Source organism: Williamsia sp. Y853 (assembly GCF_056786495.1).
Map to the genome: position 1 here is coordinate 111,713 of NZ_JBXCJC010000004.1, position 228,004 is coordinate 339,716.

A 228,004-nucleotide genomic window follows, 5' to 3' on the forward strand; every position below is an offset into this window, starting at 1 on the left:
ATCCACTGCGGGCGTTGTGGCTGGTCAGTGGCGATGCCCGGGCCACCAAGCTGAACACCGAATTCATGGCACTGGCCAATCACCGGAAGGTGATCAGTGCTGAATTGAAGAAGTCGTCCGAGCGCATTCGCGACATCGAGACCGCGGCGGTGACCATGGTTCTTCGGGCTCGTGGCGTCGACTTGGAAAAGTATCCGCCGGTGGTGATGTCGATGATCCTGACGGGTATGGCTCGCAACCTCCGCAACGAGGAAGCTGTCGGCGTCACTGCCGGCCATGCCGAACTCGTGGCGTTCATCGAGCGGTTCATCGACGAGTACTCCTCCGCATCTTCGCCGGAGCACAACGCATGAGTATCGAGAGATCTACCCTGGATTTGTCGGTTGATCAGAGCTGCGCGGTATGGGGGTTCGCACATGCCGCGCAGCTCTGAAATCGATCGAGGTGTTACTTGAGGAGACTTCCCCCGTCGACGGCAAGCGATGTGCCGGTGACGTAGCGGGATTCGTCGGAGGCGAGGAACAGGACCGCGTTGCTGATGTCTTCGGGTTCGACCCAGCCGATCGGCAGAACGTGCATCATCCTTGCGACGACTTCGAGGTCGTCGGGGCCCGGGTTCTCCAGGTCGGGCCGGAACATTTTCATCGTGCCCTCGTTCATGAACATCGGGGAGTTCACATTGGTCGGAAGGACCGAGTTGACTCGGATCGAGTGCTGTCCGAGTTCGACGGCAAAGCTGCGCATGAGTCCGATGACGCCGTGTTTGGCGGCGATGTAATGGCCGGTGTTCGGATAGGCCTTCATGCCGCCGACCGAGCTGGTCAGCACGATGGATCCGCCATTGTTTGCTGATAGTAGATGTGGCACACCGGCTTTGACTGTCTTCCAGACGCCCGACAGGTTGACGTCGATCATTTCCTGCCAGTCGCGCTCGCTGGTCTTGTCGAGGGTCTCGCCGCCGTTGCCGATGCCTGCGTTGGCAATGATGACATCGAGGTGGCCGAGCTCTTCGACACCTTTGTCGACCGCCGACGCGAGTGCGTCGAAGTCGCGTACGTCGACGTGGCTGGCAATGATTCGGCGGTCCAGATCTTCGACCAGCTTGATGGTCTCGGCGAGGTCTTCCGGTGTGGACGCCGCGATCAGTGGCTCGACCTCTTTGGAGATCGGCCCGCAGATGTCGACCGCGATGATGTCGGCACCTTCTTGTGCCAGGCGCACAGCGTGGCTTCGCCCTTGCCCACGCGCTGCTCCGGTGACGAAGGCGACTTTGCCCTCCATGCGTCCTGCCATTGTCCCACCGATCCTTTCGAAATTGATTGCCCGTCGATCCAATTGTTCGCCGACAGGAAACTGATCACTCGATCAGGACTCTGTCACTGTGGGGTTGTTCTGTCAACGATGGGGTCTCGGCAACAATCCTGCCGAAGAACACGGAATAGCCGGTCTAATAGCAAGATCGGGGTATCTGAGCGTCGATACTCTGGGCCCTCCATAGTCGAGTGCCGCATAAATATGATCGATCGATCAGGACAAATTTCGCGAAATGCTTGATTCTTCGATGCGGGAGAGCTAGCTTTGCCGGGTAGTGGACGGACCATCTCCGATCCCTCCTTTCGGACCGTACGCGGCTTGCGCACCGCCGCTGCTCTTCCCTCATGCCTCACAACCCGGATGCTCTCCGAGGAGGAAAATCGTGACTGCACATCGTATGTTTGTCGCCGCGGTGGCGATTGTTCTGCTGGTGGCCGGCTGTGGCGACCGGGGCGGGGGTGGAACTGCCGACGGCGACAGCACCGGCACCTCGGGTTCGTCTTCAGACGCCGTTTCGGCCGACTTCGGCGATCTGTCGGATGTGTGTCAGCAGGGTTCGATGTCTGCCTCGCCGACTCAGGGTGTGACGGCCGATGCGATCGGGGTCGGTGTCTTCTCTGACGTGGGGTTCAACAAGAATGCCGAATTCGTCAATGCGGCGAAGGTTTTCACGTCGTGGTGCAACGAGTTGGGCGGCATCGGCGGCCGCAAGATCACGGCCACCACCCGCGACTCGAAGCTGATGGATGTACGGAAGCAGATGTTGGAGGCGTGTCGCGAGGATTTTGCTCTTGTCGGCGGTGGTAGTGCACTCGACGGCCTCGGAGTGAAGGAACGGGTCTCTTGTCTGTTGCCGAGCTTCCCTGCGCAGGTCGCTCAATTGTCGTCGGTGGGTTCTGATCTCGAGATCAGTGCGGATCCGACTCAGGTGCCCGGCTACGACCCGTTCTTCGGGTTCCGCCAGTGGTTGATCAACGATGCCCATCCCGATTCGGCCGATGCGGTCGGAATCATCAACGGAGATTCGCCGGTCACCAAGCTCATGGGGGAGCAGGCCGTTGAGTCCACCGAAGCGGCCGGTGGGGTGTTTGTCTACAACGATCTGTATCCGGCTATGGGCGTTTCGGATTGGACACCGTACGCGCAGGCCTTGAAGAGCAAGGGTGTCAAGGGACTGATCTTCTATGGTGAGTTCTCGCAGTTGGCCAAACTGGAGAGCGTGCTGACGTCCATGGAGTACAAGCTCGATTGGATTGATGCGAACAACAACGCCTACGGGCAGCAGTTCGCCGACTTGGTGGGCAACTCCGCGGATTATCAGCACAACTACGTGGACCTCGGCGGAAATCTGCCGCTCAGCAGTGACGCGCCGGCGATGAAGCAGCTCAAGGACCTATGGGCGAAATATGCCCCCGGTGCAGAGCTGACACATCCGGCGATGCGCGCGATGTCCTCCTGGCTACTCTTTGCCACATCGGCCGCCAAGTGCGGGGACGACCTCACACGTACCTGCCTTCACGACACCGCGAAGAAGGAAACCGCCTGGACCGGTGGGGGTCTGCACGCGCCTGTGAATCTGGCGCAGCCGACGCCGCCGTCAGCCTGCTTCAACGTCGAACGACTGACCGGTGCGGGATGGGAGCCTGCAGACTTTCAACCCGACAACGGCCCGTACCGATGTGACGTTGCCCCGTACAAATACACCGAGACCTACGGCACCCCCCTCACTCTGGCCGACGTAGGTAAGAGCATGAGCGACGTCAAATGAGTGGGGTGCCGTGAAAACGATGGCAGCCGAATATCATTCACCGTCCACAGTGGCGGAAGCGGTGACCCTCCTCGCCGAGCTGGGTGACGACGCGACCGCTGTCTCCGGTGGACAGAGTTTGCTGCCGATGATGGAGATGGGGTTGGTCGAGTACTCCCACCTGGTTGATCTGCGTGGCATACCCGAAATGCAGGGCTTCGACATCGGTCCGGATTCGGTCTGGATCGGCGCGGGTACAACGCATGCCGCGATCGGACGATCGGGGTTGATCGGGACCAATGTGCCATTGCTCTCGCGTGCGACTCCTCTGATCGGCCATTCCGGTATTCGCGACAGGGGAACGATCGGCGGATCGATCGCCCATGCCGATGCTGCGGCCGAGTACGCCGCGGTGGCGTTGGCGCTTGATGCCGAGTTCGAGGCGATCTCGCCTCGTGGCAATCGCACGATCGAGGCAACGGACTTCTTCGTCGGCCCGTGGCGAACCGCATTGGCCGATGACGAACTCCTGACCGGGATCGTGGTTCCGATCCGCTGTGGCAGAAGCGGGTACGCCATCGAAGAGTTCGTCTGGCGCAGCGGGGAGTTCGCAGTGGCGGGTGCAGCTGTGGTCATCTGGCTCGACGCCTACTCTCGCGTCGACCACTGCGCGATCGCACTGTTCGGTCTGGCCCCGTCGGTGGTGCGGGCTCTTGTTGCCGAACTGGCGGTTGTGGGTTCGCATGTGGAGGAGATCTGTCCCGAAGAGGTTGGTTCTGAAGCGATTTCGGGGCTGTCGGCCATCAATGCCCATCGCGGACGTACGGGAGCCGCGATGGTGGCACGTGCGTGGCGCCGTGCAGTTCACGAAGCGCAATATCCACGAGGGGCCGATTTCCCGCCCCTCGTGGATATTCGCGATACCGGGACGGCTACTTGAGGCAGCTGCCTGCGTCGACGGACAGTGTCACACCGGTGACGAAGCGGGCTTCGTCGGAGGCGAGGAAGAGCACCGCGTTGCTGATGTCCTCGGGTTCGACCCAGCCGATCGGGAGCACGTGCATGAACTTCGCGACGAGTTCCATGTCGTCGGGCCCCGGGTTCTCCAGATCGGGACGGAACAGCTTCATCGTGCCCTCGTTCATGAACATCGGAGTGTTCACATTGGTCGGGTGCACAGAATTGACGCGGATCGAATGCTCTCCGAGTTCGACGGCGAAGCTGCGCATGAGCCCGACAACGCCGTGCTTGGCGGCGATGTAGTGGCCGGTGTTCGGGTAGGCCTTGAGTCCGCCAACCGAGCTGGTCAGGATGATCGATCCGCCATTGCCCCCTGAGATCAGGTGCGGAACACCGGCTTTCACCGACTTCCAGACGCCCGACAGGTTGACGTCGATCATCTCCTGCCAGTCGCGCTCGCTCGTCTTGTCGAGGGTCTCGCCGCCGTTGCCGATGCCGGCATTGGCAACGATGACATCAAGCCTCCCGAGTTGTTCGACGCCACTGTCGACGGCGGCTTTCAGAGCGTCGTAGTCGCGGACATCCGCCTGTACCGCAACGATCCGGCGGTCGAGGTCCTCGACGAGCTTGACGGTTTCGGCGAGGTCTTCCGGTGTGGACACCGCGATCACGGCCTCCTCTTCGGAGATCGGTCCGCAGATGTCGACTGCGATGATATCGGCACCTTCCTGTGCCAAACGCACTGCGTGGCTGCGCCCTTGCCCGCGCGCTGCTCCCGTGATGAAGGCAACCTTGCCCTCCATACGTCCCGCCATCGTGCACCAACCCTTTCGAGATCGACTCATCGTCGGTTCTCGCTCAGAGCCGACTGTTTACGTAAATGCTGAACACTCGCTCAGCACATTTCCACCAAACGGGTCAGCATGTCAACGTTTTGACCGAACAGGCGAAATCGATCTCAGGTGCGTCGGGTTTGACGTATTCTGCGGCGTTCAGGCGCCGCGTTTGTCGGCGTATCGCCGCAGGTTCTCGACCTGATCTGGGTCGAGCGAGGGGCGGACCCTTGCCCGGGCGACGGCCACATCTTCGGCCGTCACGGTGGCGGCGTCGATGTTGCGACGCATGGCGGCCAGCGCCGCCTCGCGCAAGAGCGCCGAACAGTCGGCCGCGGAGTATCCGTCCAGATCGGCGCCGAGCTCATCGAGATCGATGCCTTCTGCGAGCGGTACCGACCGGCTCGAGGTCCGCAGGATGTCGCCGCGGGCTTCGGCGTCTGGTGGTGGTACGAACACCAGGCGTTCGAGCCGGCCGGGCCGCAACAGTGCGGGGTCGATCAGGTCGGGTCGGTTGGTCGCGCCCAGGACGACCACATCACGTAGCGGTTCGACGCCGTCGAGTTCGGTGAGCAGGGCCGCGACCACCCGATCGCCGACGCCGGAATCAGAGGACTGCCCTCGTCGTGGCGCGAGCGCGTCGATCTCGTCGAGGAAGATGAGCGATGGTGCGGACTCCCGGGCCCGGTCGAACAGGTCCCGGACGGCTTTTTCCGAACTGCCGACCCACTTGTCCATGAGTTCAGCACCTTTGACGCTGTGGACACTGAGCTGCCCGGATGCGGCGAGTGCGCGCACCACGAAGGTCTTGCCGCAGCCGGGAGGGCCGTAGAGCAGCACACCGCGCGGCGGGTCGACGCCCAGACGGGTGAAGGTGTCGGGATGTCGCAGTGGCCACAGGACGGCCTCGGTCAGGGCCTGCTTTGTCTCGACCATGTCGCCGACGTCCTCGAGGGTGATGCCACCGACGGCAACCTCCGGTGAGGCCGACCGTGACACCGGCCGGATCACTTCCAATGCGCCGCTGAGGTCGGCCTCGGTCAGCTTGGGAGGCTTGCCATCTCGCGCGCTGCGGGCGGCGGCGCGCAGCGCACCTTCGCGGGTCAGGGCAGCGAGGTCCGCGGCAACGAAGCCGGGTGTTCGGGAGGCGATGTCACTGAGATCGATGGTCTCGGTGGGAACGTCGGTCAGCAGTGCGGTGAGCAGTCCTCGCCGGATCTTGTTGTCCGGAAGAGCGATTGACAGTTCCCGATCACAGAGTTCTGGATCGCGCAGGCGGGTATCGAGGTTCTCCGGCCGGGAGCTGGTGCAGATCAAGGCGACTCGCGACGCGGTGATGGCGGTCCGCAGCGCGTCGAGGATCAAGGCGGACACCGGATCGGCCTCTGCGGGCAGCAGTGCTTCGACGTCGCTGATCAGCAGGACTGATCCGCGCTCGTCGGATGATGAAACCAGTTGGTCGGCAGCATCTCTGACCGCGGCCAGCCGGGCGGATGACTCCAGGGCGCCAGTCACCGGACCGTCCAGGTAGATCAGGTTGCGGTCGGCACACACGGCCCGGACCACCGTGGCCTTGCCCGCTCCGGGTGGACCGGTGACGATCGCGCCGAGCCGTGCCTGCGCGCCGAGCGCGGTGAGCAATTCGGGGTTGTCGAGTGCCAAGCCGATCCACTCGGTGAGCTTGCCGACCTGGGCATCCACGCCGACCAGTTCATCGACCCGGCGTACGGGTGGCGCCGGTGTACTCGGAGTCTGTACCCGCATCGGTGCGCTCGGGGTCGGCGTCGGGTTCGTGGCTGTGCTCGTGCGGTCGGCCCACAGCACAGCGGTGTCGGGTTGCACACTCACCGGGCCTGCCGGCTCGGCGGCGACGACGGTCAGCAGTTCGTTGGTCCAGGTGATGCCGACCGAACGTGCCAGGGTGCGGGTGGCCTCGGAGGTGGCGAACTCGGGGCCGAGGTCGCGGGGGAGCAACGAGACCACATCGCCCACCGACACCACCTTGCCGAGCAGGGCCCGGCGCAGTGTTCGTTCGTCGACCGACTCAGAGGTCAGGGACGAACCCCGCACCACGATGCGGGTGGCGCCATGGACCACGGCCGGTGCGAGGACCACGGGCGCATCGGGTTTGATCCCGGCATTCGACAACGTCAGTTCGTCGAGCAGGGCGATACCTGTCGGTTCGGACGCAGAGGTCGCGGCAATGACCGCGGTGGTGGTCCGGGATCCGATGACCGCAACGCCATCCCATTCGCGCAATGCCAGGCCGGTGAGCACTTCAGGGTGCACCCGGACGATGCCGCGCCGGGCCTCGGCGGCCGACAGGTTGAGTCGTGCGGTCAGTGTCAGCTGCGGTGATCCGGTGTGGGTGGGATCAGCGGCCGCGGATTCGGATGTCACAGAAGCAAAACTACCGGTATCAGGCCCCGGGCCGCCGCAATCCGAGACGGGCCGCGGATTGGGTCGGCCGTCCGCGACGCACCTGGCGGATCGCGCGGCGCTCGGCACGCCGTTCCCGCGGATGGTAATCCCAGGTCTCCGGGCGGCTGGCGACCCAGCGTTTGGTGCGCCAGGCGAAGGGGATGTGGATCAGGTAGAGGCCGATGGCGGCGAACATCAGAGCGTACGGGTAAGTCAGCAGGGCCGCGGCGACCAGCGCCACCCCGATCAGCACCAGCACCAGTGCATTGGGTGGTACCGCAAACGATTTCAGCGACGCGGTGGGCAGTCGGCTCACCGCGAGCAGTGCGGTGAAGGTCATCCATCCGCCGACGAATATGTCCGATGTCCACCAGCCGGAGCCGAACTGCTGGTCGAGCGCGATCGGCAGGATCGCGATCAGGGCGGCCGCCGGTGCGGGTACGCCGACGAAATAGTCCTTGGTGTACTGCGGCCGGTCATCGTCGTCGATCAGGGTGTTGAACCGGGCCAGTCGCAAAACGATTGCGCAGCAGTAGATCAGCGACAGCAACCAGCCGGCGTCATTGCCCTGCAGCATGAGCACGTACAGCGTGAGTGCGGGCGCGACACCGAAGTTGATGGCATCGGCGAGTGAATCGAGTTCGGCGCCGATCTTGGTTGTCGCGCCGAGCAGTCGCGCGATCCGTCCGTCGATGCCGTCGAGCAGAGCCGCCGCGGCGATCATCGCCACGCACAGGTCGACCCGGCCGTCGAGTGCGAACTTGGTCGCCGACAAACCGGCGCAGATCGCCAGCACGGTGAACGCAGATGGCACCAGCAGCTTGCCGGTGTTCAGCGTTCCGGCTCGACTCGGCCGCCGACGGCCGGTTGTCGGTGTGACGCGGCGGGAGGCTGTGCGTTGGGTTTCGCCCCGTCCGTAGGCAATCATTTCAATTGCGCCAAAATGGTTTCCGCGCCCACCGCACGCTGCCCGACGGCAACCAGCGGGCGGGTGCCCTCGGGAAGGTAGAGGTCGACCCGGGATCCGAACCTGATCAGGCCGTAGGTGTCGCCGAGTGTGACCTCATCACCTGGTTTGGCGTCGCAGACGATGCGGCGGGCCAGGAGTCCGGCGATCTGGACCACGGCGAGTTCGGCGCCGTCGGCGGTGCGGATCAGCATCGAGTTGCGTTCGTTCGCCTCACTGGCCGCCGGGAGGTCGGCGCTGACGAACGAACCGGATCGGTATTCGATCGCCTCGACCTTGCCTGCGACAGGAATCCGCTGCACGTGCACGTCGAAGACCGAGAGAAAGATCGAGACCCGGGGACGCGGGGTGTCGCCGAGTCCCAGTTCGACGGGTGGGGCCGCGTGATCGACCAGGGCGACCTGCCCGTCGGCCGGAGCGACAACAACACCGGGCGCGTTCGGTGGCACCCGCGACGGGTGGCGGAAGAACGCGGCGGTGGCGAGCGCGGCAACGGTGGCCGGGGTGCGGATCCACCCATGTTTGCGCCCGGCCACGGCGATGGCGGCCGGAACCGCGACAAACGGGATTCCGGCTCGGTGCAGCGGCGGCACGGTCTCGCGGATGAGGTCTGCGATGTGAGCCAGACCGGTACTCGGCTCGGCGTCTGTCGGAGTGGGGCGTCTGGCCATGGCGTTATTGTTCCAGGCCATCGGCCGGAGCCGCGGCCGGTGCCGATGAGGCGAGTGTTTTCGCAGGTCCGAGGCGATATCGGTGGTGGTGTGTCATAGCTCTTCGAGTACCAGGACCTCGACTGTGCTGCCGGCGTCGACCTTGTCGGTGTCGGCAGAGATGTCCAGTAGGACGTTGGCCGAAGCCATGTACGCGAGGTGATGTGACGCCGGGGGTCCGATGGGCCGGACCTGTGCGACACCATCGGTGATCGTGAGTTCTCCACGCCGGAATTGCCGTTTTCCCTTGGGCGAGGTGAAGGCCTCGGTAACCGATGCCGCGATGGTTCGGCGCTGGGCCGGTAGTCCCATCGCGGACCGCAGTGGCGGGCGGATGAACACCTCGAACGACACCTGCGCGCTCACGGGATTGCCCGGCAGCGTGATGATCGGCACCGGGTTGCCGCCTGCGCTCGTGTAGATGCCGCAGCCCTGCGGCATCCCGGGTTGCATCGCAACCTTCACGAAGTCGACACCTTCGCCGGTGAGGGCGTCCTTGACGACCTCGTAGGCGCCCGCGCTGACTCCACCGGAGGTGATGATCAGATCGACATGCGGGCCTTCTTTTCCGTCGATGTAACTGTCGAGACTGGCCCGGAACTCGGTGACGTCATCGGGCACGAAATGAGCCTGCTCGGCATGCGCGCCGGCCTCGATGGCGGCCGCGGTCAACATCGCGCCGTTCGACTCGTAGATCTGCCCGAACTCGAGTGGTGTGCCCGCCGGAACCAGTTCGCTGCCGGTGGAGAGGACCAGTACCCGCAGCGGAGCGTAGATCGGCAATTCGGCCAGACCCAGTGCGGCGGCGAGACCGAGTTGCGGTGCCCGCAGGACTCGACCGGCGGGCAGCGCGCGGGCTCCGATGCCGATGTCGGATCCGGCCCGCCGGATCGCTGTGCCGGCCGGGGCAGCTGCGAAGACCCGCACGGTGTCGGTGCCACCGTCGGTGCGTTCGACCTGGATCACCGCGTCGGCGCCTGCAGGCATCGGTGCCCCGGTCATGATCCGGTGCGCGGTTCCGGGCGCCAGCGTTAGCGCGTCCCTCCGTCCGGCCGGGATGTCGGCGGCCACCGGCAGGGCCACCGGGGCGTCCTCGGTGGCGGTGGCGATGTCTTCGGCGCGGACGGCATAGCCGTCCATGGCCGAATTGTCGAAGCCGGGCAACGTGATCGGGGCATCGGTGTCTTCGGCGAGTACCCGGCCCAGTGCCGATGCGGCAGGCACGGTGACAACGCGTGGCGCCCGGAACAGAGCGGTCACCGCATCCTGATGTTCGGAGACGCTGCGCATCAGTTCTTGGCTCCGTACTTCGAGAGGAAAAGGGCAAGGGACAGTGCAGTTTTGGAGATCTCGTCGGGATCGACGCTCTCGTTCGGTGCGTGGATCCGGCACGCAGGCTCCTCGACACCGAGCAACGCGATCTCGGCTTGTGGACAGATTTCCGCGAGGACGGTGCACAGCGGGATCGATCCACCCTGGCCCGAGTGGACGACGGGTTTGCCGTAGGCCTTGGCCATCGCCGCGGTCAGGGCGGTGTAGCCGGGTCCGGTGGTGACGGCAGAGAACGGGGCGCCGGTCGCCTGGATCTCGACGTCCACCCGGGCATGCCACGGAATGTGTTCGCGCAAATGCTTTTCCAGCGCTGTCGCGGCCTCGTCGGGATCCATGCCTGGTGGTACCCGCAAGTTCAATTGCGCGGCTGCCCGCGGGTTGATCGCGGCCGGGGCGCCGGCTGTCGGTGGTGCGTCGATACCGATCACGGTCACCGCCGGGCGCGCCCACACCATTTCGGCGGGGGAGCCCGAACCGATGAGGTCGACACCGTCGAGGGTGGTCGAGTCCGCCCGGAACTGCTGCGCGTCGTAGGCGGCGCCGGGCCAGGACTGATCGTTGGTGAGGCCGTCGATCGTGGTGTTGCCGTCGGCGTCGCGAAGAGTTGCCAGGCCGGCTATCAGCGCGGCCAGTGCGTCGGCCGCGCCGCCCCCGAACTGGCCGGAATGAACTTCGGAGGCAAGGGTTTCCACGGACACCTTCACTGCGGCCATGCCCCGCAGGCTGGTGGTGAGCGTGGGAATGCCGGGCGCGACGTTGCCGGTGTCGCAGATGAGGATCATGTCGGCCTGAAAGAGTTCGGGTCGCGTGCGCGCCAGGTGGTCGAGTCCTTCGCCGCCTGCTTCTTCGGATCCCTCGATGACGATCCGGATCCCGACCGGCGGGAGCGGATCGAGCGCGCGCAATGCGGTGAGGATGGCAACCAGATTGCCCTTGCAGTCCGATGCGCCCCGTCCGAACCATCGACCAGCACGTTCGGTCAGCGAAAACGGCGCGCTGTCCCACAGTTCCTCTGGGCCGGACGGTTGCACATCGTGATGCGAGTAGAGCAGAACCGTCGGCGCACCGGCCGGGCCGGGCACGAACCCCAGGATCGTCTGGCTCCCGTCGACGGTGTCCATCACCAGGGAGTCGATGCCTGCGTCGGAAAATGCTCCGCGGACCCAGGCTGCGCTGGCCCGGCAGTCGCTGCGTTTGGCCGGATCGAGGTGCACCGACGGCAGTGCGACCACATCGGCGAGGTCAGAATGCGCGCGTGTCATGAGGCCGGCGACTCGTTTGGACAGTGCGGAAAACTGGGGTGCGCGTTGATCGGCCATGACGCCAAGCATGCCGGAACGGAAGGGCACCTGTCAGCAAGGCGGCCATCCCGCCGTGCGGCCGCCTAGGGGCAGGACTAGCTTTTGAGTCATGGCTGAAGGGTTGCTACTCGACATCGACGGGGTGATCGTCACCTCGTGGGAACCTCTGCCCGGTGCCGTCGAAGCGTTGGAGGCGATCTCCGCATCGGGGATGCCCCGGATGTTCTTGACCAACACGACATCCAAGTCGAGGAGTCAGATCGCGCAAACGCTGACCCGAGTCGGATTCGAAGTGGATGACAATGAGGTGCTGACCGCCGCGGTGCTCACGGCCGAATACCTGCGTGCCAAGCACCCGGGCAAGCGGGTGGTGGTCCTCAACGAAGGACAGGTCTCCGACGACATGGACGGGATCGATCTGGTCGAGGACAACCCGGATGTGGTGGTATTCGGCGGTGCCGGGCCCTCATTCACCCACGAGCTGCTCTCGAAGGCACTGGGCTGGATGATCGACGGCGTACCCGCCATCTCGATGCACCGGTCGCTGTCATGGTCGACCGCGTCGGGGCCGAAAATCGACACGGGTATCTACTTGGAAGGCCTGCAGAAGGCGACCGGCAAGAAGATCCCCGCGATCGGGAAGCCGTCTCCACTGGGATTTCGGTCCGCGATCGAGATGCTCGGAGTCGCTGACCCGGCCGAGGTGGTAATGGTCGGCGACGACATATTCAGCGATGTTCTCGGCGCGCAAAAAGCTGCCATGGTCGGGGTTCTGGTTCGCACCGGAAAGTTCCGGCCCGAACAACTCGAGGTCCTGGAAGCAGACGAGTTCGGGCAGGTCCCCGACCATGTCATCGACTCGGTCGCAGACCTGCCCGCGCTACTGGAAAAACTCTGATCCACCGTGATCAGGCGATGGCGAGCTTGATCTTCGTCAGCGTCTGATTCATCCCGTCGACCAACTCGGCGTCAAACGGCTTCTCGCCGCCCATCGCGGCATTGATGAGGACCTGGGAGACCTTGCTGGTCCCTTTGGGTGCCTCGCGGCGTTCCGTCAGCTTCACGCCGTCGGCGGTGGGCGTGATGGTGAAACTCCACACGCTGTTGTTCTCGGCGATCCTGTAGGCGATCTCCTTGTTCGGCTCGTACCGCACCACTTTCGACCTGGTCGGCCACACCAGCAGACCGCGCTTGTTGATGTTGATGGTTTTGGTTCCGAGGGTGACCGGTCCGCCGCCGCGCACGATGGTCTTGCGGCACTGCGGGCTCCATTCGCCCATCCGTTGCAGGTCGGACACCACCTTCCAGACCTGCTCCGGGGAGGCTTTGATCTCGGTGGACGCTTCGAGCAATGGGGCAGCCATGTTTCTCCTGTCGCGGTTCTACGTCATGAACGAACTCGTCGGTACGGCTTCATCAATGAACCGCGGACCCGACTTCGTCAATGTACGTTGTCACTATCCGATCAGGATCTTGTCATAGTCTGCGATGCGATCGGACAGGGTCCGCAGATGTTCGGCGCTACCTCCGAGAGTGTGTTCGATGGCAAGTAGGCGACTGGCGTAGTGACCGACCGGATACTCCGCGGTGATTCCGATGCCGCCGTGCATCTGAATGGCTTCCTGGCCGACCTTGCGGGCCGACCGGCAGATCTGCAGTTTGGCTCGCGAGGCGATGACCGGATCGATGTCGCCGTCTGCTAGCGACACCGTCGCATAGAGGCTCATACTGCGGGCCAGCTCGACAAGGACGTACAGGTCCGCGGCCCGGTGCGTCAGCGTCTGGAACGTGGCCAGCGGCACTCCGAACTGCTTGCGCTGCTTCAGATACTCGGCCGTCAGGCGCAGGGTTTCGTCCATGGCACCGACAGCCTCGGCGCACAACCCGACCTGCGCGAGCACCTCACTGCGGATCAGCGCAGCAGCGGTGTCGCCGGAATCGAGCAGGGCCGCCGGAGCGTCCTGCAGGTCGATCTGGGCGCCGCGCCGCGAGTCATGCGTCCGGAACGGCGTGCGCGTGACACCACGGTCAGCAGAATCGACCAGGAACAGCCGGACGGCGTCGTCGAGGCGGGCGGTGACGACGAGGACGTCGGCGCAGTCGCCGTGCAGCACCGGATTCTTGATGCCGGTCAGCGTGTAGCCGTCGCCGGATGGGGTCGCGGTTGTCGCGACCGCCGCGTTCGGCCAGCGATCGCCGGGCTCGATATGGGCGAAGGCGGCCAGCACTTCACCGGCGGCCAGCGCAGGCAGGTACTTCGACTTCTGCTCGGCGCTGCCGGTGTCGGCGATGATCCCGCCGGGGATGATCACCGCGTCGAGGAGCGGTTCGGGTGCCAGGGCGCGGCCGAACTCGCCGAGGACGGCACCGACCTCTTCGGGGCCTGCACCCATTCCGCCATCGTCCTCGCTGAATTGCAGGCCGAGAATCCCGATCTCTGCCAATGACTTCCAGAGGTCGCGACTCCAGCCGAGGTCGGTATCGGTGACCGCGCGGAGCTTTTCGAGATCGTAGAACTTGGACAGCACATCGCGCGTGGTGTCACGCAGCATCGTCTGCTCTTCGCTGTATTCGAAATCCATGGTGTTCGGTGGTCCTTTACAGATGCGGGGGCGACTACAGCCCGAGGATGGAGGACGCGATGATGGTGCGCTGAACCTCTGACGAGCCGCTGTAGATCGACACCTTCCGGTAGTTGAGGTAGGTCGGGACCGTCTCCTGCGCCCAATGGGGAGAGCCGATGTCGGCAGCATTGACGGCAAGCGAATCGACGCCTGCGATGTCGGCAAGTAGTTCCGTCGAAGCCTGCTGCAACTCACTGCCGCGAAGTTTGAGGACTGACGAGACCGGGTCGGGCTTTCCGTTCGCAGATGAGGCGACCACCCGCATCTGCGTGAGTTCCAGTGCCAGTAGTTCATTTTCGAGTTCGGCGAGCCGAGCTGCGAACAGGGGATCTCCAAGAAGCGTTCCGTTGCCGGAGGGGATCGTCGCGGCGAGTTCCTTGGCGCGGGCCAGCCGGTTCTTGGTGATACCAACCCGGGTGACCCCGGCGCGTTCGTTGCCGAGCAGGAACTTGGCGTAGCTCCATCCGGCGTTCTCTTCGCCGACAAGGTTTCCGACCGGTACCCTCACGTCTTCGAAGAAGACCTCGTTGACCTCATAGCCGCCGTCGATCAGCTGGATCGGACGGACGGTGATGCCAGGGGTCTTCAGGTCGATGAGCAGAAAACTGATGCCCGCCTGTCGTTTTGGAGCATCCGGATTGGTCCGGACGAGTGCGAAGATCCAGTCGGCGAACTGCGCCAGCGTGGTCCAGGTCTTCTGGCCGTTGACCACATAGTGGTCACCGTCGCGCACAGCCCGGGTCTTGAGGGATGCCAGGTCGGAGCCGGCTTCGGGTTCGGAGAAGCCCTGGCACCACCAGATGTCGAGGTTGGCGGTCGGCGGGAGGAACCGTTCCTTGAGTTCTTGCGAGCCGAAGTTGGCGATCACCGGCCCGACCATGTCGGCGTTGAAAGCCAGCGGTTCCAGGACGGAGGCGAGGTTCATCTCGTTCTGCCAGATGTGCTTTTGTACCGGCGTCCAGTCTTTGCCACCCCACTCGACCGGCCACTTCGGTACTGCCAGGCCATGTTCATTGAGTTTGCGCTGCACGGCGATCATGTCGTCGGGAAAGATCGAGGTGCCGGCCGCGGCACGCTCACGGAGTTCTTTGGGTATTTCGGTGGTGAAGAAGGTGCGCAGTTCCTCGCGGAAGGCAACGTCTTCGTCGCTGAGTTTGAGGTGCATGGTTCCTTGATACTCCCGTTCGCGTGGGGTCGCGTCGCGATCTACGCACATCGCCTGATCCACGGAACACTGTAGGCCCGGACATCGTCGACGATCAGCACGATGATGATCTCTCCGCAGTTCTGATGGTCGCGGGCGTGACCGTAGCCGCCATGTCCTTGCGATGTGACCTCACAGTTCACGCGGACAGGTACTGATGTCCGCTGACGGTTTCGCCGAGGAGGTCGGTGACCGCTCGGACCCGTCGTGAACGCGAGGTATCTCGTGCGACCACTTGCCAGTAGACGCGTTCGACCGAGAAGTGTTGCGGCAGTATTCGAGTCAGTGCGGGATCGGCCTCGCCGACGTAGGTCGGCAGCGGTGCGATGCCAAGACCTGTCCGGGCCCCCTGGTGATGTCCGGCAATGTTGTTCATCTGCACCCTGGCCGTGATCCCGGGTCCGAGATGGTCGAGGATCTGCAACGGCTCGACATCGAGTAGCGCATCGACGTACCAGATGATGGTGTGCTCGTTCAGCGCACCGAGTTCGGTCACCGGACCGTGTGACTCGAGGTAGTCGCGCGCCGCGTACAGGCCGAGGGTGTAACTACCCAATCTGGTGATCAGGCTGGAACGGCGATTCGGGCGCTCCAGCGTGATCGCCACGTCGAAATCGCGGACTGTGAGCAGGTCGTGGCTGGTTGCGGTCACCACTTCGACGGTCAGCTCCGGATGGCTTGAACGGAGTTGCAGCAGGGCCGGCGCCAACACATACACCCCGAAGCCATCCGGAGCGACGATGCGAACCGATCCGGTGAGCTCGTCGGTTGGGGTGGTGGTGGCGTAGGCGGCAGCCACTGCGGCCTCCACGGCGAGGGCGTGGGGGAGCATGCGTTGTCCGGCGGCCGTGAGCTGCCAGCCGGAGGTGTGCCGATCGAAGAGTCGCTCGCCGGTCTCGCGTTCGAGGGCTGCGATTCGCCTGCTCACGGTGGTGTGGTCGACCTCCAGGCGGCGACCGGCTTCGATGAGTCGCCCTGTTCGGGACAGCTCCAGCAGGTATCTCAGGTGGTCGGCACTCGGCATGCCCTCATTCTGTCGTGTGCATTTATGCAGATGCAAATGCAGTATTGGCTGTTGACCGTGCGTTGATGCAAGGGCAGCCTTGGGGTAACCGCCAACGTTCAAGTGACCACCAATGTTTCAAGGAGAGTGCAGATGTTCGAGATCGCCCACTGGTCAGAGGGGAAGCCGTTTACCGGCTCATCCGATGTGCTTGCGCCCGTGACGAACCCGGCGACCAGTGTGGTGAGTGGGCAGGTGCGGCTGGCGTCGGTCGAAGACGCGAGAACTGTGATCGCAGCTGCCGCTGCCGCGTTCCCGGCCTGGCGCGATACCTCGTTGTCCAAGCGCACCTCGATCATGTTCAAGTTCCGGGAACTGCTCAACGAACGCAAAGGCGAGTTGGCGCAGATCATCACGGCCGAGCACGGCAAGGTCGTCTCCGACGCGCTCGGCGAGGTTGGCCGGGGCCAGGAGGTCGTCGAATTTGCCTGTGGCATACCGCACCTGCTCAAGGGTGGCTACACGGAGAACGCTTCGACGAACGTCGACGTGTACTCGGTGAGCCAGCCGCTGGGACCGGTTGCGATCATCTCGCCGTTCAACTTCCCGGCGATGGTCCCGATGTGGTTCTTCCCCATCGCGATTGCCGCAGGCAACACCGTGGTGCTCAAGCCGAGTGAGAAGGATCCGTCGGCGGCCTTGTGGATGGCGCAATTGTGGGCGGAGGCAGGGCTGCCCGAGGGGGTGTTCAACGTCTTGCAGGGTGACAAGGTGGCGGTGGACGAGCTGCTGACCAACCGGTCGATCAAGTCGGTCTCATTCGTCGGCTCCACGCCGATCGCGCAGTACGTCTACGCCACCGGGACCGCTGCGGGTAAGCGGGTGCAGGCGCTCGGCGGCGCCAAGAATCACGCCATCGTGTTGCCCGACGCCGACCTGGATCTGGCTGCCGACGCCATGGTCAATGCCGGATTCGGCTCAGCCGGTGAACGCTGCATGGCGATATCGGTACTGGTCGCTGTCGGTGACATCGCCGACGAACTCGTCGGAAAGATCGTCGATCGCACCCGGCCGTTGAAAACCGGTGATGGCACCAAGGATTCGGACATGGGGCCGCTGGTGACCGCTGCGCACCGTGACAAGGTCCGCGGTTATGTCGACGCCGGTGAAGCGGAGGGCGCCACGGTCGTGGTGGATGGACGCACGATCACCGAGAATCCTGATCGGCCGGCTGATGGGTTCTGGCTCGGGCCGACGCTGCTCGATCACGTCACCCCCGAGATGAGCGTGTACGCCGATGAGATCTTCGGGCCGGTCCTTTCGGTTGTGCGCGTTGAAACATATGACGAGGCATTGGACTTGATCAATGCCAACCCCTATGGAAACGGGACCGCGATCTTCACCAACGACGGCGGTGCGGCCAGGCGTTTCCAGAACGAGGTCGAGGTGGGAATGGTCGGCATCAACGTGCCCATCCCGGTTCCGATGGCCTACTACAGCTTTGGTGGCTGGAAGGCCTCGCTGTTCGGGGACAGCCACGCACACGGCATGGAAGGCGTGCACTTCTTCACGCGTACCAAGGCCATCACCAGTCGATGGCTCGATCCGAGTCACGGCGGCATCAACCTCGGATTCCCTGAGAACAGCTGAGTCCTTTCGGTGCCGGGAGATTTCATGACAACGGATATCGCACTGCCGCGTTTGCTGCGACTCGGAGGAGGTTCACTCAGTGCAGTTGGTGAGATCGTTGCCGCCCTTGGTGTCACCCGCCCGCTGATCGTCACCGACTCCTACCTCGTCGGATCGGGTGTGGTGGCGAGGGCGTCGGAGATCCTCACCGCCGCCGGTGTGGACGTTGCGGTATTCGCCGAGACCGTGCCCGACCCCACCACGGAGTCGTTGCAGGCCGGGCTCGATGCCGTGCGAGGGCATCGGGCCGACTCGGTGATCGGATTCGGTGGCGGTAGTCCGATGGATACCGCGAAAGCGCTGGCCGTGCTTGCCGTGTCGGGAGGTGAGATGCGGGACTTCAGGGCGCCGCGCCAGTATTCGGGTGATGCGCTCCCGATCATCGCGATTCCCACAACCGCCGGAAGCGGTTCGGAGGCGACGAAATTCACGGTCATCACCGACAGCACCTCGGACGAGAAGATGCTGTGCCCGGGGACCTCGTTTCTCCCCGTCGCTGCGATCGTGGATTATGAACTCACGTTGTCGATGCCACCGCGACTGACCGCCGACACCGGCGTGGATGCACTGACCCACGCGATCGAGGCTTACGTGAGCCGTAAGGCGAACCCCTACACCGACAGTCTGTGCCTGACCGCGATCAACACGGTGGGCAAGCACCTGCGTTCCGCCTACCGTGATGGGCAGGACCGGCGCGCGCGGGAGGCCATGATGCTGGCGTCGATGCAGGCGGGGATGGCGTTCTCGAACTCGAGTGTGGCGCTGGTGCACGGCATGAGCAGGCCGATCGGTGCGCACTTCCATGTGGCGCATGGGTTGTCGAATGCGATGCTCTTCTCGGCGGTGACGGAATTCTCGATCTCCGGTGCTCCTCTGCGTTATGCAGAATGCGCGCGGGCTCTCGGGGTTGCCGGCGACGCGACATCGGATCCGACCGCGGCGAGCGCCCTGGTGGAGGAACTCAAGCGGTTGTGCGCCGACGTCGAGGTCCCGACACCGGCGGCGTACGGCATCGAACGCACGGCATGGGACGGCCTCCTGCCGTTGATGGCGGAACAGGCGCTGGCATCGGGATCGCCGGCCAACAACCCGCTGGTGCCTGACGCGGATCAGATCTGTGACATTTACCGGACGATCTACGCCGGAGCGTAAAACCTCGGCGTAACGGACATCGCGTGCTCTGTGCATGTTCCGTGGCTATACTTTGTGGCTGACGCCGGACCTCATTTGTGAGGGACCCCGTTCTCTTCAACTGAATTGGCGCGGTGAGCTGCCGAACGCGATGGGTTGGTGGAATCGACCGCCGAGTCCCCGCGGTCGACCCTTTCGTTGCCGACTGAGAACCAGGTGGCACAGATGACTGTACAAACGAACCGAGCACCTTCACCGTGGCCGGGATCCGAGTATTCGGCGCTCTTCGACTGGGAACTCGACGATGCCGGGTCCTTGCCGGAGGTGGCGGACAAACTTGCCGCAGTGGGTGAGCAACTGATGGCCGCACATGTCGCCGGCTGGACATTGGTATCGCCGATGCGGGACGGGCGGCTGCACGCACGTCGGCCGTCCCGTCGCAGGCGTGGTCTCGAACCTGTCGGCGGTGTCGATGTTCCCGTGGGCGTCCTGGCCCCGGGCCTTCGGTGGCGGCTTCGGATCATCGACGAGGTTCTCGACGAACCCGGCGCGCAGCTCACCGTTGAGGCGTCCGGCGCAACTCCGTGGCTGGTGGAGCGTGGTGGTGAGTTGTCGCAGTGCAGCGGCCCGGCCGTCGATGACGGCACCATGGCGCAGGTGCGAGCTCAGTTCGGGCCCGGGGAGACCGCCGACCGCAGGTGGGCATTGGTCTCGGCCCGGATCGGTCCATCGATGGATCTGATTGCCGAACACAGTCGGCTTCGGCAGCACGCGGTGGTTGGCGGCGTCGTGGTGCGGACCGTTGAGATTCTGGGCCACCGGCACGCGGCCGACCGCGCGACCACATTGCCTGCGGCAGCGCAGGCGTATCGCCGAATCGCGGCGGCGGCGACGGCGATGCACGGGGTGGGGGCCCGATTGTCCGCCATCGACGACGGATTCGTGATCGTCGAGTATCCGGTATGACCGATGCCGAGATGATTCGGCAGGCATGCGCGATCCCGGATCCGATCGCCGTTCGGCTCGGTCGAGCGGGTTGCGTTTTCGCGACCGAGGAAGCGGCCATTCTCAGGGAATTCGCCTGCAGCTCTGCCGAACTCGACATGTTGTGCAGGCGACGCGTGACCGGTGAGCCGCTTGAGCACATCGTCGGGCACGTGTCCTTCGACGACCTCCGACTGTCCGTCGGTCCGGGTGTCTTTGTGCCACGACAGCGTTCACGATTTTTGGCGCGGGCGACGATCGCAGCGGCACGCGCCGGCCGGGATCCGATTGTGGTGGAAGCGTTTTGTGGTGTCGCGCCGATCGCGTCCGCGGTGAAACGGGCTTTGCCCAGGCTCGAGATCCATGCCGCCGATATCGATGCCGGCGCACTGGAGCATGCCGCCGTCAATTTGGGCGGCACTGCGATGGTCCATCGGGGTGTCGGATTTGATGCCCTGCCCGACATGTTGCGGGGGCGGATCGGCGTGATCGCAGCCGTGCCGCCGTATGTCCCGACCACCGCCTCGGAATTCTTGCCACGAGAGGCGTTGGACCACGAGCCGCACCACGCCCTGTTCGGTGGTCCGGACGGACTGGACCACATCGGCGGTCTGATCGAGGATGCTCCGGAGTGGTTGTCGGACAACGGTTGCGTTCTGATCGAGATGAATGCGGACCAAGTTGCGTACGCGATGTCTCGCGCCGCGCAGGTCGGCTACAGCCTGGAATGGCCGGGCGGCGGCGACCGACAGACGACTGTGGTGGGGCTGCGCCGCGTTCGCTGACCTATGGTGGTCGGGTGAGCATCGAGGTGGCCGACACGCGGAGCCTGCCCGTCTATGAGGCAGGCGCCATCGAGGTCCCATTTGTCATCGCGGGTGTGTACGAGGTCATCTCGCGCGACACCCAGTGGGAAGAACACTCCCACCCGACGCATGAATTGCTGTGGAGTGCCAAGGGGTCGTCGTCGACCACCGTCGGCCCTCGGGTCTGGACGATCACGCCGACGATCGGCTTGTGGATTCCCGCGGGGGTCCTGCATTCGGGATGGACACCGGCCGGGACAGCGCTCAGCTCAGTGCATTTCAGTATTCGTGAGGTCCCGTCCATTTCGGATGAGCCGGTGGCCGTCGAGGTCTCTCCGCTGTTGCGGTTGTTGCTCGACCGGCTCGGTGCCGATGATCTCGACGATGTATCGCGGTCGACCACGGAGGCCATGGTTCTCGACGTGTTGACCCCGGCGCCACATCAGTTGTTGCTGCGGGTTCCGGAGTCGGCGCTGCTGGCGCCGATTGTCGCCACCGTGCAGGCCGACCCCTCCGACGAGACGCAGTTGGGGGAGTGGGCGAGCCGCCTCGGCGTCAGCGCCCGCACGATCACGCGGGCATTCGATTCCGAGACAGGCATCGGTTTCACCCGGTGGGTGGTCACCGCGCGCGTCCAGCATGCGATCACGTTGCTGGCCCAGGGGCACCCGATCGACCATGTTGCCGGGCGAGTCGGCTATCGCTCGGTGAGCGCCTTCGGAACGGCATTTCGCCGGGTCACCGGAATGAGCCCGGGCCGGTTCCGCGAGCTGTGAGGGGTGTGGGCGGCGACCCACCACTTGTCTGTTTCGCGACAAACCCTGTCGCATTTGCTTGATTGCAATCGCAAGCATCGCGATCTAGCCTCTGTTAGGTAATCCTTACCGATGTTGATCGGTCGCCGGTGGGCCCGCCGGTGAATGCGTCTTTTTGTTTCACGAACCGAAAGGGAACAATGTCTCGCGCACCCAAGTTGGTGGCATTCGCGGCGGCAGCGCTGCTCGCGGTCGGGCTCGCGGCCTGCTCGTCGTCCTCGGACGACAACGGCGGCGACGGTGACTTCACCCCGATCACCATCGAGCACGCGCTCGGAACCACGACCATCACCGAGAAGCCCGAGCGGGTGGCCACCGTGAACTGGGCAAACCACGAAGTGCCGTTGGCGCTGGGTATCGTTCCCGTGGGTATGGCGGCCGCGAACTTCGGCGACGACGACGGCGACGGCATGTTGCCGTGGGTCAGCGAGCGGCTCGATGAGCTCGGCGGCGAAGCCCCGGTGCTGTTCGACGAGACCGACGGTGTCGACTTCGAAAGCGTCGCCAACACCAACCCCGATGTGATCCTCGCTTCCTACTCCGGCCTGACCCAGGAGGACTACGACACCCTCAGCGAGATCGCGCCGGTGGTGGCTTACCCCGAAACCGCGTGGGGCACCCCCTGGCAGCAGATGATCGAGCTGAACAGCAAGGGTATGGGCATGGAGGCCGAGGGCGCCGAGCTCATCGCTGGCCTCGAGGCTGAGGTTGCCGCTGCCGGGACGAAATACCCGCAGCTGCAGGACAAGTCGATCATGTTCCTGACGCACGTAGACGCCGCTGATCTCAGCGAGGTCAGCTTCTACACCACCCACGACACCCGCGCACTGTTCTTCGAGGACCTCGGGTTGCAGACCCCCGGCAGCATCGCCGCGGCGTCAGCCGAGACGGAAAAGTTCTCGGCGACACGCAGTGCCGAGCAGATCGACGGCCTCAGTGACGTCGACATCATCGTGACCTACGGCGACGAGGCCCTGGTCGCGACCCTCAAGGCCGACCCGCTGCTGTCCCAGATGCCGGCAGTGGCCAACGGTGCCATCGTGGCCCTGCCCAGCACTCCGCTGGGAACCGCTGCGAACCCGACTCCGTTGTCGATCTCCTGGGTGCTCGACGACTACGTCGCGCTGCTCGCGGAAGCAGCAGACAAGTCCAAGTGACACAAGGTACTTCGCAGTCCGCCTCGGGCGTTGCCATCGTGCGACGCCCGAGACGGGTGCGGGCACTTGGGTTCCTGATCGTCGCCGCAGTCTTGGTTGTGGTGGCGATCTTGTCGATCAAGGTCGGTTCTCGCGGTGTCGACTGGTCGGATGTCTTCGCCGTACTCGGCGGTGACTCCGAGGGAATGAATCAGGCCGCGGTCGAAAAGCGGATACCGAGAACGTTTCTGGCGATCATCGTCGGCGCCGCGCTGGGCGTATCCGGTGCGGTCATGCAAGGCGTGACCAGAAACCCGCTCGCCGACCCGGGCATACTCGGTGTGAACATGGGCGCATCGCTCGCCGTGGTCATCGGTATCAGCTACTTCGGCCTGGCCGCGGCGTCTACCTACATCTGGGTCGCCATCATCGGTGCCGCGGCCGCCGCCGTGTTCGTCTATGGCGTGGGCTCACTCGGTCGTGGTGGTGCCACACCGCTCAAACTCGCGCTCGCCGGTGCCGCCACCTCGGCGGCGCTCGTCTCCTTCGTCACCGCAATCATTCTGGGCCGCAACGATGTCGCCGATACCGTCCAATCGTGGCGCGTTGGCGGCGTCGGTGGAGCGACCTATTCCAGCATCGAGCAAGTTTTGCCCTTCTTGATGGTCGGATTCATCATCTCGATGTTGTCGGCGCGTGGCCTCAACTCACTCGCGTTGGGTGACGATCTCGCCGCCGGACTCGGTGAGCGGGTAGCGCTCGTCCGCGGCGGTGCCGCCCTGGGAGCAATCATTCTCTGTGGCGCGGCGACCGCGGTCGCAGGCCCCATTGCCTTTGTCGGACTGGTTGTCCCGCATGCCTGCCGACTGATCGTCGGCGTGGACTATCGGTGGTTGCTGCCGTATTCGGCGGTCACCGGCGCGGTGTTGCTCACCGTGGCCGACGTGATCGGACGGATCGTCGCGCGCCCCGCCGAAATCGACGTGGGCATCTTGACCGCGCTGATCGGCGCACCCTTCTTCATCTACATCGTCCGTCGTCAGAAGGTCGGTGCACTGTGAGTTCGGAAACCATGGTGACGGCGCAGACCATCGCCCGGAACCGCAAGATCCGAGGTGGCCGCCGTCGCTGGGTGATCGCGATCCTGGTGGTGCTCATCGCGGCTGCCTTTGCCATCACCCTGATGTTCGGCAAGACGTTCTACCCACCCGGCGATATTCTGAAAGTGATTCTGGGGGAGCAGGTCCAGGGTGCGACCTTCACCGTCGGTCGCCTGCGGATCCCACGCGCGGTCCTGGCTGTCGCCGCAGGTTTGTGTTTCGGGCTGGCCGGCATCACTTTTCAGACCATGCTGCGCAACCCGTTGGCCAGCCCCGACATCATCGGGATCAGTGCGGGTGCCAGTGCTGCGGCCACCTTCGCGATCGTCACGCTTTCGCTCGGTGCGACCCAGGTGTCGATCTTCGCCATTGTTTCCGCACTTGCTGTTTCGGTGCTGATCTACGCGCTCTCGTTCCGCGGCGGCGTTGTCGGAACCCGTCTCATCCTCATCGGTATCGGTATTGCGGCGATGCTCCACAGCATCACGGACTATCTGCTGGACCAGGCCGCGGAATGGGATCAGCAGGAGGCGATGCGGTGGCTGACCGGCAGCCTCAACGGCGCGTCGTGGACCCAGGCGATCCCGGTTCTGTTCGCACTCGTCGTGCTGGCACCAGTGCTACTCGGACAGTCCCGCAATCTCGAGATGTCCCAGCTCGGCGATGACGCCGCATCGGCACTCGGGGTGCGGGTCAACCGAACCCGGCTGATCGTGATCGTCGCTGCCGTGGGACTTCTTGCCTTCGCCACCGCAGCCTCGGGGCCGATCGCATTTGTGGCGTTCTTGGCCGGCCCCATCGCCGCGCGCCTGGTCGGACCGAACGGCTCGTTGCTCGTGCCGGCCGCGCTGGTCGGAGCTCTGCTGGTGCTGGTGGCCGACTTCGTCGGACAGTTCGCCTTCGGCACCCGCTACCCGGTGGGTGTCGTGACCGGTGTGCTCGGCGCCCCGTACCTCATCTATCTGATCGTTCGTACCAACCGCGCCGGAGGCTCGCTGTGACAACCACACACCAACTCCTTGTCGAGAACCTGACGCTCGGCTATGGCGAACACACCGTCATCGAAAAGCTGGACCTTCTGGTGCCTCCTGGCAAGGTGACCGCGATCGTGGGTGCGAATGCGTGCGGTAAATCGACTCTGCTGCGGTCGATGTCGCGACTATTGACCCCGCGCTCGGGCCGGGTGCTGCTCGACGGCACCGAGGTACACAAGACGCCGGCCAAACAGTTGGCGCGCACCCTCGGTCTGTTGCCGCAGTCGCCGATCACCCCTGAAGGAATCACGGTCGCCGATCTCGTCGGACGCGGACGGCATCCGCATCAGGGGCTGTTTTCTCGATGGACCCACGAAGACGACGAAGCCGTGGCTGCCGCACTTGATGCCACCGAGACCTCGGCGCTGGCCGATCGACCGGTGGATGAACTCTCCGGTGGGCAACGCCAACGAGTCTGGATCGCAATGGCTCTCGCCCAACAGACCGACGTGTTGCTGCTCGATGAACCGACGACATTTCTCGATGTCAGTCACCAGATCGAGGTTCTCGACCTGTTGACCGACCTCAACCGCGACCGTGGCACCACGATCGTGATGGTGTTGCACGATCTCAATCTCGCGGCCCGGTACTCCGACCACCTCATAGCCCTCGCCGGTGGAAACGTCCATGCCGCAGGCGAACCCGCGGAGGTCCTGACGGAGGACAACGTCCGGGCGGTGTTCGGCCTCGACAGTCAGGTCATCCTCGACCCGACATCGGGCAAGCCGCTGATGCTACCGCTCGGCCGTCATCACGTACTCACCGAACCGAGTCGGTAGACAAACGCACCCGTTCCAGTCATTTGCACACGTTACAACGTGTGTAAATGACTGGAACAGGTGCATTTGTCCCGGATCCAGTGTTCGCTGTCTAGGTTCCGAAGTACGGCTCCAGCACGGTGTTGTAGCGGCGGTCGACGAAGGTGTTGAAGTCCGGGCTCGCTGGGATCTGACCGGAATCGTAGAACAGGTCGGCCAACAGTTGCTCGGATGCGACGACCTCATCGGTCAGGGGGACCGCCGGTTTGATGCTGCGCTCTTGGGCAATCTGCGCCACCTCGGGGGCGACACCGACCGACTGTGCGTAGTGGTTGGCCCATTCCTGCGGATTCGCCTGCGCCCACTGTGTGGCCCGAGCGATGCGCTGGACCAGATCGGCAAGCGCGGTATTGCGCTTGGGATCTGCGAGCGCCTTCGCTGAGGCGATTCCGAAGGCGTAGCTCTGCTCGGCATTGACCAACGTCTTTGCGCCGGTCTGGGCCTCGGCGATGGCGGTGAACGGATCCCAGATCGCCCAGGCGTCCACGGAGCCCTGCTGGAAGGCTGCCAGTCCATCGGCGGGCTGCAGGAAGACCAATTCCACGTCGTCGACACTCACGTCGACGGCGTCGAGCTGTTCCAGGACGTTGGCGTGCGCCGAACTTCCCTTGGCCACAGCGATCTTCTTGCCCTTGAGTTCGGACACAGAGGTCAGCGTCGAGTCCTTGGGGATCAGGATCTTGTCACCCTTCCCGGAGGCCTGGTAGGCGGCGGCGACCTTGATGTTGGCGTTGTTGGCCGCTCCGAAGATGGGCGGTGTGTTGCCGGTGACGGCGAAGTCGATCTTGTCGCCGGTTGCCGCTTCCACCTGGGGAGGCCCGGAGGTGAACATCGAGAACTCGATCTTGTACGGCAGGTCGTCCAATTCGCCGGCCGCGGTGAGAAGCGGCTCGGTGATGCCCTTCTGGTCACCGACTTTCAGGGTCACGCCGCTGAGCTCGGCGACCGACACCGTTGTGTTTGCGACGTCCTCGCTGCCTTTGTCATCCTGCGACACACATCCGGTCGCGATCAACGCGAACGAGAGAGCCAGGGCCGCAGACCCGATGGCACCACTGAGCTTCATTCAACAACTCGCTTCATTCGACAACTCCCAAACTCTTCAACAGATGCTGTGCCGCCTCGGCCAGCTCTGGGTGTCCTGCCTCGCGCGGGCGGGGCAGGTCGATCACAACTTCATCTTTGATATGGCCTTCATCGAGCACCACGACGCGATCGGCGATCGAGACCGCCTCGTGCACATCATGTGTCACCAGGAGGACGCCGAACTGGTGCCGCTTCCACACGGTGAGCAGCAGGTCGTGCATGGTCCGTCGGGTCAGTGCGTCGAGCGCCCCGAACGGCTCGTCGAGCAGCAACAGCTCCGGCTCGCCCACCAGGGCGCGCGCCAGTGAAACACGTTGTGCCTGACCGCCGGACAGGGTCAGCGGCCATGCATCGGCCTTGTCGTCGAGACCGACCTGGGTCAGTGCATCGACGACGCGGGCCTGGGTCTTCGACTTTGCGACCTTCACCCGGTTGAGCCCGTAGCCGACGTTCTGGGCGACAGATCGCCAGGGGAACAGCCGTGGTTCCTGAAAGGCAACGGCGGGGGCGCCGGCAACCGAGGTGTCGCCGGTGTAGTTGTCGGTGAGCCCGGCGAGCACGCGCAGGGTCGTGGACTTGCCACAGCCGCTGCGGCCGATCAGGGCCACGATCTCGCCGTGGCGTACCTTCAGGCTCAGATTGTCCAGGACCTGGTTGTCGCCGTAATGCAGTGATACGGCATTCAATTCGGCGGCTACGTCCGCCTTGTCGGTGGGCTTGGCCGTCGCCCGAGGGTCAGAGATAAGTGTCATCACACGTCCTCATTGTTGGGTCGATAGCGCAATGCGTAACGCTCTAGCTGGCGGACGGCGGCGTCGGTGGTGAAGCCGAGCAACGCGTAGATGACCAGGCCGAAGAAGATGATGTCCATCCGGAGGAAGTCGCGCGCGTTGTTGATCATGAAGCCGATGCCTTCGCCGCCGGCGATCTGTTCGGCCACGATCAGTGTCAGCCAGGCGATGGCCAGTGACTGGCGCAGTCCGACAAGGACCTGTGGTGCGGCGCTGGGCAGGATGATGATCCGAAAGCGTTGCCAAGCACCAAATCCCAGCACCCGGCCGGTTTCGAGGAGCTTCGGCTCGATCTGGCGGATCGCCGAGATGGTGTTGAGGTAGAGCGGGAACATCACTCCGAGCGCGATCATCAGGATCTTCGGGGTCTCACCGATTCCGAACCAGAGGATGAACGGGGCGATCAACGCAAGGTGGGGGAGCGCGCGAACCATCTGCAGTGACGGGTCGAGGAGGGAGTCGGCGATCCGCGACAGGCCGACGAGTACGCCGAGCGCGACACCGATCAGGCCGCCGAGAAGCAGTCCCTGGATCACGCGCCATCCCGATGCGGTCAGGGCGTCGGCGAGTTCTCCCGATTCGATGGTCTCGAGGCCGGCTTCGAAGACCAGTGAGGGCGCAGGCGCCACGTCCTGGGGGATCAGCCCGATGGCGCTACCCAGTTGCCAGAGCAGTAGGACAAAGAGCGGCGAGAGCCACCGAACGACCGTCCAGAAACGGTGTGAGCCGCGGTTCGATACGCGAGGTGGTTTCGCGATGGAGGCAGGTGCGATCTGGGTCACCAGAGAGACGCTATGGGGCTCGTGGTGCCCCGAGAACCTTTTGGATCGCGCAGAGCGAAAGTCGCGAAAGTGGCCTATTTCCTCCGTGTTACCGCTGTGAGCTCTTGGAACTGCACTGTTAGTCCTGCGATAACCAGTCTGAAACCGGGAACTTTTGTACTGGTAATCGCAGCCGGTTCCGGCTCCTCGCCTAGCGGCAAAGCAGCCGCAGCGACCTCAACATTCCGTCCTATCAGGAGGACTCTATGTCCGAGATCGATCAGTCCATCGCCGAGAATATCAAGAAGTCCATCGCCGAGATCCCACATCCATCGTTGCCGAAGGGCACCAACATCTACGGCGGCACCAAGATCTTCCCCGATTACAAGGCGCAGGAGGGCGAGTCGTACTTCACCTTGGTCCACGGCATCGCCCACGAATCGTCGGTGAGTTTTGTGGCGGTCTTGCAGGCGACCCGCGCACTGCGCAAGGGATTCGAATCGGCAATGTACTTCTACGGACCCGGAGCCATCAATTGCCTGGCCACCCGCGGCTTTCCGACCACCGGTGACTCGGGCTTCCCGGGTGAGCAGAACATCAACGATTCGCTCGCGACGTTCATCTCCGAAGGCGGCACGGTGTTCTGTTGCCGCTTCGGTCTGGCGTTGCACGGCGGCCGCGAAGAAGACCTCATCGAAGGGGTCATCCCGGCGCATCCGCTCGATGTGCAGGATGCGCTGATCCACTATTCGCGCAAGGGCGCCATCATCAACTCCACCTACATGGTCTGAGGTGAGGGAATGTCCGTATCGGCACGCGTAGATCTTGCGCTGCTCGGTGTTCGCGGCTCACCCCCGCTGCGCCGATCCGCAGGCGCAGGACCCAGCGACGACGGTCACCTGATCATTGACGGCCTCAGCGCCGCGATACCGCGCAATCCGCTGAGTCCTTATGTACTCGACGGCGGTCAGGTGTTGCTCGACGGAGCCGACACCGGTCTGGAGGTCACGGCCATCGAACGGCCGGCCTTCTACGACCTGCGCACCGATACGGGCATCGAGTACGAGAAGATCGCCAAGCTCCACGGCCGGGACGTGTTGGCCACCACGGTGATGCAGACCTGTATCCGCTATGACGAGTCACAGCGCTGCAGGTTCTGCACCATCGAGGAGTCGCTGCGGTCCGGTGCGACCGTGGCGGTGAAGAAGCCTGCAGAGTTGGCCGAGGTCGCCGAGGCGGCCGTCCGCCTCGACGGGGTGAAGCAGATGGTCATGACCACCGGTACCTCCGCGGCGAAGGACCGGGGCGCCAAACATCTGGCGCGCTGCGTCCGCGCAGTCAAAGCGGTGGTGCCCGATCTACCCATCCAGGTCCAGTGCGAACCGCCCGGTGACCTGGCCACGCTCACCGAATTGAAGGACGCCGGTGCCGAATCGATCGGCATCCACATCGAGTCGCTCGACGACGCCGTGCGCAAGCGCTGGATGCCGGGCAAGGCGACGGTGTCCACCGACGAGTACCGGGCGGCGTGGGCCGAGGCGGTCCGGGTGTTCGGTCGCAATCAGGTGTCGACGTACCTGCTGGTCGGATTGGGTGAAGACCCCGACGAATTGGTCGCAGGCGCACGTGAACTCATCGACATGGGCGTGTATCCCTTTGTGGTGCCGTTCCGTCCACATGAGGGATCGCTCGCCGTCGACGTGGACCGTGCCGTCGCCCCACGCAGCGACGTCGTCGAGGACGTCACCCGCCGGGTCGCGAAAGAGTTGACTGCCGCGGGGATGCTCGGCGCCGATCAGAAAGCCGGATGTGCCGCCTGCGGTGCATGCAGTGTCTTGCAGAATGTCGGAGGTTGATCATGCACGCCGGTATCCCTGACCTGGCCATTCTGACCGGGCCGCGCCGCGCCGCATCACCGGCCGCCTTCATCATCCAGCCGGCCCTGGACACAAGGGAACTCGACCGGTATCGGACCCTTCGCCACGAAGCGTTTGTGGTGCAGCAAGAGCTGTTCAGGGGATCCGACCACGATGATGTCGACGATGACCCTCGCACCGTTGTGCTCTGTGCGATGGCTCCCGATGGCACGGTGCTCGGTGGGGTGCGGCTCGCGCCGGCGACAACTGATGACATCGGGTGGTGGGCAGGCAGTCGGTTGGTGGTGGCACCGACCGAACAGGCACGAGGAGTCGGTCCGGCACTGGTACGAGCGGCAAGCGCGTATGCCGAGAGTTCCGGGGTCCTGCGATTCGACGCCGCGGTGCAGCAGCGATACCAGCCGATGTTCACGTCATTGGGATGGCAGTACACCGCCGACGTCGACGTCGCAGGGGTCACCCACGCGGCGATGCGCTGGCCGATCGACAAGATCGAGCGCCTCGTCACGGCCACCAAGGCGATGCTTGCCGACGTGCTGGCACCACTGACAGAGCAGTCGATGGGATTGGGGCGGAGCGGCTTCCGGGGTGACGACGGCACACCGGTTCCCGGTAGCGATCTGATCGCGGCCTGCGACGCGATCATCCCGTCGATGGTCGAACGCGATCCGGAATGGGCCGGGTGGTGCGGCGTACTGGTCAATCTCAACGACCTGTCCGCGATGGGCGCCACCCCGGTGGGACTGCTCGACGCGGTGGGCGCACCCACCCGATCACAACTGACCCGGATCGTTCGCGGGATGGCCAGAGCAGCTGCTGCATGGGGTGTTCCGGTCCTCGGCGGCCACACACAGGCCGGTGTTCCGTCGTCGTTGTCGGTGACCGCGCTGGGTCGTACCGCGACACCGGTCCCGGCCGGGGGTGGGCAGGTAGGCCACGACCTTCGGCTCACCGCAGACCTCGGAGGCAACTGGCGTCCGGGATATGCAGGGCAACAGTGGGATTCCACATCCACGCGCAATTCTCGAGATCTGGTACGGATGGGAACATTCGTGCAGCGGGCAGCTCCGGCTGCGGCAAAAGACGTCAGCATGGCCGGGCTGGTCGGAACCACCGGCATGCTGTCCGAAGCCAGTGGGACCGGTGCGCTGCTCGACATGGCCACCATCCCACGACCTTCGGGCGTGGCGATGGGCGAGTGGGTCACCGCCTTCCCGGGATTCGCCATGATCACGGCAGACGCGCCGGGCCGAGAGGTCCCCGATGCGGGACCGGCGACCAGCGTGGTCTGTGGACGACTCATCAAAGGCCACGGCGTCAGCTTGCGCTGGCCCGACGGCACGATCACACAAGCGGTGCACGGCACCGTCACAGGATTGGGGAAAGCATGAGCACCACAATTTCTGTCGCGTCGGCGCAGTTCGGCCGCGACATGGAGGAGGCATACCGGACCATCGGTGCGCTCATCGAACTGGCGCGGCAGCGGGGCAGCGACCTACTGGTCCTTCCGGAAGCTGCGCTGGGAGGCTATCTGCCCAGCCTCGGCGGAGGCGACGAGAGTCCGGAGGCGCGGCAACGGCGACTCGAAAGTCTGCCTCCCGCTCTCGAACTCGGTGGCCCGGAACTGGAGCGGGTCATCAAGATGGCCGGCGACATGACCGTGACGTTGGGCTTCTGCGAGGCCGATGGCGACACACGCTACAACGCGGCTGTCACCCTCAGCGGCGACGGGATTCTCGGTTCCTACCGGAAGGTCCATCAACCCTTGGGTGAAAACCTCTGCTATTCAGCCGGTTCGGGGTACCCGACCTTCGATACTCCGGTCGGGCGGATGGGGATGCAGATCTGTTACGACAAGGCATTTCCTGAAGCTGCCCGGGCGCTGTCGCTCGGTGGGGCGGAGATCGTCGCGTCCCTGTCGGCGTGGCCGACCTCGCGGACCAACACCACACCGAACATGGAAGACGACCGCTGGAAGCAGCGTTTCGACATCTACGACCGGGCCCGGGCGTTGGAGAACCAGCTGATCTGGGTGGCATCGAATCAGGCCGGAACCTTTGGCTCCCTGCGATTCGTCTGCAGCGCAAAGGTGGTCGGACCGGGCGGGGAGATCCTCGCAGACACCGGCACCCAGGAAGGCCTGGCGACCGCGACGCTCGATGTCAAGGCAGCGATGGCAGCCGCCCGCGGTGGCGGTATGTACAACCTGCGTGATCGTCGACCCGAGATCTACGGCAGTGTCACCGAGCCAAACCGAGTCGAGGAGCTCACCTATGCCTGAAATGACGTTCACCGTGCGCTGGCCGGACGGCTCAGAGCAACAATGCTATTCACCCTCACTGGTCATGCACGACTTCCTGGAGCCGGGCACAGAGTACTCGGTGGGGGAGTTCGTATCCCGCAGCACCGAAGCCCTGACCATCGCCAGTGACCGCGTACGCGCGAAGTTCGGGTTCGCCTGCACGTCGGCGGCCGCTCAACTCGAGAACATCGAGGCAGCGGCGCGCCAGATGCCCGACGGGCAGGTCCAGATATTGACGATGAGCGGTGGAGACCTGATCACGCCGACACAGGCAGGACACACATCATGAACGAATCTTCAGTGAGTACCCCGATCGAGGAGGTGCCGGTGGTGGTCATCGGCGCCGGTCAGGCCGGGCTCTCTGTCAGTTGGCATCTCACCCGACGCGGTGTCGCCCATGTGGTGCTCGAACGCGACACCATTGCCCACGAATGGCGGGATGGACGCTGGGACAACTTCACCCTCGTCACGCCCAACTGGCAGTGCAATCTGCCGGGCTACGAGTACTCCGGCGACGATCCGGACGGCTTCATGAGCCGCGACGAGGTGTATGCCTGGGTTTGCGACTACGCAAGGACCTTCGATTCTCCGGTACGCGAACATGTTTCGGTGATATCCGTGAGCCAACGCGCAGGCGGTGGATTCGACATCGCCACCACAGCCGGGCCATTGCACGCGAAGCAGGTGGTGGTTGCGGTCGGCGGCTATCACACACCGGTGATCCCGCGTTTCGCAGAGAAGCTTCCGGATCGGATCGCGCAGATACATTCGTCGCAGTACCGCGGCGCCGACCAGCTCCCCGAGGGAGCAGTGCTGGTGATCGGTTCCGGGCAGTCCGGAGCGCAGATCGCCGAGGATCTGCACCTGTCCGGTCGAAAAGTACACCTGGCCACGGGAAGTGCCCCACGGGTGGCCCGCTTCTACCGGGGTCGGGACTGCGTCGCCTGGCTGCACGACATGGGTGTCTACGACGTCTCGATCGACGAGCACCCCGGCGGTCTGTCCAAGCGCGAGAAGACAAATCACTACGTGACCGGCCGCGACGGCGGGCGGGACATCGACCTGCGTGCCTTCGCCCGCGACGGTATGCAGCTGCACGGCCGGTCCACCGGGCTAATCGGGACGACCCTGACCTTCGCGCCGAATCTGGCGAAGAACCTCGACGCCGCCGACGCCGTCAGCGACGCGATCAAAGGCGACATCGATGCCTACATCGATCGAACCGGCATCGACGCACCGACGGAACCGCGGTATGTCCCGGTGTGGACGCCGGATACCGAAGTGACCGAACTGGATCTGGAGACTTCGGATGTGTCGGCCATCGTGTGGTCGATCGGTTTCCGTACCGACTACCGCTTCCTCAAGGTCGGAGTCTTTGACGGAGAGGGGATGCCGACCCACAATCGCGGCGTCACCTCGACACCCGGCGTCTACTTCCTCGGCCTTCCGTGGCAGCACACCTGGGGCTCCGGACGATTCGCTGCCATCGCTCGTGACGCCGAGTATCTGGCCGATCAATTGACCGCAGGGCTTGTTCCGACCGCGCAGGCCACATCGAGTCACTAGGCTGGTCGGCTATGGCACCCATCCGTGTTGCCGCACTCGCAGCCCATTTCGGCAGGGATGTCGAGCGCGCGGTGAGCAAGATCGTCGGGATCATCGAGGCGGCTTCGCGCGACGGCATCAATCTGTTGGTACTGCCAGACGCGTCGCTGGGCGGATACATCGGTGACCTGCGGTCGCCGGACATCGATCACCTTCCACCGACGGTCGACACCGACGGTCCGGAACTGGCGAGGATCGCCGAGGCAGCTGGGCCGATGACGGTCTGTGTGGGATTCACCGAAGCCGCGCAAGGCAAGCGGTACAACACCGCCGTATGCCTGTCGGGCGACGGGATCCTGGGTCTACACCGCAAAGTTCATCAGCCGGCCGGTGAATCGCTCGCCTATGCGGCGGGTGACGACTTCGCGGCCTTCGACACCCCGGTCGGCCGGATCGGCATGCTCATCGACTACGACAAGACGTTTCCGGAATCGGCCCGCACCCTTGCGCTCGACGGGGCGAGGATCATCGCCGCACTCTCGGCGTGGCCGGCCAGCGTCACCGACCGTGCCTCGCGGCTACCCAACGATCGTCAGTCGCGGCTGTTCGACCTCTACGACGCGGCCCGAGCCGCGGAGAATCAGGTGGTGCTGGTGTCGTCGAATCAGACCGGGGTGATGGGCAAACTGCGATTCCTGGGACAGGCCAAGGTGGTCGGGCCTGGCGGTGAAGTGCTCGCGAAGACGTGGGCCAAGGGAGGAATGGCGGTGTGTGACATCGACATCGATGCCGAGATCAACCGGGCCCGCACGGTGCTGCACCACCTCGCCGAGCGGCGCACCGACACGTACTGGCAGGACGATCTGTGAGAGTTTCACTACTGACCTACTCCACCAAACCGCGTGGCGGAGTTGTACATACGCTCAATCTCGCCGAGGCGCTGGCGAAGGCAGGCGCCGAGGTCACCATCTGGTCCTTGGCGCGCGGCGGCGACCCAGGATTCTTCCGGACGGTTGATCCTGCCGTGACGGTGCGCCTGGCCCGGTTCGAGGACCGCGAAGGCGATACGGTCACCGACCGGATCGTCCGGTCCATCCAGGTGCTCGGTGCTGAGTTCGATTCGGCTGCAGCCGATATCGTGCATGCCCAGGACTGCATCAGTGCCAACGCCGTTGGCCGGTGCGTCCGGACCATCCACCACCTCGACCAATTCACCACGCCCGTGCTCGCCGCGTGCCACGAGAAGGCCATCGTGGACCCCTACGCCCGGATCTGTGTGTCGTCCGCGGTGGCGCGGGAGGTTCGGCAGGGTTGGGGGTTCGAGCCGACTGTGATTCCCAATGGCGTCCAGGCGGAGCGGTTTGCGGCCGCAGCCGGCAGTGATCCGGAATCTGTTGCAGCGCGGCAACAGTGGGGTGATCGACTCGGGAGGTACGTACTTGCGGTTGGTGGGATCGAACCCCGGAAGGGGAGTATCGATCTGCTGGAGGCCTATGCACTCCTGAGGCGGCGCGATCCTGGACTCCAACTCGTATTCGCCGGTGGCGAAACGCTGTTCGACTATCGCGATTACCGCACCGAATTCGACAGCCGGGCAGAGGATCTCGATATCACGCCGATCGTCCTGGGTTCCGTCCCCGACAAGACCCTGCCGGCGTTGGTTGCCGAAGCTGCGGTACTTGCGTTCCCATCGACCAAAGAGGGTTTCGGTCTGGCGGCGATGGAAGCACTGGCAGCCGGCACCCCGGTGGTGGCCCGCGACCTACCGGTGCTGCGGGAGGTCTTCGGTGATGCGGTGCGTTATGCCCGAACCCCCGAGGACCTGGCCGGACAACTGACCGCCGCAATGACCGTCGATCCCGCAACGCGGTCACGTGGTCGGGACTTGGCGTCCAGCCTGACCTGGGAACTCGCTGCGAAGCGTCATCTCGAGTTCTATCGTTCGCTCCTCTGATCCCGCGAGCGTGCCGACGTCACCGTCGACCGTGCCAGAATCGCCGTCGGGTGGACCCAAATCTCCGATCCGGAGGGTCGGGTGCGGTCATGCGCTGGATGTAGTCGACCATCTCGACCAGCGCGCGCCGCTCGTCGGTGTCGTCGGTCCCGCCGATACCGCCGTCGACGGTGATCGAGATGGGTGTTCCGTCTCGGATGTCCAATTCATCCCAACAGAGCGGCAGGCAATGGGCGTACAGCCTGCGCCCGTTGACCACGAGGTGAATCCGCGGCGAGTAATCGGCTGTCTTCCACGATATCCGCTCTGCGGCATCGTGATTCAATGAACCGTTGGCAGTGAACTCTTGCAGGTACATCGGCTTTCTCCGGGTCGTGTCAGCGCTGTTCGATTGTAGTCTCGGGCCAGTTGCTCACAAGGGCTTTGTGAAGAAGACCCGGCAGAACCCGTGTTCTGCGGCGCGATGCGTCTCTGTGAATCCATGCCGCGGGTAGTAGTGGAGGTTCTCGGTCATGAGCTCGTTGGTGTAGAGATCCAGGCGGCGTAGACCGAGTACGCGGGCCTGATCTGCCGCGAAGTCAAGAAGTTGCGCCCCGATGCCGCGCCCCTGGGTGTCAGGAGCGACCGCGAGGTTGTCGAGTTGCAGGTGATCGGCCCCTGGCGTGAGCACGATGGTCCCGACGATCGCACCGTTGTCTTCCGCGATCCACACGGTTTCGGTGTCGATCAGGCTGACGTAGTCGGTGTGCATAGGCGCGGGTTCGGTGCCGATACGTTCGGTGTAGTGGGAAAACGCCGCAGAGATCAGGTCGGTTACGGCAGCGACGTCGTCGCACACTGCGGATCGGATGAGCACCATCGCACCATTCTGCTCGCAGAACAAAGTACTTGCGAGGCTCCGAATTGTTGTGCACACTGGACGACGTTCTGTTCCCGACAGTCAGGTTCCCCAGTGAAGATCATCGACGGCTCCGCGTCCTAGCGCGCTGACACCGTTCGATTGCCGCATGCCGCGGCGGGATGAGTTGTTGGCGCACTTTCGTCTTCATTCTTCCTGGGAGTCCGTATGCCTGCGCATTCTGAATCTGCAATTTCTCTCCGAGACGTCAGCCTTGATTGGCCGGACGGTTCTTCGGCCCTCTCACACCTGACGGTGTTTTTTGGTGTCGGCCACATCGGTGTCATCGGCGCCAACGGGTCAGGAAAATCGACACTGCTCAAGATCATTGCGGGGGACATCGCCCCCACCTCGGGATCGGTCGCGACAACCGGAGAAACCGCCTATCTGCCACAGGATCTCATCCTGCAGAGCGACGCCACGGTCGCGGACCTACTCGGTATCCGCGCCCGGGTCGATGCGTTGCTGGCGATCGAGGCCGGATCCACGGAGCCGGGGGACTATGACATCCTCGGCGACGACTGGGACGTCGAGGCCCGAGCGCGACAAGTCCTCGCCGAGGCCGGCATCGCGAAATTGGGTCTGGACCGCAATGTCGGCACCCTTTCCGGTGGTGAGGTGATCTTGGCCGCGATCGCGGGTCTGCGTCTGCGCGGCGCGCCGATAACGTTGCTCGACGAACCGACCAACAATCTCGACCGGGACGCCCGGGCGCGCCTGTCTACGCTGATCCGGAACTGGCCGGGCACCTTGCTTGTCGTGTCCCATGACACCGAGCTTCTCGAATTGATGGACACCACAGCCGAACTGCGGGACAACACGGTGACAGTGTTCGGCGGACCGCTCGGCGAGTATCGCGATTATGTACGGTCCCAACAGGAGTCCGCGCAGCAGGATCTGCGGTCGGCGCAGCAGGATCTGAAAGTTCAACAGCGGCAACGTGTGGAGACTGAAACGAAGGTTGCCCGGCGCGGTCGCTACGGGAAGGCGAACACCAACCTGCCGAAGATTCTGCTGGGCGCGCGTAAGCGCAACGCCCAGGAGACCGCGGGCCGATTGCGCACCGAAGGCGACAACAAGATCAACGACGCACGCAAGGCAGTCGAGGGTGCGACCGAATTGATCCGCGACGACAAACACATTCGGATCGAGTTGCCCGACCCGGATGTCCCTGCGGGACGACGCTTGGCCGAGATACGCAGTGGGGATTCGACGATCGTGATCGCCGGGCCGGAACGTGTTGCGCTCACCGGAGCCAACGGCTCCGGCAAGACGTCCCTGCTGCGAACGCTGTGGGATCCGGAGGCGCCGGAGGTTGGTCCGTATGCGGTCGCGCACACCGACCACATCGGTTACCTGGCACAACGTCTCGATGATCTCGACGATGCCGCCAGCGTGCTCGACAACGTGCGGTCCGCGGTACCCGATGTTGCACCGAACCTGGTGCGGGCCCGGCTGGCTCAGTTCTTGCTACGCGGCGACGCAGTGGACCGGCTGGTTGGTGAACTGTCTGGCGGCGAACGGTTTCGGGTGGCCCTTGCCCGATTGCTACTGGCGACTCCGCCGGTGCAATTGCTCGTTCTCGACGAGCCGACCAACAACCTCGATCTCGACAGCGTCGATCAGCTGGTGGAGGCATTGTCGGTGTATCGGGGCGGGATGCTTGTGGTCAGTCACGATGATGGATTCTTGGCCCGGCTGGGTATCTCACGGTCACTGGTGCTCGTCGACGGTGGTGTGGAGTCCGGCGAACTCTTCAGTACCGCGTAGACGACGAGTCCGGCGATCAGCGCCCAGAATGCCGATCCGATCCCGGCGACAGAGATTCCGGCTGCAGCCACCACAAAGGTCAGAACTGCTGCAGTTCTGGACTTTTCGTCGCGCAGGCTGGCCGCGAGCGCGCCGGCCAGGGTATCGAGCAGGGCCAGACCGGCCACCGTTTCCACCAGTCCGGCCGGTGCGATCGTGACCAGCGCGGCGACGGCCGCTGAACTGATGCCGATGACGAGATAGACCGGGCTCACGGTGGCGGCCGCGATCCAACGCCGACGCGGGTCGGGCTCGGCGGCGGGCGCGGCGGTGAGGGCGGCACTGATCGCCGCCAGATTCACCGCGTGCCCGCCTACCGGTGCCGCCATCGAGGTCAGGGCGCCGGTCACCAACATCGAGGGGCGCCAAGGGATCCGATAGCCGAAGCTGGCCATGACGGCGGTACCCGGCAGGTTCTGCGATGCCATGGTGACGATGTAGAGCGGCAACGCGATGCCGACGCAGGCCTGCGGAGACCATTGCGGGACAACCAGATCCATTCGGGGAATCAGTGAATCGGCGGTCACGCCCTTGTCGGACGTCAACAGGACGACCGCGATGACAATGGCCGCGGTACCAAATGCCGCGGGCACCGCCCACCGCTTGGCAAACCGGATCAAGATCAGCCAGACGACGATGACCGGAGCGATGGCGAACGGTTCCGCAGCAACCGCACGCACCGGTTCCAGGCAGAGGGGCAGGACGATCCCGGCCAGCATCGCCTGGGCGATCGGCGTCGGGATGGCCTGCACCAGTGAGCCCAGGCGTGGCCACAGTCCGGTGGCGACGACCATCACGCCGACAAGGACAAATGCTCCTACGGCGACCGGGAAGCCGCCATCTGGTGTTGCGGTGCCTGCCAACAGTGCCGCACCCGGCGTCGACCAGGCCAACGTGATCGGCATCCGGTACCTGGTCGCCAGGAAGCCGACGCCGACGGCGATGGCCAAGCAGAGGGCAAACAGACCGGATGCGGCTTGTTCGGGCGATGCGCCGACGGCTCGCAGGCCGGTCAGGACCACGGCGAAGGAACTGGTGAATCCCACCAGCGAGGCAACGACACCGGCGGTGATCGGCTGGATGAGCGACACACGAACCTCCGCGGGTCGGGGCAGTAGGGACCAGCGTAGAGTAGATTGGATCTTGGATCCAATTATAGGAAGAAGTATGCCGCCGACACGTTCCACGCAGGTCCTCGACACCCTCGGACTTCGTCCGACCGCGGTGCAGCACGCTCGGACGGTCATCGAATCGACACTCGCCGACGCGATCCTCGACGGCTCACTGGCCAGCGGCACGGCACTTCGGCAGGCCGAACTCGCGCAGGTGTTCGGGGTCAGTCGGATGCCGGTTCGCGAAGCACTTCTGTCGCTGCAAGCCCGCGGCCTGGTCGATCACGTGCCACACAAGGGTGCGGTGGTGGTCGGCGTCGACCCGGACGATGTTGTCAACACCTATCGGATCAGGCTGCTGCTGGAACCGGAAGCGCTGGCCGGCTCGATTCCGCGGTTGGAGCCCGCCGACATCGACGAGGCCCGTCGCATCCTGGGTGCCATGGAGAACGACCCCGAGCTGGTAGACCTGGGCAGACTGAACTCCGACTTCCACCTTGCGCTCTACCGGCGGCATCCAAATGCCAAGTTGTTGAAGCTGATTGCTGCCGAACTCGACGACGAGGACCGCTACCTGCGTTTTCATCTGGCCGAGTTGGGTTCGGACCAGTTGGCCCAGACCGAACATCGGCAGCTGGTCGATCATGCCGCCCGCGGTGAGGTCGATGACGCGGTGGCGGTGCTGCGCCAACATATCGGTTCCGCGGCGGACACCATCGAGGCCTACTTCCGCGGGCGACCGCAATCGGCGAGCCTCAAGGCGGGTATCAAGTAGATATGCCCGAAGGTGACACCGTGTTCCAGGCCGCGGCGCGACTGCATCGCGCGTTGGCCGGAAAGACGCTGACCCGCTGCGATGTTCGGGTTCCGCGGTACGCGACGGTGGATCTGTCCGGCGGGCGGGTCGACGAGGTCGTCGCCCGGGGTAAACATCTCCTGATCCGCGTGGGTGAGCACACTGTGCACTCGCACCTGAAGATGGAGGGCCGCTGGGAGATATACACAAAGGGTGCCCGTTGGCGGCGGCCGGCGTTCAAGGCCCGGATCATCCTGGAGGCAGGTCCGGTGCAGGCGGTCGGATTCGAGCTCGGAAAACTCGAAATCCTCCGCCGCGCGGACGAAGACACAGCCGTCGGTCATCTCGGTCCCGACCTCCTCGGAGCCGACTGGGACGCCGATGTCGCGGTCGATAATCTCGCGTCGGACCCGGCGCGGCCGATCGGTCTGGCCCTACTCGACCAGCGAGTGCTTGCCGGGATCGGCAACGTATTCCGTTGTGAGATGTGCTTTCTGCGGCGGACCCACCCGGCAGTGCCGGTTGCCGATTCAGGCGACCTCCGCGAATGGGTGGACCTGGCGAAAAAGATGTTGGAGTTCAACCGCAACCGCACGATCCGGGTCACCAACGTCGACCGCGCCGGTGAGCGCACCTGGGTCTATGGCCGGGCCAAACGCCCGTGCAGGCGATGCGGGACCATCATCCGATCAGGAGATCTCGGCGGGGGCACAGACCTCGAACGGGTCATCTATTGGTGCCCGACGTGTCAGCCGCCGCCGTGACCAGGGTTTGCGCGGTCTCGACCGGCGCGAGTTCCACCCGGCGTTCAGTGCGAACGCGCATGATTGCCACACTCCCAGCGATGGCCACAAGGCACAGGACGTACAGGCTGTAGCCGATGGCCGTTGGCCGCAATCCAAAGTGTCCGACCGCAATTCCGCCGATCACCGCCGGAAGGCTGAATCCGGTGTAACTGACCACGTACAGGGTGGAGAAGACCTGGCCCCGCTGTTCGGGCGCGGTGGCGGCGATGACGGTGGCCATCACGCCGGCGAACGTCGACCCGAACCCGAAGCCGGCGATCGCCGAGCCGACGAGATAGAGCGGTAGCACCGCCGAGATCGTTCCGGTCAGGTTGATGACCAGCCCGATACCCAGCGCAGCGAGTCCGATCCCGAACTTCAGATTCGCCGTCCACCTGGACGTTGCCATCGAACCCACCGCGCCGAAGGTGAAGAACGTTCCGAGGATGAGGCCGGTGATCATGTGGTTCTCGACCCCGAAGATGCGCAGCACGATCGACGATCCCAGCGAGAGCGTCAATCCGCCGAGCGACCAGGTGGCCAGGCACCCGAAGGCGGCCATCACGAAAACCCCACGGACCGACCGCGGCAGGCCGGCGCTGGGACGCACCACCTGCCACAGGTGCCTGCGAGAGGCGAAACCGGTGCGTGCGGAGGTCTCGGGGATGAACGCGATGCACACCGCGGACAGGGCGAACGCGGCGATCAAGATCAGGAACACCAGTTCGCGGGGCATCGGCGCATATTGGATGAGACCGCCCGCCGCGATTGCGCCGAAGGCCAACCCGCCAAGCATCGAGGCCGAGTTCGTGATGGAGCCGACGCGCGCGCTGGGCTGCAGATCAACCAGCGCGGCACTGAGCGTTCCGGTCAGGGCGCCGGCGGCCAGGCCTTGCAGTACGCGCGCCGCAAGCAGCATCGGAACTCCGTCGGCGACGGCAAACATCACCATGGAGGCGACGATCAGGGCCAGGCCGCCGAACAGGACCGGGCGCCGTCCGACGTGGTCGGAGAGCGATCCCACGGTGAGGAGACCGCCAAGCAACGCGACCACGTACGCCGCGAAGATGACGGTCAAGGTGAACGAGGAGAAGCCCCAGAGATCCTGATAGATCGGGTACAGGGGAGACGGCGCCGACGACGAGAACATCATCGCGATGGTGGTCGCCGCGATCACCGTGAACGCCGAGACCTGGCCGATCTGTTGTCGTGGCATTCCTGTACTCAAGCAGCCACGACGCCCGAATATTCCTTAGCCCCGCGAAGAACTAGTTCGGGCGAGTCAGTTGATGGGCGGTTTCGGTGGCTGCTCGAGTGTTGCCAGGAACGCGGCGTCCGTCGCCGCGCCGTGCTGTTTGAAGCTGTTCCGGGGGTCTTTCATGTCGAAGCGGACGGCACCCGATTTGGCATCCCGGAGAACGCCCCGGACCTCACGGGCCGCAGGCGGCCAGAAGTCGGCCGTCCAGCGGGGCTCGGTGAGTTTTGCGCGGAACGGATCGATGCCCGGTACGACGATATCGGCGGCGAACTCGCGGGTCGGGGTCTGGCCGTCGCTGCTCATCCGCACGATGTTGACGGCCACGATGGTCGCGGTTCCGGGTACCCAGGTTTTACCGAACATCGGAGTCCTTTGGTCAGACGAGGCCACAACCATAAGCGCCGAGAGTGGAAGTTGCCCGAGTTTGCCGAGCCTTCTGACCGGCATACCTTGCACTCGACCCCGGTGAGTGCTAAAAATGGGATCTGGCACTCGCCAACCGTGAGTGCCAGGTTGGAACGGTGAGATCGGTCCTAATGACACGACCGTTCGTCCGTCGCGGGCACCGAAACCAACCACGAACTTCAGTGTCACCCCCTATCGGAGGATCACTTCGTAATGGCCAAAATCATCGCGTTTGACGAAGAGGCCCGTCGCGGCCTCGAGCGGGGCCTCAATGCCCTCGCTGACACCGTAAAGGTGACGTTGGGACCCAAGGGTCGCAACGTCGTGCTCGAAAAGAAGTGGGGTGCCCCCACGATCACCAACGATGGTGTTTCCATCGCCAAGGAGATCGAGCTGGAGGATCCCTACGAGAAGATCGGCGCTGAGCTGGTCAAAGAGGTCGCCAAGAAGACCGACGACGTCGCTGGCGACGGCACCACCACCGCCACCGTCCTGGCTCAGGCCCTCGTCCGCGAAGGCCTGCGCAACGTCGCTGCCGGCGCGAACCCGCTCGGCCTGAAGCGCGGCATCGAGAAGGCTGTCGAAGCCGTCACCGAGTCGCTGCTGAAGTCCGCCAAGGAGATCGATACCAAGGAGCAGATCGCTGCCACCGCCGGTATCTCCGCAGGCGACCCGGCCATCGGTGACCTCATCGCCGAGGCCATGGACAAGGTCGGCAAAGAAGGCGTCATCACCGTCGAGGAGTCGAACACCTTCGGCCTGCAGCTCGAACTGACCGAGGGTATGCGCTTCGACAAGGGCTACATCTCCGGCTACTTCGTCACTGACGCAGACCGCCAGGAAGCCGTCCTCGAAGATCCGTACATCCTGCTGGTCTCCGGCAAGGTGTCGACCGTCAAGGACCTGCTGCCGCTGCTGGAGAAGGTCATCCAGGCCGGCAAGCCGCTGCTGATCATCGCCGAGGACGTCGAAGGCGAAGCCCTCTCGACCCTGGTTGTCAACAAGATCCGTGGCACCTTCAAGTCTGTTGCCGTCAAGGCTCCGGGCTTCGGTGACCGTCGCAAGGCCATGCTGGCCGACATCGCCATCCTCACCGGTGGCGAGGTCATCAGCGAAGAGGTCGGACTGTCCCTCGAGGGCGCCGGCGTCGAGCTGCTGGGCACCGCACGCAAGGTTGTCGTCACCAAGGACGAGACCACCATCGTCGAGGGCGCCGGAGATTCCGAGGCCATCGCCGGTCGCGTGTCTCAGATCCGTTCCGAGATCGAGAACAGCGACTCCGATTACGACCGTGAGAAGCTGCAGGAACGTCTGGCCAAGCTGGCCGGTGGCGTTGCTGTCATCAAGGCAGGCGCTGCGACCGAGGTCGAGCTCAAGGAGCGCAAGCACCGCATCGAAGATGCCGTGCGCAACGCCAAGGCTGCTGTCGAAGAGGGCATCGTCGCCGGCGGCGGCGTGGCTCTGCTGCAGTCGGAGTCCGCAATCGACGCGCTGACCCTGGAAGGCGATGAGGCCACTGGCGCCAACATCGTCCGTGTTGCTCTGGAGGCTCCGGCCAAGCAGATCGCCATCAACGCCGGCCTCGAGCCCGGTGTTGTTGCCGACAAGATCCGTCACAGCCCGCTGGGAACCGGCCTCAACGCCGCCACCGGCGTGTACGAGGACCTGCTGGCCCGCGGCATCAACGACCCGGTGAAGGTCACCCGCTCGGCGCTGCAGAACGCAGCCTCGATCGCGGCTCTGTTCCTCACCACCGAGGCCGTCGTTGCTGACAAGCCTGAGAAGAACAACGCACCGGCTATGCCGGGCGGCGACGAGATGGGCGGCATGGGCTTCTAGCCCACGCTTTCTAGCTCTACGTTCTCTTCTGGGACCGGCCCACTCCTTCGGGGGTGGGCCGGTTTCTGTTTTGCGGGCGCGCCTTGCACACAAGTCGATGTCGCAGGGCCGACTGTGAGTTCGTACATCCCTACTCGAATACTGTTGCGTCAAAGTGCCTCCCACGCATCTGCCCATCCACAGGCTGTGGATGGATCCGTTACATGGTGAGGCTCGTGCCGTGGTCGGAGCTCGGCTGAGTCTTTGCTCGGTAGGTAATGCGCCCGGACTTGCGGCGAGCCCGGGCAACTCGCCCGAGAAAGTACATGCCGATGGCCCAGGTGGCGACGCCGACGGTGGGTATGGCTACGGCGATGACGCCGACATCGAGCGCGGTCATCGACTGATGGTAGGTGATCATCCGGCGCCAACCCACGAGTTGAGCGAAATCGGCAACGAACTTCATCTCCGCGAGATACGGTGCCCAACACTAGTAGTCAGTCTCTCCGAGGGAGCGTGATGTTCAGCAGGGTGCCCCCGACACCAATCTCCCAGCTGGCACCACGCGATGCCGAGTTCGTCTACAACGAAAGTGACACGCACGCCGGGCATCTCATGGTCAGCTATTTCTTCGATGCTGATCAAGGATCCTGCGCGGAAGTCACCAAAGAGCAGGCCGTCGCTTGGATAACCGCTCGGCTCGGATATGCCGCCCTGTTCACCACGCGGTTGCAGCGAACTCCATTTGACCTGGACTACCCGCGGTGGGTACCCGCCGACGGCCCCGACATGGATCACCACGTGACCGTGGAACAGGTGGGTGCTGGGGGCTGGGCGCCGGTTCGGTCGTATCTGAGCGTGCTGCTGGCGCGGAAGTTGGATATGACCAGGCCGCCGTGGGAGATGCATGTGTTGTGCGGCGTACACGGTCTCGACGATCTGACCGGCCGATACACGGTGGTCACGCTCAAGATCCATCACAGTGCGATGGACGGACTCGCCACCCGAGAACTGACTCGGGCGCTGTTCTCGACGACCCATGCGCCCGCTGTGCAGGGCGCAACGCCACCGATGAGCCGGGCGGCACAGCTGTCTCGAGCCCTGGTCTCGTTCCCCGGCACGTCGTTTCGATTCTTTCAAGGTCTCTCGACGACCGGTCGGGCGGGCGTGGAGGTCAAGGAAGCCGAGCAATCCGGCGAGATCGTCTCGATCCGAGACGATTTGGCGGCGACTCGGTTCAATCGGTCTCTGCAGGGCGAAGTCTCCGTCGATTTCATGACTTTGACGATCAATGAGGCCAAGGCGATTCAGGCCGCGGTGCCGGGCGCGAGTTTGAACGATGTCTACCTCACCATCGTCGCCGGCGCGCTGGCCGCGTACCTCGACAGCTGTGGGGAAGAGCCCCGGGATCCCGTGTGCGCCATGGTCCCCCGGTCGATGCGTCGTATCGAGCAGTGGGAGTCGGCAAACCAGTTGGCGATCTTGACGATCGACCTCAACGTCGACGAACGTGACCCACTGGTCCGTCTGGCGAAGATTGCATCTGCTGCGGCGGCGGCGAAGCAACGCAGTGACTATCCCGCGGTTCGCGCCAAGGGTAAGCGGGTGGAGACAGCGCCGGCATGGTTGCTGCGGCTCACCGGCTTTGCGGTTCGGCACTATCCGCACGATTCCGATCGCGGGCGCCAGTCACACTCGACGGTCAGTAATATCCCGGTGACGGTGGATGGTTGTACATTCGCCGGATCCCCGGCCGTGGCGATTGTCGGTGGGCAACCACCGGTTGATGGGGACGCCCTTCGGCACTATCTGCTGGCCGCTGCCGACGGGAAATTGATCCTCAATTTCTTCAGCTCATCAGCTGCTCTGCCGGATCCTGATAGCTATGTGCGTCTTCTTCGAACGAGTCTGGAAGACCTGTCGCAAGCGGCGGCGGTAAGAGTCAATTGACATCGTTGATCGTCGTTATTTCCTGAGGTGTAGCGAAGTTTCGCCTGTACGCCTCGGTAGGCTGCCGAATTTCTTCGAATGAAGCCGCATCGAATTCTTGTGCGACTGTCCAGCTCAAAGATGCTGTGCCGCAAGGCCCGTGAAAAATGTTTTCGAGAGAATTTCGCATTTCGGTCCAATTTTGGGAATGTAACGATAACGTGTTCTACACATCACATCTAAGCCTTAATGCGATGTACCTCCCCATTCGAGTGGTCGTTGGCCTCTTGTGTAGAGCCCTGCCGACTTCTCGGTTACTAGCAAGAAAGTAGGCGCAACACATGGGATCTATCGAAGCATTTTTCCTGGCCGGCGGTGACACCCTTCTGCCGAACATCATCACCATCATGTTGGGGTTGGACAACCTGCTCGGGAACTTCGTCGGATCGGTTGCCGGCTGACGGTGACCGCCAGTTGAACATCCCCCTCTACGGCAACAGAAACTAGAATAAGGAGATTGAAATGGGCAGTGTTGGTGACGTTGTCGGAACAATTGTTGGAACGATCGCTGTGCCGATAACCGATTTGGCGGTTCGCGGACTCGAGGCGCTAGCTGCGCTGAGCGGCGGAACAGTCAAGGTTCCCAAGTAGATTAACGCCCGCCGTGGCCCGCACCGACTGGTGTGGGCCACGGCTGCGTGTGTTTTGCGGTTCTCCAAGTCGTCAACCGACTGACCGTGTCGGGCGTTGAAAAGTGGGTAGGTGGTGGCGGTGAGCGAGTTGTTGATTCGTCGTGGTGTGACGGCGTTGTTGGCGTCTGTTGCAACGGTTTTGATGACCTTGCCGGTGCAGGCTGCCGCCGATCCGGCGAACGGTGGAGCGTTTGGCGTATCCGAAGCTGTTGTGGTGCAGCAAGGAACGGCAAACGATCGCACGCTCCAATTGACTGTGTACAGTGCGGCGATGGGCCGCGACATTCCGGTGACCGTATTGCTGCCGGCAGACCGTAGTCGCCCCCGCGGAACCCTGTACCTCCTCGATGGCAACTCGGGCCAGGCGGAATCGAATAGCTGGCTCGCCGCCGACAAAGGCAACATCGCACCAGTCTTTGCAAATGAGAACGTCAATGTGGTTCTGCCGGTGGGTGGTACAGGAACCCTGTACACCGACTGGATCGAACAACACCCCAAGTTCGGTGTGGTCAAATGGGAAACGTTCCTGACCAAGGAGCTTCCGCAGGCGTTGGAGCCGTACCTGGGCGCAAGTGGTGACCGGGCGATCGGTGGGATATCCAGTGGTGCACAGGGCGCGGTGATGCTCGCGCAGCGAAACCCGGGCTTCTATCGAGCTGTGGCGGGCTATAGCGGGTGCTACTTCACCGAGGGGTTGGCGGGGACTACGCTCACCGATCTCACGGTGATCGGTTCGGGAGGGTCGTCGCAGCTCATGTGGGGGTCGCAAGGCAGCCCGGAATGGAAGGCTCACGACATCTTCGCCAATGCGGCTCGACTGCAGGGCACATCGGTCTATTTATCTTCGGGCAGCGGTCTTCCCGGTCCTGGAGAGGGTATTCCGATGCCGCCGACAGCAATGGCCCTCGAGTTCGGCTCGAATCTGTGCACCGATCAGCTCACTGGTGCGCTGCGCGCCAAGGGTGTGTCGGTGACCCGCAGTGCGCAACCGGTCGGCATGCACCTGTGGCCATTCTGGCGGAGCGAACTGGTCAATTCGATGCCGACGTTGCGAGCTGCGCTGGGCGCGTGACGCGCACGTCGGACGGTGGGCCGGTCGATGGCTCGCGAGGGGAATGGCTCGCACGCAGCGGTTGTTGAAAGTTGAATGCCTAACCCCATCACTGTCGACATCTGGTCCGACATCGCCTGCCCCTGGTGCTACATCGGTAAGCGGAAGTTTGAGGCCGGTCTGGCCGAGTTTGAGGGCCGCGACGACGTCGAAGTCACGTACCACAGCTACGAGTTGTCCCCGGATACCCCGGAAGATTTTGCCGGGTCCTCGGTCGACTACTTGGTCGAGAAAAAGGGGATGCCTGCTGATCAGGTGAAGCAGATGCTCGGCAATGTCACCGGGATCGCCGCCGAGGTGGGCCTCGACTTCGACTTTGACTCCGTCCTGCAGACCAAGACTCTCAAAGCTCACCAGGTACTGCACTACGCGAAGGCTCAGGGCAAGCAACTGGAGTACGCAGAGAGGTTGTTCAAGGCGTACTTCGAGCAGGGTCGCCACGTAGGCCGCAGCGAGGAACTCGCCGACCTCGCCGCCGACGTCGGCCTCGACAGGGAGGCCGTGCTGGCGGTCCTGGAATCAGGTGAATACGCCGACGCTGTGGACGCTGATATCGATCAGGCTCGTGCCTACGGTATTTCCGGTGTCCCGTTCTTTGTCATCAACGGCAAGTACGGCGTCTCCGGCGCACAGTCAGCCGAGACGTTCACCGGTGTGCTCGACAAGGTTCAGGCCGAAGAGTCCAGCAATGTCTGAATCCGCACTCACCCCATTCGAACTCGTCGGCGACATCGATGCAGGATCGTGCGTCGACGGGGTATGTGTGGTTCCGGTGGAAGCCTCTCCAGAAGGTGTCGACAGCTAGCCGAAGACCGTCCCGTCGTCGAGGCTTCAACAATGTCGGAACCTCTTTTAGCCGTGGACTTCTGGCGGTGTGGTCGTTGACTGAGTTCTTCCGATTGAGTCCACTACTTATGCCCCGATCGATCTGGTCCCGGACGGCATCACCTACAACAGTGATGGCACGGTGGCCACCTCGACCGAGGGTGGCGTCACGACCACGCACACATGGAACGCGGACGGCACCACGCAGACCTCGACGAGCAGATGCAATTCATGAAGACGAGCTGCGCGGAGCCGATGCCAGTGGGCACCACAGCGAGGCGGAACGTATTGCCGTCGTGATTCGAGTGCTGGTGCACGACACCGCGAGGTCCCACAGCTTGCTGCGCCAGATCGGCGTCAGACGGCGGCGCTCACAACAGCTGCGCGACCGCGAGCGAGCGCTCGCGCATGAAGGCGGCCTCGGGTGGTTCTACCCAGCACCACTCGCCGGCGCGGCGACCCGCGTTGTCGTCTCACCCTTACCAGCTCGGTCCGGACCACCGCCCAGGAACTTCTCTTGGGTCTGACAAACCAGCGAGACACGGTCTATGGCGGCGTCGACGTTCCGCCACGCGACTGGCAGTAGGGCCTCTCCGACATCTGGCCCGCACATGACACCCGGGGTTATCGGATACAGGGATTACTGAATACAGAATTGCATGTACAGTCGGCAGCATGGAGACGATGGTCCACCGCGAGGCGCTGGCACGGTTCGGTTACGCGCTGTCTGACGCAACCCGAACACAAATTCTGTTGAGCTTGCGAACGGCACCGAGCTACCCGTCAGACCTCGCTGATCGTATTGGGGTGTCTCGGCAGATTCTGTCGAATCATCTTGCGTGCCTGCGAGGTTGCGGTCTTGTCGTCGCCGTACCGGAGGGTCGACGCACCCGGTACGAGCTGTCCGACCAGCGAATCGGACGGGCTCTCGACGACCTGCTAGGCCTGGTTCTCGCAGTCGATCCGACGTGCTGCCCTGATTCGCAAGCCGATGGGTGCTGTTGATGGCCGATCTCGGATTGCCTGACCTGCGACCTAATCTGAGCGGGGAACGACGGCAGCTGCTGGCACTTCGCATCCGCTGGTTCGTTGCCGCGACGATCACCTACAACGTCATCGAGGCCATTATCGCTCTCAGCGAGGGCGTCCGTGTGTCCTCAACGGCGTTGATTGGCTTCGGCCTTGACTCGGTCATCGAGGTGTCTTCCGCTGCAGCAGTGGCCTGGCAGTTCGCCGGGAAGGACCCCGAGTCACGCGAAAAGACTGCCTTGCGGATCATCGCATTCTCGTTCTTTGGGCTCGCAGTGTACGTCTCGATCGACGCGGTTCGGTCTCTGTTCGGGGTTGGCGAGGCCAGGCATTCGACTGTCGGGATCGTGCTGGCCGCAGTGAGTTTGGCCATCATGCCCGTCCTGTCGTGGGCTCAGCGCCGGGCCGGCCGCGAACTGGGGTCGTTGTCAGCGGTCGCGGATTCAAAGCAGACACTGCTGTGCACCTACCTGTCTGCGGTCCTGCTCGTCGGACTGCTCGTCAACAGTTTGTTCGGCTGGTCATGGGCCGACCCTATTGCTGCGCTCGTCATCGCCGCCATCGCGGTAAGGGAAGGCGTGAACGCCTGGAAAGGCGAAACCTGCTGCCCTGCGCCGACGAACCGGGGCGGTATCGCCGCGGGTGACGAGTGCGACTGCTGCGACTGACACGCCGCCCATGTCGATACTGTCGTGATGCGCCTGCCACCTCAGCTTGAAGTCGACGATCCGATGCCCGGCGCGAAGCTTCTCGAAGAGTACTTCGGCCGTCCGTTCCCTGGCGCTCGCTTCACAGGAGCGCTATTCGATCGATCCGGATCTGCGCGGACGTCTTCGCGAAGCGAGAGACAGAGCTGCCGGACCGGCGGAAGCTGACTCAGCAGGCGTTGAAACTCAGGTCAACCGGCCCCCAAGCGACACCCCGGCTCCTGCTTAACCCGGATATCTAAATCGGAGCCTGAGGCTGAAACCCCGACCTACCGATTAGCTACCCAGTCAACCGAGTCGCAAACCTTTAGCCCCGCGCACAAAAGCCCGAAGGGCGATGCTGTGCGTAGGCCTCTACTCAGTCACTCCAAACGGCAATGGATGGTCTTGCTCCACCAGCCGGGCAGCTACGTCGACGACGCGGATGTTGGAATCTTGCGAGAGCTTGCGTAAGAGCGCGAAGGCCTGCACCGCATGGAGGTCGTAGCGTTCCATGATGAGGCCCTTGGCCTGGCCGATGATGTCTCGCGAGGCCAGTGCGCTGCGGAACTGATTGCCCTTGCGGGCAGCGCCCAACGCGATGGCAGCGTGCGTGGCGAGGTCGACTGCGAGGTCTTCGGTGTCGGCGTCGAACGCATCCGCAACCTCGGCATAGAGGGTGAGAGCTCCGAGTTCGTGTCCCTTGGTATAGAGCTGAAGTGATAGGACCGATCGAATCGGAGTTTGGTGGTACAGAGCCGGCATCAGTTTCGGCCATCGCTGTTCCGTCTCGACATTGTTGATCCGAACTGTGTACTGCTCCCAAATCGCGTCGAGCGCGGGGCCTTCACCATGCTCGTGCTGCAACGCGTCGGCCTGCGCGGGAACCGGACCACTGGCCAGAACTGATTCGAGTACGGCTTCGCTGCCGGGGTCGGACTTCCTGATCAAGGTGATCCCGGCATGAGAAACACTCGGTAGCAGCGCCACCGATGCCTCGGTAACCTCCTGGAGTACCTGATCTGCGGTTATCGGGTGATCCCGCGACCCATGCAGATCGCGTGCCATTTGCGCGATCTGGTCATGAATGCCGGACTCGACATGATCTTGTGGACTGTCCATCTGCTCACTCCATTACGCCTCTTGCAGGGTGGTGAAGTTCAGGTCGGTAGGCCCCTGCCCCAAACAAATCCGCCGCCACAAGGCGCCGGATACCGTGAAGCCCGACGACGTGGGAGCCCCGTTCCAGAGGAACCTCCACGTCATCATTTGTCAGCGGTCACAGGGTGACCGCTTGGAGCTGGACAGTACCCCGACAAGGATCGTACAGCCGGCCCCCGTCGACAGCCCAGACGCTTGTGTCGGCGGGTGTTCGATGCCTTGATCAGTTGCCGGGGGAGCGCACGACCGTGAAGGTGATGTTGGTTCGCAGGCGGAAGCCCAGGTGTTTGTAGAGCTCGATGGCGTTGGTGTTGTCGGCCGCAGCGTGGAGGAACGGAGTCTCACCGCGGGCGTAGATGCCGTGGGCGACAGCGAGTACCAGGCGGGTGGCCAGACCTTCGCCGCGGAACTCGGCGTCGGTACAGACGGCGCTGATCTCTGTCCATCCCGGTGGATGGAGGCGCTCGCCGGCCATCGCGATGAGCCGGCCCTCGCGCCGGATCCCGAGATATGTTCCGAGTCGGTATGTTTCGGGGCTGAAGGGCCCGGGCTTGGTGCGGTCGATCAATGCGAGCATGTCGGGGACATCGTCGGCGCCGAGCTGGATTGCCTCGGGTTCGGGCCTCGGCTTCAGCGTGTCGGTGGCAACCATCTGGACGCCCGGGCCGCTCATGGCAACCTCCCAGCCATCGGGTAGGTCGGTCACCTCGACCGGCAGCGCGACTTCTTGTCCGGGGCCGATCAACTCGGCGAGATCAGTCCACGTCTGCGGATCGCTCAGATCGCCGACCCCGACAAACGGGGAGATCGTCGGGAGGTAGCGGCGAGCGCGGGTGGTGCCCTCGCTCAGGTGCAGATGGGCGCCGATCAGGCTCTCCCACATGGCATTATCGAGTACACCGGTGTCCGGTGTGGTCTGAGCTGTCACCGGCTGAACCATTCCTTTGCGATGAGTTCGTACGAGCGCACCCGCGCCGCGTGGTCGTGTGTGATGGTAGTGATCGAGAGCTCGGCGGCGCCGGTGGCGTCCCGGAGGATCTCGAGTTTGTCGGCAACGGTGGACGGCGATCCGACAAATTGCGTCAGCACCCGGTCGCGGACCAGTTCGCGGTCGTCGTCGGTCCATTCCAACGCAGCTGCTTCGGCCGGACTCGGGTACGGGATCGCGCCTTCGCCGCGCCGGATGCTGCGGACCCAAGGTGCATATCCGCTCGCCAATTCGGCTGCTTCGTCATCGGTTTCGGCGATAACCGCATCCACCGACACCGCCACATACGGTTCCGGGACATCCGTGGACGGTTGGAATGCTGCCAGGTACGCCTCAACCGCATCGATGACCGTGCTCGGACTGTGGTGGTAACTGGCAACAAAGCGCAGACCCTTCGACCCTGCGACGGCAGCGCTGGATCCACCGGAGGCGCCGAGGATCCAGACCTGCACGTCGGCACCATCTCCCGGGGTGGCATGAGCGGGAAGCCCTTGTGGGCTGACATATGTGTCGTCGAGAAGGGCAAGAACAGTGGAGATCTGCTCGTCATAGCTCGGGGCGTACGCGCCGGGTTGCTGGAGCAGGTCGAGTAGGTGAGTGATGGACTTACTCGCAAACGCGCCGGCGATGTTGTAGATCTTGGGCAGGAGCAGACCGTTGGGGGTGTACGTGTCTTCGGTGTGGGCCGCTCCGCCGCGGGCGGACAGATAGTTCTTTGCTGCGACTTCGGTCACCGATTCCGATCCCGTTGTCGTCTCCGGGGCGGGGCGAGAAATGGATCGTCCGATACCGAGGTCGAGGCGACCCGGGTACAGCGTGTTGATCAGGCCGAACTCCTCGACGGTCGCGAGTGGTGTCCGATGACCGAATTGCACTCCGGCCGAACCCAACCGGATGGTCGAGGTGGAACCTGCGATCAGTGCGATCTCGATGGCGGGTGACGACCCGAGGACCCCCGGATTCGTGTGGTGCTCGGCGAACCAATAGCGGTCGTATCCGAACTGTTCGGCGCGCTGGACCAGGTCGATGGTGTTGCGTATTGCGGTGCTGTTGTCCGACCTGCTGGAGCGGGGCAGAAGGTCGAGAACCGACAGGGGGATGGGCGGGGCCATTTCGAACTCCTAGTGAGCCGCTGCGGATGACGTGATCGGCGACTGCCAGTCGTCGGCCACGGCCTCTGATGCGCCGAACGACGCGAAATCGGTGGTGACACGAAATGCGTCCAATGAGTACAGGTCTCGGGCGTAGCGCCACAGATTCGAGAAGTCGGCAAGGCGCCGGGTACCGGCCTTGGCGGCCGCAGCGTCGTATCGGACCAGTGTCACCCAGAGCCGGACGTCGGCCAGGGTGACGTTGTCGCCCAGAAGGTATCGATTCTCGGCGAGCCGGTTGTCGAGTTCTGAATATGCCTGATAGACCGTGGCCGCGGCTTCCTCGGCGGCCGAACCGGTTCCGGTGGCCACGTGTGCGGTGCTGTTGACCGTGGCTCGCAACCAGGCTTCCAACTCGTCGATCTGCGGGCGCAGATCCTCTGGGTAGAGGTCGAACTCGCCGGTGATCTGACGCCGGTACTGCGACGCGAGATCGGCGTCGAGCGTATCGAAAGTGTTGCTCACCATCTGCTTTGTCTCGCGATCCCAGAGGGTGGGAACCGACACGTGGCCGTCGAAGTCGGGTTCCGTGGCGTCATAGGCATCGCGCAACAGGGTGAAGCCGTTCACCGGGTCAGGGCCGTGGGTCTCGCGGAATGCCCACCCGCGGGCATCGCGCGCACCGTCGACGTAGCTGACACTGATCACATCAGCGAGGCCGGCCAGCTCGATGACCAGTGTGACCCGCTGAGCCCACGGGCAGAACCAGCCGGAATAGACGTGATAGCGATCAGCGACGGCCGGGTACGGCGTGGATCCGTCGCCGCTGATACGTCCGGCGAATCGATACACCGGCCGGGTGTCATCCGGTGCGCGAGTGATTGCGTACTCGCCGTGGGTTTCGGTATCGACAGGGCTGGCGTACTTCGACATGGCTAGACAACCTTTTCTGCGGAGTGGGAGCGGAAGGAGAAGAGCTCGGGTGCGTTCTTGTCGATGGTGAGGTCGGCGAGGAGGCGACCGATGGCGGGCACGAACTTGAACCCGTGTCCGGAGAATCCGGCGGCAACCGCAACCGGACCGCGGCGATCGATGACGAAGTTGGAGTCGGGTGTGGTGGCATACGTGCAGCTGATCGGGGTCAGTGCGTCGGCATCGACGCCGGGCACCCAATGGCGGACGTACTCCTGCAGGGCCTTGAGTTGCCGTGGTTCCGCCGTGAAATCGCGGTGGTCGGGGTCGACGACCGGTCCGGTTCCATGGAAGCCGACCTTGACGCCTTCCGCGCCTGAGGACAGGCCGTACACGCCACCGAATTCGGGCGCGTTCGGTCCGTCGGGGTCGTGCAAGATCCCGAAGCTGGGCCATTCGGCATCCTGGTCACGCGGTACAAAGTGTGCGGGTTGCTCTTGGGTGACGGTGATCTGCGGCAGCGGTGCGATGCCCGACAACAGCTTCGTCGCCCAGGCGCCTGCCGCCACCACCACACGTCGAGCCACGTACTTCTGGTCATCGGTGCGCACGGTGACCGAGTTGTCGTCTGTGACGTCGATCGAGATCACCTGCGATTCGTGTCGAACTTCTGCGCCGAGGGCTGCTGCGCTGCGTTGTAGTGCACTGACAGCATTGTCAGCATGTAGTCGTCCGCTGTTGGGGTAATACAACGCGCGGCCGTCGAATCTGATTCCTGGCCACCGCTGCGAGGCCTCGTCGGGCTCGAGCCACTGATGGACGAGTCCGAGGTCGGCGAGGGTTTCGTAGATCTGGGACAGGTATGGAGTCCATCCCTGTTCGACGCCGCCGGTGACGGTGAGCAGTTGCGTCCCGGACTCGGATTCGAGGTCGGCCCAGAGTGCTTCCGCTTCCCTCGCGAGCGCGACGTAGGTGCGGTCGGCGTACGAGGTGCGGAAGATGCGGGAGGCGCCATGCGAGGCGCCGTTGGCGTGGCCGGGGGTGAATCGTTCGAGCAGCACGGTCTCTACACCCCGGCGCGCCAGCTGCCAGGCGGCGGCCGAACCCATCGCGCCACCCCCGACAACCACGGTGTCGACCTCGACGGAACTCATATCGTGACCTCAACTCTGTTGTGTTCGGTTAGCCCTTCGAGTGTTGGTATCGATGCCAACAGGGCCTTGGTGTAGTCGTTCTGCGGGTCATTGAAAATCTCTTCCACGGTGCCCGTTTCGACAGCCTGACCGTCTTTCATGACCAGGACTCGGTCGGCGACGTGGTAGATCACGCCGAGGTGGTGCGAAATGAAGACGTAAGCGATTCCGAGCTCGGCCTGCAGATCGGCCAGGAGGTCGAGGATCTGGGCCTGGATTGAAACATCCAGTGCCGAAACGGGTTCGTCGCAGATGATGATCTCAGGTTTGGTTGCCAGGGCGCGGGCGATGGCGACACGTTGGCGTTGGCCGCCGGAAAGCTGGTGTGGCCGACGGCCGAGGTGGTCGGTGCTCAGTCCGACCAGTTCGAGCTGTTCGGCGACACGCTTGCGGCGCTCGGTCCGACTGATGCCACCGGTGGCCAGGAGCGGTTCTTCGACGATCCGTCCGACGGTGTGACGCGGGTCGAAGGAGCTCAATGGATCTTGATAGATGACCTGGATGCGTTGGCGTCGGGTGCGGACCTCTTTGTTCGACAGGGCTTTCCAGTCGGTGCCCGCGATCTCGACGGATCCTGTGTCAGGGACTTCGAGGTTCAAGAGCAGTCGGGCGACGGTGGATTTGCCGGAGCCGGATTCGCCGACGATGCCGAGGGTTTCGCCACCGTGTACGTGCAGGCTGACATCGTCGACGGCGCGCAGGCGGCGGTTGCCGGTGAGTGTGAAGTGTTTGGTGAGGTTGTGTGTCTGCAGCACAACATCATCGGAGATGGGGGCGCGCTGCAGGGTCTGGACGCCGTCGCGGGAGGACAGGCGGGTGCCGCGGGCGTGTGCGACCGGGATCGCGTCGAGGAGCTGCTGGGTGTAGGCGTGCTGTGGATTGTTCAGGACCTCGCGGGTGGGGCCGTGCTCGACGAACACCCCGTCCTTCATCACATAGACGTAGTCGGAGACCTGCGAGACCACCGCCAGATCGTGACTGATCAGCAACAGCGCGGTGCCGTCGGCCTTGCGTTGTTCGAGTAGTCGCAGGATCTGCGCCTGGACCGTGACATCGAGTGCGGTGGTGGGTTCGTCGGCGATGAGGAGGGCCGGATCGGCGGCAATCGCAGAGGCGATGAGCGCCCGTTGGCGCAGTCCGCCGGAGAGCTGGTGTGGATACTGTCCGGCGCGCAGGGTGGGGTTGGGGATACCGACCTCGGTGAGTAGTTCGAGGACGCGATCGTCGATGGCGTTGTTGCTCACGACCTTGTGTGTTCGCAGGACTTCACCGATTTCGGCGCCGATCGTGCGTAGGGGATCGAGGGACGTCAAGGCATCCTGCAGGACAAATCCGATGTCGCGGCCACGCAGGCGGCGCCATTGCCGTTCGGAGAACCGTCGGGTGTCCGATCCGTTGACCTGTAGTCGATCTGCTGTGACTTGTGCTGTGGGGCCGGCCAATCCGACCAGACTTCGGGCGGTGACACTTTTGCCCGAACCGGATTCACCGACGATGGCCACGCTTTGGCCGCGGTTGATGGCGAATGAAATACCGTCGACGGCGCAAATCGTGCGGGCGCCGGAGGGGAATCCCACCCGCAGGTTCTGTACATCGACGAGCGGTGCCTGCGGTGCTGCGTCTTTGGTGAGGGTTGTCATGGCGCCACCCGACCTTCGGTTCGTCGTTGCAGGTATTGGCCGACAACAGTCACCGAGAGAACGGTCAAGGTGATGGCAAGGCCGGGGAATACCGCCGGCCACCAGGCGACGGAGAAGTATGAGCGGCTGGCCGAGAGCATGCTGCCCCATTCGGCGGTGGGGGGTTGCGGGCCCAGACCCAAAAAGCTGAGTGAGGAACCGACTCCGATGGCTGCTCCGATACCGATTGTGGCCAGGACCAAGACGGGTCCGATCGCGTTCGGGACGATGTGGCGGACAACGATATTGGTCTGCGTCCAGCCCAGCGCCTTGGCGGCTTCGACAAACACCGCCCCGCGCAGACGGATGACTTCGCCGCGGACCAGGCGGGCGTAGCTGGGCAGGGTGACCACGGCGATGCCGATGATGGTGGTGAACGTGCCGGGACCGCGGGCGGCGACGATGAGGAAGACCAGCAGTAGTCCGGGGATGGACAGGAAGACGTCGAGCAGGCGCGAGACGACCCAGTCGCCTGCACGTCCGCCGCGGGCGGCGAAGACGCCGATCAGTGTGCCGGCCACCAGGGCGAACACGGTGGCGCTCACACCGATCAGCAGGGATGGCCACGCACCGTAAATGATTCGGGCGTAGATGTCGCGACCATTCTGGTCTGTGCCGAACAGGTGATCGACGCTCGGGGCCAGCAGCATGTCGAGTGGTTCGCCGGCGTTGGGGTCTCTGCCGGTGAACAGGCTGGGGAACAACGCCGCCAAGGTGATGAACACCAGGAAGATCGCGCTGAGGATCACCGACAATCGCAGTCGCCGAATACGTTGAACAACAGTCTGTCCGACAGCGAAACGGACCGCTCGATGGTCGAGCTCCGCTGCGCTACGTCTCCGCAGTAAAGGGTCGAGCTCCGCTGCGCTACGTCTCCGCGGCGCCGGGTCGGGCCGGGTGTCGGTGGTCATGCGTTTACCTTCTCGGTTGCAGAGGTTGTGGGCCCGTCGGCCCGAACCCGCGGATCAAGCCAGCCGTATGCGGCGTCGATGAGGGTGTTGACGATGGTGTAGAACGTGGCGGCGATGATGACGACCCCGAGGACCAGTGGTAGGTCTTTGCTGGTGACCGCGGCGATGGTCAAGCGGCCCAGACCTTCTCGGGAGAAGACCTGCTCGACGATCACCGCGCCGCTGATGAGTGCGCCGACGATCCAGCCCCACAACGTGATCACCGGCATCGCGGCGTGGCGCAGCACGTGGCGGAGCAGGACCGCGGTCTGGCTGATCCCGCGGGTCCGCGCGGTGACAACAAATGTTTCGTCGAGCGTGCGTTCGACACCGTGCCGAAGCACTTGTGACAGCAGCGCCGCGGGTGCGGCCGCCAGCGCGATGGATGGTAATACCAGCGAAGCCACGCCATCCGAGCCGACCGAGGGGAACCAGCCGAGCTGGAACGAGAAGATGGTCAGCAGCAAGATGCCGAGCCAGAATGTCGGGACTGCCACGGTCAGGACCTCCAGCGAGGTGGCCGGGCCGCGTAGCCATCCTGGCCGGTTGGCCGTGGCCAGCCCCACCACCAGTGCGACGACCAGCGCGAGGATCGCCGAGACGATCACCAATTGCAGTGTGGGCCAAATCTGTTGACCGATGGCCTCGGTGACTGGCATTCGCAGCGCGTAGGACCGTCCGAGGTCGCCGTGAAGCAGTCGCCACAGGTAATCGAAGTATTGGACGATCAACGGATCGTCGAGTTTGTAGTCGTTGATGATCTGCGCCCGGACCTCCGGGGACACCTGCGCGGTGCCGATGATCGCGTTGATCGGCTCACCTTTGCCGGAATGCAGGACGAGGAAGGTGGCAGTGATCGCGCCCCACAGCACCAGCAGCGACACCAGCAATCGGCTGGCGACCGCCCGACCGAGGGAGCGAGTGCGCGCCACCTCGGTCGGGCCTGCCACCGTGTCGATCACGGTCACTTGCTCACCCAGGCGTCGTAGAACGTCGGGTAGGCCTGCGGTTCGAACTTCACGCCTTGCAGGTTGTTACTGCGGCCGAGCACGTAGTTGAAGACGTAGACCGGGAACACTGCGGCGTCGTCGGCGATCTGCTGCTGGGCGCGAGCGTAGATCTCCGACTGCTTGGTCAGATCGGTTTCGCCAAGCGCTGCGATCAAGTCGGAATCAACAGCGGGATTGGAGTACTTGGCCACGTTTGTTCCGAAACTGTCCACCGGAATGTTCGACGAATGATCGAGCGTGCGAAGTGCATCCGGTGACGCCCGCTGCCAGCTGATGTCGAGGACGTCGTAGCCGTTGGTGAAAAGGGCGGTGTAGTAGTCGTCGATGGTGGTGTTCTTGATCTGGTAGTCGACACCGATCTTCTTGGCGGACGACTGCACCTGCTCGAGCAGGGTGTCGCGTTGTTCGCGAGCGTATTCCTTGAGGAAGGGATGCACGACGGTCAGACGCTTTCCGTCCTTGGTGCGGTAGCCGTCGCCGTCGCGTGCGGTCCAGCCGGCTTCGTCGAGAAGCTGATTGGCTTTGTCCTCGTCGTAGACGTACGCCGACTCACTGGCCTTGTTGTAGCCGACCGTGGCGGGGCTCAAGGTGTTCTTCGCGGGCTGGAAGACGCCGAAGTAGAGCTTGTCGACGATGGTGTCCCAGTCGATTCCGGCCCGGAAGGCTTCGCGGACCTTGATGTCGGAGAAGACGCCGGCCTGTGTGTTGGGGTAGTAGTTGTAGTTTCCGCCCGGAGCCTGGACCGTCTCGACGGAATAGCCGGGTGTGTCCTTGAGCGCGCTGACGTTGACCGGCGGGACGCTGGCAATCGCATCGACCTGATTGCTGGTCAAAGCGCCGTAGCGAGAGGAGTCTTCGGGGATCTCCTGGATGCTGATGGCTGCCAGGTGTGCCTTGCCGGAGTGGTCGGCGTTGCCCGGACCCCAGTTGTAGGCCTCGTTGCGGGTGTAGTCGATGCCCTTGTTCGGGGTGTAGCCGGCTTCACTGACAAACGGCCCGGTGCCGACGATCTTGCTGCACAGGGCATCTGTTCCCTGAGTCAGGGTGGAGGGGGCCTCGATGCCGAGGTATGCCGAGGCCGCGGAGGGAAGGAAGGCCGAATTCGGCTCGGAGAAGGTGACTTCCACGTGCGTCGGGTCGATGACGTTGGTGCCGGCGTAGGTGGCGATGGTGTTGGCCGCGAGTTGGGACTTGGTGTTGGGGTCGACGATGTGGTCGAGGTTGGCCTTGACTGCGTTGCCGTCGAACTTTTCTCCGTTGGAGAAGGTGACGTCGTCGCGGAGGGTGAAGGAGTAGGTGAGCTGGTCGGGGGACACGCTCCACTCGGTGGCGAGCCAGGGGTCGAGGCTGCCGTCGGTGTTGAGGGCGACAAGAGAGTCGAGGATCGGGCGGGAGAAGAAGCCGGCGACGTCGGCAGGGCTCTGATGGGGGTCGATGCAGCCGCCGGGACTGCTGTTGATGGCAAACCGAAGGGTGCCGCCGTCGACGGGATCACCGGTGGCCGTCGCGGAATTATTGCTGTCGCCGGAGCCACAGGCGCTGGCGACAAGTCCGACCGTGAGAGCCGTAAGAATCGTGGCCTTGCTCAGATGACCCGGTCCGGGATGCACCCGTCTCAATCGGCCGGCAGCAGGTGTTCGGGACATCGGTTTTCTCCTCGTGAATGCAATGGGCGTGGCAGGTGCTCAGGATTCGATCGCGTGGTGCGTTGAACAAGGTCATCAAGCTTCCGGAAATCTCTTCGGGCTCGCTTGCGTGAACCCCGCGCTTGCCCCATGCCGGTGAAGGCTGGGGCCGTGTCTGTCATCCAGGGCACCCCGCCGCGGTGGAGGGTTGCCGACCAGCAAGCTGGAACTTGGCGCTGATACTCGTTGACACAGGGCAGTTGTTGTCCACCAAGCGAATCCGGGCATCATGTGGGTATGCCCGGGCAGGGGATTTCAACTGTTGGACAGAACCATACTCACGCTCCTGCGGAAATCCGATGGATGCGCGGAGTTCCGATCGCCGAGAAGTTAAAGCACATGGGTATGGACGACGCCGTAAAAGTCTGTTAGCGTCGGCGTCGGTCACGAGTACCAGCGAATAGCCCCGGCTTGCTGGTCAGCAACCCTCCATCGCGGCGGGGTGCTCCGGGTGAAGACCTGGCCTGTTCGAACCCGAACAGGCAAGCGCGGACCCCCCACGTCCGAGTTCCGAACTGCTCCATCGGCAGGTTCGAAACTTGGTGCGTGCGGAATCCCTGACACCGGAAGCTGGTGTGAGATATGAGCACTGCAACACTGAATCGAACCCTGAATGCTCTTGCAGCGATAGAAGGTTCGGACACCCAGGCGCCATTGCGGGATGGCTCGACCACGCGATACGTCAACTTCGACTACGCGGCGAGTGCACCGGCGTTGTGCAGCGTGGTCGAGAGAATCACACAATTGCTTCCGACCTACTCGAGCGTGCATCGGGGCGCGGGCTACGCATCGCAGGTCACGACGCAGGCGTACGAGACCGCCCGTGAGCAGGTCGCGGACTTTGTCGGTGCCGGCGAGCAGCACTGCCTGATCTTTACGCGGAACACCACCGATTCGCTGAACCTCCTGGCCCGCTGTGTGCCGGGAAAGGTCGTCGTCCTCGATCTGGAACATCATTCAAATCTGTTGCCGTGGAGTGACGTTCACGTGGTCCGTGCCGCGAATACGCTGGCCGCGACGATCGTTCGCGTGGAGACCGCACTGATAGAGACCGGTGCGGCGTTGCTGGCGGTCACCGGTGCTTCCAACGTCACCGGCGAGATCTTGCCGATCGGTGAACTGGCAGATCTTGCGCACCGCAACGGCGCTCGGATCGCTGTCGACGGAGCGCAGTTGGTTCCGCACCGCAGGGTGGACATCACTGCAGGCGGCATCGACTACCTGGCCTTTTCAGGACACAAGACCTACGCGCCTTTCGGGGCCGGAGTGCTTGTCGGACTGCGGGATTGGCTGGATGCGGCCGACCCGTACCTCGCAGGCGGCGGTGCCGTACTCAATGTCACCGAGCAGGACGTGAAGTGGGCGCCCGCGCCTGCCCGTCATGAAGGCGGTTCGCCCAACGTCCTGGGTGCGGCTGCGCTCGCGGCGGCCTGCGTCGAGATCGAATCCCTCGGGGAGGCTGTTGTTTCCCATGAAACGTCACTCACCGACCGGTTGCGCAATGGTCTGGCGGAGATCCCGGGCGTGCATGCCCTGAAGATCTTCACCGACAGCACCGATGCCGTTGGCGTTGTCAGCTTTGTCGTCGACGGGCATCGGGCATCTGAGGTGGCAGCCCATCTCTCGGCCGAACACGGCATCGGGGTGCGCGATGGACGATTCTGCGCCCACCCGCTTCTGGACCGTCTGGGCCACGGCTCAGGGGCTGTACGCGCCAGCCTCGGCCTCGGTTCGACCTCCGAGGACGTCGACCTTCTGCTCGCCGCCCTCCGAACCCTCTAGACCCCGGGGTGGGGGACACTCAGTGCGATGAGCGCGGTGTCGTCTTCGAGCCCGGCACCGAAACTGTCGAGCAATGCCCGCACGTCCTCGATGATCTGGCCTGCGGACGTCGGCGTGTGTGCCGCGGCGAACTCGAGCAGCGCACCGTTGTCGTCGTACCGCTCGGGACCAGGTCCGGTCCGCGCCTCGGTGAGCCCGTCGGTGTAGAGCAGGAGGGTGTCGCCGGCATCGAGGTGGATCCGCTTCGAGACGAACTCAGGGTCGCGCAGGATGCCGACCAGTTGCCCACCTTCGGTGCTCACGTACTGCGCTTGACCGGCGGCGGTGAGCAGTAGGGCGGGTGGGTGCCCACCACTGGCGAGGTGGACGTCGAATCCGTTGTCGCGGCGGGTGAGCACACCGAAGATCACTGTGCAGAACCGTGGTTCGTCACCCTGGTGATTCGCATGCAACACGGTGTGGAGGTTGCGTAACACCGCAATCGGATCGTCGTCGTACACCGCCGCAGCGCGCAGCGTGTAGCGGGTCAGCGAGGTCACCGCTGCCGCGGTGGCCCCTTTGCCGCACACGTCGCCGAGGAAGAACCCCCACTTGTGCGCCGACAGGGCGAACACGTCGTAGAAGTCGCCGCCGACATCGTCGATCGACGCGGCGTGGTAGTGGGCCGCTGCCTCCATGCCATCGGGAGGTCGTAACGACGGTGGAAGCAGCGAGCGCTGAAGAGTCGAGGCGAGCAGTTGTATGCGCGCACGTTCTTCTTCTGCATGGCGCCGCGCCTCGAGCAGCTGTTTCTCGTATGCGCGTCGGTCACGTGCGTCCTGTGCGGTGATGCGGACGAGCACGGCGGTTCCATCGGCACCGATCTTCACGTTCGCGGTGACGAAGACGGGCAGTCGTCGGCCGTCGGCCGCGACGAGGTCGACGGTGATTCCGCTCAGTACGCCTTCCAGCTGCAGCAGCGGTGCGAAGTGGGTTTCGTAGTGGATCCGCCCGCCTGCGGTGAGCAGATCGCTGAAAGGTCTGCCCAGCAATGACGTTCGGTCTTGTCCGAGCCACACCGTCAGAGTGGTGTTGACCTTTGCGATGAGCCCGTCCGGCCACGTCGACAGATACCCGCATGGCGCGTTCTCGTACAGGTCTTCCAGATTCTCGTCGAGTACGCCCGGTGACCCGATGTCGCTGTGGTCCTTGCTCATCAACGGCCACCGACGAAGGCCACGATGGCCTCGGTGGTGGGCACGGGGTCGCTGAGCTGGGGGCAGTGACCGCTGGCGTCGAGCGTGACGAGTTCGCTGCCCTCGATCTGGTTGTGCACGTACGCGCCCACGTGGCGGGGTGCGAGTGAGTCTCGCGCACACTCGATCACGAGGGTGGGCACGGTGACACGCGCGAGATCGGTGCGGTTGTCGGACAGGAAGGTGGCGCGGGCGAACACCAACGCCTTCTCCGGGTCGGTTCGACAGAAGGATTCGGTCAACTCGCCGCCGAGCGCTGGTCGCTCCGGGTTACTGGCGATGTTCGGCGCCATCGACGCCGACCAACCCAGATAGTTGCTCTCGAGAGACTCGAGAAGTTCGTCGATGTCATCACGCGTGAAGCCACCCCGATATCCATCGGATTCGTCGTCGACATAACGCGGTGACGGGGTCAGCAACACCAGCTTGGCGAACCGGTCGGGTTCTTTGGCCACGGCGAGGGCGCCGATCATCGACGCGACCGAGTGACCCACGAACACCACGTCGTGCAGATCGAGTTCGTCGACGATGTCGAGCACATCCTGCGCATAGGTCTCGAGGTTCGAATACCGCTCGGCGTCCCACGCGGCCGGATCGGAGGCGCCGGCACCGACGTGGTCGAACAGCACCACCCGATGATCCGGAACCAACCGCCCGGTCACCCGATGCCATAGGTTCTGGTCGCATCCGAATCCGTGGGCCAACATGATCGTCGGTCCATCTTCGCGCCCGAGGATCTTGACGTTGTTCTTCGCGCGCACATTCACGTGCTTCATCCTCGCACCTGATGTGCATTCCCGTGGGCGGGCCGTGCCGAAGCACGTTCGGTGCACCCGCCCGGGGTTCGGCGCATTCAGTGGACGGGCGGCGTCCACCCGTGGGCTGCGGTCAGTGTCGCGCGGCCGAGGCTGTGAATGCGGAGCGCCTCTTGCAGTTGAGTTGGTCCGGCGAGGATGCCGAGTGGCAGCCTGCCGATATCCACGGCGTGCACGGTGAATGTGAACCGCCCCGGCAGGCCGGGTGGGGCCTGCGACGGACCGACGTAGCGTGCGATTCCGTAGTCGTTGGGCAATTGCTTTGCCAGACTGGGTAATCGATCATCGTTCCCATTCCCGGCGTCGACCACCAGTGAGGTCACACCACCACTGACGTCGGCGACTGCCCAATGGCACCGGCCACCCGAGTCGTGCGCTGTCACCGCATAGGACAGCGTTCCGATCGGGGCACCCGACCAGTGCAATGACGGTGACACGTCGAGCCCGCCGCCGCCGAGTAGTCCACTGCGTTGGGCCGTCCGCAGGCGCCCGCCGTCGACGACCTCATGCGAGCCCAGCACCAGTCGGGTCCGGGCCGGCACCGTTGGCGTCGTCGCGACGGAATAGGTGGTCATCGCGTTGCGTCAGTAGATGTTCGACGGCCGGACCATGCCCTCGGCGAGGTCACCGAATCCGGGAGCGATGATGGCGCCGGGATTCTGGATCACCTCCTCGACGACCAGGGTCTCGGTGGTCAGGAGCAGCGCCGCGATCGACGCGGCACTCTGCAATGCCGAGCGGGTCACTTTGAGCGGGTCGATGATCCCGGCGGCGAACATGTCGCCATAGGTGTCGGTCACCGCGTTGAACCCGTGCCCTTCCGGAAGGTCGGCGACCCGTTGCACAGCCTCGTCACCGTCGTAGCCGGCGTTGATCGAGATCCAGCGGAGTGGCTCTTCCACTGCGCGACGGACGATTTCACGTCCCTCGGCGGCGTCGCCGGTGAGTTCGAGAAGGTCGAGTGTCGCCTGTGCCTGGATCAGGGCGGTGCCACCACCTGCGACGATGCCTTCCTCCATCGCGGCCCGGGTTGCCGACAGGGAGTCCTCGACGCGGTGTTGCTTCTCTTTGAGTTCGACGCCGGTGGCGGCACCGACGTGGATCATCGCCACCCGGCCGGACAACCTGGCGATGCGCAGTTGCAGGTTGTCCTGGTCGTGTTCGTTCTCGGTCCGCGCCAGCTCTTGTTCGAGTTGATGGATGCGGGCCCGCACCTCCGACACGTCACCACCGCCGTCGACCATGGTTGTCGACAGCTCGGTCACGGTGATCTTCTTCGCCCGGCCGAGGTGTTCGAGACGTACATCGGAGAGGGACAGGCCGGAATCGGCGCTGACGACCCGGCCGCCCAAAATGGCTGCAAAGTCCTCCAATTCGGCAACGCGTCGATGACCGAAGCCGGGAGCCCGCACCACCACCGAGCGGAACGTGTCATGCATGTTGTTGGTGATGAGCATCGACAGCGCCGGTCCGTCCATGTTCTCGCAGAGGATCAGCAGCGGCCGCTTGCTGCGCTGCACCTGCTCGAGCACCGGCATCAGGGTCTGCACCGTGGTGATCTTCTGATTGGTGAGCAACACATAGGCGTCGTCGAGCTGTGACTCCATCCGGTCTTTGTCGGTGACGAAGTAGGGGGAGATGTAGCCGTGGTCGAACTCGACACCGTCCACAAACGACAGTCCCAGTCCGAACTGCGGCCATTCCTCGACACTGACCACACCGCCCACACCCACGTGGGTCATGGCCGTGGCGATCACGTCGCCGATGTCGGGGTCGTTGTTGGCCGAGAGCATCGCCACGTGCCGGAGCTGTTCTTCGCCGGTCACCTCACGGGAACGTTGTTGCAGCAGAGCGACCACCGCGTCCACCGCCTTCTCGATGCCGCGCTTGAGTTGCATCGGGTTTGCGCCGTTGTCGACGGCCAGGAGACCTTCGCGCACCATCGCCTGGGCGAGAACCGTTGCGGTGGTGGTGCCGTCGCCGGCCACCCCGTTGGTCTTGGTGGCAACCTCTTTGACCAGCTGCGCCCCCATGTTGGCGTAGGGGTCGCGGAGCTGGATCTCTTTGGCGATGGTCACACCGTCGTTGGTGATGGTCGGAGGGCCGGTCAGCTTTTCGAGTACCGCGTTGCGGCCCTTGGGTCCGAGGGTCACCTTGACCGCATCGGCGAGCGCATTGACCCCCATCTCCAATCGAGCCCGAGCGTCCGAACCGAAGCGCAGATCTTTTGCCATTGTGCACGCACCTTCATGTGTAGACGAATTGAAAAGCTATGTGGTGTAGGTGATCTAGGGAATGAGGATGGCTCGCCCCCGCACGTTCCCGGCGTCGAGATCGGACAGCGCGGTGGCGAAGTCGGCCAGCGGATAGGTGCTGGTGTGCAGCGACACCTTGCCCTGCGCCGCGAGGACCATCAGTTCGACGAGGTCGTTGTAGGAGCCGACCAGGTTGCCGATGAAATTGATCTCGGTGGAGATGATGTCAATTGTCGGAATCGACAAGGTGCCGCCGTATCCGATCACGTAATAGTTGCCTGCCCGGCGCAACATCCCGACACCGTCTTCGATGGCGCCACCTTCACCGACGAAGTCGATGACGGCTTCGGCGCCGTTGCCGTCGGTGAGGTCGAGAACCTGCTGGACTTGGGTGCCGTCCGCGACGACCGTGTGATGGGCGCCCAATTCGGCGGCGAGTTCGAGCGCCGGCTCGGACCGGTCCACCACGATCATCCGGGCTGCTGACAGTGCCGCGAGCACCTGTACCCCGATATGGCCGAGACCACCGGCGCCGATCACCACCGCGGTGTCCCCGGGACGAAGGAATCGGGCCGCCTTGGCCACCGCGTGGTAGGCGGTGAGGCCGGCGTCGGCCAGGGCCGCAACGTCGGCGGGCTGTAGCGACGAGTCGAGTTTGACCACGGCGCGGGCATTGGTCTTGAGGTATTCGGCGTACCCGCCGTTACTGTCGATGCCCGGGAAAGCCGAAGCGCTGCAATGTACATCGTCGCCGGCGCGGCAGGCCCGACACAATCCGCACGTTGCCAGTGGATGCAGGATAACCGGATCGCCGGGTTTGACCGAGGTGACCGCGCTACCGACCTCCTGAACCCATCCGGCATTCTCGTGTCCGATCGTGTACGGCAGTGTGACACCGGACTTCTGTTCCCACTGCCCTTCGATGATGTGCAGATCGGTGCGGCAGACACCGGCACCACCGATCCTGACCACCACATCGAGGGCGCCGTCCGCCTTGGGATCAGGGACATCCACCAGCTCGGGCTTGGTGTCATAGGCCGCCAGTTGCACCGCTTTCATGACTCGCTCCTCATCGTTGGCATCCCCAGATCGGTGCCCGCCAATTCACCTACGCTGCTGCCGGTTCCGGGGGTGGTGTCATCGCCGTAGCGGGTTGTCAGCAGGCCGCGGCAGAAGATGCCGTTGCCTTCGATGCTCACCCGCACGGACTTGGCAAAGCGCAGTCGCTTGGGAAGGATGTCCGCGCCTATCGGCTGCCCGTCGTGTTCGACCATGACCAGCTCGCAGGGCCCCGATCGCAAACCGACCTCGGCCCGCCGACGCAACAACGAATCGAGTTCGTGACCGGAGGGTAGATCACCGATGGTCAGGGTCGAGAACCGTTCGACACCAACACCATCGGCGGCCAACCGACGTGACATCCGCTCGAGTGCCGCCAGATACGCCTTGCGCTGAAAGGTCTGGCGGAGCTCGCCGAGTTCATCGACCGCCAGCCCGGGAAAGGACCCGGTGAACCCGGCCCGCGCTGCGACACCGTCATTGATCTCCTCGGCTGCGAAATGATCCTCCAGCCGCACCGAGGTCCGGTCCACCTCCGGCAGTGCTGCCACCGCGTCGTACGCGTCGGCAACCATGAGATAGGCGAAATTGGGTGCACAGAAGTACGTCGGAAGGCGTAGCCGGATCGCGACCTCGATGCCGGAACCCGCGGTATCCAGGTCGACCGACGTCACGAACTTCAGGTCGGTGATGGGCTCGTCCAACTCGGGATCGCGCACAGTCCCCAGCGCATCCCACACCCGCCGCGCGGCCGTTGCCGTGGCGGTACCGACTGAACTGGGCCAGCTGATCACCGTCCGGTCCGGACCATTTGTCACCGTCCGGTCCGGACCATTTGTCACAGTCATACCGTGACCGACGCCGATGATGAGGAGGTCGGCTTCGCCGGACTGCTGCCGACCGGCTTCTCGGCAGGTGCGGACTCGTCGGGCTGGATCCGGGCCTGCTCGGGAACGTCGAAACCGTAGAGTTTGGCCGCGTTGAGGCCCAGGATCTTCTTGCGAATCTGAGTGTTGAGCGTGCCGTACTCGGACTGCATGTCCTCGGGGATCTGGAAGTCGACGAACTTCTCGATGAGCCAGGCCGGCTTCCAGATGGCGTAATCACTGGCGAACGTCAGCCGGTCTTCACCGACCCAATACAGCAGCTCACCGATGATCTGTGCGAAATACCGTGGCCGGGTGTGGATGAACGGCATCGCAACGGCAAGGCCGCCATAAACGTTGGGCTCCTGCGTGGCGATCCAGCAGAAGTCCTCCAGGCGAGGTAGCCCGACATGTTCGACGATGAAGTTGAGCTCCGGGAATGCCGTTGCCACATCGTCGACATCGGCCACGTCGAACGCGTCCCGGTTGAGGGGATAGATCGTGGGTCCCTTGTGGATGTGAATGTTCTTGATACCCAGTTCCTGACACTTCTCCAGGTAGCGGTACGACCAGTCGTCGGTGAGCTTGTAACCCTTGGAGCTACCCTTCCATTCGGCGGTGTAGAGCTTGACGCCCTGCAGGTTCCACCGGGCGGCCAGCTTCTCCAGGTCCTCGAGTCCGGCCTCTCCGTTGCGCGGGTCCCAGGCGCCGTTGGTCATCAACTTGTCCGGATGTTTTTCTGCCAGTGCACCGTTGCGTTCGGTGGTGTTGAAACCGTCGATGTAGAAGTCGGAGAGGTAGGTGGGCTGGAAGATGCCCTTGTCGACATACCCGACCTCGAACAGGTCGTGCATCAGGTCGTCTTCGGTGTAGTTACCGAACTTCTCCAGTGTCCACTTCTCTGATTCCGGGGACAGATTTGCGTGATAGTCATAGAAACAACCGGTGAAACCCTTGCCGTACCGGTTCTTCTGATTGCGTGGTCCACCGTTCCAGAAGTGGATGTGGCTGTCCACGATGTAGTAGCTCTCGCCATCCTTGTTGTACATCGATTGCTCCAATACTGGTGACGGATAGGGTTACTCGACGACCTTGAGGTCGAAATCGATGAACTCGGCGGCGTCCTCGGGGTTGGCGAACAGCATCGTCCGGTCGTCGAAGTGGACCATCCGCCCGTAGTGGGTGGACATGATCTCCTCGAAGTCGGACTGATCGAACTCGGAGCCGAGCGCATTGGTGATCTCGTCGAAGTCGAAGGTGAGGACCTTCTGCCCGTCGACGCGGATCATCGACGGGAATTCTTCGATCTCGACACCCTCTTTGCGACCCATGATCTCGGCGACCACGTAGCCGTTCTGGTTGTTCATCAGGGTGACACCGCACATGTTGGACGATCCGACGTCGGTGCCAAAGGTCATCTCGCTCATGCTGACAGCTCCTTCGATACAGGTATGTTGAGATCTTCGAGAACAGTTCGTAGCCCGGTCTTGGCGGTGGCGAACGAATCGGCGAACGGCACATGCCGTTCGGAGGGCTGCGACCAGATCGGCTGCAACTCGCGGGCAGCGGCCAGACTCAATGGAATCCACTTGTCGGACCAGGTGGCCAGCAGTTCACGATTTGCTTCACCGTCTTCGGGGTCGGTCACCAGCATGCGCAACAGTGCCCGGGTGTAGCCGAGGTCGCGGTTGTAGTCGTGCTCACCGGATCCGACCAGGGAAGGGGTGACGTAGTCCCCGTTGCGGGCCGCGATCTGCATCACCAGCAGCGACCGGAACAAGACACCGACGAGTTGCTCGAAGATGATGTTCGTGGCGAACACCGCTTCGGCCCAATCACCCTCGGCGGTCAGCAGTTCCACATTCTCGCGTACGCCCTGCCACACCGGGTCGGCCTGCCAGACATCGCGGTGCACCGCGCCGTCGAAGCCCTCGATCGTGTCTGTCAGGTCGAGGTTGTAGAGCGCGAGATCCTGCGCGAACCGCATCTTGTGGGCGGCGTTGACGCAGATGGCGTTGTTGAGCATGTTGGTCGGTGCAGACCGTTGCGCAGCGGTGAACACGTGTAGTCCCATGCCGTTCTCGGCGTGCATCCAGGCGCCGAGATTGCGTTCGATGAACGTGGCCCAGCTCGGAGTCCAGGAGTCGTAGGCGCCGACCAGTTTTGCGTTGTCCAGGTTCTGCTGGATCTGCCGCACCACGTTCGCGTTGTTGCGGTAGATGGTCTGTTCCCACTCCCCGTTGGGATCACGGAACTGGTGCCAGTCAGTTGATTTCAGCGCCGTCCAGTCCTTCGGATAGCCGCCGGGCCCGTCGGCGAATCCGTAGATCCAGCCCTGGCTGAGGTAACGTTCCGGATCGGGCTGGACATCGAAGGTGACGTCCTCGTATGTGGTGGCACGCATCTTCGCAGGCTTGAAGTAGTTGTAGCTCCGGCTCTTCGAACTCGGGAAGTCGAGAGCTCCGGCCTCGGCATCGGTGAAGTGGGGCTTCGGGAAGCTGCGGACCGGTTTCCCGTTCTCGCCGCCGGTATCGGGTTTGGGGGCTGCTGGGGCGCTCATCTTTGAACTCACTTTCGGTTGCGGGCGGTCGCGGCGCATGTCGGTCGGGGACGAAGAGTCAACTGTCTTGTGGAACGGTGGTGGTGAACTTGTCGAAATGGACCTGATCGAGAGGCACTCCGGCACCGTCGAGTAGCGCCATCGCGGCGTCGACCATCGGTGGTGGACCGCAGAGATAGAAGTCCGCGGAATCCATTCCGGACTCGCGTCGCTCGACCACCTCGGTAACGAACCCGAAATCGCCTGCCACGCCCATACTTTCCCAATCTGCCGTGGTCTCCTCTGACAGGCAGGGGACGAAGGTGAAGTCGGGCAACTGGTTACCGATCTCCTTGATCTCGTGTAGATAGAACAGATCCTTGGCGGTCCTGGCCCCGTAGTAGAAGTGCACCGGACGGAGCGGCGCGTTGCCTGCGCCCTCCAGTTCGGAGAGATGGTGGAGCAGGGACAGGATGGGGGACATGCCCGCACCGCCCGCGATGCAGACGATGGGCCGTACGGATGACTCCTTGATGGTGAAAGAGCCGTACGGACCGTTGAGTTCGAGTTCGTCGCCGACGGTCAGCGACGTCTCGAGCAGGCCGGAGAATCGGCCACCGGGATACTTCTTGATGATGAACTCCAGGCGCCCGGCCATAGTGGGGGTGGTGGCCATGGAGAACGAGCGGTGCTCATCGGCACCGGGGATCATCAGATCGGCGTACTGCCCCGGCTTGAACACGAACGTCTCGGGCTCGAGCAGCTCCAACTTGACCGACACGATGTCGTGGGTCAGGTCGTCGAGACCGACGATCTTGGTCTTGAGGTGTTGCAGGGGTACGGCATTGCGCAGTTCGTCCTCGTCGAAGTTGATGAGTTCGATCTCGCAGTCCGAATACGCGTGCGTCTTGCAGAGCAGTACGTAGCCTTCTTCGCTCTCGTAGTCTGCCAGCGCGAACGTCGAGTATCGGTCCATCTGGATGTCGCCGTCGAGGAGAAAGGACTTGCATGCCGAGCATTGCCCTTCGCGGCAGCCGTGCATCAGCGAAACACCCTGGCGGAAAGCGGCATCGAGGATCGTCTCGTCCTCGTCGACTTCGATGTCGAGGTCGACGGGTTCGAACCGAACATTGTGGGTGTCACCCATGGGTCGAGGTCCTTGCAATGAGATGGATGGAGCCCAGGGGCAGCGTGGCGCGTGCAACCACACTGCCCCCGAGTTCTGAGCAGGCGCCTGGCCGGGTTGTGGGAACCCCGGCGAGGGGTTCAGACGCCTGCAGCTTGTTTCGCCGGACGGCCGGCGGGGCCACCGGCCTTGTACTCGGCGATGTGTGCCTCCCTTTCCGCATCGGACATCTCGTTCAACGCGACATTGGGGCTGCCGAACTCGATGCCGCGGATGTCGTCGAGTGTCCACAGCTTCTTCGGATCATCCAGGTGCAGATGTGGCTGCGGGATAAGGGTTTTGCCATCATCACGGACGTATCCGAGGTCCTTGACGATGTCGGCCAGATCGCGGCCGTGATGCAGGGTCTCCCACTCGCGGTCACCGGTGAGGCGGCCCATGTTCGGGGTCGGCCTGCCCTCGTACTCGGGACGGAACGCCTTGATGTCGGTCCAGGCGCACGTTTCCGAACAGTAGGTCCGCCATTGGCCGTCGACCTTCTCGGTGACCATGTCCTCACGGATGAGGGCGGGCACCATGCAGGTCCAGCAGCGATGCGGGTACTGGTAGTTGGCATCGGACTCGAAGGCGATGGGCTTGTTCTTGCCCGGATACGCCATCCGGTTGTAGGCCTCCCACCACTTTCCGTACTTGTTGTACCAACCCGGGTACTTGTACTCGAACCACTCGAAGTCGTCGTCGGTCATCGCGTCGATGCGCCAGTAGTTCACCGGCCAGCCGGTGGCGAAGAACTGGGCGACCTCGTGGACGTAGCCCTTGTTGACGATGCGGTTCCAGGACTCCTCGACCAGATCGTGCGGGATCTTGAGACCGTACTTCTCCAACGGGATGAGGTAGGAGCGGTAGTAGTCGTCATAGATCCACCGCCGCCACATCTCGGCGTACGAATCACGATCCTTGCGACGGTCTTTGGTGCCGTACTCGATGAACGTGCCGATCGCCGCGTCCACCACACAGTGGTTGTTCCACCAGGCGTACCGGAGATCGCGTTCGAGGAGTTGGCGGTTGTCCTCGTCGGCCAATGCCATCAACAAGATGGAGTAGCCGTTGGAGATGTGCCGCGACTCGTCGGACTGGACGGAGTGGAAGACCGTCGGCAACAGATAGTCACCGTTGGCGGCCGCCTCCGACGGCATCGCGACGAACAAGGTGTTGGTGAATGCGGTCTCTGCGACCACTGTCAGATAGATGTTGGCCGCGGTGATCGCGTCACCGGTGATGAAGCCCTCGCCGAACTGCCTGCCGATGGTGCCTGCGTAGTTGTTGGCGAACGCCTTCTCACTGATGTCGAACCCGGCGGGATCGATGTAGTGGTTCATGTAGAGGCGCTTGAGGTTCATCTGGATCGTCGAGTGCCGGACCTCGTCGATCATCTGCACCGCCAGCCCATTGTGGATTTCAGGGTTGGGGACCGCGTCGATTGCCATCGGCATGGCCCGGGCCGCGGAGATCTCCGGGAACGGGATGATCGAGAGGAACAGCTTCTGCCATTCCATCCAGCGCTCTTCGACCTGACGGAACATGTTGCCGCGGATCGCGCCGTCCATCGCGCCGAAGACGCGGTTGTCTTTTTCTTCCTCCATGGGGAAGTAGGAGCGGAGGATCTGCTTGAGCGGATCCTTCTTGGGTGCCTTGTCGAACGTGTAGTCGGTGCCGAATCTGGTGGCCGGCGTGGCAAAGGTCGGCTCCCAGGACAGTTCTGTGATCTTTTTGTGTGCCTTGCTCAGACTCTGTCTGCTCAACGCAGTCCTCCTCGTTCGAGCACGCGGGTGGTCGATGGCGAGAGCCGCAAAGCTCCCTGTGACCGATGACACACTCGTTACGATGGCTAGTACGTCTCAATGTGAGACGCGTCTCATTCCGAGACGCTTCTACGATTGCGGCAGACCGGAAGTTGACAGCCGGTCATGGAGGTGACCTGCGAGGATGTCGAGTTTCGTCGATCGTGGCTGGTCAGCAGGGGAGCGGCAGCTGGCCCGTGAGGAATTTCTGGCGGCAGATGGGCCAGGAGCCCACCTGGTGCGGCCTGCGGTCCTGGATTCGTGGCGGCGATCGCAAGCACTGCACATCCATGTCGACCGGGTCGAACTGCCGTTCGTTCGGGAACCCGACCTCGACACCCCGCTGATGAACGCCGCGAGCCCGGTGTTGAAGTCGATCACCGATGACATGGCGAGCCAGCCCGTCAGCGTGATCCTGACGTCGGCGGAGGGGCTCATCCTGGAGCGGTTCTCCTCCGATGCCGGGATCAACCGGACCCTTGATGAGGTGAAGCTGGCGAGGGGGTACAGCTACGCCGAGCAGTTTGTCGGTACCAACGGCATCGGGACCACCATCGAGACCCGGCAGCCGACGTACATCCTCGGTAGCGAACATTACGTCGGAGAGCTCGGGACGTTGGCGTGTGCGGGCGTGCCGATCCGGCATCCGAATTCCGGTGCGCTCCTCGGAGTGCTCGACATGACCTGTCGCGCCGAGCATGCCAATCCGCTGCTGTTGTCGCTCGCGAAGTCGGCGAGCAGGCAGATCGAGAATCAGTTGCTGAGCCAGGCCAACGAACGCGAGACCGCTCTGCTGACCACCTACCTCACGACGGCCCGCCGCTACAGCCGCGGCGTCCTCGCCGTCGCCGGTGAGATGGTCCTGATGAATGCCTATCTGCGGCGGACCCTGGACGCACGCGACCAGACGGCTTTGCTCGAACACGCGCTCGACGTGCAGGCCGTCGCCGCGACGCGAACCCTGGTGGCGCAGCTGCCGAGCGGACGGAACGCGCGGGTCTCGGTGGCCGATCGCGACGAAATACGTTCCGGTGCAGTGAATATCGTGTTTCACGTGACGGTGGACGACTTCCCCGACGCCTGGGTTGCCCCGTCTCCGTCGCCGACCTGGATCGAGGGAGAACCCCTGCCGGCCGGACTCGTCGGAAACAGCGCTTCGCTTCGGCGTAGCTACAACCAGGTGCGACGCTGCTACGCCGACCGGCACTGGGTGCTCGTCGAGGGTGAACCCGGTACCGGGCGGTCCACCCTGGTGACCGCGGCCGCGCACAAACTGGCCCCGGCCACCCATCTGCTGGCGCTCGGGATCCGTGATGCCGCCGACCACGAGAGGTACCTGGACCTGCTGTCCGCGGAGCTCGAATCGAGTGATGCCTTCAACGTTCTGCTTGCCGATATCGACAGGCTACCAACGCTGTTGGTGGATCCGGTGGCTCTTCTGCTGCAGTCGGTGGAGGGGACGGGGTGGGTTGCGGCGACCACCAGCGGAAACACCGAACGCAGCGAAGTCGAGGCAACGCTGCTGCCGTTCTTCTCACACACGGTGACCTTGCAGGCGCTGCGGCATCGCAGCGAAGACCTCCATGCCCTGGTGCCTTACCTGATCGAGCAGATCCATCCCGGGTCGACCGCACGCCTCACACCGGCCGCGGCCCGCGCGCTGAGCAAGCATCCGTGGCCCGGAAATGTTGCCCAACTACGCCGCATCCTCACCGAAACGTTGGCGGTGCGACGGGGTGGTGTCATCGACGTCGAACATCTCCCGGCGGAATGTCGCACCACGATCCGGCGAACACTGTCCCAGATCGAATCGCTGGAACGCGACGCGATCGTGCGAAGTCTGTTGGACAACAACGGCAACAAGGCCGAAGCCGCAGCCGCACTTGGTCTTTCCCGCGCCACGATCTATCGCAAGATCAAGGAGTTCGGGATCCACTGAACGGGCTCCCCGACCCCGATGATGTGCCCTTTTGGCGGTGCCCACCTGGGCTTTTGTTCGCCAAAAGGCCACATCATCGGGGGTTGGGTCAGCCGGCGGTGACCGTCCGGGTCAATAGATCAGCCAGCGTCTTGCTGAAGGCGGCGGGCTGCTTGGGTGTGCCACCTTCGGCCAACAGTGCCGCGCCGTACAGCAATTCGGCCGACTGGCGCAGTGCGGTGTCGTCGCCGCGATCGGCGAATGCCTTCTGCAGGCCGACCGTCAGCGGATGGTCCGGGTTGAGTTCCAGGATCCGCTTGCTGTCGGGCATCGGGATGCCCGAGTCGCGGTACATCCGCTCCAGTGCCGGTGAAAGGCTCTGTGCCTCACCGACAATGCACGCCGCCGAATCGGTCAGGCGACTCGACAGCCGCACCGCACTGACGTCGTCGACGAGTACGCCGGTCATCCAGGTGAGGAGTTCGCCGAACTCCTCGTCCTTCTTGCTGTCCTCTTCCTTGTCGGCCTCGCCGCTGAGGTCGACCTCGCCCTTGGCCACCGACTGCAGCGGCTTGCCCTCGAAGTCGGTGATCGATCCGATCCACATCTCGTCGATCGGATCGGTGAGCAGCAGCACCTCGATGCCCTTGGCCTTGAACGCCTCGAGGTGGGGGGAGCGTTCGAGCTGTTCCCGCGACTCGCCGGTGGCGTAAAAGATCTGGCTCTGGGTGTCTTTCATCCGCTCGACGTATTCGGCCAGCGTTGTTGCGGTGTCGGTGGAGTGCGTCGAGCTGAGCGAGATGATCGACAGCAGGGCGGCCTGGTTGTCGATGTCGGAGAGCAGACCTTCCTTGAGGACCCGGCCGTACTGCGACCACAGGGTGTCGTACTTCTCACGGTCGTTCGTCCGCATGTCCTTGATGGTGCTCAGGACCTTCTTGGTGAGCCGTCGTCGGATGGCCTTGATCTGACGGTCCTGCTGCAGGATCTCCCGCGAAACGTTGAGTGAGAGGTCGGCTGCGTCGACGAGGCCCTTGATGAAGCGAAGGTATTCGGGCATGAGTTCTTCGCAGTCGTCCATGATGAACACCCGCTTGACGTACAACTGCACGCCGGCCTTGTGTTCGCGCATGAACAGATCGAACGGTGCCGTCGACGGGATGAACAGCAGGGCCTGGTACTCGAAAGTGCCCTCGGCCTTCATCTGGATGGTTTCGAGCGGATCGTCCCAGGAGTGGCTGACGTGCCGGTAGAACTCGGCGTACTCCTCGTCGGTGACCTCCGAGCGCGGACGCGTCCAGAGCGCCTTCTGGGAGTTCAGGGTCTCGGTCACCGTCGTCTCGGTGGGGGCCTCGTCCTCGCCCTCGTCACCCTCTTCGGACTCGTCGTCGGCAGCCTTCGGCGGTACCGGGGTGGTGACGTCCATCCGGATGGGCCACGAGATGAAGTCGGAGTACTTCTTCACCAGTTCCCGGATCTTCGGCACCGACGTGTAGTCGTGCAGATCGTCTTCGGCGTCGACAGGCTTGAGGTGCAGTGTCACCGAGGTGCCCTGCGGGGCATCGGTGACCTCTTCGATCGTGTACTTGCCAGCGCCTGCGGACTCCCACCGGGTGGCCTGGGACTGGCCGGCCTTGCGGGTGAGCAGGGTGACCTTGTCGGCCACCATGAAGGTCGAGTAGAAGCCGATGCCGAACTGGCCGATCAGCTCTTCGGACGCGGCCGAGTCCTTGGCCTCTTTCAGCTTCTTGCGGACCTCGGCGGTACCCGACTTCGCCAGCGTGCCGATCAGGTCGACGACCTCATCGCGCGTCATGCCGATGCCGTTGTCGGCGATCGTGAAGGTGCGGGCCTCGGGATCGAGGGAGATCTGGATGTGCAGATCGGAGGTGTCGGCGTCGAGGTCCTTGTCCTGATACGACTCCATCCGCAGTTTGTCGAGGGCGTCCGATGCGTTGGACACCAACTCGCGAAGGAAAGAATCCTTGTTCGAGTAGATCGAGTGGATCATCAGATCCAGCAGCTGCCGCGTCTCGGCAGCGAACTCCATCTCTTCGACCTGAGTGCTCACGTGATGCTCCTCTGTGTTGTGCGGTAATACGTGCTCCGACCTAACATTTTAGGCAGGCCGTTCGTAGTACATTCAGTCCTCATGCCGCATTGTCGGAACGGGGGGTTGCAGTGAGCTCGGTCATCCAGAATGTCTTGGGTCAAGAGTTCGAAAGTCTGCATCCAAACTTGCAGTGGCGCTACGGGATTGATTCGAAGTCGCACCTGGCGCAGTCGGCCACCGGAATTATGGAGTCGATTTACAGTTCGCCCTTGGTGTCAACCGCGCTGCGGCACTTCGGTAAACGCAACGCCATGCCGACAAAAACGAGCCGCCTGGTTCCATTCACGATGCACAACTATTGTTATGAAGACGAACTCGGCAGGGAGTCGCTGGCGGTGATGCGATCCCTGAACTACACCAGTGGTGCCCAGGGGCTGAATTCTCTCCTGGTGGACGGTCGTGAGGGCCTGGTCGACTACTTCGGCGATGGACCGGAACTGCTCTGGCCGCTGGATGCCAGCGTCGACCAGGAGGGCTCGCTGGTGTTCGAGAGTGGACCTATGCGGCTGCTCACCGCAGGCCCCAAAGTTGGCATGCGTGGGTTCATGGCAGCCCGGATGCTCTATGCCGAGGGCTGGGACGCCCGACACAACCGATTTCGGGTGGACGCGACCGTGCGCAATCCGGTGATCGGTGAGCTGATTCACTATCGCGGCTGGTTCACCGCCCAGGATGTCCCGTGCCGATTGCGGGACATCCCGGACGAGGCCTGGCCGCACCGCCTCGTCGAGCGCGAGAGCTGACCCGATGATGTGCCCTTATGGCGTGTAAAAGCCCAGGTCGGCACCGCCAAAAGGCCACATCATCGGGGGTTGACGGGTGTTGGTAGGCCGAGATGATCGCGCAGAGTGTCGCCCTCGTACTCGGTCCGGTAGACCCCACGCTCCTGCAGCAGTGGAACCACGGTGTCGGCGAACTCGTCGAGACCACCCGGAGTGATGTGCGGGACCAGGATGAATCCATCGCTGGCGTCGGTCTGCACGAAGTTGTTGATGTCGGCGGCGACCGTTGCCGGTGAACCGATGAAGGCCTGGCGCCCGGTGACCTCGATGATCAGTTCGCGGGTCGTCAGGTTCTCGGCCTCGGCCCTGGCGCGCCACTCGGCCGCGACAGCCAGCGGGTCCCGATGCATGCGCACACTGGCACGGCCCTTCGCGACCGTGTTCTCCCCGGGTGCCGGATCAACGGCAGGCAGCGGGCCATCGGGATCGTGGTCGGACAGGTCGCGGTTCCACAGCTGTTCGAGGAACTTGATCGCGGTCTGGCCACTGACCTGCTGAAGGCGGATCTCGTGAGCCCGTTCGGCAGCCTCGGCATCGGTGTCACCTAGGACGAAGGTCGCGGCAGGCAGGATCAGCAGGTCCTCTGGCCGGCGGCCGTACGTGGCCAGACGGGCCTTGACGTCCTTGTAGAACAACTGTCCGTCGTCGAGGGTGGAATGGCGCGAGAAGATCGCGTCGGCCTTCGCGGCGGCGAACTCGCGACCATCCTCGGAGTCGCCGGCCTGGAAGATGACCGGACGCCCCTGCGGACCGCGCGGCACGTTGAACTGGCCCGCGATGTCGAACTGGTCATCGGTGTGATCGAAGGTGCCGACGTCGGGACGGCGCAGGTACGTACCCGACTCGCGATCGGCAACCACGTCGTCGTCGTTCCAGGAGTCCCACAGCTCGGTGGCGACCTCCAGGAACTGTTGTGCACGTTGGTATCTCTGTTCCTGGGGCAGATAGCCGCCGCGACGGAAGTTCTGTCCGGTGAACTCGTCCCAGGAGGTCACCACATTCCACGCCGCGCGTCCGGCGGTGAGGTGATCGAGGCTCGCGAACTGCCTGGCGACCTCATAGGGCTCGTTGAACGTGGAATTGATGGTCCCGGTGAGCCCGAGTTTGTCGGTCACCGCAGCCAGCGCTGCCAGCACCGTGAACGTGTCCGGACGTCCGACGACATCGAGGTCGTAGATCAGCCCGTTCTGCTCACGTAGCCGCAGGCCCTCGGCCAGGAAGAGGAAGTCGAACTTGGCGCGCTCCGCGGTCTGCGCGAAGTGGGTGAACGAGCTGAACTCGATGTGGCTGCCTGCAGCCGGATCGCTCCATACGGTGGTGTTGTTGACCCCGGGGAAGTGCGCCGCGAGGTGTACCTGCTTGGTCATCGGTTGATCAGATCCCCTGAGAAGTGATGGTTGGCTGTTGCGTAGCGGTTTGCCGGCAGATCCAGGCCCAGATTCCCGCGCAGTGTGGACGATGTGTAGCTCTCGCGGAACCGGCCGCGGCGTTGCAGTTCCGGAACCACAGCGTCGCTGATCGCCTGCAGATCGTGGGGGATCGCGCCGGGACGCAGCCGGAATCCGGTGATCCCGCTCGCCGCCAGTTCCTCGATCAGGTCTGCCAAACCGGATGCGGTACCGGCGAAGATCAGTGCATCGCTCTGATACTCCGCACCGGCGAGCTCATCGAGACGGGTCCGGCGGTCGGCCGCCTCCTGCGCGGAATCATCAAGGAAGACAACCAGATCGGCGAAAACGTGAACGGTTTCCGCCGCGCGTCCGGCGGTTTCCTGAGCTGATCTGATCGCGGCGATCGTCTCGGTGGCCTGTGCCCCGGTGTGCGGGGTCACGAAGCCGACGTCGACCGACTGGCCGATCAGCTCGTACGGGATCTGCTGATGACCCAGCGCCGCGATCACGGGTTGGCCCTGAGGGGGTCGTGGGGTGATCGCGGGTCCACGGACACTGAAGAAGCGGCCTTCGAAGTCGATGTAGTGGAGCTTGTCGCGGTCGACGAAACGGCCGGTTGCGGCATCTCGGATCTCGGCGTCGTCCTCCCATGAATCCCACAGTCGCCGTACCACTTCGGCGTAATCACCGGCCTCTTCGAAGAGATCTGCGATCAGGGCCTCTGCCGACGGACCGGACAGATCTGCGTACGAGATCTCGGGAAAGGTGCGTCGGCCGAACAGCTTTGCCTCGTGTTGCCGGGCAGAGACCTGCAGTCGGACCCCGGCCCGCCCGGTGCTCACGAAGTCGAGTGTGGCGATCGCCTTCGCCAGATGGAAAGGTTCGGTGTGCGTGACGACAGCGGTGGGGATGATGCCGATATTCGACGTCGACGGCGCGATCCGCGCGGCGATCAACACCGAGTCCAGGCGGCCACTGACCTGGTCGGTCCGGGCGTCGAGCCCGCCGAGTGTGGCGGGCCGCAGTCCGAAGGAATCCTCGATGGTGACGAAGTCGATCAGGCCGCGTTCGGCGTCGGCGATCAGGTCGGCCCAGTACTTGGCCGACAGGAGTTCGGCCGGTCTGGCATCGGGTTCGCGCCAGGCGGCCGGGTGCCAGCCGGCCCCTTCCAGCGCGACTGCAAGATGCAGGCTCGCAGTAGTCGACATCGAAGACTCCTTCATCGGTGATCGGTGGCCGTCAGAGTTGGTACATCTGCGCCAACGACAAGGGTGCCGAAGGTGATACCCGATCCGCGCTCATCGGATCAGCGTGGTTCTAACCATCGCCCGTCGCGCGATTTCGCGGCTGAATGGTTTCACCACCGTCGAGGGAGCAAAGTCATGTCGTTTGTCGGAAAGCTGTTGTCGGTCGACCAGTTGCTGATGGCTGCGGCTGCAGTCCATCCGGAGGCCCCGCCGGCACTGCCGATGATCGAGGCATGTCGGTCAAAGGTCGAGATCGTGCGCGTCGCCGGTGACGACCGGCTGGCCCGCACCGCGTTGTCGCAGGTCGCGATCGAGAACAGCCGCCGGTATGGCGGTACGTCGTGTGGGTGGTTTGCGAAGTTGCGGGTCCGGCCGGGCGACGCCTTTCTGATCGCGGTTGCCGACGGCGTCCCGGTTGCCGGTGGCGAGTATCGGCGCGCAGATGGCCACACCGCCGAGATCACCCGGATCTGGACTGCCGCGGCGCAGCGTCGCCGCGGGCTCGGAAGTCGGATCCTGGCCCGGCTCGAGGCAGAGGCCGCCGACCGTGGGCATCGCCGCGTGCTGGTGCAGACCGGCTCGGATCAGTCCGATGTGCATGCGCTGTTCCGTCGGGCCGGGTACCAGCCGGTGTCGGGCACGGCACTCTCCGGAACCGAGGCCGGAGCCGCCGTGTTGGCCAAAGATCTGGCGGCGGTGCGCGCACCGCTTGCCTTTACGGCATGACCGGATTCGGCGGCGTCTACGTCGGGGGAGAGACCGGCTGGGATTGGCGGGTACAGGGCAGTTGCCGAACCGAGGACGTCGACTCGAACATCTTCTTCCCGCCGGCAGGACGTGAATACGCCAAGGAACGTCGACGTCGCGAAGCCGCCGCGAAGAGGATCTGCGGAAGTTGCCCGGTAGCGAGGGAATGCCGCAGGCACGCCGAGCGATATGGCGAGAAGTACGGGATCTGGGGTGGCCTGACGGTCGGCGAATTGGCAGGCTGATTCGGCTTGCGATGGTGTCACGGTTGCGAGGGCAATTCGAACGGCGCGAGACGCACCACTGAGCCTGGATTCGCGGAGTGACGTCAGATCAGCCCGGCGTCGACACCAAAGTAAGTGCCATCTGAACCGGAATCGGTTTATGTGACCGGTGCATGAGTGTCGTCCCCACGCGAGCAATCCTTGAGGATTGCTCCCGTGATGATCCCCAGGAGATGGTCGGCGCGCGGCGCCGTCGCGGCTTGGTCATTGAGCCACGCGAGTGCTGCGATCAGCGCGAAGAGATCGATGCCATCGATGTCGGTCCGCGCGACGCCGGTCTCCTGCGCCCGGGAGAGCAGTCGCGCGCCCGCCGCGCGTAACGTCACGCACGAGGCATGGAGCGCAGACCCGGGGTCCTCGATGGCAGCCGTCATCGGCGTGATGGCGCCACGATATTCGTGCGTGACCGCGACACACTCGCAAAACCACTCGACGAGTGCGTCCGCGGGCGATCTTGACGCTTCGAGCTTGTCGGCCAGTTCCGTCAGCTCGTGAAAGCTCTTGCGCAGCAAGGCTTCGAGCAGCGCCTCTCGCGTCGGAAAGTGTCGATAGAGCGTGCCGAGCCCAACCTCGGCGCGGCGCGCGATGTCGCGCAGTGACGCGTCGGCCCCTTGCTCGGTCACGACAGTGCGCGCGACCCCGAGTAGCTGATCGTAGTTCTTCCTGGCGTCGGCGCGCATGGTCTCCCTTTGACAAACGGAGCAGTGCTCCATATATTCGGAGCAGTGCTCCGATAGCTTACCCTCCACGCCGGAAACAAGGACCTGACATGAGTGGCGAGCGGGACCATCGGAGTTCACGAAGAGCTGACCGATGGCTCGCTCTACGCCGACACCACACAATCGAGATTCAGATGTTGGACAGAACGCCCGTTCGCACCGAGGTCTACCTATTCGCTCGACACGACGCAGACGGTCGCTTCAGTGAGATCCAAGAAGCGACAGTGTCGTTGTCCGACAACAATATTGACGGTTCTTCCCACTAACAAGCTCTGCGTCACGCATTGCACCTGATCGGTAGAAATGAGAGAACGATGACAACAAGCACGAGCACGATGAAGGCGATCCGGCTGCACGAGTTCGGCGGCCCGGCGGTACTGCGCAACGACGACGTGACCGTTCCCGAGCCAAAGTCCGGCGAGGTGCTCATCCGAGTCCACGCGGTCGGCATCAACCCGCCCGACTGGTATGCGCGTGAAGGGATGCCCAACGTGCCTCCCGAGCTCAAGCCCCCGATGACACTCCCGCTCATACCAGGGACCGATGTCTCCGGCGTCATAGAAGCCGTCGCGACCGATGTCGAAGGTTTCGCGGTCGGAGACGACGTGTTCGGACTCCTCCGGTTCCCAACCTCCTTGCAGGGCAGCGCATACGCTGAGTACGTCACCGCGCCGGCGTCAGACCTTGCTCACAAACCGGCCGCCGTCGACCACGTCCACGCCGCAGGTCTGGCCATGTCGGGCTTGACGGCGTGGCAGTTCCTGATCGCGCTCGGGCACGACCACCCATCCCCGTTCCAAGAGGCTCGGCACCGACCGGTGGCACTCGACAGCGATACCACCGTCCTTGTCAATGGCGCCGCAGGCGGCGTGGGACATCTTGCTGTCCAACTGGCCAAGTGGAAGGGAGCCCGCGTCATCGCCGTGGCTTCCGGCGCCCACCAGAGTTTTTTGCGCGAACTCGGTGCCGACGAGTTCATCGACTACACCACCGACCGACCCGAAGAAGTCGCCGCGGGCGTCGACCTCGTCCTGGACGCCGTCGGGGGTCCCGACAGTCGACGTTTCCTGCGCACCCTCAAACGTGGTGGATCCCTCTACCCGGTCTACTTCGGCGAGTTCGACGACGAGGAGAACGCAGAATTGGGTGTTACGGTCACGTCGACCCAGGTCCGCTCGAACGGTGCGCAGCTCGCCGAGCTCGCCGATTTGATGGCCAACGGAACTCTGCGAGTCGCCATCGACAGCAGCTTCCCGCTGGCGCACGCGCAACAGGCCCATGAACGGGCCGCCCGCGGGCATATCCAAGGCAAGATCGTGCTGACCATCGACTAAGTGCCCGCTCGGCCTATCGAACCTTTGCGCGTCGGAGCCCCTGCCGACATTACCGAAGACGGACTTCGGCCAGCGATGAACGTTTGTGTTGCGAACGAATGCTGTTGTGTATCAACCGGATTGATCGACGATTGCCCTTGCGAATGCATGTTCGAACAGGTAGTTTGGAATCAGTTGCTCATGCAGATATGGCGAGTCGCGAGCAAACACTTCCCCGGAGAATTGGTCACGTCTTATTGGTTCCTGCCTGGAGGTCCCGTTATGCAACTTCTCGATATGGTCGACGACCTGGTTGAGTCGGCACTACCCGCTGACCCGAATCTGGTGGTCGGTGTGGTGAAAGATTTGATCACCCTACGCAACGCGACCGAACATCAACTCGCAGTCTGCGCGGGAATGATCGACCAGTCGGGTATTGCACGCAAAACCGTGTCGACAACATCAAAATTGTTGCAAGCCAACGGTTCAGCACCATCATCGGCGTATCGGTGGATACGTATCGGCGCGGGATTGTCCGGCCTGGATCGGACTGCCGGGTATTCACGCGACGGATTCCTATCGCCCGAACATGTGGACGCGGTGGTCAAAGGGGTCGCGCACATAACCGGCCGATCCGACGACCCGGCGACCGCCGAGGAGAGCGTCGAATATGAGCGGAAACTGTTGAGTCATGCCATCTCCGGATCCACGCCCGCCGCCATCAGCGCCACCGCGCGCGGTATCGGCAACGAGATTGCGAAAGACGCAGGCGGTCTGCCGCCGGCCGAAGACAGCACACTCAACAGCCTCGACTATGTGACCAATTCTGAAGGACGGCTCGTTGGGAAGTTTGATATCGATGCAGTGATCGGGGAAAAGTTGTTCTCCGCCTTGGACTTATGGAGCAAACCACATCCCCAACCCGACGGCAGTAACGACAATCGCAGCCCCACCCAATGCCGCGCCGACGCGTTGCATCAACTCCTGGACTGCGGCGGCGGCGGCCAAATGTTGGTATCGGCACCGCGGACCGAAGTGATGGTCACCATTCCCGCCGATCACCCTGACAAAGCGTCACTGCGATGGATGGGTCCGATCACTGAAGCGACCGCCGCCGCGCTGGCCTGTGACTCGGCGATCACCTCAATCACTCTCGATGGGGAAGAAGTGCCGATTGATCTGAGCCCACCCAAACGCCTGTTCACCGGGCTCGTGCGCAAGGCGATCATCATCCGCGATACATGCTGTGTGAAGTGCGGAGGTCCGGCGACCTGGGCTGATTGTCACCATATTCAACATTTCATAGACGGTGGCCTCACGACCCTCGAGAATGGTTGTCTGTTGTGCCGCAGCTGCCATCAGGCCGTCCACAACACCGATTGGGATGTGATCATGGGATCGGACGGACATCCCTGGCTGATCCCGCCGGCAGCGATCGATCCGCAGCGAAGGCCATTACCGGCCTACAACCGCAGAACACTCACCCTCGCAGCCTGATTCACCGGGCCCGATTGATCGCTCGACCGCTTTACTCTGTCGCACCCGACCTAGCGTCGGGACCGCGCAGGAATATTGACAACTCCATAGTGTGAAAACGCGTAGTGCTGCTGCCCACGGGAAGTCTGCCCCAGTTTCACTGGCGGGCCGGGCGGCAGCACCACCGCGGCCGGCGGTTTGGCGCTGACCTGCTTTATGTTCGATCGCCGTGGGCGAAAGACAGTAAGGTGGACATATGGCCGCACAAGTACCTACCATCGTATTGAACTCGGGCACCACGATTCCCCAACTGGGGCTGGGTGTTTGGCAGGCAACCAACGACGAGACCGAGCTGGCGGTCCGGTCGGCGATCGATGATGCCGGCTACCGGCACATCGACACCGCCGCGGTTTACGGCAATGAAGAGGGTGTCGGCCGGGCCATCGCGAATGCTGGTGTCCCGCGCGAAGAACTGTTCGTCACGACAAAGCTGTGGAATGCCGACCAGGGGTATGAGCCGGCATTGAGCGCGTTCGACAAGAGCTTGTCGCGCTTGGGTTTGGACTACGTCGACCTGTACCTCATCCACTGGCCCCTGCAGGATGACGCGCGTCTGCTGCGGACCTGGGATGCGCTCGAAACCATCGCCGAATCGGGTCGTGCCAAGGCGATCGGTGTCTGCAACTTCGAGCCGCATCACCTGGAATTGCTGGTGAGCCGCGGCGGACTACCCGCCGTCGATCAGGTCGAACTCCATCCGCACCTACCTCAGCAGGCGGTCCGGGCGGCAGCCGCAAAGCACGGGATCGCGGTCGAATCGTGGAGTCCACTTGGCGGAACCAGCAATTCTGGCTGGGGACCGAACTCCAAGCCGAACACATTGCTCACCGACCCGATCATCGCGCGGGTGGGGGAGCAGTACGGCAAATCGCCCGCGCAGGTTCTCATCCGCTGGCATCTGCAGAACGGGCTCATCGTCATTCCGAAATCGGTCAATCCGGACCGAATTGCTCAGAACATCAACGTATTCGACTTCGAACTCAGTGACGCAGACCTCGCTGACATCGCGACCCTCGACGACGGCGTTCGTGTGGGTGCACATCCCGACGAGCTCAACATCGGCGCGCCGGAGTAACCCCCGGCCGGCACACCTCTCGGTCTTCGAAAACCGGCGGAGTCGGTGCCCGGAACGACCGCTACGTGAAGAGTTCTGTGCCTCACCGTGATTCGAGTACCAGTCCGGTTCCGGATCGCTCAGAGAGATCCGTCGCGGTGACGTCGGACCTTCGCGCGGTTACCGCAGGCTTCCATGGAACACCATCTCCGCGTGCCGCTGCGCGTGGTGTCCAAAAACCAGAGCACGCATCCGCCGCAAGGCTTGATGCGGTGTGGTTGGGTTCTGAGTAGATCGACCAACGTGTGCGCAGCGTTCCATGCCAGCCACTGGTGAGGGTCGTCCACTTCGGTGACGCTGTGGACGCCGGCGGCATCGACCCTGTCTCTGAGATGACCGCGAGCTAGCAACGTATTGAGGGCGTCGTAGTCGGCGGAGTCGGAAGGTCGTGTCAGCGCCGTCCGAATGGCACAGCGAGCTGAAACAAGTGCTTGCGTGGCGCGCCGAAGGTCGGGAACCTCTGGACCACCATGAGATGCCATCCACTCGGTTACGAAGTCGGGGTCCTCCAGGGCGTCATGCGACTCGCCGGAAATTACCCACAACGTGTTGGCCAGGTCCAACGGCAATGGCTCCCCCGTGAGCGGTCGATTCACCACCTCGGAAGTATATCCGCCACCCGCCGTAACCGTCGTCAGGCAATTAGCTCCGCCAGCGCGAACGGTGTTGTAGCTGTTGACGCCTTCAATGTAACCGTCTAACTTCATATAGACAGAATAGCCATCGAGGAATCACTTGGAGGAACGCAATGACCACGACGACACCACACTTGTCGACCGGACATGTCGGCCTGAACGTCACCGATGCCGACCGTTCCACCAGCTTTTATCAGCAGGTCTTCGGATGGGACGTGAAGGGCGAGGGCACCGACGGTGATCGGCGCTGGGTGTTTCTCGGCGACGACAACGCGTTGCTTGTCACGCTGTGGCAGCAGAGCGAGGGTCGTTTCAACCCCGCCGCCCCCGGTCTGCACCACCTCTCGTTCCAGGCGACAGATATCGACCAGGTTCGGGCGATCGAAACGCGCCTCCGCGAGCTGGGCACCGCGCTGTACTACGACGGCGTCGTCCTGCATGGCGAGGGAGCGTCGTCCGGTGGCATCTTCTTCGAAGATCCAGACGGAACGCGGCTCGAGGTTTACACCCCTTCCGGCCTGGGTGAACATGCCTTCGCGCCGTCCGGCGCCGCACCGACCTGCGGCTTCTTCTGACCATTGAGGATTCCGATGTCAACTTTTCATGACGGAGAACTGCGTGTGCAGGCTCGGGCGGGTGAACTCGAGATCGCATCCCGGGTCGGTCGAGGAATGATCCAGCCAGAAATCCCCGAGGTCGCGGCCGAGTTCCTAGGACAGCAGCGCCTGCTGTTCGTGGGGCACCGCGCCCTCGGTGGCGCAGTATGGGCCAGCGTCCTGGCCGGTGATCCCGGCTTCATCTCCACACCGGATAGCCGCACCGTCCGGGTGGACGCTCAACCGTCGGCCGGTGACCCCCTCGAGAGTTCACTGGCCGAGGGACCGCTGGCGCTGGGCTTGCTCGCGATCGAACCCGGGACCCGTCGGCGCATGCGCATCAATGGGATCGGCCGAATGAATGCCGGCGTGCTGGAACTACACACGGAGCAGGTCTACGCCAACTGCCCCAAATACATCAGCACCCGCGAGCCCGATGGAGCTCTGGCAGAGTCGGATTCGAGTGAGCGTCAGGTCAGGCACTTCGACCGAATCGACAGCTCACAAAGCGAACTCATCCGTCGTGCCGACACGTTCTTCGTCGCCACCAGCCACGAGGGTTTCGGCGCGGACGTCTCGCACCGCGGAGGTGATCCCGGATTCGTCACCGTCGTCGACGAGCATCACCTGAGTTGGCCGGATTACCGCGGCAACTCGATGTACAACACTCTCGGCAACCTCGACGCCGACCCGCACGCCGGACTCCTGTTTGTGAATTGGGATACCGGCGACGTGCTTCAGCTGACCGGAGCCGCCGTCACCGACTGGTCTGCAGATCGTGCCGCCGCGGTCCCCGGCGCCCGGCGCATCGTCGACTTCGCCCTCGACCATGCGGTGGAAGTGCCCGGAGCGCTCGGGGGCCGCTGGTACCTGGAGGCACTGGCGCGCACCAACCCGCCGGCCGCCGAGCCCTCCGACACCTCTTTCCGCTGAATCTATTGAGCAGGAAGGGAACTCACGAAGGTTTGCGCACCGGTTGGTGTTCGGTTTCGAGCTGCTCATGGCCGGCCGCCCAGGAGGCGAGCAGTTTCAGTGCATCGGCGGTGGGTGTGCCCGCGGCCGCGGTGTAGATGTTGAGATGTAGGCCCGGTTCGGAAGGGAACTCCATGCTTTCGAAGTCCAGGTCGAGTTGGCCGACAATGGGGTGGCGCAAGCGTTTACGGCCGCTCCGATGGAAACGAACGTCTTGTGAGGCCCAACGTTTGCGGAACAATTCGCTCTGTGTGGACAGTTCCCCGACGAGTGCGATGAGGCCCTTGTCGTGGGGGTTGCGGCCGGCTTCGAGCCGGAGCATGGCAGCGGCGTCTCTGGCGATCTGGTCGTAGTCGACAAAGAACTCTTCGGCAGCGCTGGGCTGCAGGTAGACAAATCGCGTGGTGTTGGTCGGGCGGCGGGGGTCGGCCAGTACCGGTGAGTAGAGCGCGCGGGCCAGCTGGTTCATCGCGATGATGTCGTGGCGGCCATTGCGAACCCAGGCCGGTGCGTCCGTGATGGCGTCGAGCACCTGTTGGATCGCCGGGCGAACGGTGGTCGGTGGGGTCCGTTGGCGGCGGGTCGCCGAACTCTCCTGAGACTGGCGGGCGAGCGCGAACAGGTGATCGCGTTCGGCCTCGTCCAGTTGCAATGCGCCGGCCAGGGAACCAAGGACGCTGTCGGAGGCACCGGAGAGGTTTCCCCGTTCCATCCGCACGTAATAGTCGACCGACACGCCTGCCAGCAGGGACACCTCCTCGCGGCGCAGACCCTTGACCCGGCGGTTGCCGCCGTAGGCAGGAAGGCCGGTCTGCTCGGGGGTGATACGCGCACGCCGCGAGCTGAGAAAATCGCGGATCTCGGTGCGCAGCTCGGCGGAACTCATGTCTCCACCGTAGGCATCGCCGCGAATCCAAGGGAGGTACTGGCGTTACCCGGCACAACTGTGACTCCAGAAAACGGCAGGACAGAGGGCAACCGGAGTGTATGAAAGCCACATATATGTACGGTGCCGGAGATGTCCGGGTCATCGACGTACCTATGTGGCGATGTATTCGCCAGAGACATTGAAGGTTGCGCTCCGGCCGTGACCGCACCGCCGAAACCAGGTACTCGCAGTCACTGTCTGGGGGTGCGGTAGAAGGCTACGGTGGAATTCATGGCTCCTTCAAATTATGTTCTCAACAATGGAATCACACTGCCGTCAATAGGTTTTGGGGTATTTCAGACACCGCCAGATGAGACGACTACCGCAGTGTCCACCGCGCTGGAGGTCGGCTACCGCCACATCGACACCGCGGGTGCCTACCTCAACGAGCAGGGTGTCGGTGAAGCGATCAGCCGGTCGGACCTCGACCGGTCGGACATCTTCATCGAGACCAAGGTCTGGATCAGCGACTACGGGTATGACGCGACACTGCACGCGTTCGACAAGGCCGCAGGCAAACTCCGGGTCGATCAGATCGATCTGCTGATCTTGCATCAGGCGTTGCCGAGCGAGTTCGATCTCACGATCGACGCGTACAAGGCGCTGGAAAAGTTGTTGTCCGACGGCAAGGTTCGCGCCATCGGTGTCAGCAACTTCATGCGTGAGCACCTCACCCGCCTGTTGGACGCGACATCGGTTGTGCCCGCGATCAACCAGATCGAGGTGCACCCCTACTTCCAGCAACCCGATGTGCTCGCAGCCGACGCCGAGCACGGGATCCTCACGCAGGCGTGGTCTCCGATCGGCGGCATCACCTTCTACCGCGACGGGTCGAAAGGCTCGACACTCAAGGACCCGACCATCGTCGCGATCGCGAAGGCGCATGACAAGACTGCGGCTCAGGTGATGCTGCGGTGGCATGTGCAGCAAGGGCGGCAGGTCATCCCGAAGTCGGTGACACCATCACGGATCGCAGAGAACTTCGACATCTTCGACTTCGAACTCTCCGCCGACGAACTCACCGCCATCGACGCACTCGACACCGGTATACGCGGTGGCCCCGAACCCGAGGCGATCACTCGTGAGTCCTTTGGCATGAACATCCCGGAGGCCTGATCCTTCATGGACATCGATCCACGTATACCGACCACCAAGAATCCACCCGAGTACTTCACCGGCGACGTCTGGCTCGACCCGATTGCCAAACCCCGCGAGGGCGGCCAGCGGATGACCGTCGCGATGGTGCGGTTTGCGCCCGGCGCCCGCACCGCGTGGCACTCCCACGCTCTGGGTCAGACCTTGCACATCACCTCGGGCATTGCCTGGGTGCAGTCGCGCGGCGGACCGAAGATCGAGGCGCGGACCGGGCAAACGCTGTACTGTCCTCCCGGCGAGGAGCATTGGCACGGAGCTGCGCCGGATTCGTTCATGGAACATCTGGCGATGCTCGACAACGCCGACGATCCGGCCGAGACCACGACCTGGCTCGAACACGTCACCGATGAGGAGTATTTCGACGTATGACCGACAACCCGGCACTCATCGAGTTAATCTCGGAACACAGCCGCGGCACCCTCGCCACGATCCGGAGCAGCGGGGTGCCGCAATTATCCACGGTGGCTTACTCATTCGACCCACGCGAGCGTGTCTTCCGGATCTCGTCCACCGATGGACGGGCGAAAGTCGCCAATCTGCGCCGTGATCCGCGCGCGAGTTTTCAGGTCAGCAGCGAGGACGGTTGGTCGTATGTGGTCGCCGAGGGTCGGGTGGAACTGAGCCCGGTCGCCGCACAGGCAACCGACGACGACACGATCTCGGAACTGATCGACCTCTACCGCGACATCTCCGGTGAACACCCCGACTGGGACGAGTATGCCCAGGCGATGGTGGACGAACGTCGACTGGTGATCCGCCTATACGCCGAACGTTTCTACGGCCAGGTCAGCTGAGCAGGGCTCCGCTGATCTGGGCTCGCGACCGGATGTCGTCGGGGCCCAGATCGTGGAGTGCATCGAGGTAGGCAACCGCGAAGGATCCTGGCGCCGAGGTCTTTTCGGCGGCGATCTCTGCCGCGACCGCAACGTGGGTGTGCGCGGACACCGCGGCCGTCAATCCGTTGGGGGTGACTGCGGCATATGCCGCGACCAGCGCGCCCAATGAGCATCCGGTGCCGGTGACCTTGGTCAGCAGTGAATGTCCGCCGCCCACCTTGACCAGGTTGTGGGTGGTGCCGGTGGCGCCGACAACGTGATCGACAGGGCCGGAGGCCGAGACGGCGTCAGCGGAAGCGAGCAGGGCCCGAGCCGCTTCCACTGCTGCGGCCGGATCGGCCGAGCTGTCGACGCCGCGGCCGCCACCATCGAGGCCGTGCAGGCCGATGACCTCAGATGCGTTGCCGCGGATCACTCTCGGGTGCTGGGCCAGCAGTTCTCGGGCGAGCTCGCCGCGCCAGGGCAGTCCGCCGGCGCCGATCGGATCGAGTACCCATGGTGTGCCGGATTCGTGGGCCGAGGTCGCGGCGGCGACGTATGAGTCGTGCAGGGCCGACTGGGGTGTTCCGAGGTTGATGAGCACTGCGTCGGCGACTCCGGCGAAGAGGCCGGCCTCTTCCACGTTGTCGACCATGGCCGGGCTGGCGCCTGCGGCGAGTAGGACGTTGGCGGTGAACCCGGCTGCCACGTAGTTGGTCAATGCGTGCACCAGCGGTGTCCGCGAACGCAATTCGAGCAGCGCGTCGATGACCGCATCGACGTCGGGTACGCGGGTCGGTTCGAGCGTGGTCATGGTCTGTCCTTCGTGTCGGGGAGTGATGGTCACAGTGATGTGGTGAGGGGATTGTGGGGGTCTGCCGCCCATTCGGACATCGAACCGTCGTAGACGCGGACGTCGTCGCGGCCTGACGCGCGCAGCGCCAGTGCGTATCCGGAGGCGGTGATGCCGCTACCGCAATAGGTCACCACCGGTCCCGGGTGGAGTGACTCGGCTGCACGACGTGCCCGGTCGAGATTGATTTCGGTTCCGTCGGGGTCGACCAGGTCGGCGAAGGGCAGGTTCACGCTTCCCGGGATGTGTCCGGCCCGGCCGTACGGCATTTCCTCACCGGAAAAGACCTCTGGCCGAAGAACGTTGATCAGTTCTGATTCCGGTCCCAGCGCCCGGACGTCGTCGGCGTCGGCGAAGTAGCCGGGCTCGGCGAAGAGCTCCGGGGGAGTGGTCGGTGTCGGGGTGCGCTCTCCGGTCTCGATGGCGCCACCGATCTCGCGCCAGGTGTCGAACCCACCGTTGAGGACGGAGGCGGCGGCGAACCCGTAGCTGTGCAATACCCAGACCAATCGCGCGGCCCAGATCCCGTTGAGGTGGTCGTAGACCAGCACTGTCGAATCCGCGCCGACGCCGTGGCGGCCGAGAGCGGCGGCCAGCTGTTCCCGGGTGGGTCGGGTGAAGGGTGCCGCTGCCGTGGGATCGGAGAAGTCGTCGACGAGGTCGGCGTGGACGGCACCGGGCAGGTGGCCCTCGCGGTACGTGGGCAGCCCGGTCGAATAGGTGCTGGTGTCGTCAGGATGGACATCGCGGGTGACGCAGGCATCGAGGATCACGAGCCTCGGGTCGGCCCGATGTTCCTTCAGCCACTGCGCAGACGTGAACAACCCAGGGGTGTCCTGGTCGGTGTTCATGCTTCCCGGGCCTGGTTGCGGCATGTGTATACAGCTACATTCATCGGGATGATTGTGCACGCATTAAAATCCAGATGATTTGAATGGGTGACGCTCGGTGCTCCGACCGAGAGAATCGGGAGCGTTGTAAGCAATGAAGGGATCTGTGCAGTAATGGCCTCGAACGACTCCAGTGGTAACGCTGGCTTCCGCACGCTCTGGTACTTGACCACGGCGAATGGTGACTATCCGTGGACTCCGGGTCGGCTCTACCCGCCGGATTTCGAGCACTACCGGGAACTCGCCCAGGCCATCGACGACGGCGGTTTCTACGGGGCGCTGGTCGCCACCTGGCCCAATGATCCGTTCACCTCGGCGTCGTTCGCCGCAGCCGTGACCAGTCGGATGCGCTTCCTGGTCGCCACCTATTCGGGTGTCATCCCGCCGAAGGCCTTCGCGGAAAAGGCACTCACCTTCGATCGCTTCAGCGGCGGTCGCCTCGACATCAACGTGATCAACGGCACCGACGACCGGGTGGGCCCCTACGGCGTGAAGGCCGATCATGACGATCGGTACACCCGCAGCACCAAGTACTGGGCCGAGGTGCTCGAGCACTACCGCGCGGGAACCGACTCGAACTTCCACAATTCACCGGTCCGCATCGAGCCGACCCAGGACGTGATCGACCTGTGGGGCACCGGAGATTCGCCGGCCGGCCTCGAGCACGCCGGAGCGACCATCCACAACTACCTGACGATGCTGCGTCCCGCGCATGAGCTGGCCCCCAGGATCGAGGCCGCAAAGACGGCGGTCTCGGCCGCAGGCCGACAGTTCGATTCCATCGGTGCTCTCGGTGGCGTGATCGTGCGCCCGGATGCTGCCGACGCGCTCGAGAAGTTCTACACGGTGTTCACCGGTGCCGGCATCGACGCAGTCCGCGACACCCTCGATGTCGCGGTCAAGAAGCGCACCGGTGGCGAGCACAGTCTGCTCACATACACCGCGCCTGATGCGCAGCGTCAGGGATGGGTTGATGCATTGCGGGCCAACCGTTTTCCGGAGCCCTCCGAATTGCAGGTCGATGAGGGCCTCTACGCAGGCATCACCGCATGGTCGCCGCTGGACATCTTCGGGTCCCGCTCATCGGCTCTCTATTTCGTCGGCGACCCCGACTCGATCACCGGCACCGTACGTCGCCTGAAGGATGCCGTCGGCATCACGTCGCTGATCTTGGCCGGCTGGCCGCTGGCCGAGGAGGCACGGCAGGTCGCCGAGCATCTGCTGCCCCGTTTCGACGAGCTCTGATGGACAGCCACGCAAACGGGATCTATCGCAAACTTCGCGAGAATCTGTTGGCGGGCGCCTACTCCGTCGACAAACCGTTGATCCCGGGGGTGCTCAGTGAGGACTTCGCAGTCTCTCGCACCCCGGTCCGGGAAGCGCTGGCATTGCTGGCGCAGGATGGACTGATCGAACCGGTTCGCCGCGGATTCATGATCACCCAGCGTGGCGACGACGAACTGCTCGAGCTCTTCGAAGCCCAGGCCGTGCTCGACGCCGCGGTGGCGTCGGCGGCGGCCGAGCGTCGCACCGACGTCGACCTGCTCCGCCTTCAGGACGCGCAGGATCGGTCGACGGCGCAGCCGGACCCGGTTGATATCCGCCTCGCGTTGCGGCAGTGGCACACCGCCCTGCGCGAGGCGGCGCACAACCGGACGATGACCGATCTGCTCGATCGGCTGGACGCCCAGATCAAGCTCGGCGCACCGTGGAAGCCCTCGCATTCCGACGGTGCGTTCGAGCGTCCGATCGACGAGCATCGCGAGATTCTCACGGCGGTGCGCGATCGTGATCGGGACGGTGCACGCCTGGCAATGCTGGCGCACCACGCCGCCGACCGCGACAACCGGATCGCTCAATTAGCCCAGAGGCACGCGTAATTCGAGTCGTGGTCCTCTCGCCCCAATCGTTCTTCGATTCTTAAGATTTCAACAGCTGTACCCACTGGCGCGACGCGCTACCCTGTGACTACAGTCACTGATCAGTGGCGCTGGTCACATGTTGAAGGGAGTGGGTCTTGGTACCGAATACGCAGGAGATGCTGGACTTCGAAGTCCGGTGGTATCCCCTCGGCGGTGGGCCGTCTGAGCAGATTCATGAGCGTTTCGGGATGTCGGATCGCGACTACTTTGCGTCCGTGAACGACCTCTTGCGGCAGAGTCCGCCTGAACAGCTCTCACCGAATGCGGTCGAGCAGATGCGGGGAGTCGTGCGCAGGCGGCTCTGGATGGCGAAGTAACCCGATCACGCGAGTCTGCGTTTGGCTTCTTCCTTGAGACCTTTCTGGGCAGTGTTCAGCGCTGTCTTCTGGGCCTGCTTGACCAGGAGGCCGGGGAGCTTGATCTTCAGGTCCACATCGAGATCGAACTCGATGTGTGACCCCTCGCCCTTGGGCGTCACCGTGTACTGCCCGTGCTGATGGGACAGCTGGTCGGCCTCGATGAGATCCCAGGTACAGGTGTTCTCGGTCCATGAGTACGTGAGCAACTGGTGATCGGTCATGCCGAAGGCCTGGAGTTCGAGCTTCACCTTCTTCGGGGAACCGTCGTCATACTCTTCGAGGACTTCGGCCTTCTTGTGTGGACCAGACCAGTCGGGTAGAGACTCCACGTCGAGCAGGATCTCCATGATCACGGCCGGCGGTGCATCGATGTCGAATTCGGTTTTTGCGTTCACTGCCATGGAGAGAAAATTACACTGATTCGCCTCGGAATCGGCCGGGTTTGGTCGCGGCGTCGGCGCCCGTTCTTTGTGACCGAAGCGTTGCCATCGAATCTTGGTGCGAACCGCAGGCGGGGGAGTATGGTCTGTCCCAGTGGTCGGTGCGCAGTGAGGCGGCCGGGTTCTTCCTGGGCCTCGAATCGGTGGGGCCTGTATCTCCTTTGACAGTCTTGATGGGGCGAAACTTGTTTGATTCAAGTATTTTTGGCGTCTGCTCACGCTCTCGATCTCGGCTTGCAGTGGCCGGGTTGATCGGTGCCGGAGCGTTGGCCTTGGCCGGATTTGGCGGGCTGGGTACGGCATCGGCCGACCCGTTGATATGCGAGGTGTCCAACGGGCACAACGTCATCCACGTCGAGGGCAACGGGGGCTGTGGTGCCAAGGCGGGTCCGGGCAGCACGGCTCGGGCAACAGATCAAAGCGGTGCGGGCACCGCGGTGGCTTCGGCGGACATCGGTGGCAACGCGAGCGCGTTGAACCTGCAGCCCGGTGCCGCGGCCCTCGCGGGCGCGATATCCGGTGGCACCGGCTACGCGGTGACAACCGGCCCCGGAGGTATGTCGGTCAGTCAGGCGCGCGACGGCGGCACGTCGATCGCGATCGCCGGGTGGGGCGGCAGTGCCTATGCCGGACGCTATGGGGCACAGTGCACGGGCAGCTTCGCAGCCGCAGTCGACACCAATACCGGACAAGGCTGCATCGGCGCCGGGGGTATCTGGCTTTCGACACCCCGATAACAAGACCACGGTGCGGGCGCCTGTTCCCCGCACTCTCCGACGAAGAGCGGTGCCGCTTACGGTGCCGCTCTTCGTGTATCGGCAGTTCGTCGGCTTCGAGTCGTTGGCCCCGGGTTCACAAAGAGGACACCTGACAGCGGACAAATCAGACTAGATTGAATCGGTGAACGAGATACTGCGCCTTTCAGATTTTGGACCCGATCATCCCGATGTCGGACCCGACTTCAGTGTTGTTGCCGGTCGCGAGGCCCTGCAAAAGATTGTCGACCTCGCTGACACGACGCAGTTCCTGGTCGACGACCGTGATGACGATGACCCACGACTGCTGACCCTGCCGGGTCGCAACGTCATCGACACCTGGCGTGAGGACTATCCGTACGACGAACGTATGGGCCGCGACCAGTACGAGCTGGAAAAGCGTCTGCTGCAGATCGAACTGCTCAAGCTCCAAAGGTGGATCAAGGTGACCAACCAGCGCCATGTGCTGGTCTTCGAGGGACGTGACGCTGCGGGCAAGGGCGGCACGATCAAGCGATTCATGGAGCACCTCAATCCCCGTGGCGCGCGGGTGGTTGCCCTCGAGAAGCCGAGCGAGCGGGAATCGACCGAGTGGTACTTCCAGCGTTACGTGCAGCATCTGCCCGCGGCCGGTGAGATCGTCATGTTCGACCGCTCCTGGTACAACCGGACCGGCGTCGAACGGGTGATGGGATTCTGCACCGATGAACAGCACGCCCAGTTCCTGCGGCAGGCGCCGCTGTTCGAGGAGATGCTGATCGACGACGGCATCAAACTCATCAAGTTCTGGTTCTCCGTGTCACCGCTGGAGCAGCGCACCCGGTTTGCGATCCGGCAGGTCGACCCGGTCCGGCAGTGGAAGCTGTCGCCGATGGACCTTGCCTCGCTAGACAAGTGGGACAAGTACACCGCGGCCAAAGAGGAGATGTTCGCCGGTACCGACACCGACCATGCGCCATGGACCGTGGTGAAGAGCAACGACAAGAAGCGCGCTCGGCTGGGCGCCATGCGCTACGTTCTGAGCCTGTATGACTACGACGATCGGGACGACGAGATCGTCGGACGTCCCGATCCTCTGATCGTCGGTCGTGCCCGCGACATCATCGGTGAGTAGGACCTTGCCGGGTTTTGTGCCGATCGATCGGTAACCTGGGTCGGTGCGTTCCTTCCTTGCTGCGGTGCTCTGTCTAGTTGCGATCGTCTCTGCTGCCATTGCGGTGCCGGCGTTCTGGGTCAACTCGAATCTCGTCGACCGCGACGGCTTCAGTGAGATGGTCTCTCCGCTCGCGGACAATTCGAAGGTCCAAGAACAGATTGCCGATGAGATCACCGCGCAGGTGTCAGCTGCTGCGCCGCTGGTCCCGTCTGCGCTGATCCGGCCGCTCGCGGAGGCCTACACCCGTAGCGACAACTTCAAGCCCGACTTCGTCGAGGCGATGAATCAGCAGCACGATTGGCTGTTCGAAGAGGCCACGCCCGAAGAAGAGGGGCAGGTGATGTCGCTGAATCTGACGCCGATGGTGAACCGCGTGATCAACGACCAGCTCCTGAGCGGTGTCGAGATCTCCGGGCCCATCGAGGTGCCGCTGAGTGATTCGGCGCGGTCGGGTCTGGAAGCCGGTCGCTATCACGAGCTCGGCGACCAGATCGGGTACATCGCGATCGGGTCGCTCGTGGTCGCGGTGGTCGCGGGACTCGGCGCTCTGGTGGTGGCGCGGCGGCGCGGATTGGTCGTTGCCGCAATCGGATTCGGCGTGATCGTCGGAGGCGTACTGACCTGGCTGTTGGGCGAGTTCGCCCAGCGTCGGGCAACCGACGAGATCTCAGGTGCCGAAGGTTCGGCGCGAGAGGTCGCCGAACTCATCGTCGACAAGGTGGTCGACAGCATGCAGAACGTCGGCCTGATCGCCGCCGGGGCCGGAGTGGTCGTCGTTATTGCCGGCATCGTGGTGTCGGCGACGCTCGAGCGTCGGCGCTAGACGGTCGACGAGCCGGCCGCCTACGTCATGACAGATTGGGCAGTAGGCGCCAGGAAACCGCGAAGTTGTTGAGGATGTTCCAATCCGACGGGACGGCCATCCCGAAGACCGGAATTCCCAGTCCACACCCTACGATCTGCGTTTCCGATTCGCCGGGGGCGAGCTCGGGGATGGTGAACTGCGTCCCGTCAAGCGAGAATCCTGAGACCTTCACGTTGTAAGCGGTGGTCTCGCCGACGTTGGTGGCGGTCACCGGACAAAGGGAGAGCTTGAACCCGTAATCGTCGCCGCGGGACTCGACGGACACCTTCACGTCCGCCGGGGTGGCAGCGGTGGCGGTGGCCGGCAACGCGAGGGTCAGTCCGGTGGCGGCCGCCAGTGTTGCGAGGCACATTCGGGTTCGTGTCATGGCGATGACCCTATCGGCGAATCGGACACAGGGCGCGTTGTCGGACCCGTATGCGAACATATGTTCGTGTCCCGGATCGAGCAAAGAGACCAGGCGAGCATCCTGCACGCCGATCTGGATTCGTTCTATGCCTCGGTAGAGCAACGCGACCACCCGGAGTTGCGCGGACGGCCGGTGATCGTGGGCGGCGGTGTGGTGCTCGCGGCCAGCTATGAAGCCAAGGCCTTCGGGATCCGTACGCCGATGAACGGCAGAGAAGCGCTCGCGATGTGCCCGCGGGCGGTGGTGATGCCGGCGCGGTTCGACGCCTACAGCGAGGCGAGCAAGGCCGTCTTCGAGATCTTCCGCGACACCACGCCGATCGTCGAGGGGATCTCGATCGACGAAGCCTTCCTCGATGTCGGCGGTCTGCGCCGGATCAGCGGTTCGCCGCTGGAGATCGGCGCGCGCCTGCGGGCCCGGGTGGCGACCGAGGTGGGCTTGCCGATCACGGTCGGGATCGCGAGCACGAAGTTCTTGGCCAAGGTGGCCAGCGCGGTGGGCAAACCCGATGGACTGCTCGAGGTCGCGGTCGGTACCGAACTCGAGTTCTTGCATCCGCTACCGGTCGAGAGGCTGTGGGGTGTGGGGGCGGTGACCGCGGAGAAACTCCACAACGCGGGGTTGCGCACAGTGGGAGACCTCGCCGCGGTCGGCGAGGCGCTGCTGAGTTCGCTCGTCGGTGGTGGCGCGGGCCGGCATCTGTATGCGCTGTCGATGGCCCACGACCCACGACGGGTGGAGGTCGGGCGCCGCCGCCGGTCGATCGGATCGCAGCGCGCCATGGGCCGTCGTGCAAAGTCGGCCGACGAACTCGAGGCCACCGTCGTCGGGATCATCGACCGGCTCGGAAAGCGGCTCCGCAAAGCCGACCGGCGCACGCGCACCGTTGTCCTGCGGCTGCGGTTCGACGACTTCACCCGGGCCACCAGATCGCACACCCTCTACGAATCCACCGACCGCACCGACGTCTTGATGACGGCGTCGCGAAAGATCCTCGACGCGGCCATGCCGATGATCGAGGAGAAGGGTTGCACGCTGCTGGGTGTCTCGCTCACCAACCTGTCCGGCACCGAGGTCGTGCAGTTGGCCCTGCCCTTCGAAGAGCACCATCAGGAACAACTGGACATCACGGTCGACAGCCTGCGGGATCGGTTCGGCGCCGGGGCCGTGACCAGGGCGGTGCTCCTCGGCCGCGACAGCGGAATGCAGGTACCGATGCTGCCGGACTGATTCTGTTGCCCGACGCATAGGGCATCGAGCCACGCTACGGTGGCAAAATGCCTTCATCCATCGTGGCGGACACCAGTGACGTGACCGGAGATGGGCTCGGCGAACGGTCGCCCCTCCGCGCAAAACGAGAGCAACTCGCCGATCCGCGGCGCTGGAACGCGCCATGGGTGTTGGCGTTCGCCGCGTTCGCCGGGTTGGCGGTCGTGTACATCGTCTATTCGGTCAGGCGCTTCGAGCGGCTCGGATACACCGGTTGGGACTTGGGCATATTCACCCAGGCAGTGCGCGCCTACGGCCACTTCGAAGCGCCGATCGTGCCGCTCGAAGGCACCGGCATCAACTTGATGGGCGACCACTTCCAGCCCTGGATCGCCCTCATCGGGCCGATCTACCGGGTCTTTCCGACGCCGATCACGCTGCTGGTGGTCCAGGCGTTGCTCTTTGCGCTGGCGGCGATACCCATCGTGCGATTGGCGACCCGGCAGCTGGGTGTTGCCGTGGGTGTTCTGATCGCGCTCGCGTACGGGCTTTCCTGGGGTATCGCCCACGCGCTGGCCTTCGACTTCCACGAGATCGCGCTGGCCGTGCCACTTCTGGCCTTCAGCATGGTTGCCATCGTCGAGGAGCGGTGGCGCGCCGCGTTGCTCTATGCGCTGCCGTTGGTCTTCTGCAAAGAAGATCTCGGGTTGACCGTTGCCGTGCTCGCGGCCGTAGTTGCGTGGCGATGTGGTCCGCAGGCTTACCGCTGGGCGGCCGCCACAGCGGTCTGGGGTGTGCTCTGGACGGTCCTGGCGACAAAGGTGTTCGTTCCCGCGTTCAGCAGCGGCGACTATTCCTATGGGACGAAGTTCGCCGAGTCGCCTGCCGAGGGGGTCAAGGAGTTCCTCCTCGGATTTGCCGCCGGAGATGCGCGCGCCTCGACCGCCTTCATGCTGCTGGTGATCACGCTGTTCCTCGCGGTGCGTTCGCCGATCGCACTGATAGCGGTCCCGACCATCGCATGGCGATTCTGGAGCACCAATCACCTCTACTGGTCCGACGACTACCACTACGACGCGATCTTGATGCCGATCATGTTCGTCGCGATGATCGATGCCCTGATGTCATTGCGCAGGCAGGGCCGGTCGCGGCGGGTGGTCACCGGGTTCGCCGCCGGGGCCGCGGTGATCGCGGTGGCGCTGGCCGCGGGTGGCCCGCTGCACCGACTTGCCGAGGGCGATTTCTACACCCCGGCCACAGTTGCGCAGTCGGTGGAATCACTCGCCCGTGAGATCCCGGACGGTGAATCGGTCGCCGCAACCAACAACGTTGCGCCGCGCCTTGTTTCCGACTACGAGGTGACGCTGTTCCCGCGGTTGGATCGTGACCGTTCCGTCCCGGAGTGGATCATGGTCGACACGAACACCTACAACATGTTCCCGACCAGTCCCGATGGTGTTCGCAAAGAACTGGAGCAGATCGAAGCCGGTGGTCAGTACCGTGTGGTCGACGACCGTGGGGGCCTGGTGCTGCTGCACCGGCGCTGATCGGGCCGGTGCAGCAGGGACTCAGTCGCTGATGCTCTCCCAGAGGAACTCATAGGCCAGTGCTGATTTGAAGGCCGCCTGCTTGTTGTCGGCGGCGCCGCCGTGGCCACCCTCGATGTTCTCGTAGTAGCTCACCGAATGCCCCAGTTCTTCCATCCGGGCGACGAACTTGCGGGCGTGGCCGGGATGCACGCGATCGTCGCGGGTCGACGTCGTCATCAGGAGCTTGGGATAGTCGGCGTCTTTGCGGAGTAGTTGGTACGGAGAGTATTTCGAGATGAACTCCCACTGCTCCGGGTCGTCGGGGTCGCCGTACTCGGCGACCCAGGAGGCGCCGGCGAGCAGCAGGTGGTAGCGCTTCATGTCGAGCAGTGGGACCTGGCAGACCAGGGCGCCGAACAGTTCCGGGTAGCTGGTGAGCATCACGCCCATCAGCAGGCCGCCGTTGGATCCGCCCTGCGCTGCCAGTTGCTCACTGGTGGTCAGGCCGCGTGCGATCAGATCCTTTGCGACACTGGCGAAGTCCTCGTAGACGAGGTGGCGGCCTGCGAGTTGGGCCTGGGTGTGCCAGGTCGGTCCGTATTCGCCGCCACCCCGGATGTTGGCGATGACGTAGATGCCGCCGCGCTCCACCCAGCTGCGACCGGAGACCGCGCCGTAGCTCGGTGTCAGCGAGTTCTCGAATCCGCCGTAGCCGTACAGCAGGGTCGGTCCCGAATCCACGTCGTCGCGTTTGACCACGAAGTACGGGATCTGGGTCCCGTCATCCGACGTCGAAAAGAACTGGGAGGCAGTCACATTGCTCGTGTCGAACAGTGCGGGTGACTGCTTGATCGGAGCGACGCCATCGGTGCTCGACCCGTGCAGCAGGCTCGGTGGGGTGGTGAAGCTGCTGGCCGACAGGAACAGTTCGTCGCTGTGGTCGGGATCGGTGTCCAGAACCGAGATGGTGGCCAACTCCGGAAGTCCGGCGAGTTCGGAGACCGACCAGTCGGACACCGAGAGCAGACGGACCTGTGTCTGCACGTCACGCAAGGTCACCAGAACCAGATGCTTGGAGGTGAACGAGAAATTCTGGAGGCTCGTGTGGTCGTCGGGTGAGAACAGTACTGTCGCTTCGCGATTCCCGGTCAGGTACGCATCGTGGTCGAAGACCAGCAAGGTCCCGGTTGGGTACGTCTGAGATTCGCTCAATTCCCATGGCGAGCGGGTGAACACCAGCAACCACTGACGGTGAACGCTGGTGTGTGCGTCGGTGGGGACATCGATCAGCGTCGGTTCCGCGTCGTCTCCGACGAGATAGAACTCCTGGTGGAAGAAGTCGGTCGACCGGACAACGAAGTGTCGTTCGAACCCGGGTGTGTCGTCGTACATCGCCTGTACTGCAACGTCTTCAACAGATCCGGCGAATACGGTGTCAGCTGATTCGAGTGGCGTTCCTCGGGTCCAGCGCTTCACGACGCGGGGGTATCCGGAGTGGGTGAGCGCCGGTTTGCCGTCGGAGTGGGTTCCGAAATCGGTGCCGACGTAGACGGTGTCGTCGTCGATCCAGTCGATATCGGATTTGTTCTCCGGCAGGGTGAACCCACCGTCGGCGGAATCGATCCATTTTCTCGAGACCATGTCGAACTCGCGCACGACCGAGGCGTCGGCCCCACCACGCGAGAGCAGGATCAGTGCCCGCTCATGGGCCGGACGCAGAACCAGGGCGCTCTTCCAGACCCAGTTCTCGTCTTCGGCGGCGGCGACCGCGTCGAGGTCGATCAGCACATCCCATTCGGGGGAATCGGTGCGGTACTGCTCCAACGTGGTGCGCCGCCACAGACCACGCGGGTTGGCGGCGTCACGCCAGTAGTTGTAGAGGTGGTCGCCGCGCCGTCGGACATACGCGATGCGGTCGTCGGTGTCGAAGACTTCGAGGGCGGCGGCTTGCAGTTCCGAAAAACGGGTTCCGGTGGTGAGGCGATCGAGGGTGGGTTGATTGTGCTCACGCACCCAGGTCAGGGCGTCATCGCCGGTCACATCTTCGAGCCAGAGGTAGGGGTCGGAATAACTCACGCCGACCAGTCTGCCGCACCGGCGCGCTCGACGTTCACCAGCGGTCCGGTGCTCAGGGGGCCGAGGCGGGTGGCCAGGACTGCCAGGTTCATGCGCAAGATCTCCATGGCCAGCGAGGAGTCGACGGTCGAGAGGGTGTCGCGGTCGCTGTGCACGTCCGTATTGGCCCGGTCATCGGCTTCGATGGTGAGGACCGCGGGGATCCCGGCATCGATGAACGGCACGTGGTCGCTGGCAAACGGGTTCAACGACGTGGACACCGACAACTGGGTATAGGTACCGGCGGCCGCCACCAGGTCGTTCATCAACGCCTGCGAGTTCTGCCCACCTTCGATCATGACGCCGGGTGTGGCCGAGTTCTTGCGGCCGATCATGTCCATGTTGATGACGGCGGCGATCCGGTTGCGGACTTCCGGCGCGAGCGTCTCTACGTAATCGATGCTCCCCAGCAAACCCTGCTCTTCACCACCGAACAGGATGAGCACCACATCGTGGTGCCACGTACGACCGGCCAGAACCGCTCCGAGTTCGAGGACTCCGGCCGAGCCCGATGCATTGTCGTCGGCGCCCGGTGCCGGATGCGCGCGTCCGGCCTCGTTGACAGAATCCAGGTGTGCGGTGGCCAGGATCAGGTCGCGTGGTTCGGGACCGGTTCCGGGTAGGTGAGCGATGAGGTTCGCACTCGAACCATCGCCGACCGCGACCGGTGCGCGGTACACCTGGTATCCGGCACCCTCGAGTTCGGTGGCCGCGAAATACATGGTGGACCGGAACTCCGGACTCAGCGAATGCCGGGTGACCGGGGTGGTGATGGTCGACAGGAACCGGCTGTAGCGGGAGCCCGACAACGCCGAGAGAATGGCGGCGATCTCAGGATCCGGCACGGCCCTGACCATCGGCGGATGTTCGATGGTGGGCGCGATGCGCAGCGCCGCTGCTCGTCGGCAGGTCGGTTCACGCTGGACTGCGATGGTGTCTTCGGTATGCATGGCAGATTCCTTTCGGTTCCGGTCCCGTTATGGCCGTCGGACCTCGATCCGCTGACTGTCGCGGTGAACGATCTCGGGTGCCGGAGATCCGGTCGATTCGTGCAACCGCTGTCCGGGTACGTCGTCGCGGCCGAGACCGAGCTCGATCACCGATCCGTCAGGCTCGATCTCGAGGCCACGGCGGCCTCTGGCAGGCGGGAACTCGAAACCGTCGGGTCGGTAGACGGCCACATCGTCGTGGTCTTCTTCGAATGAATGCCACCAGCGCTGGTCGGCCACGGCGGTCACGGGGTCGGGGAGCCTGCGCCGACGCCCGCACTCCCGGCCGTCACCAGCGCTGACCGGGCGGTGTCGAGGCTGGCGCGCATCCGGCTCACCTGCCCGGCGGTGAACATCACCATCGAATCGTCGTCGGTGTAGTCCATGTAGTCCATGAACAGGTCGCCGTGCGGGGCGTTGTTGCAACTGACGTGTGGATACGACGGTTTCCCGGTGTTCTCCGACCCCTGATTCGGTGTGTCGGAGACCTCGTCGGTGCCGCCGCAACCGCTCCCGTCGTCGCCCCAGATGTGGAACAGGTTGAGATAGTGCCCGATCTCGTGGGTGGCGGTGCGGCCGAGATCGAACGGCGATGTGGCGGTTCCGGTGGTGCCGAACGCGGTGTGGGTGATCACCACACCGTCGGTGTCCGCGGGTCCGCCGGGGAATTGCGCGTATCCGAGCAATCCGCCACCGAGGAGGCCGACCCACACGTTCAGATACCGGTCGGTGGGCCAGGCGTCGATGCCACCTCTGGAGGTGAACTTGATCGCGTTGTCGGTATTGAACGTCGCGTGTTGGGTCGATGTGCGGGTGATACCGGTCGTCGGGTTGCCCTCCGGGTCGGCGGTGGCCAGCGAGAACTCCACGCGGGCGTCACCGACCCGGTCTTTGAAAAACTCCGGGACCCGATCGATGTCGTCGTTGGTGGCACGGTAGTCGCGGTTGAGAACCTCTATCTGGCTGTGTATCTGAGCATCGGAGATGTTCTCGGCGTCGGTGCGGGCAACCACATGCACGACCATGGGAATGTGGACGATCTCGGTGCTGAGTCGTTCGAGGGCTTCGAGTTCGATGGTTGTGGTTTCGAGTTCTGCCCGCGCCCGACGATAGTCCGCCGATTCGGTGAGCAATCTACGATGTTCGGGCATGGCCCCGCACAGGCGCGTGGTCGGGGGTTCGATGGTGGTCATGACGTGTTCTCCGATCAGAGGATGAGGTCTGCGGTGCGGATGAGTTCTCGTGCGGTGTGCGAGCTTTCGATGTGCTCCAGCGGATCGGAACCGATGTAGGCGCTCAGGTCGAGGCCGGATGCTCCTGCGATCCTGCGGACCGGAACCTGGTAGGTACGGTACGCGCCAAAGGTAAAAGCTTCAGGCGCGGTGGCGAATTCGTCCAGAAGTGCTTCCTGGCTGAGGAGGTAGCCGGTGGCCGACAGTGTGCCATCGCCCTTGACCATCGTCGCGACTTTCCAGAATTGTCTGGGTAGTTTGAATCCGCGATATGGCGGGTCGTCGTCGGCGAATATCGGGCCGGTCAGAACGTTCACCTTGAGTGCGTTGTTCTGGGCGCTACGCAGGAGGTAGTCCTCCAGACCCACCCACAGTGTGCTGCCCGCATTGAAATCATGATGTTGCGGGGTGCAATTGGTGAAGTGGAATGTGTCGTCATTGGCGGCTTTCGCCTGCGGCCCCCACGCCGGGTCGAGGCGCCGTACCAGGTGCCCTCGGTCGAGTGGGTTGTCGCGGTAGAGGGCTTCGTCGGTTTGTTCGCCGGCGGCGATACGTGGATCACGAATCCACCGGTCCGATTCGCGGGGTGGATCGTTCGCCTGGCCGCCGTCGATGTTGACGGCCGTGAACAGTGCCATCCGGCGTGGGCGATGCATCATCACGCTGAAGTGGTGGTACCGAAGTTCTTGAGAAGCAACCGGTTTGACGGCATCGGTGAGTGTGGGTAGCGGTACCGGCCGGGTCAGGAATCGGGGGTCGTAACCACCGCGGGTGGTGTAGTCGGGGTCGATCGAGATTGCCTCGGTGCCGGTGCCGGTGCCGGTGCCGGTGTTCACGGTGCCCACATCGGCCCTGATCGTCGTGGCGGTGCCGTCGAGATGCACGGTGATCTCCACCGGCACCCGGATCGTCGTGGCGGTGTTCGCGGATTGCGCCTCGCCGTGGCCCGGTTCGCCCTCGCCCGGGCTGCGCGCCGGCGACGATGACACCCCGTCGCCGAGCAGCGCGCCGACGAGTTCCGTCTGCGCGGCCGTCAGGGGTTGTGATCGCAGATGGGCCAGGATGCTGCTGATCCGGACTCCTTCGTTCAGGTAGCCGCCGAACCGCGTCTGCTCGGGGGCGGGCACGCTGGCATGATGCAGCGCAACAACTTCCCACTGGTCGTTGAAAACAGGAGAGCCCGATGAACCGGGTTCGGTGTCCGCGGAGTAGTGGACAAATCCATCGGGGATGTCGACGAGTTTGTTCTCGCGCAACACGATCTGCTTCCTGCGGCCACCGGGATGTTGAACGATGGTGACGGATTCGCCGACGATGACCGTGCCCTGTGCGGAGGTGAGCTGGTTGTATCCGAATGTCGCCAACTCCGGTGCCGGGGCGTCGACGGCAACCAGCGCGAAATCACGTTGGCGGTCGGCCAGGAAGAAACGGTCGGGTGCAAAGCTGAATGATGCGCCGGACAGCGGAACACCGCCCGCCCCGTCCTGGTAGTTGAACTCGATCTGACTCGTCCGGGCCGTGTCTGCGTCCGGCAGCACATGGTGATTGGTCAAGAGCAGCGATGGGGTGACGAGGAATCCGGTGCCGTAGCCACTTGGCCGACCTGACCTGACACCGATGTTCACGCGACCAACCGACCGCGAAGAAATCACACCTTCGTCGAGGTATCGGACGCTGAGGAAGTCGGGGGAGTTGATGATCTTCTCGAGATCGGCACCCTCCATGTCGAGGGCATCTGCTGCCCGGTCCACACCCCTGGCGATGGTGGGTTCGGGTGTGAGAGGTGCTGAGTCGGGAGCGTAGTAGCGGGTGATCCGGGCCAGGCGATTGGTGATCCGGGCCGCCGAATCGGCGTCGGCGAGGTGGCCGCGGGACACTGCGTCCTCGTTGCCGCTGCGTTTGCCCTGTCGTTCCGCGATTCTTCGCGCGGCGGCGTCGGTCTGAAGTCGGTTTTCGGAGTCGAATGCGCTGCGGTGCGATTGCGTGAGTTCATCGGACTGCGGCTGGACGATTGTCATGGCATGTCCTGGTCGGGTTCGGGTCGAGGGTCTTCGCTTGCGTCGAGGTGGTGGCGTGATTCGAGAATCCCGCGATCCCGCGGTCGGCGCACGCGTAGTCCGCTACTCGAATCCGCGACCCGGCACTACGTGATCCCGATCGAGGACGCGTCGAATTGGGGGCACGTCAATCGTCATCACCGTGATGGACCGTCGAATGCGGCCCACAATGGATGAGATGTGAGGAGTCAGACGATGCGATACGCACTACTTCTGAACAACCAGGAGCCCGCAGAGGGTGAGATCTCCGACGACGACATCGCCCAGATGCAGGAAGCATTCGGCGTCTACGGCAATGCGCTGGCCTCAGCCGGCGTGCTGGTTGCCGGGGAGATCCTGCAGTCGGTGGCGGCCACGACGACGGTGACCCGGCGAGACGGCAGCCTGCAGATCCAGGACGGCCCGTTCGCCGACACGAAGGAGGCTTTGGCGGGGGTGTTCGTGATCGACGTGCCCGACCTGGACGCCGCGCTCGCGTGGGCCGAGAAATGCCCGGGAACCCAGTACGGCGTGATCGAGGTGCGTCCGGTCGGGATCTCGCTGGTGGACGGCCGCTGGGTCTGAGCCGTGCCCGAGCCCAGGACCGAGGTGGACGTGCGTGCGGCGATGACCGCGCGCACGTCCTACGGACGGTTGCTGGCGCTGCTGGCCGCCGCCGACGGTGATGTGCAGGCAGCCGAAGATGCGCTGGCCGACGCCTTCGAGCGGGCCCTGACGCGGTGGCCGCGCGTAGGGGTGCCCGACAACCCGGACGGATGGATCCTCGCGGTCGCCCGCAATCGGCAACGGGACCGCTGGAAATCCGCGGCCTACCGCAATTCGGTTGTGCTGGAACCGGATCGCCACGCCGGCGTACATCTCGATGGCGTCGACCCCGATGCCATCGGGGACAAACGCCTGGCGCTGATGCTGGTGTGTGCGCACCCGGCCATCAACCCGGCTGTGCACACCCCGCTGATGTTGAACACGGTGCTCGGCTTCACCGCCGAACAGATCGGCCGGGCACTGGCGATACCCACTGCGACGCTGGCCGCGCGTCTGGTTCGTGCCAAACGCCGAATCAAACAGGCTGGCATACCTTTCCGGATTCCGGACCGGACCGTGCTTGCGGAAAGGATGCCAGCGGTCGCCGAAGCCGTCTATGGCACTTTTGCCATCGACTGGCACAGCAGCGGAACCCAACGCAGGGACGGTCTGACCACCGAGGCGCTGTATCTGGCCGAAACACTGGCCGAACTGGCGCCGTCGGAAGGGCGGGAGATCTCGGCCGAGGCGCATGGACTCGCGGCCCTGATCTGCCTGTCCAATGCCCGGATACCGGCTCGCTACAGCTCGGACGGCGCCCTGGTCCCGCTGGCCGAACAGGATGTCGGGCGGTGGGATGGCTCGCTCATCGAACGTGGGCAGGCGCATCTACGCACCGCGCACGGTTGCGGTGTGCTCGGACGCTTCCAACTCGAAGCCGCGATCGAGTCGGTGCACATCGCCCGTCGCGAGCTAGGAACCACCGATTGGTGGGTCCTGCGTGATCTGTACCGGGTACTCGACACGGTCGCACCGACACTCGGCAGCACTGTCGCACTTGCCGCGGTGACATCGGAGGTCGACGGCCCGGCGGTGGGGTTGGACCTACTCGAGCAGATCGCGGACCGGACCGGCCACTTTCAGCCGGCATGGAGCACTCGCGCGCACCTGCTCGGGCAACTCGGCAGAACAGCCGAGGCCCGGGATGCGTTCGCCAAGGCCATCTCTCTGACCACCGATCCCGCGCAGCGCAGATATCTCGACCGTCGGCTCAGCGAGCTGGAACCACGATGAGCGTGCGTAGCCGGCTATTGATCGGTGACCTCACGCAGATAGGTCAGGACCGCGGTCACCCGTCTGTCTGTGCCCGATCCCGGTTCGGCCACGAGGTCGAGTTTGCTGAAGATCGCCCCGACATGTTTGCGGATCGCGGCTTCACTGACGAACAGTTCGGTTGCGATCGACCCGTTGGTCCGGCCCTGGGCCATCAGCGACAGCACTTCTTGCTCACGCCCGGTCAGCTGTGAGATCGGCCCGCCCGCACCATGATTGCCCACCAACTGGCGCACCACATCGGGGTCGATGATCGTGGCCCCGCCTGCCACCTCGGTGACCGATTGCAGAAACGATTGCACGTGTCCGACGCGATCCTTCAGGAGGTAGCCCACCCCGCCACCAGTGGATGAACTGATCAGTTCGGGTAGGTATGCGGCCGCCACATACTGCGAGAGCACCAGGATTCCCATATCCGAGAATTCTGTACGCAGTGCGGCCGCCGCCCGCAACCCTTCGTCGGTATGTGTCGGCGGCATTCGGACGTCAGTGATGACGAGGTCTGGGCGCAGCGCCCGTGCCGCTGACACCACGGCATCACCGTCGCCGACCTGGGCGACGATTTCGTGGCCGGCGTGCGCCAGAATCGCTGCGATGCCCTCACGCAGGAGTAACGAATCCTCGCCCAGCACGACGGTCAGTCCGCCGGCGGCGTTCAATTCGGAGTGAGCGGGCACAGTATTTTCACCTCTGTCGGGCCGCCGTCGGGACTGAGGACCTCCAGTGTGCCGCCGATCGCGGTGCAGCGGATCGCGAGCCCGGCGATGCCGTGTCCGCCGCTCTGGTCGGCCCCACCGACACCGTTGTCGGTGATCCGCAACATCCAGTGTTCGGTGGACGCGGTTCCGGTGACAGTGATCGACGTGGCCTCGGAGTGCTTGAGAGCGTTCGATATCGATTCGGCGACAACAAAATACGAGCAGTCCTCGACGGCCTCATGAAGCCGTGATCGACCGGTGTCCAGTTGCACTGCCACCGGAATCGGTGTGCGCCCGGCGAGTTCGCGAACCGCTGCGTCGAGTCCGTGGGCGGCCAATACCTGCGGCGAAATGCCGCGGACCGCGTCGCGTAGATCACTCAGGGCCAGATCTGCCTCGCGGTGGGCCCGCATGATCAGGTCACGGACCGGGCCTTCGTCTGCCTTGACCTCGGCCAGTCCCAGCGTCATCGTCAGAGCCACCAGGCGATGCTGAACACCGTCGTGTAGTTGCCCTTCGATCCGGCTGCGTTCGGTGGCGAACGCGGTCACGAGATCAAGTCGCGACGCTCGGAGCCTGCTGATCTCCGAGCGGAGGTCGCTGTCATCGGGGTCGAGCAGGATCCGTGCCGGTGCGGCTCTGACGATCGCATAGGACGGGATCAGGTACAGGACTGAAGCGGCGAACCAGATGACCCCCACCGCCGCGAGGATCCATGCTTCCCCAGCCGTGGAAGCGGACCAGGAACCGAAGGTGACCGGAGCTGAATCCTCTACCGCCCAGGGAGAAATCAGCAGTGCCACGCCCAGAACTGGGCCGAGGAGCAACACTGCGCAGTCGACGAACCACGTTGCCGTCAGGAGCATCGCGAACACGACCTCGCGCCACTGCAGTCGCCACGAACGGAGCAACGTCAGATACTCGCGCGCGGACAAGGGCTCCTGTTTACGGATCCGGAACAACCGCGTCTCCGAGCCGGCGTCGAGTAGCTGAAGGCGTTTGCGTTCGACCTCGGCGGCAGCACTGACCAGTAGCGGCACTTCGCGCAGCACGAAGAACCCGACGATCAACGGCAGAGTGACGACACCGATGAACAGGACCGAACCGAGTATGAGCATCAGGACCAGACCGCTGATGGCGCTGGTGATCACATAGAAAAGGGCACGCCACGGCCACGCTCCCACGGCGAACCGCAGGGGGTATCGACGGAGGGTCGCTCCGGCCGTTGTCATGGCCTCTGGCACAAAGTCAATCTATGCGACGCCGATGACGACCGGGGTAGCGCACACGCTACTTATCTCGGACGCACAGGCTACTGACCGGAGCGCTCCGGTCCGATGGAATCGACAAGGTGACCACACAACCACTCAATGATGTTCGCGTACATGCGCTCACCAAGTCCTTCGGAACCCGCCGTCAGCCGGTGCCGGCATTGACCGGCATCAATCATGTTTTCGGCTCGGGCACATTCACCGCGGTGATGGGTCCGTCCGGATGTGGCAAGTCGACGCTGCTGCACTGCCTGGCGGGACTGGAACAGCCGAGCACGGGGAGCGTCGCGCTCTGCGGGATGCGGCTCGACGGCATGGGGGAACGAGCCCTGACCAGAATGCGTCGCGACCACGTCGGCTTCATTTTTCAGGACTACAACCTCATGCCCGGTCTGACGGTCGGCGAGAACCTGACTTTGCCGGGCCGGTTGTCCGGGCGTCGCCATGATTCGGCAGAGGTTCGCGATGCCTTGGAAGAGGTGGGCCTGGGTGGTCTCGAACGTCGCAGGCCCATGGAGTTGTCCGGTGGTCAGCAACAGCGGGTCGCCATCGCCCGCATCATGATCGCCACGCCCGGGGTGCTGTTCGCCGACGAGCCAACCGGTGCTCTCGACAGGCCCACCGCCACAGCCGTACTCGGACTGCTTCGCCGTGCCGTCGACACCTTGGGGATGACGTTGGTGATGGTGACCCACGATGAAGACGCGGCCGCGTGGGCCGACGAGGTGTTGCGCCTCGATGGCGGACGCATCCTCTCGAGGGAATACCCTCGCGCGGCCGGCGCGATTCGATGACCGGGGTTCGCGCGATTCGTGAGCAGCCGCTGCTCTACCTCGGTCTGTTCATCTCGCTGGTGTTCGGATCAATGTTGGTGGCAGCCACCACGATCTGCCTGTCCGCAGATGCGCAATACCAAGAACAGACTGGCCGGAGCAGCGACTTCGGCGTGCTCCTGGGCTACGTGGCGATGATCTGCGGATTCATGACGGTCAGCGTGGTGATGACATCGTGCTCGTGCATGGTGCGACTGCGACGGCGCGAACTCGGGTTGCTCCGGCTGCTGGGGGCATCTGGGTCCCGGATTGTGCTGGGGGAGTTGACCCAGATGCTGCTTTTGGCGCTCGTGGCCGCCGGGGTCGGAAGCCTGCTGGCCCTGGCCGCAGCGCCGATCCTGTTTGCCGCAGCACATCATTGGGGTCTGACGGAGACAACCCTGTCCGTGACGGGGGTCTGGCCTGCCATCGTGTCTGCAGGCATCGTCAGCGGGACGGCGGCAGTGCTGGGCGGATATCTGCCGGCTCGCAGAGCCGCGAAGATCTCACCGTTGGCGGCGCTTCGTGCTGCCGACATGAACACGCAGCCGCGGTCGCTCTGGCGGCTGGTGCTCGGAACATGCTGTGGCATCAGTGGAATCGCACTGATCGCCGTCGTCCGACCGGATGCACCTGTGCAGGCGATGCTGGTCGGCATTTGTGCACCACCACTGCTGACCTCCATGGTTGTAGCCTGGTCGCCCTGGTTGCTGCCTCGGTTGGCGGCGATAATGCTGCAGCCGTCGTCGAGGTTCGATCCGGTGGCATACGCCGCGCGCCTCAATACCCGGACCTCGGCACCCGCCGTGGCGGCACTGGCCGCGCCGGTCATCGCCATGATCGCGATCTCCGGGGGGTTGGCGTTCACGATCGACACGTCCGAAGTGCTCGCTGAACGCGCATTGCAGCGGGATCTGATGGCCGATGTTGTGGTGTCCGGTCCGGTGGTGCCGCAGTCGCAGCCGGGTGTCTCGGTCGACAGTCCGCTGCTCTCCGAGTTCACCCTGTTCGGTGATTACATGACCGCGTCGGCTGGGGTGATGGGTATCGACCCGCAGGCATACGCGCAGACGTGGCGCGATGCCGGGCACGCCGGCGCCTTGGACGAACTCGGACCCGGGACCGTTGCGATCGGGGAGTTCGAGGCGTCCGATCGGGGGCTGGGTGTGGGGTCGGTGCTGACCGTGCGGATGCCCGACGGTTTTGAGCAGAAGTTGCGGGTGGTGGCGTTGATCAACGACGACGCCGGAGTGGCGCCACCCTTTGCGATGTCGCGTGACGAGGTCGCGGCACACGATGCGCAGGCCGGTGTGGAGTACTCGTTTCTCAGCGGAGAGGCGGCGGTCGAGGACTTTCCCGGTGCGATGAGCCCGCAGGAGTGGATTGCCGCGACCACCGGAGAGATCCGGGACGAGAACACGATCGTTCTGGCGGTCTTGCTGGTACCGCCCTGCCTGTACGGGCTGTTGTCGATGGTCAACACGGTGATGATGCGGACCTCGGTGCGTGGCGGGGAGTTCCGGCTGGCACGTCGACTCGGGTTCGAACCGGACCAGGTGGTGGCGATGGTCCGCTACGAAGTGACAGCCACGGTGGGGGCGGCCTGCATCGCCGGCGCGGTGATCGGGGTGGGTATGGGTGCGTTCGTCCGTCAGATGGTGTTGCACGACGGACTCGAGGTGTTCCTGCGGCCCGAGTTCTTCGGGCTCGTCGCACTGGGCCTCGTCGGCGGTCTTCTGACGATCTGCGCGGCGACCGTCGCGTCGAGAAATCAGATCCGCAGTGAGGTCAGCTGACGGCTTCGGCTTCCGAGACCTCGCCGGTGCGGACCGGGCAGCGGGTACGCGAATAGATGGTCGGCATGCACAGGTTGCAGTGCACGCATTTGGAGACCGTTGTCGGATCGGCCTCGATGCGCAGAATGAGGTCGGGCTCGCGAAGGAGCGCCCGGCCCATGGCAACGAAGTCGAAGCCTTCGGCGAGCGCGAGATCCATCGACGCACGATCGGTGATGCCGCCCAACAGGATCAGCGGCATCGACACCGCTTCACGCAACTGGCGCGAGAGTGGCAGCAGGTAGGCGGGCTCGTAGTCGTACTTCTTCAGGAAGAACGGGGCAACCGCTTTGAGGCCCCAGCGCATCGCACCGTGGAAGGCATCGGAGAACTCTTTGCGCGGTACCTCGCCGTGGAACAGGTACATCGGGTTGAGCAGCGAACTGCCCGCGGTCGGTTCGATGGCATCGAGAAAACCGTCGGACTCGAACATGCGGCCGACCTCACACGCCTCGTCGACACCGAAGGAACCCGGGAAGCCGTCGTACATGCTGAGTTTGGCCCAGATCGCCACATCGTCGCCGACCTCGTCGCGGACGGCTTCGGTGATCTCGCGGCAGAACCGTGCCCGGTTGACCAGCGATCCGCCGTACTCGTCGTGGCGGCGATTCAGCAATGGGCTCAGAAAACAGCTGGCCAGATAGTTGTGACCGAAGTGGAGTTCTAGTCCGTCGAAACCGCTGTCGACCGCGAGCCGGGCGGCCCGCCGGTACTTCAGCACAGAGTCGGCGATGTCGTCGGTGGTGAGCTCTTTACACAGCGCCATGCCCATCGGAGCTGGAATGCGGGACGGGGCATGGGCTTTGGCCTGATTTGAGATGGAGTTCGCGACTGGGCCTGCATGCCCGAGCTGAGCTGCGGCGAGGGCTCCCTCGGCGTGTATTGCCTCGGTCAGGTCGATCAGGCCGGGCACGGCCTCCGGGCGCATCCAGATCTGGTGGCGGTCGGTGCGGCCTTCGGGCGAGATCGCGCAGTAGGCGACGGTGTTCATCGCGACACCGCCTGCGGCAACCTCTCGGTGGAACTCGATGAGTTCGGGTGTCACCAGGGCATCAGGTGTTGCCCCCTCAAACGTGGCGCATTTGATGATCCTGTTGCGGAGTTTGAGCGGACCGAGCGACGCGGGGGCAAACGGTGTGGGCTGCACCCTGCTGAGGGTATCTCCCAATTGAACGACGAACAAGAACAGGTTCTAGTTCCGACTATCTGATGATTCCATCCGGCCGGGGTCGGGTGACGAATAGCGCGTGGAGGTCCGATTCGCCGCGGCGCACGGACGCCGCTACCGGCGGCGTGGTCGCGAACTGCAGACGCAAGGGGCTTGACATGAAAGCACAGCACAAGCGGCATCTTCGACCCTCTGATTCGGGCCGTGACGACTGGCTCGACGCCCTGCCCGCCGACCCCGAGGGCCAGGAGTTCGCCGATGGTGGTGGCGGGTACGCCGCGCTGATGTCGCCGCGGGACCTGTGGTTGTGGATCCCCGCTGGATGATCGCTGATCGGTCGCTACGTGTCGTTCATGTGAATCACGCTCTGGCTAGGGGGTATGTGTCAGCGCGCCGAAGTGCAGCGACGTAGGGTAGAGCGCGTGGCTGAACACTTTGACACAGTTGTCCTTGGCGGAGGTCCGGGAGGTTACGTCGCCGCGATCCGGTCGGCGCAACTCGGGGCTAAAACCGCCGTAATCGAAGAGAAGTACTGGGGCGGTGTCTGCCTCAACGTGGGCTGCATCCCGTCCAAGGCGTTGCTGCGCAACGCCGAGCTGGCACATATCTTCAACCATCAGGCGAAGACCTTCGGCATGTCGGGGGATGTGACCTTCGACTTCGGTGCTGCGTTTGATCGCAGTCGCTCGGTCGCGGACCGGATGGTCAAGGGTGTCCACTTCCTGATGAAGAAGAACAAGATCACCGAGATCGACGGGTTCGGCGAGTTCGTCGGGCCCAAGACGATCAAGGTCGGCGATCGGGAGATCACGTTCGACAACGCGATCATCAGTACCGGCTCGGTGGTCAAGCTTCTGCCCGGCGTCGAATTGTCCGACAACGTCGTCACCTACGAGGACCAGATCCTCACCCGCGAACTCCCCGGCTCGATCGTGATCGTCGGCGCCGGTGCCATCGGCATGGAGTTCGGCTACGTGCTTGCCAACTACGGAGTCGACGTCACCATCGTCGAGTTCCTCGACCGTGTGCTTCCGAACGAAGACAAGGACGCGTCGAAGGAACTGGCCAAGGCCTACAAGAAGCTCGGCATCAAGGTCCTCACCTCCACCAAGGTGCAGTCGATCGATGACCAGGGTTCGAAGGTCGTGGTCAAGTACGTCGACGCCAAGGACAACGCCGGTGAGCTCACGGTCGACAAGGTCCTGATGTCGGTGGGCTTCGCCCCACGCGTCGAAGGTTTCGGCCTCGACAAGACCGGCGTCGAGCTGACCGATCGCGGCGCGATCGCGATCGATGGTCACATGCGGACCAACGTCGACGGCATCTATGCGATCGGTGACGTCACCGCGAAGCTGATGCTCGCCCACGTGGCCGAGGCCCAGGGCGTCATCGCAGCCGAGACCATCGGCGGAGCCGAGACGATGGTCATCGATGACTACCGGATGATGCCGCGGGCGACGTTCTGTCAGCCGCAGGTTGCTTCCTTCGGTCTCACCGAGGATCAGGCCAATGACGAGGGCTTCGACGTGAAGGTCACCACCTTCCCGTTCTCCGCCAACGGCAAGGCTCACGGCCTCGGCGAACCCACCGGTTTCGTCAAGCTCATCACCGACAAGACCAACGACGAACTGCTCGGTGGACACCTGGTCGGCGACAACGTCTCCGAGATGCTGCCCGAGCTGACGCTGGCACAGAAGTGGGACCTGACGGCCAAGGAACTGGCCCGCAACGTCCACACCCATCCGACGATGAGTGAGGCCATGCAGGAAACCTTCCATGGCGCCATCGGTCACATGATCAACCTGTAGATTTTCATGACCGATGAAGGGCCCGGCGACAATTCGCCGGGCCCTTCATTCATTTCCAGGCTGTGGACGCCGCCCGGACCGCTGGATCTGCGGGCCACGTTGGGTCTGCATCGTCGCGGAAGTGGTGATCCGTCCACCAGATTCGCGCCGAACGGTTCGATCTGGCGCGCGATTCACACTCCAGATGGTCCTGGAACGCTTGCGGTTTCGCATCACGGAGCCGAGGTGTTGGGGCGGGCTTGGGGTCCGGGTGGTCCGTGGTTGCTCGAACACATGCCGACAATGCTCGGCAGCCAGGACAGCCCGGAGGAGTTTGTCCCCCATCACGACGTCATCGCCAAGCTCGCGCGTCAGGGACGAGGGCTGCGCATCGGACGCACCGATCGGGTCTGGGAATCGCTGGCGGCGGGGGTGCTCGAACAGAAGGTGACCGGTGCCGAGGCCTGGCGGTCATGGCGGTACATCCTGAAAAAGTTCGGGGAGCCGGCACCGGGCGCGCCGAGTATGAGAGTGCCACCACCGCAACAGGTGTGGCGTGAGATTCCGCAATGGGAATGGCATGCCAGTGGTGCAGAACCGGCGAGACGCCGCACGATCGTCTCCGCAGCCGGCTACGACGTGGAGCGCAAGGCCGATCGACTGCATCTGCTGCGCGGAATCGGGCCGTGGACCGCGGCGCAGACCAGGGTGCGAGCGGTCGGGGACGCCGATGCGGTGCCGGTGGGCGACTTTCACTATCCGTCCATGGTCGGCGGCACGCTCATCGGTAAACGGGTCGACGATGACGGGATGCTCGAACTTCTCGAACCCTATGCCGGACATCGCTATCGGGTGATCCGGTTGATCGAGTTGTACATGCCGATGCCCGCCAGGCGGGCTCCCCGGATGCCGACCCGCGACTATCGAGACCTCTGAATCGGGACAGTCGCAGTAAACGGTATCCTCGCCCGGCTCCAGGCTGTCCTTGGGTCGGCTCTGTCGTTGCCGCTGCTGGTGTTGTGGTTTCATCTCATGTACCTGCCCCGGGCGCGACAACTCGCGCCACCGGAGGTGGTGGTGGTGAATCCGTGCCGCTGGCGACCGGAGTGGCCCGACGCCGATGTCCTGGTCAAGGCCAGCCATTTGTCGGTTGTCTTTCGGCAACTGTGCTTGTGACCCTGGTTCTGTGATCAAACGACCTCAGAGCACCGTGGAGTTCCGGGTGTTGGCGTGCGTGGTGGCGATCCTGTGCGCAGCCTTCGCCGGTCTGCACTTCGCGTGGGCGTCGGGATGGCGCACCGGCCTGCCGGTCAATGCCACACTGCTCGCGGGGCGGCCGTTGTTTCTGGCCTACGAGGTTGTCACCGGGGCCTTGCTGTTCGCCTCGGCCGCTATCTGCGTCGTGATCTGCCTGGCGGAGTTGACCGGCCGTTGGCATCGCCGGGTGACGCTGTTGGTGCTGGTCGGAAGCGAAATTGCAGTGATGCGCGGGGTGACCGCCTCGATCTTCGACGTGTCCGCGGTATCCAATGACGTGCCCGTGCACCCCGCAGGCATGCTGGCGAACGTGTCATTCGTCGTGATCGGCATCTGCGGACTCGTGATCTGGCGGGTCATGACAGGTGACCGTCGTTCGCTCGCATGCCGCTGACGACCCTTGTCGGGGCGGCAGGGCACCATGGGCACATGACCACTGGAATCACCGCCACCCGCGAGCAGGCTCAGACCATCCTCGAGCAGCTGGCAGGCCCCGACGCCACACTGCGCGACGACCAGTGGACGGCCATCGAGGCATTGGTGGTTCAACGACGGCGGGCGCTGGTGGTGCAGCGGACCGGCTGGGGCAAGTCGGCGGTGTATTTCATCGCCGCCAAGCTGCTGCGTGCCGAAGGTCGTGGCGCGACCGTCATCGTGTCGCCGCTGCTTGCACTGATGCGTAACCAGGTCGCCTCGGCCGAACGGGCCGGGGTGAAGGCGGCGACCATCAACTCGGGAAACGTCACCGAGTGGGACGACATCCATGAGCGCGTGAACAGTGGCGATCTCGACGTTCTGCTCGTCAGCCCCGAGCGGCTCAACAATCCGGACTTCCGCGACAATGTCCTGCCTGCACTGGCCGCAGACGCCGGTTTGGTGGTGGTCGATGAGGCGCACTGTGTGTCCGACTGGGGCCACGACTTCCGCCCCGACTACCGCCGGATCCGGACGCTTGTCGCCGAACTCGGGACCGACGTGCCGGTGCTTGCCACCACCGCGACCGCCAACGACCGGGTGGTCGAAGACGTGGCCGCGCAGCTCGGTGTCGGTGGCGGCGACACACTTGTGTTGCGCGGTGGACTCGATCGGGAATCGCTGCATCTGTCGGTGGTGAAGGTTCCGACGTCGGCTGAACGGGTGGCATGGCTTGCGGCCCATATCGATTCGATCGAAGGCTCGGGCATCATCTACACCCTCACCGTGTCCGCTGCTCGTGACGTCGCAACCCTGCTCACCGACCTCGGACACAAGGTCGCCGCGTACACCGGTGCCACCGATTCGGGCGAGCGGGAGCAGCTCGAAGCAGACCTGATGGCCAACCGGGTCAAGGCGCTGGTCGCGACCTCCGCGCTCGGTATGGGTTTCGACAAGCCCGACCTCGGCTTTGTCATCCACCTCGGGGCTCCGTCGTCGCCGATTGCGTACTACCAGCAGGTCGGTCGTGCCGGCCGTTCGACGGCCAGCGCCGAGGTGATCTTGCTGCCGGGAAGCGAGGACCAGGAGATCTGGCGATACTTCGCGTCGGTGGCTTTTCCTTCGGAAACGTTGGTACGCAGGGTGATCGAGGTCCTGGATTCCGATCGGGCGCAGTCCACCCAGGCACTGGAACCGCTGGTCGACCTCGGTCGCTCACGACTCGAGATGGTTCTCAAGGTCCTCGACGTCGATGGTGCGGTCAAGCGGGTCAAGGGTGGCTGGATCGGGACGGGTCAGCCGTGGTCGTATGACGAGGCCCGCTACGAGAAGCTCGCGATGGCCCGAAAGCGCGAACAGCAGGCGATGCTCGATTACCAGAACACCCCCAACTGTCGGATGGTGTTCCTGCGTGCTCAGCTGGACGATCCCGATCTGATCGCCGACAGCAAATGCGGGCGATGCGACAACTGTGCGGGCCAGCGGTATTCGGCAACAGTCGACGGCAAGTCGCTGGATGCGGCGCGCGAACAGCTGCAGCGTCCCGGTGTCGAACTGGCACCCCGCAAGCAGTGGCCTACGGGCATGAAGAAGCTGGGTGTTGAACTGTCGGGCAAGATCTCGGATGGACCCTCGACGGGCCGCGTGATCGGTCGACTCAGTGATCTCGGGTGGGGAAACCGATTGCGTCGGTTGCTCGATGAGCCCGACGCGCCTGCTCCCGAAGAGGTTGTGCGCGCCGCGGTTGCGGTACTCGCCGCGTGGCCGTGGCAGACCCGACCGACCGCGATCATGGGGCTCGATTCGGACTCGCATCCGATCCTGATCGGGTCGGTGGTCGATCGGCTGTCCGAACTGGGACGTCTGACGAACCTCGGGACGTTGCGTTACTCACCAGAACACCGATCGGTGACGGCCGCGAACTCGGCGTATCGGGTGGCCGGCCTGGAAAACGCATGGAGTGATCCCGACCCGGCGACCGTTGCCGCGCTCACCGGACCGGTGCTCCTGGTCGACGACCTTGCCGATACCGGTTGGACACTGACCATGGCGGCTCGGCAACTCCGTCGCGCCGGAGTCTCGGAGGTACTGCCGTTCGCGCTGGCGAGCACGAACTGAGGCGTATCTGAGCGACTGCTTCGGTCACTGACCACCGTCCTGCCTGCCGTTTCGTCGCCGGGCTGACTCCATCAGCGCAGGTCGAGCCGCATCAGGACCGTGGGCGCGAGCGCTCTTTGTCCTGGATCCGGGCGAAAGGTTTGGCCGCTTCGAGTTCGAACGCGAGCTCGAGCAAGGTGCGCTCGTCGCCGTGGGCTGCCGAGAAGTGGACGCCGATGGGCAGGCCCGTCCGGGTACGTCCCATGGGCAGTGAGATCGCCGGACTGCCTGCGGCGTTGTTCAATGGCGTGAAGCTGACGTAGTTGATCAATCGCGGGAACATCACGTCGTATCCCAGTGCAGGCGAGAGGAATCCGAGTTCGGGCGTGGTGTGGCCAAGCACGGGGGAGAGCACCACGTCGAGGTCGGAGAATGCCGCCCGGTATTGCTTCTCGCTGCGCTTGAGCCCGCGGATCGACGTCGGCGTCAGCCAGGGGCGTCGCAGGAAGTCTCGGGCCAATCCCGCCGTGAGCGGATCGAGCTCGCTTTTGTCGAACCTGTCACCGGTGACGTGTTTGCCGAAGTACTTCATGGAGAACGCCATCAGCGTCCAGTAGTGCACGAAGTCGCGAACAAAGCTCTGGTCGGTGGGAACGGTGATCTCTGAGACCTCATGGCCGAGTGACTCCAGCAGTTCCGCGGTCTGCACGACGGCAGTCTTGGTCTCGCTGTCGGTCGGATCCCCGACGATGGAGTTGAGGACCAGACCGACCCGCAGCCGACGGTCCGACGGGCCGTGGACGGACCCGATCGGAGGTAATTTCTTTGCGGGCCGGTACTTCTCAATGGCGGCAACGAATGCGGCGGTATCACGCACTGTTCGGGTCAGGGCGCCGTTGGAGATGATGTCGATCGGCATCGCCTTGCCCTGTATCGACTGGATCTCGCGGCCGCGCGTCATCTTCAGGCCGACCAATCCGCAGGCCGCAGCCGGAATTCGGATCGAGCCGCCGCCGTCGTTGGCATGCGCGATCGGCACCACGCCCGCGGCCACGAGTGCCGCCGACCCACCGGACGACGCACCCGAGGAGTAGCCGGTGTGCCAAGGGTTCCGGGTGGGTGGCGCAGAGACGAATTCCGTGGTGGCGTTGAAGCCGAACTCGGGTAGACGCGTTTTGCCGAGCATCGTCATACCGGTCGACAGGTATTGGTCGACGTACGGTTCGTTGGCCGGTTTCGGTGTCGGTCGGACCGCTCGCGAGCCGGATGCGGTAGGCAGGCCGGCGACGTGACTGTTGTCCTTGATGGCCGTGGGGACACCGGCAAACGCTCCGGTCGCCGGTGTTCTCGTTGCTGCCAATGCCCGGTCGAAGTCCTTGATGACCAGCGCATTGAGGTCTGGTTCGACATTTTCGGCGCGGGCGATCGCCGCGGCGGCGGCTTCGCCGGCGCTGATCTCACCGGCCGCGATGGCGGCCGCCAATGACACTGCGTCATGCTCGCCCAATGCGTCGTCGGTGAAAGCGTGGACGTGGGTTCGGTCGGCCATGCGCACACGGTACTGCAGAGTATTGGTAAGACCACTTGACCTCTTACCGTTGACGGTCCTACCGTCGAAGCATGCCGTTCCAGCCGATCGAACACCGCAGCGTCCCCGAGGACGTCTTCGAGCAGATCATCGAAGGTGTGCTCAGCGGAGATCTGGCTCCCGGTCAGTCGTTGCCAAGCGAGCGCGAACTTGCGCGGGTGCTCGGTGTGTCGCGGCCTGCTGTGCGGGAGGCGCTGAAGCGGGTGGCCGCGGCCGGACTTGTCACCATCAGGCAGGGCGACGGCACCACCGTCCGAGATGTGCGGAAGTTCGGCGGCCTCGACCTGCTGCCTCGCCTGCTCATCCGTCAGGGCGAACTCGATGTGTCGGTGGCCCGTTCGGTCATCGAGGCCAGAGCCCACATCGGCCCCAAGGTGGCCGAGTTGGCGGCGCTCCGCGCGAACACCGCACAGATCACCGCAGTGCGCGACGCGGCGACCAAGCTCGCTGATCTCGGTGACCCCATCGAGCAGCAGCTGGTCGCCCTGGACTTCTGGGACGCGTTGGTCGACGGCGCCGATTCGATTGCGTTCCGGTTGATGTACAACACGATGCGGGCGGCGTACGAACCCGCACTGCCGGCGTTGGCTGGTGTGTTGTCGGCGGAGGTCGGGAATGCGGCCGGCTACCGCGCGATCGTCGACGCCGTCGAAAAGCGCGATCCACAGAGGGCCGCCCGGGCCGCGACGGTGTTGCTCGAACCCGCGACCGCCGCGCTGATGGCGGCGTTCACCGAGATGGAAGAGCTGGTCCGGGAGGATTCCGATGACGACTGAACATCAGGCGACCGGCCGGAAGGATCGCCGGAAGGTCTCACTGCAGAGCGCCTTTCGCGAGTTCGTCAGGCACCCGTCACCATGGATGATCATTGTCTTCCTGACTGCTTCGACGATCGCCCGCGCTGCGGTCGGCGACTTCGCCTGGACCGATGCGCTGGTACCGGTGGTGATGGTCGTGTCATTTCCTTTTGCGGAGTGGGTGATTCACGTGTGCATCCTGCACTGGCGGCCCCGGACCGTTGCCGGACTGAAGGTCGACTCCTTGCTGTCGCGCAAACACCGCGAGCACCACAGCAATCCCCGCGACATCCCGCTGATCTTCATTCCGTGGCAGGTCCTGTGCCTGATATTGCCGGTAGCCGTTGCGGGCGGGCTGTTTGCCTTCGGCAGAACAGGATTGGGTTTGACGTTCATGGTGACCCTCGGCGTTCTCGGTCTGCTCTACGAGTGGACGCACTACCTCATCCACACCGATTACAAACCGAAATCACGCTTCTACAAAGCGACCTGGCGCCATCACCGGTTTCATCACTACAAAAGCGAGCATTACTGGTTCACCGTCACCACATCCGGGACTGCCGATCGGCTGCTCCGCACGGCTCCCGACCCCGAATCCGTCGAAAAGTCGCCGACTGCCAAGAACCTGCACGCGATCAGCTGAGCTGCTGCTGCGCTGGTCTCAGGTGAGACGCAGTACTCAGAAGTCTCGCTGGATCCGCAGGGCGCCGATGGTGGTGGCCAGTGAATCATATTGTCCGACAAGGAGTACGAACTCGATCAGCTGGCGCTCGTCGAGGTGGGCGGCCAGGTTCTTCCAGGTGGCATCGCTCAGGTCCTTGGTGCCCACCAACTCGTCGACGCCGCGGAGCAAGGCCTCGTCAACCCCGGACCAGCCCGCCTCGGGGCCCTGAAGTAGCCGTGAGAACTCGGCCTCGTCGATACCGGCCCGCCGGCCGAGTCGCTTGTGATGGTCGAGCTCGTACTGACAGTTGCGCAGATGGGCGGTCCGGATGATCACCATCTCGGCGTGGTGCCGAGAAAGTCTGCCGAACGGCATCATCCGGCTCGAGAAATGCAGCCATCCCCGGAACAGGCCCTTGGCCCGCCCCAGCGTCGAAAAGATGTGCGCGTCCGAAACTCCGATGACGCGGGCGGCCCCGCGGCTGAACACCCAGTTGAAGGGCCCGAGCTGACGGAAATTGCCGGGGTCGATGCGTGGTGTGGTCACGTCTGTCAACCTAGCGGAAGGAGTGTTGAGTAACGCCGGATCACCACCGCTCGGCGGACCCGGCGCCGACCGCACCCGCCTCAGGCCCGGCGCGTCGGTGGTGGCCTTCCCCGACCTGCCCGTTGGGGGACTAAAGTCCTATCAGTGCGTCGGATACTGATCGTGATCGTGGGTGTGCTCGCCGCGATGTCGGTGCTGGCGAGTTGCGGTGGTGACGACGGCACCGGGATTGACCGGCTCAAGGAGTCGGGCGTGCTGCGGGTGGGGACCGAGGGTACGTACCCGCCGTTCAGCTATCACGATCCAGCCACCGGCCAACTCGTCGGCTACGACGTCGACGTGGCGAAGGCGGTCGCCGAGAAGATGGGTCTCCGGGTCGAATTCGTCGAGACCCCATGGGATTCCATTTTCGCGGCGCTGGAATCCGACCGGTTCGACGTGGTCGCCAACCAGGTCACGATCACCGACGAACGCAAGGCGAAATACGATCTGTCGACGCCGTATGCGATCGGTGAAGGCGTGATCGTGACGAGGGCGGACGACAACTCGATCACCTCGCTTGCCGATCTCAAGGGCAAGACCACGGCGCAGTCCGAGACCAGTAACTGGGCGCAGGTGGCGCGGGATGCAGGAGCCAACGTCGAGTCGGTCGAGGGTTTCACCCAGGCCATCAAGCTGCTCAACCAGGGGCGGGTACAGGCAACGGTGAACGACAGCCTGTCCGTTCTCGCCTATCAGGCGACCACCGGCGACACGAGCATCAAGATCGCGGCGAACATCGGGGAGAAGAGCGAGCAGGCTTTCGCGGCGCCCAAAGACAGTGGGCTGATCGACGAGATCGACGCCGCGCTCGAAGAGCTCAGGAGCGATGGCACCCTCGCGGCGATCTCCCAGGCCTATCTGGACGCCAATGCCGCAGGCACGTCGGAACCGAAGACTGGGCCCAGTACGTGGAAACTGATTGCGGACAACCTGTGGCCGATGGCCAAGGCCACCATCACCGTGACCATCCCATTGACGGCGATCAGCTTCTTTTTCGGTTTGATCATCGCGCTGGGTGTGGCGTTGGCGCGGATGTCCAAGAATCGGGCGTTGTCGTCAGTCGCGCGGGTCTACATCTCGTTGATTCGCGGAACGCCGCTGCTGGTCCAGCTTTTTATCATCTTTTACGCGCTCCCCGAACTGAACATCCTCATCGATCCGTTCCCGGCAGCGGCAATCGCCTTCAGTCTCAACGTCGGTGGTTATGCCGCCGAGATCATCAGGTCGGCCATCGGCAGTGTCCCGAAGGGGCAGTGGGAGGCCGCCGAAACGATCGGCATGAGCTATCCGGTCGCGCTGCGGCGCATCATCTTGCCGCAGGCGCTTCGCACCGCAGTCCCACCGTTGTCGAACACGTTGATCTCGCTGGTCAAGGACACCTCGCTGGCCTCGACGATCCTGGTGACAGAACTGCTGCGCACCGCCCAGATCGCGGCAGCGCCGACCTTCGAGTTCTTTGCCCTGTACGGGACCGCGGCCCTGTACTACTGGGTTGTGTGCCTCGTATTGTCATCGGTACAGGGCCGCATCGAGATCCGACTGGATAGGTACGTGGCGAAATGACCGAAACTCCTGTGCCCCCGCAGAAGCCCACACCCACCGGTGAGACGGACAACCTCGTGACCGTGACCGGTCTGCAGAAGTCGTATGGCGACAACCACGTGTTGCGCGGCATCGGCTTCACCGTCCGGCCCGGTTCGGTGACCACAATCATCGGTCCGTCGGGGTCGGGCAAGACAACGATCTTGCGTTCGCTCAATGCCCTCGACGTGCCCGATGGCGGCCAGATCACCATCGGCGATGTATCCGTCGACTTCGACAAACCGGTACCCAAGGCGCAACTCGCCAAATACCGCGCGCAGTCGGGCATGGTCTTTCAGGGCCACAACCTGTTTCCGCACAAGACGGTGCTGGAGAACGTCATCGAAGGCCCGGTGATCGTGCAGAAGCGACCGCGCAGCGAGGTCGTGGCCGAGGCCGAGGCATTGTTGCTGCAGGTCGGTCTGTCGGACAAACGGGACCAGTACCCGCATCAACTCTCCGGGGGACAACAACAGCGCGTGGGGATCGCGCGGGCGCTGGCCCTCAAGCCCAGGCTGATGCTGTTCGACGAACCGACGTCCGCGCTGGATCCCGAACTCGTCGGGGAGGTCCTCGGGGTCATGAAAGACCTTGCCACCCAGGGCTGGACGATGATCGTGGTGACCCACGAGATCCACTTCGCGCAGAAGGTCGCCGACCAGGTGCTGTTCGTCGACGGCGGCATCGTGCTGGAACAGGGTCCGCCGGCCGAGGTGCTCGCCAAGCCGAAACACCAACGAACCAAACAGTTTCTACGCCGGATCCTGGATCCGGTCTAGCGGCCTCACCGCACCAGATACGGCGACACGGTGCTGCGGTGCGCGTCGATGTCGAGTTTTGCCCCGAGTGCCGGGAACGCACGCTGCGGGCAATTCATCCGTTCGCACACGCGGCAACCTGCGCCGATGAGTGTCACGTTGGCCTGTGGGCCGATCTCGAGACCGTCCGAGTAGACCAGTCGCGCGGCATGGCGCTGCTCGCAACCCAATCCGATGGCAAAGGTCTTACCGGGCTGGCCGTAGCGCGCCGCGCGACGCTCGACGGTGCGGGCCACCCAGAGGTAGTTGCGGCCGTCGGGCATCTGTGCGATCTGGGTCTGGATCTTGCCGGGCGAGGCGAAGGTCTCGTACACGTTCCACAGGGGGCACGTGCCGCCGCTGCTGGAGAAGTGGAAACCGGTGGCGGACTGCCGCTTTGACATGTTTCCGGCACGGTCCACCCGGACGAACGTGAACGGGACGCCCCGCAGGTTGGGCCGTTGCAGCGTCGAGAGGCGGTGACAGATCGTCTCGTACGAGACCGCGTAGAACGCAGACAGCCGCTCGATGTCGTAGCGGTAGTCCTCGGCCGCGCCATGGAATTGGGAGTAGGGGAGGACCGCGGCGGCGGCGTAGTAGTTCGCCATTCCGAGCAGTGCCAGCGCGCGCGCCTCGTCGGACGTGAAGTTGCCCTCGTCGACCATCTGTCGCATGAGGTCACCGCATTCGAGGTGTCCCAATTCTGCGGCCATCTTGAACACCCGCTGACCCTGCGAGAGGTGGCCGGAGATATCCAGGCGCCGCGTCTCGGGGTCGAAGTGGTGCAGAACCGTGTCGCCGAGGTCGACGCGTCGCACGATCTGGACGCCGTGGACGGTCTGCAGACGATTCGCGATCTCGCTGCGGACGTCACCGGAGTGCATCCGCATCCGGGACGTGAGCTCCTCGGCGGCGACATCGAGTTCGTGGAGATAGTTTCGCCGCTGATAGAAGTAGTCCCGAACCTCCTCATGGGGCGCGCTGATGGAACCCCTCATGGTGCCGTCGCCGCGTTCGTCGGTGGCAGCAGCGAGCTGTTCGGTGGCGATCCGATACCGGCGATGCAGGTTGACCATGGCCTTTGCCATATCCGGATGAGTGGTCACCAGGTCGGTGATCTCCTGGGCGTCGGCATTCGCGTCGAGGTCCTCGTCCATCATCACTTCGCGCATCTCGGCGATGAGCCGGGCGTTGTCCTGAGAATTGAAGAACCCGGTGTCGACCCCGAAGACCTCGCTGATCTTGAGCAGGACCGGCACCGTCAACGGCCGGGCATCGTGCTCGATCTGGTTCAGATAAGACGGGGAGATCTCGAGCGACTGCGCCAGCGCAACCTGCGACATGCCGCGCTCGGAGCGCAACTGCCGTAGACGTGCGCCGACGTAGGTCTTGGACATGCTCCTAGGGTATGCGGGTGCGGCCCGGGACCAGCGCAGGTCGCCGATCGAACACCGCGGACGGCGCTGTCTAGGGTGTGGGAATGCGCGGGAAGCTGTCTGTAACGGCGATCGTCTTCACATCCCTGTGTCTGGTGGGTACCGGATGTTCCGAGAGTTCCTCGCCTGCGTCGGAATCATCGCCACCGTCGGAGTCCTCGTCGAACACACCCGCTGCACTCCTGCTACCCGCCCGCGAGTTTCCCAAGGGCTATCAACCCGCCGAACTGGGCATCATCGACCTGCAGAGGCAGAACGCGTCCGCCCTCGAATCGGCGGGCTCGGCACTATTCGACCCGCCGCAGTGCCGCCCGACCGCTGATGCCGATCTCAATGACCAGCTCGACGTCTCCAACGCGGCGGTATCGGCATGGCAATCACCGACGGGCGGCACCATCACCGAATTGGTGACCACGGTGCCCCGGGATATCGACGCCGACGTGCGGGTCAGCGTCGGCGAATGTGCACAGTTCACGATCACGATCACACAGGGCAGTACGGCCGGGACCACCGTGCTCACCCAGAACCGGCGACTGACGCCCCCGGCCCTGCCCACCTCACTGTCGCTGATGGTGAGTTCGGTGGCGACCACCACATATCCCGGGGGACGGACGGCCACGTCGCACACGGTGGCCGGCTACGCCGTGGTCGACGGGATCAGCGTGCAACTGGTCGCCAACTCGACCGAAAAAGGCCTCAGTGAAGTCGAATTCGCTGATTTGTTCGCCGAAGCAGTGCGCCGGGTGGACGCCGCGACCAAGTGATCTGCGGACAGATCGCTGTGATTCTGCTCACCGCGTCAGCGTCTGGAGTTGGAAAACCGGGCGTCGTTGTGGACCGCACGCAACACCGCTTCTGTGGATGACCAGCCCGTAAAGTTGCAGTACGCGCGTACTTTTTGGCGTACTCACCGGTAACTAATTGAAAGTTGTTTACACCGCGATCTTCGCAACATTTGCAAACCCCGGTGAAAACCTGGCCTGAATTCACACCTGCGGCGTGTAGACCTGCAGCTTTGCCTGTGGCACTCTCGGTGAAGCAGGGGCCCTCCGGGGATACGAAATTGCTAACTCGTCCCGAACGGGTTCGGTTCTTCCGAACTCGGGCGGACCCGCCACACAGCACAAGCTCAACGAATATGGAGTGCGAGAATATGAGCACCGTCGGAAAACCAAGGACTGCCGCCGAGATCCAGCAGGACTGGGATACCAATCCTCGTTGGAAGGGCATCACCCGCGACTACACCGCTGAGTCGGTCGTCGAGTTGCAGGGCAGCGTCGTCGAAGAGCAGACACTTGCACGTCGTGGCGCCGAAATCCTCTGGGAGGGTGTCACGCAGGGTGATGGCAGCTACATCAACGCCCTCGGTGCTCTCACCGGTAACCAGGCTGTGCAGCAGGTTCGCGCCGGTCTGAAGGCTGTGTACCTCTCCGGCTGGCAGGTCGCCGGTGACGCGAACCTGTCCGGACACACCTACCCGGACCAGTCGCTGTACCCCGCGAACTCGGTTCCCTCGGTTGTTCGCCGCATCAACAACGCTCTGCTGCGCGCCGACGAGATCGCTCACGTCGAGGGTGACAAGTCTGTCGACAACTGGGTTGTGCCGATCGTGGCCGACGGTGAAGCCGGCTTCGGTGGCGCACTGAACGTCTACGAACTGCAGAAGGCCATGATCGCCGCCGGTGCCGCCGGAACCCACTGGGAAGATCAGCTCGCCTCGGAGAAGAAGTGTGGCCACCTCGGTGGCAAGGTGCTGATCCCCACCCAGCAGCACATCCGCACCCTGAGCTCGGCTCGCCTGGCCTCTGACGTTGCCAACGTGCCGACCGTGGTCATCGCCCGGACCGACGCCGAGGCCGCCACCCTGATCACCTCCGACGTCGACGAGCGCGACCAGCCGTTCGTCACCGGTGAGCGCACTGCCGAGGGCTACTACCACGTGAAGAACGGCATCGAGCCGTGTATCGCACGTGCGAAGTCCTACGCGCCGTACGCCGACATGATCTGGATGGAGACCGGTACCCCCGATCTCGAACTGGCTCGTAAGTTCGCCGAAGCCGTCAAGAGCGAGTTCCCGGACCAGCTGCTGTCTTACAACTGCAGCCCGTCGTTCAACTGGAGCCAGCACCTCGACGATTCCACAATCGCCAAGTTCCAGAACGAGCTCGGCGCAATGGGATTCACGTTCCAGTTCATCACCCTCGCCGGCTTCCACGCCCTGAACTACGGCATGTTCGACCTTGCCTACGGTTACGCCCGCGAGCAGATGACCGCATTCGTCGACCTGCAGAACCGCGAGTTCAAGGCTGCCGACGAGCGCGGCTTCACCGCCGTCAAGCACCAGCGTGAGGTCGGCGCCGGCTACTTCGACCGCATCGCCACCACCGTTGACCCGAACAGCTCGACCACTGCTCTGAAGGGCTCCACCGAAGAAGGCCAGTTCCACTAGGACTCGGCTAGTCCGCCACCCCGGGACTTAAGCGAACAAGCAGGGCGGTCCGCGACTACCGTTGCGGGCCGCCTGCTGGTTTTCTACCGGCTTCTGGGCGTACCCGAGCAGGGTTACCCTCATCTACCCCTTCTGTGTTGGTTCCTTTTGGTTCAAAGATAGTGCGGTTTCGTAGTTTTCAAGGAGTTGTCATGGCAAGCGAGAAGATCACGCGGGTTGGTGTCATCGGTGCCGGGCAGATGGGCGCGGGCATCGCTGAGGTGTGTGCGCGTGCGCACGCGGATGTGCTGGTCTACGAGACCACTCGCGAGCTTGCCGCTGCCGGACGCTCGCGCATCTTGCGCTCGCTCGACCGCGGTGTGAGCAGTGGAAAGCTCACCGAGCGGGAACGCGAACAGGCCTCCTGGCGTTTGCGTTTCACCTCCGACCTGGGCGACTTCGCCGACCGGCAGATGGTGTGCGAAGCCGTCGTCGAGGACGAAGCGGTCAAGACCGAGATCTTCAAAGAGCTCGACAAGGTGGTCACCGATCCCAATGCGGTGCTCGCCTCCAATACTTCGTCCATCCCGATCATGAAGCTCGGGATGGCCACCGCCAACGCACATCGCGTTGTCGGGATGCACTTCTTCAACCCGGTACCCGTGCTCCCTCTGGTTGAGCTGGTCACCACGTTGATGACCGCCCCGGAGATCACCGCCCGCGCCGAAGAGTTCGCCCGCGACATCCTCGGCAAGCAGGTCGTGCGGTCGTCCGACCGTTCAGGGTTTGTGGTCAATGCACTGTTGGTTCCGTACCTGCTGTCGGCAATCCGCATGGTGGAGAGTGGATTTGCGACCGTGGAGGACATCGACAAGGCCATGGTCCTCGGTTGTGCGCACCCCATGGGGCCGCTCAAGCTCACCGACCTGGTCGGCCTCGACACCGTCAAGGCCATCGCCGACAAGATGTATGAAGAGTTCAAGGAACCGCTCTACTCGCCGCCGCCGGTGTTGCTGCGCATGGTCGAGGCCGGCCGGCTCGGCAAGAAGTCCGGCCACGGCTTCTACCAGTACGAAGCAGCAAAGACCGGCGTCAAGAACTAACGGGCGCGGACATGACCAGCCCCGCAGAGAAGATCGAATACGGGTCCTCGATCCTGGGGTATCCGCGCATCGGCGCCCGGCGTGAACTCAAACGCGCGCTCGAAAGACATTGGCACAACGGCGGTTCGGTGGGCGATCTGATCGCGACCGGCCAACAGTTGCAAGACAGCATCTGGCAGGAGCTCGCGGCCACCGGGCTCGAGCAGGTTCCCGGCAACATCTTCTCCTTCTACGACCACGTGCTCGACAATGCGCTCATGTTCGGTGCCGTTCCCAACCGGTTCAAGCCGCTGGCAGGCGAGCTGCATCCGTTGGACTTCTATTTCACGATGGCCCGGGGCAAACCGGATTTCCCGCCGCTGGAGCTGGTGAAGTTCTTCGGAACCAACTACCACTACCGCCAGCCCGAGATCAGTGCCGACACCGAGTTCTCTCTGCACGCCGAATCGATGCTGGCCGAGCACAAGCGGGCCAAGGAATACGCTATCGAGCTGCGTCCGGTGGTCCTCGGACCCATCTCGCTGCTGCTGCTGTCGAAGGCAGGCCCTGATGCGCCCGAAGGTTTCTCGCCGATCGACAAGATCGAGGAGTTGATCCCGGTCTACTTGAAGCTGTTCAAGGACCTGGCCGCACAGGGCGCCAAATGTGTCCAGCTCGACGAGCCGGCTTTCACCAGTGACCGCTCCGAGGAGGAGCTGGCACTGCTTGGGGCCGTGTACAGCGCGCTGTCCGCGGTGAGCCAGCGACCACGTCTGCTCGTAACCGGCCAGTACGGCGATCTCGGTGCAGCCCTGCCGATCCTGGCGGCGACGAAGATCGAGGCCATCGGTGTGGATCTGGTGTCGGAGCCGATCAGCGCCGCCGCCCTTGGCAAGATCCCGGGTCTGAAGCGCAAGCGCCTGTACGCGGGTGTGATCAACGGCCGGAATGTGTGGAAGGCAGACAAGGCCCAGACACTGGACTACCTGTTGGCCATCAAAGCGGTGATTCCGGACGTGGTCGTGTCGACGTCGTGCAGCTTGATGCACGTCCCCGTCGACCTGCTCATCGAATATGACATCCCCGGCGACGTTGCCGACCGGTTGTCTTTCGCGAAGCAGAAGGTCGGCGAGGTGGTGGCGCTCGCCAAGGCGGTCACCCACGGCGCGCCGGAACGCTGGTACAACCGCCCGAAGTCGGTACACTTCAAGCTGAAGCATGATGTGCGCCAGCGGGTTGCGGCAATCCGCCCGGATCAGCGCGAGCGGGCTCCTTACGACGTCCGCCGGGCGGCCCAGCAGCAGGCCATCGGACTTCCACTGATTTCTGTCTGCGCACTGGGGTCGTTTCCGCAGACCGCAGAGATCCGGCAGGCGCGCTACGACTACGGGCAGGGGCGGGTGACCTGGGACGAGTACAAGCAGCTGCTGTTCGACGAGATCAAACGTGTCATCGACCTGCAGGAGGACATCGGCCTCGATGTCCTGGTGCACGGTGAGGTCGAGCGCAACGACATGATCCAGTACTTCGCCGAATTGATGGACGGCTATGCCACAACACATTTCGGTTGGGTGCAGGTTTACGGTTCGCGTTGTGTGCGACCGCCGATCCTATACGGCGACATCAAACGTAGAGGCCCGATGACCGTCGAGTGGATCACCTATGCGCAGTCTCTGACCGACAAGCCGGTGAAGGGCATACTCACCGGCCCGGTGACCATGCTGGCGAGATCGTTTGTGCGCCAGGACCAACCGCTCTATGAGACGGCGGAGCAGCTCGCCCTTGCCGTCCGTGACGAGGTCGCCGACCTCGAGAAGGCCGGGATCAAGATCATCCAGGTGGATGAACCATCTATTCGAGAGTTGTTGCCGCTGCGCGAACGTGGTCGCGAGGGCTATCTCGACTGGGCGGTCGCGGCGTTCAAGTTGGCGGTCGGCGGTGCCAAGCCTGCGACCCAGATCCACACGCACATCGGCTATTCCAGTATCGCGAAGGTCGTCGATGCGTTCGACGCGCTCGACGCCGACGTCACCTCGATCGTGGCAACCCGGTCAATCGAGTGGGTGCTGGATCAGATCGTGGCCTCGGGAACGTCCATCAAACGTGAGGTCGGTCCCGGAGTCTATGAGAGCCGCAGCGCGGCGATCCCGGACATCGACGAGATCGACGAACGGATCCAGCGGGCCGCACAGGCCATCGATCCCGATCGACTGTGGGTGAATCCGGACGGCGGCCTCAAGACCAGGCATTACTGGCAACTGGAGCCGGCGTTGCGCAACATGGTCGCCGCTGCACGGCGCGAACGGCGCCGGGTCGAGGCCCGGCAGGCACAGGCGGCCGGCACTTCCTGATCCGTCTGGGGTGGGGAACGTCAGTCGATCGTGACCTCGCCCATCTCTGACCAATCGTCGGCCTCGATCTGCTGACTGACGATCCTGGGTGTGGCCATCAGGGCCTGCGGCATGTCCTGCTGCGTGGCCTTCTTGAAATGGTCGCTGTTCACGTGGGCGCCCGCCGCATCATCGTCGAATGCTTCCACCAGCACGAACTCGTTGGGATCATCGACGCTGCGCGACCACTCGAACCACTTGTTGCCGGGCTCATTCCGCGTTGCCTGCGTGAACGGACCGACCAGATCGAGCCACTTCTCGGTCCACTCGGGCTTCACCTGAAACTTCACCACGATGAAAATCACTTCGCCCTCCTTAAATGTCGACTACGGGTGCACCTCCCAAAATGCTAGTGGTGCGGGCCGGCATCTGGCAGGTATCGGGGGAGTGAGCACTGTCGTCGCATATTGAGACACCGCAACGAGAAGTGCCCTTCCCGTGATGGGAAGGGCACTCCTGGAAATGTTGCTGTTCGTGCGTAGGGGTTACGGGAACAGTCCGGGGATCAGGTTGCCCAATCCGAGACCGCCGAGTGAGCCGCTACTGTCGCCGCCCGCAGAGCCGGTGGCCTTGAAGTTGGTGGTGCAACCGTTGAACGAGACCGAGTCGACGTGCACCGTTTCGCCGGGCACGCTCGGCTGTGCCGAAACTCCGTAGTGGGTGACAACAGTTGCTGCACCGGCAGCCGCAACAAGGGCATCAAGCGTTGATGGGGTGCCCTTGGGAATGTTGGGCAGATTCCGGGTTGACCACCAGTTGGATGCGTTGGTGGCATCTTGAGTGCCGGCAGTACCGGAGCTCGCCCAGGCGAAGGTGGCGAAGCCGCCTTCGGACTCGGGAGCGCCTACCGTGTCCGCACCGGTGACCCGGATCTGCCAGTTGACATTGCCTTCGGTCTGCTTGAACGTCAGGGCCCCGTCGATGTCCGTGGCCTTCAGTCCACCCGCGGGGTGATACCACGCCTTCCGCGCCGCGGACGCCTCGGTGGCCAGCACGAGCGAACCGTCTGCATCGAGAAGCGTGGAGTCGCTGTACTTGGCGCCCGCTTCTTCCGGGAACGGGTTACCCCATCCGTTGGCGTCGGTTCCGGTGGAAACGGTCGAGCAGTTGGAGCCCGTCACCGGCGCGGCCGAAGCCACGGCGGGAAAGAACAGAGCGGCGGCGCTGACTGCGGCGGCAGCGGTGGTTGCGCGAACAAAAGTACGGTTCATAGCTGTGAATCGACCCCCAAAAGGTTTGTTTGTTGCGTTGGTGTCACGTCAACTTAACAACTGTTAGATGGGTGAATGCAAACGTCGATTTCCTTCAATTATTCGACTTTTAGCAAGGGTTCTAAATCTGAGAATGTTCGATACTCCGATCAGTGAGATCCGCTAATCATTTCGAGAAACAGTGCGGGGGAGAGGGTTTGAGCAGCCTTTATGTCCGATTTCGGGTAGGTAAAGCCGCCGTGTGAGGTTTGCTGTCCTGGACAAATCCCGCCTGTCTAATCCTTGTTGGTGCATTTATGCGACCTTGAAGTGGGGGCTTGTGTGAGCGGTATTGACCTGTTATGGAAATTCGTTGAAATTCATACGACCCCATTACACGGTTAACCGGGCCACCCACCCAAATTTGCTCCACTTGCGTGCGTTCGCTCCTGCTGCAACTGGCGCGGACGTCGGTAAGTGGAGCAAATTCTGATGGCCGGTGGGCGGCCTTCAGTGACTCGGTGGGAACAGCGGTCCGCCGCCGAACGGGGCCCGGTGTGATTTCGGCGCGATGCCGTCGTTGTTCGACAATCCGTAGTCGGCGCCGAGTTCGGCGGTCACCAGTGTGTGCCCGTTGTGGGTTTGTAGATTCGGGTCGCGCCAGAGCCGATCGATCACACGTCCGACGAACTCGGGGTGCTCTGCTTCGCTGATCTTGAAACCGGCGAATTCGTCGATACCCAGCGACAGCAACAGCTCGGTCTGAATCAGGCCCAGCCACAGGGAGATCGCGCTCACGCCGGTTCCGGCCAGCTCGTGGCCCATGTCGAAGGCCATTTTGTCCAGCGCGGCCTTGCTCATCCCGTAGAGCACGGTATGCAGGTGGCCGCGGGTTCCGAACGACGAGATGTTGACCATCAGCCCATGCCCTTGCGGCACCATGAGCTGCGCCGCGTGGACGCACGCCACGTAGTGCGCGCGAAGACCAACCGTGATCAGGGTGTCCCAGTCGCTGACCGGCCGCTCCCAGAACTTGTCACTGAAACCACCGAAACCCTTTGGCGCAGCCCAGGCGTTGTTGACAAGGAGGTCGAGCCGACCTTGTTCGGCCGAGATCCTCTCGAACAAGGAGGCCACCGCTTCGTCGTCGGTGTGGTCGCAGCGCACGCCGAACCCGGTGCCACCGGCGGCGTTGATGGCGGCGACGGTCTGACCCAGACGATCCTCGGGTCCGGTGCCCCCACGCGCGGTTACGTATACGGTCCAGCCGGCCGCACCCAATGCGGTCGCCACCCCTTTGCCGACACCGCGGCTCGCCCCGGTCACCAGTGCGACCGGAGCCGCTGTTTTGTCCTCACCCATGGGCGTCAATCTATCGGTGAAGGCGCCTCGGGGAGGGGATGTTCTTGAGCGTTGAAAAACTCGCTGGAACCGCCTGCCGCCGCGATCCCGGAGATCGCCGACCAAACCAACATCGTCAGGTAGTTGATCAGCTCTTCTTTGCCGAGTCGCTGTTCGACCATCCACCAGTGCACCGCGAGCTGGATTGCGCCGACCAGGCTGTAGGCCCACGTTTCCACGCCTGCGGTCTCGGATCCCTGATCGACCATCCGGTTGATCATCACGAACGCGAGCATCTGCGCCACGAGCTTCTGCGAATCGGCAAGAACCTGGGCGCCCGAACCACCCGCCGTCACAAACGAGTAGATCTGCGGTTCATCGGCGACGGTCTGCACGTACACGGAGATGACCATCCGGGTGAGGTCGAACTCTTCGAGGTCCTCGTTGATCGCACTGCTCAGCCGAGGGACCAGTACCGTCTCGATGAAACGCATCATCGCTGCGGTGGTCAGGTCGCTCTTGTCACTGAAGTATCGGTAGAGGACGGTCTTCGAGACCCCGATCTCGGCGGCGATCTCGTCCATGCCGGCGTTGGGCCCGAGTGTCCGGACCGCAGCGAGCGTTCCGTCGACCAGTTCGGTGCGCCGGGCCTCCTTGTGGCCCTCCCAACGACGCTTTCGGCCGTCGGTCTTGACCTCGTCGATGCCCACCTGACTGCGGATGGCGTTGGGCAACGACGCGCCCTTGGCGGCGGCCGTCGCAGCAGCTGCGACCGCAGCGCGCGCGGCTGCTGCCGGATTCGGTCGAGGGCACATCACACAAGTCTCTTCTTCGTTGCCGGTTGTTGCCCGTTCACCATATGTTCCGCGGCACGCGGGCAATGCATTGAGAGCAGGGTCGCTTATGCCTTCCCGCTTGAACGGCCGAGATTCGGTAACACTGGATGAATGCAAACGACACAGGCGCCACCGGTAGTGCCGCCCGCGCCCAAGCGGAACATCTCCGGGATCGGGGGTGCTGACGCGCAGCGTAAGGCCGCATTGCGGCGGATGAAGATGGTCGCGACCGGATTTCTGCTGCTCGCGGCGGTGATCTACTTCTTCTGCCGTTGGCTCGAAGACCGCGACGGGGAGAACGTCGCAGCCTGGGTCGGCTACGTGCGGGCGGCGTCCGAGGCGGGCATGGTCGGTGCGCTCGCCGACTGGTTTGCTGTCACGGCGCTTTTCAAGCACCCGTTGGGCATTCCGATCCCGCACACCGCACTGATCCGTAAGAAGAAGGATCAGATCGGCGATCAGCTGGGGGAGTTCATCGAAGAGAACTTCATGACACCGGACGTGATCGAGGACAAGGTTGCCCAACTGGCTCTGCCGAAACGGGTGTCGTCGTGGCTTGCCGATCCGAAGAATGCGCCGCGCGTCGGCGCGGAGGCCGCGCGCGGGATCGCGTTCGCCGCAGAGATGCTCGATGACGAAGACATCGAACAGCTGATCCTGGCGGGGATGAAGTGGGTTGCCGAACCGGAATGGGGTCCGCCGGCCGGACGCGTACTCGAACAACTCATCGCAGAGAACCGGCTCGAACCGGTGATCCAGCTCGTCTGTGATCGTGCGCATGACTTTGCCCTCGGTAGTGAGGAGTTGATCGACCGCGTGATCGACAAGGACGGGCCCGCGTGGGCGCCCAAGTTCGTCAATCACTTTGTGGGAGATCGGATCTACCGAGAGCTGGTCGAGTTCTCGTTCAAGGTCAAGACCGACCCTCACCATCAGGTGCGGACTGCCATGACGACGATGATGGTGCAACTTGCCGACGACCTCCAGCATGACCCGGCGACGATCGAGCGGCTCGAGGCGATCAAGTCGGAGCTGCTCGAGCGCGACGAGGTGACCGGTGCGGCCTCGACGGCCTGGAATGCGGGCAAGGCCCTGATCGAGCAGCTGCTCGCCGACCCGAATGGAACCCTGCGCAAGACCCTGACCGATTCGGTCATCGGAGTCGCCGTGCGGATCCGGGATGATCACGAACTGCAGGACAAGATGAATCTGCTGATGGTGCGGGTGGCACGGCACGTGTCGGAGAACTACTCGCAGGAGATCATCTCGGTCATCACCGAGACCGTCCGTGGGTGGGACGCCGACGACACCAGCAACAAGATCGAACTGCAGGTCGGACGCGATCTCCAGTTCATCCGCATCAACGGCACCGTTGTCGGCGCGCTGGCCGGGCTGGCGATCTACACCGTGTCCGTGCTGCTTTTCAACTGAACAAACCACCCAAAAAGGACAGGTTGTTTGTGGCCTTCGTCACGAATTAGCACATTGCTTGCAATTGCTAGCAGACGTGGCACCATAGGTCTCGAAACCTGAAGGAGTCACCGATGGTTCCAATGCCAACTGATCCAGAAGACGGGCCGGTGGCGGCCGCTGCAAACGCGGCCCAGGACCTCAGTGCCAACGTTGCCACTGCAGCCCAAGATATAGGCAGCTTCATCAGGTCTCAGCGGATTGCCGCCGAGGTGTCACTGCGCCAGCTCGCCGAGCGCGCAGGGGTGAGCAATCCGTACCTCAGTCAAATCGAACGAGGGTTGCGCAAGCCTTCGGCCGACGTGCTGGCCCAGATCGCCAAGGGCCTACGTGTGTCGGCGGAAGTGCTCTATGTGCGGGCCGGGATTCTCGAAGAGCGTCCTGCGAGCCCGGTGCGCGACGCGCTGATGGCAGACACCGTCATCAGCGAACGCCAGAAGCAAGTGTTGCTCGAGATCTACGATTCGTTCTGTAAAGAGAGCCGGGCCGAGGTCGAAAGTGGCACGAGCGCAACACAAACCACTTTAAAGTCCACGCTGGAGGGACATGATGACCAAAGCTGACCGCAATCTCGCAAACCCACTGTATGCCGCCGTTGGTGCCGGAGATCTGGCACTGAAGCAGGTGAATGACGTGATCACGCAGTTGCGTGAGCGCACCGAAACCGCCACGGAGACAGCCCAGGCTCGATTCGAAGAGACCCGCACCACTGCGCAGAGTCGTCTGGACGAGACTCGCGAGCGGATTTCGGCTCTGCCGGAGGAGGTTCCGTCGAATATCGACGAGCTGCGTTCGAAGTTCACCACCGAAGAACTACGCAAGGTCGCCGAGGCCTACATCGAGGTCGCGACCAACATCTACAACTCGCTGGCCGAGCGCGGCGAAGAGACCGTGGAGCGCTTGCGTGCCACTCCCGCTGTCGAAGGGCAGCTCAGCCGCGTCGAGAAGGCGTACGGCGACGCCGTCGACCTGACCGAGGACACCCTCGGCACCATCTCGTCACAGACGCGGGCCGTCGGTCAGCGTGCGGCCAAGCTCGCGGGCATCGCCTCGACCAAGATCGACGAGGCATCGGAGAAGATCGAGGACGCCAGCGAGGAGGCTTCCGAACAGATCGCAGGCGCCGCCGGAACCGTAGAGGCGAAGGCTAGGACCGCAAGCGACTCCCCGGCCAAGAAGATCGCCGAGGCCAAGGCTCCGGCCGCGAAGGCCCCCGCAAAGAAGGCTCCGGCCAAGAAGGCGGTCCCCGCGAAGAAGGCTCCGGCCAAGAAGGCCCCGCCGAAGTAAGGGCTTCAACACGTCAGGTTTGGGGTTTCAAAACCGGCCGCTGCGATGCGACGCTGCGACCGTCAGGTGAATTGGACAGTAAGGTGAACTCGTGGACATTCTATCTTTCATGGGTTACGCGCAGAGCTTTGTCCTTCTCGCTCTGACGGTTGTGGCCGGCATCGCGGCGGCGGTTTCGTTGGTGCATGCCGCGGTCCAGCGGCCGGATGCGTTTCCGGCAGTCGATCGCCAGAGCAAGGTGATCTGGGTGTCGATACTGGCCGCCGCAACGGTGTTCATCTGGCTTTTTGGCGCCATCGGCATCTTGGGGATCGTCGGTGTGGTCGCGACGCTGGTGTACATCGTGGATGTTCGCCCGCGGGTCGATTCGATCCAGAACAAGTCGTGGTTCCGCAAGGTCTGATCGGCGCCGTCGTCGTGGGGTCGACGCCGTCGAGCCCCTTGAGGCGTCAGACCTTGACAATGTCTGGTGTCATATAGCACGCTGGTCCCATCGCCGAGAACCGCTGGTGGTCGACCTAGAATGAGCAGATGGCTGAATACCGGATCAACGAGCTCGCGGATATCTCCGGCGTCAGCGTTCGCAACATCAGGGTGTATCAGGATCGCGGGCTGCTGCCTCCGCCGAAGATCAAGGGACGCACGGGGTGGTACTCCTCCGAGCACCTGAGTCGCCTGAAGATGATCTCGCAGATGCTCGAGCGTGGCTACACGTTTGCGACCATCAGCGAATTGCTGATGGCGGCGCGGTACGGGCTCAAGGTCGAGCACGTACTCGAAGGCGAGCCCAAACGTGGCAGCCGTTGGAAGAACTTTCGCCGCGTCGCCACGATCACGATCTCGGAATTGCGTAAAGGTCTCGGAGCCACCGACAGCAGCATCGCGCTGGGACAGCGTCTCGGTCTGCTGGTCAAAGAAGGCGCCGGATATGCCGTCACCAACCCGGAGGTCCTGGCAGGCGCCGAGGTTCTGGTCAAAGCCGGAATCGACCTGGAAGTCCTGCTCGACCGCTGGGAACGCGTCCAGGATGACCTGCAGGACATCGCCGCGAGCTTCGTCTCGATTGTCACCGACAAATACCTCGTCGAAGGAGAACCCTTCGAACTCGAGGAGAGCGAGGTGATCAGGCTCGCCGAATTGGTGCAGACCGTTCGCCCGATGGCGCACGACATCGTCGAAGTCGCCTTCAGCAAAGCCATGGATGCCGAGATCTCCAAGGCTCTTGATCGCGGTGCCGAGTTGATGATGGCCTCTGACGATGAAAAGCCGGTCGCCACAGGCGATGTGGAAAGTCACTAAACAGGCATGAGGGGAAAAGTGTGAACGGAAAGAAGATCGCGCTCGGGGGAGCGATCGTCGCAGGCGGTGTGGTCGCGGCCGGTGCTGCGATCACCGGAACGTTCCTGGGATCGATTGTTCGCGCGGCACTGCTGGCGCCGGATCCCATTGAGGACGAGCCGGATCCGTTCCTGGCCACACCCGCTGCGGAACCCGAGCGGATACCCGTTCGGGCCGGTGACGGTACCGAACTCAATGTGCTCGCCTACGGGCCGCCCGATGGTGAGTTGCTGGTGTTCGTGCATGGCTGGACCTGCAGCACCCAATACTGGTACCCGCAGATCAATGCCTTCTCCGACCGGTACCGCGTGGTCGCCTATGACCAGCGCGGGCATGGCAGTTCGCCGCGCGGAACCTCGAAGCTGACCGCTGATCTCCTGGGTCAGGATCTGCAGGCCGTGCTGAGTGCGGTTGTCCCGCAAGGCCGTAAAGCACTGATAGCCGGTCACAGCATGGGAGGAATGACAATTCTGTCGTGGGCCGAGCAGTTTCCGGGCAGCGTCCCCGAGGTGGCGCGCGCCGTGGTGCTGACCTCCACCTGCGCCGAGCATCTGCTGCCCAATCTCGGTCTCATTCCGCTCGACCTGCCTGACGCACTCTCGCCGATCGAGTACCTGACGAGTCGTCTCGTCGCCGGCGCCACCGTTCACCTCCCGCGAACCAAGGTGTCGCGCAAGGTCACCCAGTACATCGCGCTGAACACGACCTCACGCGGATCGCATGTCGACTTCTGTGACGAGATGGTGGCGGCCTGTCCGGGACGGTCGCGGGGTAAGTGGGGCCATGCGCTGGTCAACCTCGACGTATCGGGCGGTCTGGACGCGCTCGTGGTGCCGACACTCGTGGTCGTCGGCGCCGACGACAAACTCACCCCGGCCGTCCACGCCGAATCGATGGCCGCCGCGCTGCGCGGCCACGGCCACCTCGACGACCTGGTGGTGTGGCCGGGGATCGGGCATATGAGCAGTATCGAGAACTCGGTGGGCTACAACGCACTGCTGACCGATCTGCTGGATCGAACGGCCGGCTGATGTCTCGGGGTCAGCCGTTGCTGCGGGCCCCGCAGATCGACATGCGGCACACCGTCATCGACCGCCCAGGGGGCGCCTCGATTGCCGTGTACGAATATGGTCCGGCCGACGGCGATCCGGTGGTGCTCGTGCACGGCTTCGCCGTCAGCGCTCGCTACTGGCATCCGCAGATCAACGGCCTGGCCGATCGATTCCGGGTGATCACCTATGACCAGCGCGGGCACGGCCGATCTGAACTCGGCAGCGGATCGATGACCAACGAACACCTCGGGCAAGACCTCTCGGCGGTGCTCGAGCACACTGTGGCCGACAATCGGCCCGCTGTGATCGTCGGGCACAGCATGGGAGGGATGTCGGTGATGAGCTGGGCCACGCAGTACCCGTCCGAGGTCGGGCGCTACGCGAGGTCGATTGTGCTCGCCGGTACGTCGGCAACCTCGCCGGTGACGAAAGGTCCTGTACGCCTGGCCAGTCCGGTCACGCTCCTTCGCCGCGTCCAATACGAGATGGCATGGCTGACGTTCAGCGCCATCCATTGGGCCGGCGGTGACCTGCTCATGCGATCCGGCATGGTGGCCGCCGGTGCGGTGTTCCCCGGAGCGACCCGGGCGCAACTCGACTTCCTCGGCGAGATCTTGCGTGACACCGATTGGCGCACGAGGGAAAAGGTCGGACGCTGCCTGGAGAACCTGGACGTGGCACGGGGCCTGTCGGCGATGGCGATCCCTGTCGCCGTTCTCGTCGGCGGCCGCGATCGACTCACGCCGCCCCGGCTTGCGGTTCCACTCGCCGAGGCCCTGCGCCGTGCCGGTTCCCTGGAAAGGCTCGAAACCTGGCGAAATGCAACACATTTACTGAACTGGGAGCAACCGCACCGGTTCAACGCCGTCATCGCCGACCTGGCGGGGGAGAGTGCACGATGACGGGCCCGCGCGTGCTCTACGTGTCGGTTGGTGGCGTGCAGTCATTGCGGTGGCATGGACGTGCCGTCCCGTCTGCGATCGCCAAGGTGCCGGTATCGGGCCCGGTCACTGTCGGTAAACGTGGTGTGGTGGGTGACGAACAGGGTGACCGGAGAAACCACGGCGGACCCGACAAAGCGATTCTGGCCTACCCGAACGAGCATTACGAAGCCTGGGGCGACGCGCTCGAGACCTTCGGGCGCCCCGCGTTCGGTGAGAACCTCACCATCACCGGGCTACTCGAAACCGATGCCCTGATCGGCTCGGTGTTCAACATCGGAAGTGTGACCGTACAGGTGAGCCAGCCCCGTCGCCCGTGCTTCAAACTCGCAGCCTTCCATGGCATCGACGACCTCGCAGTGGTGACCCAGCGCACGGGGCGGACCGGCTTCTATCTGAGAGTGCTTGTGCCTGGTCGTCTTTCATCCGGCGACTGCCTGGTCCTGCAACATGCTCCCAGGCACGGCATCACGGTCGCCGAGGTTCACCGCGTACTCAACATCGACCGCGGGGATGCGCCTGCCATTCGGCGACTTCTCGACGAGCCCGGCGTGCTGCCTCCGTCGTGGTCAACCCTTCTGCACAAGCGACTTTCGGGACGGCGGGACAGTGACAGCCGACGCCTGCACGGACGCCCGCCGGACGCGACAGGATGAGTCACGTCGTGCGGGCGACAACCCCGTAATCCAGGTTCAGGCTTCCGGAAAACCATCCAGCACGGCCCGAGATCCGGACAACCCGAGCCGGGTGGCGCCTGCCGCGATCAGTTCGGTTGCGAACTCCGCAGTTCGGATACCACCGCTGGCCTTGACACCGACATGTTTGGGTACGGCTGCCGACATCAGTTGCACGGCTTCGACGCTGGCACCGCCTGCCGGATGGAAGCCGGTCGAGGTCTTGACCATCGTCGCACCGGCTTTGACCGCGACCTTGCAGACCGCCGTCACGGTTTCCGGTCCGGCGAGGGCGAGGAGTGCCGCCGATTCGATAATGACCTTCAAGGTGACCCCGGCGCCGATCCCTTCGCGGACGGTCAAGATGTCGGTGAACACCTCGTCGAACTTGCCGTCGACCGCCGCGCCGACGTCGATCACCATGTCGATCTCCTGCGCGCCGGAGTCGACGGCCAGTTTCGCTTCGGTGGCCTTGATCAGCGAATGGTGCTTACCCGACGGGAAGCCCACCACAACGCAGCTCAGCGCAGATCCGGTGTCGATGGGGAGCATCGACGGTGAGAGGCAGACGGCCAGCACACCGAGGTCGTTGGCCTCGGCGACCGTCGCCGCAGCGTCCGCGCGGGTCGCTTCGGGCTTGAGGAGTGTGTGGTCGACCATGGCGGCGACGACTGATCGGGTGAGCTGTGGACCGGTCGGGGTGTCGGGCATGAATCGAGCTTGGCACACTGGACAGTTGTGACCACATTCTCGCCGCCAGATGGCCATCGGTACGTGCTGACGCTCGGATGCCCAGACACCACGGGAATCGTCTCCCGCATCTCAGGTTTTCTGGCCGAGGTCGGTGCCTGGATCGTCGAGGCCGCCTATCACTCCGATCCCGATTCCGGCTGGTTCTTCACCCGCCAGGCTGTCCGTGCCGATTCGGTGGCGCTGACGTTCGAGGAGCTGCGCGCCCGCTTCGAAGCGGAAGTGGTGGCGCAACTGGGCCCCGAAACCGAGTGGCGCGTGAGTGATTCGGCCGTCCCCAAGAAGACCGTCCTGCTGGTGAGCCGAGAGGGTCATTGCCTGGGCGATCTACTTGGCCGTTCGTATCGGGGTGAGCTGCCCGCGGAGGTCAGCGCCGTGATCGGCAATCACCGAGACCTCGAGGACTTCAGCACCCGCTTGGGTGTGCCGTTCCACCACATCCCGTTCGACAAGGACAAGGCCGGCGCATTCGAAGAGCTGCAGGCGCTTGTCGACTCACACGATCCGGACGCCGTGGTGCTCGCGCGGTTCATGCAGATCCTGCCCGAAGGGCTGTGCGAGCACTGGGCAGGCAAGGCGATCAACATCCACCACAGTTTCCTGCCGTCGTTCATCGGAGCGCGGCCGTACCACCAGGCCTTCAAGCGGGGCGTCAAGCTGATCGGCGCCACCTGCCACTACGTGACCGGCGAACTCGACGCCGGACCGATCATCGAGCAGGACGTGATCCGCGTCGATCATTCGGACTCGGTGGCCGACATGGTGCGGCAGGGCCGCGACATCGAGAAGCTGGTGCTGGCTCGCGGACTGCGGTGGCACCTGGAAGACCGGGTGCTGGTGCACGGCCACAAGACGGTCGTCTTCAGCTGATCGAGCGGTCCCCGGTCGTCAGAGGACGGTGCAGCTCTCACCGGACTCGTTCGAGCCGGTCGTCTGGTTGTTCAGCGCGACATCGCTGCCGGAGACCGCGAACTCGACACCCTTGTCGGAGACGGTGAGCTGTTCGAAGGTGAGCTCGTTGAACAGCGGTGGGAACAGTCCCGCGCTGATCTGATCGACCAGGGCCTGGGCCCAGGAGTTCGGGATGCCCAGGGTGGCGGCGCTGGCCTGCACCACCTCGAACGTGAGTTTGCCGTTCTGGGTGACCGGCTTGAGCTCTGCTTCGGCCGGGATCGGCAGCATCAGCAGCTGGAAGTTGCCTTTGACGGTGATCGTGCCTGCGGCGGCATTGCCGGTGACGCTGTCCACGGTCATCCCGCCACCCATCGCGCTGAGGAGTCCACTCAGACCACCGCCGGAGGGTTCGGACGGCTCGGTGGGTTCTGCTTGGGGTGTCTGGCTCAGTTCCATGATGCGGGCGAACGGCACGTAGCCCGAGCCCTGGATTTCACCGATGGTGGTTTCGTTGTCGCCGCTCTGGATGTCGTCGCCGCGGGCGTGCAGGCGCATTGACGAGTCGCCTTCGTTGCTCGTGTCGACCTGGACGTAGGGAACCGTTCCGGAGGCCCACTGGAGCAACATCGGCCGCTTGCTCAACGACACCGAGGTCGAGGCGCCGGTGAGTTCACCGAACGACTGCTCGAGGCAGTCCTGGGCCTTGTTGCGGATGACCAGCTCACTGCCCACCCCGATGATCACCAGCAGGAGCACGACACTGAGCGCGACAACACTGACGATCATGCCGGTCCGACGTTTGGGCCGTTCCGGCGATACCGGACCGTATGCCGGGCCCGCGGGCGGGGGCCCGCCAGAACCGGAGTACGGCTCGAACCCGTCCGGCGGCACCTCGAGCTGCGCGGTGTCCTGGCGACCGCTCGAATAGGCCTCGGGGGCAGGGCCGGACGGAACCGGTGGAAACTGGTCGGTGTCCGAGTTGAGGTCATCACTGGTTGCATTCTCGGACACAGCGGGCGACGGCGCACCCTCAGTCGGGGGCGCAGGCTGGGTTTCGTCGTCCGGTGTCGACTCGGCGTCGTCGCGATTGTTCATCACCAACGATGATGCATGGTCGGCGCGCAACCGCGCCTAAGAGTTTACTGTGTTTCGGTATCGACGCTGGTAGAGGCCAATGAATTGATGTCGCGACGATTCGGTAAAACGGCGATCGCACGACGGGCCCGGTCGACTTCGTCGAAGTCGAGGTCGATGACCGAAAGCTCGGGCGCCTCACCGAGTTCGACGTGCACGTTTCCGAAAGGTCCCGCCAGGATCGAATGGCCGATGCCGGTCGGCGCCGTCGATTCGGCGACCGCGGGATCAGACGGAACCGCTTGTCCCACAGCGGCGACAAAGCAGCCGCTGTCGAGTGCGCGGGCCGCTGCGAGGGTCTGCCACTGCGTCAGCTTTCCCGGGCCGGCGCCCCACGATGTGGGGACGACGATCAGGGTCGCACCGCGGTCGGCCAGTGTGGTGAACAGTTGTGGGAAACGGATGTCGTAGCAGGTGGCCGTGCCCACGGTGACCGCTCCGACGTCGAACGCGACCGTGTGGTCACCGGGTTCCACGGTCTTCGACTCGGCGAATCCGAACGCGTCGTACAGGTGGATTTTGTCGTACCCGGTGATCTGGCCGTCCGGGCCTGCGATGACCAGTGTGTTGCGCACCCGATCGGTGCTGCCGGGGGTGAACATCCCGGCGACCACGGTGATCTGGTGTTCGGCGGCGAGTTTGCCGACCGCGGTCGCCCACGGGCCGTCGAGAGGTTGCGCGACCGGACCGAGGGGCACCCCGAAGCGGCACATCGTGGCTTCCGGGAAGACGACCAGTTCCGCGCCCTGTGCTGCGGCGGCCGAGGTCTGCTCCGAAACCGTCGCCAAATTCTTGTCCGGGTCGGATCCGCTGCTGATCTGGGCGATGGCAATACGCATGACGTCCACCCTACGACCGGTGGTCAGATTCGGGGTGCGACCTGATCCCAGGGAACGGTGACGATGTTGTCGCGATGGCGCCGACGATCAGGCGTCGGGGCAAAACCGAAGGTGGACAACAACTCCAGCGTGCGGTGCCAACGTTGGCGTGGACCGAAGGGTGCAAACGGCGCTGCGATGTCCCAGCAGCGATCCAGACTGGCCAGCAGGTTGTGGATCCGTTCGCCGGGTACGTTGCGGTGGATGAGCGCCTTGGGGAGGCGTTCGGCCAGGTCCGAGGGACGTGCGCTGCGCGCGGGATCCCACGCCAGCGTGAAGGTCAGGGGATGGTGCGCGTCGAGCAGGATCCAGCAGCACCGGCGACCGAGTTCGTCGCACGTTCCTTCGACGATGTAACCGCCCGGTGCAAGCTGTTGCTGCATGCGCGCCCAGGCCGCGTCGACCTGTGACTCGTCGTATTGCCGCAGCACGTTGAAGGCACGGACCAGTTGAGGTCGCAGTCCGGCCAGTTCGAAACCGCCGACGGCAAATCGCACCCCGTCCTGCGGCGGCACCACCCGGGCCGGATCGATTTCGAGTCCGACGAGTTGGGTACCGGGAACCACGGCGCGGAGCCGTGCCGCGAGTTCGAGCGCGGTGTCCGGACGGGCGCCGTAGCCGAGGTCGACGGCCAGCGGTTGCCGTGCCGACTCCAGGGCAGCGAGTATCGGCCGGTGGTGGGCTATCCAGCGATCGACACGACGGAGCCGGTTGATACCGGTTGTACCGCGGGTGATCGTCCCTTCCGGCCGCCGCTCAGAGATTGGCGTCAATCCACCCCGAGGTGAATTCCGCTTCACCTCGGAACAGATCGACCAGGTTGACCAGCATCATTTGCTCGAGTTTGCCGTTGATGAACGGGATGTAGACCTTGACCTCGGTGGTCCGGCGGATGGTGCAGCCGGTCTCGGTCGGGAACAACTCCTGCACGCCGGTCAGGCTGCCGGGGCCGGCCGGGATCGACGCCGCATAGGTGCCCTTGGTGCTGTCCGGATCAAACGGACCCAGCGACTCCGTGCGGGTGATGACCATGTCCTTGGCCATCACCGTCTGTGCGATCGGCGGCAATTCTGTGCGCGGAAGGACCTGCTTGAGGACGACATCGACCCCGTTGTCGCCGACGATGTAGGAATCGATCTCCGACTGCGGGGTGAGCTTGCGGAACTCTTCCATCTGCGCGTCCCAGAACTCCCGCAGGGACAGGGCCTCGTACACCTTCTTCGGGGCATGGTGGTACCGGGCGGAGTAGGACAGACGTCGTGCCATGGGCACAGGGTAACCCGTTGGAACATCAGGCCTTGGATCCGCCTCGCGCTCGGGGCAGTGCGGCGCTGGTCAGCGCGCGTTGAGCCATTCGATCGTGTAGTCGCGCTCGGCGGCCATCAACTCGGTGATGTTCTCGATGATCGCCTTCTCGACCTTGCCGCCGACAAAGGGGATTGCCACGTCGGCGGAGCCCTCGAAGGTGACCGTGCTGCCCGATGCCGTGGCGGCCAGGTTCTGCGTGCCGTTGACCTTGGCGGGTGCGCCTTCGACCACAGCGGCGAAGGTGCCGGTGGAGATGGCGCCGTCGGTGATCGACCAGATGACGGTGCGGGCGATGTGGAGGTCGCCGGGACGGACCTTGGTCACAATTGACGGCAGTTTGTCTTCGGGGACACGTTGCTGCAGGACCACGGTGACCTCGTCGTCGGTGGCCTTGAACGATTCGAGCTCGGAAACGTCGGCTGCAACGTTGGCCACCAGGTCATTCCAGTACTGCTCGGACGTGACCGCCGCAGCGAAGTCGGCCGGGGGACACGGAAAGTCGATCGAATGCTGCAGCTTGGTCGCCATGAGTGCAGGCTACCGTTGCGGGGTGGCCGCACAAACACATGACCGCCTCTTGCTGTCCGAGATCACCACCTTGCGCGTCGGCGGTCCCGCCCGCGACGTCGTGAACTGCGGTGACTCCGAGTCGTTGGTCGACGCCGTCGGACGCCTCGATGCCGCGGGCACTCCGGTGCTGCTGGTGGGTGGCGGGTCGAACCTGGTGGTCGGTGACGACGGATTCGACGGAACAGTGGTCCGGATCAACAACACCGAGCTCGACTGGCGCTCCGATCATGTCGTCGCCGATGCCGGTGTGAACTGGGATGCGCTGGTGGCCGAGAGCGTCGAGCGCGGATTCGGCGGGCTCGAATGCCTGTCCGGGATTCCGGGCGCCGCCGGTGCCACACCGGTCCAGAACGTCGGTGCGTATGGGGTGGAGGTCGGTTCGCTGCTGCGGTCGGTGCAGATCCTCGATCGCCGCTCCGGCGCCCTCAACTGGGTCGACTCGGGTGACCTGGGCCTGGGATATCGCACCAGCCGACTCAAACATCGCAATGACGAACTGGTGGTTCGCGTCTCGTTCCGGCTCCGCGACGACGGACAGAGTGAGCCGATCCGCTACGGAGAATTGGCTCGGGTCCTCGGCCTCGAAGACGGGGCGCGAGCGCCGGCCCCGAAGGTGCGCGAGACCGTGCTGGCGTTACGGGCGAGCAAGGGGATGGTCCTCGACCCCGACGACCACGACACCTGGAGCGTCGGCTCGTTCTTCACGAATCCGATTGTCCCGCATGAGTATTTGCCCAAGGTCCTGACCCAGATCGTCCAGGAGCTCGGTTCGGAGGCGACCGTGCCGCAGTTCCCTGCGGATGACGGTGTGAAACTCTCGGCCGGATGGTTGATCGAGCGGGCGGGTTTTGCGCGGGGTTATCCCGACGCCGATGCGCGCGCCCGGCTGTCCACCAAGCACGCATTGGCGTTGACCAACAGGGGGCAGGCCACCTGCGCAGACATCATCGACCTGGCTCGCCAGGTGCGCGGTGGCGTGCAGCAGAAATTTGGTCTGTGGCTCGAGCCGGAACCGGTGTTGGTCGGCTGTTCGTTGTAGTTCGTTCAGGTGACACTGTGGCACACGTACGCGGTGCGACAGGCGGTGGCGACCAGCGACGCAGGTACTGTTTGGCGCATGACTGAATACCGTGACCGTCTGCTGCTGTCTCGGCGCGCGGCCCTCACGGCGATAGCCGTCGGTGCGGCCGGGGTGACCGCTGCGGCCTGCAGTACCGGCGACGACTCGACCGGTGGTGCCGGCGGGAGCAAGGCGCCTACGGAGCCGAAAGCCGATATCTCGTACAGCCCGGCCCTCGACGTGACCGACGCCTCACCTATCGAGGTGGTGTCGGTCAAGGTCTCCGACGGCGTGCTCAATCCCGATGTGCAACTGACCAATGCGAACGGGCGGGTGGTGTCCGGCGAACTGTCGGCCGACCGCACCACCTTCACGATCACCGAACCCCTGGGCTACGGCGGCCAGTACACGTGGGCGGGTTCGGCGATGGGGGAGGACGGCAAAGCTGTCCCGATCACCGGTGGTTTCGGCACACTCACCCCGGACAGCCAGATCGGTCTGGTGATCAACATCGCCGACGGTCAAGAAGTCGGGATCGCCGCACCGCTGATGCTCAAGTTCAACGGCGTCGTGACAGACAAGGAAGCCGTCGAGAAGGCACTGACGGTCACCACCACACCGGCGACCGAGGGCAGTTGGGGCTGGCTGGGCGAAGACGGTGGGTCCCGGGTGCACTGGCGAACCAAGGACTACTACCAACCGGGCACCACGGTGTCGATGGTCGGCAAGCTCTACGGCGTGGACTACGGCGACGGCAGCTATGGCGAGGCCGACGTCACAAGCGACTTCGTGATCGGGCGCAACCAGATCGTCAAGGCCGACGCCGACTCACATCAGATCGTTGTACAGAACGACGGCAACACGCTGATGACGCTGCCGTGTAGCTACGGCGAAGGTGACCTCGACCGCAACGTCACCCGCTCCGGCATCCATGTCGTCAGCGAAAAGCATGAGCAGTTCTACATGAGCAACCCGGCCGCAGGCTACTTCAATGTGCTCGAGCGCTTTGCGGTTCGGATCTCCAACAACGGTGAGTTCATCCACGCCAACCCGGCAACCCTTGGCGTCCAAGGATCTTCGAACGTCACCAACGGCTGCGTCAACCTCTCACTCGAAGACGCGGAGCAGTATTTCAACACCGCGATGTACGGCGACCCGGTCGAGGTCATCAACACCCGGGTCCCACTGTCGGAGGCCGACGGTGACATCTTCGACTGGATCTACGACTGGGAAACCTGGAAGTCGTTGTCGGCGATCGGTGGTGCGCCCGACGTGCAGTCGGCGCCTGCCACACCGACGAATGCTCCGGACGTGTCCGGCATCCCGACGACGCCGGTGAACTCTGGGGCTCCCCGAGCGCCGGTCGGCTGAGCCCCCGTCCACCATTGCGTTACGCCGCAGTCTGATCTGCGGCAGCGACCACATTGAGATGCCCCGGAGCTTCGGCTCCGGGGCATCTCTGTGTTCTGGCTGTCAGCCCGCCGCGGGTGCCGATGATGCGGTGGTGGGCTCGCTGGTGACCGTCCGGGGTTCAGTGGTCGGAGTCTCGGCCGCCGGGGCGACTTCGGGTTCCGGCGGTGCCACGGTGGCAGTCGGGAGGAGGGTCCACACCGCCTTTGAGATCGTTGCCGTCTCGGTCGTCGGGTTCTCCGGATCGGTGACGTCGGTCAGCTTGACCGCCCAGACCCCGAGGCTGTCCGTCGACGAGGTCACCGACGGCTGAGCCAGCGAGCTCGTCGACACCGTTCGTTTCACGTCGTCTGTACAGCTGAGTTCTGCTGTTGTCTGAGTCGGATCGGGGACCGTGCAGGTGACCGATGCGTCTTCGGCGGTGAAGGTGAAACTCGAGATGATGTCACCGCTGCCGGTGAACACGGTCGGCGTCGGGGCCACGCTGGGGCTCGTCGCCGGTGCAGCCGGAACCTCGTCGACAGGCGGTGCAGCAGGTGCGCTGGGGGCCGAAGGCGCCACGGGCACTGCCGGATCGGAAGACACCGGAGCTGCCGGGACCGTTGATTCGGCGGGAACCTCCGCTTGTGGTGCCGGCACGTCGGTTGCTGACGACTCAGATGTTTCAGCGGCCGCGCGACGCCGGACCTCCGGAGCCGGCTGCCCGTCGGCCTGGATCCCGTTGGCCGCCTGCTGGTTTGGATCAGCGGACGCGAACGGAGTGTTCAGGGCGGCTGGTGACGGCAACGGTCCGGTCAGTGGCGGAAGGCCTTCGAGGTTCAGAATGCCGCCTACCGCGCGGATCAGTGGTTGCAGCGTGTTCAGATCCAGCAGGGTCAGTGCGACCGGTGTCGGTGCCGGGTTGGGCGCCGGGACGACGGTCGTGGTGTTGTTGACGATCGTCGTGTGCTCGTTGTTGTAGGTCACGTACACGACCTGCCGGGGTGCGTAACGCGGCCACGGATCGCCGACGGTTCGATATCCGGCGACCGGTGTACTTGCCGGTGGCGCAAGAGGATTGCCGCACGAGCAGCGGACACGGGGAACGCCGTACGCGTCGACGAGTACCGAAGTCCCTGCCTCGAACACCGATTGGAACGCATACGCGCCGGAACTCGAGTAGCTGTGGTTGGTGACCCAGGTGTCGCGGGTCAGGACAACGGGGGTGAGTGTGTCGAGGTAGTACGGGATCTGAGCGGTGCTGATCCCGAACACGCTCGCCCAAGCGGCGGCCTTGGCCGGATTGTTGGCCAGGTGGTTGGCCAACGCCGCAGTGTCGCAGACCGCGTCACCATCGGCGCCGTAGAGACCGCTGGTGGTGCCGTCGATCCCTTCGACACCGCGGACGGTGACCGCACCCGCGGGAGCGAGTCCGGTCACGGTCGGGTCCAGAGGACGGTTGCTGACCGCGACCGACGGTGTGAAGGGGTCGGTGCCGGTGCTGTTGGCCGCTTCCAATACGAGCTCTGGCGCGGTCGTTGCCTTGACCTTGCTTCCGGAATTCGTGAACAGATATGCCGCACCGATGCCGAGGAACGTCAGCAGCAATGCCGCAACGACCGCAAGCACGATGACGATCTGCTTGCGGTCGTTGGGTGGAGTCGAGATCGGTCCGGTGGATGCAGCGTCGTACGGATAGCTCACTCGAGTCTCCAAGGTCCGGTGCGGACCCTGGCCCGCCGTGGTGGGGGACCGGTTACCCGCTCAAGGATTATGTCTGGACTTCGAACGGGGTGCGCGATGTGTTACCAAACCCTGGGATGTTCATACGAACATAGGAACACCCGAAAACGTCTAGCCTGTCTTGATGTTTCGGCGGGCGGAGGCCTGGTCCCGGGGCATCAGCAGGATCGTGTCGAGATTGACGTGAGGCGGGCGGCTGGCGACGAAACCGATCACTTCGGCCACATCCTCGGCTGTGAGCGGTGTCAGTCCCTCGTAGACCTTGTCGGCCTTCTCGGCATCGCCCTCGAAGCGAACAAGTGAGAACTCGGTCTCGACCATGCCCGGCTGGATCTCGGTCAGCCGGACCGGCTTGCCGAGAAGCTCGGGCCGCAGTGTCCGGTGCAGAACCGCTTGAGCATGTTTGGCCGTCGTGTAGCCGGCCCCGTTGTCGTAGGCCTCGATGGCGGCGATCGAGCTGATGGTGACGATCAGTCCGTCGCCGGAGTCGATGAGTTTCGGCAGCAGCGCCTTGGTCACCCGCAGGGTTCCCAGGACGTTGGTCTCCCACATCCAGCGCCAGTCGTCGAGGTCTGCCTCGGCGACGGAGGCAAGCCCCTTCGCGCCGCCTGCGTTGTTGATCAGGACGTCGACCGCAGGGATCTGTGCGCAGAACTTCTGCACGGATTCCTCATCGGTGACATCGAGGGGGATGGCCGTTCCGTTGATCTCGGCGGCCAGTTTCTCGAGGCGGTCGATGCGGCGGGCGCCGACCACAACGTGATAGCCCTGCGCAGCAAGAACTCTGGCTGTGGCCTCGCCGATACCCGAACTGGCCCCGGTTACAACGGCGACCTTGCGATCACCAGTATTGGACGCGGCGCTGGCTGCAATTGTCATGGTGTGCAGTCTAGGTGCGCTGCGACCGGTAGATTTTTCCACCATGGGGTCTGACGAAGTAGCAGGCGGATCTCGACCGCGAGCCCGATCCGGTGAATCACGGACCGTGTCGTTTGAACGGGGTGATGGCGCCGCCGCGGTGGTGTTCCGGGCTGTCCGCACCCAGGGACCCGTCACGCGGGACCGCCTGCCTGCGGCAACAGGCTTGTCTCCGGCGACCGTCAACAGGCAATTGCAGGCACTCGATCGGCTCGGGCTCGTACGGGAACGTCCGGACCTTGTTGCGTCCGGAGCCATCGGTCGCCCGAAGGTGCCGTTGACCCTCGATCGCGATCGGTTCTGTGTGATCGCCGTGCACATCGGTGCCCGTTCGACCTTGCTGATGGTTGCGGACCTGGGTGGCCGACCGTTGCAGACCGTCGCGATGTCGACGCCGGTCGGGCCTGCAGAGGAGGCTCTCCGGCTGATCGCGCGGCGGGCGGCGTTGGTCGCCGAATCATTCACCCAGCGGGTACCGCTGTGGGCCGGTGCCGCTGTCGGTGGCACGGTCTACGAGGACGGCAGCGTCGACCATGCTCAACTCGGCTGGCGGCGGGCACCGGTCGGTGAAGCCCTTGAGAACGAATTGGCGTTGCCGGTATCGGTCAGTCAGCACGTTCAGGCGATGGCGGCGGCCGAGTTGCTCCTGGCCGGTGCAGACAACACCACCGGCACCGATCTGCTCTTCTACGTTCGTGAGACGGTCGGCCTGGCAATCACGATCGACGGCAGAGTGCAGGAGCGGCCCGGCAATATCGGCCATCTGCCGGTGCACGCGCCGCTGTTGACCGGGCAGGCGCAATCGCTATTGCAGGATGTTGTCGGCCGCAAGGTGTTCGACGATGCGGTGGCCGCCGGAGGCGATCCGGGTGCGTTGCACGACGAACGAGCACGAGTACTCGGCGAGATGGTGGCTCTGGTGCGCGATCTGATCAATCCTGATCGGGTGGTCCTGGCCGGCCATGTCTTTGCCGAACATCGCGATGGTCTGGCTCCGGTGCAGGCGGCGTTCGATGCGGCCAGCGGGCTGGGACCGATGGAACTGTCGCCGCCGCGGTTCGGTGCGCGTGTCCAGGAAGGTGCAGCCGTGGTGGTATCGCTCGGAGCGCTCTACGCTGATCCCATCGGGGCCTTGCAGAACTCGAGTTCCTGACTCGGCAAACCATTCGGGGAAGGGATCGTCCAATCCATGTCAGGTGACTTCGGGCAAACCGCTCAACGTGACGTTTCGGCTGTACTCGACGTACTGGTGAACAAGGCCACCGATATCGAATTGCAGATCGCAGTGGCCCGTCTCCCCGGTACGGAACTGAACGAGAATCTGTCAATTCGGTTGGATGGCAACCGAATTGTCCCGGATGAGATCGTGACGGCCAGCGGTAGTCGTATTCACTGGCTGCAGGTGGAGTCCGGTGAGCTCTACGTCGAATACTCGGCGAGTGTCCTGACGCCGGCTGATCCGGCGCAAGTGGCCGAATTCGACCGTTCGCTCTACCTCCGGCCGAGCCGGTATGCCGAGGCCGACAAGTTCTTCGGCTTCGCCGCGGGTCAGTTCGATACGAGTATGCCTGCGGCTGAGCAGTTGGTGGCGGTCACGAACTTTGTCCGGCAGCGACTTTCGTACATCTTCGGTGCCAGCGATCCCATCGACGGCGCAGTCGACACCTTGCTGTCGGGGGCCGGAGTCTGCCGGGACTTCGCACATCTGGTGGTTGCGCTGTTGCGTGCCTTGGGAATTCCGGCCCGCCTGGTGTCGGTGTACGCCCCGGGTCTGTACCCGATGGATTTTCATGCCGTCGCCGAGGCGTTGATCGACGGCCGGTGGGTGGTCGTGGACGCCACGGGGCTGGCGCCACGTCAATCGCTGGTCCGGATCGCCTCTGGTCGGGATGCCGCCGATACCGCCTTTCTCGACAGCCACGGCGGCGACGTCGTCCTGCGCAGCTATCAGGTAGGGGCGATTGTGGCCGGCTATCTACCGATCGACGATCCGTCGTTGCAGGTCCAGCTGCGTTAGCAGATCACAGGCTGTGACGACGGACCGACGAACGCCAGGGCCGTGGGGTGGTGCATCGTTGTGGCGCGGCAGAACGTTGCGGGGGCAGCGGCGCTTCCGGGGTCGGTGTGCAGGTCAAGCAGATCCACGTGAAACTCTTCCCGCGTCGTGGTTGGTAGTTCATGTGAACACTGTCCACGGCGGCCCTTGGTGTCCACTTGGAGAGGGCTTGGTGCCCGGGTGCTACTCGCCCAACAGCCGTGCACAGCGGAGCAATCCGATGTGGCTGTAGGCCTGAGGGTGATTGCCAAGGGCCCGTTCGGCGATGGGGTCGTATTCCTCCGAGATCAGTCCGGTCGGACCGGTCACCTTGACCATCTGGTCGAACAGCGCTTCTGCATCGTTGCGCCGGTCGATGAGGAGGTAGGCCTCGATGAGCCAGGCGGCGCAGAGGTGGAAGCCGCCCTCGTCGCCGGGCAGACCGTCGTCGTGGTGATACCGATACACCGTTGAGCCGCTGCGGAGTTCGGCCTCTGTCGCAACGACAGTGGCGGTGAACCGCGGATCGGACGGGTCGATGAGTCCCGACAATCCGATCTGCAGTGTCGCGGCATCGAGGTCGACGCCGTCGTAGGCGGCGGTGTAGGAGTTGGCCTTTTCGTTCCAGCCCTGGCTCAGGACCTGGCGCGCGATGGTGTCGCGAAGCACCGGCCATCCGAGTTCGGTCTCGCGGCCGAACTCCTTGCCGAGTTTGAGTGCCCGGTCGACGGTCAGCCAGCACATCACCTTGGAGTACACGTGATGGCGGGGGTTGCCGCGGATCTCCCAGATACCGTGGTCGGGCTCGGTCCAGCGGCGTTCCACCGCGTAGACCATGTCCTGCACCAGTTCCCAGTCGGCGGCCGTCAGCGGATCCGGGTGGCCTGCGGCGGCGCGGGCGTGGGACAGGGTCGAGATCAGGTCGACGATGGGTCCGAAGACGTCGAGCTGGACCTGCTGGTTGGCCGCGTTGCCGACCCGGACCGGACGCGAACCGGCATATCCCGGCAGGGAGTCGATGACCGCTTCCGGCGGAAGCCCACCGCCTGCCAGTGTGTACAGCGGATGCAGCCACTCGGGGCCGGTGACGGTGCCGAGCACTCGGTGTAGCCAGCCCAGGTAGTCCTCGGCTTCTTTGAACGAGCCGACGGACACCAGCGCCGACGCGGTCATGGCCGCATCGCGCAGCCAGCAATAGCGGTAATCCCAGTTGCGGACTCCGCCGATTTCCTCGGGCAATGAGGTCGTGGCCGCGGCCATGATCGAACCTGTGTCGCTGTGGACGAGTCCGCGCAGCGTCAGCGCCGACCTCTTCATCAGGTCACGCTTGATGCCGGGGAGGTCCAGCGTTGCGGCCCATTCACTCCAGTACCGTTCGGCCTCCGCGCGGCGCTCGGGTTCCGGAACCGACGAGGGCTCGAGGTCTTCGGACCCGCAGCGGAGTTCGAGCACCACCGGCTCTTCGGAGAGCTGGATCACCGCGGTCGCGATCTGGTGCTGGCGGTCGGTTTCGATTTCCCAGGTGACCCCCGGAGCGCGCAGGACGATCGGCTCGTTGGAGCCGGACACCCGCAGCCCGTCGCCGGACACCTCGATGCGTACGGCGGCTTGGCCGAACTCCGGACGCGGTGAGAACCGCACCCGAGCCTTCACACTTCCGCGGATCACACGGGTCAGGTCGGTGCGGCCGACGTTGACGTCGTGCGGCAGGTAGTCGGTGACCTCCAGTCCGGCCCACCGGGTCCGGACGGTCATCGTTCCGTCGATGTAGCGCTGGCTCAGCGGGAGAGGCTTCTTGTCTCCCTCGACGATCGGGCTGATCGAGAACTCGCCTGCCTCGTCGGTGCCGAGCAGGTTCGCGAACAGTGCCGCGGAGTCGGGCTCGGGATGGCACATCCAGCAGATGTCGGCTTCCGGGGTGACCAGTGCGACGGTGCGCGGGGACGCGAGCATCGTCAGCCGCTCGATGGGGACGGCGGCGTCGCCGCTCAGCCAGGTGCGACGTTCCTCGACGAGGAAAGCCAATGCGGCGGCAACCTGTTCGGTGTCGTCGACCCGATAGGTGGCCAGGGTGTCGCCCTCGCCGACCTTGATACCGAAGTCGGGTCCGTGCAGGCGGTGGAAGGCTTTTTCGTCGGTGACGTCGTCGCCGAAGAAGATGGCGGCGCTGGCCCCGGCCTCGTGGCGCAGGATGTCGAGTGCCTGGCCCTTGTCGGTTTTGATGACCGCGAGCTCGATGACGGACTTACCCTCGGTCACCTGCACGCCGTCCCAGGTCGCCGGCCCGGTGCGAACCCGGTGCAAGGCTGCGTCGGCGTCGGTCGGAGTGGCGTTCCGGACGTGCAGCGCGGTGCTGGCCGGTTTGGTCTCCACGGTCACGTTGTCGAAGTCGGAAGCGATGGCGCGCAGTTCGACGATCAACGTTTCGAGGAGTTCGGTGGCCTCGGGGGTGATCTCGTGGACAAAGCCCACGTCGAACTCGCTGCCATGGCTTCCGACGAGGTGAACCTCCGCCGGAAGACGCGACAGGGTCGCCAGGTCGCGCAGCGCGCGCCCGGAGATCACTGCCGCGGTGGTCGAGTCGAGTTCGGCGAGGGCCCGCATGGCCCGTACCGAATCGACGTTGGGTCGTGCATCTTGAGGTCGGGAAACGATGGGGGCCATGCAGCCGTCGTAATCCGAGGCAACGAGCAGCCTGGGCATACGAGCGATGGCTTTGAGGGCGCGCCGCAGTTCCGGAGCCAGGTCTTGTGCACTCACTACGAGAGTCTAAGTCTGTGCACCCCGGCGAAGTCCAATCCACTGCGCAAGGCGGGCGTAATTGCAGTGCTCATCACAGACTTCTGGTCCGGACTCGGCGAATTGCCGGTCCATCGGCACTCAGACAATGTCAAGTCCACGGTTCTCGCTCGGCATCGTTTCGGTGTCGGCACCCAGGGCACCGAGGAAGCTCTTCGCCCAGCGCTGCACGTCGTGGGTGAGGACTTGCCGCCGCAGGGCCCGCATCCGGCGCTTGCCTTCGTCGGGATCCTGTTCGAGGGCATCGGCGATGGCCTGCTTCACCCCGTCGGTGTCATACGGATTGGCCTGAAATGCCTGCCGGAGTTCGGCTGCCGCGCCGGTGAACTCGCTCAGTACCAATGCGCCACCGAGGTCGCTGCGGCAGGCGACATACTCCTTGGCGACCAGGTTCATGCCGTCTCGCAGCGGCGTGACCAGCATGACGTCGGCCGCGACGAAGAACGCGATGAGGTCGTCGCGGGGGACCGGGCGGTGCAGATATTGCACCACCGGATGTCCGACTTCGCTGAAGTTGCCGTTGATGTTGCCGACAAGTTGTTCGATGTCGCCGCGCATCTTGATGTAGCTGTCGACCCGCTCACGGCTGGGCGTCGCCAGCTGCACCATCGTGATGTCGTCGGGATTGACCCGACCCTCCTCGAGGAGTTCGGCGAGTGCCTGCAATCGGACGTCGATGCCCTTGGTGTAGTCGAGGCGGTCGACGCCCAGGAGGATCTTCTTCGGGTTGCCGAGTTCTTGGCGGATCTCGGCGGCCCGCTTGCGGACCTCCTTGGACTTCGAGCGTGCATCGAGTTCGCCCGAGTCGATGGAGATGGGGAAGGCGCCGACACGGACCGTGCGGAAACCGACCTGCACGACACCGAACTTGGCGCGGACACCGACCTGTCCCTTGGACGTGGCCTGGCCGGCGAGCCTGCGGGCCAGATACAGGAAGTTCTGGGCACCACCGGGCAGGTGGAATCCGATCAGATCGGCCCCGAGCAGACCCTCGATGATCTCGGTCCGCCACGGCATCTGCATGAACAGCTCAACCGGGGGGAACGGGATGTGGAGGAAGAACCCGATCTTCAGGTCGGGACGCAGCATCCGGAGCATCTTCGGTACCAACTGCAGTTGGTAGTCCTGGATCCAGACCACCGCGCCCTCGGCGGCCGCCTTCGACGCGGCTTCGGCAAACCGTCGATTGACGGCCACGTAGGAGTTCCACCATTCGCGGTGATACTCGGGTTTGACGATGACGTCGTGGTAGAGCGGCCAGAGTGTGGCGTTGGAGAAGCCTTCGTAGTACTCGGCGATCTCGTCGGCCGACAACGGCACCGAAAAGAGTTGGAGCCCTTCTACCTCGGGATGCTCCGCCGAATCCGGCAGGCCGGACCAACCGACCCAGGCACCGGTCTGTGACCGGAGAATGGGTTCGAGGGCGGTGACCAGCCCGCCGGGGCTTCGCTGCCAGTGGACGCTGCCGTCGGGGAGTACCTGTTTGTCAACCGGTAACCGGTTGGCGACCACAACAAAATCGGCGCGCGGGTCGGACTTATTCGATCGCTTGGTTGCCACAGATCAGGCTTCGCCCGGAGCAATTCCCAGCATTGCCAGCAACATCCGGCATTCGTCGGCATCGACTGCATAAGCAGCGACAACCCGGCGCGCGGAGGTGGCGGTCTCGTCGGCGACGGGTTCCAGATCTTCTTCGGCGATATCGGTTTTGTCACTGGTCTTGGCAGGCATGGCGAACATTCTACCTGCTCATACTCGTCTATCGGTGAGGCCCGCGCGCAGGTCCGACTTCCGCAGTGGCTGGGTCTCTGCCTCGGAGTCGACCTCGGGCTCACCTGTCATGCGACCAGGGCGGATGGACGAGCGTGCGGTCAAAAGCGCTCGGGTCGGCTTTGTCGCAATCCGGGGGCGGCGCAGCGTCCGGGCGACGAATTCGCCGAGGGTGACGCCGGCTGCGAGTGAGCAGCCGACAGCGAGTGCTGATCCGATCGCGGTCAGACCGTCGATGGTCTGACCGCCGATCAATCCGTAGAGCCCTCGATAGATGGCCAGACCGGGCAGCAGCGGCGTAATGCCCGCGACCGCGACCACAAGTGGTGGCGTCAGCGCGCGGCGGGCGAGCAGACCACCGACGAGGCCGACCATGGCGGCTGCGAGCCCGGCCGAGATGACCGGGCCGAAGTTGTAGTGGCCGGCCGTTGCGACGATGGCGGCACCCATCGCGCCTCCGATGAACGCTGTCGGCAGAGCCCGGAACTCCGCATAACTCGCGACGGCAAACGCCGCGGCGGCCGTGCCACCGGCGACCACCCGTACCGGTGTGTTGGCGAGGTCGAATGCGGTGGTCGAAGTGATTGTCGGCAGATAGACGCCGGTGGCCTCCATCAACCGGATGGCGATACCCACGCCGCTGATGATGCCGCCGGTCATGATGAGCAACTCGAAGAAACGTGCGCCGCCGGTGATCGGGGCCCCGGTGATCGCGTCCTGCACCGAACCGACCAGCGAGAGCCCGGACAACAGCACCACCACGCCGGCCGCGATGACCAGTGACGGTTTGATGTCGACCCCGAGGGCCTCACTGTTCTCGTAGACGACCGCCGCAGGTATCACCGCGATGAAACCGCCGGTCATGTGCTGGAAGAACAGCGGTGTGCCGATCTTGTTGAGCAGTCGGTTGGTTCGGTCGATCACCGCAGTCGTGAAGAAGGCAACCACTGCGACCAGCCAGCCGCCACCGAGCAGAACAGACAATGCGCCGGCCATCGTCGACCACGCGAGCGTCGCGATCCAGCGCCGATAGGGGTGCGGTGCGGAGATGATGGCGTCGATGACGGTATGGGCTTCGCCGGGGTCGATCGCCAGGTTGCGGATCTTCCGGACCAACCGGTCGACGGCTGCCAGGCGGGTGAAGTCGTGCGATCGGTAGTGCACCGCCTTCATGGCGGTGACCGGTGTCATCGAGGTACCGCGACGCGCGCTCACCCAGATGGTGTTATACGTCACATCAACGTCGCAGTTCTCGACGCCGTACATGCTCGCCACAAACCGCACCTGCGTTTGCGTGTCGATCGCACCGGTGCCCGAGTCGAGCAACACCGCGCCTACCTGGATCGCAAGGTCCAGAACCTCGGTCACCGCGGCATCGTCGGTGAGATCGATCGGCTGTCGGGGAGATATCGCCGGTTCGAATGGTTCGATGGTGTCGATCGTCGCTCGACGACTGCCGGCGAGGAGCCGGGGAAGTCTCGCGATATACTCACGCACGCAGTTGCCTCCTTAGCTCAGTGGTAGAGCACTCGCCTTGTAAGCGAGCGGTCGTCAGTTCAATCCTGACAGGGGGCTCCACAGAGTTCAGGGTCAACTCGCCGGTTCCGGCGGGTTGGCTCGGTGCTACAGATCAGCGCCATAGCCCGGTACATGCGATGCGCAACCACGCCCAGCGGAAAGGGCGGGGCACATCGGACGTTATGGGCGGGGAGTCTTCGGGTCGAGGAGACCGTTCAACCACAGCACGTGGTGCAGACGCTGCCGCAGTTCCTTGCTTGGCGGATCCGTATTGGGAGGCGCGACCAGCGCCTTGATCGTGAAAAGTTCGACGATGCTCTCGTCGAGTTTGATGCGCTTCTCGCGCGCTGACGGCGTCATTTGATTGGGCGCGTACGTCATGGTCGCCTGCAGCGCGTCCAGTCGCTCCCTGAGCGCGTGGATCGCGTTGTCGATCTCATCCATGAATTGGGTCACATATCCATCATCGACGATGTCCAACATCAACGTAGGCGTTATCTGCAGGATCAGCCGCGTCACGGTTGGGGCGATCGTGCTCGGATATCAGTCGGTCACGCCGGGGTACACCCGCTGCGCCATCACCGGTGCAAACCAGACCCGTGAGAGGTCGATGTCCGCATCGCGGGTGGTTTCGAATGGCACAAGATGTTCGTCGACCCCGCCCGGTGACCAGTGTTCGTGCAGGTCTTCGACGGCAAAGATGAACGGTAGCCAGTCCGTCATCTCCTCGGCGCGGGTGAAGCCGCCTGCGATCGCCCACGGCCGGTCGTCTTCGTCGTAGGCGAAGAAGTGATCACCGTAGGCCGGGCTGACGCCGTCGCCGACCAGTGCGGTCAGGACAAACCAATCGGTTGATGCCAGCACCTTGTCGGACGCGATGTCGCGGGCGAGCGTGTAGTGGTGATCAACCGAGGCCAGCGCAGCTTCTTCGTCGAAGAACACCTCGGCCTGGCTGATGTCGAGTCCGGCGCCGACCAGTGCATGGTCGGGCATCCCGAGAACAAAATAGGCGCTTTGCGGCGTGACACCAGGTCCCATGACGGCATTGTGCCAGTGCTGCCGGTCGAGTGCGGGAAACCGCGCGGGGTCACGTGACGTCGATGTCGCACCACCTAGGATTGCGTCATGTCATCAGTGCAGATCAACCGACCGGAAAACAGTCACACGCGCAGCGCGGCGATTGCTCCCGGCAGTCTTGTGTTCACAGCCGGGGCCGCGCCGCTCGACGCGGACGGGGTGACGGTCGCGCCGGGAAACGTCAGTGAACAGACCCGTCAGTGCATGGCAAACCTGGAACTCTCATTGACCGAAGCGGGCGCGTCACTGACCGATGTCGCCAAGGTCACCGTGTATGTCGCCGAGCACCTGCAGGCCGATCTGGTTGTCGCGTGGGACGTGGTGACCGAGGTCTTCGGCGACCACAAGCCGGCAGGCACCCTGCTGGGTGTCTCGGTGCTGGCATACGACGATCAGCTGGTCGAAATCGAAGCTGTGGCCGCGATCCCGGCGCCATAATCTGCTCGTTTCGCGGGCCACGCCCACCGACTCGGTGAGTGCGGTGGGCCGCCGCACCGCTCAAACTGTGAGTGGTGCGGCGACCGCGTGAACCGCCGAGGAGGGCGGGGTTACTTATGAACCGGCCAGCGGCTGGAGGCTGCGGTAGCTGTCGCCCGCCGCGTCCGTTGAATCGTCGTCGGCGCCAGTGCTTGGCGAGCTGTCGACGCCGCCATGCGTGCTGGATGATTCGTTGCCGCTGCCGGAAGGCTCGCCGGCCGCCGGAATCTCGGCCGTCTCAGGCTTCGGATGGAGCCACGACGTCACATTTTCTGCCGTATTCATCTGCGGTATCGCGATGCTCGAGGGGCTGTCGACGGGACCGGAGTTGTAGCTGACGGCAGCAGCGAGCGCTTCGTCCGTGGTTGCGGGCAACCCGTTGGGCGTGGTGTTGCCGGCCTCGACGGCCGACGTTTTCGCGGCGGCTGGTGCGTTGGTATTCGGCGGGTCGGTCACCACCGTGCTGCGCGCAGGCGAAGGCACGGGCGGCGTGAGCGCATCCGCAATCAGCTGGGGCACGCCTACCAATAGAGCGCCGAGAAAGCCGGTGCCGAACATCGTGTTGTACGGGCCGAGTACCCCGGTGAACACCTGCCCATTGAGGAAGGCATTTGTCATCGCGGCGGGAACGTTCAGCACCGCGTTCACTGCGGCGAGTGGGTCGCCGGCGTTCACTGCGTCAGCAAAGGCCTGCAGCTGATTCCCAAACGCAAGAAAGGGATCTTCGATCGCGGTGACGGCGCTGAGACCAAGTCCCATGACGACAGGTCCTAGTTGAGCGACGACATTTCCGAAGTTCAGCGCTATGGCACCCGGGATACTGAGGATATCGACCATCGGGAACAAGGGAAATGCCACGCTGGCAGCGGCGTAGACAAGCCAGTTGAACGCTTCCCCGACCTGGCCCTCTTGGAACAGGTCGGAAGCATACTGCAGGTAGAAGGGCAAAGTGTCGCTCGCCCAGGCCTCCAATCCAGTGGCCGTGTTCTGGAGCGATGTGCCGATCAGGTTGGCGTAGCCGATCTGGTTGGCGAGGATCTGGGTCAAGACTGGCGCGCCGTTACCGATGACCTGCCCGCCGAGCGCCACAGTGTTTTCGAACGTGTTTATGGCGGTGGTGGCCCACGCCGTGAGGGGGTCGGCGGTGGGGTTGAAGGCAGCGGCGAGTTGCACCCCCACCGAGGAGGTTTGAATCGCCGGCACGTGGATGTCGGGCAGCGAGGCTGCGGCGGGACTCATCGGACCGATCGCGATGACGGCGGCGCCGACCATCGATATACCAGCGGTGACATAGGGCCGAAAGAGCGTGAGTTGCACAGGATCTCCTTTGCTGAACTGCCGACGGCGCCGACCAGCGCAGAGCGTAGCTGAGAAGAACCTGAGTGTCCGACAATTGGCGATTGTGTGTGGGATGCGTGCGGCTTACTTAGTGGTCTCGCCCATAGTTCGTCGGGTAGGGCTCATCTGCTGGTCGGCGTTTGTCGGGTCGGGTTGGGTGTCGGTGTGATGAAATCGTTGGGCGAGAATATCTTTCGTTGAGCGTACAAAGAAGAAGATCTCGACCTGATTGAGCCAGGATGTGTGCACCGCGGGGTATGCACCAGGATCGCCTCGGGAACTGTGCGGCGGGCCGATCGCCATAACCTGTTCGGCGATTTTCGTGAACTCTTCTGTGCCGGTGGTGTTCTCGCAGCGACCGAACGTCGTGGCCGCTGCGCGTCGTTGGCCGCCAGGTGATGGTAGGTGTGGGCCCGAATGGATGTGTCTTCATTCGTAGGAATTGCATAGTCGTTGTCGCCCAAGGGTTCCCTCTCCCAGGTTCGTGCGTAGAGACCGAGTACCCGGCCGGCTTCGATTCGAAGTCGGGGTCGTCGACGAAGATCCAGGACCGGTGCTGCCCTCGTCCAGTGCACGGTCGTTGGCGCCGGAAAGTGCGTGATGCTGCTCGCTCTGCCATCTGTGACCTCAACTATGGCGGCTGGCTGCGGCACCTCGAATCGCTGGAGACGCGCTGATCTGATTGCATGAAGTCGTGACCCGCCCAGCGATCAGCACCGAGCAACGCCGAGCACGACTGTTGCGCCGTCATCGGCTGATCGCCGAGTCCGCGGCGTCAACTCCGGTGGAGGCCGCCGAAGCGGTTGTCGCGCTTCACGCGACCACCCCGGCGACGGTCTATCTGTCGGCATGGGCGCGCATGCCGGGCTTCGATGTCTCTGACATGGATCGGGCGCTGTATGGCGACCGAACACTGATCAAACAGCTCGCGATGCGGCGCACGCTGTTCGCGTTTCCCCGGCCCGCGCTGGCCGATGCGGTCAGTGCGGTGGGGCAGCGGGTCGCCGCCAGTGAACGCACGAACATGCTGCGGGATCTGCGCCGCAGCGACGATTTTCCCGACCCCGAAGGCTGGATCGCGAAGGCGCGGGCGGCAGTGTCCGGTGCGCTGGTCGACGGGCGGACGGCCACGTCGACCGAATTGCGCAAAGAACTGCCCGAGCTCGCCGGATCAATCTCGCACGGTGAAGGCAAGTCGTGGGCCGGCGTGGCTCAGATGGGGCCACGGGTGCTGAACCACATGAGCGCCGCCGGCGAGATCGTCCGCGGACCCAACGACGGTAACTGGATGCGTTCGCGGCCCAGGTGGACAGCGATGTCGGATTGGCTCGGCGAGCCGCTGCCGGTGGAAGATCCCGACACCGGGCACCGTGAACTGATCCGGCGATGGCTGCGTCAGTTCGGTCCCGGCACCGAAACCGACATCGTCTGGTGGTTGGGATCCACGAAAACTGCTGTGAGAAAAGCGCTCTCGGCTCTCGACGTCGTCGAGGTCGACCTCGGCGACGGATCGATCGGGTACGTCCTGCCTGACGATCTCGACGACGTGGAGGCCGCCCCGCCGACTGCACTGCTGCTGCCCGAACTCGATCCGACATTGATGGGATGGAAACAGCGGGACTGGTATCTCGGGCCGCACTCGCCGCATCTGTTCGATTCGAACGGCAATGGTGGACAAACTGTTTGGTGGGACGGACGGGTCGTGGGCGGATGGCATCAGCGGCCGGATGGGTCCATCGGTACGTATCTGTTGGAGGAGTTGAATCGCGCCGCCACAACCGCGATCGGCCGTCGGGCCGTTGAACTCGGTGACTGGCTCGGCGATCACCGACCCAAGCCCGGGTATCCGGCGCCATTTCATCGCACACTCGACGGCTGACCGGTATCGGTTGCCTTCGCAGAATCAATGTCTACCCCTCGTTAGACTCAAATGTTGTTCGAGGCGGGGGTTGAAGATGCAGGTGGGGACGATGAAATCGGAAGGAAGGTCTCGATCGGGTCGATTTGAACGTCATTCACAGGAACCTCCCAGGTTGCTGGCAGACTCTGAATAAGACGGTCAGGCAGGGTGTGAGGCATGAGTGATCAGAGTGCGCGGGTGCTGGTGGTCGACGATGAGCCGAACATTCGCGAGCTCTTGTCGGTCTCACTGAAGTTCCAGGGATTCGAGGTGCGGGCAGCGCCAGATGGACCCGGCGCTCTCGACATTGCCCGCACGTTCCGTCCGGACGCATTGATCATCGACGTGATGATGCCCGGGATGGACGGCTTCGGGCTGCTTCGTCGTCTGCGTGCCGATGGCGTGGAGGCGCCGGCGTTGTTCCTCACGGCGCGGGATTCGGTGGAGGACAAGGTCACCGGGCTCACCATCGGTGGTGACGACTATGTGACCAAGCCATTCAGTCTCGAAGAGGTTGTCGCCCGGCTGCGGGTGCTGTTGCGGCGCGGTGGATTCGGCGAGAAGCCAGAGGCCAGTTCGCGAATCAAGTTCGCCGACATCGAACTCGACGACGACACCCACGAAGTGTGGAAGAACGGCGAGCTCGTGTCGCTGTCGCCCACCGAGTTCACCCTTCTGCGCTACTTCATGATCAACGCAGGCACCGTGCTGTCGAAGCCCCGGATCCTGGATCACGTCTGGAATTACGACTTCGGCGGAGAGGTCAACGTCGTCGAGTCGTATGTGTCCTATCTGCGGCGCAAGGTCGACACCGGCGAGAAGCGGCTCATCCACACCCTGCGCGGTGTCGGATACGTGATGCGCGAGCCTCGGTGACCAGCACTCCCGAGGTCACCATCGCAGCGAGAGTTCGCCGGGGCATCCCGCTTCGGGTGTCGTTGGTGGCGCTGACGCTGGTCCTGGTCACCATGGGGCTTCTGGTGTCGGGGGTCGCGGTCACGTCGGCCATGCGGAACAACTTGATGGACCGCACCGACAGTTCATTGCGGGAGGCGGCCGCGGGGTGGGCGAGACCGCGGGCCCTGCCGCCCCCACAAATGGACCCCCAGGACGTCGAGAACGGCCGTCCGCCAACACCGTATTACGTTCAGATCCAGCGGTCCGACGGCAGCACGATGATCGTCAACGACAACGCGGCGGAGCCGGATCTGTCCGACGCCAACAGTTTTGGCACGGACCCGGTCACGGTGAAGTCGGTTGGCGACGGACCGCGATGGCGGGTTGTCGAGACGTCCTCGCCGTACGGTAGCGCCATCGTCGCGGTGGAATTGACCGACGTCGACGACACGGTGAACCGATTGATCTGGTTGCAGGTCGGTATCGGTGCCGGTGTGATCGTGGTGATCGGTGCGCTCGGATATCTGTTGGTGCGCACCAGCTTACGGCCATTGGAACGGGTGGAGCAGACGGCGCAGGCGATCGCGGCGGGGGACCTGGATCAACGAGTTCCCCCGGCGGCACCGAACACCGAGGTCGGGCGGCTCGCGGAGTCGCTCAACTCGATGCTGCATCAGATTCAGGGTGCGTTCGCCGCGACGGCGGCCTCGGAGGAGCAGGCGCGCCGTTCCGAAGAGAACATGCGCCGGTTCGTGGCCGACGCCAGCCACGAACTACGCACCCCGCTGACGTCGATCATGGGATTCGCCGAGCTGTACCGGCAAGGTGCGATGACTGACACCGAGGTACTGATGTCGCGGGTCGAGACCGAGGCCAAGCGGATGGGATTGCTGGTCGAAGACCTGTTGATGCTCGCCAGGCTCGATGCCCAGCGACCACTCGAGCGGGCGCCGGTCGATCTGTTGGCGCTGGCATCCGACGTGGTGCACAGCGCGAGAGCGGCGGCCCCCGACCGAGACATCTCGGTGGAGGTATTCGACGGACCGGGTGTTCCCGAGGTCTCCGGTGATGCTGCCAGGCTCGCGCAGGTGTTGAGCAACCTCGTCGGCAATGCCATCCTGCACACGCCCGACGACGTGTCGATCACCGTTCGGGTCGGCACCGTCGACAACGATGCGGTGTTGTCGGTGACCGACACCGGTCCGGGGCTCAGTGCGCAGGACCGGGCGCGGGTGTTCGAGCGGTTCTACCGCGCCGATTCATCGCGCCATCGCACCGACAATTCCTCGGGCAGTGGCCTTGGCCTGTCGATCGTCGCGGCGTTGGTCGCCGCGCACGGAGGCACCGTCGGTGTCGAATCAGAACCCGGAAAAGGTGCGACGTTCTGGGTGCGGATTCCGCGGGACCGGATCAGTCGCTGACGTAGGCGCCGTGACCAAGGGCGCGTAATTGCTCCCGGATCTTGTCGGCGGCGGCGTCGAGAGCCGCCGGATCGGGTTCCTTCTGTGCGTTTGCCAGGTCGAAGGTCTCCAGCTGCCAGGCGGGGAACACGTGGACGTGCAGGTGTGGAACCTCGAGTCCGGCGATCAGCAGGCCCATCCGCGGAGCGTCGAATGCCGTTTTGACGGCCAGTCCCAGCGTTTGCGCGACTGAACTGATCTTGCCGAAGAGTGCGGGATCGACACTTTCCCAGTGATCGACCTCCTGTCGCGGGACAACCAGCAGGTGCCCGTCGGTGACCGGGTTGATGGTCAGGAACGACACGACGTCGTCGTCCTTCCACACAAAGCGTCCGGGGATGTCGCCGTTGATGATCATTGTGAAAACCGATGCCATGTCTCGACCTTATCCCCGTCCGCTGGTCGCAGCGCTTGCAGGAACCTGACAGCGGCGGTGCAGCTCTGCGACAGGCTGGGATTCCACAGTGACTGGCATGAGCGCAGACACCATGGACGAGGTCCCGGCCGAGCTTGCCGCCATCGTCGTCGATCTCACACCCGCGGCACCGATGATCGACATCGTTGTCCCGGTCTACAACGAGGAAGCGGACCTGGCGTCGTGCATCCACCGGCTCACCGCACATCTGGGTGCCCACATGCCTTATCCGGCACGGATCACCATCGCCGACAACGCCAGCACCGACGGCACATTGGCGATCGCGCAGGAACTCGCCGCATCGATCGAGAACGGCCGCCGTGTGCGGGTCGTCCATCTCGATGCGAAGGGGCGTGGTCGTGCGCTCAAGTGCATCTGGCGTGACAGCGATGCCGCGGTGGTCGCCTACATGGATGTGGATCTCTCGACCGATCTGAACGCACTACTGCCGTTGGTGGCCCCGCTGGTCTCCGGACATTCCGACCTTGCGATAGGTACCCGGCTCACCCGGTCGTCGCGGGTTGTCCGCGGTGGCAAGCGGGAGTTCATCTCCCGTGGCTACAACCTGATGCTCCGCACCACCATGGGTGCGAGCTTCTCCGACGCGCAGTGCGGCTTCAAGGCTGTTCGGGCCGATGTCGCCCGCCGGCTGCTGCCGATGATCGACGACACCGGCTGGTTCTTCGATACCGAGATGCTGGTGATCGCCCAGCGGGCGGGTTTGCGGATCGCGGAGGTTCCGGTCGATTGGATCGATGATCCTCACAGCAAGGTGGACATCGTCGCGACCGCGGCGGAAGACATCAAGGGGTGTTGGCGGGTCGGCCGGGCACTCGCCTCCGGTCGGCTGCCGGTCGCCGAGCTCAGAGAAAGCCTGGGCCGCAGCGAAATCGGTCCGCAGGTGGCCGGTGTACCGCGCGGTTTGGTCGGCCAGCTGGTTCGATTTTGTCTGGTCGGCGTGGCCTCGACGATCGCCTATGCGGTGCTCTATCTCGCGCTGCATTCCATTGTCGGCGCCCAGATCTCCAACTTTCTCGCACTGCTCATCACCGCCGTGTTCAACACAGCCGCCAACCGGGCGTTCACATTTCGTGTGCGCGGTCGCGGTGGCGCCGCCAAGCATCAGCTGCAGGGCATCGCGATATTTGCACTCGGATGGGTGCTGACCGCCGGATCGTTGATACTGCTGCACCTTTGGGCGCCGGATGTCTCCAAGCACGTTGAGCTGACCGTGCTGGTGGTGGCCAACCTGATCTCCACCGTTCTTCGTTTTGTCGGGTTTCGCTTGGTATTTCGCACGTCTCATAACAACAAGGAGGTATCGGCATGACGGTGCTGATCGATCGTCCACCGGCCGAGCCGGAGCCGGCATCGCCGGAACCAGCCCCGATGTCAGCGCCCCGGCCGCGCTGGGAGTGGCCGGCATTTGCCGTACTCATGGTCGCCACCGCGGGACTGTATCTGTGGAACCTGAGTGTCAACGGGTGGGCGAACTCGTTCTACTCGGCAGCAATTCAGGCAGGATCGCAGTCGTGGAAGGCGTGGTTCTTCGGGTCCTCGGATGCGGCGAACTCGATCACGGTGGACAAACCGCCTATGTCGCTGTGGATTCCGGGGCTCTCGGTGCGACTTTTCGGTCTCAACTCGTGGGCGATCCTGGTGCCGCAGGCGTTGATGGGTGTGGCATCGGTGGCGTTGCTCTACTGGATTGTCCGTAAACGTTTTGGTCCCGTCGCCGGACTCATCGCCGGTGTCGGGTTGGCACTCACCCCGGTCGCGGTATTGATGTTCCGTTTCAACAATCCCGACGCGTTGCTGGTGCTGTTGATGATCGCCGCCGTCTGGGCGACTCTCAAGGCCATCGACGACGGCAGGATCCGGTGGATGATCCTGACGGGTGTGTTTGTCGGACTGGGGTTTCTGACCAAACAGATGCAGGTGTTCTTGGTCATCCCACCGCTGGCGTTGACCTACATCGCGTTTGGACAGAAAACCTGGATCGCCCGACTGGGGCATCTGTTCGCTGCGCTCGGAGCGATGATCGTCTCCGCGGGCTGGTGGGTTCTGGCCGTCGAATTGTGGCCGTCCGGCTCGCGCCCGTACATCGGTGGATCACAGGACAACTCGATCCTCGAACTGACCTTGGGCTACAACGGATTCGGTCGACTCAATGGCAACGAGACGGGCAGCGTCACGCCGGGGGGTGGTAGAACCGCCGGCGAGGGCGTCGGAGGATTGGCCGCCGAGGGATTCCCCGCCGAGGGATTCCCCGCTGGGGGATTCCCCGCCGGTCCCGGTGGCGGGGGTGGGGGTGGTATGTGGGGTGATACCGGCTGGACGCGCATGTTCGACGCATCGCAGGGTGGTCAGATCGCTTGGCTTATCCCGGCCGCGTTCATCGTGGGTGTCGCCGCAATCATTCTGCGCGGCAGGTCGGTACGGACCGACAGCAAACGTGCACTGCTGGTGGTCTGGGGACTGTGGCTGGTCACCACGATGGCTGTGTTCAGTTTCATGGCCGGGATCTTCCACGCCTACTACACGGTGGCGCTGGCGCCGGCGATTGCCGCACTCGTGGGTGCCGGGGCGGTTCAGTGCTGGCAGCGCCGTGATCGGCTGTGGGTGCGTCTGGTGTTGGCCGGTGCGATTCTGGCAACGGGCACAATGGCTTACGTACTCCTGGGGCGTTCACCGGACTTCGTGCCGTGGTTGCGCTATGTCGTGTTGATCGGATCGGTCGTCGCCGCGGTCGTTGTGGCATTCTCACATCTGGCGAGACCGGCACTGCGGCGTGTCGCACTCGTCGCAGCGTTTGTGGCACTGACCCTGGGATTGGTGGGTCCGGCCGCATATGCGATCGATACGGTCTCGTCCACCAGGTCGGGATCCATTCCGACTGCCGGGCCGTCGTCCGACGGCGGTTTCGGGCCGGGCGGTGGGATGCGTCGGATGACCGCAGGCACCGGCGACATGGTGCCGCCCGGGATGACCGGGCAGCAAGGCATGCCCGGCATGCCCGACGGGCGAGGCGCACCGGGCGGTCAAGGTGCGATGCCGGGACCGGGTGGCGCCACAGTTGGCCGGGCGCAGATGGGTGAGGCCGGTCAGATGGGCGGTGCCGGTAGCGGACTGCTCTCCGGATCGACGCCAACCGGCGAGATGGTTGCGACCTTGAACGAGGACGCCGACCAGTTCACCTGGGTGGCGGCCGCCATCGGCTCGAACAGCGCGTCGGGATATCAGTTGGCCACCGAGCATTCGGTGATGCCGATCGGCGGGTTCAACGGAAGTGATCCGTCGCCGACATTGACCGAGTTCCAGGTGTATGTGCACGAGGGGAAGATCCACTACTTCATCGCCGGTGGCGGCCAGATGGGGGGCGGTGGCAGCGGCACCGCGTCTGAGATCACCGAGTGGGTCGAGGCCAACTTCTCGAGCACGACGGTGGGTTCGGTAACCCTGTATGACCTCACCGAACCCGCCTGATCCACGCTCCATCATGTGCTGACCTAACATGACTGACATGCAGGGTGGCGGACCGCAGGCGGCGGTGGCGGCGGTGAACGGACTCAAACATCGGGTGACCCGCATGGTGGGCCGCGACCCCCACGAGGGTGGTCGGGCCGCCACCAACCTGGAGTTGTTCTTCGACCTCACGTTTGTGGTCGCCTTCTCGTTCGCCGGTCTGCAGGTCTCGCACTACGTGGCCGAGGGGCACTACAAGACGGCGGTGCTCGGATTCGTTTTCACCACCTTCGCCGCGATCTGGGCGTGGATCAATTTCACCTGGTTCGCCTCGGCCTTCGACACCGACGACTGGGTCTACCGCCTGACCACGATGGTGCAGATGATCGGCGTGCTGATCCTGGCGCTGGGCATCGAGCCGGTGTTCGAGTCCATCGATGCCGGCGGCGTGGTCAACAACCGCGTGATGGTCCTCGGATATGTGGTGATGCGGCTGGCGATGGTTGTGCAATGGCTTCGCGCGGCACGGGGCAGTCCGGGCTACCGTCACACCTGCGTGGTCTATGCGGTCGGCATCAGCATCGTGCAGATCGCCTGGGTGGCAGCGATATTCCTCGACACCGGCCTCTACCAGACGATGGCGGTGATCGGACTGCTCGCGGCCGCCGAGATGTGCGTTCCGGTGATCGCCGAGAAACTGGGCAACGAAGGACCCACGCCGTGGCACGCGCATCACATCGCCGAGCGGTACAGCCTGCTGGCGATCATCACCCTCGGCGAAGGCATCCTCGGGACCACCGTGGCTCTCCAAGCCGTGGTACACCTGCAGGGCTGGACGTTCGAGACCGCCGTGGTCGGTCTGGCGGGAGTGGGGATCACCTTCGGCATGTGGTGGATCTACTTCGTGGTCCCGTCCGGTCGGGCACTGCACGTGCGCCGTGGCCGGGCGTTCATCTTCGGCTACTTCCACATCCTGATCTTCATGTCCATTGCGATGATGGGTGCCGGGCTGCACGTGGCTGCGCTCTACCTCGAACACGAGGCGACGATCAGCGAGACCGCCGCGGTGGTCTCTGTGATCATCCCGGTGGGGACCTACCTTGCGTGCATCTATTCGCTCTACGGCTTCCTGCTCGGCTTCAACCGCGTCCACCTGGCCGAACTGGGCGGGATGGCGGTGATACTCGCAGTGGCGGTTGTGCTTGCCGCGGCAGGAGTTTCGGTTGGGGTCTGTCTGATTATCGTGGCCCTGGCACCGGCCCTGGCGGTTGTGGTCGACGAGACCGTGGGCAGCGAGCACAGACGTCAGGCACTGGACGTGCTGGAGGCGTAGGTATGTGCCCGGTGCGGTGGGCGGTAGGGTCAGGCACGTGCGAGTACTCGTCATCGGATCGGGCGGCCGTGAACACGCCCTCGTCCTGGGTCTGAACCGCGACCCGTCTGTCACCGACCTACATGTGGCCCCGGGTAACCCCGGCACCGCAGCGTTGGCCACCAACCATGCGGTCGATGTCGTGTCGGCCGCTGCCGTTGTGGCCCTGGCCGCATCGATCAAGGCAGACCTGGTGGTCATCGGCCCCGAGGTGCCTCTGGTACTCGGTGTTGCCGACGAGCTGCGGGCAGCCGGCATCGCCACGTTCGGCCCCGGCGCCGAAGCGGCAAAGATCGAGGGCTCCAAGGCATTTGCCAAAGATGTGATGGCGGTCGCCGGTGTGCGGACCGCACACAGCGAGATCGTGGACAACCCGGCACACCTCGACGCCGCACTGGACCGCTTCGGGCCGACCTGGGTGGTCAAGGACGATGGGTTGGCCGCAGGCAAGGGCGTGGTGGTCACCGCCGACCGCGATGCCGCCCGGATCCACGCCGCCGACCTCCTCGAGAGCGGACATCCGGTTTTGCTGGAGTCCTTCCTCGACGGTCCCGAGGTGTCGCTCTTCTGCCTGGTCGACGGTGACACCGTCGTTCCGCTGCTGCCTGCGCAGGACCACAAGCGGGTCGGCGACGGCGACGCCGGACCCAACACCGGCGGCATGGGCGCCTACACACCCTTGCCCTGGCTGCCCGATGAGATGGTCACACGGATCGTCGACGAGGTCGTCAAGCCGGTCGCGGCCGAGCTCGTGGCCCGCGGCATCCCGTTCTCGGGCCTGCTCTACGCCGGACTGGCAATCGGCGCCGACGGCCCTGCCGTTGTCGAATTCAACTGTCGCTTCGGTGATCCGGAGACCCAGGCCGTGCTCGCGTTGCTCAAGTCGCCGCTCGGTGTGGCATTGAACGCCACGGCCACCGGGATACTCGACCAGCTGCCGTCCCTGGAATGGGAAGATGGCGCCGCCGTGACCGTGGTCGTGGCCGCCGAGAACTACCCGGGACGCCCGCGTACGGGCGATCCGATCACCGGCTCCGACGCCGAAGGTGTGCTGCATGCCGGTACCGCGATTGCCGATGGTGCCGTGGTCTCCAACGGTGGCCGCGTGCTCAGCGTTGTCGGCGTCGGCGCAGATCTCGCTGCCGCCCGCGCCCAGGCCTACAGCCGGCTCGAGACCGTCAAACTGACCGGTTCACACTTCCGCACCGACATCGGACTGGCCGCCGAAGAGGGTCGCATCAGCATCTGAGAGAGTGCGTCAGTTGGCGAGATTGCGACCGAGGAAGGCGATCTGTCCGGGCAGGACACCCCGCCAGTAGCGGTTGGTGTGTCCACCCGGCGATGTCCCGAACGCCGGCGGTGGCCGCAGGCCTGCCATCCACTGGCGCGTGTAGGTGAAGAACTGGTCGCTGGATCCGCATTCGATCAACAGTGGTATCTGGGTGAACGAATCCTGTTGTCCGAAGAGGGAATTGGCTTGGTAGTCGGCGGTGCTGTCGAACGCGCGGGGTGGGAAGTTCGCGGGGTCGCCCCACAATGCTGGTGAGCTGACAGCGATCGCAGCAACGCGTGGAGCGCCGAGCATCGCACCCAGACGCAGTGCGCCGTATCCGCCCATCGACCAGCCGAACAAGCCGATGCGATCGGTGCGTAGACCCAGCTCCGGGTCGCCTTCGAGTATCGGGAGGAACTCGTCGAGCACCATCGCGCCGCCGTCGGTGCCGTCGGTCCGCGGGTGGTAGTAGCTGCGGGCGGCGTCCACGGAGGCCAGCGCAAACGGGGCGTTGCCCTGGCTTGCCCAGTCCTGCATCAGGTTCTGCATCTCGAGTCCGCCCGTGAACGCAGCGCGTTGATCGGTGTTCAGCGCGTGAAGGACCACGACAACCGGGAGTTCGCCGGTCACCCCGGCAGGCCGGGCCACCATCCAGTTCGTCTGGCGTCCGAGCATCTTCGCCGATTCGAAACTACCGGTGAAGATTTCCGCCGTGCCGACGGGGGCGGTGGCCTCCTGCGGCCGGGTCGAAGGTTGATCCGCGCGCACCGCTTGCGGGGCGACTCGCTTCTGCGCTTCGTCCGAGCATGCCGACAACAATCCGAGGGCGCCGACCGCGAGTCCGGCACCCAGCAAGGCGCGACGGCCGGTCACGGGGCCGCCGCGGGTGGGAGGGTTGCCGGTGGACCCAGGTGAGGGCGCCCGGTTCGCGGAGGTAGTCATTGCGAGACAACGGTACCTGTGAGCGGCACGTGAATGTCAGTCGATGCGGTTGATCGATCGGGACCGGGCGGGAGCAGATAGTTTCGAGGTATGCGTTCGCAATCTCAACGATCTCAAGTCGACATGTTTCACGTGATGGACGTGCAGGCCGCGATCGCTGCGCGGCGGGCCCGTGGCCTCGACGTCATCTCGCTTGCCGCCGGTCAGCCGTCGACGTCGGCCCCGGTCCCGGTCCTGGCAGCCACCAAAAAGGCGCTGGGCGAATCCTTGCTCGGCTACACCGAGTCGTTGGGGATCGCGCCGTTGCGCGAAGCGATCGCCGGCCACTACCGCGAGCGCTACGACGTTCCGGTGGAACCCGACGACGTGGTGGTGACCACCGGATCGTCAGGTGCGTTCACGCTGATCTTCCTGGCCGCGTTCGACGCCGGGGACACCGTCGCGATGGCTCGTCCCGGCTATCCCGCCTACCGAAATACATTGGCGGCATTGGGTTGTGAGGTCGTCGAACTCGATTGTGGGCCACAGACGAGGTTCCAGCCGACGGTGGCGATGCTCGAAGCGCTGGACCGGCCGCCTGCGGGTTTGATCGTCGCGAGCCCGGCCAATCCGACCGGGACGATCCTGGATCCGGCTGAATTGGCGGACCTTGCGCGCTGGTGCGACGCCCACGGCACACTGCTGATCTCGGACGAGATCTACCACGGCATCAGCTATGGCCGGGAGACATCGTGTGCCTGGAACACGTCACGGCAATCGGTCGTGATGGGATCGGTGTCGAAGTACTTCAGCATGACCGGATGGCGGCTCGGCTGGATGCTGGTGCCCGCGCCGCTGCGCCGCCCGGTCGAGCGGTTGACGGCCAATCTGACGATCTGCGCGCCTGCCATCAGTCAGTACGCGGCGGTTGCCGCATTCGGTCCGGAGTCGAAGGTCGAGCTCGATGGTCACGTGACGCGGTATGCCAGGAATCGGGAGCTTTTGCTCGGGGGGTTGGCCGATCTGGGTATCGACGACATCGCCCCGCCGGACGGAGCGTTCTACGTGTACGCCGACCTCGGTGATCGCACCGACGATTCGCTGGGCTGGTGCGAGGGAGTGCTCGAACAGACAGGAGTGGCGATGGCACCCGGGCTCGATTTCGATACCCGCCACGGAAATCGGACTGTCCGGATGAGTTTCGCAGGCGCCACAGAAGACATCGCGTTGGCACTGGAGCGCCTCGCCCCGGTGTTCTAGCGCAAATGCCGGTCTGCAGCCGGTATTTGGCCGAAATGACCCATCGTCGCGCGGCCTTTGCCACCATGGCGGGGTGAACTCCGCAGGAACTCCTAAAGGTGCGCGGCGCAGGGCGCTGCTGATCACCGCCGCGGGAGAGTTGCTATTGGAGGGTGGTTTTGACTCGGTCCGACATCGTGCGGTCGCCGATCGGGCGGGGTTGCCGCTGGCGTCGACAACCTATTACTTCGCCTGTCTCGAAGATCTGGTCGCCGAAGCCGTCGAGCATGTCTGCGACGACGACCAGACCGCGATTGCCGCGCGGAGCCGGGCGCTACCGCGGCGGCGGCGGGGTGCCGAGGCGACCGCCGAAGCGCTCGCCGAGGTGTTCGTCGGGGACAACACGCCACGGACCGCCCTGACCTGCCGGTACGAAACGGTGATCCTGTGTGCACGGATGCCGCGGCTGCACCAGATACTCGCCGACCATCGGAACCGGATCCGGAATGTCCACTTCGATGTCCTGGAGAAGTCCGGACGCAGCACCGACCTGTCCGGGATCGCGCAACTGATGGCCGTCGAGGACGGTGTGGTGATCGGGGCACTGGCCGATTCGGTCGCAGATGTTGTGTCCGCGGCGAAGTTTGCGCTGTCCGAGGTCATCGACCACGTAGCGCCGGTGACACCGGTCGCGGTGGGCTGACCTGCAGTGGCTGCGGAGGACGTTTCGCGGCGGGGCATAATGTACCGGTGTCTGATACCGAGCAAAACCTGACCAAGCCCCGCGTATCCAACGTTCTGGCCGCGCGTTACGCGTCCGCCGACCTGGTGAGGTTGTGGTCGGCCGAGTACAAGATCGTGCTGGAGCGTCAGCTCTGGGTCGCGGTCCTGAAGGCCCAGCGCGAACTCGGTATCCATGTTCCGCCTGAGGCCATCGCCGACTACGAGCGGGTGCTCGACCAGATCGATCTGGAGTCGATCTCGGAGCGCGAACGGGTCACCCGACACGATGTGAAGGCTCGGATCGAGGAGTTCAACGCGCTCGCCGGACACGAGCAGATCCACAAGGGCATGACCAGCCGCGACCTCACCGAGAACGTGGAACAGCTGCAGATCCTGCGCTCCCTCGAACACGTTCATGCCCATGGTGTGGCCACCGCGGCCCGGCTGGCCGATCGCGCCGCGGAGTACTCGTCGGTGGTGATGGCCGGACGCAGCCACAACGTCGCCGCGCAGGCGACGACGCTGGGTAAGCGTTTTGCTTCCGCCGCCGATGAGTTGCTGATCGCCCTGACCCGTCTGCGCGAGTTGATCAACCGCTACCCGCTGCGTGGCATCAAGGGCCCGATGGGCACCAGTCAGGACATGCTCGACCTTCTCGACGGCGACGTGGAGAAGCTGTCGGAGCTGGAGTCGAAAGTTGCTCAGCACCTTGGCTTTTCGAAGTCATTGACGTCGGTGGGCCAGGTTTACCCGCGCTCGCTCGACCACGATGTGGTCTCGGCGCTGGTGCAGGTGGCTGCCGGACCGTCGTCGCTGGCGCAGACCATCCGGCTGATGGCCGGGCACGAACTGGTGACCGAGGGCTTCCAGCCCGGACAGGTCGGCAGTTCGGCGATGCCGCACAAGATGAACACCCGTAGCTGTGAGCGGGTCAACGGCTTGCAGGTCATCCTGCGTGGATACGGGTCGATGGCCGCCGAACTCGCGGGCGCCCAGTGGAACGAGGGCGACGTGTTCTGCTCCGTGATCCGTCGCGTCGCGCTGCCGGATGCGTTCTTTGCCATCGACGGTCTGATGGAAACCTTCCTGACCGTTCTCGCCGAGTTCGGTGCGTACCCCGCGGTGATCTCCAAGGAACTCGACCGCTATCTGCCGTTCCTCGCCACCACCAAGGTGTTGATGGCAGCAGTGCGTGCCGGGGTCGGACGCGAGGTCGCCCATGAGGCGATCAAGGAGAACGCGGTGGCCGTGGCGCTCGCGATGCGGGAAGACGGCCGCGAGCCCGACCTGCTCGACCGGCTTGCCGCCGACGACCGTCTGCCGCTGGATCGGGCAGCACTCGACGCCGCACTCGCCGACAAGTCGGCCTTCATCGGTGCCGCCGAGCATCAGGTCGCCGAAGTGGTCGCGCAGGTCGCCGAGTTGGTCGCCCAGTACCCGGACGCCGCCGGATACGCGCCGTCGCCGATTCTCTAGTTACATCCCTGGAAACCGTCCTTTAGCAAGGCACCGAGGGCAGATCTCCCTCGGTGCCTTCTTATTTGACAGGTATCAGGGCGTTCTCGGCACAGGCGGGGCCGGCCGGCAATCAGGGGTTGACGAATCGACGGCTCGGACTACTATTCAACTCATTGGTTGATAACCAATAGGTTGAATAACCCGACAGGGTGGAAAGCCGAGGCGTGTACAAGTGGCCGATCAACTCAGCGCCGTGTTCGGAGCGCTCGCCGATCCGACGCGGCGGGCACTGCTGGAGCGACTGGCTGACGGCCCGGCAACGGTGTCCGCGCTTGCCGAACCGTTCGACATGAGCCTGGCCGCGGTATCCAAACATCTGAAGGTGCTGGAGCGGGCCGGTCTCATCTCCCGCGGGCGTGACGCCCAGTGGCGTCCGTGTTCGCTCGAAGCCAGGCCCTTGCAGCAGGCGAGTGCGTGGCTCGGCGACTACCGCCGCTTTTGGGAAGACAGCTTCGTTCGACTCGAACAGCACATCAACCGGATCACCGAGTCCGGCAACACGGAGGAGAAGTCATGACAGACACGGCAACTCGAGAGTTCACGATCATCCGCGAGTTCGCGGCCCGGCCGGAAGTGGTGTTCGACGCCTGGGTCGACAGCGACCAGGCAGCCCAGTGGATGGGCCCGGAGGGTGTGACGATGCCCCGCGATCGTATGTACGGCGAGGCCCGGCCGGGTGGTGAGTACGGAGGGGTGATGGTGCTGCCCGACGGCACCGAGCACTCGTCGAGCGGGGTTTATCAGGAGGTCGTCCGTCCGGACCGGTTGGTGTTCACGTGGGGCGATCCGACGACCCCTGGCAGCTTCTCGACCATCACGGTGAACTTTGCCGAGTCTGCACCGGGCACGACCACCATGACCTTCCATTTCCTCGCCCCCGGGCCACTGAGTCCGGACGACGGCGCCAGAGGCGGCTGGAACAGCAGCTTCAACAAGCTGGAGTCTCTGGTGGCGACGTCATGAGTACGGTCCTGGCGCAAGGTGATCCGGCGCTCCTCGAGACGGAGGTGGCGCAAGAACTGCTGCACATGGACATCCCGGCGCGGCTGGCCTACACCGCATCCGATGGCACTCCCCGGGTGCTGCCGATCAACCACTGGTGGAATGGCACCGAACTGGTGATGGCGACGTTCACGGGTGCCGCGAAAGTGCGGGCGCTGCGCCGGCGGCCGGCGGTGGCGCTGACGATCGACACCGCCGAGGAGCGGCCGCACGTCTTGCAGATCCGTGGGAAAGCCGTGGTGACCGATGTCGACGGCCTGGTGCCCGAGTACGAACTCATGATGCGTCGCGGCATGCGCGCCGAGGCCGCCGACGCGTACTTCGCCGGACTTCGGGCAGACGGCGCGACGATGCACCGGATCGCGGTGACGCCGTCCTGGGTGGGTGTACTCGACTTCGAGACCAGATTTCCCGGCGCTGCGCCCGCGGGAGTGCGAGGCGAGTCCTGACAGGTGTCAGTCGGCGCTGACGCCGTCCGCGTGGCCGAGGTTCCAATCTGGAACCGCAATATTCCGGACGAGCTTCTTGAGGGTGACGATGTCGGGGAAGCCATTGTCACGCTTGCGCTCCCAGATCAGCGTGCCGTCGACCTCGATGTGGAACACACCGCCCGTGCCTGGAATCAGCGTGACCGAACCGAGTTCGGTGCCGAAGGTGTTGAGCAGTTCGGTGGCCATCCAAGACGCCCGCAGGACCCAGTTGCACTGTGTGCAGTAGGTGATGGTGACGGCAGCTTTCGATTCAATCACCGGGTCATTGTCGCAGTCGGCCCCGGGAACAGGGTGGATGCGCCAAAGGGCGATCGGGTCCTGATGATCACATCGCCCGGGCACCTGACAACGGCGGGCGATGGTCGGGCCACTAACCTCTACAGATATGCGCCCTGCTCTGGACTCCTATGAACATCTCGCAGCCGGGAAGGTGCGGGACCTCTATTCGATCGACGAGGGCACCATGCTGATGGTCGCCTCGGACCGGATCTCGGCCTTCGACCACATCTTGTCGACGCCGATCCCCGACAAAGGTCGCATCCTGACCGCCATGAGCGTCTACTACTTCGGCGCACTGGGCGTTCCGCATCACCTCGCGGGTGGGCCGGAGGATCCCCGGATCCCGGCGGAGTTGCTCGGCCGGGCGCTGGTGGTCAAGAAGCTCGACATGTTGCCCGTCGAATGCGTCGCGCGCGGATACCTGACCGGGTCGGGACTGCTCGACTACAACGCCACCGGATCGGTCTGCGGGATCGAACTCCCCGCCGGGTTGGGGGAGTCGAGCAAACTGCCCGAACCCATCTTCACACCTGCATCCAAGGCGGACATCGGCGAGCACGATGAGAACGTCAGCTTCGATGCGGTCGTGGCCACCGTCGGCGAAGAGTTGGCGGTCCGCCTGCGGGACCTGACCCTCGACATCTACTCGCGCGGCTCGGAGTTGGCGGCGCAGCGCGGAATCATCCTGGCCGACACCAAGTTCGAGTTCGGCCTCGACGACGACGGCGCCGTGGTACTCGCCGACGAGGTGCTCACCCCGGATAGCTCGCGCTACTGGGATGCGAAGACCTACACCCCGGGCCAGGTGCAGCCGAGTTTCGACAAACAGATCGTCCGCAACTGGCTGCTGAGCCCCGAATCCGGTTGGGACCGAGCGGGCGACACACCGCCACCGGCACTGCCCGACGACATCGCGCAACGCACTCGCGCCCGCTACATCGAAGCGTACGAACGTATTTCAGGCCTGTCATTCGATGACTGGCCGAAAGGAGAGCAGTGACCGACACCTCGCAGGATTCCGAAGCCATCGTGCCGCCCGTCGCAAAACAGATTCCATTCGAGCGCACCCATCACGGTGAGACCGTGATCGACCAGTACGAGTGGTTGCGTGACAAAGAGGATCCCGAGGTCATCGCGTTCCTGGAGCAACAGAACGAGTACACCGCTGCCCAGACAGCTGAACTCGCCGATCTGCGGGCCGACATCTACTCCGAGATCAAAAGTCGCACACAGGAAACCGACATGTCGGTGCCCACACGGCGGGGCCAGTACTGGTATTACGCCCGCACCGAGGAAGGCAAGCAGTATTCGCTGAGCGCCCGGTGCCCGATCAGTGGCCCGGACGACTGGACGCCACCGGAAGTCGAGCCCGGACAGCCCGTTCCGGGTGAAGAGATCCTGCTCGACTCGAACGTCGAGGCCGAGGGCACCGACTTCTTCAGTCTGGGCGCGTTGTCGGTCAGCGAGGACGGCACGCTGCTGGCCTACAGCGTCGACAGCACCGGTGACGAGCGGTACACGATGCGGTTCAAGGACCTTCGTACCGGCGACCTGCTCGCCGATGAGATCACCGACACGGCGCCCGGTGCGCTGTGGTCGCTCGACGGCCGTCACGTTTTTTATCAGACCGTTGACGAGGCATGGCGCCCCGATACGGTCTGGCGGCACGATCTGGGTGCAGGCACCCCCGACGTCAAGGTGTTCCACGAACCGGACGAGCAGTACTGGGTGGGTATCGGCGGCACCCGCAGCGACAAGTACCTGATGATCACGGTCGGGTCGAAGATCACCTCGGAGGTCTGGGTCCTCGACGCCGGAGATCCCACCGGCGAGTTCACGGTGGTGTGGCCGCGCGAAGAGGGCGTCGAGTACGGCGTCGAACATGCCGTCATCGAAGATCAGGATCGTTTCCTGATCCTGCACAACGCAAATGCCGAGAACTTCGAATTGCTCGAGGCCCCGATCAGCGACCCCACGGCCACACGCATCCTGGTTTCACACGACACCGAGGTGCGCCTCGAGGATGTCGACGCCTTTGCCGGACAACTGGTCCTGAGTTACCGCCGTGAAGCGCTGCCGCGACTCTCGATCGCTCCACTGACAACCGGCGAACCCGTGTTCACCGAGGTCACCTTTGACGAGGAGCTGTACTCGGCCGGGCTCGGGGCCAACCCCGAGTGGGCGGCTCCACGCCTTCGCATCGGCTACACGAGTTTCATCAACCCCACCGAGATCTTCGATCTCGACGTCGCAACAGGTGAGCGGACGCTGCTCAAGCGGCAGCAGGTGCTCGGTGACTTCGATCCGGCCGACTACGAGCAACGCCGGGACTGGGCCACCGCACCTGACGGCACCAAGATCCCGTTGTCGATGATCCGCAGGCGCGGCGCTGACTCGGGGCCCGCCCCGACGCTGCTGTACGGCTACGGCTCGTACGAATCGAGCAACGACCCGGGCTTTTCGATCTCGCGGCTGTCACTGCTCGACCGCGGCGTCGTATTCGTGGTCGCTCACATTCGCGGCGGTGGTGAGATGGGACGCCACTGGTACGACAATGGCAAGACCCTGACGAAGAAGAACACATTCACCGATTTCGTCGCCGCGGCACAGCATCTCATCGACACCGGTGTGACCGACACCGATCACCTGGTGGGCGAGGGCGGCAGTGCAGGCGGACTGCTGGTCGGTGCGGTCGCCAACATGGCACCGGAACTGTTCAACGGAATCCTGGCCGTGGTGCCGTTTGTCGATCCGCTGACGTCCATCCTCGATCCGTCGCTCCCGTTGACGGTCATCGAGTGGGACGAATGGGGAAATCCTCTCGCCGACAAAGAGGTCTACGACTACATGCGGTCGTATTCGCCGTATGAGAACGTCGAAGCATTGCCGTACCCCGAGATCCTGGTGGTCACCTCGCTCAACGACACCCGGGTGCTGTTCACCGAGGCGGCCAAATGGGTTGCCCGACTTCAGGCCAACACGACCGGCGATGCCCCGATCCTGCTGAAGACGGAGATGAAGGCCGGCCACGGTGGGGTCAGCGGACGTTACAAGCAGTGGGAAGAGGTTGCTTTCGAGTACGCCTGGGTCCTGCGGCAGACCGGCGCCGTCTGACCTGCGCCACAACCTGACAAAGCAGCAGCGCCGCCCGGGAGAATCTCTCGGGCGGCGCTGCTTTTGTGGAACCGGATATCGCTAGTGCATCATCACCGGCACCGGCTGCCCTTCGGCATCGGTGGGCTTGGCGATCGGCTTGCGGGGCAAGAAGAACGCCGGAATGAAGCAGAGTGCGATCAGGACCGTGACCACGATGAAGGTGCTGGCAAAGCCATCTGCCGCCTCGCTCAGGGTCTCTGCGTCCTTGAGGTTGTTGACCAGGAGCACCGAGGTGATCGCGGTGCCGATGGAACCGGCGGCCTGCTGAACCACATTCATCAGCGTTGAACCGTCGGGAACCTGCTTGTCCGACAGTGTTGCCAACGCGGCCGACATGATCGGCATCATCGTCATACCCATACCGAGACCCTGAACGAACAGAGCGATACTCAGCAGCCAGAACGAGGTGTCCGCACCGAGGAATATGAAGAAGCCCATGCCAAGTGCGATCAGGACGATGCCACCCATGACGAGCTTGCCCGGACCCTGCCGGTCGGTCAGTTTGCCGGACATCGGCATGGTCAGCATTGCGCCCAGACCCTGTGGTGCCAGCAACAACCCGGTCATCAGAGTCGACTCGCCGCGCACACCGATGTAGTACTGCGGGAACAGCAGAGCGGCGCCGAGGAACGCGATCATGAAGAACGTCATGGTGATCACGGCCATCGAGAGCTTGCTGTTCTTGAACAGACGCAGATCGAGCAGCGGATTCTTGTGCCGCAGCGCGTGGAAGACGAACGCGATCATCAGCAACAGGCCGACGGTGGCGGTGAGCCAGACCGGGGTATCGGTGAAGGTCCCGTGTTCAGCGCTCAGTGAGATGCCGTAGAGGAACAGGGCCAGGCCTGGCGAGAGCAGGAGCAGTCCGAGGAAGTCGAATGTCGGCCGGGCCTTTTCTTCTTGCCCTGGCAGAACTGCCATCGCGTAGAAGAAGGCAACGATGCCGATCGGCACGTTGATGAGGAAGATCCAGTGCCAGCTGGCGTATTCGATCAGTGCGCCACCGATGATCGGGCCCATGATCGGGCCGAGCAGCATCGGGATACCGAGCATGGCCATCACCGAACCCACGCGGGCGGGGCCGGCCGCCTTGGTCAGGATCATCATTCCGACGGGCATCAGCATGCCGCCGCCCAGACCCTGCAGTACGCGGAACACGGTCAGGGACGTGATGTCCCAGGCCAGCGCACACAGTGCCGAACCGATGACAAAAAGCACCAGCGACGTCAGGTAGACGTTCTTGGTGCCGAATCGTGCTGCAGCCCAACTGGACAGCGGGATCACGGCGGCCAGCGCCAGGGTGTAGCCGGTGATGGTCCAGGCGGCCCCGGCCTGGTCGGTGCTGAACTCATCCTGGAATGTGTTCTGTGCCACCGACACAACGGTGGTGTCGAGGATCGCCATGATGGCGCCCAGCACCACGACCACGGCAATCTTCAGGATCGACGGATCGAGCTTTTGACTTGGCGGCGCGGCCTTGTCGGTTGAGGTCATGAAAGAGACGCTTTCTGCAAAAGGGTTGGAACACTGTTGTCTTCGCTTCGTCGGGCGCTGCCGACGCAAGTTTCTACATGGACGCCTGGTTGTCAACGCACGGAGAGGGAGCGAGGTAATCGCCGGACAACACCGGCACGAGTGCGTTGTTCAGATTGGTCCGCAGGTCGCCGGGCAGCGAGGTGACCAGGCTCCGGATCGCATCCTGCCCTCGGTCGATTGCGACGGCAACTGCTTTCTCACCGGAGTCGGTGAGGGACACCCGCTTGATGCGGCGGTCGAACTTGTCCTCACGTCGGGTGACCAACTCGAGGCCGACCAGTTTGTCGACTGCACGTCCGGCGGCCGCAAGTGACAGGCGTAGCTCGTCGGAGAGTTCGTTGACCGAGAGTGGCCGACAGTGCCGGCTGAGGATCAGCAGAGCTTTGAAATGGGTGAATCCCAGCTCGGTGTCGATGATGTCGTCCATCGCGTCGACGTCCATGGCCGCCATCAGGCGGGACATGAAATCGTGGACGGTCTTGAAGGCCTCGTCGACCTCCGCACGCTCCGAAGAGGGTTGCTCGACCACATCTGTTGTTGACACTGGCTAACGGTAATGCCAACGCAACTATTGATGCCAACGCAAGGAATGTGTGTTCCGTTACAGCGAATTGCAGATGTGAGCGCCGTCACTGAACCCTGTTGTCCGAGTGAAGACTTTGCCTACCATCCACCTCTGTGCAACCGCCTGACCATGTGCGATTGCGATAGTGATGGCTGTGACGGGACAACTGATCGTGTCCATCTCGGGCATCAGGACCGAAACGTTGGCGACGGCCGCGGCCTTCACCGAGCGGCTCGCCGCACGAGACGTACCGGTGTCGCTGCTGGTCGCCCCACGTCTGGCGGGCGGGTACCGGCTGGTCGACGACGCCGCGACCTGCGAATGGCTCCGCGAGCGACGAGCCGGCGACGACGCGATCGTGCTCCACGGATACGACCAGGCGGCGGTTCGCAGGCGGCGCGCCGAGTTCGCAGTGCTGGGAGCGCATGAGGCAGACCTGCGACTACTCGCCGCGGACCGTGTCCTCGAACGAATGGGTCTGCGCACGCGGATATTTGCCGCACCCCGATGGAACTCCTCGCCCGGTGCCCGCCAGGCGCTGCCCGGTCGCGGTTTTCGGACCGACCTGGGCCCGACCTCGATCGACGACCTGGTCACCGGTCGTCGCCTCCGGGCCCGGGTCCTCGGCATCGGCGAAGGATTCGGGACCGACCCCTGGTGGTGCAGGCTGCTGATCGCAAACACTGTGCGTGTGGCCCGCCGTGGCGGAATCGTCCGGCTCTCGGTGGCGGCCAAGCATCTGGACACTCCGATCGCGGCCAATGCGCTGATCAATTGCGTGGATCTTGCGTTGCTGCAAGGAGCTTGGCCGACGACCTACCGGATGTTGGAGCCACTCGCTGCCCGGAGCGTTGCCTGATCCGGGTCCGCCCGCCGGGAAGCCTGCGCTCAGCCGGTAGAGTTACGTCCAGCAAACCGCAGCTGAAGAGGAGTTCCGAAGTGGCTCGAGTCGTAGTGGACGTCATGCCCAAAGCCGAGATCCTGGACCCACAGGGGCAGGCCATCAGTGGCGCCCTGGGTCGACTCGGATTCGCCGGTGTCGCCGATGTCCGACAGGGCAAGCGATTCGAACTCGAGGTCGACGATTCCGTCGACGACGAGGCCCTGGACCGGATCGCCTCCGAGCTCCTGGCGAACACCGTCATCGAGGAGTACTCGGTGACCCGGGTACAGGGCGCATCGTCGTGACCGGAGCGCGGATCGGGGTCATCACGTTCCCCGGAACACTCGACGACGTCGACGCCGCCCGGGCTGTGCGCCTGGCGGGCGGCGAAGCGGTTGACCTGTGGCACGGTGACGGTGACCTCAAGGGTGTCGACGCAGTGATCGTGCCCGGTGGATTCTCGTACGGCGACTACCTGCGGGCCGGCGCCATCGCCCGATTCGCGCCAGTGATGGGTTCGCTCGTCGAGGCAGCGGGCAAGGGTATGCCGGTCCTGGGTATCTGCAACGGTTTTCAGGTGCTGTGTGAGGCCGGGCTGCTGCCAGGTGCGCTCACCCGCAACCAGGGGCTGCACTTCATGTGCCGCGACCAGTGGCTGCGCGTCGAGTCCAACACCGCGGCCTGGAGCTCCCGCTTCGAGCAGGGTGCCGAGATCTTGGTCCCCCTCAAGTCGGGCGAGGGACGTTACGTCGCGTCTGAAGCTGTGCTCGACGAGCTCGAGGGTGAGGGTCGGGTGGTCTTCCGCTACGCCGGTGACAACCCCAACGGTTCGATGCGGTCCATCGCCGGTATCTCGAGTGCCGACGGCAAGGTCGTCGGACTGATGCCACATCCCGAGCACGCGACAGAAGCATTGACCGGTCCCAGCGACGACGGTCTGGGCCTGTTCTACTCGGCCCTCGATGCCGTGCTCGCCAACGCCTGAGGCGCACATGGTGACAACGTCCGCCGATGCTGTCGGCCTCTGCAGTTTCATCGATGACTCTCCGTCGCCGTTTCATGTCTGTGAATCGGTGGCAAAGGTTCTGGAAGCAAACGACTTTCGGCAACTGAAAGAAGAGCATCAGTGGCCGTCGCAGCCGGGTCGGCACTATGTGATCCGCGGCGGATCGATTGTCGCGTGGGACAGCACAGCTCGTGGCCGCAGTTTCCGGATCGTCGGTGGACACACCGACAGCCCCAACCTGCGGGTCAAGCAGAACCCCGACCTACGGTCGGCCGGACTGCGAATGGTCGGGCTGGAGAAGTACGGCGGTGCCTGGCTCAACAGCTGGCTCGATCGTGACCTCGGGATCTCCGGACGGCTGGCCATCCGTGAGCCCGACGGTCTGCGCGAACATCTGATCCGGATCGACGAACCGATACTGCGGGTCCCGCAGCTGGCGATCCACCTCTCGGAGGATCGCGGCGGGGTGTCATTGGATCCGCAGCGCCATGTCAATGCCGTCTGGGGTGTCGGCGCCGACGGTCCGGGATTCATGGAATGGATTGCTGCACGCGCCGATGTCGCGCCGGATCAGGTCCTCGGCTGGGAACTGATGACCCACGACCTGGCCCCCAGTCGAGTCGTCGGTGTCGACGGCGATCTCGTCAGTGCACCGCGTCTGGACAATCAGGGCACCTGTTACGCCGGTACCCGCGCGCTCATCGACGCCATCGAATCCGAATCCTCAGCGGCCATCCCTGTGCTGGCGCTCTTCGATCATGAAGAGGTCGGCAGCGGTTCGGACCGTGGTGCGTCGTCGGATCTGCTCGGTACCGTGCTCGAACGAATTGTGCTGGCGGGCGGCGGTTCTCGGGAAGATTACCTGCGGTCGATGGCGATGAGTGCCTGCGCGTCGGGCGACATGGCCCACGCGACGCATCCGAACTATCCCGAGCGCCACGAGCCGGCACATCAGATCGCCATCAACGGCGGTCCGGTATTGAAGGTGAACCAGAACCTGCGTTACGCCAGCGATGCGGCAGGCGAAGCCCTGTTCGCGGTCGCGGCCGACAAGGCCGGGGTTCCGCTCCAGCGTTACGTTCACCGGGCCGATCTGCCGTGTGGTTCGACGATCGGTCCGCTGACAGCAACTCGCACCGGACTCAACACGGTCGATGTCGGGGCGCCGCAGTTGGCGATGCACAGTGCCCGTGAGGTCATGGGCAGCGCCGATGTCGGTATGTACTCCGCCGCCCTCGCCGCATTCCTCGCTCCCTGAACCCGATGATGTGCCGTTTTGGCGGCGCCCACCTGGGCTTTTGTTCGCCAAAAGGGCACATCATCGGAGTGCGGGGGCCGGGGCGGGGAGCTCAGTACTGGCCGAGGTAGAAGCGCGCGCCCTGATCGTCGAGGCATTCGGCGGAGATGGCGTAGGACTGCTGTGACGGTCCACTGACTACGGTGCCGCCGCCGTCGCGTACTCGCTGCACCGCGACCTCGATGTCGTCGACGACCCACATCGGGACCGCCACCGAACGATCCTGGCCGCCTGCGATACCGGTCATCGGATGCATGCCGTCCACCTCCCAGCCGTCGTCGACGCGCCCGGCGTTGAAGGTCCATCCCAATACTCGGCCGTAGAAGTCGCGAAGCCGTCCACTGTCCGGTGTGTACAGGGTCATGTACGTGAGCTCGCCGTGGGCGGTGGCGTGCAGTGGCGGCCGCGGATCCGGCGCCGTCGGCCGGTACACCGAAAATGCCACACCCTGGTTGTCGACGGCGTCGAGTAGCTCGCCGAATCCGAACTGCTGCACTTGGTTCGGTGTACCGCCGGCCTCGAGGATCGCGGAACGGGCGGCGTCGATGTCGTCGACTGCGTACACGCAGAGCATGGTCGGATCGCCGGGAACCGAGTAGATCCCGAGGCGATGGGACAGATTGGTGACCTGGTTGGTGGCAGCGTTGAACTCCCAGCCCAGGACCGACCCGTAAAAGGCGGCGGTGCGGTCGACGTCCGTGGTCCACAGTGAGCAGTAGCCGATGTCGCCGCGGTGGATCTGTTCGACCTTCGCCCCGGTCACCGGCCCGGTGATCATCCATCGATGTCCGAACGGGTCGACGATCACACCGGTTCGAGCGCCGTGGTTTTCGTAGGGCTCGCGCTGGACCGTCGCGCCACCGTCGCGGGCGCGGCGCATGACCGTGTCGGTGTCCAGCACCGGCAACATCAACGACACCGAAACTGCTTGTGGCTGCGGGCCTTTGAGTCCCAGGTCGGGGAACTCCCCGGCCAGGTAGATCACGCCGCCGCCGACCAGGAGTTCGGCATGCCCGATGGTGCCGTCGTCCATCATGATCGGTTCGCCCCGCAGTCGGGCGCCGAGATTCGCGACGTACCAGTCGATGGCCGCGGCCGGATCGGCGACGGTGAGGTAGGGCAGGGCCCCGGGCCGTTCCACGGTGGTGAGGATCTGCGACGAAAGGTTCTCGGCCGACGGCGCAGAGCCGATGTCGGTGCTCATGGTGACTCCTTCGGGTAGTTCGAGTCCACGCTCCAGGCGGGTACGCAGGCGACGTGAGAAGTCGGCGTCGGGTGACACCGGCACATCGGCTGTGGCCAGCACGGTGAACGGGTCAAATGGGTTCGGTCCGTTCATGACTGGCCTCCCTTCGCGATGGGCATCGTGTTGTCTGGGTAGGCCGCGCGGAACGCCCGCTTGGCCCGGGTGAGCAGCGCTTCGGTGGCCATGACCGTGCGCCCGAGCAATTCGGCGCACTGCGGAACGGTGCAGTCGTCGACGTACCGCAGCGTCAGAACGGCGCGGTGAGTGCTCGACAGCCGGGCCAGAGTGAACTCGGCGAGCATTCGGTCGAGGTGGACATCCCATTCGTCGCCGGCCGGATGGTCCGGGATCTCTTCCACCGGGGTCGGCGTGCGTTGCATCTTGCGCCAGTGGTCGGCCAGTTTGTGTCGTGCGATGCCGATGAGCCACGGGATCGACGGCTCGACGGCATCGTCGCCTCGCGCCCGGTCCATGGCGGCCAGAAACGTGTCCGAGGTGACGTCCTCCGCGACGTTCTTGTCACCGGCCCGCCGGATCAGGTACCCGTACACCGCAGGCAATGCCTCGTCGTACAGGGCGAGCAGCGCAGTACCGGCCGGCGCGGGACCGGACGGGTTGTGGGTGTTGCCACCCGCTGAGCTGCTCACATCCTCATAGTCGTCGGTAGCGGCGGTTTTCCGACGCCCAACCCGAGAACTCTTTTACGAAGGTGCGAGCAGCGAGAGTGTGGTGCCCTCCTCGAGCACGATGTATCCGTCGACCACAGCAGGCTGTCCGCCGACCACCGACCGCTGCCACGCGAGGTCTCCCGTGGTGAAGTCGTAGGCCGTGAGCTGGGAGTTGCCGCCGAAGACGATGATGTTCCCGCCCTGCCCGATGCAGCCGAGGATGTCGATGTTGGCGGATGGATCCATCGCGTCACCGCGGGGGAGCTCCCCCAATTTGTCCGCCGAGACGAGATCGAGGACCGACCGGGTGCCGTCCTTGCGGGCAAATGCGACCGTCGTACCGCAGGGCCTGGCGCCGACCTTGGACAACTCGGGGTCGGTGACCTGCCACAGCCGCGTTTTCTGTTGCGGGTCGAACGCGGCGTAGGTGCCCTGGGTCTGGAAGATCTGCTCGCTGCCTGCGCCGGTGGTGACCGGAAGAGTCGATGGACCCGAAACCAGTTGTTGTTTGTCGTTGTTCGACGTCCGGGTGCCGTCTGTGCGAAGGAACTCGACTCGCTGGGCACCGCGCTCGGTGAACTGGGCCGCGATGCCGGTCGGATAGACCACCAGATCGCATGCGCATCCGAACCTGTCGTCGCCGGTGTCCGGATCGATGAGATGCTGCGTGCCGTCCGACGCCCGCACGATGGCGACGGTGCCGTTCACCTCGACCGCTGCGGCGCCGGCAAAGGTGCGGGCCCAGATCTCTGTGCCGTCCGGCATATTGCGACTCACTTGATAGCCGGAGCTGTTGACCCGCAGAAAGTCGGGTCCGTATCCGGTGACGGCCTGGGTGTTGTCGAGATCTGAGATGGAGCCGAGTTCTCCGGTTTCCAGATCAGCGATGTAGAAGCCGTCCGGCTGATCTGCCAGACGCACCGCGCAGCCGACCTCACCTTTGTCGTTGAGCGCACAGCTCCCGAGCCCGGCATCGATCGGCTGCGCCCAGAGCCGATCTCCGTTACCGCGATCGATGGCGAGGTAGGTGGTGCCATCACCCGATGGGTAGGAGATCAGCCAGGTGTCCCGGTAGGTGCCCGCCACCAGCGGGGTGGCGCCGGAACCATACGTGCGCATGTCGCTGAGGTCGAGGCTCCAGCGCTCCTGGGGTTCGCTCGGATACGACCGGAGCGTGCCGCTTTCGTACTCGGACGTGTCCTCGGGTGGTGTGTCCATTGCCAACACCGCTCCGACCGTGACCACCATGATGATCGACAGCAGGAACACGACGAATCCGATTCCCGGCGCGGGCCGGCCTTTGAGCATGTCGCTCATCCAATCACGGGGTTCAGCTCGCCAGGGACCTGCGGTAGTCGCGGGGGCTGATACCCCGAACTCGTTTGAACGCCGCGCTCAATGCGTAGGCGCCGCTGTAGCCGACCTGCGCCGCAACGGCATCGAGCGTGAGGTCCCCGCCGGCCAGGAGGTCGGCTGCCATCGACAGGCGCCATTCGGTGAGATAGGCCATCGGCGGTTCGCCGACGAGCTCGGTGAACCGCTTGGCCAACACGGCTCGCGACACCGCGCACTGCCCCGCGAGCGCGGCGACGGTCCATGGATGTTGTGGATTGTTGTGGATCAGGGTCAGTGCCCGTCCCACCACCGGATCCGACTCGGCGGCAATCCAATTCGACCCCGACGACTCGGTGGAGGAGAACCAGGACCGCAGTGAGTCGATCAAGACCAGGTCGAGGAGTCGATCCAGCATCACCTCTTGTCCAGGGGCGTCACGCACCATCTCGGTCGCGAGGAGTCCGAGGAGCGGAGAACTGTTGTCACGCACGATGATCAGTCGGGGGAGTGCATTCAGGAGTCGGGCGGACACCTCGCCTGCCACGCCGTATGTGCCGACCAGCGACACGGATTCGCCGTCGGCACTGTTGCCCCAACTGCGGATACCGAGGCACATTTCGTCGGCCAGTTCTGCGCCGTCGTCGCTGACGCAGTGCTGGCCTTCTCCGATGATCGCGGTGGTCGCAGAACTGCCGTCGCCGAAGGTGTACGGGTGCGGGCCGCGGATGATCGCGACGTCGCCGGGACGCAGGTTCGCTAGTTCACCATCGTCGAAGGCGATGACCGCGGTCCCGGATACGGTCACCACCACTGTCAGCGGAGCCTTGTCCTCGATCCGGACAGACCACGGCGGCGACATCACCACCCGCAACAGGAACGCATCCTTCGCGCGGGGTCCGTTGAGCACACTGCCAAGCGCATCCACAAGACGATTACACATGAAATCAAGCGGATAAGCCATGGAAACGCTCGTATTGGTCGCCTGTACTGGTTCACATGACAAACACAACAACACCCCGACATCAACGTCCCATCCTGGTTGTCGGCGCAACCGGTAAAACCGGTGGGCGAGTGGCAGATCGACTCGAACGATCGGGTCTGCCGGTCCGGCGGGCAAGCCGCACATCGACCACACATTTTGATTGGACCGACCGCGGAACCTGGAAGTCCGCGCTCGAAGGTGCAGGCGCGGTCTACATCACCTACCAGCCAGATTTGATCGTGCCTGCCTCGGTCGACGACATCACCGCCTTTGTCGCCGCGGCCGGCGAGGCCGGTGTCGACCGGCTCGTCCTGTTGTCCGGGCGCGGTGAACCCGAGGCGCAGGCCTGTGAACAGATCGTCCTGCGCGCCGGCATCCCCGCAACAGTGTTGCGGTGCAGCTGGTTTGCGCAGAACTTCAGCGAGGCATTCCTCGTCGACGGTATCCGCGAAGGTGTGGTGGTGCTGCCCGTCGGACCGGTGGGTGAGCCGTTCATCGACGCCGACGACATCGCCGACGCCGCCGTCGAAGCACTGACCGGCACCGGCCACGCCGGCCATGTTTATGAGCTGACCGGCCCGCGATTGCTCAGCTTTGCCGACGCCACCGCAGAGATCGGTGAAATACTCGGCCGCGACATCGCATTCCTGACGGTTCCCGATGGCGACTATCGCGCCGCGATGCTGGCCGAAGGCATCGGCTCGGAGTACGCGGACATGGTGATGGCACTGTTCGGAACGTTGTTCGACGGCCGCAATGAATCGGTCACCGGCGGCGTCTTCGAGATCCTCGGACGCGAACCCGCAGATTTCTCCGATGTGGTGAAAAAGGCGTCCATACAAGGAGTTTGGTGATGGCGATGGTCCGGGAGTCGGTGCTGGTGCTCGGAGTGGTGACGGTGGGCCTGATGGCCGGGCTGTATTCGGCTTTCGCCTGCGCCGTGATGCCAGGTCTGCGGCGCGTCGACGACAAATCTTTCGTCGCGGTCATGCAACGGATCAACGTCGCCATCGTCAATCCGATCTTCCTGCTGGTCTTCCTCGGTGGCCTGGCTTTCACAGTGGTCGCCGCCGTGCTCTACCGCGACCACCGGCTGCTGTGGTGGATCGTGGCAGGCGCGGTCCTCTACGGATTGACGCTGATCACCACCGTCGCCTTCAACATCCCGCTCAACAATCAGATCGCCGCAGCCGGAGATCCCGATCGGATCAGCGACCTACGCGCGGTCCGGGTGGCGTTCGAGGAACCCTGGGTGCGGTGGAACATCGTCCGGGCGGTGGTGAACACCGGTGCACTGGCGGTGCTCGTCACCGGTCTGGTGACGCGATAGTCGAGTGGGTGCCGGGGTTCGAAGCCTGGTCGAGATGAGCCCTGCCCTCCGGCGCTGCGGCTGAGCGTCGCGCAGGCGTCAGTTATGCGATTGCGTCGAGATTCTCGTGATCTCGTCGACCACTGCGGAGGGATCATCCAGTGACACAAATGTTCTCGCGCCCGGAACCTCGGCGAATCGCGCTTTGGGGAACTGAGCGGCCAGACGTCGGCCGAGGGCGGGTGTGAAGCACTTGTCTGCGGTGCCCCACACGAGTGTCACCGGTTTGTCGAAGGCACCCAACCGCCCGGTCACCTCGTTCAATTCGGATGGGCGGATGTTCGAGAACAATCTCCTGATGTCACGCCGGATCTGCGCGGATTCGCGGGCCGGTGCCACCCAGCGTTCGGTGAGGTCGGGCGGGAGATCCTTCGCCAACAGGCCGAACCCCGCCGGTGAGTGGCGAATTGCCTTGGACCGCATCAGCTTCAATGCGGGGGACAGTACGCCGGGCACCTTCAAGAGCGAGAAGGTGGCATTGAAGGGAAACGGCGGGAAGGTGTCGAAGGCGTCGCAATTGGTGAGCACCAGCCGCCCGATGTCCTCGCCGTGGGCGTCCACGGTGAACTGGCACAGTGCACCCCCGGTGTCATTGCCGACGAGCGTCACATCGTCGAGGTCGAGGCCGACGATCAATTCGCGGATCAGGCCGGCAATTCCGGCGGGGCTCAAGTCCGCATCGGGTTTCATCGGAATCCGATGTGAACCGAGTGGGAGGGTTGGCAGATGACATCGGAACCCCGCAGTGGCCAGACCGGTTGCGACGTCGCGCCACAGTTCGGCGTCGACCAACGCGCCGTGGATGAACAGCACCGGCGGTAAAGGGGAGTCGTCGGGGCCGACGGATGTGTACTCGATGGTCCCGAGAGTGGTCTCGACGGTTGCCATGATGGGTATCCTTCCAGGGGATCGCCGCGCAGTCCGGGTTTATATGGGAGCGCTCTGCCGAGCCCCGCAAAGCACGCCGCGAGATGCCCTATTTCACCCGCCGGTTGATTAAGTCCACGACGATCGAATGACCTGCACCGCGTTCGCTGACGGCGTATCGCATGGCGAATACCCGCCCGAGCTGCAGTGTTGATGGATTAAAGGGTCCGAAACCGGGCCCGCCGGGGGCGTAGGCCGACACATCTGCGGTGCCGGTGACCTGCGGCCATTAGACTGAGACCAAGGCCGCTGAGGGTGACGTTTAGATGTTGCCGTCGGCATAGGCCCACCCTGGGAAGATGGACGCCTGTGGACCAGTCAGACTGGACCCGAAGCTGCAGGTCGTGCTCGACCCATTGAAACGTAAGGGAGAACAATGTTCGAACGGTTCACCGACCGCGCTCGTCGGGTTGTAGTCCTGGCTCAAGAAGAAGCGCGGATGCTCAATCACAACTACATCGGTACCGAGCACATCCTGCTGGGTCTGATCCACGAGGGCGAAGGCGTTGCCGCCAAGTCGCTCGAGTCGTTGGGGATCTCGCTCGAAGGCGTACGCAGCCAGGTCGAGGAGATCATCGGCCAGGGTCAGCAGGCACCGTCCGGTCACATTCCCTTCACTCCCCGCGCGAAGAAGGTCCTCGAGCTCTCGCTGCGTGAGGCGCTGCAGCTCGGCCACAACTACATCGGCACCGAGCACATCCTGCTCGGCCTCATCCGCGAGGGCGAGGGCGTAGCGGCCCAGGTGCTGGTCAAGCTCGGCGCCGACCTCAACCGGGTGCGCCAGCAGGTCATCCAGCTCCTCTCGGGCTACCAGGGCAAAGAGCCTCAGGAAGCCGGCACGGGCGGTCGCAGCACGGAGGCCGGTACGCCGTCGACCTCGCTTGTCCTCGATCAGTTCGGTCGCAACCTGACCGCGGCTGCTGCCGAGGGCAAACTCGACCCGGTCATCGGGCGCGAGAAGGAAATCGAACGCGTCATGCAGGTGCTGAGCCGCCGCACCAAGAACAACCCGGTGCTCATCGGTGAACCCGGCGTCGGTAAGACCGCTGTCGTCGAGGGCCTGGCCCAGGCGATCGTGAACGGCAACGTTCCCGAGACGCTCAAGGACAAGCAGCTCTACACCCTCGACCTCGGGTCGCTGGTTGCCGGTAGCCGCTACCGCGGTGACTTCGAAGAGCGCCTGAAGAAGGTTCTCAAGGAGATCAACACCCGCGGCGACATCATCCTGTTCATCGACGAGCTGCACACGCTCGTCGGCGCAGGTGCTGCCGAAGGCGCCATCGACGCCGCCAGCATCCTCAAGCCGAAGCTCGCCCGCGGTGAGCTGCAGACCATCGGTGCGACCACCCTCGACGAGTACCGCAAGTACATCGAGAAGGACGCCGCACTCGAGCGCCGGTTCCAGCCGGTGCAGGTCGGCGAGCCGAGTGTCGAGCACACCATCCAGATCCTTCGGGGTCTGCGGGACCGCTACGAGTCGCATCACCGCGTCTCCATCACCGACGGTGCACTGACGGCCGCGGCCACCCTGGCGGACCGGTACATCAACGACCGCTTCCTGCCGGACAAGGCGATCGACCTGATCGACGAGGCCGGCGCCCGGATGCGTATCCGCCGGATGACCGCACCGCCAGACCTGCGCGAGTTCGACGACCGGATCGCCGACGCCCGCAAAGAGAAGGAATCGGCGATCGACGCCCAGGACTTCGAGAAGGCCGCGAACCTGCGCGACAAGGAGAAGCAGCTCGTCACCGAGCGCGCCGAGCGTGAAAAGCAGTGGCGCAGTGGCGACATGGACATCGTTGCCGAGGTCGATGACAACGAGATCGCCGAGGTCCTCGGTAACTGGACCGGTATCCCCGTCTTCAAGCTCACCGAGGAGGAGACCACCCGTCTGCTCCGTATGGAAGACGAGCTGCACAAGCGGATCATCGGCCAGACCGAAGCGGTCAGGGCCGTCTCCAAGGCGATCCGTCGTACCCGCGCCGGTCTGAAAGACCCCAAGCGTCCGTCCGGTTCGTTCATCTTCGCCGGCCCGTCCGGTGTCGGTAAGACCGAGCTGTCCAAGGCGCTGGCGAACTTCCTGTTCGGCGAGGACGACGCGCTCATCCAGATCGACATGGGCGAGTTCCACGACCGGTTCACCGCGTCGCGGCTCTTCGGTGCCCCTCCCGGCTACGTCGGATACGAAGAGGGCGGCCAGCTCACCGAGAAGGTGCGCCGCAAGCCGTTCTCCGTCGTGCTGTTCGACGAGATCGAGAAGGCACACCAGGAGATCTACAACACGCTCCTGCAGGTGCTTGAGGACGGCCGTCTCACCGACGGTCAGGGTCGTACGGTCGACTTCAAGAACACCGTCCTGATCTTCACCTCGAACCTCGGTACGGGCGACATCTCCAAGGCCGTGGGTCTGGGCTTCTCCCAGTCCGGCGCCGAGGGCTCGAACTACGAGCGGATGAAGCAGAAGGTCAACGACGAGCTCAAGAAGCACTTCCGGCCCGAGTTCCTCAACCGTATCGACGACGTCATCGTGTTCCATCAGCTCACGAAGGACGAGATCATCAAGATGGTCGATCTGATGATCGCCCGCGTCGAGACGCAGCTGCGGAACAAGGACATGGCTCTGGAGCTGACGGACAAGGCCAAGGCCCTGCTCGCCAAGCGCGGCTTCGATCCGGTCCTGGGTGCGCGGCCACTGCGTCGCACCATCCAGCGCGAGATCGAGGATCAGCTGTCCGAGAAGATCCTGTTCAACGAGATCGGTGCAGGCGAGATCATCCTCGTCGACGTCGAGAACTGGGACGGCGAAGACGAGGGCGAAGACGCCAAGTTCACCTTCAAGGGTTCGAAGAAGCCGATCGCGCTTCCCGACACCCCGGTGGAACTGGCCAAGACCGGCGACTCCGAGAAATAGCCGATAGAAAGTAAGGGGCGCAACCACGAAAGTGGTTGCGCCCCTTCTTTTTGCAGGCACAGACAGAAGCACCCGTTCCGGTCAAAAACACACGTTGCAACAAGTGTTTTTGGCTGGAACGGGTGCTTTTGTGGCTATTGCGCTGCGGCGTCCTTGTTATCGCGGCCGGCGAGCAGGAGTGTGATCGTCAACTCCAGGCGGTTGGTGACGTCGGTGGCCGAGGCCCGGCGGGTCAGCCACTGCACCAGATTCGACATCCAGACGTCGGAGACGACGCGGGCGATCTTCAGGTCGAGATCGCCGGGTTCGCCTTCGACCATGGCATTGGCGAGCAGACGGTCGATGATCCTCGCGACCTTGTCGACCTCTGCGGAGGCCGATGCATCGGCGAACATGAATGCGCGGGTCATTGCTTCGGTCAGCAGCGGATCACGTTGCATGGCAAGGGTTATCATGTCCAGGACGTGGCGCAGACGCTCGAGTGGCGTGTCTCCGCGGAGGCGGGTCTTGTCGGCGCGGGCCTCGACGCCTTCGAACTCGCGGGCCAGGGCGGTGACGAGTAGGTGCACCTTCGAGGGGAAATACCGATAGAGGGTTCCGACGGCAACGTCGGCACGGTCGGCGACGGCGCGCATCTGCACGGCGTCGTAGCCGCCCTTTGACGCGAGGGCAAGCGTCGCGTCGAGGATGCGGCGTCTACGTTCACGCTGGGCGTTGGAGCCGAGGTCGATCTCGGTACCGACGGCAGCATCGCTGACCGAACCGCCGGTGGGATTCGGGCTTGCCATCAGTGGACGACCTCTTTCGTTTCTGCGCCCAGTGGGCCCTGGTTTCTGTGGTTGACCGTTTTTGCAGGTGGTCAACTACACATTAATCGCTGGCACCGAAAATGCGATTTGGAGGCCGCGTGCCGCAGCCCCTTTCATTCTGCTGCCTCGAACGTGCAATATTAGAACAGGTTCTACTACGCACCGACAACTCCGAGTAGTCAGGATGTCCAGGCCCATGACGATCGCTACCACTCAAGAACATACCGCTGTGGCCGATGCAATTGGTCAATGGTCCAAAAAGGTGTCGGCAATCACCTCGGTCCGGGCGGCCGAACCCGGATCCGACGTGCAGGCCGATGCCTGGCCTGCACTGTTCCCCGAACTGGCGGGTCTCGGGGTGTTCGCGGCCGCGGTACCGGAGAGCCAGGGCGGAATGGACGCGATGTTCATCGATCTCGCCGTCATGCTCGAGCAAACGGGCTACGGACTCGTCCCCGGTCCGGTAGCCGGAACGGCCATCGGTGCCCTGCTGGCAGCGGTGACAGGCGCGCCGAATGAGAACGCGTTACTCGGGCAGTTGCTGGCCGGTGAGGTCGGCGTCGCGATCGCAACGGCTGTGCTGACGGGCGGTGGCGTGGTCCTGTCGACCGAAACCGAACGCGGCGTCCTGTCGGCCGACGGTGACCTCGGACTGGTCGCCGGGTACGCAGATGGTGTCGCGCTGCTGGCGCCGGTGGACATCGCGGGAAGCCGGCGGTGGGTGCTGCTGGAACCGAAAACGCCGGGTGTGGTCGCCGACAAAGTCGAGGGCATCGACTTCTCGATGGACCTCGCTCGGGTCCGGTTCGAACAGGTCCGGATCCCCGCTCACGAGGTCCTGCACGTCTCGGATTCGTTTGTGCGGGCCACGGTCATCGCCGGGATCGCCGCTCAGGCGGCCGGAGTTGCCCGCTGGTGCCTCGACACCGCCGTCGAGTACGCCAAGGTGCGGGAACAGTTCGGCGCGCCGATCGGCAGCTTTCAGGCCGTCAAACACATCTGCGCGGAGATGCTCTGTCGCAGCGAACTGGTCGGCGCCGCGGCCTGGGACCTCGCCGAGGCCATCGACGAACTCACCGAAGCCGACAATGCCGACCGCGAGGCGGCGACGGCGCAGCTGGAGATCAGCGCCGCGGCGGCAGCGACGGTGGTCGCCGAATTGACCGTGGCGAACGCCAAGGACTGTATCCAGGTACTCGGCGGGATCGGGTTCACCTTCGAACACGATGCGCACCTCTACCTGCGTCGGGCGCTGGCCTGGCAGGCCCAGCTCGGGGGCCCGGGGCGGTGGCGCAGGCAGGTTGCCGAACTGAACCGGTCCGGGGTCCGTCGAACGTTCACGATCGATCTGGGGGACGCCGAGCGCGACCGCCCGCAGGTTCGGGAGCAGGCGGAGTCCATTGCGGCCGCGACGGATCAGCGCCTGGAGCTTGCTGCCACCGGATACCTGACGCCACATTGGCCAACGCCGTACGGACTCGGCGCCGACGCGTCGCATCAGGTGCTCATCGATTCCGAATTGGAACGAGCGGGCGTTCGTCGTCCGGACCTGGTGATCGCGGGGTGGGCGATCCCGACGATCGTCGCGCACGGCACCGACGCGCAGCGCGAACGCTTTGTGCGGGCGACGCTCGACGGCGAGTTGTTGTGGTGCCAGCTGTTTTCCGAGCCGGGGGCGGGCTCAGACCTCGCCTCGCTGCGGACCAAGGCCACGAAGGTCGACGGCGGCTGGCGGCTGCAGGGTCAGAAGGTTTGGTCGTCGCACGCGCACGATGCCGATTGGGCGATTTGCCTGGCGCGAACCAATCCTGATGTCCCCAAGCACAAGGGGATCACGTATTTCCTCGTCGACATGAAGTCGGCAGGCATTCAGACGCGGCCGCTGCGCGAGTTGACCGGCCGGTCACTGTTCAACGAGGTCTTTCTTGATGACGTGTTCGTCCCCGACGACTGTGTGGTCGGGGAGGTCGACAACGGCTGGCGCCTGGCGCGCACCACGCTGGCCAACGAGCGAGTGGCGATGGGTGGCTCGGCCCTCGGCAAGGAGATGGAAGCGCTTCTCGAGCAGATCGGTGACTCGGTGCTGACCGATGCGCAGACCGAAGGTCTCGGCGATCTCATCGTGCAGGCGCAGCTCGGGCAGGTCCTGGATCTGCGGACGGTGCTCGGGTCGATCAACGGGACGGATCCGGGGGCGGTGGCCGGTGTCCGCAAGCTGATCGGGGTTCGGCATCGGCAATCGGTGCCCGAGTTCGCGCAACAATGCCGTGGTACCGAAGGCCTGGCCTTGTCCGCGGCTGCCGACACGTTCCTGCTGAACCGGTGTCTGTCCATTGCGGGTGGCACCACCCAGATCCTGCTGACGGCCACGGCCGAGAGGCTGCTGGGTCTGCCCCGGTGAGGTGCGGCCGCAGCTTGGCGCAAGTCGAAACGGACACCGTGTTCGTCTGATACAACTAGAACAAGTTCTAATTCTTTGGAGGGGTGTAGAACGTGGATTTCACGCTGGATTCCACCGCCCAAACTGTGAGCGATGTCATGGACTCGGTGCTGGAACGGCACGAGACGGTCTGGGACGCGAATCTGACAGATCGCGGGGGGTTCGAGACAACGTTGTGGTCGGCGCTGGCCGGTGGCGGTGTTCTGGCGCTGCCATTGCCGGAGAGCCAGGGCGGCGATGACGTCGGTGTCGGTGGGCTGCTCCCCGTCGCCACCGCGTTGGGACGGTCCGCGGCCGTGACACCCGCGATCGGGACCCTGATCTCGGGGCTGGCGCCACTGGCCGCCCGGGCTCCCGACGTGGCGGTCGAACTCGGCGCCGCAGTGCAATCGGGTGGTTGGTTGGCTGCGGCCATCAACGAGCCGGGCGCGGCGATGACGGCCACACCGCACACCTCGGTGTCGGGCGGAAAGTTGACCGGGACCAAAACCGGTGTGCTGCATGCCGAGGGTGCGAGCGCCCTGCTCGTCGCCGCAGACGCGGGCGTAGCTGTCGTCGCCGGTGATGACCCGGGAGTGACCATCACCAGGACGACCTCGTCGTGCGGATGGGGCGAGTACACAGTCGAATTCGACAACGTGCCGGTCCGGACCATCGTCGAGGGCGATCCGGATTGGCTCATCGAGCACCACGCGCTCGGCATCGCCGCCTACGCCGACGGATTGGTCGCCGGTGCGATGAAGCTGACGGCCACCCACGTCACCGAGCGAGTCCAGTTCGACAAGCCCATCGGGACGTTCCAGGCCGTACAGCAGCAACTCGCCGACATCTACGTGGTGGCCCGGTCGATGACACTGGCGACCACGGCGGCCGGCTGGCGTTTATCCGAAGGTCTTGATGCGGGGCCGGATCTGGCGGTGGCCACGTACTGGCTGGCGCAGGAGGTCCCGGCCACGATGCGGACGATGGTCCACCTCCATGGCGGCATCGGTGTCGACCTCACGTACCCGTTGCACCGGTACTTCTCGATCGCCAAGGATCTCGCGCGGCTGGTGGGTGGACCCACCAGCCGCCTCGATGCACTGGCCGAGCAGGTAGAGGCAGGAGCGTAAACCCGATGTTCATCGATCTCACCCCCGAGCAGCGCAGCCTGAAAGCGGAGCTGCGCGAATACTTTTCGACGCTGGTCTCCGAGACCGATGCCGAAGTTATGCTCACCGAGCGACACGGACCCACTTACCGCAAGGTGATCCGGCAGATGGGCAAGGACGGCTGGCTCGGTGTCGGATGGCCAAAGGAATACGGTGGCCGCGGATTTGGCCACATCGAACAGCAGATCTTCGTCAACGAGGCCGCTCGCGCCGATGTCCCGTTGCCTTCGGTGACGCTGCAGACGGTTGGACCGACTCTGCAGCTCTACGGCACCGAGGAGCAGAAGCAACGGTTCTTGCCTGCGATCCTCGCCGGTGAGGTCCACTTCGCGATCGGTTACACCGAACCCGATGCCGGCACCGACCTCGCATCGCTCAAGACCACCGCGGTCCGGAGCGGCGACGAGTACATCGTCAACGGACAGAAGATCTTCACCACCGGCGGCCACGACGCCGACTTCGTGTGGCTGGCCTGCCGGACCGACAAGGACGTTGCCAAGCACAAGGGCATCTCGATCCTGATCGTCGACACCACCGACCCCGGATACAGCTGGACCCCGATCATCACCGCCGACCATGCCCATCACGTCAACGCCACGTACTACTCGGATGTGGTGGTGCCTGCCAACATGGTGGTTGGTGAGGTCAACGGCGGATGGCGGCTCATCACCACACAGCTCAACCACGAGCGCGTCATGCTCGGTCCCGCCGGACGACTCGACGGGCTCCTCGCCCGCATCACCGAGTGGGCGGAGCGCCCGGGCCCTGACGGCACCGTTCCGGCAAAGCACACGGACGTGAAACGTGCTCTGGCAGAGCTGCATGCCTACTACCGGATCAACGAGCTGCTCAACTGGCAGGTGGCAGCAGGCGGCGATTCGATCTCGATGGCCGATGCCGCGGCAACCAAGGTCTTCGCCACCGAACGGCTACAGCACGTCCACCGCTTGATCGACGAGATCCTGGGCAGGCACGGAGATTTCTCCGACCCGCAGACCGCCGCGCTCGCCGACTGGTTCGACGTCCAGGCCAAGCGCAACGTCGTGATCACCTTCGGTGGCGGTGTCAACGAGGTGATGCGCGAGATGATCGCCACCGCCGGGCTCGGTCTACCCCGCGGAAAGCGCTGAGAGGAGCCATTCCATGACAACTGTTGATACGTCGACGATCATCGCGGCCACCGACCGCGTCCGGGCTGCGGGCACCAGCGCTCCGGTGGCAGGCCGCGACCCCATCAACACAGCCATGATCAACAACTGGACCGAGGCCATCGGGGACAACAACCCGATCTACGTCGACGACGATGCCGCCCGCGCTGCGGGATACGACGGCATCGTGGCTCCTCCGGCGATGGCACAGGTGTGGACGATGCGGGGACTGACCAGGGTGCGCGCCGACGACGACCCACTCGGTCGGGTGACACAGATTCTCGACGATGCGGGCTACACGTCAGTTGTTGCGACCAACTGTGATTCGACCTACCACCGGTACACGAAGCCTGGTGAAGAGGTGACCATCGAGGCCGCCCTGACGGATGTGGTGGGGCCCAAGCAGACCGGCCTCGGCGAAGGCTGGTTCTTCACCACCAGGAACACCTGGAAGGTCGGCGACGAAGTTGTCGCCGAGATGGATTTTCGGATCCTCAAGTTCCGACCGCCCGCCAAGGATCCGGTGTCGGATAGGGATCCTGGGCCACCCGCGGCCGACAGCGCGGTGATCTCATCACTCGGTTCACCGGCCGACGATTTCGATCCGGCAAAGATGATGCGTCCCACCCCATCTCTGGACACGCTGTTCTTCTGGGACGGCGTACGCGAGCACGAGCTGCGCATCCAAAAACTCGAGGACGGATCGCTGCGGCATCCGCCGGTGCCGGCGATCTGGAAGGCCAAGGGCGAGGAGACCGACTACGTGGTCGCCTCCGGCCTGGGCAGTGTCTACAGCTACGTGGTGCACCATGCCCCGAAGGTTCCGGGCCGAAAGTTGCCGTTTGTCATCGCGCTCGTCGAACTCGACGAAGGTGTACGGCTTTTGGGCGAGCTCCGCGGGGTCGAACCCGAGCAGGTCGAGATCGGGCTTCCGGTACGTGTCGAATTCCTTGACTTCCCGGCGGTCGACGATGCCGCCGCCTGGACGCTGTATGCGTGGCAGCCCGCCGGAACAGGAGTGCAGCAATGAATGTTCCCCCCGCGGTACCCACAGTTGTCCCGCCCGCCAACCCTCCCGCAGCAGTAGTCGGTCTTGAACTGCCGACTCTCACAGTGGACGCGACACCGACCTTCGTGGTTTCGACGGCCTTGGCCACCAGGGACTTTCAGGATGTCCACCACGACCGCGACCTCGCGCACCAGAAGGGGTCGAAGGACATCTTTGTCAACATCCTCACCGACACCGGACTGGTGCAGCGGTACATCACCGACTGGGCCGGGCAGCGCGCGCAGATCCGGTCGATCAAGCTACGACTCGGTGTGCCCTGGTACGCCTACGACACCTTGACGCTCACCGGCACCGTGAGCGCGGTGGATGACGGTCTGGTGACGGTCGACGTGATCGGCAAGGACAGCCTCGGAAACCACGTGACATCGGTGGTAACACTGGTGATGGACCATACGAACGTCAGTGCACCGGCGGGAAAAAGTGAAGCGGGAGTGAGCCGATGAGCGGGTTGTCCGGCAAGGCAGCGATTGTCGGTATCGGCGCCACCGACTTCTCCAAGAACTCGGGACGCAGTGAACTGCGGCTCGCCGCCGAAGCTGTCACCGCGGCGCTTGCGGACGCCGGATTGACACCGGCAGACGTGGACGGACTGGTCTCGTTCACCATGGACACCAACACCGAGATCGCGGTCGCCCGCGCCTCGGGCATCGGTGAGTTGAAGTACTTCTCTCGCATCCACTTCGGTGGGGGAGCAGCGTGCTCCACCGTGCAGCAGGCGGCGATGGCGGTGGCGACCGGGGTTGCCGATGTGGTGGTGGCCTACCGGGCCTTCAACGAGCGGTCGGGCATGCGGTTCGGCCAGGTGAACACCTCGCTGGTCGCGCAGGACAACTCGTCGGGCACCGACAACGCCTTCAGCTATCCACATGGGCTCAGTACCCCGGCTGCGTTCGTGGCAATGGTGGCCCAGCGATACATGTACGAATATGGCGCCACCAGTGCAGATTTCGGCCAGATCGCGGTGGTGGATCGCAAGCATGCAGCGGTCAATCCCGAGGCTTTCTTCTACGGCAAACCCATCACGCTCGACGATCACCAGAACTCGCGGTACATCGCCGAGCCCCTCCATCTCCTTGATTGCTGCCAAGAATCCGATGGTGGGGTGGCGATCGTGGTGGTGTCGGCCGAGCGCGCCAAGGATCTACCGCATACGCCGGTCGTCATCGCTGGTGCTGCATCGGGCAGTGGTGAAAACCAGTACATAATGACCAGCTACTACCGCGACGACATCGCCGGACTCCCCGAGATGGGGTTGGTGGGCAGGCAGTTGTGGGAGCAGTCGGAACTTCGCCCCGACGACATGGATGTCGCGATCCTCTACGACCACTTCACGCCGTACACGTTGATGCAGCTCGAGGAGCTCGGATTTTGCGGTCGCGGTGAGGCGAAAGATCTTGTCCGCGAACCCGGTGCACTCGAAGTGGGTGGCCGGCTGCCGCTCAACACCCACGGTGGGCAACTCGGGGAGGCGTACATCCACGGGATGAACGGCATCGCCGAAGCTGTCCGACAGCTTCGTGGTGACTCGGTCAACCAGGTCGACGGCGCAGGTGCAGTGGTGGTCACCGCCGGCACCGGAGTCCCGACCAGTGGTCTTGTCCTGACCGCATAGTTCGTGCCCCCATTCTCGTCGCAAAGGAGATTTCTCAGATGGCCTTCAACCTTGCCGATGTATTCGAGACCGTCGCCGACTCGGTTCCCGACCGGATTGCGTTGACCTACGAGGGTGTTGATCACAGCTACCGCTTACTCGAACGCGAGTCGAATCAGGTGGCACACATGTTGTCGGCCGCGGGAATCGGTGCCGGCGACCATGTCTCGCTGTTCCTCAAGAACAGCCTGGAGCACGTCACCACCATCCTCGGTGTCATCAAGCTGCGTGCTGTTCCCATCAACATCAACTATCGCTACACACCGGCAGAGCTGCTCTACATCTTCGAGAACTCCGACTCGGTGGCGATAGTTGTCGAAGAACTCGAACATCAGGAGAACCTGGCACAGATCATCGGACAGATCCCGACCCTGCGGACGGTGCTGGTGATCGGGGAGGTCTCCCAAGCGCTGGCCGATGCCGCAACGGAGGCCGGTGTGAGTGTTCTTCCCTTTGCGCCGCAGGGGTATTCGGATGCGCGGGACTTCGAACCCCGGACGGGCGATGAGCTCTGGGTGCTCTACACCGGCGGCACCACCGGCTACCCCAAGGGGGTGATGTGGCGGCACGACGACTTCTTCCACAAGCCGTTGTCGGGCGGTAACCCGTACGAGGACAACAACCCACGCAAGAACCTCGGCGAAGTTGCCGCAGCGGCAAAGGAGTTCCCCGATCTGGCCTTCCTGATCGCGGCACCGCTGATGCACGGCGCGGCGTTGTATTCGCTGTTCACGTTCTTGACCCTGGGTGCGCGCCTGGTATTGATGCGGACGTTTGACCCCGAAAAAGTGGTGCGCTCCATCGAATCCGACAAGGTCAACGTGATCCTGATCGTCGGCGACGGTATGGGTTCGCCCCTTGCAGATGCGATGAACAAGCTGAAGGACGAGGTCGACATGTCGGCCCTGTTCTCGATCACCTCCGGCGGTGCGATCTGGTCGGTCGGTGTGCGAGATCGGATGGTCGCGGCGAAGCCTGATTTGTTGCTGCGCGATAACTTCGGGGCCTCGGAGTCCGGCAACGACGGTGCCTTTGAAGTTCGGGAGGACGGCACGCTGGCGATGCCGCCGTCTTCGAAGATGACAGTGCTCGACGAAAAGCTGGAGCCGATCGAACCAGGCTCCGGTGAGGTGGGGATGATCGCCCGGATCGGGAACGTGCCCCTGGGCTATTACGGGGATGAGGAGAAGTCGGCGCGAACATTCCCCACGTTGCCCGATGGCACCCGGGTGTCGGTGCTCGGCGATATGGCGCACGTCGAGGCCGACGGCACCATCGTCTTCCTCGGACGCGGTTCGCAGTGCATCAACACCGGTGGTGAGAAGGTGTTTGCCGAAGAGGTCGAGGCCTGCCTGCACGCACACCCCGCGGTCGCCGACGCACTGGTGGTCGGGGCCCCCGACGAACGTATGGGCCAGAAGGTCTCGGCCGTGGTAGCGGTCCGCCCGGACCAGACCGCGCCGACGCTCGACGAAATCCAGGAGCATTGCCGAACGATGCTGGCGGGCTACAAGATTCCCCGTCTGCTGGTGTTGGTCGACGAGATCAAGCGGACCCCGGCCGGTAAGGCCGACTACCGGTGGGCCAAGGATGCCGCACTCGGCACATCGGTTTCGGGCGCGGTGAGCAGCTGAGATAGGCCGGAGTCGTTGCGCTGCAAGCGATCAGGCAATTCCTCCGTTGGCGTACAGGGTCTGTCCGTTCACCCACCGTCCCGGACCTGCCAGGAATGCAACGACTTCTGCGATGTCCTCGGGCTCGCCCAGTCGCTCTAGCGGGGCTGCGCTTGCCAGCCGGTTGATCAGTTCGCTCGGTTTGCCCTCGAGGAACAGCGGTGTCGCGGTCGGGCCCGGTGCGACCACGTTGACGGTGATGTCGCGCCCACGTAGTTCGCGCGCGAGTATGAGGGTCAACGCCTCGACGGCCCCCTTGGTTGCGGCATACGCGGCGTAATTCGGTTGTTGCAGACGGGTTATCGAGGTGGAGAAGTTGACAAGCGCACCGCCCGGACGCAGTTTCTGGGCCGCGAGCTGGGACACGACAAACGTTCCTCTGACGTTGGTCCGGTGCATTCGGTCGAAGTCGTCGAGATTCATGTCGGCGACAGGCGCGAGCAGCATGATGCCCGCGGTGTTGACAACGATGTCGACACCACCGAACTGCTCGGCGGTCTGATCGAAGACACGCTCCATCTGGGTCTCGTCCGCAACGTCGCCGCCTGCAGTGATGGCCGTCCCACCGTTCGCGGTGATGCCGTTGGCCACCGCATCGGCTGCCGCCGCCCGTCCGGCGTAGTGGACCACCACGTTGTTTCCGTCGGCTGCGAGGCGTTCGGCGACCGCTCTTCCGATCCCGCCGGAGCCACCGAAGACGATCGCGGTGCGGGCATTGTGATTCTTGCTGACCATGGCCAACTCCCTTATAAGTGGATTAGTTGTACACAAACTAAAATGTAGACTACTTGTACATATGAGGCAAGGGGTGAGGTCAATGACGACGGACAGGTTGCCCGCCGAGAAGGACATCAAGTTGCGCGCCGGAAGAGGGCGCCGCGCCGCAGCGGAAGTGCACCAGGCTGTTCTCGCCGCGACGACGGAGCTGCTGTTCTCCGGTGGCATCAAGGCCGTGACCTTCGACAAGGTCGCAACTCACGCCGGCGTCAGCAAGATGACCTTGTACAAATGGTGGCCGTCCCCAGGGGCGCTCGCACTCGAGGCGTACTTCTCCGCCGTCGAGGTGGAGCTGGGTTTCGAGAACTCCGGCGACCTCGGCCGCGACCTCAAAGCGCAGTTGCATTCGTTCATCCACCTACTCGTCGACACCCCTCGAGGTCGCGTGATCGCAGAGTTGGTGGGACTTTCCCAATCGGATCCCGCGCTCGCCGCAACGATCGAGACGACGTACACGCGGCCGCGCCGTCAACTTGCGGTCGACCGTCTTCGGTTGGCGCAGGAGGCGGGTGTGCTTCGCGACGATATCGACCTCGAAGTCGTGGTCGACCAGTTGTGGGGCGCGGCCTACCATCGGCTGTTGCTCCCGGCGCAACCGCTGACCGTCGCCTTCGCAGACGCTCTGGTCGACAACATTCTCCGCGGCATCGGCACACCCTCCGCGCGAATCGACTGACTGCTCGGTTCGGGGGTGGGAAGTCGGGTTGAACCGTTCGACCTTGCCGTCGCGCCAGCTGGGAGGTCGTCAAAGGCGTTGTGCACGGACGCGCATCCGTGGCCTTGCTTTGTTGTTGCGGTTGCCGATTGTGCGTTCGAGGTTCGGTGGCCGTCGCGTCGGGGCTCGGCCGAGCTTGCTTGATGTCGGCGTGGATCGGATCCAATTAGCCTGTGGTGCAGCTACAATAATCGATCGGAAATCGCCGCCGCGCCGCCGGTCGGTAGCAATCAGCCCAAATCTTGGCTGTGGTGGCGAGCACTGCAATCGTTCGGCGGTGCGTCAGAGGGTCCGGCGCTGATCGACGATCGTAGAAGAATTTCAACCTGCCGTTCGGCACAAGCGTGGGAGGTGAGGATGTGTTTGTTGTTGGTGAAGTTCCGGCACCCACGCCGATACCGGAAGACCTCACCTATCTTTACTGGTGCCACACCGTTCGCGACCGTCCCTGATCATTGTGCCTAGCTGATCAGTCGAAATTCGTCTGAGTTGTTTCGTCATACTAGCGAAAGATGTTGCACACAAACAACATTGGATAGAATCAATCCTTGCGAACACGTGTTCGAGTAGGTACAGTGGAATCAATCGACCACAAGCACGACGTATCTGACGCCTTCCCCGCAGACACATCCGGTCGACCTCCCGGTTTGCTCTTGTCCTTGGAAGGTGCTGTGCTATGCGACTTCTCGAGATGGTTGACGATCTGGTCGACCTGGTCTTACCTGATGATCCAACTGCCACGCTGGGTATGGCGAAGGATCTGATAACCCTGCGCAACGCCGCCGAGCATCAACTAGCGGTGTGCGCCGCGGTGATCGACGAGTCGGGTATCGCCCGTAAGGCCGGGTCGACGACAGCAAAGTTGTTGCAGGCCAACGGTGCTGCACCGGTGTCTGCGTATCGCTGGATACGTATCGGCGCCGGTATTGCGGGCTTGGATCGTACCGCCGGCTATTCGCGGGACGGGTTTCTGTCGTCCGAGCATGTCGATGCGGTGGTCAAAGGTGTTGCGCATGTCCTCGGGCGGTCCGAGGATCCGATCACCGCTGAGCAGCAGATCGAGTTCGAACGGAAACTGTTGAACCACGCCATCTCCGGAGCACCACCGGCAGAGATCAGCGCGGCGGCCCGAACGCTGGGGAATGAGGTGGCGAAGGACACCGGCGGTCCACCGCCGGCTGAAGACCGGTCACTGAACAGCCTGGACTATGCAGTCCGTGAAGGTCGCTGTGTCGGCACGTTCGATGTGGATGCGGTGATCGGGGAAAAGTTGTTCTCCGCGTTGGACTTCTGGTCCAAAGCACGCCCCGAACCGGACGGTTCGGATGACAGTCGAAGCCCCACCCAACGCCGGGCTGATGCGCTGCACCAGTTATTGGATTGCGGCGGTGGCGAGCAAACGCTGGTGTCGGCGCCGCGAACCGAAGTGATGGTCACCGTGCCCGCCGATCATCCCGAGGCTGCCACGTTGCCGTGGATGGGTCCGATCACCGAAGCGACCGCCGCAACGTTGGCCTGCGATTCATCAATCACCTCGATCACCCTCGACGGGCAGGACGTCCCGGTCGATATGAGTCCACCGAAACGGCTGTTCAAAGGGCTTGTGCGCAAAGCGATCATCATCCGCGACACCTGCTGTGTGAAATGTGGTGCCAAGGCAGGCTGGTCGGACTGTCACCACATCATGCACTTTGTTGATGGCGGTGCCACCACCCTCGACAACGGGTGCTTGCTGTGCCGCACCTGTCACATGGCGGTTCACAACACCGGGTGGGACGTGATCATGGGCTCCGACGGACACCCGTGGATGATTCCGCCCGCCGATATCGATCCGCAGCGAAGACCACTACCGGCCTACAACAGACGAACCCTGACGCTCGCCGCCTGAACCAACTTTCCACCCCAGCGCACCCGAGATCTTGTCGGGACCGCGCACGCATCTTTGACAACTCCATAGCGTGAAAACGCTCGATGCTGCCGTCCAGACGAGCTGTGGCGGCAGCATCGAGCGGGCAAGTTCACCGACATCTCCAGACGGTGCACGCCTCTGCTGACGGGTTAGTCGTTGATTTTTGCTTCGGCTTTGGCGTCGGCACGCTCTGCGGCACCGTCGTCGATCTGTTTGGGCGTGAGGAAGACAAGGCCGATGGCCGTTGCCAGGCATACGCCGCCCAAGGCGAGGCATGAGGTGCCCATCGGTCCTTCGAAGGCCTCGATGGCGCCCTTGCTGATCCGTGCGGCGAGCTCCGGTTGGACGGGGGACAGTTGGCCCGCCACCTGAAGTGCTTCGGCAAGAGTGTTGGTGATGTGCTCGCTGATGGAGTCGGCAGCGGTCGCGGCCTCTTGTGCGCGCTCCGTTTGCCCGGCGGCTTCGAGCTGTGTGGACAGTTGTTGCATCGACGCCTCGGCGTCGGCGGCAACCGGTTCGATGTTCCGGGTATACCCGGCGGCCAACAGGCTTCCGCCGACAGCGATTCCGATCGCTGAACCGAGCTCGCGGGCGGTGTCGTTCACCGCAGATCCGACGCCCTGATTGTCGGTGGGTGTGTTGATCATGATTGCGGTGGTCGACGGCGCCGTGGCGATACCCAATCCGATTGCCAGGATGATCATTGCGACGACGATGGTCTGATAGCTGTCGAGGTTGACGGCGCCGAGATAGATCGAACCGACGCCCATCGCGGCCATGCCGAACACCAGAATGGTCCGCAGACTCGTTCGGGTGGTGAGCCAGTTTCCGATCAGCGAGAACACCATCACCAGACCGACCATCGGCATCAGGGCGACTGCGGCTTTGAGCGGTGAGTATCCGAAGACCAACTGCAACTGCTGCAGTAGCACCAGGAAGATCCCGAAGACGACAAGGAACTGCACCGTGATGCTCAGTGTGCCTGCAGAGAATGCGCGGTTGTTGAACAGACGCACGTCGAGCAGCGGTTCCGGGTTCTTCCGCTGCCAGAACCAGAATGCCGCGATGAGCAGGAGACCGCAGATCAGCGCCAGCAGCGACAGCGGGTTGAGCCAGCCGCGATGCGGTGCCTCGATGAGGCCGTAGACGAGTAGTCCGATGCCGGAGGCCGAGGTGATCGACCCGATCCAGTCGAATCGGTGCGTGGTCGAGTCCTTGGACGTCGGGATCGTGCAGGCCAGCACCGCGGTGACGGCCGCTGAGATGCCGAACGTGACGAATATGGAGTGCCAACTGAAGAACTCGAGAAGCACACCGGTCACGAAAAAGCCTGCAATGCCGCCGGATCCACCAACGCCGGCCCAGATGCTCACGGCGAGATGGCGTTTGGATTCGGGTACGCCTGCGGTGATGACCGACAGTGTCGCCGGCATGACAAATGCCGCGCCCACGCCCGTCAGTGCACGGGCGGCGATGAACTGATCGGGATTGGACACCCAGATCGGGAGCAATGAGCCGATGGTGAAGACGACGAGCCCGCCGATCAGTACTTCGCGGCGGCCGTACCGGTCGCCGATGGCTCCGGCTGGAAGCAAGAGGGCGGCGATGGTGAGTGTGTAGCCGTCGATCAGCCAGGTCACCTGATTGGAGTTGGCGCCGACGGCCGGGGCGATGTCGGGAATCGCGGTGTTGAGGGAAGCCATCGCGGCGATGACCAGGCTCAGTGCAGCGCAGGCGACCACGATGAGCCAGATTGCGCGGAAGCCGAGCTTATCGCGCGTCGGGGTGCCCCCAGAAGAGTCCATTTATCCAATTTAGGCGAGTGAAACGTGTTCTATCCAGCTGTTCGTGTTGTGTAATCGTTATCACTATGATCGGTGTGGCTGACGTGCATCACCTGTCACGTGTGTCACATTTGTCCCGCTGGTAACACAACATTTCGATGTTGCTGGTGACGACCGACCCAGCCGGGCTGGCCATGTTCATTAGAGAGGGAATCCAATGGCCTCAACGCATGTCAACGACACACCCGTCATCAAACTACGTATCTGGCGAGTCCTCACACTGGTGGGCTCCTTGGCCGCGATTTTCGTCGGCCTGGTTGCCATCTTCATGAGTGCCGCCTGACCCCAGTTCGAGCAGGCTTCGTCAGTCCTCGTGACGAAACGTCGTCAGCACGACATCGCCCAGCGCGGGCGCGTCGTCGCGGTCGGCCACCGTCGCCCTGATGAGGAGGCGGGATCCGTCCTCCCACACCCTGATTCGTAGCGTCTCGCCGGGAAAGACGACTCCGGCGAACTTGGCGCCGAACCGTTCGACCCGATCCACCTCACCGTCGAGCAGTGTGTCCACAACAGCGCGGCACACCGTCCCGTAGGTGCACAGGCCGTGCAAGATCGGCCTCGGGAAACCTGATTTCTCGGCAAACTCCGGATCGGAATGCAGCGGATTGCGGTCGCCGCACAGCCGGTAGAGCAAGGCCTGCTGCGGAAGTGTCTTTGCCTCGATGACGTGATCTGGTTCGCGATCGGGGTAGACGACTTTCTCGGAATTGCCCCGTTCGCCACCGAAACCGCCCTCGCCCTTGGCGAAAATCGAGGAACGTGCGGTCCACAGGGGCTCTCCCGCATCGTCGACGGTGGTGAACTCCTCGATGATCACCGCAGCCGAACCCTTGTCCTGTAGTTCGATGATCCTGACCGTGGTGGTTGCCGATCCTGATGCGGGAATGGGCTTGTGCACCAGCACTTCCTGCGAACCGTGGACGACATTTGCGAGATCGATCTCGACGCCGGGCTTGGAGACCTTCGGCGGTTCTGTGTCATGGAAATGTGCGGCCACGGTCGCGAACGTCGGCAACACCTTTGGGTGGTTGTCGTCGAAATAGCGAAGTGCTGCGCGGTCCAGCGGATCGGCGCCTGCACCCACCCCGAGGTTGTAGAGCGCGACATCCGAGGCATTCCAGCTGTAGGACTCCTTCGAGACCACCGCGCCCAGCGCGATATCCGGATCGATCGCCATCAGCTTGCCTTCTCCTTCTTCACTCGATCCTGTTGTGCATGTGCGGCGATGTCGAGAGCGGCAAGGTAGCCGAAAACCATTGCCGGACCGATGGTTGCGCCGGGGCCCGCGTAAGTGTGGCCCATCACCGGTGCGCTGGTGTTACCCGCTGCGTACAAGCCGTCGATGGCAGAGCCGTCCGTGCGAAGTGCGCGTCCGGCGGCGTCGGTGTTGATGCCGCCCTTGGTTCCGAGGTCGCCGGGCACCATCTTGACCGCGTAGAACGGACCCTTCTTGAGTGGGCCGAGGCTCGGATTCGGCTTGTTGGTGATGTCGCCGTAGTAGTGGTCGTACTTGCTGACCCCGCGACCGTAGTCGTCGTCGATGCCCTTCACCGCGAACTCGTTGAACCGCTTGGTGGTTTGGGCAAGGCCATCGGCCGGTACGCCGATCTGCTCCGCAAGTGCCTCGATGCTGTCGGCCTTGGTGATCACACCCGACTTGAACCAGTTGCCGGGCAGCGGTTGCCGTCCGGACACCGAGGCGAACATGTACCGGTTGCGGTAGGTCTGGTCGAAAACCAGCCAACACGGCAGATTCTCTCCGGGACCTTCACCCTGGCCGAACTCGCCGCCGTACATCTGGTGCACCGCTTCGACATACGGCAGTGACTCGTTCATGAATCGCTGACCGCGGTCGTTGATCATCATGCTTCCCGGTAGCGCGCGCTCCGACAGGGCGAACCAGGGGCCGCGGGGGAGCGGGATGGTCGGGCCCCACCAGGCATCTTCCATAAAGCTCACGGCTGCACCGATTTTGAGCCCCGCATTGATGCCGTCACCGGTGTTGGATTCGGCGCCTGTGGTCCATTGGGATCCGATGGGCTGACGCTGGTACTTGTGCCGCATCTCGATGTTGTGCTCGAAACCACCGCAAGCCAGCACCACACCGTGGCGGGCATGGAGCGTGCGCCTTGTTCCGTCGGATTCGACCTCGATGCCGACGACCCGGTCGCCCTCGGTCACCAGGTCGACGAGTCCGGTGTTCAGCTGCAACGGAATTCCGGCCTGTCGGACGCCGAGCAGCAATTCCGACATCAGGGCGGCGCCCATCGCGATCAGCTTCTTGCCGGTGAGTTTGGCCCAGGTGAACCGCATTCCGACCTTCATGAACCGGAGCGGGCCCTTCCAATGCCGCAGACCGGTGCTCAGCCAGCGGTAATCCGACTGCATCACCACCACGTTCAACGGGGACTTCGTGTACGGCGGGTGAAGCGTCTTGAAGTCTTTGCCGAGTTTGCGTGAATCGAAGGGCCTGGGTTCGCAGGACCGTCCATGGACGCGCCCACCCGGTGCCTCCGGATAGTAGTCCGAGTAGTTCTTGACCCATTCGAGGTCGAGCGGAGAGTGCTCCATCAGGAATTCGAGCGCTTCGGGGCCTCTATCGATGTAGGCGTCGATCCGATCTGGTGCGACCACATCTCCAACGATCGATCGGACGTAGGTGCGGGCGGCCTCGCGGTCGTCCTTCACGCCGTCGCGCTTCAGGAGTCGGTTGTCCGGAATCCACACGCCACCGCCCGAGCGGGACGTCGACCCACCCCAATAGGCGGATTTCTCGACGATGATCGTGCTCAGACCGTGTGCCGCAGCGGTGATGGCGGCGCTCATGCCTGCACCGCCGGCGCCGACAACGATCACGTCATACGTTTCGTCCCCCGGATTCGGCACGCTGCCGTCACCTCGTCCGCTTTCCGGACCACTCATGATTCGCCCCTTCGCGCATCGCCGACTTCCACCCGCAAGGTAGAACACGTTATAAACTGCCTCAAGAGGCAGGCTATACCAGCCCGGAATGGGTTGGCGAGGCCTTCAGAGGGTCAAAACCGAAACACGTTCTATTTCGCTCGAACTCCAGAAGTGAGGCAAGTGGTGACGATCTCCGACCGGCTGCGCCAGCAGATCGCCGACGATTTGGCGGACGCCGAGCTGCATGCTGCCGCCATCGATCCGCCGGCCGCGGCGTACCCGGATCTCGACGTGACCGATGCATACGAGATCCAGCTGATCAACATCCGGAAGCGGCTGGCCGCCGGTGCCACGATCGCCGGGCACAAGGTGGGCCTGGCGTCCGAGGCGATGCAAAAGATGATGGGGGTCGACGAGCCCGACTACGGACATCTGCTCGACGTGATGCAGTACCACGAGCACACGCCGATCGACGCGACGAAGTTCTGCTACCCCCGTGTCGAGGTGGAGGTGGGGTTCATCCTCGGAGAAGATCTGCCCGGCGCCGGATGCACCAATGAAGACGTGATCGCGGCGGTGGAATGGGTGGTTCCCTCCATCGAGCTCATCGACAGCCGGATCCGGGACTGGAAGATCTCCCTACCCGACACCATCGCCGACAACGCCTCCTCCTGCGGCTGGGTACTCGGTGAGCAGCGGGTTCGGATCGCAGATATCGACACCGGCAACATCGACGCCACCCTGCACCGCAACGGCGAGCTGATCGCCGAAGGCAATTCCAGTGCGGTCCTCGGGCACCCGCTCAACGCGGTGTCGTGGCTGGCCAGGAAGGTCGAGAGTTTTGGGGTCAGATTGCGCAAGGGTGATGTGATCTTGCCCGGAACCGCGACCCGTGCGATCGATATTCGTTCCGGGGATCACTTTGTTGCCGACTTTGTCGGGTTAGGAAGTGTGACTCTGGATTTCAGTTAGAAAGATGCGACATCGCCGATTGATTTTCGCCACCGACACAGTCCAACGTTAGGAGTACACGTGGCTGACAAGATCACCGCCGCAATCATCGGATCGGGCAATATCGGCACCGATCTCATGTACAAACTCGCACGCTCAGAGGTCATCTCACCCAGGTGGATGGTGGGTATCGACGCCGAGTCCGAAGGCATGAAACGGGCCGCCGACCATGGGCTGATCACGATGTCGGGAGGCGCCGACGAACTACTGGCGTCGGCCGAGAAACCGGACCTCATCTTCGAGGCCACGTCTGCGTACGTGCACCGCGAGTACGCGCCCAAGTACGAGGCCGCCGGCATCACCGCCATCGACCTGACGCCCGCGGCGGTGGGACCCGCGGTGGTGCCGCCTGCCAACCTGCGCGAGCATCTCGATGCACCGAACACGAACATGATCACCTGCGGCGGACAGGCCACCATCCCGATGGTGCACGCCGTCTCGTCGGTGGTCCCGGTGGTCTACGCGGAGATCGTCGCGTCGGTGTCGTCGAAGTCGGCAGGCCCGGGTACCCGCGCCAACATCGACGAGTTCACCAAGACCACCTCCCGCGGCATCGAGACGATAGGTGGTGCCGAACGCGGCAAGGCCATCATCATCCTCAACCCCGCCGATCCGCCGATGATCATGCGTGACACCATCTTCTGTGCCATCCCCGAAGACGCCGACATCGACGCGATCGCCGAGGCGATTCACAAGCGGGAGAAGGAGATCCAGGAGTACGTGCCGGGATATCGGCTGCTGCAGGATCCCCAGTTCGATGCGCCGAGTGTCGGCAACGGCGGGATGGCCCGCGTGTCGATCTTCGTCGAGGTCGAAGGTGCCGGCGACTTCCTGCCCCCGTACGCCGGGAACCTCGACATCATGACCGCCGCCGCCACCAAGGTCGGCGAAGAGATCGCGAAACTGAAACTGGCCGCAGCACAGAAAAAGGTAGGGGTCTGAGTAATGTTCGGTATCAACGATCCTCGCAAGTACAGCGACACCCTCGACATCCGCATCACGGACTCGTCCCTGCGTGACGGCAGCCACCACAAGCGGCACCAGTTCACCGAGCAGGAGGTCCGCGACATCGTCGGCGCCCTCGACGGCGCCGGGGTCCCGGTCATCGAGGTGACCCACGGTGATGGTCTCGGCGGTTCTTCCTTCAACTACGGTTTCTCGAAAACACCGGAGCAGCAACTGATCAAGGCCGCAGTGGAGACGGCGAAGTCCGCCAAGATCGCATTCCTGATGCTGCCTGGCCTGGGCATCAAGGACGACATCCGCGCCGCGCAGGACAACGGTGCACAGATCTGCCGGATCGCCACCCATTGCACCGAGGCCGATGTGTCGATTCAGCACTTCGGCCTCGCCCGTGAGCTCGGTCTGGAGACCGTCGGCTTCCTGATGATGTCGCACAGTCAGCCACCGGAAGTGCTTGCCAAGCAGGCACGGATCATGGCCGACGCCGGTTGCCAGTGTGTCTACGTGGTCGATTCGGCAGGGGCCCTGGTGCTCGAACAGGTGTCGGATCGGGTTTCGGCGCTGCGAGCAGAGCTCGGCGACGATGCGCAGATCGGATTCCACGGACACGAGAATCTCGACATCGCGGTGGCCAATTCAATTGCGGCCGTGAGGGCAGGCGCTCAGCAGATCGACGGTTCGGTGCGCCGTTTCGGTGCGGGCGCGGGCAACACCCCGGTGGAAGCATTTGTCGGGGTGTGCGACAAACTCGGAATCACCACCGGTATCGACTTCATGAAGATCGCGGATGCCGCGCAGGACGTCGTCCGGCCGGTCATGCCCACTGAATGCCTGGTCGATCGTCCGGCGATGATGATGGGCTATGCCGGTTGCTACAGCTCCTTCCTCAAGCACGCTGAAGGGCATGCCGACAAGTACGGCGTCAGTGCCGCCGACATCCTGATCGAGGCCGGAAGCCGCAAACTCGTGGGCGGCCAGGAAGACCAGCTGATCGATATAGCCCTGGAACTCAAGAAGAAGCAGGACGCCAACGCCGGAATCTGACCGAAGGGCGCGCTGATCAGCATTGTCGGCGGGCTTGCGGGTTACGATCTGTCCGAATTGGCGACTCCGGCGTGGGTCGGCTGCAGTGCGAGCTGATCACGAGGGCGCAGATGACGTACGACCGGACACGTGCAGATGTCGGTGGAAGGGCGTCGTCGGCGCCTCATCCTCGATCGGCCCCGGTCGAGGTGGGGCAGACGCGTGGACGCGCTGCGAAAGGCCGGCAACCGAGTGACGGTGGGTTGTTCGCGGCACGTTCGAGCGACTGGCGCCTGCGGGTTCTGGGCGTCGCGCTTGCGGCTGCCGGATCGCTGATGGTGGTCTTCAGCTTCTTCACCTGGACGGCTGCCTCGGACGATGGCCTCAGCATTTCCGTGACCGGCATGGGCTCGGTGACGCTCGAGATCTCTGACGTCCGGGCCCAGACGCTGGGCGAGGCGACCGAGGTGGCTGCCGAACTGGATAAACGGAGCAATTCGCCCGGCATCGTCACCGCAGGCCTCGGAGTGCTGCTTGTTGTGTCGGGGGCGATGTTGTTGGTCAACCGTTACCCCGGGATCGGGGCTCTGGCAGGTGCCGTGCCGGCACTGATCGGATTGTTCATGTCCCTTGAATATCTGTTCGCCCCTGGCACTGCGGTACTCGACGGCACCGGGGATGCCGGGATCGGTTTTGCCGCACTCGGACTCTGGTTGGTGACGCTCGGTGCGTCTGTGGCAGTGGTGGTGTCGTGTTCTGCCGTTGTTGTCGCGATGCGCGGCACGCGACGGCCGCTCGTGCGCAAGACATCTGACGGCGCAGACAGATCGGCTCGTCGGGACTCTACGAAATCGCCTGTGCACGCGGGTCCTCGCGCCGCCGCACCCCGCTACCGCGACGACGGATTGGCTGCTCCGCGCCCGAACCACAACTCCGGGTCGGCCGCTCCGCGTCCGAACCACAACTCCGGGTCGGCCGCTCCGCGTCCGAACAACGGCCCTCGACCGGAACCCGGCTATCGGGCCCGCCCGACAAGTTCGACAGACCGGATGGGCCGTCGTCCGTCCGAGGGCCACCTGTCGCACCCAGGGGCCGAGACGTACCGCTCGTCGCAGGCGTCCAGCCCGCGCTACCGTCCGAACCAGCGTGCGTCCCAAGATGATTCGCGAGGGTTTCCCCCGGTTCGGCACCCGGTTCCGAATGCGGGAGTCGATCGTGGGCTGCCGCCGATCCGGCGCAGTCGACAGTCACCGCCACCGCCGCCGGGTCGCCGCCCGCCCCCGGATCCCCGAGAGCCGACAACCAAGTCCTGACACCTTGCGACATTTCGGGAAATTGCATGACCCTTTAACGATCTGTCGTGGAGCGTTACGATCAGTATTCGCGTCTTCGCATATTTGTGCCCGCGAGCCGGCGGGCGGACGACAGATCAGGGGTACACCATGACGTACGGACCGCCACCCGGAAACAGCGGTGGATATCCACCCAACGAACCCGGCGGGCAGCCGAATCAGGGGCAGCCAGGGGGCTACCAACCCGGCGGGCATCAGTCGCCGCAGCAGCCGGGTCACCAGCCACCGTTTGGAGCTCCGGCGGGTCAGAAGTCCTCGACGACTGCGTTGCTGGCACCGTCGTCCAGTAACCCGACCCTGAAGTTCGCCGGTGTCGCACTGGTGGTTGCGGGCGTAGCGATGGTGGTGTTCAGCTTCTTCAGCTGGGCATCGCAGGATCTGGCCGACGGTGGGATCTCCATCACCGGAACCGGTTCGGTGTCAATCGATGCCGGTGGCAGCGATGCCAGCTCGGGCCAGATCGAAGAGGCCGAAGCCCGAGCCGAGAACGACACGAGTGCCCCGGGCCTCTACACCATGATTGTCGGTGTGCTAGTTGTCGGCGCAGGCGCTGCGCTGATCGTGAACCTATTCCCCGGGATTGCGGCGGTCGCAGGTGCCGTGCTCGGGGTGATAGCGGTAATCATGGCTTTGATCTTCATATCCGACCCGGGTACCGCTGTGATCAGCGGTAACGCCGGTGATACATCCGAAGTCAGTGCCGGATGGGGGTTGTGGCTGGTCACCGTCGGCGCATTTGTCGCGCTTGTTGTTGCCGGCCTTGCCACCTACCTCGCGCTGACCGCCAAGCCCGTCAGGTCTGAGGGCCCCGGTCATGGTCAGCCTCAGCCGGGTTACGGTCCGCCGCAGCAGCCCGGCGGATATGGTCCGCCGCCGCAACAGGGTTACGCGCCGCGGCAGCCCGGTGAATACGGTTCGCCGCAGCAGCCCGGTGGATACGGTCCGCCGCAGCAACAGGGTTACGGCCAACCGCAGCAGCCCGGCGGATACGCTCCGCCGCAACAAGGTTACGGTCAGCCGCAGAACTCCGGGCAACATCCTGCTGAGAATCCGAACCAGACTCCCGAAGGTCAGAACCCGTACCCGAATCCCGAAGGTCAGCAACCGGGACCAGACGAGCAGCAGTAACCCTTCCGAACCATCTGAAAACGCCATCCCCGCAATCAGATTGCGGGGATGGCGTTTGGTTGTCCAGGGTGGAGTCAGTAGTACCCGTCGGGGTCGACGTCGGGTGACTCCTTGGCGACGATGCCCTCGCTGACGCCGTGATCGATACTCGCGGACAGTCGTGGGCAGGTCGGGTGCATCGCCGGGTTGCCGCCCTTGGCGCGAATCGCCTCGAGTTCAGGGCATTGTTCGCGTGCCTGCGCGGTCCATTGCACGCTGGTGTGATGGGGGCTGTACTTCTTCACCAGCACGTGAGCATGGCATGTGCGGCACTCGATTTCGGTCAGGCCGCCGCGTAGGTAGTGCTCCTTGTCGCGGGACGTGTCGGCGCGGACTGCAGCCCTGCGTTCCGGATCGGTGAAATCCGGAGCTTTGGACCAGTTCGCACTCATGACCGATCGAACATCAGGTCGCCGATACCGAATCTGCGGCATCCTGGTCGGCGGCAGTTGATCCCGCCGACTCGCGCTCTGCCTTCAGTCGCAGATTCTCTTCGACTTCGAGATTCCAGTTCTCGACAGCCTTGGTGGTATCGATCTCGTACTCGTAGCGCTGGGTCATCTCTTCGGTGACATCGGCGTTGTCGACGTAGAAC

Annotated in this window: 217 protein-coding genes, 1 tRNA gene and 2 riboswitches (2 of these 220 cut by a window edge); of the genes, 121 read left to right on the plus strand and 97 right to left on the minus strand. The window is 63.9% G+C overall.

Going from position 1 to position 228,004, the window contains the following annotated elements:
- On the plus strand, positions 1-353 hold the 3' portion of the coding sequence (locus AC1TPF_RS21045; RefSeq protein WP_482141175.1) for a TetR/AcrR family transcriptional regulator. It extends 253 nt beyond the left edge of the window; 353 of the gene's 606 nt are visible here — the last part of the coding sequence; its start codon lies beyond the left edge, outside the window; its stop codon occupies positions 351-353.
- A 94-nt stretch (positions 354-447) separates the two neighbouring features.
- Here AC1TPF_RS21045 and AC1TPF_RS21050 read toward each other — a convergent pair whose 3' ends face one another.
- Positions 448-1,293 (minus strand): mycofactocin-coupled SDR family oxidoreductase, encoded by an 846-nt coding sequence (locus AC1TPF_RS21050; protein ID WP_482141173.1) that lies wholly within the window; start codon positions 1,291-1,293, stop codon positions 448-450.
- A 418-nt stretch (positions 1,294-1,711) separates the two neighbouring features.
- Between AC1TPF_RS21050 and AC1TPF_RS21055 the strand changes: the two genes are divergently transcribed.
- Positions 1,712-3,082 (plus strand): ABC transporter substrate-binding protein, encoded by a 1,371-nt coding sequence (locus AC1TPF_RS21055; protein ID WP_482141479.1) that lies wholly within the window; start codon positions 1,712-1,714, stop codon positions 3,080-3,082.
- 10 nt (positions 3,083-3,092) lie between these two features.
- Complete coding sequence (locus AC1TPF_RS21060) at positions 3,093-4,001, plus strand: FAD binding domain-containing protein (RefSeq protein ID WP_482145206.1); 909 nt, start codon at positions 3,093-3,095, stop codon at positions 3,999-4,001.
- Here the strand turns inward: AC1TPF_RS21060 and AC1TPF_RS21065 are convergent.
- The 6 genes from AC1TPF_RS21065 to AC1TPF_RS21090 form a co-directional block, all read right to left on the minus strand.
- On the minus strand, positions 3,994-4,836 hold the full coding sequence (locus AC1TPF_RS21065) for a mycofactocin-coupled SDR family oxidoreductase (RefSeq protein WP_482141170.1): 843 nt from the start codon (positions 4,834-4,836) through the stop codon (positions 3,994-3,996). The genes AC1TPF_RS21060 and AC1TPF_RS21065 overlap by 8 nt on opposite strands.
- A gap of 177 nt (positions 4,837-5,013) precedes the next feature.
- Complete coding sequence (locus AC1TPF_RS21070) at positions 5,014-7,254, minus strand: AAA family ATPase (RefSeq protein WP_482145207.1); 2,241 nt, start codon at positions 7,252-7,254, stop codon at positions 5,014-5,016.
- Between the two features lie 19 nt (positions 7,255-7,273).
- Complete coding sequence (locus tag AC1TPF_RS21075) at positions 7,274-8,203, minus strand: CDP-alcohol phosphatidyltransferase family protein (protein WP_482141166.1); 930 nt, start codon at positions 8,201-8,203, stop codon at positions 7,274-7,276.
- Positions 8,200-8,913 (minus strand): phosphatidylserine decarboxylase, encoded by a 714-nt coding sequence (locus AC1TPF_RS21080; RefSeq protein WP_482141164.1) that lies wholly within the window; start codon positions 8,911-8,913, stop codon positions 8,200-8,202. The genes AC1TPF_RS21075 and AC1TPF_RS21080 overlap by 4 nt, the downstream gene beginning before the upstream one ends.
- A 93-nt stretch (positions 8,914-9,006) precedes the next feature.
- Entirely contained in the window at positions 9,007-10,242 is a 1,236-nt protein-coding gene (gene moeA, locus AC1TPF_RS21085) for a molybdopterin molybdotransferase MoeA (RefSeq protein WP_482145208.1), read from the minus strand.
- Positions 10,242-11,603, minus strand: a complete 1,362-nt coding sequence (locus AC1TPF_RS21090; protein ID WP_482145209.1) for a M20/M25/M40 family metallo-hydrolase — start codon at positions 11,601-11,603, stop codon at positions 10,242-10,244. Before AC1TPF_RS21090 ends, moeA begins: the two co-directional genes overlap by 1 nt.
- A gap of 91 nt (positions 11,604-11,694) precedes the next feature.
- On the opposite strand from AC1TPF_RS21090, the gene AC1TPF_RS21095 reads away from it, so the two are divergent.
- Entirely contained in the window at positions 11,695-12,483 is a 789-nt protein-coding gene (locus tag AC1TPF_RS21095; protein ID WP_482145210.1) for an HAD-IIA family hydrolase, read from the plus strand.
- A 10-nt stretch (positions 12,484-12,493) separates the two neighbouring features.
- Here AC1TPF_RS21095 and AC1TPF_RS21100 read toward each other — a convergent pair whose 3' ends face one another.
- The 4 genes from AC1TPF_RS21100 to AC1TPF_RS21115 all read right to left on the minus strand — a co-directional run bounded on the left by AC1TPF_RS21100 (position 12,494) and on the right by AC1TPF_RS21115 (position 16,437).
- On the minus strand, positions 12,494-12,949 hold the full coding sequence (locus AC1TPF_RS21100) for an SRPBCC family protein (RefSeq protein ID WP_482141156.1): 456 nt from the start codon (positions 12,947-12,949) through the stop codon (positions 12,494-12,496).
- Positions 12,950-13,042: 93 nt separating this feature from the next.
- Positions 13,043-14,167, minus strand: a complete 1,125-nt coding sequence (locus AC1TPF_RS21105) for an acyl-CoA dehydrogenase family protein (protein ID WP_482145211.1) — start codon at positions 14,165-14,167, stop codon at positions 13,043-13,045.
- Positions 14,168-14,201: 34 nt separating this feature from the next.
- On the minus strand, positions 14,202-15,374 hold the full coding sequence (locus tag AC1TPF_RS21110; protein WP_482145212.1) for an acyl-CoA dehydrogenase family protein: 1,173 nt from the start codon (positions 15,372-15,374) through the stop codon (positions 14,202-14,204).
- A 178-nt stretch (positions 15,375-15,552) separates the two neighbouring features.
- Positions 15,553-16,437, minus strand: coding sequence for a LysR family transcriptional regulator (locus AC1TPF_RS21115; RefSeq protein WP_482145213.1), 885 nt, complete (start codon positions 16,435-16,437; stop codon positions 15,553-15,555).
- A gap of 132 nt (positions 16,438-16,569) precedes the next feature.
- Here AC1TPF_RS21115 and AC1TPF_RS21120 point away from each other — a divergent pair, with 132 nt between their 5' ends.
- The 9 genes from AC1TPF_RS21120 to AC1TPF_RS21160 all read left to right on the plus strand — a co-directional run bounded on the left by AC1TPF_RS21120 (position 16,570) and on the right by AC1TPF_RS21160 (position 25,890).
- Positions 16,570-18,066 (plus strand): CoA-acylating methylmalonate-semialdehyde dehydrogenase, encoded by a 1,497-nt coding sequence (locus AC1TPF_RS21120; protein WP_482145214.1) that lies wholly within the window; start codon positions 16,570-16,572, stop codon positions 18,064-18,066.
- Between the two features lie 24 nt (positions 18,067-18,090).
- Positions 18,091-19,257, plus strand: coding sequence for an iron-containing alcohol dehydrogenase (locus tag AC1TPF_RS21125; protein WP_482145215.1), 1,167 nt, complete (start codon positions 18,091-18,093; stop codon positions 19,255-19,257).
- 204 nt (positions 19,258-19,461) lie between these two features.
- Positions 19,462-20,202, plus strand: a complete 741-nt coding sequence (locus tag AC1TPF_RS21130; RefSeq protein ID WP_482141144.1) for a hypothetical protein — start codon at positions 19,462-19,464, stop codon at positions 20,200-20,202.
- A complete protein-coding gene (locus AC1TPF_RS21135; RefSeq protein WP_482145216.1) occupies positions 20,199-21,005 on the plus strand; it encodes a N5-glutamine methyltransferase family protein in 807 nt (268 codons plus the stop codon). The genes AC1TPF_RS21130 and AC1TPF_RS21135 overlap by 4 nt, the downstream gene beginning before the upstream one ends.
- A 14-nt stretch (positions 21,006-21,019) precedes the next feature.
- On the plus strand, positions 21,020-21,802 hold the full coding sequence (locus tag AC1TPF_RS21140; protein ID WP_482141140.1) for an AraC family transcriptional regulator: 783 nt from the start codon (positions 21,020-21,022) through the stop codon (positions 21,800-21,802).
- 179 nt (positions 21,803-21,981) lie between these two features.
- Complete coding sequence (locus AC1TPF_RS21145) at positions 21,982-22,998, plus strand: iron-siderophore ABC transporter substrate-binding protein (RefSeq protein WP_482145217.1); 1,017 nt, start codon at positions 21,982-21,984, stop codon at positions 22,996-22,998.
- A 38-nt stretch (positions 22,999-23,036) separates the two neighbouring features.
- Positions 23,037-24,038, plus strand: coding sequence for a FecCD family ABC transporter permease (locus tag AC1TPF_RS21150; RefSeq protein WP_482145550.1), 1,002 nt, complete (start codon positions 23,037-23,039; stop codon positions 24,036-24,038).
- Positions 24,039-24,049: 11 nt separating this feature from the next.
- A complete protein-coding gene (locus tag AC1TPF_RS21155; protein WP_482145551.1) occupies positions 24,050-25,078 on the plus strand; it encodes a FecCD family ABC transporter permease in 1,029 nt (342 codons plus the stop codon).
- Entirely contained in the window at positions 25,075-25,890 is an 816-nt protein-coding gene (locus tag AC1TPF_RS21160) for an ABC transporter ATP-binding protein (RefSeq protein ID WP_482145218.1), read from the plus strand. Before AC1TPF_RS21155 ends, AC1TPF_RS21160 begins: the two co-directional genes overlap by 4 nt.
- 91 nt (positions 25,891-25,981) lie before the next feature.
- Here AC1TPF_RS21160 and AC1TPF_RS21165 read toward each other — a convergent pair whose 3' ends face one another.
- Genes AC1TPF_RS21165 through AC1TPF_RS21175 form a run of 3 tightly spaced genes read right to left on the minus strand, consistent with a single transcriptional unit; the run spans position 25,982 to position 28,579 of the window.
- A complete protein-coding gene (locus tag AC1TPF_RS21165; RefSeq protein WP_482145219.1) occupies positions 25,982-26,995 on the minus strand; it encodes an ABC transporter substrate-binding protein in 1,014 nt (337 codons plus the stop codon).
- 13 nt (positions 26,996-27,008) lie between these two features.
- On the minus strand, positions 27,009-27,767 hold the full coding sequence (locus tag AC1TPF_RS21170; RefSeq protein WP_482145220.1) for an ABC transporter ATP-binding protein: 759 nt from the start codon (positions 27,765-27,767) through the stop codon (positions 27,009-27,011).
- A complete protein-coding gene (locus AC1TPF_RS21175; RefSeq protein WP_482141474.1) occupies positions 27,767-28,579 on the minus strand; it encodes an ABC transporter permease in 813 nt (270 codons plus the stop codon). Before AC1TPF_RS21175 ends, AC1TPF_RS21170 begins: the two co-directional genes overlap by 1 nt.
- Before the next feature lie 254 nt (positions 28,580-28,833).
- On the opposite strand from AC1TPF_RS21175, the gene AC1TPF_RS21180 reads away from it, so the two are divergent.
- From AC1TPF_RS21180 to AC1TPF_RS21215, 8 genes are read left to right on the plus strand one after another with little or no spacing between them, the layout of a single operon-like run.
- On the plus strand, positions 28,834-29,358 hold the full coding sequence (locus tag AC1TPF_RS21180; RefSeq protein ID WP_482145221.1) for an MSMEG_0572/Sll0783 family nitrogen starvation response protein: 525 nt from the start codon (positions 28,834-28,836) through the stop codon (positions 29,356-29,358).
- Positions 29,359-29,367: 9 nt separating this feature from the next.
- Entirely contained in the window at positions 29,368-30,423 is a 1,056-nt protein-coding gene (locus AC1TPF_RS21185) for an MSMEG_0568 family radical SAM protein (protein ID WP_482145222.1), read from the plus strand.
- 2 nt (positions 30,424-30,425) lie between these two features.
- Positions 30,426-31,835 (plus strand): MSMEG_0567/sll0787 family protein, encoded by a 1,410-nt coding sequence (locus AC1TPF_RS21190; protein ID WP_482145223.1) that lies wholly within the window; start codon positions 30,426-30,428, stop codon positions 31,833-31,835.
- Positions 31,832-32,725 (plus strand): carbon-nitrogen hydrolase family protein, encoded by an 894-nt coding sequence (locus tag AC1TPF_RS21195; RefSeq protein WP_482145224.1) that lies wholly within the window; start codon positions 31,832-31,834, stop codon positions 32,723-32,725. Before AC1TPF_RS21190 ends, AC1TPF_RS21195 begins: the two co-directional genes overlap by 4 nt.
- Positions 32,718-33,035 carry an MSMEG_0570 family nitrogen starvation response protein gene (locus tag AC1TPF_RS21200; protein WP_482145225.1) on the plus strand — a complete coding sequence of 106 codons (318 nt, stop codon included), beginning with the start codon at positions 32,718-32,720 and terminating at the stop codon, positions 33,033-33,035. The genes AC1TPF_RS21195 and AC1TPF_RS21200 overlap by 8 nt, the downstream gene beginning before the upstream one ends.
- A complete protein-coding gene (locus AC1TPF_RS21205; RefSeq protein ID WP_482145226.1) occupies positions 33,032-34,312 on the plus strand; it encodes an MSMEG_0569 family flavin-dependent oxidoreductase in 1,281 nt (426 codons plus the stop codon). Before AC1TPF_RS21200 ends, AC1TPF_RS21205 begins: the two co-directional genes overlap by 4 nt.
- An 11-nt stretch (positions 34,313-34,323) precedes the next feature.
- On the plus strand, positions 34,324-35,160 hold the full coding sequence (locus AC1TPF_RS21210; RefSeq protein ID WP_482141118.1) for a carbon-nitrogen hydrolase family protein: 837 nt from the start codon (positions 34,324-34,326) through the stop codon (positions 35,158-35,160).
- Complete coding sequence (locus tag AC1TPF_RS21215) at positions 35,157-36,245, plus strand: MSMEG_0565 family glycosyltransferase (protein WP_482145227.1); 1,089 nt, start codon at positions 35,157-35,159, stop codon at positions 36,243-36,245. Before AC1TPF_RS21210 ends, AC1TPF_RS21215 begins: the two co-directional genes overlap by 4 nt.
- 19 nt (positions 36,246-36,264) lie before the next feature.
- On the opposite strand, the gene AC1TPF_RS21220 is transcribed toward AC1TPF_RS21215, so the two are convergent.
- On the minus strand, positions 36,265-36,603 hold the full coding sequence (locus AC1TPF_RS21220) for a hypothetical protein (RefSeq protein ID WP_482145228.1): 339 nt from the start codon (positions 36,601-36,603) through the stop codon (positions 36,265-36,267).
- Positions 36,604-36,657: 54 nt separating this feature from the next.
- The gene (locus AC1TPF_RS21225; protein ID WP_482145229.1) at positions 36,658-37,104 is read right to left on the minus strand and encodes a GNAT family N-acetyltransferase; all 447 of its coding nucleotides are present in this window, start codon (positions 37,102-37,104) and stop codon (positions 36,658-36,660) included.
- 207 nt (positions 37,105-37,311) lie between these two features.
- On the opposite strand from AC1TPF_RS21225, the gene AC1TPF_RS21230 reads away from it, so the two are divergent.
- Positions 37,312-38,913, plus strand: coding sequence for an ABC-F family ATP-binding cassette domain-containing protein (locus tag AC1TPF_RS21230; RefSeq protein ID WP_482145230.1), 1,602 nt, complete (start codon positions 37,312-37,314; stop codon positions 38,911-38,913).
- On the opposite strand, the gene AC1TPF_RS21235 is transcribed toward AC1TPF_RS21230, so the two are convergent.
- Positions 38,817-40,043, minus strand: coding sequence for a benzoate/H(+) symporter BenE family transporter (locus AC1TPF_RS21235; RefSeq protein WP_482145231.1), 1,227 nt, complete (start codon positions 40,041-40,043; stop codon positions 38,817-38,819). The genes AC1TPF_RS21230 and AC1TPF_RS21235 overlap by 97 nt on opposite strands.
- Before the next feature lie 76 nt (positions 40,044-40,119).
- Here AC1TPF_RS21235 and AC1TPF_RS21240 point away from each other — a divergent pair, with 76 nt between their 5' ends.
- Complete coding sequence (locus AC1TPF_RS21240) at positions 40,120-40,839, plus strand: GntR family transcriptional regulator (RefSeq protein ID WP_482141107.1); 720 nt, start codon at positions 40,120-40,122, stop codon at positions 40,837-40,839.
- A 2-nt stretch (positions 40,840-40,841) separates the two neighbouring features.
- Positions 40,842-41,624: a DNA-formamidopyrimidine glycosylase family protein gene (locus tag AC1TPF_RS21245; RefSeq protein WP_482145232.1), complete on the plus strand. Its 783-nt coding sequence runs from the start codon at positions 40,842-40,844 to the stop codon at positions 41,622-41,624.
- Here the strand turns inward: AC1TPF_RS21245 and AC1TPF_RS21250 are convergent.
- Together AC1TPF_RS21250 and AC1TPF_RS21255 are read right to left on the minus strand one after the other, a co-directional pair.
- Positions 41,587-42,861 (minus strand): MFS transporter, encoded by a 1,275-nt coding sequence (locus AC1TPF_RS21250; protein WP_482145233.1) that lies wholly within the window; start codon positions 42,859-42,861, stop codon positions 41,587-41,589. The two genes, AC1TPF_RS21245 and AC1TPF_RS21250, sit on opposite strands and share 38 nt — an antisense overlap.
- A 66-nt stretch (positions 42,862-42,927) precedes the next feature.
- Positions 42,928-43,266 carry a hypothetical protein gene (locus AC1TPF_RS21255; protein ID WP_482141101.1) on the minus strand — a complete coding sequence of 113 codons (339 nt, stop codon included), beginning with the start codon at positions 43,264-43,266 and terminating at the stop codon, positions 42,928-42,930.
- Between the two features lie 255 nt (positions 43,267-43,521).
- Here AC1TPF_RS21255 and groL (AC1TPF_RS21260) point away from each other — a divergent pair, with 255 nt between their 5' ends.
- A complete protein-coding gene (groL, locus tag AC1TPF_RS21260) occupies positions 43,522-45,147 on the plus strand; it encodes a chaperonin GroEL (RefSeq protein WP_482141099.1) in 1,626 nt (541 codons plus the stop codon).
- 199 nt (positions 45,148-45,346) lie between these two features.
- Here groL (AC1TPF_RS21260) and AC1TPF_RS21265 read toward each other — a convergent pair whose 3' ends face one another.
- Positions 45,347-45,592, minus strand: a complete 246-nt coding sequence (locus AC1TPF_RS21265) for a hypothetical protein (RefSeq protein ID WP_482145234.1) — start codon at positions 45,590-45,592, stop codon at positions 45,347-45,349.
- Positions 45,593-45,657: 65 nt separating this feature from the next.
- On the opposite strand from AC1TPF_RS21265, the gene AC1TPF_RS21270 reads away from it, so the two are divergent.
- The 6 genes from AC1TPF_RS21270 to AC1TPF_RS21295 all read left to right on the plus strand — a co-directional run bounded on the left by AC1TPF_RS21270 (position 45,658) and on the right by AC1TPF_RS21295 (position 51,380).
- Positions 45,658-47,076, plus strand: a complete 1,419-nt coding sequence (locus tag AC1TPF_RS21270) for a wax ester/triacylglycerol synthase domain-containing protein (RefSeq protein WP_482145235.1) — start codon at positions 45,658-45,660, stop codon at positions 47,074-47,076.
- 501 nt (positions 47,077-47,577) lie between these two features.
- Complete coding sequence (locus AC1TPF_RS21275) at positions 47,578-47,706, plus strand: hypothetical protein (protein WP_482141093.1); 129 nt, start codon at positions 47,578-47,580, stop codon at positions 47,704-47,706.
- A 120-nt stretch (positions 47,707-47,826) separates the two neighbouring features.
- Positions 47,827-48,819, plus strand: coding sequence for an alpha/beta hydrolase (locus AC1TPF_RS21280; protein WP_482145236.1), 993 nt, complete (start codon positions 47,827-47,829; stop codon positions 48,817-48,819).
- 75 nt (positions 48,820-48,894) lie between these two features.
- Positions 48,895-49,554: a DsbA family oxidoreductase gene (locus tag AC1TPF_RS21285; RefSeq protein ID WP_482141089.1), complete on the plus strand. Its 660-nt coding sequence runs from the start codon at positions 48,895-48,897 to the stop codon at positions 49,552-49,554.
- A gap of 804 nt (positions 49,555-50,358) precedes the next feature.
- Positions 50,359-50,688: an ArsR/SmtB family transcription factor gene (locus tag AC1TPF_RS21290; protein WP_482141087.1), complete on the plus strand. Its 330-nt coding sequence runs from the start codon at positions 50,359-50,361 to the stop codon at positions 50,686-50,688.
- Positions 50,685-51,380, plus strand: coding sequence for a cation efflux transmembrane domain-containing protein (locus tag AC1TPF_RS21295; RefSeq protein ID WP_482145552.1), 696 nt, complete (start codon positions 50,685-50,687; stop codon positions 51,378-51,380). The genes AC1TPF_RS21290 and AC1TPF_RS21295 overlap by 4 nt, the downstream gene beginning before the upstream one ends.
- A gap of 393 nt (positions 51,381-51,773) precedes the next feature.
- On the opposite strand, the gene AC1TPF_RS21300 is transcribed toward AC1TPF_RS21295, so the two are convergent.
- The 9 genes from AC1TPF_RS21300 to AC1TPF_RS21340 all read right to left on the minus strand — a co-directional run bounded on the left by AC1TPF_RS21300 (position 51,774) and on the right by AC1TPF_RS21340 (position 62,028).
- A complete protein-coding gene (locus tag AC1TPF_RS21300) occupies positions 51,774-52,520 on the minus strand; it encodes a GAF and ANTAR domain-containing protein (protein WP_482145237.1) in 747 nt (248 codons plus the stop codon).
- Between the two features lie 262 nt (positions 52,521-52,782).
- Positions 52,783-53,499, minus strand: coding sequence for a GNAT family N-acetyltransferase (locus AC1TPF_RS21305; protein ID WP_482145238.1), 717 nt, complete (start codon positions 53,497-53,499; stop codon positions 52,783-52,785).
- Positions 53,484-54,659 carry an LLM class flavin-dependent oxidoreductase gene (locus AC1TPF_RS21310; protein WP_482145239.1) on the minus strand — a complete coding sequence of 392 codons (1,176 nt, stop codon included), beginning with the start codon at positions 54,657-54,659 and terminating at the stop codon, positions 53,484-53,486. The genes AC1TPF_RS21305 and AC1TPF_RS21310 overlap by 16 nt, the downstream gene beginning before the upstream one ends.
- A gap of 9 nt (positions 54,660-54,668) precedes the next feature.
- Positions 54,669-55,571 (minus strand): glutathione S-transferase C-terminal domain-containing protein, encoded by a 903-nt coding sequence (locus tag AC1TPF_RS21315; RefSeq protein WP_482145240.1) that lies wholly within the window; start codon positions 55,569-55,571, stop codon positions 54,669-54,671.
- Positions 55,572-55,573: 2 nt separating this feature from the next.
- Positions 55,574-56,704, minus strand: coding sequence for an N-methyl-L-tryptophan oxidase (solA, locus tag AC1TPF_RS21320; protein ID WP_482145241.1), 1,131 nt, complete (start codon positions 56,702-56,704; stop codon positions 55,574-55,576).
- Complete coding sequence (locus AC1TPF_RS21325) at positions 56,701-58,383, minus strand: dipeptide ABC transporter ATP-binding protein (RefSeq protein ID WP_482141075.1); 1,683 nt, start codon at positions 58,381-58,383, stop codon at positions 56,701-56,703. The genes solA and AC1TPF_RS21325 overlap by 4 nt, the downstream gene beginning before the upstream one ends.
- Complete coding sequence (locus AC1TPF_RS21330; protein WP_482145242.1) at positions 58,380-59,333, minus strand: ABC transporter permease; 954 nt, start codon at positions 59,331-59,333, stop codon at positions 58,380-58,382. Before AC1TPF_RS21330 ends, AC1TPF_RS21325 begins: the two co-directional genes overlap by 4 nt.
- A complete protein-coding gene (locus AC1TPF_RS21335) occupies positions 59,330-60,340 on the minus strand; it encodes an ABC transporter permease (protein ID WP_482141071.1) in 1,011 nt (336 codons plus the stop codon). Before AC1TPF_RS21335 ends, AC1TPF_RS21330 begins: the two co-directional genes overlap by 4 nt.
- Positions 60,337-62,028: an ABC transporter substrate-binding protein gene (locus tag AC1TPF_RS21340; protein WP_482141069.1), complete on the minus strand. Its 1,692-nt coding sequence runs from the start codon at positions 62,026-62,028 to the stop codon at positions 60,337-60,339. The genes AC1TPF_RS21335 and AC1TPF_RS21340 overlap by 4 nt, the downstream gene beginning before the upstream one ends.
- A gap of 113 nt (positions 62,029-62,141) precedes the next feature.
- Positions 62,142-62,259, minus strand: a riboswitch (SAM riboswitch).
- Positions 62,260-62,449: 190 nt separating this feature from the next.
- A riboswitch (SAM riboswitch) is annotated at positions 62,450-62,562 on the plus strand.
- A gap of 87 nt (positions 62,563-62,649) precedes the next feature.
- Between AC1TPF_RS21340 and AC1TPF_RS21345 the strand changes: the two genes are divergently transcribed.
- Positions 62,650-63,849, plus strand: coding sequence for an aminotransferase class V-fold PLP-dependent enzyme (locus AC1TPF_RS21345; protein WP_482141067.1), 1,200 nt, complete (start codon positions 62,650-62,652; stop codon positions 63,847-63,849).
- Here the strand turns inward: AC1TPF_RS21345 and AC1TPF_RS21350 are convergent.
- The 11 genes from AC1TPF_RS21350 to AC1TPF_RS21400 all read right to left on the minus strand — a co-directional run bounded on the left by AC1TPF_RS21350 (position 63,846) and on the right by AC1TPF_RS21400 (position 75,546).
- On the minus strand, positions 63,846-65,045 hold the full coding sequence (locus AC1TPF_RS21350; protein WP_482141065.1) for a PP2C family protein-serine/threonine phosphatase: 1,200 nt from the start codon (positions 65,043-65,045) through the stop codon (positions 63,846-63,848). The genes AC1TPF_RS21345 and AC1TPF_RS21350 overlap by 4 nt on opposite strands.
- Entirely contained in the window at positions 65,045-65,851 is an 807-nt protein-coding gene (locus AC1TPF_RS21355) for an alpha/beta fold hydrolase (protein WP_482141470.1), read from the minus strand. Before AC1TPF_RS21355 ends, AC1TPF_RS21350 begins: the two co-directional genes overlap by 1 nt.
- Positions 65,852-65,937: 86 nt before the next feature.
- Positions 65,938-66,474: a YbhB/YbcL family Raf kinase inhibitor-like protein gene (locus tag AC1TPF_RS21360; RefSeq protein WP_482141063.1), complete on the minus strand. Its 537-nt coding sequence runs from the start codon at positions 66,472-66,474 to the stop codon at positions 65,938-65,940.
- Positions 66,475-66,483: 9 nt separating this feature from the next.
- The gene (gene groL, locus AC1TPF_RS21365) at positions 66,484-68,133 is read right to left on the minus strand and encodes a chaperonin GroEL (protein WP_482141061.1); all 1,650 of its coding nucleotides are present in this window, start codon (positions 68,131-68,133) and stop codon (positions 66,484-66,486) included.
- A 54-nt stretch (positions 68,134-68,187) separates the two neighbouring features.
- Positions 68,188-69,213: an NAD(P)-dependent alcohol dehydrogenase gene (locus AC1TPF_RS21370; protein WP_482145243.1), complete on the minus strand. Its 1,026-nt coding sequence runs from the start codon at positions 69,211-69,213 to the stop codon at positions 68,188-68,190.
- Entirely contained in the window at positions 69,210-70,061 is an 852-nt protein-coding gene (locus tag AC1TPF_RS21375) for an iron-sulfur cluster assembly protein (protein WP_482145244.1), read from the minus strand. The genes AC1TPF_RS21370 and AC1TPF_RS21375 overlap by 4 nt, the downstream gene beginning before the upstream one ends.
- Positions 70,058-71,128 carry an amidohydrolase family protein gene (locus AC1TPF_RS21380; protein WP_482141055.1) on the minus strand — a complete coding sequence of 357 codons (1,071 nt, stop codon included), beginning with the start codon at positions 71,126-71,128 and terminating at the stop codon, positions 70,058-70,060. The genes AC1TPF_RS21375 and AC1TPF_RS21380 overlap by 4 nt, the downstream gene beginning before the upstream one ends.
- A 30-nt stretch (positions 71,129-71,158) precedes the next feature.
- The gene (mimD, locus tag AC1TPF_RS21385; RefSeq protein ID WP_482141053.1) at positions 71,159-71,506 is read right to left on the minus strand and encodes a propane 2-monooxygenase effector subunit MimD; all 348 of its coding nucleotides are present in this window, start codon (positions 71,504-71,506) and stop codon (positions 71,159-71,161) included.
- Positions 71,503-72,639 (minus strand): aromatic/alkene monooxygenase hydroxylase subunit beta, encoded by a 1,137-nt coding sequence (locus AC1TPF_RS21390; protein WP_482141051.1) that lies wholly within the window; start codon positions 72,637-72,639, stop codon positions 71,503-71,505. The genes mimD and AC1TPF_RS21390 overlap by 4 nt, the downstream gene beginning before the upstream one ends.
- A gap of 58 nt (positions 72,640-72,697) precedes the next feature.
- On the minus strand, positions 72,698-73,765 hold the full coding sequence (locus tag AC1TPF_RS21395; protein ID WP_482145245.1) for a 2Fe-2S iron-sulfur cluster-binding protein: 1,068 nt from the start codon (positions 73,763-73,765) through the stop codon (positions 72,698-72,700).
- Between the two features lie 119 nt (positions 73,766-73,884).
- Positions 73,885-75,546: an aromatic/alkene/methane monooxygenase hydroxylase/oxygenase subunit alpha gene (locus AC1TPF_RS21400; RefSeq protein ID WP_482141047.1), complete on the minus strand. Its 1,662-nt coding sequence runs from the start codon at positions 75,544-75,546 to the stop codon at positions 73,885-73,887.
- 184 nt (positions 75,547-75,730) lie between these two features.
- On the opposite strand from AC1TPF_RS21400, the gene AC1TPF_RS21405 reads away from it, so the two are divergent.
- Positions 75,731-77,524: a sigma-54-dependent Fis family transcriptional regulator gene (locus AC1TPF_RS21405; RefSeq protein WP_482141045.1), complete on the plus strand. Its 1,794-nt coding sequence runs from the start codon at positions 75,731-75,733 to the stop codon at positions 77,522-77,524.
- An 88-nt stretch (positions 77,525-77,612) separates the two neighbouring features.
- On the opposite strand, the gene htpG is transcribed toward AC1TPF_RS21405, so the two are convergent.
- Positions 77,613-79,574 carry a molecular chaperone HtpG gene (htpG, locus tag AC1TPF_RS21410; protein ID WP_482145246.1) on the minus strand — a complete coding sequence of 654 codons (1,962 nt, stop codon included), beginning with the start codon at positions 79,572-79,574 and terminating at the stop codon, positions 77,613-77,615.
- Positions 79,575-79,684: 110 nt separating this feature from the next.
- On the opposite strand from htpG, the gene AC1TPF_RS21415 reads away from it, so the two are divergent.
- A complete protein-coding gene (locus AC1TPF_RS21415; RefSeq protein ID WP_482145247.1) occupies positions 79,685-80,359 on the plus strand; it encodes a DUF4166 domain-containing protein in 675 nt (224 codons plus the stop codon).
- Between the two features lie 59 nt (positions 80,360-80,418).
- On the opposite strand, the gene AC1TPF_RS21420 is transcribed toward AC1TPF_RS21415, so the two are convergent.
- Positions 80,419-81,765, minus strand: a complete 1,347-nt coding sequence (locus AC1TPF_RS21420; RefSeq protein ID WP_482145248.1) for an NtaA/DmoA family FMN-dependent monooxygenase — start codon at positions 81,763-81,765, stop codon at positions 80,419-80,421.
- Positions 81,762-82,997: an LLM class flavin-dependent oxidoreductase gene (locus AC1TPF_RS21425; RefSeq protein ID WP_482145249.1), complete on the minus strand. Its 1,236-nt coding sequence runs from the start codon at positions 82,995-82,997 to the stop codon at positions 81,762-81,764. The genes AC1TPF_RS21420 and AC1TPF_RS21425 overlap by 4 nt, the downstream gene beginning before the upstream one ends.
- A gap of 174 nt (positions 82,998-83,171) precedes the next feature.
- Between AC1TPF_RS21425 and AC1TPF_RS21430 the strand changes: the two genes are divergently transcribed.
- Complete coding sequence (locus AC1TPF_RS21430) at positions 83,172-83,762, plus strand: GNAT family N-acetyltransferase (RefSeq protein ID WP_482145250.1); 591 nt, start codon at positions 83,172-83,174, stop codon at positions 83,760-83,762.
- Positions 83,759-84,028: a WhiB family transcriptional regulator gene (locus AC1TPF_RS21435; protein ID WP_482141033.1), complete on the plus strand. Its 270-nt coding sequence runs from the start codon at positions 83,759-83,761 to the stop codon at positions 84,026-84,028. Before AC1TPF_RS21430 ends, AC1TPF_RS21435 begins: the two co-directional genes overlap by 4 nt.
- A 137-nt stretch (positions 84,029-84,165) precedes the next feature.
- Here AC1TPF_RS21435 and AC1TPF_RS21440 read toward each other — a convergent pair whose 3' ends face one another.
- A complete protein-coding gene (locus AC1TPF_RS21440) occupies positions 84,166-84,747 on the minus strand; it encodes a TetR/AcrR family transcriptional regulator (protein ID WP_482145251.1) in 582 nt (193 codons plus the stop codon).
- A 353-nt stretch (positions 84,748-85,100) separates the two neighbouring features.
- Between AC1TPF_RS21440 and AC1TPF_RS21445 the strand changes: the two genes are divergently transcribed.
- The 3 genes from AC1TPF_RS21445 to AC1TPF_RS21455 all read left to right on the plus strand — a co-directional run bounded on the left by AC1TPF_RS21445 (position 85,101) and on the right by AC1TPF_RS21455 (position 88,710).
- The gene (locus AC1TPF_RS21445; protein ID WP_482145252.1) at positions 85,101-86,120 is read left to right on the plus strand and encodes an NADP-dependent oxidoreductase; all 1,020 of its coding nucleotides are present in this window, start codon (positions 85,101-85,103) and stop codon (positions 86,118-86,120) included.
- Between the two features lie 261 nt (positions 86,121-86,381).
- A complete protein-coding gene (locus tag AC1TPF_RS21450; RefSeq protein WP_482145253.1) occupies positions 86,382-87,596 on the plus strand; it encodes an HNH endonuclease in 1,215 nt (404 codons plus the stop codon).
- Positions 87,597-87,831: 235 nt separating this feature from the next.
- Entirely contained in the window at positions 87,832-88,710 is an 879-nt protein-coding gene (locus tag AC1TPF_RS21455; protein WP_482145254.1) for an aldo/keto reductase, read from the plus strand.
- A gap of 119 nt (positions 88,711-88,829) precedes the next feature.
- On the opposite strand, the gene AC1TPF_RS21460 is transcribed toward AC1TPF_RS21455, so the two are convergent.
- The gene (locus tag AC1TPF_RS21460) at positions 88,830-89,456 is read right to left on the minus strand and encodes a CGNR zinc finger domain-containing protein (protein WP_482145255.1); all 627 of its coding nucleotides are present in this window, start codon (positions 89,454-89,456) and stop codon (positions 88,830-88,832) included.
- Between the two features lie 41 nt (positions 89,457-89,497).
- Here AC1TPF_RS21460 and AC1TPF_RS21465 point away from each other — a divergent pair, with 41 nt between their 5' ends.
- Positions 89,498-89,959, plus strand: coding sequence for a VOC family protein (locus AC1TPF_RS21465; RefSeq protein ID WP_482145256.1), 462 nt, complete (start codon positions 89,498-89,500; stop codon positions 89,957-89,959).
- Positions 89,960-89,974: 15 nt separating this feature from the next.
- Complete coding sequence (locus tag AC1TPF_RS21470; protein ID WP_482145257.1) at positions 89,975-90,913, plus strand: pyridoxamine 5'-phosphate oxidase family protein; 939 nt, start codon at positions 89,975-89,977, stop codon at positions 90,911-90,913.
- Between the two features lie 22 nt (positions 90,914-90,935).
- On the opposite strand, the gene AC1TPF_RS21475 is transcribed toward AC1TPF_RS21470, so the two are convergent.
- Positions 90,936-91,838, minus strand: a complete 903-nt coding sequence (locus AC1TPF_RS21475) for a helix-turn-helix domain-containing protein (RefSeq protein WP_482141016.1) — start codon at positions 91,836-91,838, stop codon at positions 90,936-90,938.
- 273 nt (positions 91,839-92,111) lie between these two features.
- On the opposite strand from AC1TPF_RS21475, the gene AC1TPF_RS21480 reads away from it, so the two are divergent.
- From AC1TPF_RS21480 to AC1TPF_RS21490, 3 genes are read left to right on the plus strand one after another with little or no spacing between them, the layout of a single operon-like run.
- On the plus strand, positions 92,112-92,996 hold the full coding sequence (locus tag AC1TPF_RS21480; protein WP_482145258.1) for an aldo/keto reductase: 885 nt from the start codon (positions 92,112-92,114) through the stop codon (positions 92,994-92,996).
- 6 nt (positions 92,997-93,002) lie between these two features.
- On the plus strand, positions 93,003-93,404 hold the full coding sequence (locus AC1TPF_RS21485; RefSeq protein ID WP_482145259.1) for a (R)-mandelonitrile lyase: 402 nt from the start codon (positions 93,003-93,005) through the stop codon (positions 93,402-93,404).
- Positions 93,401-93,829, plus strand: coding sequence for a PPOX class F420-dependent oxidoreductase (locus AC1TPF_RS21490; protein WP_482145260.1), 429 nt, complete (start codon positions 93,401-93,403; stop codon positions 93,827-93,829). Before AC1TPF_RS21485 ends, AC1TPF_RS21490 begins: the two co-directional genes overlap by 4 nt.
- Here AC1TPF_RS21490 and thiM read toward each other — a convergent pair.
- Both thiM and AC1TPF_RS21500 read right to left on the minus strand, forming a co-directional pair.
- Positions 93,822-94,664, minus strand: a complete 843-nt coding sequence (gene thiM / locus AC1TPF_RS21495) for a hydroxyethylthiazole kinase (RefSeq protein ID WP_482145261.1) — start codon at positions 94,662-94,664, stop codon at positions 93,822-93,824. The two genes, AC1TPF_RS21490 and thiM, sit on opposite strands and share 8 nt — an antisense overlap.
- Positions 94,665-94,693: 29 nt before the next feature.
- Positions 94,694-95,554, minus strand: a complete 861-nt coding sequence (locus AC1TPF_RS21500) for a sulfurtransferase (protein ID WP_482145262.1) — start codon at positions 95,552-95,554, stop codon at positions 94,694-94,696.
- A 153-nt stretch (positions 95,555-95,707) separates the two neighbouring features.
- Here AC1TPF_RS21500 and AC1TPF_RS21505 point away from each other — a divergent pair, with 153 nt between their 5' ends.
- The 3 genes from AC1TPF_RS21505 to AC1TPF_RS21515 all read left to right on the plus strand — a co-directional run bounded on the left by AC1TPF_RS21505 (position 95,708) and on the right by AC1TPF_RS21515 (position 97,832).
- Complete coding sequence (locus AC1TPF_RS21505) at positions 95,708-96,838, plus strand: LLM class flavin-dependent oxidoreductase (protein WP_482145263.1); 1,131 nt, start codon at positions 95,708-95,710, stop codon at positions 96,836-96,838.
- Positions 96,838-97,473 (plus strand): GntR family transcriptional regulator, encoded by a 636-nt coding sequence (locus AC1TPF_RS21510; protein ID WP_482141003.1) that lies wholly within the window; start codon positions 96,838-96,840, stop codon positions 97,471-97,473. Before AC1TPF_RS21505 ends, AC1TPF_RS21510 begins: the two co-directional genes overlap by 1 nt.
- Before the next feature lie 158 nt (positions 97,474-97,631).
- Positions 97,632-97,832: a DUF3263 domain-containing protein gene (locus AC1TPF_RS21515; protein WP_482141468.1), complete on the plus strand. Its 201-nt coding sequence runs from the start codon at positions 97,632-97,634 to the stop codon at positions 97,830-97,832.
- Positions 97,833-97,837: 5 nt separating this feature from the next.
- On the opposite strand, the gene AC1TPF_RS21520 is transcribed toward AC1TPF_RS21515, so the two are convergent.
- Entirely contained in the window at positions 97,838-98,275 is a 438-nt protein-coding gene (locus AC1TPF_RS21520; RefSeq protein ID WP_482141001.1) for an SRPBCC family protein, read from the minus strand.
- A gap of 212 nt (positions 98,276-98,487) precedes the next feature.
- Between AC1TPF_RS21520 and AC1TPF_RS21525 the strand changes: the two genes are divergently transcribed.
- From AC1TPF_RS21525 to AC1TPF_RS21535, 3 genes are all read left to right on the plus strand, one after another.
- Entirely contained in the window at positions 98,488-99,051 is a 564-nt protein-coding gene (locus AC1TPF_RS21525) for a DUF6764 family protein (protein ID WP_482145264.1), read from the plus strand.
- A gap of 163 nt (positions 99,052-99,214) precedes the next feature.
- A complete protein-coding gene (gene ppk2, locus AC1TPF_RS21530; protein WP_482140997.1) occupies positions 99,215-100,183 on the plus strand; it encodes a polyphosphate kinase 2 in 969 nt (322 codons plus the stop codon).
- Between the two features lie 43 nt (positions 100,184-100,226).
- Entirely contained in the window at positions 100,227-101,048 is an 822-nt protein-coding gene (locus tag AC1TPF_RS21535) for a hypothetical protein (RefSeq protein ID WP_482145265.1), read from the plus strand.
- Positions 101,049-101,073: 25 nt separating this feature from the next.
- Here AC1TPF_RS21535 and AC1TPF_RS21540 read toward each other — a convergent pair whose 3' ends face one another.
- Complete coding sequence (locus tag AC1TPF_RS21540) at positions 101,074-101,457, minus strand: hypothetical protein (RefSeq protein ID WP_482145266.1); 384 nt, start codon at positions 101,455-101,457, stop codon at positions 101,074-101,076.
- A 60-nt stretch (positions 101,458-101,517) separates the two neighbouring features.
- On the opposite strand from AC1TPF_RS21540, the gene dinB reads away from it, so the two are divergent.
- Both dinB and AC1TPF_RS21550 read left to right on the plus strand, forming a co-directional pair.
- Positions 101,518-102,729: a DNA polymerase IV gene (dinB, locus tag AC1TPF_RS21545; protein ID WP_482145267.1), complete on the plus strand. Its 1,212-nt coding sequence runs from the start codon at positions 101,518-101,520 to the stop codon at positions 102,727-102,729.
- Positions 102,730-102,776: 47 nt separating this feature from the next.
- Entirely contained in the window at positions 102,777-104,255 is a 1,479-nt protein-coding gene (locus AC1TPF_RS21550; protein ID WP_482145268.1) for a DUF2079 domain-containing protein, read from the plus strand.
- Positions 104,256-104,276: 21 nt separating this feature from the next.
- Here AC1TPF_RS21550 and AC1TPF_RS21555 read toward each other — a convergent pair whose 3' ends face one another.
- Genes AC1TPF_RS21555 through AC1TPF_RS21575 form a run of 5 tightly spaced genes read right to left on the minus strand, consistent with a single transcriptional unit; the run spans position 104,277 to position 110,591 of the window.
- Positions 104,277-106,313 (minus strand): prolyl oligopeptidase family serine peptidase, encoded by a 2,037-nt coding sequence (locus AC1TPF_RS21555; protein ID WP_482145269.1) that lies wholly within the window; start codon positions 106,311-106,313, stop codon positions 104,277-104,279.
- Positions 106,310-107,302 carry a M28 family metallopeptidase gene (locus AC1TPF_RS21560; protein ID WP_482145270.1) on the minus strand — a complete coding sequence of 331 codons (993 nt, stop codon included), beginning with the start codon at positions 107,300-107,302 and terminating at the stop codon, positions 106,310-106,312. Before AC1TPF_RS21560 ends, AC1TPF_RS21555 begins: the two co-directional genes overlap by 4 nt.
- A gap of 27 nt (positions 107,303-107,329) precedes the next feature.
- A complete protein-coding gene (locus tag AC1TPF_RS21565; RefSeq protein WP_482140983.1) occupies positions 107,330-107,590 on the minus strand; it encodes a hypothetical protein in 261 nt (86 codons plus the stop codon).
- A complete protein-coding gene (locus tag AC1TPF_RS21570) occupies positions 107,587-108,534 on the minus strand; it encodes a M43 family zinc metalloprotease (RefSeq protein ID WP_482145271.1) in 948 nt (315 codons plus the stop codon). Before AC1TPF_RS21570 ends, AC1TPF_RS21565 begins: the two co-directional genes overlap by 4 nt.
- A 14-nt stretch (positions 108,535-108,548) precedes the next feature.
- Positions 108,549-110,591, minus strand: coding sequence for a DNA/RNA non-specific endonuclease (locus AC1TPF_RS21575; protein ID WP_482145272.1), 2,043 nt, complete (start codon positions 110,589-110,591; stop codon positions 108,549-108,551).
- 234 nt (positions 110,592-110,825) lie between these two features.
- On the opposite strand from AC1TPF_RS21575, the gene AC1TPF_RS21580 reads away from it, so the two are divergent.
- Both AC1TPF_RS21580 and AC1TPF_RS21585 read left to right on the plus strand, forming a co-directional pair.
- Positions 110,826-111,194 (plus strand): YciI family protein, encoded by a 369-nt coding sequence (locus tag AC1TPF_RS21580; RefSeq protein WP_482140977.1) that lies wholly within the window; start codon positions 110,826-110,828, stop codon positions 111,192-111,194.
- A 42-nt stretch (positions 111,195-111,236) separates the two neighbouring features.
- Positions 111,237-112,448 (plus strand): RNA polymerase sigma factor, encoded by a 1,212-nt coding sequence (locus AC1TPF_RS21585; protein WP_482145553.1) that lies wholly within the window; start codon positions 111,237-111,239, stop codon positions 112,446-112,448.
- Between the two features lie 14 nt (positions 112,449-112,462).
- Here the strand turns inward: AC1TPF_RS21585 and AC1TPF_RS21590 are convergent, their stop codons facing one another.
- Together AC1TPF_RS21590 and AC1TPF_RS21595 are read right to left on the minus strand one after the other, a co-directional pair.
- The gene (locus AC1TPF_RS21590; RefSeq protein ID WP_482145273.1) at positions 112,463-113,164 is read right to left on the minus strand and encodes a response regulator; all 702 of its coding nucleotides are present in this window, start codon (positions 113,162-113,164) and stop codon (positions 112,463-112,465) included.
- Positions 113,143-114,429 (minus strand): sensor histidine kinase, encoded by a 1,287-nt coding sequence (locus AC1TPF_RS21595; RefSeq protein ID WP_482145274.1) that lies wholly within the window; start codon positions 114,427-114,429, stop codon positions 113,143-113,145. Before AC1TPF_RS21595 ends, AC1TPF_RS21590 begins: the two co-directional genes overlap by 22 nt.
- Positions 114,430-114,536: 107 nt before the next feature.
- On the opposite strand from AC1TPF_RS21595, the gene AC1TPF_RS21600 reads away from it, so the two are divergent.
- The gene (locus AC1TPF_RS21600) at positions 114,537-115,250 is read left to right on the plus strand and encodes an ABC transporter ATP-binding protein (protein ID WP_482145275.1); all 714 of its coding nucleotides are present in this window, start codon (positions 114,537-114,539) and stop codon (positions 115,248-115,250) included.
- A complete protein-coding gene (locus AC1TPF_RS21605) occupies positions 115,247-117,064 on the plus strand; it encodes an FtsX-like permease family protein (RefSeq protein WP_482145276.1) in 1,818 nt (605 codons plus the stop codon). The genes AC1TPF_RS21600 and AC1TPF_RS21605 overlap by 4 nt, the downstream gene beginning before the upstream one ends.
- On the opposite strand, the gene AC1TPF_RS21610 is transcribed toward AC1TPF_RS21605, so the two are convergent.
- Positions 117,057-118,250 carry an oxidoreductase gene (locus AC1TPF_RS21610; RefSeq protein ID WP_482145277.1) on the minus strand — a complete coding sequence of 398 codons (1,194 nt, stop codon included), beginning with the start codon at positions 118,248-118,250 and terminating at the stop codon, positions 117,057-117,059. The genes AC1TPF_RS21605 and AC1TPF_RS21610 overlap by 8 nt on opposite strands.
- Positions 118,251-118,429: 179 nt before the next feature.
- On the opposite strand from AC1TPF_RS21610, the gene AC1TPF_RS21615 reads away from it, so the two are divergent.
- From AC1TPF_RS21615 to AC1TPF_RS21635, 5 genes are all read left to right on the plus strand, one after another.
- A complete protein-coding gene (locus AC1TPF_RS21615; protein WP_482140966.1) occupies positions 118,430-118,597 on the plus strand; it encodes a hypothetical protein in 168 nt (55 codons plus the stop codon).
- A 54-nt stretch (positions 118,598-118,651) separates the two neighbouring features.
- Complete coding sequence (gene lpdA / locus AC1TPF_RS21620) at positions 118,652-120,079, plus strand: dihydrolipoyl dehydrogenase (protein WP_482145278.1); 1,428 nt, start codon at positions 118,652-118,654, stop codon at positions 120,077-120,079.
- A gap of 6 nt (positions 120,080-120,085) precedes the next feature.
- Positions 120,086-120,994 (plus strand): DNA-3-methyladenine glycosylase family protein, encoded by a 909-nt coding sequence (locus AC1TPF_RS21625; RefSeq protein WP_482140963.1) that lies wholly within the window; start codon positions 120,086-120,088, stop codon positions 120,992-120,994.
- Between the two features lie 250 nt (positions 120,995-121,244).
- Positions 121,245-121,709, plus strand: coding sequence for a hypothetical protein (locus AC1TPF_RS21630; protein ID WP_482140961.1), 465 nt, complete (start codon positions 121,245-121,247; stop codon positions 121,707-121,709).
- Between the two features lie 35 nt (positions 121,710-121,744).
- The gene (locus AC1TPF_RS21635; RefSeq protein WP_482140959.1) at positions 121,745-123,847 is read left to right on the plus strand and encodes a RecQ family ATP-dependent DNA helicase; all 2,103 of its coding nucleotides are present in this window, start codon (positions 121,745-121,747) and stop codon (positions 123,845-123,847) included.
- A 91-nt stretch (positions 123,848-123,938) separates the two neighbouring features.
- On the opposite strand, the gene AC1TPF_RS21640 is transcribed toward AC1TPF_RS21635, so the two are convergent.
- Positions 123,939-125,375: an amidase gene (locus tag AC1TPF_RS21640; protein ID WP_482140958.1), complete on the minus strand. Its 1,437-nt coding sequence runs from the start codon at positions 125,373-125,375 to the stop codon at positions 123,939-123,941.
- A 71-nt stretch (positions 125,376-125,446) separates the two neighbouring features.
- Between AC1TPF_RS21640 and AC1TPF_RS21645 the strand changes: the two genes are divergently transcribed.
- Positions 125,447-126,190, plus strand: coding sequence for a FadR/GntR family transcriptional regulator (locus AC1TPF_RS21645; protein WP_482145279.1), 744 nt, complete (start codon positions 125,447-125,449; stop codon positions 126,188-126,190).
- The gene (locus AC1TPF_RS21650; RefSeq protein ID WP_482140954.1) at positions 126,180-126,854 is read left to right on the plus strand and encodes a sterol desaturase family protein; all 675 of its coding nucleotides are present in this window, start codon (positions 126,180-126,182) and stop codon (positions 126,852-126,854) included. The genes AC1TPF_RS21645 and AC1TPF_RS21650 overlap by 11 nt, the downstream gene beginning before the upstream one ends.
- Before the next feature lie 36 nt (positions 126,855-126,890).
- Here the strand turns inward: AC1TPF_RS21650 and AC1TPF_RS21655 are convergent, their stop codons facing one another.
- Positions 126,891-127,421 carry a carboxymuconolactone decarboxylase family protein gene (locus tag AC1TPF_RS21655; RefSeq protein WP_482140952.1) on the minus strand — a complete coding sequence of 177 codons (531 nt, stop codon included), beginning with the start codon at positions 127,419-127,421 and terminating at the stop codon, positions 126,891-126,893.
- 186 nt (positions 127,422-127,607) lie between these two features.
- Here AC1TPF_RS21655 and AC1TPF_RS21660 point away from each other — a divergent pair, with 186 nt between their 5' ends.
- A complete protein-coding gene (locus AC1TPF_RS21660) occupies positions 127,608-129,026 on the plus strand; it encodes an ABC transporter permease subunit (RefSeq protein WP_482141464.1) in 1,419 nt (472 codons plus the stop codon).
- A complete protein-coding gene (locus AC1TPF_RS21665) occupies positions 129,023-129,823 on the plus strand; it encodes an amino acid ABC transporter ATP-binding protein (protein WP_482140950.1) in 801 nt (266 codons plus the stop codon). Before AC1TPF_RS21660 ends, AC1TPF_RS21665 begins: the two co-directional genes overlap by 4 nt.
- A 5-nt stretch (positions 129,824-129,828) precedes the next feature.
- Here AC1TPF_RS21665 and ramB read toward each other — a convergent pair whose 3' ends face one another.
- A complete protein-coding gene (gene ramB, locus AC1TPF_RS21670; protein ID WP_482140948.1) occupies positions 129,829-131,238 on the minus strand; it encodes an acetate metabolism transcriptional regulator RamB in 1,410 nt (469 codons plus the stop codon).
- A gap of 83 nt (positions 131,239-131,321) precedes the next feature.
- On the opposite strand from ramB, the gene AC1TPF_RS21675 reads away from it, so the two are divergent.
- The 4 genes from AC1TPF_RS21675 (at position 131,322) to metE (ending at position 137,138) form a co-directional block, all read left to right on the plus strand.
- A complete protein-coding gene (locus tag AC1TPF_RS21675; RefSeq protein WP_482145280.1) occupies positions 131,322-132,041 on the plus strand; it encodes a hypothetical protein in 720 nt (239 codons plus the stop codon).
- Between the two features lie 389 nt (positions 132,042-132,430).
- A complete protein-coding gene (aceA, locus tag AC1TPF_RS21680; protein ID WP_482140944.1) occupies positions 132,431-133,726 on the plus strand; it encodes an isocitrate lyase in 1,296 nt (431 codons plus the stop codon).
- A 191-nt stretch (positions 133,727-133,917) separates the two neighbouring features.
- The gene (locus tag AC1TPF_RS21685; RefSeq protein WP_482140942.1) at positions 133,918-134,808 is read left to right on the plus strand and encodes a 3-hydroxybutyryl-CoA dehydrogenase; all 891 of its coding nucleotides are present in this window, start codon (positions 133,918-133,920) and stop codon (positions 134,806-134,808) included.
- Between the two features lie 11 nt (positions 134,809-134,819).
- Positions 134,820-137,138 (plus strand): 5-methyltetrahydropteroyltriglutamate--homocysteine S-methyltransferase, encoded by a 2,319-nt coding sequence (metE, locus tag AC1TPF_RS21690; RefSeq protein WP_482145281.1) that lies wholly within the window; start codon positions 134,820-134,822, stop codon positions 137,136-137,138.
- Between the two features lie 20 nt (positions 137,139-137,158).
- On the opposite strand, the gene AC1TPF_RS21695 is transcribed toward metE, so the two are convergent.
- The 4 genes from AC1TPF_RS21695 to AC1TPF_RS21710 form a co-directional block, all read right to left on the minus strand.
- Positions 137,159-137,482, minus strand: coding sequence for a putative quinol monooxygenase (locus AC1TPF_RS21695; RefSeq protein ID WP_482140939.1), 324 nt, complete (start codon positions 137,480-137,482; stop codon positions 137,159-137,161).
- A gap of 180 nt (positions 137,483-137,662) precedes the next feature.
- Positions 137,663-138,388, minus strand: coding sequence for a hypothetical protein (locus AC1TPF_RS21700; RefSeq protein WP_482145282.1), 726 nt, complete (start codon positions 138,386-138,388; stop codon positions 137,663-137,665).
- Between the two features lie 489 nt (positions 138,389-138,877).
- Positions 138,878-139,729 carry an SDR family NAD(P)-dependent oxidoreductase gene (locus tag AC1TPF_RS21705; protein ID WP_482140935.1) on the minus strand — a complete coding sequence of 284 codons (852 nt, stop codon included), beginning with the start codon at positions 139,727-139,729 and terminating at the stop codon, positions 138,878-138,880.
- Between the two features lie 5 nt (positions 139,730-139,734).
- The gene (locus AC1TPF_RS21710; RefSeq protein ID WP_482145283.1) at positions 139,735-140,523 is read right to left on the minus strand and encodes a TetR/AcrR family transcriptional regulator; all 789 of its coding nucleotides are present in this window, start codon (positions 140,521-140,523) and stop codon (positions 139,735-139,737) included.
- Positions 140,524-140,655: 132 nt separating this feature from the next.
- Between AC1TPF_RS21710 and AC1TPF_RS21715 the strand changes: the two genes are divergently transcribed.
- From AC1TPF_RS21715 to AC1TPF_RS21750, 8 genes are all read left to right on the plus strand, one after another.
- Positions 140,656-141,975 (plus strand): DUF445 domain-containing protein, encoded by a 1,320-nt coding sequence (locus AC1TPF_RS21715; protein ID WP_482140932.1) that lies wholly within the window; start codon positions 140,656-140,658, stop codon positions 141,973-141,975.
- Between the two features lie 122 nt (positions 141,976-142,097).
- A complete protein-coding gene (locus tag AC1TPF_RS21720; protein ID WP_482145554.1) occupies positions 142,098-142,577 on the plus strand; it encodes a helix-turn-helix domain-containing protein in 480 nt (159 codons plus the stop codon).
- The gene (locus AC1TPF_RS21725; RefSeq protein ID WP_482141460.1) at positions 142,564-143,301 is read left to right on the plus strand and encodes a heparin-binding hemagglutinin; all 738 of its coding nucleotides are present in this window, start codon (positions 142,564-142,566) and stop codon (positions 143,299-143,301) included. The genes AC1TPF_RS21720 and AC1TPF_RS21725 overlap by 14 nt, the downstream gene beginning before the upstream one ends.
- 109 nt (positions 143,302-143,410) lie before the next feature.
- Complete coding sequence (locus AC1TPF_RS21730) at positions 143,411-143,704, plus strand: DUF2516 family protein (RefSeq protein ID WP_482141459.1); 294 nt, start codon at positions 143,411-143,413, stop codon at positions 143,702-143,704.
- A 128-nt stretch (positions 143,705-143,832) separates the two neighbouring features.
- On the plus strand, positions 143,833-144,600 hold the full coding sequence (locus tag AC1TPF_RS21735; RefSeq protein WP_482140930.1) for a MerR family transcriptional regulator: 768 nt from the start codon (positions 143,833-143,835) through the stop codon (positions 144,598-144,600).
- Positions 144,601-144,620: 20 nt separating this feature from the next.
- The gene (locus AC1TPF_RS21740; RefSeq protein ID WP_482145284.1) at positions 144,621-145,670 is read left to right on the plus strand and encodes an alpha/beta fold hydrolase; all 1,050 of its coding nucleotides are present in this window, start codon (positions 144,621-144,623) and stop codon (positions 145,668-145,670) included.
- Positions 145,670-146,593 (plus strand): alpha/beta fold hydrolase, encoded by a 924-nt coding sequence (locus AC1TPF_RS21745; RefSeq protein ID WP_482140926.1) that lies wholly within the window; start codon positions 145,670-145,672, stop codon positions 146,591-146,593. The genes AC1TPF_RS21740 and AC1TPF_RS21745 overlap by 1 nt, the downstream gene beginning before the upstream one ends.
- On the plus strand, positions 146,590-147,288 hold the full coding sequence (locus AC1TPF_RS21750) for an MOSC domain-containing protein (RefSeq protein ID WP_482140924.1): 699 nt from the start codon (positions 146,590-146,592) through the stop codon (positions 147,286-147,288). Before AC1TPF_RS21745 ends, AC1TPF_RS21750 begins: the two co-directional genes overlap by 4 nt.
- A 36-nt stretch (positions 147,289-147,324) precedes the next feature.
- Here AC1TPF_RS21750 and deoC read toward each other — a convergent pair whose 3' ends face one another.
- A complete protein-coding gene (deoC, locus tag AC1TPF_RS21755; RefSeq protein WP_482145285.1) occupies positions 147,325-148,017 on the minus strand; it encodes a deoxyribose-phosphate aldolase in 693 nt (230 codons plus the stop codon).
- Positions 148,018-148,044: 27 nt separating this feature from the next.
- Between deoC and purU the strand changes: the two genes are divergently transcribed.
- A complete protein-coding gene (purU, locus tag AC1TPF_RS21760; protein ID WP_482140920.1) occupies positions 148,045-148,926 on the plus strand; it encodes a formyltetrahydrofolate deformylase in 882 nt (293 codons plus the stop codon).
- A gap of 18 nt (positions 148,927-148,944) precedes the next feature.
- Here the strand turns inward: purU and AC1TPF_RS21765 are convergent, their stop codons facing one another.
- From AC1TPF_RS21765 to AC1TPF_RS21785, 5 genes are all read right to left on the minus strand, one after another.
- Positions 148,945-150,045 (minus strand): LmeA family phospholipid-binding protein, encoded by a 1,101-nt coding sequence (locus AC1TPF_RS21765; RefSeq protein WP_482145286.1) that lies wholly within the window; start codon positions 150,043-150,045, stop codon positions 148,945-148,947.
- A 44-nt stretch (positions 150,046-150,089) separates the two neighbouring features.
- Positions 150,090-150,923, minus strand: a complete 834-nt coding sequence (locus AC1TPF_RS21770) for a carbon-nitrogen hydrolase family protein (RefSeq protein WP_482145287.1) — start codon at positions 150,921-150,923, stop codon at positions 150,090-150,092.
- Between the two features lie 23 nt (positions 150,924-150,946).
- A complete protein-coding gene (locus tag AC1TPF_RS21775; RefSeq protein WP_482145555.1) occupies positions 150,947-151,726 on the minus strand; it encodes a class I SAM-dependent methyltransferase in 780 nt (259 codons plus the stop codon).
- Positions 151,719-152,228 (minus strand): DUF2505 domain-containing protein, encoded by a 510-nt coding sequence (locus tag AC1TPF_RS21780; RefSeq protein ID WP_482140914.1) that lies wholly within the window; start codon positions 152,226-152,228, stop codon positions 151,719-151,721. Before AC1TPF_RS21780 ends, AC1TPF_RS21775 begins: the two co-directional genes overlap by 8 nt.
- Before the next feature lie 69 nt (positions 152,229-152,297).
- Positions 152,298-152,798, minus strand: coding sequence for a DUF2505 domain-containing protein (locus AC1TPF_RS21785; RefSeq protein ID WP_482145288.1), 501 nt, complete (start codon positions 152,796-152,798; stop codon positions 152,298-152,300).
- On the opposite strand from AC1TPF_RS21785, the gene AC1TPF_RS21790 reads away from it, so the two are divergent.
- Positions 152,797-153,879, plus strand: a complete 1,083-nt coding sequence (locus AC1TPF_RS21790) for a UDP-N-acetylmuramate dehydrogenase (RefSeq protein WP_482140911.1) — start codon at positions 152,797-152,799, stop codon at positions 153,877-153,879. The two genes, AC1TPF_RS21785 and AC1TPF_RS21790, sit on opposite strands and share 2 nt — an antisense overlap.
- Positions 153,880-153,957: 78 nt before the next feature.
- Positions 153,958-155,271: a L,D-transpeptidase gene (locus AC1TPF_RS21795; RefSeq protein WP_482140909.1), complete on the plus strand. Its 1,314-nt coding sequence runs from the start codon at positions 153,958-153,960 to the stop codon at positions 155,269-155,271.
- A 102-nt stretch (positions 155,272-155,373) separates the two neighbouring features.
- On the opposite strand, the gene AC1TPF_RS21800 is transcribed toward AC1TPF_RS21795, so the two are convergent.
- Positions 155,374-156,993: a DUF6777 domain-containing protein gene (locus tag AC1TPF_RS21800; protein ID WP_482145289.1), complete on the minus strand. Its 1,620-nt coding sequence runs from the start codon at positions 156,991-156,993 to the stop codon at positions 155,374-155,376.
- Positions 156,994-157,143: 150 nt separating this feature from the next.
- Positions 157,144-157,911: an SDR family NAD(P)-dependent oxidoreductase gene (locus AC1TPF_RS21805; RefSeq protein ID WP_482145290.1), complete on the minus strand. Its 768-nt coding sequence runs from the start codon at positions 157,909-157,911 to the stop codon at positions 157,144-157,146.
- A gap of 106 nt (positions 157,912-158,017) precedes the next feature.
- Here AC1TPF_RS21805 and AC1TPF_RS21810 point away from each other — a divergent pair, with 106 nt between their 5' ends.
- Positions 158,018-159,103, plus strand: a complete 1,086-nt coding sequence (locus AC1TPF_RS21810; protein WP_482145291.1) for an ROK family protein — start codon at positions 158,018-158,020, stop codon at positions 159,101-159,103.
- A gap of 36 nt (positions 159,104-159,139) precedes the next feature.
- Complete coding sequence (locus tag AC1TPF_RS21815; protein WP_482140901.1) at positions 159,140-159,967, plus strand: transglutaminase-like domain-containing protein; 828 nt, start codon at positions 159,140-159,142, stop codon at positions 159,965-159,967.
- A 222-nt stretch (positions 159,968-160,189) separates the two neighbouring features.
- Here AC1TPF_RS21815 and otsB read toward each other — a convergent pair whose 3' ends face one another.
- The 4 genes from otsB to AC1TPF_RS21835 all read right to left on the minus strand — a co-directional run bounded on the left by otsB (position 160,190) and on the right by AC1TPF_RS21835 (position 166,051).
- Positions 160,190-162,745, minus strand: coding sequence for a trehalose-phosphatase (gene otsB / locus AC1TPF_RS21820; protein ID WP_482145292.1), 2,556 nt, complete (start codon positions 162,743-162,745; stop codon positions 160,190-160,192).
- Positions 162,746-162,865: 120 nt separating this feature from the next.
- Positions 162,866-164,344: an alpha,alpha-trehalose-phosphate synthase (UDP-forming) gene (locus AC1TPF_RS21825; protein ID WP_482140897.1), complete on the minus strand. Its 1,479-nt coding sequence runs from the start codon at positions 164,342-164,344 to the stop codon at positions 162,866-162,868.
- 3 nt (positions 164,345-164,347) lie between these two features.
- The gene (locus AC1TPF_RS21830; protein ID WP_482140895.1) at positions 164,348-164,515 is read right to left on the minus strand and encodes a hypothetical protein; all 168 of its coding nucleotides are present in this window, start codon (positions 164,513-164,515) and stop codon (positions 164,348-164,350) included.
- Positions 164,516-164,533: 18 nt separating this feature from the next.
- Entirely contained in the window at positions 164,534-166,051 is a 1,518-nt protein-coding gene (locus tag AC1TPF_RS21835; protein WP_482140894.1) for a threonine/serine exporter family protein, read from the minus strand.
- Positions 166,052-166,057: 6 nt separating this feature from the next.
- Between AC1TPF_RS21835 and AC1TPF_RS21840 the strand changes: the two genes are divergently transcribed.
- Positions 166,058-166,132: transfer RNA gene (locus tag AC1TPF_RS21840), tRNA-Thr, on the plus strand.
- 120 nt (positions 166,133-166,252) lie between these two features.
- On the opposite strand, the gene AC1TPF_RS21845 is transcribed toward AC1TPF_RS21840, so the two are convergent.
- Positions 166,253-166,591, minus strand: coding sequence for a hypothetical protein (locus AC1TPF_RS21845; RefSeq protein ID WP_482140892.1), 339 nt, complete (start codon positions 166,589-166,591; stop codon positions 166,253-166,255).
- 24 nt (positions 166,592-166,615) lie between these two features.
- The gene (locus AC1TPF_RS21850; RefSeq protein ID WP_482140890.1) at positions 166,616-167,110 is read right to left on the minus strand and encodes a hypothetical protein; all 495 of its coding nucleotides are present in this window, start codon (positions 167,108-167,110) and stop codon (positions 166,616-166,618) included.
- A gap of 87 nt (positions 167,111-167,197) precedes the next feature.
- Between AC1TPF_RS21850 and AC1TPF_RS21855 the strand changes: the two genes are divergently transcribed.
- A complete protein-coding gene (locus tag AC1TPF_RS21855; protein ID WP_482140888.1) occupies positions 167,198-167,587 on the plus strand; it encodes a RidA family protein in 390 nt (129 codons plus the stop codon).
- 114 nt (positions 167,588-167,701) lie between these two features.
- Here the strand turns inward: AC1TPF_RS21855 and AC1TPF_RS21860 are convergent, their stop codons facing one another.
- A complete protein-coding gene (locus tag AC1TPF_RS21860) occupies positions 167,702-168,943 on the minus strand; it encodes a hypothetical protein (protein ID WP_482145293.1) in 1,242 nt (413 codons plus the stop codon).
- 715 nt (positions 168,944-169,658) lie between these two features.
- On the opposite strand from AC1TPF_RS21860, the gene AC1TPF_RS21865 reads away from it, so the two are divergent.
- From AC1TPF_RS21865 to AC1TPF_RS21875, 3 genes are all read left to right on the plus strand, one after another.
- On the plus strand, positions 169,659-170,843 hold the full coding sequence (locus tag AC1TPF_RS21865; RefSeq protein ID WP_482145294.1) for a winged helix DNA-binding domain-containing protein: 1,185 nt from the start codon (positions 169,659-169,661) through the stop codon (positions 170,841-170,843).
- A 198-nt stretch (positions 170,844-171,041) separates the two neighbouring features.
- A complete protein-coding gene (locus AC1TPF_RS21870) occupies positions 171,042-171,740 on the plus strand; it encodes a response regulator transcription factor (RefSeq protein ID WP_482145295.1) in 699 nt (232 codons plus the stop codon).
- Positions 171,737-173,182: a sensor histidine kinase gene (locus AC1TPF_RS21875; RefSeq protein ID WP_482145296.1), complete on the plus strand. Its 1,446-nt coding sequence runs from the start codon at positions 171,737-171,739 to the stop codon at positions 173,180-173,182. Before AC1TPF_RS21870 ends, AC1TPF_RS21875 begins: the two co-directional genes overlap by 4 nt.
- On the opposite strand, the gene AC1TPF_RS21880 is transcribed toward AC1TPF_RS21875, so the two are convergent.
- Entirely contained in the window at positions 173,172-173,597 is a 426-nt protein-coding gene (locus AC1TPF_RS21880; protein ID WP_482140879.1) for an HIT family protein, read from the minus strand. The genes AC1TPF_RS21875 and AC1TPF_RS21880 overlap by 11 nt on opposite strands.
- A gap of 112 nt (positions 173,598-173,709) precedes the next feature.
- Between AC1TPF_RS21880 and AC1TPF_RS21885 the strand changes: the two genes are divergently transcribed.
- Genes AC1TPF_RS21885 through purD form a run of 4 tightly spaced genes read left to right on the plus strand, consistent with a single transcriptional unit; the run spans position 173,710 to position 179,722 of the window.
- Entirely contained in the window at positions 173,710-174,966 is a 1,257-nt protein-coding gene (locus AC1TPF_RS21885) for a bifunctional glycosyltransferase family 2/GtrA family protein (protein ID WP_482145556.1), read from the plus strand.
- Positions 174,963-177,122, plus strand: coding sequence for a glycosyltransferase family 39 protein (locus AC1TPF_RS21890; RefSeq protein ID WP_482145297.1), 2,160 nt, complete (start codon positions 174,963-174,965; stop codon positions 177,120-177,122). The genes AC1TPF_RS21885 and AC1TPF_RS21890 overlap by 4 nt, the downstream gene beginning before the upstream one ends.
- A 28-nt stretch (positions 177,123-177,150) precedes the next feature.
- A complete protein-coding gene (locus tag AC1TPF_RS21895) occupies positions 177,151-178,434 on the plus strand; it encodes a low temperature requirement protein A (RefSeq protein ID WP_482145298.1) in 1,284 nt (427 codons plus the stop codon).
- Positions 178,435-178,471: 37 nt separating this feature from the next.
- Positions 178,472-179,722, plus strand: coding sequence for a phosphoribosylamine--glycine ligase (purD, locus tag AC1TPF_RS21900; protein WP_482145299.1), 1,251 nt, complete (start codon positions 178,472-178,474; stop codon positions 179,720-179,722).
- A 9-nt stretch (positions 179,723-179,731) separates the two neighbouring features.
- Here the strand turns inward: purD and AC1TPF_RS21905 are convergent, their stop codons facing one another.
- A complete protein-coding gene (locus AC1TPF_RS21905; protein WP_482145300.1) occupies positions 179,732-180,688 on the minus strand; it encodes an alpha/beta hydrolase in 957 nt (318 codons plus the stop codon).
- Positions 180,689-180,778: 90 nt separating this feature from the next.
- On the opposite strand from AC1TPF_RS21905, the gene AC1TPF_RS21910 reads away from it, so the two are divergent.
- The 6 genes from AC1TPF_RS21910 to AC1TPF_RS21935 all read left to right on the plus strand — a co-directional run bounded on the left by AC1TPF_RS21910 (position 180,779) and on the right by AC1TPF_RS21935 (position 185,598).
- Positions 180,779-181,927 carry an aminotransferase class I/II-fold pyridoxal phosphate-dependent enzyme gene (locus AC1TPF_RS21910; protein WP_482140869.1) on the plus strand — a complete coding sequence of 383 codons (1,149 nt, stop codon included), beginning with the start codon at positions 180,779-180,781 and terminating at the stop codon, positions 181,925-181,927.
- Positions 181,928-182,000: 73 nt separating this feature from the next.
- On the plus strand, positions 182,001-182,609 hold the full coding sequence (locus tag AC1TPF_RS21915; RefSeq protein ID WP_482140867.1) for a TetR/AcrR family transcriptional regulator: 609 nt from the start codon (positions 182,001-182,003) through the stop codon (positions 182,607-182,609).
- Positions 182,610-182,677: 68 nt separating this feature from the next.
- Positions 182,678-184,105 carry an adenylosuccinate lyase gene (gene purB, locus AC1TPF_RS21920; RefSeq protein WP_482141453.1) on the plus strand — a complete coding sequence of 476 codons (1,428 nt, stop codon included), beginning with the start codon at positions 182,678-182,680 and terminating at the stop codon, positions 184,103-184,105.
- A gap of 214 nt (positions 184,106-184,319) precedes the next feature.
- Positions 184,320-184,664 (plus strand): ArsR/SmtB family transcription factor, encoded by a 345-nt coding sequence (locus tag AC1TPF_RS21925; protein WP_482140865.1) that lies wholly within the window; start codon positions 184,320-184,322, stop codon positions 184,662-184,664.
- On the plus strand, positions 184,661-185,110 hold the full coding sequence (locus AC1TPF_RS21930; protein ID WP_482140863.1) for an SRPBCC family protein: 450 nt from the start codon (positions 184,661-184,663) through the stop codon (positions 185,108-185,110). The genes AC1TPF_RS21925 and AC1TPF_RS21930 overlap by 4 nt, the downstream gene beginning before the upstream one ends.
- Positions 185,107-185,598 carry a pyridoxamine 5'-phosphate oxidase family protein gene (locus AC1TPF_RS21935; RefSeq protein ID WP_482145301.1) on the plus strand — a complete coding sequence of 164 codons (492 nt, stop codon included), beginning with the start codon at positions 185,107-185,109 and terminating at the stop codon, positions 185,596-185,598. The genes AC1TPF_RS21930 and AC1TPF_RS21935 overlap by 4 nt, the downstream gene beginning before the upstream one ends.
- A gap of 6 nt (positions 185,599-185,604) precedes the next feature.
- On the opposite strand, the gene AC1TPF_RS21940 is transcribed toward AC1TPF_RS21935, so the two are convergent.
- Positions 185,605-185,898, minus strand: a complete 294-nt coding sequence (locus AC1TPF_RS21940; protein WP_482140859.1) for an Rdx family protein — start codon at positions 185,896-185,898, stop codon at positions 185,605-185,607.
- A 127-nt stretch (positions 185,899-186,025) separates the two neighbouring features.
- Here AC1TPF_RS21940 and AC1TPF_RS21945 point away from each other — a divergent pair, with 127 nt between their 5' ends.
- Both AC1TPF_RS21945 and AC1TPF_RS21950 read left to right on the plus strand, forming a co-directional pair.
- A complete protein-coding gene (locus AC1TPF_RS21945; RefSeq protein ID WP_482140857.1) occupies positions 186,026-186,919 on the plus strand; it encodes a phosphoribosylaminoimidazolesuccinocarboxamide synthase in 894 nt (297 codons plus the stop codon).
- Positions 186,916-189,033, plus strand: coding sequence for a S9 family peptidase (locus AC1TPF_RS21950; protein ID WP_482145302.1), 2,118 nt, complete (start codon positions 186,916-186,918; stop codon positions 189,031-189,033). The genes AC1TPF_RS21945 and AC1TPF_RS21950 overlap by 4 nt, the downstream gene beginning before the upstream one ends.
- A gap of 81 nt (positions 189,034-189,114) precedes the next feature.
- Here the strand turns inward: AC1TPF_RS21950 and AC1TPF_RS21955 are convergent, their stop codons facing one another.
- Both AC1TPF_RS21955 and AC1TPF_RS21960 read right to left on the minus strand, forming a co-directional pair.
- On the minus strand, positions 189,115-190,569 hold the full coding sequence (locus AC1TPF_RS21955) for a DHA2 family efflux MFS transporter permease subunit (RefSeq protein WP_482140853.1): 1,455 nt from the start codon (positions 190,567-190,569) through the stop codon (positions 189,115-189,117).
- Between the two features lie 73 nt (positions 190,570-190,642).
- Positions 190,643-191,155, minus strand: a complete 513-nt coding sequence (locus AC1TPF_RS21960; protein WP_482145303.1) for a MarR family winged helix-turn-helix transcriptional regulator — start codon at positions 191,153-191,155, stop codon at positions 190,643-190,645.
- A 175-nt stretch (positions 191,156-191,330) separates the two neighbouring features.
- Between AC1TPF_RS21960 and AC1TPF_RS21965 the strand changes: the two genes are divergently transcribed.
- The 4 genes from AC1TPF_RS21965 to AC1TPF_RS21980 all read left to right on the plus strand — a co-directional run bounded on the left by AC1TPF_RS21965 (position 191,331) and on the right by AC1TPF_RS21980 (position 194,323).
- Positions 191,331-192,035: a DUF2334 domain-containing protein gene (locus AC1TPF_RS21965; RefSeq protein ID WP_482145304.1), complete on the plus strand. Its 705-nt coding sequence runs from the start codon at positions 191,331-191,333 to the stop codon at positions 192,033-192,035.
- Positions 192,036-192,115: 80 nt separating this feature from the next.
- A complete protein-coding gene (gene purS, locus AC1TPF_RS21970) occupies positions 192,116-192,364 on the plus strand; it encodes a phosphoribosylformylglycinamidine synthase subunit PurS (RefSeq protein WP_482140847.1) in 249 nt (82 codons plus the stop codon).
- Positions 192,361-193,044, plus strand: a complete 684-nt coding sequence (gene purQ / locus AC1TPF_RS21975; RefSeq protein WP_482145305.1) for a phosphoribosylformylglycinamidine synthase subunit PurQ — start codon at positions 192,361-192,363, stop codon at positions 193,042-193,044. Before purS ends, purQ begins: the two co-directional genes overlap by 4 nt.
- Positions 193,045-193,051: 7 nt before the next feature.
- Positions 193,052-194,323 (plus strand): M18 family aminopeptidase, encoded by a 1,272-nt coding sequence (locus AC1TPF_RS21980; RefSeq protein WP_482145306.1) that lies wholly within the window; start codon positions 193,052-193,054, stop codon positions 194,321-194,323.
- A gap of 91 nt (positions 194,324-194,414) precedes the next feature.
- Here the strand turns inward: AC1TPF_RS21980 and AC1TPF_RS21985 are convergent, their stop codons facing one another.
- The 4 genes from AC1TPF_RS21985 to AC1TPF_RS22000 all read right to left on the minus strand — a co-directional run bounded on the left by AC1TPF_RS21985 (position 194,415) and on the right by AC1TPF_RS22000 (position 198,536).
- Positions 194,415-195,701: a VOC family protein gene (locus AC1TPF_RS21985; RefSeq protein WP_482145307.1), complete on the minus strand. Its 1,287-nt coding sequence runs from the start codon at positions 195,699-195,701 to the stop codon at positions 194,415-194,417.
- Positions 195,698-196,192, minus strand: a complete 495-nt coding sequence (locus AC1TPF_RS21990) for an RNA polymerase sigma factor (RefSeq protein ID WP_482145557.1) — start codon at positions 196,190-196,192, stop codon at positions 195,698-195,700. The genes AC1TPF_RS21985 and AC1TPF_RS21990 overlap by 4 nt, the downstream gene beginning before the upstream one ends.
- A gap of 117 nt (positions 196,193-196,309) precedes the next feature.
- The gene (locus tag AC1TPF_RS21995; protein ID WP_482145308.1) at positions 196,310-197,593 is read right to left on the minus strand and encodes a hypothetical protein; all 1,284 of its coding nucleotides are present in this window, start codon (positions 197,591-197,593) and stop codon (positions 196,310-196,312) included.
- 13 nt (positions 197,594-197,606) lie between these two features.
- Positions 197,607-198,536 (minus strand): AraC family transcriptional regulator, encoded by a 930-nt coding sequence (locus AC1TPF_RS22000; protein WP_482145558.1) that lies wholly within the window; start codon positions 198,534-198,536, stop codon positions 197,607-197,609.
- A gap of 71 nt (positions 198,537-198,607) precedes the next feature.
- On the opposite strand from AC1TPF_RS22000, the gene AC1TPF_RS22005 reads away from it, so the two are divergent.
- Together AC1TPF_RS22005 and AC1TPF_RS22010 are read left to right on the plus strand one after the other, a co-directional pair.
- Complete coding sequence (locus AC1TPF_RS22005; RefSeq protein ID WP_482145309.1) at positions 198,608-199,447, plus strand: NmrA family NAD(P)-binding protein; 840 nt, start codon at positions 198,608-198,610, stop codon at positions 199,445-199,447.
- Complete coding sequence (locus AC1TPF_RS22010) at positions 199,447-199,923, plus strand: anthrone oxygenase family protein (protein ID WP_482145310.1); 477 nt, start codon at positions 199,447-199,449, stop codon at positions 199,921-199,923. Before AC1TPF_RS22005 ends, AC1TPF_RS22010 begins: the two co-directional genes overlap by 1 nt.
- Positions 199,924-200,001: 78 nt before the next feature.
- Here AC1TPF_RS22010 and AC1TPF_RS22015 read toward each other — a convergent pair whose 3' ends face one another.
- Complete coding sequence (locus AC1TPF_RS22015) at positions 200,002-200,850, minus strand: alpha/beta fold hydrolase (protein ID WP_482145311.1); 849 nt, start codon at positions 200,848-200,850, stop codon at positions 200,002-200,004.
- 415 nt (positions 200,851-201,265) lie between these two features.
- On the opposite strand from AC1TPF_RS22015, the gene AC1TPF_RS22020 reads away from it, so the two are divergent.
- On the plus strand, positions 201,266-203,803 hold the full coding sequence (locus tag AC1TPF_RS22020; RefSeq protein WP_482140831.1) for an ATP-dependent Clp protease ATP-binding subunit: 2,538 nt from the start codon (positions 201,266-201,268) through the stop codon (positions 203,801-203,803).
- Between the two features lie 134 nt (positions 203,804-203,937).
- On the opposite strand, the gene kstR is transcribed toward AC1TPF_RS22020, so the two are convergent.
- Positions 203,938-204,591, minus strand: coding sequence for a cholesterol catabolism transcriptional regulator KstR (gene kstR / locus AC1TPF_RS22025; RefSeq protein ID WP_482140829.1), 654 nt, complete (start codon positions 204,589-204,591; stop codon positions 203,938-203,940).
- A 217-nt stretch (positions 204,592-204,808) separates the two neighbouring features.
- On the opposite strand from kstR, the gene AC1TPF_RS22030 reads away from it, so the two are divergent.
- The 7 genes from AC1TPF_RS22030 (at position 204,809) to AC1TPF_RS22060 (ending at position 213,705) form a co-directional block, all read left to right on the plus strand.
- Positions 204,809-207,013: an acyl-CoA dehydrogenase family protein gene (locus AC1TPF_RS22030; RefSeq protein ID WP_482145312.1), complete on the plus strand. Its 2,205-nt coding sequence runs from the start codon at positions 204,809-204,811 to the stop codon at positions 207,011-207,013.
- A 92-nt stretch (positions 207,014-207,105) separates the two neighbouring features.
- On the plus strand, positions 207,106-208,164 hold the full coding sequence (locus AC1TPF_RS22035) for an acyl-CoA dehydrogenase family protein (RefSeq protein ID WP_482145313.1): 1,059 nt from the start codon (positions 207,106-207,108) through the stop codon (positions 208,162-208,164).
- A gap of 5 nt (positions 208,165-208,169) precedes the next feature.
- Complete coding sequence (locus AC1TPF_RS22040; protein WP_482145314.1) at positions 208,170-209,333, plus strand: acyl-CoA dehydrogenase family protein; 1,164 nt, start codon at positions 208,170-208,172, stop codon at positions 209,331-209,333.
- A gap of 13 nt (positions 209,334-209,346) precedes the next feature.
- Positions 209,347-210,381, plus strand: a complete 1,035-nt coding sequence (locus tag AC1TPF_RS22045) for a bifunctional MaoC family dehydratase N-terminal/OB-fold nucleic acid binding domain-containing protein (protein ID WP_482145315.1) — start codon at positions 209,347-209,349, stop codon at positions 210,379-210,381.
- Positions 210,378-210,863, plus strand: coding sequence for a MaoC family dehydratase (locus tag AC1TPF_RS22050; protein ID WP_482145316.1), 486 nt, complete (start codon positions 210,378-210,380; stop codon positions 210,861-210,863). Before AC1TPF_RS22045 ends, AC1TPF_RS22050 begins: the two co-directional genes overlap by 4 nt.
- Positions 210,860-212,032 carry a lipid-transfer protein gene (locus AC1TPF_RS22055; protein WP_482140817.1) on the plus strand — a complete coding sequence of 391 codons (1,173 nt, stop codon included), beginning with the start codon at positions 210,860-210,862 and terminating at the stop codon, positions 212,030-212,032. Before AC1TPF_RS22050 ends, AC1TPF_RS22055 begins: the two co-directional genes overlap by 4 nt.
- Positions 212,033-212,070: 38 nt before the next feature.
- Complete coding sequence (locus AC1TPF_RS22060; protein WP_482140815.1) at positions 212,071-213,705, plus strand: AMP-binding protein; 1,635 nt, start codon at positions 212,071-212,073, stop codon at positions 213,703-213,705.
- A 30-nt stretch (positions 213,706-213,735) separates the two neighbouring features.
- Here AC1TPF_RS22060 and AC1TPF_RS22065 read toward each other — a convergent pair whose 3' ends face one another.
- Entirely contained in the window at positions 213,736-214,479 is a 744-nt protein-coding gene (locus AC1TPF_RS22065; RefSeq protein ID WP_482140813.1) for an SDR family oxidoreductase, read from the minus strand.
- A gap of 82 nt (positions 214,480-214,561) precedes the next feature.
- On the opposite strand from AC1TPF_RS22065, the gene AC1TPF_RS22070 reads away from it, so the two are divergent.
- Positions 214,562-215,197 (plus strand): TetR/AcrR family transcriptional regulator, encoded by a 636-nt coding sequence (locus AC1TPF_RS22070; RefSeq protein ID WP_482140811.1) that lies wholly within the window; start codon positions 214,562-214,564, stop codon positions 215,195-215,197.
- 715 nt (positions 215,198-215,912) lie between these two features.
- Positions 215,913-217,124: an HNH endonuclease gene (locus tag AC1TPF_RS22075; RefSeq protein WP_482145317.1), complete on the plus strand. Its 1,212-nt coding sequence runs from the start codon at positions 215,913-215,915 to the stop codon at positions 217,122-217,124.
- 170 nt (positions 217,125-217,294) lie between these two features.
- On the opposite strand, the gene AC1TPF_RS22080 is transcribed toward AC1TPF_RS22075, so the two are convergent.
- Positions 217,295-218,950 (minus strand): MFS transporter, encoded by a 1,656-nt coding sequence (locus tag AC1TPF_RS22080; RefSeq protein WP_482145318.1) that lies wholly within the window; start codon positions 218,948-218,950, stop codon positions 217,295-217,297.
- 196 nt (positions 218,951-219,146) lie between these two features.
- Between AC1TPF_RS22080 and AC1TPF_RS22085 the strand changes: the two genes are divergently transcribed.
- Entirely contained in the window at positions 219,147-219,272 is a 126-nt protein-coding gene (locus tag AC1TPF_RS22085) for a hypothetical protein (RefSeq protein ID WP_482145319.1), read from the plus strand.
- Between the two features lie 21 nt (positions 219,273-219,293).
- On the opposite strand, the gene AC1TPF_RS22090 is transcribed toward AC1TPF_RS22085, so the two are convergent.
- Together AC1TPF_RS22090 and kstD are read right to left on the minus strand one after the other, a co-directional pair.
- On the minus strand, positions 219,294-220,166 hold the full coding sequence (locus tag AC1TPF_RS22090; RefSeq protein WP_482140804.1) for a MaoC/PaaZ C-terminal domain-containing protein: 873 nt from the start codon (positions 220,164-220,166) through the stop codon (positions 219,294-219,296).
- Positions 220,166-221,911 (minus strand): 3-oxosteroid 1-dehydrogenase, encoded by a 1,746-nt coding sequence (kstD, locus tag AC1TPF_RS22095; RefSeq protein WP_482140802.1) that lies wholly within the window; start codon positions 221,909-221,911, stop codon positions 220,166-220,168. Before kstD ends, AC1TPF_RS22090 begins: the two co-directional genes overlap by 1 nt.
- A 165-nt stretch (positions 221,912-222,076) precedes the next feature.
- On the opposite strand from kstD, the gene AC1TPF_RS22100 reads away from it, so the two are divergent.
- The 5 genes from AC1TPF_RS22100 (at position 222,077) to AC1TPF_RS22120 (ending at position 227,370) form a co-directional block, all read left to right on the plus strand.
- A complete protein-coding gene (locus AC1TPF_RS22100; RefSeq protein WP_482140800.1) occupies positions 222,077-222,865 on the plus strand; it encodes a 2-keto-4-pentenoate hydratase in 789 nt (262 codons plus the stop codon).
- A 60-nt stretch (positions 222,866-222,925) separates the two neighbouring features.
- Entirely contained in the window at positions 222,926-223,846 is a 921-nt protein-coding gene (locus tag AC1TPF_RS22105) for an acetaldehyde dehydrogenase (acetylating) (RefSeq protein ID WP_482140798.1), read from the plus strand.
- 3 nt (positions 223,847-223,849) lie between these two features.
- On the plus strand, positions 223,850-224,911 hold the full coding sequence (gene dmpG / locus AC1TPF_RS22110) for a 4-hydroxy-2-oxovalerate aldolase (protein ID WP_482145320.1): 1,062 nt from the start codon (positions 223,850-223,852) through the stop codon (positions 224,909-224,911).
- Between the two features lie 110 nt (positions 224,912-225,021).
- On the plus strand, positions 225,022-226,203 hold the full coding sequence (locus AC1TPF_RS22115; protein ID WP_482145321.1) for a hypothetical protein: 1,182 nt from the start codon (positions 225,022-225,024) through the stop codon (positions 226,201-226,203).
- 129 nt (positions 226,204-226,332) lie between these two features.
- Complete coding sequence (locus AC1TPF_RS22120) at positions 226,333-227,370, plus strand: DUF389 domain-containing protein (RefSeq protein ID WP_482145322.1); 1,038 nt, start codon at positions 226,333-226,335, stop codon at positions 227,368-227,370.
- 74 nt (positions 227,371-227,444) lie between these two features.
- Here AC1TPF_RS22120 and AC1TPF_RS22125 read toward each other — a convergent pair whose 3' ends face one another.
- Together AC1TPF_RS22125 and AC1TPF_RS22130 are read right to left on the minus strand one after the other, a co-directional pair.
- A complete protein-coding gene (locus AC1TPF_RS22125) occupies positions 227,445-227,801 on the minus strand; it encodes a hypothetical protein (RefSeq protein ID WP_482140790.1) in 357 nt (118 codons plus the stop codon).
- A gap of 13 nt (positions 227,802-227,814) precedes the next feature.
- On the minus strand, positions 227,815-228,004 hold the final stretch of the coding sequence (locus AC1TPF_RS22130) for a 3-ketosteroid-9-alpha-monooxygenase, oxygenase component (RefSeq protein ID WP_482140788.1). The gene runs 995 nt beyond the window's last position; only the last 190 of its 1,185 coding nucleotides appear in the window; its start codon lies beyond the right edge, outside the window; its stop codon occupies positions 227,815-227,817.

Excerpts from the sequence above, each read along its gene's own strand:
- AC1TPF_RS21050 (WP_482141173.1), bottom strand. The coding sequence starts at position 1,293 with ATGGCAGGACGCATGGAGGGCAAAGTCGCCTTCGTCACCGGAGCAGCG.
- AC1TPF_RS21055 (WP_482141479.1), top strand. The coding sequence starts at position 1,712 with ATGTTTGTCGCCGCGGTGGCGATTGTTCTGCTGGTGGCCGGCTGTGGC.
- AC1TPF_RS21065 (WP_482141170.1), bottom strand. The coding sequence starts at position 4,836 with ATGGCGGGACGTATGGAGGGCAAGGTTGCCTTCATCACGGGAGCAGCG.
- AC1TPF_RS21075 (WP_482141166.1), bottom strand. The coding sequence starts at position 8,203 with ATGATTGCCTACGGACGGGGCGAAACCCAACGCACAGCCTCCCGCCGC.
- AC1TPF_RS21080 (WP_482141164.1), bottom strand. The coding sequence starts at position 8,913 with ATGGCCAGACGCCCCACTCCGACAGACGCCGAGCCGAGTACCGGTCTG.
- moeA (WP_482145208.1), bottom strand. The coding sequence starts at position 10,242 with ATGCGCAGCGTCTCCGAACATCAGGATGCGGTGACCGCTCTGTTCCGG.
- AC1TPF_RS21090 (WP_482145209.1), bottom strand. The coding sequence starts at position 11,603 with ATGGCCGATCAACGCGCACCCCAGTTTTCCGCACTGTCCAAACGAGTC.
- AC1TPF_RS21095 (WP_482145210.1), top strand. The coding sequence starts at position 11,695 with ATGGCTGAAGGGTTGCTACTCGACATCGACGGGGTGATCGTCACCTCG.
- AC1TPF_RS21100 (WP_482141156.1), bottom strand. The coding sequence starts at position 12,949 with ATGGCTGCCCCATTGCTCGAAGCGTCCACCGAGATCAAAGCCTCCCCG.
- AC1TPF_RS21105 (WP_482145211.1), bottom strand. The coding sequence starts at position 14,167 with ATGGATTTCGAATACAGCGAAGAGCAGACGATGCTGCGTGACACCACG.
- AC1TPF_RS21110 (WP_482145212.1), bottom strand. The coding sequence starts at position 15,374 with ATGCACCTCAAACTCAGCGACGAAGACGTTGCCTTCCGCGAGGAACTG.
- AC1TPF_RS21115 (WP_482145213.1), bottom strand. The coding sequence starts at position 16,437 with ATGCCGAGTGCCGACCACCTGAGATACCTGCTGGAGCTGTCCCGAACA.
- AC1TPF_RS21120 (WP_482145214.1), top strand. The coding sequence starts at position 16,570 with ATGTTCGAGATCGCCCACTGGTCAGAGGGGAAGCCGTTTACCGGCTCA.
- AC1TPF_RS21125 (WP_482145215.1), top strand. The coding sequence starts at position 18,091 with ATGACAACGGATATCGCACTGCCGCGTTTGCTGCGACTCGGAGGAGGT.
- AC1TPF_RS21130 (WP_482141144.1), top strand. The coding sequence starts at position 19,462 with ATGACTGTACAAACGAACCGAGCACCTTCACCGTGGCCGGGATCCGAG.
- AC1TPF_RS21135 (WP_482145216.1), top strand. The coding sequence starts at position 20,199 with ATGACCGATGCCGAGATGATTCGGCAGGCATGCGCGATCCCGGATCCG.
- AC1TPF_RS21145 (WP_482145217.1), top strand. The coding sequence starts at position 21,982 with ATGTCTCGCGCACCCAAGTTGGTGGCATTCGCGGCGGCAGCGCTGCTC.
- AC1TPF_RS21155 (WP_482145551.1), top strand. The coding sequence starts at position 24,050 with ATGGTGACGGCGCAGACCATCGCCCGGAACCGCAAGATCCGAGGTGGC.
- AC1TPF_RS21165 (WP_482145219.1), bottom strand. The coding sequence starts at position 26,995 with ATGAAGCTCAGTGGTGCCATCGGGTCTGCGGCCCTGGCTCTCTCGTTC.
- AC1TPF_RS21170 (WP_482145220.1), bottom strand. The coding sequence starts at position 27,767 with ATGACACTTATCTCTGACCCTCGGGCGACGGCCAAGCCCACCGACAAG.
- AC1TPF_RS21180 (WP_482145221.1), top strand. The coding sequence starts at position 28,834 with ATGTCCGAGATCGATCAGTCCATCGCCGAGAATATCAAGAAGTCCATC.
- AC1TPF_RS21185 (WP_482145222.1), top strand. The coding sequence starts at position 29,368 with ATGTCCGTATCGGCACGCGTAGATCTTGCGCTGCTCGGTGTTCGCGGC.
- AC1TPF_RS21190 (WP_482145223.1), top strand. The coding sequence starts at position 30,426 with ATGCACGCCGGTATCCCTGACCTGGCCATTCTGACCGGGCCGCGCCGC.
- AC1TPF_RS21195 (WP_482145224.1), top strand. The coding sequence starts at position 31,832 with ATGAGCACCACAATTTCTGTCGCGTCGGCGCAGTTCGGCCGCGACATG.
- AC1TPF_RS21200 (WP_482145225.1), top strand. The coding sequence starts at position 32,718 with ATGCCTGAAATGACGTTCACCGTGCGCTGGCCGGACGGCTCAGAGCAA.
- AC1TPF_RS21205 (WP_482145226.1), top strand. The coding sequence starts at position 33,032 with ATGAACGAATCTTCAGTGAGTACCCCGATCGAGGAGGTGCCGGTGGTG.
- AC1TPF_RS21210 (WP_482141118.1), top strand. The coding sequence starts at position 34,324 with ATGGCACCCATCCGTGTTGCCGCACTCGCAGCCCATTTCGGCAGGGAT.
- AC1TPF_RS21220 (WP_482145228.1), bottom strand. The coding sequence starts at position 36,603 with ATGTACCTGCAAGAGTTCACTGCCAACGGTTCATTGAATCACGATGCC.
- AC1TPF_RS21225 (WP_482145229.1), bottom strand. The coding sequence starts at position 37,104 with ATGGTGCTCATCCGATCCGCAGTGTGCGACGACGTCGCTGCCGTAACC.
- AC1TPF_RS21230 (WP_482145230.1), top strand. The coding sequence starts at position 37,312 with ATGCCTGCGCATTCTGAATCTGCAATTTCTCTCCGAGACGTCAGCCTT.
- AC1TPF_RS21240 (WP_482141107.1), top strand. The coding sequence starts at position 40,120 with ATGCCGCCGACACGTTCCACGCAGGTCCTCGACACCCTCGGACTTCGT.
- AC1TPF_RS21245 (WP_482145232.1), top strand. The coding sequence starts at position 40,842 with ATGCCCGAAGGTGACACCGTGTTCCAGGCCGCGGCGCGACTGCATCGC.
- AC1TPF_RS21250 (WP_482145233.1), bottom strand. The coding sequence starts at position 42,861 with ATGCCACGACAACAGATCGGCCAGGTCTCGGCGTTCACGGTGATCGCG.
- AC1TPF_RS21255 (WP_482141101.1), bottom strand. The coding sequence starts at position 43,266 with ATGTTCGGTAAAACCTGGGTACCCGGAACCGCGACCATCGTGGCCGTC.
- groL (WP_482141099.1), top strand. The coding sequence starts at position 43,522 with ATGGCCAAAATCATCGCGTTTGACGAAGAGGCCCGTCGCGGCCTCGAG.
- AC1TPF_RS21265 (WP_482145234.1), bottom strand. The coding sequence starts at position 45,592 with ATGAAGTTCGTTGCCGATTTCGCTCAACTCGTGGGTTGGCGCCGGATG.
- AC1TPF_RS21275 (WP_482141093.1), top strand. The coding sequence starts at position 47,578 with ATGGGCAGTGTTGGTGACGTTGTCGGAACAATTGTTGGAACGATCGCT.
- AC1TPF_RS21285 (WP_482141089.1), top strand. The coding sequence starts at position 48,895 with ATGCCTAACCCCATCACTGTCGACATCTGGTCCGACATCGCCTGCCCC.
- AC1TPF_RS21290 (WP_482141087.1), top strand. The coding sequence starts at position 50,359 with ATGGAGACGATGGTCCACCGCGAGGCGCTGGCACGGTTCGGTTACGCG.
- AC1TPF_RS21300 (WP_482145237.1), bottom strand. The coding sequence starts at position 52,520 with ATGGACAGTCCACAAGATCATGTCGAGTCCGGCATTCATGACCAGATC.
- AC1TPF_RS21305 (WP_482145238.1), bottom strand. The coding sequence starts at position 53,499 with ATGGTTCAGCCGGTGACAGCTCAGACCACACCGGACACCGGTGTACTC.
- AC1TPF_RS21310 (WP_482145239.1), bottom strand. The coding sequence starts at position 54,659 with ATGGCCCCGCCCATCCCCCTGTCGGTTCTCGACCTTCTGCCCCGCTCC.
- AC1TPF_RS21315 (WP_482145240.1), bottom strand. The coding sequence starts at position 55,571 with ATGTCGAAGTACGCCAGCCCTGTCGATACCGAAACCCACGGCGAGTAC.
- solA (WP_482145241.1), bottom strand. The coding sequence starts at position 56,704 with ATGAGTTCCGTCGAGGTCGACACCGTGGTTGTCGGGGGTGGCGCGATG.
- AC1TPF_RS21325 (WP_482141075.1), bottom strand. The coding sequence starts at position 58,383 with ATGACAACCCTCACCAAAGACGCAGCACCGCAGGCACCGCTCGTCGAT.
- AC1TPF_RS21330 (WP_482145242.1), bottom strand. The coding sequence starts at position 59,333 with ATGACCACCGACACCCGGCCCGACCCGGCGCCGCGGAGACGTAGCGCA.
- AC1TPF_RS21340 (WP_482141069.1), bottom strand. The coding sequence starts at position 62,028 with ATGTCCCGAACACCTGCTGCCGGCCGATTGAGACGGGTGCATCCCGGA.
- AC1TPF_RS21345 (WP_482141067.1), top strand. The coding sequence starts at position 62,650 with ATGAGCACTGCAACACTGAATCGAACCCTGAATGCTCTTGCAGCGATA.
- AC1TPF_RS21350 (WP_482141065.1), bottom strand. The coding sequence starts at position 65,045 with ATGAGCAAGGACCACAGCGACATCGGGTCACCGGGCGTACTCGACGAG.
- AC1TPF_RS21360 (WP_482141063.1), bottom strand. The coding sequence starts at position 66,474 with ATGACCACCTATTCCGTCGCGACGACGCCAACGGTGCCGGCCCGGACC.
- groL (WP_482141061.1), bottom strand. The coding sequence starts at position 68,133 with ATGGCAAAAGATCTGCGCTTCGGTTCGGACGCTCGGGCTCGATTGGAG.
- AC1TPF_RS21370 (WP_482145243.1), bottom strand. The coding sequence starts at position 69,213 with ATGAAAGCGGTGCAACTGGCGGCCTATGACACCAAGCCCGAGCTGGTG.
- AC1TPF_RS21375 (WP_482145244.1), bottom strand. The coding sequence starts at position 70,061 with ATGACTGTGACAAATGGTCCGGACCGGACGGTGACAAATGGTCCGGAC.
- AC1TPF_RS21380 (WP_482141055.1), bottom strand. The coding sequence starts at position 71,128 with ATGTACAACAAGGATGGCGAGAGCTACTACATCGTGGACAGCCACATC.
- mimD (WP_482141053.1), bottom strand. The coding sequence starts at position 71,506 with ATGAGCGAGATGACCTTTGGCACCGACGTCGGATCGTCCAACATGTGC.
- AC1TPF_RS21390 (WP_482141051.1), bottom strand. The coding sequence starts at position 72,639 with ATGAGCGCCCCAGCAGCCCCCAAACCCGATACCGGCGGCGAGAACGGG.
- AC1TPF_RS21395 (WP_482145245.1), bottom strand. The coding sequence starts at position 73,765 with ATGGGTGACACCCACAATGTTCGGTTCGAACCCGTCGACCTCGACATC.
- AC1TPF_RS21405 (WP_482141045.1), top strand. The coding sequence starts at position 75,731 with ATGTCGAGTTTCGTCGATCGTGGCTGGTCAGCAGGGGAGCGGCAGCTG.
- AC1TPF_RS21420 (WP_482145248.1), bottom strand. The coding sequence starts at position 81,765 with ATGACCAAGCAGGTACACCTCGCGGCGCACTTCCCCGGGGTCAACAAC.
- AC1TPF_RS21425 (WP_482145249.1), bottom strand. The coding sequence starts at position 82,997 with ATGTCGACTACTGCGAGCCTGCATCTTGCAGTCGCGCTGGAAGGGGCC.
- AC1TPF_RS21430 (WP_482145250.1), top strand. The coding sequence starts at position 83,172 with ATGTCGTTTGTCGGAAAGCTGTTGTCGGTCGACCAGTTGCTGATGGCT.
- AC1TPF_RS21435 (WP_482141033.1), top strand. The coding sequence starts at position 83,759 with ATGACCGGATTCGGCGGCGTCTACGTCGGGGGAGAGACCGGCTGGGAT.
- AC1TPF_RS21440 (WP_482145251.1), bottom strand. The coding sequence starts at position 84,747 with ATGCGCGCCGACGCCAGGAAGAACTACGATCAGCTACTCGGGGTCGCG.
- AC1TPF_RS21445 (WP_482145252.1), top strand. The coding sequence starts at position 85,101 with ATGACAACAAGCACGAGCACGATGAAGGCGATCCGGCTGCACGAGTTC.
- AC1TPF_RS21450 (WP_482145253.1), top strand. The coding sequence starts at position 86,382 with ATGCAACTTCTCGATATGGTCGACGACCTGGTTGAGTCGGCACTACCC.
- AC1TPF_RS21455 (WP_482145254.1), top strand. The coding sequence starts at position 87,832 with ATGGCCGCACAAGTACCTACCATCGTATTGAACTCGGGCACCACGATT.
- AC1TPF_RS21460 (WP_482145255.1), bottom strand. The coding sequence starts at position 89,456 with ATGAAGTTAGACGGTTACATTGAAGGCGTCAACAGCTACAACACCGTT.
- AC1TPF_RS21465 (WP_482145256.1), top strand. The coding sequence starts at position 89,498 with ATGACCACGACGACACCACACTTGTCGACCGGACATGTCGGCCTGAAC.
- AC1TPF_RS21470 (WP_482145257.1), top strand. The coding sequence starts at position 89,975 with ATGTCAACTTTTCATGACGGAGAACTGCGTGTGCAGGCTCGGGCGGGT.
- AC1TPF_RS21475 (WP_482141016.1), bottom strand. The coding sequence starts at position 91,838 with ATGAGTTCCGCCGAGCTGCGCACCGAGATCCGCGATTTTCTCAGCTCG.
- AC1TPF_RS21480 (WP_482145258.1), top strand. The coding sequence starts at position 92,112 with ATGGCTCCTTCAAATTATGTTCTCAACAATGGAATCACACTGCCGTCA.
- AC1TPF_RS21485 (WP_482145259.1), top strand. The coding sequence starts at position 93,003 with ATGGACATCGATCCACGTATACCGACCACCAAGAATCCACCCGAGTAC.
- AC1TPF_RS21490 (WP_482145260.1), top strand. The coding sequence starts at position 93,401 with ATGACCGACAACCCGGCACTCATCGAGTTAATCTCGGAACACAGCCGC.
- thiM (WP_482145261.1), bottom strand. The coding sequence starts at position 94,664 with ATGACCACGCTCGAACCGACCCGCGTACCCGACGTCGATGCGGTCATC.
- AC1TPF_RS21500 (WP_482145262.1), bottom strand. The coding sequence starts at position 95,554 with ATGAACACCGACCAGGACACCCCTGGGTTGTTCACGTCTGCGCAGTGG.
- AC1TPF_RS21505 (WP_482145263.1), top strand. The coding sequence starts at position 95,708 with ATGGCCTCGAACGACTCCAGTGGTAACGCTGGCTTCCGCACGCTCTGG.
- AC1TPF_RS21510 (WP_482141003.1), top strand. The coding sequence starts at position 96,838 with ATGGACAGCCACGCAAACGGGATCTATCGCAAACTTCGCGAGAATCTG.
- AC1TPF_RS21515 (WP_482141468.1), top strand. The coding sequence starts at position 97,632 with ATGCTGGACTTCGAAGTCCGGTGGTATCCCCTCGGCGGTGGGCCGTCT.
- AC1TPF_RS21520 (WP_482141001.1), bottom strand. The coding sequence starts at position 98,275 with ATGGCAGTGAACGCAAAAACCGAATTCGACATCGATGCACCGCCGGCC.
- AC1TPF_RS21525 (WP_482145264.1), top strand. The coding sequence starts at position 98,488 with ATGGGGCGAAACTTGTTTGATTCAAGTATTTTTGGCGTCTGCTCACGC.
- AC1TPF_RS21540 (WP_482145266.1), bottom strand. The coding sequence starts at position 101,457 with ATGACACGAACCCGAATGTGCCTCGCAACACTGGCGGCCGCCACCGGA.
- dinB (WP_482145267.1), top strand. The coding sequence starts at position 101,518 with ATGTTCGTGTCCCGGATCGAGCAAAGAGACCAGGCGAGCATCCTGCAC.
- AC1TPF_RS21550 (WP_482145268.1), top strand. The coding sequence starts at position 102,777 with ATGCCTTCATCCATCGTGGCGGACACCAGTGACGTGACCGGAGATGGG.
- AC1TPF_RS21560 (WP_482145270.1), bottom strand. The coding sequence starts at position 107,302 with ATGCATACCGAAGACACCATCGCAGTCCAGCGTGAACCGACCTGCCGA.
- AC1TPF_RS21570 (WP_482145271.1), bottom strand. The coding sequence starts at position 108,534 with ATGACCACCATCGAACCCCCGACCACGCGCCTGTGCGGGGCCATGCCC.
- AC1TPF_RS21575 (WP_482145272.1), bottom strand. The coding sequence starts at position 110,591 with ATGACAATCGTCCAGCCGCAGTCCGATGAACTCACGCAATCGCACCGC.
- AC1TPF_RS21580 (WP_482140977.1), top strand. The coding sequence starts at position 110,826 with ATGCGATACGCACTACTTCTGAACAACCAGGAGCCCGCAGAGGGTGAG.
- AC1TPF_RS21585 (WP_482145553.1), top strand. The coding sequence starts at position 111,237 with ATGACCGCGCGCACGTCCTACGGACGGTTGCTGGCGCTGCTGGCCGCC.
- AC1TPF_RS21605 (WP_482145276.1), top strand. The coding sequence starts at position 115,247 with ATGACCGGGGTTCGCGCGATTCGTGAGCAGCCGCTGCTCTACCTCGGT.
- AC1TPF_RS21615 (WP_482140966.1), top strand. The coding sequence starts at position 118,430 with ATGAAAGCACAGCACAAGCGGCATCTTCGACCCTCTGATTCGGGCCGT.
- lpdA (WP_482145278.1), top strand. The coding sequence starts at position 118,652 with ATGTGTCAGCGCGCCGAAGTGCAGCGACGTAGGGTAGAGCGCGTGGCT.
- AC1TPF_RS21625 (WP_482140963.1), top strand. The coding sequence starts at position 120,086 with ATGACCGATGAAGGGCCCGGCGACAATTCGCCGGGCCCTTCATTCATT.
- AC1TPF_RS21635 (WP_482140959.1), top strand. The coding sequence starts at position 121,745 with ATGACCACTGGAATCACCGCCACCCGCGAGCAGGCTCAGACCATCCTC.
- AC1TPF_RS21640 (WP_482140958.1), bottom strand. The coding sequence starts at position 125,375 with ATGGCCGACCGAACCCACGTCCACGCTTTCACCGACGACGCATTGGGC.
- AC1TPF_RS21645 (WP_482145279.1), top strand. The coding sequence starts at position 125,447 with ATGCCGTTCCAGCCGATCGAACACCGCAGCGTCCCCGAGGACGTCTTC.
- AC1TPF_RS21650 (WP_482140954.1), top strand. The coding sequence starts at position 126,180 with ATGACGACTGAACATCAGGCGACCGGCCGGAAGGATCGCCGGAAGGTC.
- AC1TPF_RS21660 (WP_482141464.1), top strand. The coding sequence starts at position 127,608 with ATGTCGGTGCTGGCGAGTTGCGGTGGTGACGACGGCACCGGGATTGAC.
- AC1TPF_RS21665 (WP_482140950.1), top strand. The coding sequence starts at position 129,023 with ATGACCGAAACTCCTGTGCCCCCGCAGAAGCCCACACCCACCGGTGAG.
- ramB (WP_482140948.1), bottom strand. The coding sequence starts at position 131,238 with ATGTCCAAGACCTACGTCGGCGCACGTCTACGGCAGTTGCGCTCCGAG.
- AC1TPF_RS21675 (WP_482145280.1), top strand. The coding sequence starts at position 131,322 with ATGCGCGGGAAGCTGTCTGTAACGGCGATCGTCTTCACATCCCTGTGT.
- aceA (WP_482140944.1), top strand. The coding sequence starts at position 132,431 with ATGAGCACCGTCGGAAAACCAAGGACTGCCGCCGAGATCCAGCAGGAC.
- AC1TPF_RS21685 (WP_482140942.1), top strand. The coding sequence starts at position 133,918 with ATGGCAAGCGAGAAGATCACGCGGGTTGGTGTCATCGGTGCCGGGCAG.
- metE (WP_482145281.1), top strand. The coding sequence starts at position 134,820 with ATGACCAGCCCCGCAGAGAAGATCGAATACGGGTCCTCGATCCTGGGG.
- AC1TPF_RS21700 (WP_482145282.1), bottom strand. The coding sequence starts at position 138,388 with ATGAACCGTACTTTTGTTCGCGCAACCACCGCTGCCGCCGCAGTCAGC.
- AC1TPF_RS21705 (WP_482140935.1), bottom strand. The coding sequence starts at position 139,729 with ATGGGTGAGGACAAAACAGCGGCTCCGGTCGCACTGGTGACCGGGGCG.
- AC1TPF_RS21710 (WP_482145283.1), bottom strand. The coding sequence starts at position 140,523 with ATGTGCCCTCGACCGAATCCGGCAGCAGCCGCGCGCGCTGCGGTCGCA.
- AC1TPF_RS21715 (WP_482140932.1), top strand. The coding sequence starts at position 140,656 with ATGCAAACGACACAGGCGCCACCGGTAGTGCCGCCCGCGCCCAAGCGG.
- AC1TPF_RS21720 (WP_482145554.1), top strand. The coding sequence starts at position 142,098 with ATGCCAACTGATCCAGAAGACGGGCCGGTGGCGGCCGCTGCAAACGCG.
- AC1TPF_RS21725 (WP_482141460.1), top strand. The coding sequence starts at position 142,564 with ATGACCAAAGCTGACCGCAATCTCGCAAACCCACTGTATGCCGCCGTT.
- AC1TPF_RS21730 (WP_482141459.1), top strand. The coding sequence starts at position 143,411 with ATGGGTTACGCGCAGAGCTTTGTCCTTCTCGCTCTGACGGTTGTGGCC.
- AC1TPF_RS21735 (WP_482140930.1), top strand. The coding sequence starts at position 143,833 with ATGGCTGAATACCGGATCAACGAGCTCGCGGATATCTCCGGCGTCAGC.
- AC1TPF_RS21745 (WP_482140926.1), top strand. The coding sequence starts at position 145,670 with ATGTCTCGGGGTCAGCCGTTGCTGCGGGCCCCGCAGATCGACATGCGG.
- AC1TPF_RS21750 (WP_482140924.1), top strand. The coding sequence starts at position 146,590 with ATGACGGGCCCGCGCGTGCTCTACGTGTCGGTTGGTGGCGTGCAGTCA.
- deoC (WP_482145285.1), bottom strand. The coding sequence starts at position 148,017 with ATGCCCGACACCCCGACCGGTCCACAGCTCACCCGATCAGTCGTCGCC.
- AC1TPF_RS21765 (WP_482145286.1), bottom strand. The coding sequence starts at position 150,045 with ATGAACAATCGCGACGACGCCGAGTCGACACCGGACGACGAAACCCAG.
- AC1TPF_RS21770 (WP_482145287.1), bottom strand. The coding sequence starts at position 150,923 with ATGCGTATTGCCATCGCCCAGATCAGCAGCGGATCCGACCCGGACAAG.
- AC1TPF_RS21780 (WP_482140914.1), bottom strand. The coding sequence starts at position 152,228 with ATGGCACGACGTCTGTCCTACTCCGCCCGGTACCACCATGCCCCGAAG.
- AC1TPF_RS21790 (WP_482140911.1), top strand. The coding sequence starts at position 152,797 with ATGAGTGCAGGCTACCGTTGCGGGGTGGCCGCACAAACACATGACCGC.
- AC1TPF_RS21785 (WP_482145288.1), bottom strand. The coding sequence starts at position 152,798 with ATGGCGACCAAGCTGCAGCATTCGATCGACTTTCCGTGTCCCCCGGCC.
- AC1TPF_RS21795 (WP_482140909.1), top strand. The coding sequence starts at position 153,958 with ATGACTGAATACCGTGACCGTCTGCTGCTGTCTCGGCGCGCGGCCCTC.
- AC1TPF_RS21805 (WP_482145290.1), bottom strand. The coding sequence starts at position 157,911 with ATGACAATTGCAGCCAGCGCCGCGTCCAATACTGGTGATCGCAAGGTC.
- AC1TPF_RS21815 (WP_482140901.1), top strand. The coding sequence starts at position 159,140 with ATGTCAGGTGACTTCGGGCAAACCGCTCAACGTGACGTTTCGGCTGTA.
- AC1TPF_RS21830 (WP_482140895.1), bottom strand. The coding sequence starts at position 164,515 with ATGCCTGCCAAGACCAGTGACAAAACCGATATCGCCGAAGAAGATCTG.
- AC1TPF_RS21850 (WP_482140890.1), bottom strand. The coding sequence starts at position 167,110 with ATGGGACCTGGTGTCACGCCGCAAAGCGCCTATTTTGTTCTCGGGATG.
- AC1TPF_RS21855 (WP_482140888.1), top strand. The coding sequence starts at position 167,198 with ATGTCATCAGTGCAGATCAACCGACCGGAAAACAGTCACACGCGCAGC.
- AC1TPF_RS21870 (WP_482145295.1), top strand. The coding sequence starts at position 171,042 with ATGAGTGATCAGAGTGCGCGGGTGCTGGTGGTCGACGATGAGCCGAAC.
- AC1TPF_RS21880 (WP_482140879.1), bottom strand. The coding sequence starts at position 173,597 with ATGGCATCGGTTTTCACAATGATCATCAACGGCGACATCCCCGGACGC.
- AC1TPF_RS21885 (WP_482145556.1), top strand. The coding sequence starts at position 173,710 with ATGGACGAGGTCCCGGCCGAGCTTGCCGCCATCGTCGTCGATCTCACA.
- AC1TPF_RS21890 (WP_482145297.1), top strand. The coding sequence starts at position 174,963 with ATGACGGTGCTGATCGATCGTCCACCGGCCGAGCCGGAGCCGGCATCG.
- AC1TPF_RS21895 (WP_482145298.1), top strand. The coding sequence starts at position 177,151 with ATGACTGACATGCAGGGTGGCGGACCGCAGGCGGCGGTGGCGGCGGTG.
- AC1TPF_RS21905 (WP_482145300.1), bottom strand. The coding sequence starts at position 180,688 with ATGACTACCTCCGCGAACCGGGCGCCCTCACCTGGGTCCACCGGCAAC.
- AC1TPF_RS21910 (WP_482140869.1), top strand. The coding sequence starts at position 180,779 with ATGCGTTCGCAATCTCAACGATCTCAAGTCGACATGTTTCACGTGATG.
- AC1TPF_RS21930 (WP_482140863.1), top strand. The coding sequence starts at position 184,661 with ATGACAGACACGGCAACTCGAGAGTTCACGATCATCCGCGAGTTCGCG.
- AC1TPF_RS21935 (WP_482145301.1), top strand. The coding sequence starts at position 185,107 with ATGAGTACGGTCCTGGCGCAAGGTGATCCGGCGCTCCTCGAGACGGAG.
- AC1TPF_RS21945 (WP_482140857.1), top strand. The coding sequence starts at position 186,026 with ATGCGCCCTGCTCTGGACTCCTATGAACATCTCGCAGCCGGGAAGGTG.
- AC1TPF_RS21955 (WP_482140853.1), bottom strand. The coding sequence starts at position 190,569 with ATGACCTCAACCGACAAGGCCGCGCCGCCAAGTCAAAAGCTCGATCCG.
- AC1TPF_RS21980 (WP_482145306.1), top strand. The coding sequence starts at position 193,052 with ATGGTGACAACGTCCGCCGATGCTGTCGGCCTCTGCAGTTTCATCGAT.
- AC1TPF_RS21985 (WP_482145307.1), bottom strand. The coding sequence starts at position 195,701 with ATGAACGGACCGAACCCATTTGACCCGTTCACCGTGCTGGCCACAGCC.
- AC1TPF_RS21995 (WP_482145308.1), bottom strand. The coding sequence starts at position 197,593 with ATGAGCGACATGCTCAAAGGCCGGCCCGCGCCGGGAATCGGATTCGTC.
- AC1TPF_RS22005 (WP_482145309.1), top strand. The coding sequence starts at position 198,608 with ATGACAAACACAACAACACCCCGACATCAACGTCCCATCCTGGTTGTC.
- AC1TPF_RS22010 (WP_482145310.1), top strand. The coding sequence starts at position 199,447 with ATGGCGATGGTCCGGGAGTCGGTGCTGGTGCTCGGAGTGGTGACGGTG.
- AC1TPF_RS22015 (WP_482145311.1), bottom strand. The coding sequence starts at position 200,850 with ATGGCAACCGTCGAGACCACTCTCGGGACCATCGAGTACACATCCGTC.
- AC1TPF_RS22020 (WP_482140831.1), top strand. The coding sequence starts at position 201,266 with ATGTTCGAACGGTTCACCGACCGCGCTCGTCGGGTTGTAGTCCTGGCT.
- kstR (WP_482140829.1), bottom strand. The coding sequence starts at position 204,591 with ATGGCAAGCCCGAATCCCACCGGCGGTTCGGTCAGCGATGCTGCCGTC.
- AC1TPF_RS22030 (WP_482145312.1), top strand. The coding sequence starts at position 204,809 with ATGACGATCGCTACCACTCAAGAACATACCGCTGTGGCCGATGCAATT.
- AC1TPF_RS22040 (WP_482145314.1), top strand. The coding sequence starts at position 208,170 with ATGTTCATCGATCTCACCCCCGAGCAGCGCAGCCTGAAAGCGGAGCTG.
- AC1TPF_RS22045 (WP_482145315.1), top strand. The coding sequence starts at position 209,347 with ATGACAACTGTTGATACGTCGACGATCATCGCGGCCACCGACCGCGTC.
- AC1TPF_RS22050 (WP_482145316.1), top strand. The coding sequence starts at position 210,378 with ATGAATGTTCCCCCCGCGGTACCCACAGTTGTCCCGCCCGCCAACCCT.
- AC1TPF_RS22055 (WP_482140817.1), top strand. The coding sequence starts at position 210,860 with ATGAGCGGGTTGTCCGGCAAGGCAGCGATTGTCGGTATCGGCGCCACC.
- AC1TPF_RS22060 (WP_482140815.1), top strand. The coding sequence starts at position 212,071 with ATGGCCTTCAACCTTGCCGATGTATTCGAGACCGTCGCCGACTCGGTT.
- AC1TPF_RS22065 (WP_482140813.1), bottom strand. The coding sequence starts at position 214,479 with ATGGTCAGCAAGAATCACAATGCCCGCACCGCGATCGTCTTCGGTGGC.
- AC1TPF_RS22070 (WP_482140811.1), top strand. The coding sequence starts at position 214,562 with ATGACGACGGACAGGTTGCCCGCCGAGAAGGACATCAAGTTGCGCGCC.
- AC1TPF_RS22075 (WP_482145317.1), top strand. The coding sequence starts at position 215,913 with ATGCGACTTCTCGAGATGGTTGACGATCTGGTCGACCTGGTCTTACCT.
- AC1TPF_RS22080 (WP_482145318.1), bottom strand. The coding sequence starts at position 218,950 with ATGGACTCTTCTGGGGGCACCCCGACGCGCGATAAGCTCGGCTTCCGC.
- AC1TPF_RS22085 (WP_482145319.1), top strand. The coding sequence starts at position 219,147 with ATGGCCTCAACGCATGTCAACGACACACCCGTCATCAAACTACGTATC.
- AC1TPF_RS22090 (WP_482140804.1), bottom strand. The coding sequence starts at position 220,166 with ATGGCGATCGATCCGGATATCGCGCTGGGCGCGGTGGTCTCGAAGGAG.
- kstD (WP_482140802.1), bottom strand. The coding sequence starts at position 221,911 with ATGAGTGGTCCGGAAAGCGGACGAGGTGACGGCAGCGTGCCGAATCCG.
- dmpG (WP_482145320.1), top strand. The coding sequence starts at position 223,850 with ATGTTCGGTATCAACGATCCTCGCAAGTACAGCGACACCCTCGACATC.
- AC1TPF_RS22115 (WP_482145321.1), top strand. The coding sequence starts at position 225,022 with ATGACGTACGACCGGACACGTGCAGATGTCGGTGGAAGGGCGTCGTCG.
- AC1TPF_RS22120 (WP_482145322.1), top strand. The coding sequence starts at position 226,333 with ATGACGTACGGACCGCCACCCGGAAACAGCGGTGGATATCCACCCAAC.
- AC1TPF_RS22125 (WP_482140790.1), bottom strand. The coding sequence starts at position 227,801 with ATGAGTGCGAACTGGTCCAAAGCTCCGGATTTCACCGATCCGGAACGC.